The sequence below is a fragment of the Alteromonas sp. W364 genome (genome assembly GCF_031846205.1).
GTDB lineage: Bacteria > Pseudomonadota > Gammaproteobacteria > Enterobacterales > Alteromonadaceae > Glaciecola > Glaciecola blandensis.
Map to the genome: position 1 here is coordinate 1 of NZ_JAVRID010000003.1, position 230,686 is coordinate 230,686.

Annotated in this window: 204 protein-coding genes and 3 pseudogenes (1 of these 207 cut by a window edge); 69 read left to right on the forward strand and 138 right to left on the reverse strand. The window is 43.3% G+C overall.

Annotated elements, in window-relative coordinates; all coding sequences use genetic code 11:
* Positions 1-107: 107 nt before the first annotated feature.
* Together RM556_RS05365 and RM556_RS05370 are read right to left on the reverse strand one after the other, a co-directional pair.
* A complete protein-coding gene (locus tag RM556_RS05365; RefSeq protein ID WP_311361044.1) occupies positions 108-3,416 on the reverse strand; it encodes a two-component regulator propeller domain-containing protein in 3,309 nt (1,102 codons plus the stop codon).
* Between the two features lie 207 nt (positions 3,417-3,623).
* Positions 3,624-5,519, reverse strand: coding sequence for a S8 family peptidase (locus RM556_RS05370; protein ID WP_311374086.1), 1,896 nt, complete (start codon positions 5,517-5,519; stop codon positions 3,624-3,626).
* Between the two features lie 273 nt (positions 5,520-5,792).
* Between RM556_RS05370 and RM556_RS05375 the strand changes: the two genes are divergently transcribed.
* Positions 5,793-6,584, forward strand: a complete 792-nt coding sequence (locus RM556_RS05375) for a hypothetical protein (protein WP_311361042.1) — start codon at positions 5,793-5,795, stop codon at positions 6,582-6,584.
* On the opposite strand, the gene RM556_RS05380 is transcribed toward RM556_RS05375, so the two are convergent.
* The 12 genes from RM556_RS05380 to rpsJ all read right to left on the reverse strand — a co-directional run bounded on the left by RM556_RS05380 (position 6,579) and on the right by rpsJ (position 13,576).
* Positions 6,579-8,519: a S9 family peptidase gene (locus RM556_RS05380; protein WP_311361041.1), complete on the reverse strand. Its 1,941-nt coding sequence runs from the start codon at positions 8,517-8,519 to the stop codon at positions 6,579-6,581. The genes RM556_RS05375 and RM556_RS05380 overlap by 6 nt on opposite strands.
* A gap of 130 nt (positions 8,520-8,649) precedes the next feature.
* Positions 8,650-8,901 carry a 30S ribosomal protein S17 gene (gene rpsQ / locus RM556_RS05385; protein WP_195733449.1) on the reverse strand — a complete coding sequence of 84 codons (252 nt, stop codon included), beginning with the start codon at positions 8,899-8,901 and terminating at the stop codon, positions 8,650-8,652.
* Positions 8,901-9,092 (reverse strand): 50S ribosomal protein L29, encoded by a 192-nt coding sequence (gene rpmC / locus RM556_RS05390; protein ID WP_195733448.1) that lies wholly within the window; start codon positions 9,090-9,092, stop codon positions 8,901-8,903. The genes rpsQ and rpmC overlap by 1 nt, the downstream gene beginning before the upstream one ends.
* Positions 9,092-9,505: a 50S ribosomal protein L16 gene (rplP, locus tag RM556_RS05395; protein WP_195733447.1), complete on the reverse strand. Its 414-nt coding sequence runs from the start codon at positions 9,503-9,505 to the stop codon at positions 9,092-9,094. The genes rpmC and rplP overlap by 1 nt, the downstream gene beginning before the upstream one ends.
* Before the next feature lie 2 nt (positions 9,506-9,507).
* Entirely contained in the window at positions 9,508-10,209 is a 702-nt protein-coding gene (gene rpsC, locus RM556_RS05400) for a 30S ribosomal protein S3 (RefSeq protein ID WP_311361040.1), read from the reverse strand.
* A gap of 9 nt (positions 10,210-10,218) precedes the next feature.
* Complete coding sequence (rplV, locus tag RM556_RS05405) at positions 10,219-10,551, reverse strand: 50S ribosomal protein L22 (protein WP_311361039.1); 333 nt, start codon at positions 10,549-10,551, stop codon at positions 10,219-10,221.
* 10 nt (positions 10,552-10,561) lie between these two features.
* Positions 10,562-10,837, reverse strand: a complete 276-nt coding sequence (rpsS, locus tag RM556_RS05410; protein WP_010179506.1) for a 30S ribosomal protein S19 — start codon at positions 10,835-10,837, stop codon at positions 10,562-10,564.
* Positions 10,838-10,852: 15 nt separating this feature from the next.
* Positions 10,853-11,677: a 50S ribosomal protein L2 gene (rplB, locus tag RM556_RS05415; RefSeq protein ID WP_311361038.1), complete on the reverse strand. Its 825-nt coding sequence runs from the start codon at positions 11,675-11,677 to the stop codon at positions 10,853-10,855.
* 11 nt (positions 11,678-11,688) lie between these two features.
* Positions 11,689-11,988 carry a 50S ribosomal protein L23 gene (rplW, locus tag RM556_RS05420; protein ID WP_195733443.1) on the reverse strand — a complete coding sequence of 100 codons (300 nt, stop codon included), beginning with the start codon at positions 11,986-11,988 and terminating at the stop codon, positions 11,689-11,691.
* On the reverse strand, positions 11,985-12,590 hold the full coding sequence (rplD, locus tag RM556_RS05425) for a 50S ribosomal protein L4 (protein ID WP_311361037.1): 606 nt from the start codon (positions 12,588-12,590) through the stop codon (positions 11,985-11,987). Before rplD ends, rplW begins: the two co-directional genes overlap by 4 nt.
* A 17-nt stretch (positions 12,591-12,607) precedes the next feature.
* Positions 12,608-13,246, reverse strand: coding sequence for a 50S ribosomal protein L3 (rplC, locus tag RM556_RS05430; protein ID WP_311361036.1), 639 nt, complete (start codon positions 13,244-13,246; stop codon positions 12,608-12,610).
* Between the two features lie 18 nt (positions 13,247-13,264).
* The gene (gene rpsJ / locus RM556_RS05435) at positions 13,265-13,576 is read right to left on the reverse strand and encodes a 30S ribosomal protein S10 (RefSeq protein WP_006012796.1); all 312 of its coding nucleotides are present in this window, start codon (positions 13,574-13,576) and stop codon (positions 13,265-13,267) included.
* Between the two features lie 544 nt (positions 13,577-14,120).
* Here rpsJ and RM556_RS05440 point away from each other — a divergent pair.
* The gene (locus tag RM556_RS05440; RefSeq protein ID WP_311361035.1) at positions 14,121-16,352 is read left to right on the forward strand and encodes a GspE/PulE family protein; all 2,232 of its coding nucleotides are present in this window, start codon (positions 14,121-14,123) and stop codon (positions 16,350-16,352) included.
* A gap of 18 nt (positions 16,353-16,370) precedes the next feature.
* Here the strand turns inward: RM556_RS05440 and RM556_RS05445 are convergent, their stop codons facing one another.
* Complete coding sequence (locus RM556_RS05445) at positions 16,371-18,098, reverse strand: helix-turn-helix domain-containing protein (RefSeq protein ID WP_311374087.1); 1,728 nt, start codon at positions 18,096-18,098, stop codon at positions 16,371-16,373.
* A gap of 166 nt (positions 18,099-18,264) precedes the next feature.
* Complete coding sequence (locus tag RM556_RS05450) at positions 18,265-18,918, reverse strand: HAD-IA family hydrolase (protein WP_311361033.1); 654 nt, start codon at positions 18,916-18,918, stop codon at positions 18,265-18,267.
* Between the two features lie 228 nt (positions 18,919-19,146).
* Here RM556_RS05450 and RM556_RS05455 point away from each other — a divergent pair, with 228 nt between their 5' ends.
* Together RM556_RS05455 and RM556_RS05460 are read left to right on the forward strand one after the other, a co-directional pair.
* Positions 19,147-19,437 (forward strand): YebG family protein, encoded by a 291-nt coding sequence (locus tag RM556_RS05455; RefSeq protein ID WP_311361032.1) that lies wholly within the window; start codon positions 19,147-19,149, stop codon positions 19,435-19,437.
* 38 nt (positions 19,438-19,475) lie between these two features.
* Entirely contained in the window at positions 19,476-20,249 is a 774-nt protein-coding gene (locus RM556_RS05460) for an MBL fold metallo-hydrolase (RefSeq protein ID WP_311361031.1), read from the forward strand.
* Between the two features lie 24 nt (positions 20,250-20,273).
* Here the strand turns inward: RM556_RS05460 and tldD are convergent, their stop codons facing one another.
* The 25 genes from tldD to pilM form a co-directional block, all read right to left on the reverse strand.
* Positions 20,274-21,719 (reverse strand): metalloprotease TldD, encoded by a 1,446-nt coding sequence (gene tldD / locus RM556_RS05465; RefSeq protein WP_311374088.1) that lies wholly within the window; start codon positions 21,717-21,719, stop codon positions 20,274-20,276.
* Positions 21,716-22,546 carry a carbon-nitrogen hydrolase family protein gene (locus RM556_RS05470; protein WP_409220063.1) on the reverse strand — a complete coding sequence of 277 codons (831 nt, stop codon included), beginning with the start codon at positions 22,544-22,546 and terminating at the stop codon, positions 21,716-21,718. Before RM556_RS05470 ends, tldD begins: the two co-directional genes overlap by 4 nt.
* Complete coding sequence (locus RM556_RS05475) at positions 22,539-26,402, reverse strand: YhdP family protein (protein WP_311361028.1); 3,864 nt, start codon at positions 26,400-26,402, stop codon at positions 22,539-22,541. Before RM556_RS05475 ends, RM556_RS05470 begins: the two co-directional genes overlap by 8 nt.
* A complete protein-coding gene (gene rng, locus RM556_RS05480) occupies positions 26,399-27,865 on the reverse strand; it encodes a ribonuclease G (protein WP_311361027.1) in 1,467 nt (488 codons plus the stop codon). Before rng ends, RM556_RS05475 begins: the two co-directional genes overlap by 4 nt.
* A gap of 10 nt (positions 27,866-27,875) precedes the next feature.
* On the reverse strand, positions 27,876-28,448 hold the full coding sequence (locus RM556_RS05485) for a Maf family protein (protein WP_311361026.1): 573 nt from the start codon (positions 28,446-28,448) through the stop codon (positions 27,876-27,878).
* Between the two features lies 1 nt (position 28,449).
* Positions 28,450-28,926 carry a rod shape-determining protein MreD gene (gene mreD / locus RM556_RS05490; protein ID WP_311361025.1) on the reverse strand — a complete coding sequence of 159 codons (477 nt, stop codon included), beginning with the start codon at positions 28,924-28,926 and terminating at the stop codon, positions 28,450-28,452.
* Positions 28,923-29,858 (reverse strand): rod shape-determining protein MreC, encoded by a 936-nt coding sequence (mreC, locus tag RM556_RS05495; RefSeq protein ID WP_311374090.1) that lies wholly within the window; start codon positions 29,856-29,858, stop codon positions 28,923-28,925. Before mreC ends, mreD begins: the two co-directional genes overlap by 4 nt.
* A gap of 26 nt (positions 29,859-29,884) precedes the next feature.
* The gene (locus tag RM556_RS05500) at positions 29,885-30,928 is read right to left on the reverse strand and encodes a rod shape-determining protein (RefSeq protein ID WP_311361023.1); all 1,044 of its coding nucleotides are present in this window, start codon (positions 30,926-30,928) and stop codon (positions 29,885-29,887) included.
* Between the two features lie 146 nt (positions 30,929-31,074).
* Complete coding sequence (locus RM556_RS05505; protein WP_311374092.1) at positions 31,075-35,976, reverse strand: DUF6701 domain-containing protein; 4,902 nt, start codon at positions 35,974-35,976, stop codon at positions 31,075-31,077.
* Between the two features lie 3 nt (positions 35,977-35,979).
* Entirely contained in the window at positions 35,980-36,489 is a 510-nt protein-coding gene (locus tag RM556_RS05510; RefSeq protein WP_311361021.1) for a type II secretory pathway component, read from the reverse strand.
* Complete coding sequence (locus RM556_RS05515) at positions 36,479-37,351, reverse strand: type II secretion system protein (protein ID WP_311361020.1); 873 nt, start codon at positions 37,349-37,351, stop codon at positions 36,479-36,481. The genes RM556_RS05510 and RM556_RS05515 overlap by 11 nt, the downstream gene beginning before the upstream one ends.
* The gene (locus RM556_RS05520) at positions 37,351-37,962 is read right to left on the reverse strand and encodes a prepilin-type N-terminal cleavage/methylation domain-containing protein (RefSeq protein ID WP_311374093.1); all 612 of its coding nucleotides are present in this window, start codon (positions 37,960-37,962) and stop codon (positions 37,351-37,353) included. The genes RM556_RS05515 and RM556_RS05520 overlap by 1 nt, the downstream gene beginning before the upstream one ends.
* On the reverse strand, positions 37,952-38,509 hold the full coding sequence (locus RM556_RS05525) for a type II secretion system protein (protein WP_311374094.1): 558 nt from the start codon (positions 38,507-38,509) through the stop codon (positions 37,952-37,954). The genes RM556_RS05520 and RM556_RS05525 overlap by 11 nt, the downstream gene beginning before the upstream one ends.
* Before the next feature lie 23 nt (positions 38,510-38,532).
* Positions 38,533-39,024, reverse strand: coding sequence for a prepilin-type N-terminal cleavage/methylation domain-containing protein (locus tag RM556_RS05530; RefSeq protein WP_311361017.1), 492 nt, complete (start codon positions 39,022-39,024; stop codon positions 38,533-38,535).
* Between the two features lie 69 nt (positions 39,025-39,093).
* Positions 39,094-39,699: a prepilin-type N-terminal cleavage/methylation domain-containing protein gene (locus tag RM556_RS05535; RefSeq protein ID WP_311361016.1), complete on the reverse strand. Its 606-nt coding sequence runs from the start codon at positions 39,697-39,699 to the stop codon at positions 39,094-39,096.
* 32 nt (positions 39,700-39,731) lie between these two features.
* Positions 39,732-40,229: a hypothetical protein gene (locus RM556_RS05540; RefSeq protein WP_311361015.1), complete on the reverse strand. Its 498-nt coding sequence runs from the start codon at positions 40,227-40,229 to the stop codon at positions 39,732-39,734.
* A gap of 15 nt (positions 40,230-40,244) precedes the next feature.
* The gene (locus RM556_RS05545; protein ID WP_311361014.1) at positions 40,245-41,471 is read right to left on the reverse strand and encodes a type II secretion system F family protein; all 1,227 of its coding nucleotides are present in this window, start codon (positions 41,469-41,471) and stop codon (positions 40,245-40,247) included.
* Positions 41,471-43,303 carry an ATPase, T2SS/T4P/T4SS family gene (locus RM556_RS05550; RefSeq protein WP_311361013.1) on the reverse strand — a complete coding sequence of 611 codons (1,833 nt, stop codon included), beginning with the start codon at positions 43,301-43,303 and terminating at the stop codon, positions 41,471-41,473. The genes RM556_RS05545 and RM556_RS05550 overlap by 1 nt, the downstream gene beginning before the upstream one ends.
* Before the next feature lie 3 nt (positions 43,304-43,306).
* A complete protein-coding gene (locus tag RM556_RS05555) occupies positions 43,307-44,485 on the reverse strand; it encodes a tetratricopeptide repeat protein (RefSeq protein ID WP_311361012.1) in 1,179 nt (392 codons plus the stop codon).
* Positions 44,482-45,408, reverse strand: coding sequence for an AAA family ATPase (locus tag RM556_RS05560; protein ID WP_311361011.1), 927 nt, complete (start codon positions 45,406-45,408; stop codon positions 44,482-44,484). Before RM556_RS05560 ends, RM556_RS05555 begins: the two co-directional genes overlap by 4 nt.
* Positions 45,409-45,410: 2 nt before the next feature.
* Positions 45,411-47,090 (reverse strand): pilus (MSHA type) biogenesis protein MshL, encoded by a 1,680-nt coding sequence (gene mshL / locus RM556_RS05565; protein WP_311361352.1) that lies wholly within the window; start codon positions 47,088-47,090, stop codon positions 45,411-45,413.
* Positions 47,083-47,463 carry a hypothetical protein gene (locus RM556_RS05570; RefSeq protein ID WP_311361010.1) on the reverse strand — a complete coding sequence of 127 codons (381 nt, stop codon included), beginning with the start codon at positions 47,461-47,463 and terminating at the stop codon, positions 47,083-47,085. Before RM556_RS05570 ends, mshL begins: the two co-directional genes overlap by 8 nt.
* Complete coding sequence (locus RM556_RS05575) at positions 47,453-48,163, reverse strand: MSHA biogenesis protein MshJ (protein ID WP_311361009.1); 711 nt, start codon at positions 48,161-48,163, stop codon at positions 47,453-47,455. The genes RM556_RS05570 and RM556_RS05575 overlap by 11 nt, the downstream gene beginning before the upstream one ends.
* Positions 48,156-48,758, reverse strand: a complete 603-nt coding sequence (locus RM556_RS05580; protein ID WP_311361008.1) for a PilN domain-containing protein — start codon at positions 48,756-48,758, stop codon at positions 48,156-48,158. Before RM556_RS05580 ends, RM556_RS05575 begins: the two co-directional genes overlap by 8 nt.
* Positions 48,755-49,747, reverse strand: a complete 993-nt coding sequence (pilM, locus tag RM556_RS05585) for a biogenesis protein MshI (RefSeq protein WP_311361007.1) — start codon at positions 49,745-49,747, stop codon at positions 48,755-48,757. The genes RM556_RS05580 and pilM overlap by 4 nt, the downstream gene beginning before the upstream one ends.
* 264 nt (positions 49,748-50,011) lie before the next feature.
* Between pilM and RM556_RS05590 the strand changes: the two genes are divergently transcribed.
* Positions 50,012-51,166, forward strand: a complete 1,155-nt coding sequence (locus RM556_RS05590) for an iron-containing alcohol dehydrogenase (RefSeq protein WP_311361006.1) — start codon at positions 50,012-50,014, stop codon at positions 51,164-51,166.
* 425 nt (positions 51,167-51,591) lie between these two features.
* On the forward strand, positions 51,592-52,107 hold the full coding sequence (locus RM556_RS05595; protein WP_311361005.1) for a prepilin-type N-terminal cleavage/methylation domain-containing protein: 516 nt from the start codon (positions 51,592-51,594) through the stop codon (positions 52,105-52,107).
* Positions 52,108-52,163: 56 nt separating this feature from the next.
* Here the strand turns inward: RM556_RS05595 and RM556_RS05600 are convergent, their stop codons facing one another.
* From RM556_RS05600 to RM556_RS05610, 3 genes are all read right to left on the reverse strand, one after another.
* Positions 52,164-53,087, reverse strand: coding sequence for a universal stress protein (locus tag RM556_RS05600; RefSeq protein WP_311361004.1), 924 nt, complete (start codon positions 53,085-53,087; stop codon positions 52,164-52,166).
* A 149-nt stretch (positions 53,088-53,236) separates the two neighbouring features.
* Positions 53,237-53,827, reverse strand: coding sequence for a single-stranded DNA-binding protein (ssb, locus tag RM556_RS05605; RefSeq protein WP_311374096.1), 591 nt, complete (start codon positions 53,825-53,827; stop codon positions 53,237-53,239).
* 214 nt (positions 53,828-54,041) lie between these two features.
* Positions 54,042-55,397, reverse strand: a complete 1,356-nt coding sequence (locus tag RM556_RS05610; protein ID WP_311361002.1) for an MFS transporter — start codon at positions 55,395-55,397, stop codon at positions 54,042-54,044.
* 208 nt (positions 55,398-55,605) lie between these two features.
* Here RM556_RS05610 and uvrA point away from each other — a divergent pair, with 208 nt between their 5' ends.
* The 3 genes from uvrA to RM556_RS05625 are packed head-to-tail and all read left to right on the forward strand — an operon-like array spanning position 55,606 to position 59,599.
* Entirely contained in the window at positions 55,606-58,446 is a 2,841-nt protein-coding gene (uvrA, locus tag RM556_RS05615; protein ID WP_311361001.1) for an excinuclease ABC subunit UvrA, read from the forward strand.
* Between the two features lies 1 nt (position 58,447).
* The gene (locus RM556_RS05620) at positions 58,448-58,855 is read left to right on the forward strand and encodes a thioesterase family protein (RefSeq protein ID WP_311361000.1); all 408 of its coding nucleotides are present in this window, start codon (positions 58,448-58,450) and stop codon (positions 58,853-58,855) included.
* A 21-nt stretch (positions 58,856-58,876) separates the two neighbouring features.
* On the forward strand, positions 58,877-59,599 hold the full coding sequence (locus tag RM556_RS05625; RefSeq protein ID WP_311360999.1) for a 2OG-Fe(II) oxygenase: 723 nt from the start codon (positions 58,877-58,879) through the stop codon (positions 59,597-59,599).
* Positions 59,600-59,614: 15 nt separating this feature from the next.
* Here RM556_RS05625 and RM556_RS05630 read toward each other — a convergent pair whose 3' ends face one another.
* The 4 genes from RM556_RS05630 to RM556_RS05645 are packed head-to-tail and all read right to left on the reverse strand — an operon-like array spanning position 59,615 to position 62,886.
* A complete protein-coding gene (locus RM556_RS05630; protein ID WP_311360998.1) occupies positions 59,615-59,980 on the reverse strand; it encodes an MmcQ/YjbR family DNA-binding protein in 366 nt (121 codons plus the stop codon).
* Positions 59,981-60,029: 49 nt separating this feature from the next.
* Positions 60,030-61,331 (reverse strand): TRAP transporter large permease, encoded by a 1,302-nt coding sequence (locus RM556_RS05635; protein ID WP_311374097.1) that lies wholly within the window; start codon positions 61,329-61,331, stop codon positions 60,030-60,032.
* Positions 61,331-61,870, reverse strand: a complete 540-nt coding sequence (locus tag RM556_RS05640) for a TRAP transporter small permease (protein ID WP_311360996.1) — start codon at positions 61,868-61,870, stop codon at positions 61,331-61,333. The genes RM556_RS05635 and RM556_RS05640 overlap by 1 nt, the downstream gene beginning before the upstream one ends.
* Positions 61,870-62,886 carry a TRAP transporter substrate-binding protein gene (locus tag RM556_RS05645; protein ID WP_311361351.1) on the reverse strand — a complete coding sequence of 339 codons (1,017 nt, stop codon included), beginning with the start codon at positions 62,884-62,886 and terminating at the stop codon, positions 61,870-61,872. Before RM556_RS05645 ends, RM556_RS05640 begins: the two co-directional genes overlap by 1 nt.
* Positions 62,887-63,136: 250 nt before the next feature.
* On the opposite strand from RM556_RS05645, the gene RM556_RS05650 reads away from it, so the two are divergent.
* On the forward strand, positions 63,137-63,841 hold the full coding sequence (locus RM556_RS05650) for a FadR/GntR family transcriptional regulator (protein WP_311360995.1): 705 nt from the start codon (positions 63,137-63,139) through the stop codon (positions 63,839-63,841).
* A gap of 16 nt (positions 63,842-63,857) precedes the next feature.
* Here the strand turns inward: RM556_RS05650 and RM556_RS05655 are convergent, their stop codons facing one another.
* From RM556_RS05655 to RM556_RS05680, 6 genes are all read right to left on the reverse strand, one after another.
* Positions 63,858-65,360 carry a mannitol dehydrogenase family protein gene (locus tag RM556_RS05655; RefSeq protein ID WP_311374098.1) on the reverse strand — a complete coding sequence of 501 codons (1,503 nt, stop codon included), beginning with the start codon at positions 65,358-65,360 and terminating at the stop codon, positions 63,858-63,860.
* The gene (gene uxaC, locus RM556_RS05660; RefSeq protein WP_311374099.1) at positions 65,357-66,769 is read right to left on the reverse strand and encodes a glucuronate isomerase; all 1,413 of its coding nucleotides are present in this window, start codon (positions 66,767-66,769) and stop codon (positions 65,357-65,359) included. The genes RM556_RS05655 and uxaC overlap by 4 nt, the downstream gene beginning before the upstream one ends.
* Before the next feature lie 94 nt (positions 66,770-66,863).
* A complete protein-coding gene (gene uxuA / locus RM556_RS05665; RefSeq protein ID WP_311360992.1) occupies positions 66,864-68,054 on the reverse strand; it encodes a mannonate dehydratase in 1,191 nt (396 codons plus the stop codon).
* 116 nt (positions 68,055-68,170) lie between these two features.
* A complete protein-coding gene (locus RM556_RS05670; protein ID WP_311360991.1) occupies positions 68,171-71,041 on the reverse strand; it encodes a TonB-dependent receptor in 2,871 nt (956 codons plus the stop codon).
* A 206-nt stretch (positions 71,042-71,247) separates the two neighbouring features.
* The gene (kduI, locus tag RM556_RS05675; RefSeq protein WP_311374100.1) at positions 71,248-72,078 is read right to left on the reverse strand and encodes a 5-dehydro-4-deoxy-D-glucuronate isomerase; all 831 of its coding nucleotides are present in this window, start codon (positions 72,076-72,078) and stop codon (positions 71,248-71,250) included.
* 47 nt (positions 72,079-72,125) lie between these two features.
* Positions 72,126-73,505 (reverse strand): DUF4861 family protein, encoded by a 1,380-nt coding sequence (locus tag RM556_RS05680; protein WP_311360989.1) that lies wholly within the window; start codon positions 73,503-73,505, stop codon positions 72,126-72,128.
* A gap of 247 nt (positions 73,506-73,752) precedes the next feature.
* Between RM556_RS05680 and RM556_RS05685 the strand changes: the two genes are divergently transcribed.
* Genes RM556_RS05685 through RM556_RS05705 form a run of 5 tightly spaced genes read left to right on the forward strand, consistent with a single transcriptional unit; the run spans position 73,753 to position 81,393 of the window.
* Positions 73,753-75,087, forward strand: a complete 1,335-nt coding sequence (locus RM556_RS05685; RefSeq protein ID WP_311360988.1) for a glycoside hydrolase family 88 protein — start codon at positions 73,753-73,755, stop codon at positions 75,085-75,087.
* 14 nt (positions 75,088-75,101) lie between these two features.
* Complete coding sequence (gene kduD, locus RM556_RS05690) at positions 75,102-75,875, forward strand: 2-dehydro-3-deoxy-D-gluconate 5-dehydrogenase KduD (RefSeq protein WP_311374101.1); 774 nt, start codon at positions 75,102-75,104, stop codon at positions 75,873-75,875.
* On the forward strand, positions 75,875-77,203 hold the full coding sequence (locus tag RM556_RS05695) for an alginate lyase family protein (protein WP_311360986.1): 1,329 nt from the start codon (positions 75,875-75,877) through the stop codon (positions 77,201-77,203). The genes kduD and RM556_RS05695 overlap by 1 nt, the downstream gene beginning before the upstream one ends.
* A gap of 16 nt (positions 77,204-77,219) precedes the next feature.
* The gene (locus RM556_RS05700; protein WP_311374102.1) at positions 77,220-79,721 is read left to right on the forward strand and encodes a glycoside hydrolase family 2 TIM barrel-domain containing protein; all 2,502 of its coding nucleotides are present in this window, start codon (positions 77,220-77,222) and stop codon (positions 79,719-79,721) included.
* Positions 79,699-81,393, forward strand: a complete 1,695-nt coding sequence (locus RM556_RS05705; RefSeq protein ID WP_311374103.1) for a hypothetical protein — start codon at positions 79,699-79,701, stop codon at positions 81,391-81,393. The genes RM556_RS05700 and RM556_RS05705 overlap by 23 nt, the downstream gene beginning before the upstream one ends.
* Before the next feature lie 26 nt (positions 81,394-81,419).
* Here the strand turns inward: RM556_RS05705 and RM556_RS05710 are convergent, their stop codons facing one another.
* Positions 81,420-81,935 (reverse strand): Ig-like domain-containing protein, encoded by a 516-nt coding sequence (locus RM556_RS05710; RefSeq protein WP_311374104.1) that lies wholly within the window; start codon positions 81,933-81,935, stop codon positions 81,420-81,422.
* 25 nt (positions 81,936-81,960) lie between these two features.
* On the reverse strand, positions 81,961-83,553 hold the full coding sequence (locus tag RM556_RS05715) for a DUF4331 domain-containing protein (protein ID WP_409220054.1): 1,593 nt from the start codon (positions 83,551-83,553) through the stop codon (positions 81,961-81,963).
* A 294-nt stretch (positions 83,554-83,847) separates the two neighbouring features.
* Between RM556_RS05715 and RM556_RS05720 the strand changes: the two genes are divergently transcribed.
* Positions 83,848-84,387, forward strand: a complete 540-nt coding sequence (locus RM556_RS05720; protein WP_311374105.1) for a sigma-70 family RNA polymerase sigma factor — start codon at positions 83,848-83,850, stop codon at positions 84,385-84,387.
* Positions 84,384-85,097, forward strand: a complete 714-nt coding sequence (locus tag RM556_RS05725) for an anti-sigma factor domain-containing protein (RefSeq protein WP_311374106.1) — start codon at positions 84,384-84,386, stop codon at positions 85,095-85,097. Before RM556_RS05720 ends, RM556_RS05725 begins: the two co-directional genes overlap by 4 nt.
* Positions 85,098-85,184: 87 nt before the next feature.
* Here the strand turns inward: RM556_RS05725 and RM556_RS05730 are convergent, their stop codons facing one another.
* The 5 genes from RM556_RS05730 to RM556_RS05750 form a co-directional block, all read right to left on the reverse strand.
* Positions 85,185-86,006, reverse strand: coding sequence for a DUF4198 domain-containing protein (locus RM556_RS05730; protein WP_311374107.1), 822 nt, complete (start codon positions 86,004-86,006; stop codon positions 85,185-85,187).
* Between the two features lie 238 nt (positions 86,007-86,244).
* Positions 86,245-87,864, reverse strand: a complete 1,620-nt coding sequence (locus tag RM556_RS05735) for a methyl-accepting chemotaxis protein (protein ID WP_311374108.1) — start codon at positions 87,862-87,864, stop codon at positions 86,245-86,247.
* A 54-nt stretch (positions 87,865-87,918) separates the two neighbouring features.
* Complete coding sequence (locus RM556_RS05740) at positions 87,919-88,344, reverse strand: DUF3299 domain-containing protein (protein WP_311361350.1); 426 nt, start codon at positions 88,342-88,344, stop codon at positions 87,919-87,921.
* Positions 88,345-88,543: 199 nt separating this feature from the next.
* Positions 88,544-89,077 (reverse strand): inorganic diphosphatase, encoded by a 534-nt coding sequence (gene ppa, locus RM556_RS05745; RefSeq protein WP_311360977.1) that lies wholly within the window; start codon positions 89,075-89,077, stop codon positions 88,544-88,546.
* Positions 89,078-89,218: 141 nt separating this feature from the next.
* Entirely contained in the window at positions 89,219-90,187 is a 969-nt protein-coding gene (locus RM556_RS05750; protein WP_311360976.1) for a class 1 fructose-bisphosphatase, read from the reverse strand.
* A 221-nt stretch (positions 90,188-90,408) separates the two neighbouring features.
* On the opposite strand from RM556_RS05750, the gene mpl reads away from it, so the two are divergent.
* From mpl to RM556_RS05765, 3 genes are read left to right on the forward strand one after another with little or no spacing between them, the layout of a single operon-like run.
* A complete protein-coding gene (mpl, locus tag RM556_RS05755; RefSeq protein ID WP_311374279.1) occupies positions 90,409-91,812 on the forward strand; it encodes a UDP-N-acetylmuramate:L-alanyl-gamma-D-glutamyl-meso-diaminopimelate ligase in 1,404 nt (467 codons plus the stop codon).
* A 30-nt stretch (positions 91,813-91,842) separates the two neighbouring features.
* On the forward strand, positions 91,843-92,457 hold the full coding sequence (locus tag RM556_RS05760) for a flavin prenyltransferase UbiX (protein ID WP_409220055.1): 615 nt from the start codon (positions 91,843-91,845) through the stop codon (positions 92,455-92,457).
* Positions 92,458-92,495: 38 nt separating this feature from the next.
* The gene (locus RM556_RS05765) at positions 92,496-93,278 is read left to right on the forward strand and encodes a S1/P1 nuclease (protein ID WP_311360974.1); all 783 of its coding nucleotides are present in this window, start codon (positions 92,496-92,498) and stop codon (positions 93,276-93,278) included.
* Positions 93,279-93,566: 288 nt separating this feature from the next.
* On the opposite strand, the gene RM556_RS05770 is transcribed toward RM556_RS05765, so the two are convergent.
* Both RM556_RS05770 and rraA read right to left on the reverse strand, forming a co-directional pair.
* Positions 93,567-93,854: a GIY-YIG nuclease family protein gene (locus tag RM556_RS05770; RefSeq protein WP_311360973.1), complete on the reverse strand. Its 288-nt coding sequence runs from the start codon at positions 93,852-93,854 to the stop codon at positions 93,567-93,569.
* 251 nt (positions 93,855-94,105) lie between these two features.
* Positions 94,106-94,591 carry a ribonuclease E activity regulator RraA gene (gene rraA / locus RM556_RS05775; RefSeq protein ID WP_311360972.1) on the reverse strand — a complete coding sequence of 162 codons (486 nt, stop codon included), beginning with the start codon at positions 94,589-94,591 and terminating at the stop codon, positions 94,106-94,108.
* Positions 94,592-94,767: 176 nt separating this feature from the next.
* On the opposite strand from rraA, the gene RM556_RS05780 reads away from it, so the two are divergent.
* The 8 genes from RM556_RS05780 to RM556_RS05815 all read left to right on the forward strand — a co-directional run bounded on the left by RM556_RS05780 (position 94,768) and on the right by RM556_RS05815 (position 101,115).
* Positions 94,768-95,286: a phosphatase PAP2 family protein gene (locus tag RM556_RS05780; protein ID WP_311360971.1), complete on the forward strand. Its 519-nt coding sequence runs from the start codon at positions 94,768-94,770 to the stop codon at positions 95,284-95,286.
* Between the two features lie 19 nt (positions 95,287-95,305).
* Entirely contained in the window at positions 95,306-96,376 is a 1,071-nt protein-coding gene (locus tag RM556_RS05785) for an MJ1255/VC2487 family glycosyltransferase (RefSeq protein ID WP_311374110.1), read from the forward strand.
* Positions 96,377-96,459: 83 nt separating this feature from the next.
* Complete coding sequence (gene lptM, locus RM556_RS05790; RefSeq protein WP_311374111.1) at positions 96,460-96,624, forward strand: LPS translocon maturation chaperone LptM; 165 nt, start codon at positions 96,460-96,462, stop codon at positions 96,622-96,624.
* A gap of 1 nt (position 96,625) precedes the next feature.
* Positions 96,626-97,876 carry a diaminopimelate decarboxylase gene (gene lysA, locus RM556_RS05795; RefSeq protein ID WP_311374112.1) on the forward strand — a complete coding sequence of 417 codons (1,251 nt, stop codon included), beginning with the start codon at positions 96,626-96,628 and terminating at the stop codon, positions 97,874-97,876.
* A 52-nt stretch (positions 97,877-97,928) separates the two neighbouring features.
* A complete protein-coding gene (dapF, locus tag RM556_RS05800) occupies positions 97,929-98,759 on the forward strand; it encodes a diaminopimelate epimerase (RefSeq protein WP_311374113.1) in 831 nt (276 codons plus the stop codon).
* A complete protein-coding gene (locus tag RM556_RS05805; protein WP_311360966.1) occupies positions 98,756-99,451 on the forward strand; it encodes a DUF484 family protein in 696 nt (231 codons plus the stop codon). Before dapF ends, RM556_RS05805 begins: the two co-directional genes overlap by 4 nt.
* A gap of 15 nt (positions 99,452-99,466) precedes the next feature.
* Entirely contained in the window at positions 99,467-100,402 is a 936-nt protein-coding gene (locus RM556_RS05810) for a tyrosine-type recombinase/integrase (RefSeq protein ID WP_311374114.1), read from the forward strand.
* Entirely contained in the window at positions 100,399-101,115 is a 717-nt protein-coding gene (locus RM556_RS05815) for an HAD-IA family hydrolase (protein WP_311374115.1), read from the forward strand. The genes RM556_RS05810 and RM556_RS05815 overlap by 4 nt, the downstream gene beginning before the upstream one ends.
* Before the next feature lie 35 nt (positions 101,116-101,150).
* On the opposite strand, the gene cysE is transcribed toward RM556_RS05815, so the two are convergent.
* Complete coding sequence (gene cysE, locus RM556_RS05820) at positions 101,151-101,963, reverse strand: serine O-acetyltransferase (protein WP_311374116.1); 813 nt, start codon at positions 101,961-101,963, stop codon at positions 101,151-101,153.
* Between the two features lie 60 nt (positions 101,964-102,023).
* The gene (locus RM556_RS05825; RefSeq protein WP_311360962.1) at positions 102,024-105,923 is read right to left on the reverse strand and encodes a two-component regulator propeller domain-containing protein; all 3,900 of its coding nucleotides are present in this window, start codon (positions 105,921-105,923) and stop codon (positions 102,024-102,026) included.
* A 406-nt stretch (positions 105,924-106,329) separates the two neighbouring features.
* On the opposite strand from RM556_RS05825, the gene uvrD reads away from it, so the two are divergent.
* The 5 genes from uvrD (at position 106,330) to RM556_RS05850 (ending at position 113,596) form a co-directional block, all read left to right on the forward strand.
* Positions 106,330-108,510 (forward strand): DNA helicase II, encoded by a 2,181-nt coding sequence (uvrD, locus tag RM556_RS05830; RefSeq protein WP_311374117.1) that lies wholly within the window; start codon positions 106,330-106,332, stop codon positions 108,508-108,510.
* A 50-nt stretch (positions 108,511-108,560) separates the two neighbouring features.
* Positions 108,561-108,857 carry a DUF2007 domain-containing protein gene (locus RM556_RS05835; protein ID WP_311374118.1) on the forward strand — a complete coding sequence of 99 codons (297 nt, stop codon included), beginning with the start codon at positions 108,561-108,563 and terminating at the stop codon, positions 108,855-108,857.
* Between the two features lie 133 nt (positions 108,858-108,990).
* Positions 108,991-110,085, forward strand: coding sequence for an efflux RND transporter periplasmic adaptor subunit (locus RM556_RS05840; protein ID WP_311360959.1), 1,095 nt, complete (start codon positions 108,991-108,993; stop codon positions 110,083-110,085).
* A gap of 5 nt (positions 110,086-110,090) precedes the next feature.
* Positions 110,091-113,195, forward strand: a complete 3,105-nt coding sequence (locus tag RM556_RS05845) for an efflux RND transporter permease subunit (protein ID WP_311360958.1) — start codon at positions 110,091-110,093, stop codon at positions 113,193-113,195.
* A gap of 164 nt (positions 113,196-113,359) precedes the next feature.
* Positions 113,360-113,596, forward strand: a complete 237-nt coding sequence (locus RM556_RS05850) for a TIGR02647 family protein (protein WP_311360957.1) — start codon at positions 113,360-113,362, stop codon at positions 113,594-113,596.
* A gap of 96 nt (positions 113,597-113,692) precedes the next feature.
* Here RM556_RS05850 and trpS read toward each other — a convergent pair whose 3' ends face one another.
* The 6 genes from trpS to RM556_RS05880 form a co-directional block, all read right to left on the reverse strand.
* Positions 113,693-114,715: a tryptophan--tRNA ligase gene (trpS, locus tag RM556_RS05855; RefSeq protein ID WP_311374119.1), complete on the reverse strand. Its 1,023-nt coding sequence runs from the start codon at positions 114,713-114,715 to the stop codon at positions 113,693-113,695.
* A 372-nt stretch (positions 114,716-115,087) separates the two neighbouring features.
* Complete coding sequence (locus RM556_RS05860; RefSeq protein ID WP_311360955.1) at positions 115,088-115,540, reverse strand: hypothetical protein; 453 nt, start codon at positions 115,538-115,540, stop codon at positions 115,088-115,090.
* Positions 115,541-115,625: 85 nt separating this feature from the next.
* Positions 115,626-117,845, reverse strand: a complete 2,220-nt coding sequence (locus tag RM556_RS05865; protein WP_311374120.1) for an EAL domain-containing protein — start codon at positions 117,843-117,845, stop codon at positions 115,626-115,628.
* Between the two features lie 143 nt (positions 117,846-117,988).
* Positions 117,989-118,918: an EamA family transporter RarD gene (gene rarD / locus RM556_RS05870; protein ID WP_311360953.1), complete on the reverse strand. Its 930-nt coding sequence runs from the start codon at positions 118,916-118,918 to the stop codon at positions 117,989-117,991.
* A gap of 63 nt (positions 118,919-118,981) precedes the next feature.
* Entirely contained in the window at positions 118,982-119,395 is a 414-nt protein-coding gene (locus RM556_RS05875; RefSeq protein ID WP_311360952.1) for a type II toxin-antitoxin system VapC family toxin, read from the reverse strand.
* A 54-nt stretch (positions 119,396-119,449) separates the two neighbouring features.
* Positions 119,450-119,686 (reverse strand): prevent-host-death protein, encoded by a 237-nt coding sequence (locus RM556_RS05880; protein WP_311360951.1) that lies wholly within the window; start codon positions 119,684-119,686, stop codon positions 119,450-119,452.
* A gap of 206 nt (positions 119,687-119,892) precedes the next feature.
* Between RM556_RS05880 and recQ the strand changes: the two genes are divergently transcribed.
* Positions 119,893-121,725 (forward strand): DNA helicase RecQ, encoded by a 1,833-nt coding sequence (recQ, locus tag RM556_RS05885; protein WP_409220064.1) that lies wholly within the window; start codon positions 119,893-119,895, stop codon positions 121,723-121,725.
* On the opposite strand, the gene RM556_RS05890 is transcribed toward recQ, so the two are convergent.
* Together RM556_RS05890 and RM556_RS05895 are read right to left on the reverse strand one after the other, a co-directional pair.
* The gene (locus RM556_RS05890) at positions 121,722-122,390 is read right to left on the reverse strand and encodes a glutathione S-transferase (protein ID WP_311360950.1); all 669 of its coding nucleotides are present in this window, start codon (positions 122,388-122,390) and stop codon (positions 121,722-121,724) included. The genes recQ and RM556_RS05890 overlap by 4 nt on opposite strands.
* A gap of 145 nt (positions 122,391-122,535) precedes the next feature.
* Entirely contained in the window at positions 122,536-122,868 is a 333-nt protein-coding gene (locus RM556_RS05895) for a cytochrome c (RefSeq protein WP_311361347.1), read from the reverse strand.
* 88 nt (positions 122,869-122,956) lie between these two features.
* Here RM556_RS05895 and RM556_RS05900 point away from each other — a divergent pair, with 88 nt between their 5' ends.
* The 5 genes from RM556_RS05900 (at position 122,957) to RM556_RS05920 (ending at position 130,430) form a co-directional block, all read left to right on the forward strand.
* Positions 122,957-124,474: a protein adenylyltransferase SelO family protein gene (locus RM556_RS05900; protein WP_311374121.1), complete on the forward strand. Its 1,518-nt coding sequence runs from the start codon at positions 122,957-122,959 to the stop codon at positions 124,472-124,474.
* Positions 124,475-124,606: 132 nt separating this feature from the next.
* Entirely contained in the window at positions 124,607-127,561 is a 2,955-nt protein-coding gene (locus RM556_RS05905; RefSeq protein ID WP_311374122.1) for an EAL domain-containing protein, read from the forward strand.
* 59 nt (positions 127,562-127,620) lie between these two features.
* The gene (gene ribA, locus RM556_RS05910; protein ID WP_311360947.1) at positions 127,621-128,238 is read left to right on the forward strand and encodes a GTP cyclohydrolase II; all 618 of its coding nucleotides are present in this window, start codon (positions 127,621-127,623) and stop codon (positions 128,236-128,238) included.
* Between the two features lie 85 nt (positions 128,239-128,323).
* Positions 128,324-129,724, forward strand: a complete 1,401-nt coding sequence (locus RM556_RS05915) for a DUF3300 domain-containing protein (RefSeq protein WP_311374123.1) — start codon at positions 128,324-128,326, stop codon at positions 129,722-129,724.
* A 274-nt stretch (positions 129,725-129,998) separates the two neighbouring features.
* Positions 129,999-130,430, forward strand: coding sequence for a response regulator (locus tag RM556_RS05920; RefSeq protein ID WP_311360945.1), 432 nt, complete (start codon positions 129,999-130,001; stop codon positions 130,428-130,430).
* 21 nt (positions 130,431-130,451) lie between these two features.
* Here RM556_RS05920 and RM556_RS05925 read toward each other — a convergent pair whose 3' ends face one another.
* From RM556_RS05925 to RM556_RS05940, 4 genes are all read right to left on the reverse strand, one after another.
* Positions 130,452-131,417: a carbon-nitrogen hydrolase family protein gene (locus RM556_RS05925; RefSeq protein ID WP_311374124.1), complete on the reverse strand. Its 966-nt coding sequence runs from the start codon at positions 131,415-131,417 to the stop codon at positions 130,452-130,454.
* Positions 131,418-131,443: 26 nt separating this feature from the next.
* Positions 131,444-132,310, reverse strand: a complete 867-nt coding sequence (locus tag RM556_RS05930) for a hypothetical protein (protein WP_311360943.1) — start codon at positions 132,308-132,310, stop codon at positions 131,444-131,446.
* A gap of 85 nt (positions 132,311-132,395) precedes the next feature.
* A complete protein-coding gene (locus RM556_RS05935) occupies positions 132,396-132,533 on the reverse strand; it encodes a hypothetical protein (protein ID WP_311360942.1) in 138 nt (45 codons plus the stop codon).
* A gap of 236 nt (positions 132,534-132,769) precedes the next feature.
* The gene (locus RM556_RS05940; protein ID WP_311360941.1) at positions 132,770-133,738 is read right to left on the reverse strand and encodes a sugar kinase; all 969 of its coding nucleotides are present in this window, start codon (positions 133,736-133,738) and stop codon (positions 132,770-132,772) included.
* Between the two features lie 312 nt (positions 133,739-134,050).
* Between RM556_RS05940 and RM556_RS05945 the strand changes: the two genes are divergently transcribed.
* Positions 134,051-134,782 carry a FadR/GntR family transcriptional regulator gene (locus RM556_RS05945; RefSeq protein ID WP_311360940.1) on the forward strand — a complete coding sequence of 244 codons (732 nt, stop codon included), beginning with the start codon at positions 134,051-134,053 and terminating at the stop codon, positions 134,780-134,782.
* An 81-nt stretch (positions 134,783-134,863) separates the two neighbouring features.
* Here RM556_RS05945 and RM556_RS05950 read toward each other — a convergent pair whose 3' ends face one another.
* The 18 genes from RM556_RS05950 to RM556_RS06035 form a co-directional block, all read right to left on the reverse strand.
* Complete coding sequence (locus tag RM556_RS05950; RefSeq protein WP_409220056.1) at positions 134,864-136,084, reverse strand: alginate export family protein; 1,221 nt, start codon at positions 136,082-136,084, stop codon at positions 134,864-134,866.
* A 122-nt stretch (positions 136,085-136,206) separates the two neighbouring features.
* Positions 136,207-137,109, reverse strand: a complete 903-nt coding sequence (locus tag RM556_RS05955) for an ABC transporter ATP-binding protein (RefSeq protein WP_311360939.1) — start codon at positions 137,107-137,109, stop codon at positions 136,207-136,209.
* Positions 137,110-137,152: 43 nt separating this feature from the next.
* Positions 137,153-138,106 carry an ABC transporter permease gene (locus tag RM556_RS05960; protein ID WP_311361345.1) on the reverse strand — a complete coding sequence of 318 codons (954 nt, stop codon included), beginning with the start codon at positions 138,104-138,106 and terminating at the stop codon, positions 137,153-137,155.
* A 72-nt stretch (positions 138,107-138,178) separates the two neighbouring features.
* Positions 138,179-139,591 carry a CmpA/NrtA family ABC transporter substrate-binding protein gene (locus RM556_RS05965; RefSeq protein ID WP_311360938.1) on the reverse strand — a complete coding sequence of 471 codons (1,413 nt, stop codon included), beginning with the start codon at positions 139,589-139,591 and terminating at the stop codon, positions 138,179-138,181.
* A 392-nt stretch (positions 139,592-139,983) separates the two neighbouring features.
* On the reverse strand, positions 139,984-141,060 hold the full coding sequence (locus tag RM556_RS05970; protein WP_311374125.1) for a CmpA/NrtA family ABC transporter substrate-binding protein: 1,077 nt from the start codon (positions 141,058-141,060) through the stop codon (positions 139,984-139,986).
* A gap of 73 nt (positions 141,061-141,133) precedes the next feature.
* Positions 141,134-141,739, reverse strand: coding sequence for an ANTAR domain-containing protein (locus RM556_RS05975; RefSeq protein ID WP_311360936.1), 606 nt, complete (start codon positions 141,737-141,739; stop codon positions 141,134-141,136).
* A gap of 123 nt (positions 141,740-141,862) precedes the next feature.
* Complete coding sequence (locus RM556_RS05980) at positions 141,863-142,882, reverse strand: glycosyl transferase family protein (RefSeq protein WP_311374126.1); 1,020 nt, start codon at positions 142,880-142,882, stop codon at positions 141,863-141,865.
* 24 nt (positions 142,883-142,906) lie between these two features.
* On the reverse strand, positions 142,907-143,815 hold the full coding sequence (gene cobA / locus RM556_RS05985) for a uroporphyrinogen-III C-methyltransferase (protein WP_311360934.1): 909 nt from the start codon (positions 143,813-143,815) through the stop codon (positions 142,907-142,909).
* The gene (locus RM556_RS05990; RefSeq protein ID WP_311374127.1) at positions 143,812-146,748 is read right to left on the reverse strand and encodes a nitrate reductase; all 2,937 of its coding nucleotides are present in this window, start codon (positions 146,746-146,748) and stop codon (positions 143,812-143,814) included. Before RM556_RS05990 ends, cobA begins: the two co-directional genes overlap by 4 nt.
* Positions 146,749-146,771: 23 nt before the next feature.
* Positions 146,772-147,155, reverse strand: a complete 384-nt coding sequence (gene nirD / locus RM556_RS05995) for a nitrite reductase small subunit NirD (RefSeq protein ID WP_311374128.1) — start codon at positions 147,153-147,155, stop codon at positions 146,772-146,774.
* A gap of 11 nt (positions 147,156-147,166) precedes the next feature.
* On the reverse strand, positions 147,167-149,740 hold the full coding sequence (gene nirB, locus RM556_RS06000) for a nitrite reductase large subunit NirB (protein WP_311374129.1): 2,574 nt from the start codon (positions 149,738-149,740) through the stop codon (positions 147,167-147,169).
* Between the two features lie 365 nt (positions 149,741-150,105).
* Positions 150,106-151,254: an N-acetylglucosamine-6-phosphate deacetylase gene (nagA, locus tag RM556_RS06005; RefSeq protein WP_311374130.1), complete on the reverse strand. Its 1,149-nt coding sequence runs from the start codon at positions 151,252-151,254 to the stop codon at positions 150,106-150,108.
* A 180-nt stretch (positions 151,255-151,434) separates the two neighbouring features.
* Positions 151,435-153,252, reverse strand: a complete 1,818-nt coding sequence (locus RM556_RS06010; protein WP_311360929.1) for a ferrous iron transporter B — start codon at positions 153,250-153,252, stop codon at positions 151,435-151,437.
* A 1-nt stretch (position 153,253) separates the two neighbouring features.
* Positions 153,254-153,484: a FeoA family protein gene (locus tag RM556_RS06015; protein ID WP_311360928.1), complete on the reverse strand. Its 231-nt coding sequence runs from the start codon at positions 153,482-153,484 to the stop codon at positions 153,254-153,256.
* 202 nt (positions 153,485-153,686) lie between these two features.
* A complete protein-coding gene (locus RM556_RS06020; RefSeq protein ID WP_311360927.1) occupies positions 153,687-154,133 on the reverse strand; it encodes a DUF2141 domain-containing protein in 447 nt (148 codons plus the stop codon).
* Between the two features lie 108 nt (positions 154,134-154,241).
* A complete protein-coding gene (locus RM556_RS06025) occupies positions 154,242-154,793 on the reverse strand; it encodes a TonB family protein (protein ID WP_311360926.1) in 552 nt (183 codons plus the stop codon).
* 155 nt (positions 154,794-154,948) lie between these two features.
* Complete coding sequence (locus RM556_RS06030; RefSeq protein ID WP_311360925.1) at positions 154,949-155,575, reverse strand: hypothetical protein; 627 nt, start codon at positions 155,573-155,575, stop codon at positions 154,949-154,951.
* A gap of 75 nt (positions 155,576-155,650) precedes the next feature.
* Positions 155,651-156,199 carry a TetR/AcrR family transcriptional regulator gene (locus RM556_RS06035; protein WP_311360924.1) on the reverse strand — a complete coding sequence of 183 codons (549 nt, stop codon included), beginning with the start codon at positions 156,197-156,199 and terminating at the stop codon, positions 155,651-155,653.
* 92 nt (positions 156,200-156,291) lie between these two features.
* Between RM556_RS06035 and RM556_RS06040 the strand changes: the two genes are divergently transcribed.
* Positions 156,292-157,503: an FAD-dependent oxidoreductase gene (locus tag RM556_RS06040; RefSeq protein WP_311360923.1), complete on the forward strand. Its 1,212-nt coding sequence runs from the start codon at positions 156,292-156,294 to the stop codon at positions 157,501-157,503.
* An 18-nt stretch (positions 157,504-157,521) separates the two neighbouring features.
* On the opposite strand, the gene RM556_RS06045 is transcribed toward RM556_RS06040, so the two are convergent.
* Both RM556_RS06045 and trxC read right to left on the reverse strand, forming a co-directional pair.
* A complete protein-coding gene (locus RM556_RS06045; RefSeq protein ID WP_311360922.1) occupies positions 157,522-159,318 on the reverse strand; it encodes a sodium:proton antiporter in 1,797 nt (598 codons plus the stop codon).
* Positions 159,319-159,402: 84 nt separating this feature from the next.
* Positions 159,403-159,837: a thioredoxin TrxC gene (gene trxC, locus RM556_RS06050; RefSeq protein WP_311360921.1), complete on the reverse strand. Its 435-nt coding sequence runs from the start codon at positions 159,835-159,837 to the stop codon at positions 159,403-159,405.
* Positions 159,838-159,999: 162 nt separating this feature from the next.
* On the opposite strand from trxC, the gene RM556_RS06055 reads away from it, so the two are divergent.
* The 3 genes from RM556_RS06055 (at position 160,000) to RM556_RS06065 (ending at position 162,718) form a co-directional block, all read left to right on the forward strand.
* On the forward strand, positions 160,000-160,716 hold the full coding sequence (locus RM556_RS06055) for a hypothetical protein (protein WP_311360920.1): 717 nt from the start codon (positions 160,000-160,002) through the stop codon (positions 160,714-160,716).
* Between the two features lie 143 nt (positions 160,717-160,859).
* Positions 160,860-161,528 carry a glutathione S-transferase gene (locus RM556_RS06060; RefSeq protein ID WP_311374131.1) on the forward strand — a complete coding sequence of 223 codons (669 nt, stop codon included), beginning with the start codon at positions 160,860-160,862 and terminating at the stop codon, positions 161,526-161,528.
* 173 nt (positions 161,529-161,701) lie between these two features.
* The gene (locus RM556_RS06065) at positions 161,702-162,718 is read left to right on the forward strand and encodes a serine hydrolase domain-containing protein (RefSeq protein WP_311374132.1); all 1,017 of its coding nucleotides are present in this window, start codon (positions 161,702-161,704) and stop codon (positions 162,716-162,718) included.
* A gap of 3 nt (positions 162,719-162,721) precedes the next feature.
* On the opposite strand, the gene RM556_RS06070 is transcribed toward RM556_RS06065, so the two are convergent.
* Positions 162,722-163,198 (reverse strand): DUF4174 domain-containing protein, encoded by a 477-nt coding sequence (locus tag RM556_RS06070; protein ID WP_311374133.1) that lies wholly within the window; start codon positions 163,196-163,198, stop codon positions 162,722-162,724.
* Positions 163,199-163,285: 87 nt separating this feature from the next.
* On the opposite strand from RM556_RS06070, the gene RM556_RS06075 reads away from it, so the two are divergent.
* The 3 genes from RM556_RS06075 (at position 163,286) to RM556_RS06085 (ending at position 167,199) form a co-directional block, all read left to right on the forward strand.
* The gene (locus RM556_RS06075) at positions 163,286-165,421 is read left to right on the forward strand and encodes a protein-disulfide reductase DsbD domain-containing protein (protein ID WP_311374134.1); all 2,136 of its coding nucleotides are present in this window, start codon (positions 163,286-163,288) and stop codon (positions 165,419-165,421) included.
* Positions 165,411-166,016 carry a redoxin domain-containing protein gene (locus tag RM556_RS06080; RefSeq protein ID WP_311360915.1) on the forward strand — a complete coding sequence of 202 codons (606 nt, stop codon included), beginning with the start codon at positions 165,411-165,413 and terminating at the stop codon, positions 166,014-166,016. The genes RM556_RS06075 and RM556_RS06080 overlap by 11 nt, the downstream gene beginning before the upstream one ends.
* 265 nt (positions 166,017-166,281) lie before the next feature.
* Entirely contained in the window at positions 166,282-167,199 is a 918-nt protein-coding gene (locus RM556_RS06085) for a DUF2167 domain-containing protein (protein WP_311360914.1), read from the forward strand.
* Here the strand turns inward: RM556_RS06085 and RM556_RS06090 are convergent.
* The 4 genes from RM556_RS06090 to RM556_RS06105 all read right to left on the reverse strand — a co-directional run bounded on the left by RM556_RS06090 (position 167,196) and on the right by RM556_RS06105 (position 171,515).
* On the reverse strand, positions 167,196-168,344 hold the full coding sequence (locus tag RM556_RS06090) for a DNA alkylation repair protein (protein ID WP_311360913.1): 1,149 nt from the start codon (positions 168,342-168,344) through the stop codon (positions 167,196-167,198). The two genes, RM556_RS06085 and RM556_RS06090, sit on opposite strands and share 4 nt — an antisense overlap.
* Positions 168,345-168,372: 28 nt before the next feature.
* A complete protein-coding gene (locus RM556_RS06095) occupies positions 168,373-169,242 on the reverse strand; it encodes a crotonase/enoyl-CoA hydratase family protein (protein ID WP_311360912.1) in 870 nt (289 codons plus the stop codon).
* Between the two features lie 75 nt (positions 169,243-169,317).
* A complete protein-coding gene (locus RM556_RS06100; RefSeq protein WP_311360911.1) occupies positions 169,318-170,316 on the reverse strand; it encodes a nitronate monooxygenase family protein in 999 nt (332 codons plus the stop codon).
* A 44-nt stretch (positions 170,317-170,360) separates the two neighbouring features.
* Complete coding sequence (locus tag RM556_RS06105) at positions 170,361-171,515, reverse strand: acyl-CoA dehydrogenase family protein (protein WP_311360910.1); 1,155 nt, start codon at positions 171,513-171,515, stop codon at positions 170,361-170,363.
* 176 nt (positions 171,516-171,691) lie between these two features.
* On the opposite strand from RM556_RS06105, the gene RM556_RS06110 reads away from it, so the two are divergent.
* Positions 171,692-172,726: an AraC family transcriptional regulator gene (locus tag RM556_RS06110; protein WP_311360909.1), complete on the forward strand. Its 1,035-nt coding sequence runs from the start codon at positions 171,692-171,694 to the stop codon at positions 172,724-172,726.
* Positions 172,727-172,776: 50 nt separating this feature from the next.
* Positions 172,777-173,328 carry a prepilin-type N-terminal cleavage/methylation domain-containing protein gene (locus RM556_RS06115; protein WP_311374135.1) on the forward strand — a complete coding sequence of 184 codons (552 nt, stop codon included), beginning with the start codon at positions 172,777-172,779 and terminating at the stop codon, positions 173,326-173,328.
* On the opposite strand, the gene RM556_RS06120 is transcribed toward RM556_RS06115, so the two are convergent.
* The 6 genes from RM556_RS06120 to RM556_RS06145 form a co-directional block, all read right to left on the reverse strand.
* Positions 173,312-174,139, reverse strand: coding sequence for a LytTR family DNA-binding domain-containing protein (locus tag RM556_RS06120; RefSeq protein WP_311374136.1), 828 nt, complete (start codon positions 174,137-174,139; stop codon positions 173,312-173,314). The two genes, RM556_RS06115 and RM556_RS06120, sit on opposite strands and share 17 nt — an antisense overlap.
* Complete coding sequence (locus RM556_RS06125) at positions 174,136-175,347, reverse strand: histidine kinase (RefSeq protein ID WP_311374137.1); 1,212 nt, start codon at positions 175,345-175,347, stop codon at positions 174,136-174,138. The genes RM556_RS06120 and RM556_RS06125 overlap by 4 nt, the downstream gene beginning before the upstream one ends.
* A gap of 206 nt (positions 175,348-175,553) precedes the next feature.
* Positions 175,554-175,877, reverse strand: a complete 324-nt coding sequence (locus tag RM556_RS06130) for a DUF3718 domain-containing protein (protein ID WP_311374138.1) — start codon at positions 175,875-175,877, stop codon at positions 175,554-175,556.
* A 231-nt stretch (positions 175,878-176,108) separates the two neighbouring features.
* Positions 176,109-176,717, reverse strand: a complete 609-nt coding sequence (locus RM556_RS06135) for a DUF502 domain-containing protein (RefSeq protein WP_311360904.1) — start codon at positions 176,715-176,717, stop codon at positions 176,109-176,111.
* Entirely contained in the window at positions 176,707-177,828 is a 1,122-nt protein-coding gene (locus RM556_RS06140; protein WP_311374139.1) for a glutathione S-transferase family protein, read from the reverse strand. Before RM556_RS06140 ends, RM556_RS06135 begins: the two co-directional genes overlap by 11 nt.
* Positions 177,829-177,837: 9 nt before the next feature.
* Positions 177,838-178,539, reverse strand: a complete 702-nt coding sequence (locus RM556_RS06145; protein ID WP_311374140.1) for a cupin domain-containing protein — start codon at positions 178,537-178,539, stop codon at positions 177,838-177,840.
* Between the two features lie 262 nt (positions 178,540-178,801).
* On the opposite strand from RM556_RS06145, the gene RM556_RS06150 reads away from it, so the two are divergent.
* Together RM556_RS06150 and RM556_RS06155 are read left to right on the forward strand one after the other, a co-directional pair.
* The gene (locus RM556_RS06150) at positions 178,802-179,383 is read left to right on the forward strand and encodes a TetR/AcrR family transcriptional regulator (RefSeq protein ID WP_311374141.1); all 582 of its coding nucleotides are present in this window, start codon (positions 178,802-178,804) and stop codon (positions 179,381-179,383) included.
* A gap of 105 nt (positions 179,384-179,488) precedes the next feature.
* Positions 179,489-180,037 (forward strand): carboxymuconolactone decarboxylase family protein, encoded by a 549-nt coding sequence (locus RM556_RS06155; protein ID WP_311374142.1) that lies wholly within the window; start codon positions 179,489-179,491, stop codon positions 180,035-180,037.
* Positions 180,038-180,142: 105 nt separating this feature from the next.
* Here RM556_RS06155 and RM556_RS06160 read toward each other — a convergent pair.
* A pseudogene (locus RM556_RS06160) lies at positions 180,143-180,376 on the reverse strand (RMD1 family protein); the annotation flags it as partial.
* A 65-nt stretch (positions 180,377-180,441) separates the two neighbouring features.
* Positions 180,442-181,517 (reverse strand): IS3 family transposase gene (locus RM556_RS06165; protein ID WP_311360899.1). Its coding sequence is split into 2 segments (ribosomal slippage): positions 180,442-181,268 and positions 181,268-181,517, totalling 1,077 coding nucleotides; the frame shifts between segments, so codons are not numbered across the junction.
* A 73-nt stretch (positions 181,518-181,590) separates the two neighbouring features.
* Here RM556_RS06165 and RM556_RS06170 point away from each other — a divergent pair.
* A pseudogene (locus RM556_RS06170) lies at positions 181,591-181,803 on the forward strand (hypothetical protein); the annotation flags it as partial.
* Positions 181,804-182,204: 401 nt separating this feature from the next.
* Here the strand turns inward: RM556_RS06170 and RM556_RS06175 are convergent.
* Positions 182,205-182,666, reverse strand: coding sequence for a hypothetical protein (locus RM556_RS06175; RefSeq protein ID WP_311360897.1), 462 nt, complete (start codon positions 182,664-182,666; stop codon positions 182,205-182,207).
* Positions 182,667-182,996: 330 nt separating this feature from the next.
* A pseudogene (locus RM556_RS06180) lies at positions 182,997-183,639 on the reverse strand (transposase); the annotation flags it as partial.
* A gap of 170 nt (positions 183,640-183,809) precedes the next feature.
* Between RM556_RS06180 and RM556_RS06185 the strand changes: the two are divergent.
* Entirely contained in the window at positions 183,810-183,965 is a 156-nt protein-coding gene (locus RM556_RS06185) for a hypothetical protein (protein ID WP_311360896.1), read from the forward strand.
* Between the two features lie 105 nt (positions 183,966-184,070).
* Here the strand turns inward: RM556_RS06185 and RM556_RS06190 are convergent, their stop codons facing one another.
* The 3 genes from RM556_RS06190 to RM556_RS06200 are packed head-to-tail and all read right to left on the reverse strand — an operon-like array spanning position 184,071 to position 187,513.
* Positions 184,071-184,877 (reverse strand): RMD1 family protein, encoded by an 807-nt coding sequence (locus RM556_RS06190; RefSeq protein WP_311374144.1) that lies wholly within the window; start codon positions 184,875-184,877, stop codon positions 184,071-184,073.
* On the reverse strand, positions 184,874-186,052 hold the full coding sequence (locus tag RM556_RS06195; protein WP_311374145.1) for a GNAT family N-acetyltransferase/peptidase C39 family protein: 1,179 nt from the start codon (positions 186,050-186,052) through the stop codon (positions 184,874-184,876). Before RM556_RS06195 ends, RM556_RS06190 begins: the two co-directional genes overlap by 4 nt.
* Entirely contained in the window at positions 186,053-187,513 is a 1,461-nt protein-coding gene (locus RM556_RS06200) for a RimK family protein (protein ID WP_311374146.1), read from the reverse strand.
* Between the two features lie 199 nt (positions 187,514-187,712).
* On the opposite strand from RM556_RS06200, the gene RM556_RS06205 reads away from it, so the two are divergent.
* Complete coding sequence (locus RM556_RS06205) at positions 187,713-187,952, forward strand: hypothetical protein (protein WP_311374147.1); 240 nt, start codon at positions 187,713-187,715, stop codon at positions 187,950-187,952.
* Between the two features lie 47 nt (positions 187,953-187,999).
* Here RM556_RS06205 and RM556_RS06210 read toward each other — a convergent pair whose 3' ends face one another.
* From RM556_RS06210 to RM556_RS06220, 3 genes are all read right to left on the reverse strand, one after another.
* Positions 188,000-188,818, reverse strand: a complete 819-nt coding sequence (locus RM556_RS06210; protein WP_311374148.1) for a Cof-type HAD-IIB family hydrolase — start codon at positions 188,816-188,818, stop codon at positions 188,000-188,002.
* 116 nt (positions 188,819-188,934) lie between these two features.
* A complete protein-coding gene (locus RM556_RS06215) occupies positions 188,935-190,968 on the reverse strand; it encodes a hypothetical protein (protein WP_311374149.1) in 2,034 nt (677 codons plus the stop codon).
* A gap of 127 nt (positions 190,969-191,095) precedes the next feature.
* Positions 191,096-192,196: a polysaccharide lyase family 7 protein gene (locus RM556_RS06220; RefSeq protein WP_311374150.1), complete on the reverse strand. Its 1,101-nt coding sequence runs from the start codon at positions 192,194-192,196 to the stop codon at positions 191,096-191,098.
* 101 nt (positions 192,197-192,297) lie between these two features.
* Here RM556_RS06220 and RM556_RS06225 point away from each other — a divergent pair, with 101 nt between their 5' ends.
* Positions 192,298-193,149, forward strand: coding sequence for a hypothetical protein (locus RM556_RS06225; RefSeq protein ID WP_311374151.1), 852 nt, complete (start codon positions 192,298-192,300; stop codon positions 193,147-193,149).
* A 108-nt stretch (positions 193,150-193,257) separates the two neighbouring features.
* Here RM556_RS06225 and RM556_RS06230 read toward each other — a convergent pair whose 3' ends face one another.
* A complete protein-coding gene (locus tag RM556_RS06230; protein WP_311374152.1) occupies positions 193,258-194,922 on the reverse strand; it encodes an AMP-binding protein in 1,665 nt (554 codons plus the stop codon).
* 273 nt (positions 194,923-195,195) lie between these two features.
* On the opposite strand from RM556_RS06230, the gene RM556_RS06235 reads away from it, so the two are divergent.
* Together RM556_RS06235 and RM556_RS06240 are read left to right on the forward strand one after the other, a co-directional pair.
* A complete protein-coding gene (locus RM556_RS06235) occupies positions 195,196-196,806 on the forward strand; it encodes an ATP-binding protein (protein WP_311374153.1) in 1,611 nt (536 codons plus the stop codon).
* A 16-nt stretch (positions 196,807-196,822) separates the two neighbouring features.
* Positions 196,823-197,443, forward strand: coding sequence for a YigZ family protein (locus RM556_RS06240; RefSeq protein WP_311374154.1), 621 nt, complete (start codon positions 196,823-196,825; stop codon positions 197,441-197,443).
* A gap of 74 nt (positions 197,444-197,517) precedes the next feature.
* Here the strand turns inward: RM556_RS06240 and RM556_RS06245 are convergent, their stop codons facing one another.
* Positions 197,518-198,072: a hypothetical protein gene (locus RM556_RS06245; RefSeq protein ID WP_311360884.1), complete on the reverse strand. Its 555-nt coding sequence runs from the start codon at positions 198,070-198,072 to the stop codon at positions 197,518-197,520.
* Positions 198,073-198,330: 258 nt separating this feature from the next.
* Between RM556_RS06245 and RM556_RS06250 the strand changes: the two genes are divergently transcribed.
* Both RM556_RS06250 and RM556_RS06255 read left to right on the forward strand, forming a co-directional pair.
* Positions 198,331-199,383: a hypothetical protein gene (locus RM556_RS06250; protein WP_311360883.1), complete on the forward strand. Its 1,053-nt coding sequence runs from the start codon at positions 198,331-198,333 to the stop codon at positions 199,381-199,383.
* A 129-nt stretch (positions 199,384-199,512) separates the two neighbouring features.
* A complete protein-coding gene (locus RM556_RS06255; RefSeq protein WP_311374155.1) occupies positions 199,513-200,295 on the forward strand; it encodes a hypothetical protein in 783 nt (260 codons plus the stop codon).
* 24 nt (positions 200,296-200,319) lie between these two features.
* Here RM556_RS06255 and RM556_RS06260 read toward each other — a convergent pair whose 3' ends face one another.
* Positions 200,320-202,011: a serine hydrolase gene (locus RM556_RS06260; protein WP_311374156.1), complete on the reverse strand. Its 1,692-nt coding sequence runs from the start codon at positions 202,009-202,011 to the stop codon at positions 200,320-200,322.
* Between the two features lie 491 nt (positions 202,012-202,502).
* Between RM556_RS06260 and RM556_RS06265 the strand changes: the two genes are divergently transcribed.
* Together RM556_RS06265 and RM556_RS06270 are read left to right on the forward strand one after the other, a co-directional pair.
* Entirely contained in the window at positions 202,503-203,972 is a 1,470-nt protein-coding gene (locus tag RM556_RS06265; RefSeq protein WP_311374157.1) for a diguanylate cyclase, read from the forward strand.
* 231 nt (positions 203,973-204,203) lie between these two features.
* Entirely contained in the window at positions 204,204-204,902 is a 699-nt protein-coding gene (locus RM556_RS06270; RefSeq protein WP_311360879.1) for a hypothetical protein, read from the forward strand.
* Between the two features lie 210 nt (positions 204,903-205,112).
* Here RM556_RS06270 and RM556_RS06275 read toward each other — a convergent pair whose 3' ends face one another.
* The 5 genes from RM556_RS06275 to recG all read right to left on the reverse strand — a co-directional run bounded on the left by RM556_RS06275 (position 205,113) and on the right by recG (position 210,390).
* The gene (locus RM556_RS06275) at positions 205,113-206,336 is read right to left on the reverse strand and encodes an NAD(P)/FAD-dependent oxidoreductase (RefSeq protein WP_311360878.1); all 1,224 of its coding nucleotides are present in this window, start codon (positions 206,334-206,336) and stop codon (positions 205,113-205,115) included.
* A gap of 4 nt (positions 206,337-206,340) precedes the next feature.
* Entirely contained in the window at positions 206,341-206,748 is a 408-nt protein-coding gene (locus RM556_RS06280; protein ID WP_311360877.1) for an isoprenylcysteine carboxylmethyltransferase family protein, read from the reverse strand.
* 66 nt (positions 206,749-206,814) lie between these two features.
* Positions 206,815-207,288: a peroxiredoxin gene (locus tag RM556_RS06285; protein ID WP_311360876.1), complete on the reverse strand. Its 474-nt coding sequence runs from the start codon at positions 207,286-207,288 to the stop codon at positions 206,815-206,817.
* A gap of 131 nt (positions 207,289-207,419) precedes the next feature.
* Positions 207,420-208,322: a class I SAM-dependent methyltransferase gene (locus RM556_RS06290; RefSeq protein ID WP_311374158.1), complete on the reverse strand. Its 903-nt coding sequence runs from the start codon at positions 208,320-208,322 to the stop codon at positions 207,420-207,422.
* Positions 208,315-210,390 carry an ATP-dependent DNA helicase RecG gene (recG, locus tag RM556_RS06295; RefSeq protein WP_311360874.1) on the reverse strand — a complete coding sequence of 692 codons (2,076 nt, stop codon included), beginning with the start codon at positions 210,388-210,390 and terminating at the stop codon, positions 208,315-208,317. Before recG ends, RM556_RS06290 begins: the two co-directional genes overlap by 8 nt.
* 147 nt (positions 210,391-210,537) lie before the next feature.
* On the opposite strand from recG, the gene RM556_RS06300 reads away from it, so the two are divergent.
* Both RM556_RS06300 and RM556_RS06305 read left to right on the forward strand, forming a co-directional pair.
* Entirely contained in the window at positions 210,538-211,761 is a 1,224-nt protein-coding gene (locus tag RM556_RS06300) for a hypothetical protein (protein WP_311360873.1), read from the forward strand.
* Between the two features lie 5 nt (positions 211,762-211,766).
* Positions 211,767-212,966, forward strand: coding sequence for a hypothetical protein (locus tag RM556_RS06305; RefSeq protein ID WP_311374159.1), 1,200 nt, complete (start codon positions 211,767-211,769; stop codon positions 212,964-212,966).
* A gap of 46 nt (positions 212,967-213,012) precedes the next feature.
* Here RM556_RS06305 and RM556_RS06310 read toward each other — a convergent pair whose 3' ends face one another.
* The 6 genes from RM556_RS06310 to gmk all read right to left on the reverse strand — a co-directional run bounded on the left by RM556_RS06310 (position 213,013) and on the right by gmk (position 218,215).
* The gene (locus tag RM556_RS06310; protein ID WP_311360871.1) at positions 213,013-213,654 is read right to left on the reverse strand and encodes a peroxiredoxin-like family protein; all 642 of its coding nucleotides are present in this window, start codon (positions 213,652-213,654) and stop codon (positions 213,013-213,015) included.
* A 129-nt stretch (positions 213,655-213,783) separates the two neighbouring features.
* On the reverse strand, positions 213,784-214,464 hold the full coding sequence (gene trmH, locus RM556_RS06315) for a tRNA (guanosine(18)-2'-O)-methyltransferase TrmH (protein WP_311361344.1): 681 nt from the start codon (positions 214,462-214,464) through the stop codon (positions 213,784-213,786).
* A 45-nt stretch (positions 214,465-214,509) separates the two neighbouring features.
* Positions 214,510-214,896 carry a RidA family protein gene (locus tag RM556_RS06320; protein ID WP_311374160.1) on the reverse strand — a complete coding sequence of 129 codons (387 nt, stop codon included), beginning with the start codon at positions 214,894-214,896 and terminating at the stop codon, positions 214,510-214,512.
* 17 nt (positions 214,897-214,913) lie between these two features.
* Positions 214,914-217,025: a bifunctional GTP diphosphokinase/guanosine-3',5'-bis pyrophosphate 3'-pyrophosphohydrolase gene (gene spoT / locus RM556_RS06325; protein WP_311360869.1), complete on the reverse strand. Its 2,112-nt coding sequence runs from the start codon at positions 217,023-217,025 to the stop codon at positions 214,914-214,916.
* Between the two features lie 162 nt (positions 217,026-217,187).
* Positions 217,188-217,460 carry a DNA-directed RNA polymerase subunit omega gene (gene rpoZ, locus RM556_RS06330; RefSeq protein ID WP_311360868.1) on the reverse strand — a complete coding sequence of 91 codons (273 nt, stop codon included), beginning with the start codon at positions 217,458-217,460 and terminating at the stop codon, positions 217,188-217,190.
* 83 nt (positions 217,461-217,543) lie between these two features.
* The gene (gmk, locus tag RM556_RS06335; RefSeq protein ID WP_311374161.1) at positions 217,544-218,215 is read right to left on the reverse strand and encodes a guanylate kinase; all 672 of its coding nucleotides are present in this window, start codon (positions 218,213-218,215) and stop codon (positions 217,544-217,546) included.
* Positions 218,216-218,306: 91 nt separating this feature from the next.
* Between gmk and cyaY the strand changes: the two genes are divergently transcribed.
* From cyaY to RM556_RS06365, 6 genes are all read left to right on the forward strand, one after another.
* Entirely contained in the window at positions 218,307-218,630 is a 324-nt protein-coding gene (cyaY, locus tag RM556_RS06340) for an iron donor protein CyaY (RefSeq protein ID WP_311361343.1), read from the forward strand.
* 4 nt (positions 218,631-218,634) lie between these two features.
* On the forward strand, positions 218,635-219,312 hold the full coding sequence (locus tag RM556_RS06345) for a dienelactone hydrolase family protein (protein ID WP_311374162.1): 678 nt from the start codon (positions 218,635-218,637) through the stop codon (positions 219,310-219,312).
* Between the two features lie 3 nt (positions 219,313-219,315).
* Entirely contained in the window at positions 219,316-220,251 is a 936-nt protein-coding gene (hemC, locus tag RM556_RS06350; RefSeq protein ID WP_311374163.1) for a hydroxymethylbilane synthase, read from the forward strand.
* A gap of 91 nt (positions 220,252-220,342) precedes the next feature.
* Positions 220,343-221,056, forward strand: a complete 714-nt coding sequence (locus RM556_RS06355; protein WP_311360864.1) for a uroporphyrinogen-III synthase — start codon at positions 220,343-220,345, stop codon at positions 221,054-221,056.
* Entirely contained in the window at positions 221,049-222,374 is a 1,326-nt protein-coding gene (locus tag RM556_RS06360) for a uroporphyrinogen-III C-methyltransferase (RefSeq protein WP_311374164.1), read from the forward strand. Before RM556_RS06355 ends, RM556_RS06360 begins: the two co-directional genes overlap by 8 nt.
* Entirely contained in the window at positions 222,371-223,537 is a 1,167-nt protein-coding gene (locus tag RM556_RS06365) for a heme biosynthesis HemY N-terminal domain-containing protein (protein ID WP_311374165.1), read from the forward strand. The genes RM556_RS06360 and RM556_RS06365 overlap by 4 nt, the downstream gene beginning before the upstream one ends.
* A 10-nt stretch (positions 223,538-223,547) precedes the next feature.
* Here RM556_RS06365 and RM556_RS06370 read toward each other — a convergent pair whose 3' ends face one another.
* The 6 genes from RM556_RS06370 to pbpC all read right to left on the reverse strand — a co-directional run.
* Positions 223,548-224,837 (reverse strand): HD domain-containing phosphohydrolase, encoded by a 1,290-nt coding sequence (locus RM556_RS06370; protein WP_311374166.1) that lies wholly within the window; start codon positions 224,835-224,837, stop codon positions 223,548-223,550.
* A 16-nt stretch (positions 224,838-224,853) separates the two neighbouring features.
* Positions 224,854-226,527, reverse strand: a complete 1,674-nt coding sequence (locus tag RM556_RS06375; RefSeq protein ID WP_311360860.1) for an ATP-binding protein — start codon at positions 226,525-226,527, stop codon at positions 224,854-224,856.
* 14 nt (positions 226,528-226,541) lie between these two features.
* Positions 226,542-227,375: a phosphate/phosphite/phosphonate ABC transporter substrate-binding protein gene (locus RM556_RS06380; protein WP_311374167.1), complete on the reverse strand. Its 834-nt coding sequence runs from the start codon at positions 227,373-227,375 to the stop codon at positions 226,542-226,544.
* Positions 227,372-227,944: a helix-turn-helix domain-containing protein gene (locus RM556_RS06385; RefSeq protein WP_311360858.1), complete on the reverse strand. Its 573-nt coding sequence runs from the start codon at positions 227,942-227,944 to the stop codon at positions 227,372-227,374. Before RM556_RS06385 ends, RM556_RS06380 begins: the two co-directional genes overlap by 4 nt.
* A gap of 319 nt (positions 227,945-228,263) precedes the next feature.
* A complete protein-coding gene (locus RM556_RS06390; RefSeq protein ID WP_311360857.1) occupies positions 228,264-229,055 on the reverse strand; it encodes a peptidylprolyl isomerase in 792 nt (263 codons plus the stop codon).
* Positions 229,056-229,188: 133 nt separating this feature from the next.
* Positions 229,189-230,686, reverse strand: partial view of a penicillin-binding protein 1C gene (gene pbpC / locus RM556_RS06395; RefSeq protein ID WP_311374168.1) — the 3' portion only. 986 nt of this gene lie beyond the right edge of the window; 1,498 of the gene's 2,484 nt are visible here — the last part of the coding sequence; the start codon falls outside the window, past its right edge; it ends in the stop codon at positions 229,189-229,191.

Below are 230,686 nucleotides of genomic sequence, written 5' to 3' on the forward strand. Positions count from 1 at the left end.
GATGACGTGGTTCGGGGGATGGCGATAAAACATGGTTCCCCGCCTTCGCGGGGATGACGTGGTTGCGGCGATGACAATAGATGCTTAGCAAACAACGGCTGATCTCACTACTTACGGTCTGCTAATGCGCTCACGTTGTTTCGGCTTTGATGCATTGCGCGCATAGTGTCCGGGGTTTCTAGGATGATATGGCCTAATTCAACGGCTTTATCAACGTTATGAGTCAACGTATTCATAACACCCACCGGCGGTATTTCAGGACACTGAACCATACCCACCCAAGTGTTTCGGCCGTTATCTTTTGATTTATACAATGCTTTGTCTGCTAGCAAGTGCACTTGCTCCCAACTCAAGGAATCAGGGCTAAAGTGTGCAAAAGGGTACATCGCGTAGCCGATTGAGCTAGACAAGTGCATCCGTTGAGACAAGCCAATATTAAAACCGTACTTCTCTATCGTTTCTCGAATACGTTCAGCTAGGAAGGAAACTTCACCTTGGTCATGTACTTTACCGATCACCATAAATTCATCACCACCCCAACGGATAACAATGTCATCTTCTCGGCAAACGCTTTGTAATAACTCACCAACTTGAACAATAACGCGGTCTCCAGCGTCATGCCCATAGGTATCATTAATAGGTTTAAAACCATCCAAGTCGAACATCAAAAAGAATAATCGAGGGCCTTCATTAGATTCAGCATCGTGATCAGCCAGGTAAGCATTGAACTCCTGAGAGATGTTCTTACATTCGTCTTTGATAACGTTCGCTAAATAACGGCGGTTGTGTAGACCCGTTAATTGATCTGTCACACTTGCGTTCATTAGTTGTTCGTTGGCAGCACTGAGTTCCATGGTGCGTTTCTGTACTTCATTTTCCAACTGCAGGCGATAAATCTCTTCTTGCTTCACTTTATTCAGGTATGAACGATACAACCAAAACGCCATAGCTAGGAAAACGAAGGTGTACATTGAGTATGCCCACCAAGAGAACCAAGGAGCAGGCAAAACTGTCAGCGGAATATCAGCGCCCTCTTCATTCCAAACACCATCGTTGTTTGAGGCTTTCACTTTGAAAATGTAATTACCAGCAGGAAGGTTAGTGTACGTTGCCTTTCTCACATCTCTGGCTTCAATCCAGTCCGCATCAAAGCCTTCTAGCTTATATGCATAACGATTATTGTCGGGGCTGGCAAAGTCTAATCCTGCAAACTCAAAGGCGATCAAGTAATCCTTGTAAGACACTTCAATTTTGTTCTTTGTGTTACGAGCATAATTCATCGAAGACACTTCATTGAGGCGTTGGAATCGGGTAAGAACGACTGGTGGGACATGGTTATTAGGGGCAATATCGTCTGGATAGAAAGCCGTAACGCCATTTGTACCGCCAAAGAAGAATTTTCCATCCGGCATGACATGATAGGCACCAAAGTTAAATTCATTGCCCTGCAAACCGTGCGAACTATCGTAGTTCAAAATAGACTTTGTTTCAGGGTCGAATTTAGTTAAGCCCCGGTTGGTACTTAACCACAGCATCCCATCATGCTCTTCCAAGATACCAAACACTGAACTACTCGGCAGTCCGTGTTCCCGGCTAAAGACTTCAAATTCGTAATTGCCGATTGCTCGATTTTTGGCTGACAAGAGGTTTAATCCTGCACCTCCTGTTCCTACCCAAATATTCCCCTTTTTATCTTCATGAATAGTAAATACGGTATTGCTCCCAAGACTTTTAGGGTTATTACTTTCTTGTTGAATCCTTGTCGAGGTACCTAGCGCAGGATTGAATAGGTTTAGGCCCTTATCAATAGTGCCAACCCATAACATTTCTTGTTTATCTTCAAAAAGGGCAACCACTTTATCGCTACTGATAGTGAAGTCGTTGTTAGGGTCATGCTGATAGCGTCTAACCGTTTCGGTCTCTTTGTCGAATAAGTTGAGACCGCCGCTGAAAGTCCCCACCCACAAATCATTCGCTTTTGACTTGATAATAGATGTCACACTGTTTGAACCAATCGTCTTATCGTCAGAATTAGATGATTTGTAGTGAATATACTCGCCTGTTCTTCGATCTAGGCGGCTCATACCAGAATAACGATAACCGATCCACAATTCATACTTCGACGTTGCCAGTAAGGCAGTGACGTTATTTTCTCGCAAGCTATTCTTATCGTCTTCATTGTAAAAAGACTGCTCGACTAAGTTAGTATCAAGGTCGAGTAAATTGAGACCTCCCTGAGTCGCAATCCATACTTTGTCATTGCCAGCATTGTGAATAGCATTTATTTTAGGGTCACTCAAACTAACGCTGGTGTCAGCTTGAACACGATAGTAGTCGAACTTCGCGGTTGCAGTATTCCACTTGCTCAGGCCTCGATACGTTCCGACCCAAAAGACCCCACCTTTGTCTTGGAAAAGACTAGTGATATTGTTGTCAGAAATTGAGGTAGGATCGTTTAGATTGTATTGCAGTAACTCTATTTTTTTGGTCGCATTGTCGATAAGGAATAGACCGGTTTCAGCACCTATCCATACATTGCCGATCTGATCTTCGTATATTGCTTTAACGTTAATATCATCAAAGCTTTCTTGTCTAACAAAATTTGGTAATTTTCCGTCAATTACTGGCTGTTTTAAATCAAGAACATGAACGCCATTCTTTAAGGTGCCAATCCATAAGCGCTGTTCTTGATCAATCATGAGTTGGTGGGCCCGAGGCGACACTGTAAGCTCGCTCTCTGATTCAACAAAACGATCGGTAAATAACTCTACAGTATCTGTGCTTCTATCATATCGGTATAAGCCTTGATAAGTTACCGCTATCCATAAACCGTTGCTAATATCTTCAGTGATTGAATCGACCATTAAAGAAGGGTTATCAAAAACAGGATCCAATTGGACCGTTTCAAAACGGTCGTTTGCACGGTTATATCGCACAAGCCCGTCTTCTGTGCCCCCCCAAACGGTATCGAAGGAATCAACATAGACGACTTTAATTACTGATAAACTGTTTTCCCCACCGCCATCTTTACTTTGATAGCTCTTGAAACTCTGCGTGGATTTATCGAAAACATTCACACCCTTATCGGTACCAAGCCAGATTAGGCCGTCAGAGGTTTCAGCAATGGAATACACATACGAAGAGCTCATTGTGTTAGGCGAGGTTAAGCTGCTTGAAAACACTTTAAACTGATAGCCATCAAAGCGATTTAAGCCTTCTTGCGTGCCAAACCACATAAAGCCTTCGCTATCTTGGTGAATCGCTCTTACATTCTCTTGCGATAAACCTTCAGTAAGACCAAAAGTTTCAAAACGGATATTATCTTGGCCGGCCTGCAATAGACCATGGAATAGGACGACACTAAACAGCAGTGCTTTTATTCCGATGTTAAAACCAATGGAGAAACGATTTTTCATAATATCCTGTTGCCGCAATTGTCGATGAAAGAAGCTTGCGTTTCCAAGCTGCAAGTACTGGGACTGATAGTAACTGGCCCATAATAAGTCATTTCTGCATAGAAATCAGTTAGCTTAGGTATTATTTTCTATACTAAGTTGCTTTAATGCTGACATAAAAAAGGCCATCGATGATGGCCTTTGATTTTAAAGTCATTTTGGACTTTTTTAGTTGAGTGGCGGTGCGACTGGAGCAGACCTTTCAGTGGTTTCCCACTCTTGGACTGGTTCTTCACCATCTTCATCTTGAATCGCAAGGTCTGATGGAGTCACTACCGAATCAGCAACTTCAGAGAATAGGTCACGGTTATTCCAAGCTTCCGCAAACATACCTGAATCACCCCACTGATGTCCTTCAGCAAAGATACCTGAGTCGCCCCATTGATGTCCTTCAGCGAAGATACCTGAGTCGCCCCACTGATGACCTTCTGCTAAGATACCTAAATCGCCCCATTGATGACCTTCAGAGAAAATACCTGAGTCGCCCCATTGATGACCTTCTGCAAAAATACCAGAGTCGCCCCATTGATGACCTTCAGCCAACATACTAGAGTCTCCCCATTGATGACCTTCAGTAACTAATTTGTCGCCGACTAAGATAGCAAATTCACCACCTGTGGTTTTTGTTACGGGGCCCATAAAGTGCGCAGTACCGGCTAAATCAGCTTGGATATCTAAACCACGGTTTGCACAACCTGTTTTGTTACTCGCAACAGCGGCGTAAGCATTGACCATACCGTGGCCTTGCTCGAACGGTGAAAACTTCATTTTACCAGACTCGTCATGCGCCATCTTTGCGCTTGCCATGATGCGACACTTAACGTCATCTGGTGACAAGTAGGGATTGTATTGAAGCATTAATGCTGCAATACCAGAAACCACTGCTGACGCTTGTGAGGTTCCAGAAACTTCTTGGTAACCCAGGCCTGTCTCACTTTCGAAGAACTGACCGAAGGCATATCGGTTATCTACTTTAGCGGCAATGTGACCACCATAAGCAACAACCTCTGGCTTTACAAAACCTTCAACGGTAGGACCTGTTGAAGAGAACGTAGTTACACGGTCATCAGAATAATCAAATGGTGTGTAGCTATCTGTAATCGCGCCAACCGTAATGATGTATGGGTTATTACCAGGAACGGTAATACTCATATCTTCGTGACCACTGTTACCAGCAGAGGTAACCACTACAATACCGGCTTCCCAAAGCTTCATGATCGCTTGGTTTATTGGGTCGTCCCAATAGTTAGATTGGACATCAGCGCCCAATGATAAATTTAAAACGCGAATTCGATAGGTTTCACGATTGTGATAAATCCAGTTCAAACCGTCTAACACTTTTGAGTAGCTACTTTGACCATTCTTATCGAATGCTTTCACTGATAAAAGGTAAACGTCTGGTGCAATACCGTTAAACTTACCGTTGTCAGCTTTCAGGCTACTAGCGATAATGCCAGACACATGTGAACCGTGACCGTTTTTATCATCGTTCAACCACCAAGTACGACGGCTTTTAATTGCATCGTATTTAGCAGGAACACGCCAGTAACCTTCAGAATCGACCAATAGGTTGAAACCGTGTTGGCCAGCCATGATAGTACCACTGTCTAGTACAGCAACGGTTACACCCAAACCTGTGATACCGAGCTCGTGCAATTGGTCAGCACCAGTCTGTGTTGAAATGTAGTTATCAATGATGAACTTTTTGTTCTGGCCGTTACCCGCACTCATTGTAGCTACCGAGCGATCATCTTGAATTCTTACATCGTCGAGCTGTGCAATCACTTCTGCTTGTGACGGAGTTAGCACTGCGCTAACTGCATTGATGATTGGAAACTCTCTTGAAATACTCCCACCAACACTTGTTACCGCTGTTTTTAATGTCTCTGAACCTTTACCTTGGACGATGTATGATTTAGGCTGTTCTTTAGCCTTCTTTACCGCACCGTTGCCAGCGTCAGTCGATAAAAAATCACCGTATCCATTCGTTGCGACAGCGCCGGCGAAACCGACTACTGCAACAGAGGCGAACATCATCGTCTTTAAAGTGTTGCTGATAGACATGTGTAACTCCAAATAAAAATATACTTTCTCTGTCGCCGATAATGCACAGTGTATGCCAACTTTCAAAAAATCGTATCCCACTGTTTTTATTGGACTATTTATTTGGAAGGTATGTAAATTTTAATTTCGAATAACAATATGACTTAATTTATGAACTAAATTATGGTTTAGTCATTTATAGAGTCATTTTTTAAGTCGCAGCTTAGGCTTGCAAAAAGTTAGATGGTTATCTATGCGGTTGTTGATTACAATGCTCAAATAATAGGAGTGTTTATGAACAAATTGCTTGTCGTATTAATTGTAGTTGTGGCGCTTGTTGCCGCTTACGCGGTATTTAGTATCAACGAAGAGCCTCTTGCTGACACTGGCAGTGAATTTACTGAGATACCAAAACAGCAAGCTAACAAACGTAGTATCGACCAAGAAATTAAAAACTTTAACCAAGAGAAGGAGAATGTCGTTGATGAAGAGCCTACTGTGCTTTCTGTGAGCGACGATCTGTCCGATCTGCCTGCCAAGTTTGTGCTTAGTGGCATTGTGTATAGTCAGAGTGTTGCTGAAAGCTTTACTGCTCTGTTAGTTGACCAAGCTGCCGGTGAGTACTTTGTTGACGAAAACATTAACAACTTAGATGTATATGTTAAACGCATCAATAAAGCGTCAATTATTTTAGAGTTTGAGTCGAGAGACTATGAGCTCTTCTTGGGCGAGACAAACAGCTTAATTGAAGAGCAGACTCAACAACGATTCAACGAGATGACGGCGAAAGAAATAGGTTCAAGACCAAGACAGTTAGAACACATCGTGAAAACACTTCCTAACTTGTTTAATGATGGGGGTAAAGTCATTATTCCTGGTATGAACCCAGACCTCTATTCTAAAGTACGTTTTCAAGAGGGTGACGTACTCTTAGAGGTAAATGGTTTCGAAATAGATGACGATAAACAATTAAGTGACCTTCAAAAGGAAATACGCTCTGCTCAAACACTTACTTTTAAGGTAAACAGAGCGGGTAGATTGATTACGCTTTATCTCGACATACCGCATGAGGCTCTAAAACTATAAGTTTTCCTTTAGAAACGCAGCAACGGTTTCGTACCATTCTGCTCTATTTTCTTCATCATAAAAGCCATGACTTTCGGTACCCTTTACAAACCACTCAAATGGTTTTCCCTGTTCAATTAGCTTATCTCTGAGTAACTCCGCATGAATAAAGGGTGTTCGTCTGTCTTTTTTACCATGGCCGATCAGTATGGGTGCGGCTATTCGGGAAATGTAATTAATAGGCGAAAACGTCTTCAAAATGTCTGGGTCATCACCTAAGTATTCCAACAAGCGAGTTTTTCCGTAGAGCATGTCTGGAATGTCCCCCTCTTCGAACATCAGCGTTAAATCGTAAACCCCAGCATTCGCCACGACACAGTCGAATAATTCAGGTGCCATGGTCGCTGCCATAACCGCAGAATAGCCACCGAAGCTAGCGCCCATAATACACACTCTATCGTTACTGACCCTGTCTTGATTCATTGCCCATTGTGCGCCTTCAATGATATCCAATTGAATCCGGTTGCCCCATTCCTGGTAGCCGGAATAGCGATAGTCTGAACCATATCCACCAGAGCCTCGATAATTGACACGCAACACGGCATAACCTTGAGAGGCAAGATATTGAACATCTCGATCAAACGTCCAGTAATCTCTAACACCATGAGGACCACCATGCACCAGCACTACTAAAGGCGCATCTTTATCTTTAGGCACCGACACAGGTAGCGTTAAAAAGCCATGAATGAGCACGTCATCGCTTGCAGCAAAAGTGACTGGTTTGGATTCAGACATCAGTTCTATGGGAATAGAATCTAAGTTCCTGAACAAAAACTGGAGGGAATTGGTCGCCTTATCGAACAAATAGAAGGTACCAGGCGAAATATCGCTGCTAACATAGAGTATCCATTTGTTGCCATTTTCGCTGCGACTGATCAATTCAACCTTGTTACCGGGGAATGTTTGTAGGAATTGCTTGTAAAGCTTCACCTCATAAGTGTTCTTGCCGAACATGACATAGTCAGGCCTACCATCATCCAGACGCAAAGCGTAGGGTGTGCCACCATCAGCACTGAAAACAATACTAGTAATATCGACTACCTTATCGGTAAACAGGTGCTTCACCTCTTCGGTTTCTAGGTCGAATTTATACAAACCCGTCTTATCTTTACCACCACTATCTGTAACGTACAAACTAGTGTTTTTGCTGTCTAAAGCAATGGGATTAAAACTCTTGCCCAATACTTCATTGCTAAGCTGTTGCCAATCGTTAGTTTCTTGAATGCGCTTGAACACAGCAGCGTAACCGTTCTCACCGGCACCCACGACTAATTTTACCTTACCGTCACTATCAGTAATAAACTCAGCTTGCGGTACTGGAGACTGGGCAATGGTATTTGACATCTGACCGTTATAAACATTGAGTTTGTGTACTGTTGGGAGCTTACTACCATCAGAAGACATGGGTGTTGACATGATAAGAACGTGTTTTTCGTCGTCAGGTAAAACGTCTAAGAGCTCACCCCAACCACGAGTTGATTGTTTCCGATTGAGCCTGCTACCGGTCTTTGTACCTCCGGCTCTGTAACCAAAAATCATGAGACCGTTACTGCCATCATAGTTAACCGAATAGAGTTCGCCGTAGTTAACATGCTGTTCACTGGCAATCTCTCTTTCTAGCACTTGAATAACCAGCCGTTCATTATTTACCCACCAATAATTACCCGGTTCGTAGCGTCCATCGAAAGAAACAGTACCAACAGGTTTGAAGGTACTCAAATCCATAATGACAAGGCGGCCTAAACCGTCTTGAGTAATATTGATAGCAAGTTTACTGCCATCGGGAGAAAGGTCAGCGTTAGTATAGGTATAGTACTTTGAGATATCTGTGGCGGAAATAGTTGCAAAGACTTGGCTTGTGCACAGCAGAGCAAAAATGAAAAAGAGTCTTTTCATGATATTCATCCTTGAATTAATTTAAGCGACCTTACATGGTCATCTTTTTTAATGTAGCAAAATTCTTCCGGAATTAAAAACAAAAAAGGCGCAGACCCCGAGGGGTTGCGCCTTTTTCAAATAGCTTAAATTAAGCTTTAACTACAACGTCAACTAACTTCCAAGTCTTAGACTTTGAAATTGGGCGACATTCAGTAATTGTAACTACGTCACCTTCATTACACACGTTAGCTTCGTCGTGTGCGTGTAGCTTGGTTGAGCGCTTGATAAACTTCCCATAGATTGGGTGCTTAACAGTTCTCTCAACCATAACAGTAATGGTTTTATCCATTTTGTTACTAGTTACACGGCCTTGTACTGTACGAATTTTCTGTTCAGTCATTACGAATCAGCCTTTTGAGTTAAGATAGTTTTAACACGTGCGATGCTGCGACGTACTGTTCTCAATTGGTCAGTTTTTTCAAGCTGGCCTGTAGAGTGTTGCATGCGAAGATTAAATTGCTCACGAAGCAAGTTAATTAGTTCCGCGTTCAACTCTTCTACGCTTTTTTCTTTAAGTTCAGTCGCTTTCATTACATCACCGTCCGAGTTACAAAGGTTGTTTTAAATGGCAATTTAGCCGCAGCCAATGCAAACGCTTCACGAGCTAATGATTCTGGAACACCTTCCATTTCATATAACACGCGTCCTGGTTGAATTTGGCATACCCAGTACTCAACGTTACCTTTACCTTTACCTTGACGAACTTCTAAAGGTTTTTCAGTAATTGGTTTGTCAGGGAAAACTCGAATCCAAATTTTACCTTGACGTTTAACGTGACGAGTCATGGCACGACGAGCTGCTTCGATTTGGCGAGCAGTCATACGACCACGGCCTACCGATTTAAGACCATATGTCCCGAAGCTTACTTTGCTACCAGCAATAGCAAGACCACGGTTACGACCTTTATGCATTTTACGAAATTTCGTACGCTTTGGTTGTAACATGATTAGCCCTCTCGTTTAGCGTTGCGGCCTTTCTTCTTAGGTGCTGGAGCTGGTTGCTCTTGAGTAAGAGGCAAACCGCCCAATACTTCACCTTTGAAGATCCACACTTTAACGCCAATGATACCGTATTGAGTGAGTGCTTCAGACGTCGCATAATCGATGTCTGCACGGAAAGTGTGTAGTGGTACACGACCTTCACGATACCATTCGCCACGTGCAATCTCTGCTCCGCCCAAACGGCCACTAACTTCAACTTTGATACCAAGTGCACCTAAACGCATTGCGTTTTGAACAGCACGCTTCATAGCGCGACGGAACATAACACGGCGTTCAAGCTGGCTTGAAATGCTGTCAGCTACAAGCTGTGCATCAAGTTCAGGTTTACGTACTTCAGCAATATTGATCTGAGCTGGCACACCGGCTAGCTTAGAAACATGATTGCGAAGCTTCTCTACGTCTTCACCTTTCTTACCGATAACAACACCAGGGCGAGCAGTGTGAATAGTCACACGGATACTCTTAGCTGGACGTTCGATAACGATTTTCGAAAGTGACGCGCTCTTTAACTGTTTCGTCAAATATTGACGGACCTGGTGGTCATTAAACAAGTTATCTGCATACTCTGCTGTATTAGCGTACCAAGTAGATGTCCATGGTTTGCTGATACCCAGGCGTATACCGGTAGGATGAACCTTCTGTCCCATAATCTACTCCTAGTTATCCGCCACAACCACAGTGATGTGACTGCTACGCTTAAAGATACGATCAGCACGGCCTTTGGCACGTGTTTTGATTCGCTTCATAGTCGGGCCTTCGTCAACAAAGATTTTAGTTACCGACAATTCGTCGATATCTGCACCTTCGTTGTTTTCAGCGTTAGCAATGGCTGATTCAAGAACTTTCTTGACCAACGCAGCGCTTTTCTTTGGGCTGTACGCTAAAACTTCTAAAGCTTTTTCAACGTGCAATCCGCGGATTTGATCTGCTACCAAGCGTGCCTTCTGAGGTGACGTACGAGCAAAACGGTGTTTAGCTAATGCTTCCATTTTATTCCCCTTATCTCTTGGCTTTCTTATCTGCGACATGGCCGCGATAAGTACGCGTTGGAGCAAATTCGCCCAACTTATGGCCGACCATTTCGTCACTGACGAATACAGGAACGTGCTGGCGACCGTTATGGACCGCAATGGTCAACCCAATCATATCTGGGATGATCATGGAGCGACGAGACCAAGTTTTAATTGGTTTCTTGTCGCTCTTTTCCACTGCAGCTTCTACCTTCTTCAGCAAGTGCAGGTCAATAAAAGGACCTTTCTTGAGAGAACGTGGCATGGTGAATCCTCGCTGTTATTTATTTCGACGACGTACGATAAGTCTATCGGTACGCTTATTACTTCGGGTTTTCTTACCTTTCGTAGGAACACCCCAAGGTGATACTGGATGACGACCACCAGAAGTACGACCTTCACCACCACCGTGCGGGTGATCAACCGGGTTCATGGCAACACCACGAACTGTTGGTCTAACACCACGCCAGCGTGTAGCACCGGCTTTACCTAGTGAACGAAGCATATGCTCAGCATTACCCACTTCACCGATTGTTGCACGGCAGTCAGCTAATACTTTACGCACTTCACCAGAACGAAGACGTAATGTTACATACGCTCCATCTTTAGCAAGCATTTGTGCGTATGCACCAGCAGAACGTGCAATTTGTGCACCTTTGCCAGGCTTCATTTCGATCGCGTGTACTGTTGAACCTACAGGAATGTTGCGCATTGGCATTGCATTTCCTGGTTTAATAGGTGCATCAGACCCAGATTGGATTGCATCGCCAGCTTTAGCGCCTTTAGGTGCTAAAATGTAACGACGCTCACCGTCTGCGTATAATACCAAAGCGATATTAGACGAACGGTTTGGATCATATTCTAAACGCTCAATCTTCGCAGGGATGCCGTCTTTATTACGTTTGAAGTCAATAATACGGTAGTGTTGCTTATGACCACCACCAATATGACGAACTGTAATACGACCGTTGTTGTTGCGACCGCCAGACTTGCTTAATTTATCAAGCAAAGGAGCATGTGGTGCACCTTTATGAAGATCTGGGTTAACAACCTGAACGACGTGACGACGACCGGCAGAAGTTGGCTTAGCTTTCAATAATGGCATTTCTAATCCCCTTACTCAGCCGCACCGACGAAGTCGATGTCTTGACCTTCTTTAAGCACAACATATGCTTTTTTCCAGTCACTGCGTTTGCCGAAAAACTGACCGTGACGCTTAGTTTTACCTTTGCATACTACGGTACGAACAGAATTCACTTCAACTTCAAACAATTTTTCAACTGCAGCTTTGATTTCTGCTTTGTTCGCGTCTTTTAGAACCTTAAAAACAACTGTATTGTTTAGTTCAGCAGCCATTGTAGACTTTTCTGAAACATGAGGTGCTAAAATGACTTTTAATAAACGTTCTTCGTTCATGCTAGTGCCTCCTCAAGTTGTTTAACCGCTTCAGCAGTAATCAACACTTTATCAAATGCGATTAGGCTTACTGGGTCGATTCCTTGAACGTCAACAACGTCAACTTTATAAAGGTTACGTGAGGCTAAGAACAAGTTCTCATCAACATCTGGTGTAACAATTAACACGTCGTTTAATTCGTATTCATTCAATTTCGCTAAAAGTTCTTTAGTCTTTGGTGCTTCAACACCAAATTTTTCAACAACGATTAAGCGTTCTTGACGTACCAATTCAGATAGGATGCTTTTGATCGCTCCACGGTACATCTTTTTGTTAACTTTTTGGTCAAAGTCACGAGGTTTCGCAGCAAATGCACGACCACCACCAACCCAAATTGGGCTTCGGATAGTACCAGCACGAGCACGACCTGTGCCTTTTTGACGCCATGGCTTCTTACCGCCACCACGTACTTCAGAGCGCGTTTTCTGCGCTTTAGTACCCTGACGAGCACCTGCACCGAATGCAACAACCACTTGATGTACAAGTGCTTCGTTGAATTCACGTCCAAAGGTAGTGTCGGATACTTCAAGAGCGCCTTTCGCGTCTTTCAATGATAATTCCATCAGATTACTCCCAGACGTTACGCTTTAACAGCCGGCTTGACGATAACGTCACTGCCAGTTGCGCCAGGTACGGCACCTTTAATTAATAAAAGGTTGTTTTCAGCATCAACACGTACAAGCTCTAAAGATTGAGTGGTGATTCGCTTGTTACCAAGCTGACCAGCCATTTTCTTACCTTTAAATACTTTACCAGGTGATTGGTTTTGACCAATTGAACCTGGAGCACGGTGAGATAGTGAGTTACCGTGAGTCATACGCTGTGAACTAAAGTTCCAACGTTTGATTGCACCTTGGAAACCTTTACCTTTTGATGTACCTGCTACATCGACTTTCTTCGTGTCATTGAAGATTTCAACAGTGATTTCACTGCCCACTTCAATTTCACCGCCTTCATTTTCATTAAGACGGAATTCCCACAAGCCGCGACCTGCTTCCACGCCAGCTTTAGCAAAATGACCTGCTGAAGCCTTATTAACGCGGTTAGCTTTCTTAGTGCCAGCGGTAACTTGTAGTGCACGATAACCGTCAGTTTCCTCAGTACGTAACTGAGTAACACGGTTTGGGGTCGCTTCAATAACAGTCACAGGGATTGAAACACCATCTTCTGTGAAGATGCGAGTCATACCCACTTTACGACCGATAAGACCAATCGACATTGTTATTACCCTCTCTTGTTAGCCCAGGCTGATTTGAACATCAACGCCGGCAGCCAAGTCCAATCTCATCAAAGCATCAACTGTTTTGTCAGTTGGCTCAATGATATCTACTAAACGTTTGTGTGTGCGGATTTCGTATTGATCTCGTGCGTCTTTATTAACGTGCGGAGATGTTAGAACTGTGTAACGCTCTTTGCGTGTAGGTAAAGGGATAGGACCCGATACTTGTGCGCCAGTACGTTTCGCAGTTTCAACGATTTCAGCAGTAGACTGATCGATCAACTTGTGATCAAACGCTTTTAAACGAATACGAATTCTTTGATTTGGCATCGATTAAGCTCCAATCGAAAGAACAAAAAAATTCACCTTTTCACTCCTATTGCTTTCTTAAAAAGCGTGGATGAAAAGATGTGCGTAAACCATTGACCTCCAATTGAGGTCCTGTTCATATGTCAGTTTGCTCAGGAGTTACCGAAGTAGCTATTGAGCGCGCCGTGTAACTAAAGAAGCTAATGCTTATTGACCTAGTTACTCGAACAACTAACGAGTGTCTTTTTCAAAGTATCTGTAAGACAGTGGGCGCGAATTATACAGAGGAGAGAGGAAAAGGCAAGCGCTAAATAGCTTTCTTTGCATATAGCCTTATTTCTGAACTATTCTGTCCTGATAGTCGCATTAAATTCGACGGTAAAAAGCATTAAAATATGAAGCTTGAGTGCAAAAACTCGCCATAAAACAGCTTGAATTACGAAAACATCAGGTTTTTTGATATTCTTGCCGATACCTTTGGTATACCTATGTATTCAAAATTAGTCTGTGTCAATACGCTGTATCATTCTATGATAGCAGCTCAATCAGGATTAAAGATTTAACTATGATAGAAAGTACGGCGCATCAACCAGCGATTGAAAATTTAAGAACGCAGCTAGCCGCGCATCCCACGCTAATGGATGCCTATGGCCAAGTCGAGCCGATTATTCTACAAATTTTCGGCGCTCAGCGTATGAGTTTATTTCAACGCCGCCGTCAACATCAAGATCTTGTCGCCCGGTTTAAGACGGGTAAAGAAACGCGTTCTATAAAGGTACCGATCAGCCCACTATCAATCGCTGGCTACGTTGCGCTAGCTCAACGGCCTCTTGTCATCGATGACCCATACAATGCAGAAGCGCTTGCTGCTGTGCATCCTAGACTACGTTTTGCAGGTCAGTTTGATAAATCAGGGACATTCACGACACAAAATATACTTTGTGTGCCAGTTATTAATGCAGATGTATTAATGGGTGTCATGCAAATCATCAATAAAATCGATGAACCTTTCTCAGATAAAGATGTGCAAGTGGCTGTGCAGGTTGCCGAAATATTAGGCGACAAATTCAGATACGAGTTAGGTGGTACAAAGCATCAGTTCGAATATCTCATTCATCGCGGCTTAACATCTCAGAAGACCATTGATGAGCTATCAGAAAATGAAGCAACCACTAAACAAATTATTCAACGACTTGTTTCTGAACACCGTATTGCGGAAGATGAAATTGGCAACGCGATCTCTGTGCATTATCAAGTCCCGTTTATTAACTATTTGCCAGACAAATATCATTTATACCAAAGTGACAGTCGCTTAAACCTCTCATATTTAAAACGTAATCATGTCGCGGTTGTTTCTGACGCTAACGATAGTCCAATTGTTTTAATGGCAGAACCAAACAATGCAACGCTATTAATGGAAATAGAGAGTGCATTAGGTATCGATAGTTATGAAATAGCCGTCGGTCTGCCAAATCATATCCTACAATATCTCGGTGAGAACGTGGGGGGCTCGGGCCCTGGTGAACTCGATGAGATTCTTGACGAAATCGGCACATCAGGTGAAGAAGACGATGAACTCGGTGACGAGTTATCAGATGACGCACCAGCGGTTGTTAGGCTGGTTAGCCGAGTACTTCATGACGCAAAACGGCTAAACGCTTCCGATATACACATTGACCCAGAGAAAGGCGCGCCGACTCGAGTGCGGATGCGGGTTGATGGTGTTGTAAGAGATATTAATCAAGTGCCAGCGTCCCATCACAATGCGGTGATCGCACGTATCAAAATTATGGCAAGTTTGAACATCGCAGAAAAGCGCGTACCACAGGATGGTAAGTTAACGTTTAGAATGTCCGGACAGCCTGTTGAAGTGCGGGTAGCGACTATCCCGACTGTAGCAGGTGAAGGCGTGGTAATGCGTATTCTTGCCACCGGTGGCGCGATGCCAATAGAAAAAATGAATCTATCGCCGCGCAATATGGGCATGATAGAGGAAATGATAAAACGACCGCATGGTATCTTGCTGGTTGTTGGACCAACAGGTTCGGGTAAAACAACCACACTGCACGCCGTGTTAGGTTACCTAAACACGCCTGACAAGAAAATTTGGACCGCCGAGGATCCGGTGGAGATTACGCAACCTGGATTACAACAAGTGCAGGTAGTACCTAAGATCGGTTTTACGTTCGCGAATGCACTTCGTGCCTTCTTGCGTGCTGACCCTGACATTATACTGATTGGTGAGATGCGTGATAAAGAAACAGCACACGCTGGTATCGAAGCGTCACTGACGGGTCACTTAGTATTGTCAACACTGCATACTAACTCAGCGCCTGAGACCATTACTCGTTTGCTAGACTTAGGCCTTGACCCAGTCAACTTCGCAGACGCCTGTGTGGGTATCCTAGCTCAGCGTTTGATCAGAACAATCTGCAAAGAATGTAAAAAGCCTTATATGGCAAGTGATGACGACAAGGCGTTTATTCGCCGTCAGTATGGTGAAGCGCGAATCGAAGAGCTTGGAATTGACTTTGATAAAGACCTAGAGTTACACAAAGGTGAAGGCTGTGAGAACTGCGGTGGCACTGGCTATAAAGGAAGAACCGGTGTACATGAGTTACTGGGCATGTCGTCAGAGTTACGCTCACTGGTTTATAAAGAGGCGTCGGTTCCAGAAATGAAGGAGCAAGCTGACAAAGACGGTATGAGAACCTTGACCCAAGATGCTATCTTGAAAGTCATCAAAGGCGATACCGATATTGCTCAAGTACAAATCCTCAGTGGCGGTGGGCACTAGTCCACCGGCTGTAAATTGTTAAGCGCAATTGCTCACTAGTTGAGAAGGTGAAATGCTATATTCAGCCTTAAAACAAGTGCTAAAGTATGAGGGTGAATTAAAGCCAACATCAAAAGCCACTTCGTTAATTTGATAACCTTTATTTAGCAAGACTTTGGCCGTTTCTAGTCGATACTTTTTTAAATATTCATTGAAGTTATGAGAATAGACGTCTTTTAATCGGCGGTTCAAGGTGCGCTCCGTGACACTCATATGGGTTGCGGCTATCTCTCGAGTAAAACATTCATTTGAATAATTTTCACTGATCATGGCATTAAAGCGTTCAATAAAGCTTTGCTCCTTTTCATCACTGGCGTCATATGGCGCCGGTGTAGATAATTGCTGGCGGTGATACTCAGTGAGCTTTTCGCCAACCCGATCTTCTAACATTTGTTTCTGCTGCACCAAGCTAGCCAAGATGAGTTGCAATTCTTGCTGCACAATTGGCTTGCTGATGACCTGAGAAGCACCCACCTCTAAGGCTGATAACTTGAAGCTTTGAGAAGAAAGGCTACAAGCCACCAGTATTGGCAAATCGTGGGTTTGCGGGTTATTGCGAATCAAACGAATCAGTTCAATAGCACCGAGGGTGGGCGTTGATTGCTCAATGTAAATCACATCCGGCTTGGTATTATGAATCATCTGTAAACTGTCCAAGGCACGCGTACACGCCAAGCAAATGAAATGCTCTTGAAGACTTTGATGTAGTAAGCGCTGGGATTGTTGGTCTTCATCTACTATCAATATAGTCGGCTTTGCCACCGCGGCACTCGTAATAGAGAGCTGAGATGCATCGTTATTAAGACCTTCCGTTCTCGCTGTTATGGCATCTTTAAAGGAAACTACGTCACACGCGTTGATTGGCAGGGTAATGAAAACCGTGGTCATGTAGTTAATTGCACTGACGAGTTTAATACTGCCATTATTAGATTCTATCATTCGCTGTGCACTGGCTAAGTTCACATCATTCTCTGCATCGTAAGCTCTTTTACTGTAGTGCAGATTTGGACTCGCCTTCGCTGAAAAACCAATCTTTTTGACCTCAAGGTCAGTTAAACCAGCACCAAAACCGGTCAATCGGATATGATAGTGAGTGCCGTCACACTGAGTAGTAAGAGTCAGTTCCGTATTGGCATCAGAGGTTTTTGCAACTGCATGAAGTAAACCCCGAAGCACTTTATCTAGCACGCCAACCGAAAGATCCAAGTACGCTTGCTTACCATTGTTCAACAATAAAGTTTGATTGTAAGACCAACAAATTGATTTTAAAAAATCTGTGTTCGCCTGCAACACAGATGAGGTGCTTACTGTAGTTCGATTAATGGGACGGCTAAGTTCGCGGAGTGAAAAGTGCTGCAGACGTTCTGAAAGTTGTACAATATTGTTCCAGTTTTTGCGACTACTCTGCCTACGATCTTGGTCAACAAAAGGCTGCGTAAGGTATGCACTTTGCTTACCTAATTCTTGCGACAAGCTTACCCTCATTTGCTTGCCAATAGCGTTAATGCTTAATTGTTGCTGCGTGACTAATTCCAATGCAGATTTCTTCTGCTCGATAACATTTGTATATTGATTCTTGGCCCTATACAAAGCAAGCCGATAGCGCTGGGCACGAAACAAGGTGATGACAAGCAATACAAGGAGAAAAGTGTCGAATAAAACACTGCTCAATGGGTGTTGAAAAATATCTATAAACTGCAAAAACACGGTACTTCCTGTGTGTGTAACTTAATCCTTTAGGCTATGGTGCTCACTTTTCCTTACATAAACAACTGGCCTTAAGGCGTGTATATATACAGCGAGAGCGCAAAGAGTAAACAGTTTTGACATTAAACGAAAGTATGAATTTTGCTTGATACCAGGCAAGTGATAGTTATGCTTGTTGAAACAATAAGTTATTCTTAGATATAAAACGCAAGCAATCTTCAAACTTATTTGATTCTGCACAATTTGTATACAGCCAAGCCTGCATGTTCGCATTATGTGCTGCAAAGATGTCATATTTATAGTCACCAATATACGCCAACTCTTCACATGGCAACTGCCATTGCTCAGCAATCTGGAGTAATGCGCTAGGATCTGGTTTAGGAGGGGCATCTTCTCTAGTAACGACGAGTTCGATGTCTATCTTATTTTTATCTATTTTGGTGTTCGTTGCGGCTTTGCAATTGCGCGTTACAATCGCAAGTGGAAGTTGCTTTGCTCGCGCCTGTTGAACGAAATTCTCAGCGCCAGGCATCCATGTGGAACTGAGCGCGTCATCCAATTCGTGTTCCAAAATAATTTGATGCGCTTTTGCTTTTGTTTCCATACACCCGATAGTCTCAACAAATGTTAAAATATCTGCATCATGTGGGCAGGCAATGTCCTTCTTTATTGCAGCAAAATTCAACTGGGTTTGTACTAAAGTGTCATCTAGGTCGAATATGATCCCGCTGACGTTATCGAAAGAAAAAATAAGATGTCCTTGAGTTTTTGCAATAAGTGTATCAACCAAGATAACGTGAGTAGTCTTATTTTGGTTCAATTTTCTAACAATGGAACTAAGTTGGGTGTGCGCTTAGTTGAAAAATGTTGTTTCGTATTGCAATGTTTTATACACAGTTTTGTAGAGCATACCAAAGTTATTAACAAACTGTTTATTTATACAGTGCATTAATGTATTCTGTATTAAAAGCAGTGTCGATTTTTAGAAGATTGTGTTTGTAGTAACTCTCATGGTCACTAAAATATTAAATAAATAATGGAGGCCAATATGGCAGTTATCACTCAGTATGTAGTTCAGCATAAAGGAGTTGAGAAATTGGTGACAACGGACAAAAAAGAAGCCGACAAGTATGACAAAATGTTAGAGGTTGCCGACAACCTTAGCGCTTACTTAGCAGCTAAAGGTGTTGAGCTAACGGAAAGCGTTTCTGAAGAGCTTGGTATTTTATTATCTAAGAACAAAGACTCAGTGATGAAGATCATGAAAGGTGCTGAAGCGGATAGTATATTAGAAGTAGAGTCAGCTGATGTAGTTGAATTAAGCGCCGCCAAGAAATAGTAAGCGATTACTGACACCATTAGAGGTATCTTGCGTCAGTGAAAATTCACCGCATTAAAGGCTTTATCCAAAATATCTATTTGGTCGAATATCCCGATAAGTGCATGCTTCTCGACGGCTGTTCTCGAGCAGATTTTACCACGGTGAAAGCGTTTTTTGCCAACACCCTAAAACGACCGCTAAGTGATCTCCGCATTGTAGTAGTGACTCACATGCATCCCGATCATGCTGGTTGTGCACACCACTTCAGAACTGCAACAGGTTGTAAGATCGTTAGCGCGAACAAAACTACGCAATGGTATCGTGGTTTACAAGGTCGACTCTCTCACCTGATGGATATCGGTTTAGCTTACTGGGTGGCAAACAAAATGAAGCGACCTAAGCGAAACATTTGGTATTCTCCCTATTTACAGCCAGATTATCACCTGAACGACGGAGATAAGATTCCAGAGTTCGACGAGTGGAGCGTTTTTGAGACGCCGGGTCATACCGACAGAGATTTGTCCGTAATGCACATGCCAAGTAAGCGAATTTATGTAGCCGATTTAATCGTTAGAGTAAAAAAAGAGTTGTCGCCTCCCTTTCCGGTCCACATTCCTCACCTTTACAAAGCATCATTGCAAAAACTTGAAAGAATGCAGCCTAATTCGGTTTTGATGGCGCATGCAGAAGAAATTTCATTGGATGCTGAAGACTATGAGTCTTTATTGACTAAAGCGCCAGAGACACCAGAAACCAACCAAATGGCAATTAAACAGATGTTGAAAGGATATGTGTCGAAGAACAAACTAAACCTTAGGAACAAGTCCTAAGGTTAATATGAGTTAAAAGGCAGCTTAAGCTGTTCCACCAACTGTCAGTTCGTCTACTTTCAGTGTAGGCTGGCCAACACCAACCGGAACAGATTGACCATCCTTACCACAAACGCCAATGCCCATATCCAAGGACAAGTCGTTTCCAATCATGGATACTTTTTGCATCACTTCAGGGCCATTGCCAATTAATGTAGCCCCCTTAATTGGCGTTGTTACTTTACCATTTTCAATTAAGTAAGCTTCTGATGTAGAAAATACAAATTTGCCTGAGGTAATATCAACTTGCCCACCACCAAAATTAGGTGCATAAATACCCTTTTCGACAGACTGAATAATTTCTTCAGGCGCAAATTCGCCACCTAGCATGTAGGTATTTGTCATCCTTGGCATAGGTAAATGAGCATAACTCTCTCTACGACCGTTTCCTGTAGGCGCCACGCCCATTAGAGAAGCGTTGTGTTTATCTTGCATATACCCTTTTAAAATGCCGTCTTCAATAAGCACATTCTGTTGAGTCTTTACACCTTCATCGTCAACCGATAATGATCCACGACGATCCGCTAAGGTACCATCGTCAATGACAGTCACGCCTTTTGCGGCAACTTGCTGACCTATTCTTCCACTAAATGTAGATGCACCTTTGCGATTGAAATCCCCTTCGAGCCCATGACCAACCGCTTCGTGCAATAGCACGCCTGGCCAACCGCTACCCAACACAACAGGCATCAGCCCAGCTGGTGCTGGCACTGCAGCTAAGTTGACTTCAGCCATATGGATAGCATCATCTGCCAACTGTTCAAATAGAGGTTTATTATCTGCCAAGCTAGTGTGGAAGTAGTCGTAAGTTCGTCGACCTCCAGCCCCAGCACTTCCGCGTTCGCGCTTACCGTCTTTTTCTAAAAGCACTGAACAGTTCAATCGAATCAATGGGCGAATATCTTGAGAAAAGGTCCCATCACTCGCTGCAATCAAGACTTCTTCATATACACCACTGAGGCTAACGACGACTTGGCTTGCATGTGGAGCTTGCTTTCGAATATAAGTATCCACGGCTTTCAATAGACTTATCTTTTCGTTATCTGGCATTGCCAATAAAGGGTTTTGAGCGGTATAAAGCGGTGTATTGCTTAACCCTTCAAATTGAGGAATTTTCAGTGTGCCACCGCTTGGCGCGATGCCTCGAGACGCTTTACATGCGTCATTTAACGCAGCAAACGAAATTTCATCGGAGTAGGCGAAACCGGTTTTCTCACCGGAAATAGCTCTAACACCAACGCCACGCTCAATGTTATAGCTGCCATCTTTAATGATGCCGTCTTCTAAAACCCAACTTTCATGCTGGGAGGATTGGAAATACAAATCAGCAAAATTAGTTTGATGGGACAAGATACCATCGAGTAGACCAGTTAACTGCGCTCTATCGATACCCGACGCGCCTAATAAATTTTCTTCAACTGAATGACTCAAAATGCTGTCCTATGTGTTTTGTGTGTTTGAATGGGCATTGACTGCCGAATACTAGATAGTAAGTCATGCTGGTATCGAGCACCAACCTTTCCTTGATTTTCAGGTAAATTGGCCAGTAGCTCTCCCCAAGGAGAATAGATACAGCTGTTACCATAGGTCTCTCTGCCATTACTGTGCACGCCAGTCTGATTAGCCGCTATCACATAACATTGATTTTCAATACTGCGAGCAGCGAGTAATGCATGCCAATGAGCCTCTCCTGTTTTCAAGGTAAAAGCGCTTGGAACCACTAAAACGTCGATTTGCCCCATTCGCTGAACAAGCTCCGGAAAACGTAAGTCATAACATACAATTTGCCCAACCCTGCCCCATGGACTTTCAAAAAAGACAACATGCTGGCCTGGCAGTGTGCTCGCCGACTCACGATATTCGTTGGTGTTATCATTTACGCTAACATCAAACATATGGATTTTGTCATAGCGCCTGACGCGATGTCCTTGATTATCATACACAAGGCTAGCGGCGTAAAAGCGATCTTCCCCGTAACCTACTTCACCTTGCTGCGCTTTGACAGGAATGGTGCCGGCTACAATCCATTTGTTATATTGTTTTGCCAGTGCCGCAATACGCGTTTGGATATGTCCATTATCGATCTCTTCGGCTATCGACATCAGCACCTTATCACCGGCGCCAAAGCAGGCAAAGCACTCAGGCAGAACGACCAGTGCGGAGTCATGGTCTAGCTTTACTAACTCAGTTTCTATAGCATCCAAATTAGCATTAATATTGGGACCAGACGTGATCTGAATCGCAATAAGGTCATCCATCATTCACCTCCATCATCAAGGTATCTTCCGGGCTCGGTGGAATGAATTCATCAATTTCTTCAGGCAGGGCATCTCGGCGTGCCGGTAATTCAACCTCGGTACTTTCCCGCCCCGTCTCTATCATAATGGGGTCAGCGATGGTGCCGGTCACGCTGTAATTCACATTTGAAATAACCTTAGCTGATGTCAGCATTTGGTCCAAGGCAAGTGCAGCGAGCGCTGTTGGCGGGTTTACCATAAAGTATACCAATACCGGTAAATTCCCCGTGACGTTAGGTGTAAAACTGACGTTGTAGTTTAGCTCTTTGGATACTAAATCTGTGTAGCCATAAATTTCCATCTCGCCCGCACCACCATCGATTCTTGTATCGCGAGTATCTGCCTTACCCTCAGTTATTTGCACTGTCCCTTGCATTTCATCATAGAAGAAACCTTTGGCAAAGACGTCACGAAAATCGAGGCTGAGCTTCCTGACTAGTGAGTCTAAGCTTAACAAAGTAAAGATACGGGAGCCTTTATCACTCAGTTCGGTGATATAACCATCGCTTAACTGCCAATCGATTTCGCCATCAAGATATTCGAAAGAAAAATCAAAAGGTGACGACTTCCAAGTGGCTGTGAAATTCATCCTGGCTTCACTGTCCTTGATACCTGAATCAAATTGGAAGTCTTTCAAGAATGCGCCAAAATCACTGCTATTCATATCGCCATTAATGAATGTATAGTGGTCACCGTTGCGCTTGTACCATTGTCCACTAGCGCGAATCTTGCCATTGGGGCCTTCTAGGCTGAAGCTCTCAAAACGCAAACCATCGTCATTCGGAAAACTTTCAAAACTAATAGCTCCTAAGTCATTACCAAACACTTCACAATCTGCGCATTTCAAACGGATCCGAGGTAAAGACTGAGGTTCAATTTCAGGGCCTAAATCTTGTTCTTGAGCGAGCCAGTCGTTGAATCGTACAAAATCAGCATTGATTTCAATACCCTCTTCGACCCAGCGCTGATGAAAGGTGATTTGTGCCTTGGCTTGGTCGGATACCAAATCAATAATCCAATCTTTATTGATTGTTTTCACAGTTGCATCCACATCCGATAGACTTTGGCCTGCAACTACCAAGTTATCTGTTTCGATAAAAATACGCTGCGGAGCTTCAAATAAAGCCTTCTTTGCGTCTTCAGATTCATCACCGCTGGGCACTCCAGCTAGCAGTGCCGCGATGCTCTGATACCAAGTAGAGAGTTGTATTTCTGGCAGGTTCGCACTGATGCTAAAACCAACACCTCGCCCAACAAAATCGCTTGCACCTATGGCCAAATGCGCACGGCTAAACTGCATTTCTTTATGCGGTAAAATACCATCAAACGTGACTTCATCGCCTAAAGTCACTTTAATATTTGATGCTTGTTTGTTGCCGCTGATATCAGCCGATAAGCGCTTGGATTCACTCGACTGTTTATCAAAAGGGGCTGGTAACACAGAGTCTATGCTATCTAGCTGAGAAAATACCGTTGCTGTATATTCATATGCGTCTTTCCCCAAAGCCACATCAATACTCGACTGCCAACTACTCTCACCGCTCAGGTAGCTTCCTAGCTCTTCACTAATATAAGGAACTAAGGGGCTGACGTCCCAGTTCTCTCCCAAAACATCAATATCTAATACATACTCATCGTTAGCTTGCTCGCCCTTAAAATCAACAGCGATACTCTGGCCTAAAAGTTCTGCTTTCAGCCTATTAATCCAAATTTTGTCATTGTCAAAAATGAGTCGACCTTTGGTGTTTTCTAAAGCTAATTGCAAACTTGGGATTTGCACAAAATTATCGTTTAGGGTGACGATTCCACTCGCCGAAGTACTTTTTGTATCATCTAGGGGAACGTAAATTGACAGCTGTGCTTCTATTTCGTTACTCACTAACACGTCTTTGCTCAGTGTACGACCAAGCCCATCTTGTAAACTGCTCTGCGCAAAAACCTGTGAAATCCCATAGCCATTGCCAACACCTACCGCTTCAATAATCAAATCGGCGCCTTTGGTCAGAAGTGGGATGTATGCATTGATATCACGCACGTCGATTTCGCCCAACTTGGCTTCTTTGCTCTTCATTGTTAAACCCAAATTTTCAAAATGCAGGTCTAAATCTAAATTTGTAATCGATGGCCAGCTTCTGTCAAATAAAAAATCTGCGTCTCGGATATCTACTTGTGCTTGAAACACACCTTCATTATTTGTGAACGGGTAGTCAGCAAAGCGGCCACTCCACAAGATGCGCGCCTCTTCCACCTGACCTTCAGCATAGAATGCTCGGCTCAAGAAGGACTTAACTTCCTTTCCTAAAAGCGGCTCATTTGGCAAAAAGCGCTGGATTTGTGATACATCTAAGGCTTTTACCGTGCTCACAGAATTCAGCACTTGATTGCTAAAGTTGTACTCAAAACTGCCACCCATTGACGTTTCTGGCAGCTCAATGTCAAAGCCTTTAGCACCCAGATGCCACGCATCATCATCTTGGTAAAATTGCAGAGGAAGTAACAGATTGTCGACCACAAGATCATCGTCAAAGACTTCCCCCACTGCAACATTCACATCCTTACCCTCGAGCGTCACTGCGCCCACATTTTTTTGCCAAGCGAAGGTCATTGCAAGGTCGGACATGCCGGGGACGTTTTTATTTTGTTGCCAAGCTAATTGATTAATTTCAGCCCATGCTGATATGCCATTAGGTCGTTTTTGAATGGCTAATTTATCTAAGCGTGCTGAAAGGTCCATATCGCGCAATTGTCTATTGAGCTCACTACTAAACAGCCCGGTTAAGGGTAGCAAAGGTTTGATTGGGAATGCGCTGGCGCTTTGAATTTGCAACTCACCACTTTTCGACAGAGAGCCTTTCCAATCTGTACTTAATACTTGGTCGTACACTGAAAGTTTGAGTTCTTTTATATTGAACAGCCAGCGACCACCTTTCGGCTGGGCCACAAATATTCCCGAATCGATACCACTGCTCAGGTCTACAGACTCTTGTTTCCAAATAAAGCGGGTTGGTTTTATCTTTCCATATACCTTCGTGATTTTACGACGATTAATATCCGCCCAGAATTCAAAGTTGGCGCGCCCCTCTAAAAGCTCACTTTCCAGTGCGGAAAACTCATTTACCCAGGGTGATAAATCGAGCTCATCGGCTTTCGCGTAAATAGTGCCATCAAAGTTATTCGCATTGCCCACTAAATCAATCACAAATACGGCAGAGTTATTAGCAAGTTCAGATACTTTCATTAAGCCTGAACCTTGGTGACGCTCACCTTTGTTCAGCCATGAAAGGTTTTGAATATTGAAAGACTGTCGGTTATTTTCACCGCTAATACTGACCACGCTATTCACCAACGAAAAGGTTTGTAGCTGCTCTAGGAATAAGCCTTCAAGTGCGTCCATAATAGGAAAGTCAGTGCTACTGTCGTCTTGTATTCTTTGTAAGTCTAGGTCTAATAGCAAGCCATCTAGGCTGAAGTTTTTAGAGGAGATTTGGCCAGTGAGTAATGAATCCCAAAAATCTATTTCAATATAAATATTTTCGATATTCAGGGAAAGGGGGGACTTTTCATTTTGTTCAAGGCTGACCTCGTTCAGCACAATGGCCGGCCCGATACCTTGCCAAGAAGCCGATATAGACTCTATCTGCAGCGCTACACCATATTCAGTTTGCGCAAACTCTTCGAATAAATGCTTTTTGTCATTCAGTAAGGGCAGGGAATAGCGTAACAAGCTCATCAGTAAAGCGAAAACCACTAAACTGATAGCCACTACTGTCCATAACTTTCGGACTAAATAGGTTGCTACGCTGGAAAATTTGTTCACATCATTACCACATCAAATTTGTCTTGATGATACAACAACTCCGTTTGTACTTTGATTTGTTTTGACACGAATACTTCCAATTCGGCCAACATATGAGATTCTTCACCCATAAGCGCTTCAGCTACAATTTGAGAAGCGTAGACGACGAATTTATCAGCATCATACGCCCTATTCACACGCACTATTTCACGCATTATTTCAAAACAGATGGTTTCAACGGTTTTAATACTCCCACGACCTTTACATGCGGGACATTCACCACACAAAATGTGTTCTAGGCTTTCGCGTGTGCGCTTGCGTGTCATTTCAATTAAGCCGAGTGCCGTAAAGCCGTGAATGTTCGACTTCGCACGATCTTTGCTCATTGCCACTTCTAGACTATGTAAGACACGTCTTTTGTGGTCAGGTTCAATCATATCTATAAAGTCAATTAGGACCATGCCACCTAAGTTGCGCAAACGCAGTTGACGTGCAATGGCGACGGTCGCTTCAATGTTCGTATTGAAAATGGTTTCTTCAAGGTTTCGATGACCAACAAATGCACCCGTGTTGATGTCAATTGTCGTCATTGCTTCGGTCTGGTCAATAATTAGATAGCCCCCAGACTTTAGGTCGACACGACGCTCGAGCGCTCGCTGGGATTCATTTTCTACATCGTAGAGATCAAATATTGGACGCTCACCTTTATAGTACTCTAGTTTTTCGCTCAGCTCAGGGACGTAGTCCTTAGTGAACTCTTGTAATTCTGTGTATGACAGTTTTGAATCAATGCGAATACGATCAAGCTCAGTACCAACAAAGTCACGCAATACTCTGCGCGCAAGCGGCAAGTCTTCATACAACACATGAGACATCTTCTTGGTCATACGCGATTGGATCTTAGCCCAAAGCCGTCTAAGGAATGCAGCGTCTTGCTTCAATTCATTTTCTGAGACGCCTTCTGCCGCTGTGCGCACAATAAAGCCACCTTGATCATCGCAATGTCCACCTACTAGCCCTTTTAAACGATCACGTTCTGCTTCATCTTCTATACGTTGTGAAATACCGACATGAGTCACGCTAGGCATAAATACCAGGTATCTTGATGGCAAAGTGATGTCAGTGGTAAGGCGGGCGCCTTTTGTACCTAAGGGGTCTTTCACCACTTGCACGACGATATCCTGACCATCACGGACCAATTCACGAATGTCTTTTTTCTCAATAGGCGTATCGCTAACGTCATCTACTAGTTCGTCATGCATAGCAATGTCGGAAGCATGTAAAAAAGCCGCTTTATCTAAACCAATATCAACAAAGGCGGCTTGCATACCAGGTAATACTCGGCTGACTTTGCCACGATAGATATTGCCAACGAGGCCTTTCTTGGTGTGCCGTTCGATATGAATTTCTTGTAAGATACCGTTTTCTATCAGCGCAACCCGTGATTCAGACGGCGTAACATTGATTAGCAACTCTGCGCTCATATGTGATTTCCTAGTTCAAGTACCCGATTTTGTTCAGCATAACTTTGGTTTCGTAGAGAGGCAGTCCAACAACATTGCTATGACTACCTTTAATGCTTTTGACAAACTGGCCACCAATCCCCTGTATAGCATAGCTTCCCGCTTTGTCTTGTGGCTCTCCACTCTGCCAATAATTGCGCATGTCTTGTTCATTAAGACAGGCAAAAGTGACTTGAGTTTTCACTTGCTCTACAAAAGATTTATTTTGATAACGAAATGCCACTGCTGTGATCACTTGATGGGTTTGAGAAGACAGCATAGACAACATTCTTATACTATCATTTTGATTTTCAGGTTTGCCAAATATTTGATCACCAAATGTCACGATGGTATCTGCACCGATAACTAATTTATCGGGATGATGAGTGGCTACTTTAGTGGCTTTTGCTTCAGCTAAGCGTGCGACTAAGCGCTCTGGACTCTCGTCCGCTAGCGGCGTTTCATCGACATCTGCGCTGATGATGTCAAAGTGAGGAATGAGATGTTGCAGAAGCTCTTTACGTCGCGGCGACGCGGAGGCCAAAATAACCCGACAAAGAGACATCTTAGGTCACTCTTAGTAATCTGCGATACCGTCTAAGCAACCAGAAAAGCCAAGGCCAAATAAATACAGAAGTGACGACAGGCCATAGCAACTCAAATCGAAATTGAATACCTGTAAGCCAATATTGCAGCCAATAAACCAGCATGTGGTACAACGTCGCAAGCACAAAAATCATGACCGCTTGCTGTACTACACTGTAGTTTCGGAATCGTTGATAATTTGCAGCAACTAGGTAAACAGGGATTGCCATCGCAAAGCTATGTACGCCAAGCGCAGTGCCATATAAAATATCAATCACGATACCGCAAATTGCAGCCACGCCAACACCAACCCTATTAGGTAAGGCCATACTCCAATAACACAGAATTAAAAGAAGCCAATCAGGACGGTATAAATCAATAGCCACCGGCATCGGCATAATTTGCAAAATGAAGGCAACAATAATGCTTGCAGGGATTAAAAACTGCTTCCCCTTCATCGCGCATTCTCCTGTTCCAGATCTTGTTGCTCAGAAGTGTCGCTGTCAGTCATACCGGATTTTAATTGTTCAAAACGCTCATCACCTGGCGCAATAGCACCATCTGGCGCCATATCCGCTGGCCATAAGAGTAAAAGATATTTTAAACGGTCTAATTGCGCTAAGGGCGTCGCCTGGACTTGTGCGAATGGGCGGCCTTCGTCTCGAATGATGGACGTAATAATACCGACCGGATAACCCTCAGGGAAGACATCGCCTAAACCAGAAGAGACCAATACGTCACCTACGAGAAGATCAGCACTGTGGGGAACGTGTTGTAGATTTATCGCATCCAGACTGCCATCACCAATCGCAATAAAGCGCACGTTATTGCGTTCAATGCGCACCGGAATTGCGTGAGTAACATCCGAGATTAATAAAATACGACTGTTGGTTGTGCCAACCTCTGACACTTGGCCCACAATACCATTGTCGTCAAGTACAGGTTGGTTCAGAAACACGCCGTCAATTGCCCCCTTGTTAACCACAATTTGATGACTATAAGGGTTTGTATCGACCGCCATTAGCTCGGTGATCATTTTATGCATATTGTCACGCACAGGAGCGTCAAGTAGCTTGCGAAGGTTATTGTTTTCTTGCTCTAAAATCTTGAAGCGCTGCAACTGCTCACTCATCAAAGTGATTTGATAAGTTAAGTCTTCGTTATCGTTTAGGAGCTTTTGTCTTGATTTGAAACGGTCAGCACTCCAACTCATCATAGCGCCAGGTAAATTGGCGATATATTGCAAAGGACTGACCATTGAGTTCAGATAAGTACGTGCAGTGGCGAAGTTTTCAACCTTAGTATCGATAAGCATCGCAGCCAGTGAAAACACTAGAACGATGGCTAATCTAACTGGGAGGCTTGGGCCTCTGGCGAAAACTTCATTCATGATAGAAAATAGACTACTCGTTGAGGCTATTCGTAGCTAAATAGGTCGCCACCATGTAAATCAATCATATCGAAAGCCTTACCGCCACCACGAGCCACACAAGTCAGTGGATCATCAGCGATTACCACAGGAATACCGGTTTCTTCCATTAGTAAGCGATCTAAGTCTTTGAGTAATGCACCACCGCCTGTGAGTACCATTCCTCGCTCAGAAATATCCGATGCAAGTTCAGGTGGGGATTGTTCGAGAGCAACCATCACCGCACTCACAATACCTGATAAAGGTTCTTGCAGGGCTTCTAAAATTTCGTTGCTGTTAAGATTGAAACCACGAGGCACACCTTCGGCTAAATTTCGGCCACGCACTTCAATCTCTTTGACTTCTTCGCCCGGGTAGGCTGCACCAATTTCATGCTTAATACGTTCAGCGGTCGCTTCACCAATGAGTGAACCAAAGTTACGTCGAATATAATTGATGATCGCTTCATCAAATTTATCACCACCAATGCGCACTGAAGATGAGTAAACAACCCCATTCAAGGAAATGATAGCAACTTCCGTTGTACCACCACCGATATCAACAACCATCGAGCCGGTTGCTTCGGATACCGGTAAACCAGAACCAATCGCTGCCGCCATAGGCTCATCAATCAAATATACTTCACGCGCACCGGCACCCAAAGCTGATTCACGGATAGCACGGCGTTCAACCTGAGTAGAACCACAAGGCACACAGACTAAAACTCTTGGGCTTGGACGCAAGAAGTTATTATCATGCACCTGCTTAATGAAGTGTTGTAACATTTTTTCAGTGACGTAAAAGTCGGCAATAACGCCATCTTTCATTGGACGAATAGCCTTAATGTTACCCGGTGTTCGACCCAACATTTGTTTTGCTTCATGACCAACCGCGGCGACGCTTTTTGGGCCGCCAGCTCGCTCTTGGCGTATCGCCACAACAGAGGGTTCGTTTAGAACAATGCCTTGATCTTTTACATAGATCAGCGTATTCGCTGTTCCCAAGTCGATCGAAAGGTCGTTTGAGAACATACCTCTAAGCTTTTTAAACATGGAATGCCTTTAGGTTATTTTTGTTGTTATTTGCGGCTACAAAAGGTGTTTTTATAAACACTCGCGCCCACTTATCACAGGATTATAGGAATAATCCTGTAACTTTACCAACGCCTTGTCATAAGGGCAAGCAATGCATAATAAAATTAGTCGTTGAACACTTCTCGCCAGTGAATTGTGCGGTCATTTCCACGGTAGATCCCAAAGGTTGCAACGGCACTAGGATCGTCGCCAAAATTACCATCAGAATCCCAGTCATAGGTAAACCAATCGAGGGCCTCATAGGTCACACCAATTTCGCCTTGGTTTCCAGCGCCCGTAGCTTCCAATAGAATGGATTGTGCTTTACCACCAATAAAGGTGCCTGAACTTCCTAAAACGTCACTCAGAGCGGGGTCTAAACTGATATTGCTCAACACAATACGAGCAGGATCGAAGCTACTTAAGCTATCACTTGTACTGACAATAAACGTATCACCATCAAAGTATTCAATTTTCATCTGTTGAGGGAAGTCGGATGTTTCCGGTCCAAAGCTATTTTCAATATTCATTCGCCCGAAACGCAATTCAACACCTGTGGGCGAGGCTGCACTTACACTTGTAGCGCTGACACCGTCGCCATCTGTAATAGCGGATACGGCAAAATCAATATCTGATGTGAAGGGTGCGACCAGCGAATTGGCACTTCGCGGGTAGACAAAGTGATCAGTATCGGCAAGTTGATAGTGCAAAACACCTTTTGGTAAGGCCGTGACGGTCGGTAACACGGTTAAATCGTTTTGACTTAGCGTCCCGGCATTCATAGTCGCATTTACTGCCAACGCTGTAGAGTCCACACCAAGCGCAGCTTCGTCTGCAGTGGGCACTGTGACACTGATATTCGCACTAGTCAGATTCATAAAATCATTAACACTACCTTCACTATCTTGGTAATAATTTCGAGTAATTTCACCCTGGCGATTATAGGCAGTGATGGCATAAGTAGGTTTGGAAAGGTACGAAATTGCACCTTTCGTAGCGTCTAACTCATCCATTTGACCAATGTAGGCTGTAAAATCGGTCCCTGAGGCATAATTTGCCACTAAGCTTCCATTATCAACCACAGTTTGAGTGAAGTAAGCTGGTACAAATCGACCGATATCAATGGCGTTTGCTGGCACAATAATACCTTCATTACCATAATTATTATCCTGTATATCGACGTTTATCAGGCCGACCTCAGAATAACGAGCCCCATTGAAAGAGGACACACCTGAAACAAAATTCGTCAGGTTAACATTTTCAAAGCTTGCACCCACGCTGCTAATGACAGAGCCACTGGCAGAATAGTTTAGCCTGCCGTTTTCACTAACAGACAAAGTTGGACCCGTGCGGCTCAAACGCAATTGGAGCTGTCCCGGCGAGTAGTTTTGCGTAATCTGAGGTGTCGATGCACCATTGTAGGCGCTTACTACAAAGTCGAAGTTATCGCCAGCAGGATGCGTTGTCGACGCTGATGCACTTGCACCATTTAAAGCATTACCGCCAGATTCTGCACTAATAACGAAGTTTGCAGGACTCACCCAAAACGCATTGCTGCTTCCGCTGAGATTAACCCCGCCCACACTGTAATTTGCACGCAGACGAATTTGGCCAGCATCTAAATAGGCTGGGTTTGGAATTGTCGCAATGCTATCTGAATCAAAGTTCAAGGTAACACTCGTGGATCCGCTATGTTTAGCGATTGGGCTGCCATCTACATTGAAGCTTAAACCAGATGTCCCACCAGGATTCACGTTTTCTTGGGCCAGTTCAATCGTACGATTGCCACTAAAAATGCCAGTACACACACCATCCGTGTTTTCTACCGCTTGCACTTTCAATGCTTCACCAAACACAATACCAGATGTTTGATTTGGTATGATTGTGCTATTTGAAGTGCCCGATAAAAATCTAAATCCAGCATCTGCAAACACGATATCGCACGAACTTCCAGAACCATCATCACATACAGTAGGATTGCTCGCAGCAATTGATGGGCTGCTTATCGACATCGTGACTGTTTCAACGTCGGTGTTATTAAAACTGATTGTGGTACTACCAACAAAAGTGGGGGTAGCCACTATGGCACCGTCAGCTAGAACGTTTAAAGAAGTCGCTTGGGCACTCAGTGATGAACAACTTGCATCCGCGCAGGCTCTAATCGTCACTGTTTCCGCATCGCAGGTTAATCCTTGTCCGTCATGACTAATTTCATAGTGATGAACCACCGGGATGGCACACGCATGAGTTTCAGCATAGACAGAAGCAATTTCAGTCTGCGTCAACGCGCCGGTATACACTCTCACTTCATCAATTTTACCGGTAAATCGACTGTTGGTTTCACCTGAGTCGGTTTCGCCACCAATGGTTGCAGGGCCATCATCCTCTCCCCATGAACCAGTGTAAGTGCTAATTGAACTACCACCATTTAAGCTTTGAGCCACCCCATTTACGTATATCTGTCTGGTTTTATTCGCAGCATCATGCACGATGGTGACAAAGCTCCATGTATCGGCAGATATTACAGCAGGAGTATCTACAGAAATCGGGCTAACGTTTCGTGAATAGAACCGTAAACGGCCACTGCCGGGGTCCCCTAAACTGAAACCATAACCACGCGTTTGACCATTATCCTGTTCATCATCAATAAAAATGCGAGAGCCTGCGCTCAAATTGCTTGGATTGATCCAAGCTGTCACCGTAAAACTATCCGTTAGATTAGGGAAACTGTTGGGCAGAGCAATATAGTCATTGCTACCGTCGAACTCGCCAAAACCACAAGTACCAGGATTACCCACTATCGCAGGTGTGTCAGTAGCAGTGAAAGCCCCATTGATTGCTTGCGCATCAAAGTTACCCAATTGATCTTCAACTTCAGCTGCCGCCCCGGTCCAAGAACTTTCTTCCAAACGATATTCAGCCAGAGGAACTTTACATTCTCGTTCAGTGCCGTCGTAGTTTCGACCGTTGAGTTGATTGGTATATATGTCATTTACATCTGTGGCTGACAGAATCGAATCAAAGGCGAGCACCTCATCCACTTCACCAATAAAGTTCAATGCGCTATTACTGCCATCAATTCGACCAATACTGGAAAATGAGCTGGTCACGATACCCGATTCGGAATTCGCAGTATCTTCTAACACCCCATTAATAAACATTTGAGTCGCGCCTGAATCAGCATTCCAGGTCATGACAACATGCTGCCAATTACCATCATTTACGGGCGAATCTGAGCGCGTAGATGAGCCATTGCCCTTTTGCATTCTCAGGTGTCCGGAGGCATCAAGATACCCCCAGAAAATATCATCGCCGTTACCCGCAACTTCTAAACCTAGGATACCTGGCGCAACCCAAGCTGTGTTGCTCCCTGTTTGAGTAGTTTTAAACCAATACGCAACACTTGCGGTATCTCTTAAATAGGTGTCAAAGCCAGTTACATCAACATAATCACCGGTACCATCAAACGTCCCTGCGCCGCAAACTTGGCCATCAAATATCGTATCTGCATCGCCCACGGCCACACCGTCAATGGCATTTGGAGCACGGTCGATAACTTCGCCACTAGTGCCATTCCAAGAAAATTCATCGAAACGATATTCAAGTACCGCCTCTTCAACAGTACACGGATGACGTTCGGCCATAATAGTTTGAATTTGAGCGCTAGTGAGCGCGCCGTTGTAGACTCTGACCTCATCGATAGAGCCATGAAAATCGTACTGCGTACTATTAGATACGCCACCTATTCGAAGCTCGGAATTGACATAAGCCCTGCTGGTATTAGCGTTATTGTATTGTGTCAAGCTCTGCTCAATGCCATCAATGAAAATTTTATTGCTATCTACACTTCCGTTGGTGAACTCCACAGCCACGTGTCTCCAAGTGTTTGCAAAGCCACTGGTTGATATTCCTCTTAAGTCATTATTCCAAGTATTAAAACCCATGAGTCCACTGGTCATCCAAATGTCATGGAAGTTCCAACCTATCGGCATAACATTATTTGTTCCATCCCAATTCATCCAGAATGTGACGGTTGTTTTTGCCCCTATAGTTGAAGTATCTACGGGGAGACCTGTCACTTGAATAGAACCGTCGTTTTGAAAAGCATATCCACAGGTACCAGGGTTGCCCGTCAGCGCAGGAGAAGTTTCGGCCAATGTTGACCCGCGTAGCGCCCTACCGTCATTCCCATTTCCACTGCTGTCTGTAACCTCGCCAGCAACATTATTCCAGCTTAGGTCTTCAAATCTAAACTCGGCGATGGGTTCGGGTAGAGGACAGGTGCGTGAAGAGCCATCATCATTCAAGCCTGCATTTTGGTTATTATATAAAGTGTTTATTTCGCTTTGAGTTAAGGCGTTGTCATAAATCACTAACTCGTCGATTAAGCCTTCAACAGCCTGCGATGAAACTAGACTTCCTCCGACGGAGTCTTGCTCTTGACCCAAAAGTAAGCTTTCAACAGTGACTGAGTCTGTTGTGAGTGTGGTACAACCTTGAAAGACACTATCTCGATAGAGACAGTTTTGGTCGTTGGTACGTGTCCATAATAAATGATGCCAATTGTTGTCAGCAAATGAAGTCACGCTTATGGTATTTAAGGTCCCCCCCTTAAGGTACGGTTGGAAACTAGTATGACTAGGAAACCACATCAGCATTTCATTATCTTGACCCGTCGCAGCGCCAGATAGCAAACTTTGGTTACCTGTTTTTGTCGTTTTCACCCATAAAGAAACGGTGAAATCATCTCGATTGTCAAAAGTCGCTGGATCCAAGATAACGTAATCTGAAATACCACTCGCCGACAAATCCACCGCAGTACAAATTTTTCCTTCTGTTGGCTGAGCATTCACCGCCCTTCCATGAAAGTTACCATGACTATCAATCACTTCACCTGCAGTGCCGTTATATACAGATTCATCAAAGCGATACTCTGCCAATTTTGCTGCAAACGCACTGGAGGATAAAAATAGGAAACACACACTCGCAAAAAGTGGGAGTCCGAAGCGTAAATGACGGTACTTCATAATTTAATTCTCTTGCATTGCGTCAACAGAAACAGTTCTGCTGACAACAATATCATCAAAGCCACAAGTACCAGTGCTCGAATATCGATACAGCCGGAAGTCTTCACCATTGAAGTTGATATCACTTGTGGAACATCTTGCAGTAAATTGGCAGGCTTGGAAGCCATTGATTGACGAAAATGATGCAGGGCTCGAGATCACTTGATTACATATCTGCGGTCCACTGGATAATGGAAATGAAGCGAGTGCGAGTTCTTGTATACCTGCTTGTGCGGCATTTTTCGCACGCACACCATATACTTCATACAACAGCGTATTGGACGATGTGCTCAACATATTCACTAAGACGCCAGCTAACAGTGCTAACACAATAATTGCAAACAACGCCATTACGATCATGCTGCCGCGTTGTTTTCGGGAGCCAGCAGTTTGTCGACTCGGCAGAGCACTTGTCTTATCAAGGCCGTCAAAACTATGCGCAATGAAGCGCGTATCATCCGATTTATGGCACATTAGGAATATGTATCTCCTGTGTGAATGTCATACTTTCGCCGTCTCGCACAAAGATAAACTGTGTTTGGGTATACGCATTTCTGCGCAGTGATGCGTCGACAATCCTGAACGGATTGAGATCATTGGCATTTGGTACGTTCGGGTTCGACGAAAGTTGATTCCCCATGTTTTCAGCCATTAACACACCACCATTGGAAAACACTGGCTGTGTTTCGCTTATGGATGACTCATGACGATACAAGGCGTTATTTCTGACACAATAATTTATCGTTGAACTCCCCACATATAAACGTTTAGCGGGACTTGATTGCTCAAAACCATCAACGACAGTTAATTCGATGACGCCATCACTATCATCATCTGTCGCGCAATTTCCATCACCATCGTCTGCACAAGCGCTGATAACTTGTCTTTGTGCGCTACTAGCAGAATAGATATCCACAGAACTTGTTGGGTAAACAAACGCAAGGTCGCTATTTGCCGTTGGCACAAAAATATTGCCATTAATATCATGCATTTCAGTGACTGAAATGGTGACATCGGAAGTCGGTTCAATAGGCAATTCCAAATAGAAAGTACTCCATTTGCTCGGCACGAACTGCAAACAATGTACACCTGAATTTCCGGCTAAACGCACTGAATTTGGTATGGCGCTGGCAATCTCGCGATTAATACGTTCAACGGCAAAACTGCCATCTCTTAGTAAACGCTCGCGTTCACTTGTATCAATAAAAATTTGAGTAGAAGAGCGGATGAACTGTGTGATGCCTACCGAGACAATAGCTAACACCACAAGGACCATTACTAATTCAATCAAAGTGAAACCTTTTGATCGTGATAATGTGCAAGAAGAATATTTCATCAGAAATTCCCCTTAACACCGGCGACGGTGATTGTGTCTCCGCCTGGCGTAGTGATCGTAATGGTGACTAGTTTCTTATTCGCAACGAGCGTACCTGAATCTAAACTACCATCCTGATCCAGGTCGTCATCATTGATGCCATCACTATTTTGGTCATAAAAAACACTTACTTGAGCGCGAAACCCAGCATAAATACTCACACCATTCACTGCGCTTCCTGCTTCAATAGAATTAAGTATATTAAAATCGCTAAGGTCCAAACCATGGTAGTCATCAACATCGTTGTACAAGCTACGTGTTTCGCCAGATTCAGGACCTAAATTACCGCTACGAGTGCATGCAAGCGCCTCGTTGCAGCGTTGTAAGCCGCCCACTTGATTCGAATTCTGATCAAATGATTTAGCTAGAATTTCATTGCTGAGGGATTGCCCTAAAGAAGTCGCTCTGACTTGCCATATTGGATCGATACCCTGCTTAACTTGAGGCTGTAAAAAGGAAATCACTGATACCATCGCAACCGCAAAAATCACGATACCTACGATCAGCTCAATCAGTGTGAAACCTTGGTTAGCAGTTTTTGTGATGCATATTCGATGCTTTCTAACAGGCATTGATGAACCCTTCAGAAGCAATGCATACTCTTGCAGTGGCTTCACCACTGAAACTGACGGTACACCCATTGCTGCAGTTGGAAGACGTGGTTTGCGGTGCGCCAAAAGAGTCAAACTGTATAAAGCCTATCGCAACTGAGCCATCTAAGACAGACATAGATACGTTTGCATCCTGTATTTCAGTTGCGGTGGTTCTGAGGAAACTATCGGTATTAAAATCAATGGTAGTTGTGCATGTTGCTGCTTCATTGCCACTAGCGAAGGATGCTGAAGATGGCCCAAAGGCGGTTTGCGTGCTGGTGTTGATGAAGTTAACTCGGTGACAAAAACTGGGCCGAGAGTCTTGCATTGCCCGTATCTGCATATTGCGAAGGACTGACACTAATCGGTTTTGAAAAGCGTATTCGTCATAGCCCGTGGTGCCAGAAAAGCGTGGTATAGCATAAACAGCCAGTACACCTAAGATAATCATAACGACGATAAGCTCAAGAAGGGTAAATCCTCCTTGAGCTTTTTGGTGTTTAGGAACCAGAGGTTGCCATAACATTATCGTCTACAATCAAGTAGCTATTAACAGCCTGTTGCGACTGTAGTAATACCAGGCGCAGCATTTGCCCCAGCGTTGACGTATCGCACATAACAATTGTTTGTGGCTGTCTCACCTGCAAAAGCGATAATAAATTCACCTGCAGCAAGAGTTGTATCTACGTTAATAACTGCGAAGTCACCTGTACTTAAATCTAAGAACGGAACTACGTTTGCAGCAGACGTAATCACTGCAGCGTTTGGATAACCATTAACGGTAGATACGGCTGCACCGTTCACTGTTACGTTAACCGCTGTCGCACTGCTTTGAACACCCGCGATGGCTGCTTTTGCATAAACCAACTGAGATGAACCTTGAAGCGCAGCTTTAACACCTTCAAGTGTTTGAGCACGAGCATCAGTTTGAAGATCGATAAAACGAGGAGCTGCAGTAACAGCAAGAATACCAAGGATCACGATCACGATGATAAGTTCGATAAGCGTGAAGCCTTTTTGGTTTGTCATTTGGTTTTTCATAATAATTCCCTCAAAGTGGATGTTTCTATTAAATTTACAATGTTAAAAATACGAGTAATACCTAGTCACTTAGTTATTACTAAACACAATCACTTGACCTATCCTTGGGTCATAAACAAAGCCGTTACCTACACCCGTGGTAAGCGGCTCACTAGCGTTGTTCTTTATGGTTTGGGTTAAGTAGTAATGACAAACGTCATTGCCGCCCGAACCAGCGTTCTCATTCACATTTGTGAAGTAACGAAAATCTTCTACAGCTTGTGTGCTCCAAGTCGATGTGATCGTTGGTGCACTTTGCATAATCAAATTAAAGATGCTCTCACAATCCAGACGCGACATTGTGTCGTCTTCTGTGCTCGCATCGTTGTTTAGTTGGCCTGTCGGATAACCTGTATCACTGTCCACGCCAACGGCGATCCCTTCAATAGTCACTGAACTCAAATTCGTACCATTATTATCTTGAGGGCGCGCTTCAATTTCCCACTGCGCTCTCACCAGGCCAACACCAGTAGCAAAACCACCGGCAACACCTTCAACAGTTGCGTCTTCAGCTTCCCTTGGGACATCTAAAAAGCGCGGAATAGCAACAGCACCAAGAAGGCCCAATAACACAACGACGATAACTAACTCGATAAGCGTAAATCCGCGTTGCTGTTTGTTATTACCAGATTGCATGTTGTCTCCTAAGTGTTCGTTGCTAACCATATTCAAAACACGTTTCCTGTGCCCAAATAATAATCAAATTTTTGTTCTGGTCGGCTGTACCGACATATATCGACTCTTTTCTGAGAGTCTTGAGCCTTTGCTTGAGCAATAAACTCAACTTGTACTTCTAACTGTTTTTGAAGGTCAACCTCGACACTCAAACCACCTACGTTAACCGCACTCTTCGCTGCGAACATTGCCAAGAATCCTTGGCAAGCGTCTAAAGACCGATTTAACTTTGGCCAACCCTCTCGATTCATCTCGATTTGGTCGCTTTGTCCTGCATTACTACTTTCGTAGGTAATCGAGCTAGGTCTACCTTCGTACTGCCACTGCCAATGCATCTGGGCTAAACCCTCTTGCACACCCGCTTTTAAATTCTCAAAGCCCGTGCGTTCCCAAGCTTCATTGTTTTCTGTCATTAGGCTGCGATACAGCAAAGCGCCAACTATCATGACAATAAGAAACACCCAAATGAACTGATATAACTTACTGGCCATCGTTACACTGCGCCATTATTTGCCCTGCACAACGCTCATCATGTCCCACATCGGCGTAAATATACCTAGCGCCAAGACCAACACCATTGCCGCTACTATTGCGATCAGTATGGGTTCAATCTTCGATGTCAAACTTTTCAAATCGTATTCCACTTCGCGTTCATAATATTCCGCGACTTCTTGCAATAATTCATCAACGCGACCGGTTTCTTCACCAACGTTGACCATTTGCATTACCAGAGGGGTGAAAAGCCCACTGTTTTGCGCCACTCTCGACAAGCTTTCGCCCTTCTCGATGCTTTGTCTCATCGTAATGACCGCTTTGCTCATATAACTATTACTTACGGCTTCTGCGACTAGATTCAGTGCAGTGGTAAGCGGCACACCCGCTTTTAACATCATTGCAAAGCTGCGTGCGAACCGTCCTAATAAAGAGCGCTCTATAATGGAACCCACTAAAGGCACCTCGAGCTTTAATTTATCCCAATTGTACCGTCCCTGTTTAGTATCAAGATAACGCGATGTTATGAAAACACATACGCTAATTAGGATAATAAGGACCCACCACTGGTGCAGAAAGAAGTTAGACATTCCTATTAAAAACAAGGTCATAGCAGGTAATTCGGCATCGAACTTCTCAAACATACCGGCAAATACTGGGATGACAAAAATGTTCATGACAACTAAGGCAATCACAAGAGCAAACACGACAAATATCGGATATCTTGTTGCTGCTTTGATTTGTTTACGTGTCTCTTGCTCACGTTGGAGGTATTCGGCTAGCTGGGCGAAGGCTTCATCTAGCTGACCGGTGTTTTCGCCGACATGTACGACACTGACAAATAATTGGTTGAAGATTTTAGGGTGTTGAGCCAAAGCAGATGAAAGGTTTCTACCGCGTTCTAATTGCTCAATCACATTGATAAGGGCTTTGCGCATACGCTTAGAGTTCGTATTCGAAAGGCCCGCAACAGCGCGGATCATTGGGATCCCAGCTTTCGTTAATGAAAACATTTGACGAGCAAAAATAACTAAATCGTCAATACTCACTTTCGGTACAAAAAGTCCTAGCTCATCATCACTTTTGCGCTTATCTGACGCATTCAAGCTCTGGGTAATATCAATTGGAATGATATTTCGACTCATTAGGATTTTTGCTGCTGTTGACTCATCGCTCGCGTCAATAGTGCCATCTACTAAACTGCCACCCGATTCTCTACCCTTATATGCGAAAGCTGGCATTAGTCGTCATCCTCTAGGGAGAGGCCAGAGCCACTGAAGCCGGTTTGCAAGCTCCCAGTTACTTTCGACGGTGCTTGCACGCCCTGTGGCGCCATTGCCGCTGGTACATTGCTTTCTATACTCGTATCGACTTCTTTATCTCGTGAATCATCGCCGACCATTTCAACCAGTTTCAATACTTCGTCAATACTGGTAATGCCCTGCATTGCATAAAGCAAGGCCGAATGAGCAAGTGGTTTATAATCTGGGCTCGCATGAGCTGCCACCGAAAAACCACTGGTATCGTTATTTTTCAATGCGTTCATCATGGCTTCAGTCATTTCGAGTAACTCAAATACACCCACTCGACCACGATAACCAGAATGATTACATTTTTGACAACCAGCACCTTTCTTAAAAGTGGCTTGTGAAATATCTTCATTTAAGGTTTTTAGCCAGAATCGCGCCTCATCACTCAACTCTTCATCTACGCAACAGTTTTCACAAATGCGTCGAACTAATCGTTGAGCAATGATCGCTCGCAAAGAACTTGCCACCAAGTAACCAGGTGCGCCCATATCGATGAGACGAATTGCGCTACTAATACTGTCGTTGGTGTGAAGTGTTGATAATACTAAGTGACCGGTTAACGCGCCGCGCAAACCAATCTCTACGGTTTCTTTGTCACGCATCTCACCAACCATGATGATGTCTGGGTCTTGACGGAGCGTTGTTCTGAGCACCTGTGAGAAGCTCAAATCAATTTTATGATTTACCTGAACCTGATTGATTCTAGGCAAACGATATTCGACCGGATCTTCAACCGTAATAATCTTTGATTGTGGACGATTCAACTCTGTGAGTGAGCCATAAAGCGTCGTGGTTTTACCAGATCCAGTTGGACCGGTTACCAGAATCATGCCGTGTGGGCGCTCCAGTAGCTTGCGGAAACGCTTCACAATAGCCGGCGGCATACCCGTTTGGTCCAAGGTTAAAATACCTTGTGATTGATCTAGCAAACGCATAACAACAGACTCACCAGCTTGCACTGGCATTGTCGAGACACGCACGTCAATCGCGCGACCTTTTACTTTAATTTGTGCTCTGCCGTCTTGTGGCAGTCTTTTTTCTGAGATATCCAAGCCAGACATCAGCTTTAAACGAAGTACTAATGCCGCGGCGATATTACGCTCTGGAATAACCGTTTCTTGCAACTGGCCATCCACTCGCTGACGAATTCGCAATTGGCGCTCTTCAGGTTCGATATGGATATCTGAGGCTTTTGCCATAACCGCGTCTTCGAAGATTGAGTGCAATAATTTAGCAACCGCTGTGTCTTGTTCACCGTCCACACCCATTTCAAGTTCAAAATCTTGAGAATCGTCATATTCTTCTGCAAGCTCTTGAGCAAATGAGGCAATTTCTTCAGTTTTACGGTAAAAGTTTTCGTACGCCGCAAACAGCTGAGTTTCACTGACCACCGCCACTTCGATAGGTTTCGGCAAGCGGTTACTAAGGTCATCCACAGCGTTAATATCGCCCGGATCACTCATGCCGACTAAGAGCTTCTCACCCTTATCATCAAGCACCAATGCGCGATAACGTCGAGCTTGTATTTCTGGCAGTAATTTAACCGCTTCAGGATCCACACGGTAATCATCAATATTTATCAAGGGCACATTTAAGTGAGTAGACAGTAGTGATAATAACTGGTCTTCGGTCACCAAATTCATTGCAATCAATGTGGCACCGAGTTTACGACCTGATTGACGCTGTTCGGACAAGGCCTGTTGCAACTGTTCATCGTTAATTAAATTGTTTTGGACTAATAAGTCGCCTAATCTAATTTTCATATTCTATGATCCCGCCAAAACTGCTAGTCGTCCGTCTACAAAACTGAGCACTTGTGCTGACAACTGATTTGAAGATTTTACTTTTCTATAATTTGATACTGCTTGCTCATGCATTTTTTGCTTATCTTGACTGATCGCGAGACCCAATATCCAACGCGCATTGTTAGGTTGGCGTTGAAGTAAGGTTGAATAATCTTCGTGAGAGGTCTGATAATCACTCTGTTTTTCGGCAAGGGCTGCTCGGAAACTTAATAATTCATCGTCAGCAATGACCATCTGTGGATGCTCTTTCAACAAAGCCAAGGCTTGTATATTTTTCTTTTCACGAAATAAAAGTCGTGCTTGCATCAAACGCATACTGCTATCTTCTGGGTTTAACTGTAGCCCCTGGTGTAAAAGCATTGCTGCGCGCACTGGGTCACCATTGGCGAAGAGCAAGCTAGCTAAACGCTTTCTGGCAGATACATTTCTTGGCTCTAGTGAAATGAGTTCATTAAGATCTTTTATGGCGGCAGGCGTATCACCATTTTGTAGAGACAACTGTATTTGTTGTTCCAACATTCTATTGTTAGACGTGCTTTTCATATTTGAACTAACGCTAAACACACCTTCTGCTTGTTTGGTTTCTTTTGCCACCCGAATGACTGGCTCTGGCTCTTGTGTAGACTCAGCTATGATTGCCGCTTGGATAGTTTTGGTTTGTACGATTTCTACTTCAGTGTCTTTGGTAGGACTGACTTTTGCCGGTTTAACGGCCGCAGTTTGAATAACTTTTGGCGTCACTGGCGCAGACTCTGGCACACTCTTTTTCACCGCTTCTGCACTTGCGTCTGTCGGCACAACTTGAGGTGAATTTGATAGACTGGCTACAGTGTTAGCATCCAAATCTTGCATATTCACCGTATCCGCTTTTTCTTCCACTTTTTCTGCATCTAGCGTTGCGTTTGGAGGCAAGATCGTAAGATTGCTCAAAGGCGCTTTCGCTAATATCGTGGCCTCTTTTTCTTCACTAGGCAACAATAACCACACAGCGATTGCTGTCGCAATAACAACCAATGTGCCACCCACAAAAAATCGACGTGACTTTGCACTGTTCGACTCAATGGGCACATAGTCAGCTTCATATATCCGATTACCTTCACGTTGCTCAAGGTCTTTGAGCATTTTATTCACGACGCTCATGGCAACCAACCTGTGTGACTGGCACTAATGCTAGTACATACTGCAGCGAATACCGAGGCGGCAGTAAACAAACTATTAGAAAACCAGGAAAACCAGCCCTTACGATTCATTTTTTTCGCCGCTTCAGTATCTTCAATTGCCGCTTTTACATGCTCAACACTGATTTTTTGTACACCCTCGCCATAAGCTAGCATTAAGGCTTTATGACACAACACATTCACGATACGAGGCGTGCCACCACTGGCTTTATGCATTAATTGGCAACACTCAGGACTAAACAAGCCCTCAATACGATACCCCGCAACTGCCATTCTGTGACGTACATATTGATAAAGCTGATCAGCGTTCATTAATTTCAACTTATATGAAAAGGTAATACGCTGGAGCAACTGGCGAAGCTTAGGCTGACGAAGCTTTTGGTCTAATTCTGGCTGCCCAAACAGTACCACCTGCAATAGCTTTTGTGATTCTGTTTCAAGGTTCGTCATTAAGCGTAACGCTTCGATACTTTCATCAGGCAAGGCTTGTGCTTCGTCGATGATCAACACCGCATTTTTGTGCTGCTTGTGGATCTCAATGAGCCGTTGCTGGATCAGTTGAGTAAACTCTTGTTGGTCGCTGCCTTCGGGTAATTCCACGCTGAGCTCTGCCGCAACAGCTCTGCGTAATTCAGCAGGAGACAAATAAGGGTTAGGAATATAAGCTGTCACGAATCCATCGGGTAATTCGTTAAGTAACTTTCGGCAAATTAAGGTTTTTCCCGTACCAACTTCGCCTGTCACTTTAATAAAACCCTCACCACTACGAAGTGCCGTTGATAACACTTCAATTGCTTCTTTATGGCTGGGTAACCCAAAGTAGTAAGAGGTGTTAGGGGTTAAAGTAAAAGGTAACTCTTTAATACCGAAGTGATACAAATACATAATTACTCCACGTACAGCCAGTCAGCCATTTGCGAACGGCTAGCTTCAATTTGAGTGCGCCAAGTGTTTTCGCCAACAACGGTTGGTTTCAGTAGAATAATGAGTTCTTTCTTCGTTTCCTTTTCACGTTTGTTTTTAAACAAGTTGCCCATGAAAGGAATATCACCCAATAAAGGAATCTTTGACTCTTCATTAGTGACTACCGATTGCATCAATCCGCCAATAACGACAATTTCACCTGAGCTTGCGCGAATAATAGTATCCGACTCACGAATAGTGCTTTGTGCCAAAGGTAAAATGTATTGTTCTTCGTTTAAGGTAATGACTTTTTCTTGCTCTTCCGTTTCGATAACCGAAGGATGGATGTGCAACAGGATACTGCCATTTTCATCAATTTGAGGTGTCACATCCAAGGCAATACCGCTGAAGAAAGGCGTTAAGCCAATGTCAGGACTGACTGACGTTGAGCTATTGCTTATCGTGCTTTGACTCGACACATCTGTGACGAAGTATTCATCATCACCGACTTTAATCACTGCTTTTTGGTTATTAATAGCTGTCACTCGTGGGCTAGACAGCACTTGTACATTGCCTTGCGTATCTAGTAGGTTGACCACACCGCTAAAATCTTTATTCAAAAACGATAAGCTTGTAATACCACCTAAAGAAGCCGTAATTTCATTGCCCAAGTTAGCAACTGAGGTCGAGAAACCCAAATCGGTGCTGCCTGCGTGCGCAAGCACTTGATTCCAGTTGATACCTTGCTGATATTCATCGTTCAGCACGACTTCAAGAATGCGTGCTTCGATAATAACCTGGCGCTGTAAACTCTCTTCTGAAATATTAAGGAAGTTTCTAATCGTCTTAATTTCATCAGGTAAGGCACGAACGGTAACCAAACCGGCTTGAGGGCTCACCATCACTGAGCGACCTTTTTCGTTACCTAACATATCTTTCAAGCTCGTTTCTAGGTTCTCCCAGAAGTTGGTTTCGGTGCGAGTGGTAATCGATGTACCGTTGCTGCCGTTACCGTTATTACCAAATGAGTTACCGCCTAAGTTATTACCCACTTGAGAATTGCCGCTGAAGTTATTGAAACCGCCATTTTGATTATTGTTATTACCGTTTTGATTATTGCCTGCTTGAGCCACACCACCAGAAATAATACTGGTTTGCGTATTGCCATCGCGTTGCATTAGTAGGTAATTAACCGAGAATGTTTCAGTACGCATGCCTGCAGGGAAAACCTTGTATACGTTACCCGTGCGGTCTATGTGAAAACCGTAAAGGTCAGAAACCAGCTCAAAAATAGTATCTAGCTCAACTTGTTTTAAATCGAGTGAAATCAAGCCCGTTACTTCAGGGTGAATAGCAACTGAAAATGGCGTGTCTTTAACGAGCCCAGAGAAAAAGCTCACAGCGTCAATCTGGCGAGCATTAATATCGTACTTTTCAGCAATGAACATATCACTCTGTTTACTTGGTGCGTCACCTGCCAGAAGGAAATCAGAAACCGCTGCTTCAAGTTCTGGCTCCACTTTCTTTTCAGGTACTTGCAGTTGAGCGTCCAACTCCGCCGCCAATGATTTTTCAACGTGACTATTGTCCGTCGTTTGACAGCCTGCCATTGAAATCGCGATAAAACATAGGCTTAGGGCCTTACCGATTCGTAAACTATTCATCATTTGCCTGCTTCTTAAAATCACTGTTTTCATTCACTAAAAACCTGAGCGGCTTTGCCCCTGGTTCATTTTCGTTCTGTAGATACACACCACTGTTAGTAATACCGGTGATGCGCCAGCCAGAAATTGACTCGCCTTTTTTCAACCATTGCTGATTAATCACTGCATAGAACGTTTGGTTCTTTTTCAGTACCGCAGTGACATTAATTGTGCGGTCACTTGTTTTTGTTTCTTCCAAAAATAATTCAATCTTACCCGGTGGTCTGGTTGGATCTGACTTTTGCATTGCCTGACTCGCCGCACTGAGCGCGAGTAAACTAACAGTAGATATCGCCAGCAGTGCAGTTGGGCGTAACCATGCTCTATTTAACATTGAGATATGCCTCACTTGTGCTGAGTGTAAATAACTCTATTTCGATCTGGGCCGTCGGATATTCTTTGACTGAGAAAGCAACTTCTTGCCAGTAGATCTTCCAATCTAGCTGTTCAGCTTCTGCCAAAAATGCTTGTGTATCGAAATATGAGCCTTCGAAAGTCACGCGTAGACCATGCTGAAAAAGCACTGGTGCGGCCATTTTTGCTTGCACCTTTTCACCGTCTTTTTGCGCTGCTTGTGCTTTTGCTTCGGCTAGTGCGTTGTCTTCAGCAAAAATATTGCTAGGTGGTATAGATTTCATCTCAATAAGCGTTAATTTGTTCGCCTTATTAAATAATTGCTCGAGTACCATTGGCATAATACTAGGTGGCACTAATTTGGATAATTCACTCGCAAAGCGCTTTTCTGTCGCAGTGATCTGCTGATTGATTGCTCTTATCTGATCACGAGTTTCTACATCAGGATCTTGTAATAATTCTCGCTGAACCGCATCTAAGCTTTCGGAAATAGAACTCAGTTGTAACTTGGTACTCTGAATTTCTGAGCGAGTTTTCATTGCTTTGGTAATCGCTGGCTCTATCAAGCTGAGTATGAATACAAAACAAATAACGAAAGGCAGTGCATAAAAAACCAAGCGTTGTTCACGAGCAGAAACCGCACTAAACTTTTTCTCTAAGTTGTCTAAAGAACTACTCATGTTCAGCATCCTTCTTCGACTGTGTATTTTCGATAACAAAACTCAACTGACCTTGCTCTCTTGTTACGCTGGCAGTTCGAAAGCTTTTGTCGTGAAAGTATTCCGTCTTACCTACTGCTTGTAGCCAAGCGGGGAGAGCTTCGGGACGGCTAATATTCCCCTCAATACGCACCAAGTCTTCATTGATCTTGAATGAGCTTAACCAGACATCATTTCTGTCCGCAACGCTGAAAGAGTCAAACGCAGTTGAAAATGGCGTTTTCTGCAGGGTATTTAAGCTATCCAGTTTAGTGGCAAGTTGTTGGTTACTCACTAACAGCGTTTTGCGCATTGCTAGTTGGTTTAATAGAATGGGGTCTTTTTCACGCTGAGTTAGGCTGCTAGTTAACTCGTCGAGCGTGGCTTGTCGTTGCTGTATTGTTGCGCGTAGCTCATTTAGGTCATTTGTACGACTTTCCATTGTCTTCCAAACGGTGTAGTAAATGCCCGAAAGTACCAGTAAGACAATAAAACTGAGTAACAACATATTAGCAACAGTCAACCACACAAACTGAGGTTTGAATTCGTCTCTGTATAAATTAATTCTAGTCTTCATGCTGACACCTTCTTGTCTGCGCTTGCAGAAGATGATTTTTGTTCAGCACTTTTAGCCGCTTTTTCTAACTTTAAAGACTGCTTCGTATAGGCAGCACCCAAACACGAGAAACTTGCCATTTTGAAGTTAAAACCAGAGCCACATTGAATTTCAGGCTCAAAGTTAATCACTGGTAGCCCCATATTGTCTTGTATTTGTTCAGCGAGAGTATCAGTGAGTGTAGTATCTAATTTCAGCAATACTTTTTTAACTGGAGGCTGTCTCAACTGACTTTCAAAGTAGTCCATAGACCGTTGAATCTGAACACACAAACTTTCTGTGATACCCATTGATAACTCGTTTGCACTATAACTACCCAAGTTTTCAAAACCTTTCAAACGTCGAGTAAAATATAACTGGTTGTTCTTAACGATGTTCAATACGATTTCTTCGCCATGTTCTTGCACTAGGCTCATAACGGCGTCGCTTGATTGCGGTGTGAGCTCAACAGAGGCAGTCTCTTCGATCGAGATGCCTTTCAATTTTAGTTGAGCGTTGTAAATGCCTTTACTAATACTGTCGATATCTTTGTGAGGGATAGCAACGACACTCAGCTTAGACTGGCCAGCAACCTGTGCAGGCGGATTCATGAAGTCATAAACGTAATCTACATTCGGTGGCAACAAATCTTTCAAAGGCCATGCAAGAGATGCATATATCTCGTTTTCTTCAACCTGTGGTTGGTCTGCTTGCAACAGCTGATACCAATGGGAGGTAAGAGAAACGTAGCAATCAGTGTTGTTCAGTTTATGCCGTTGTACATAGTCGGCAAGCTGAGTACTCCAGTTCGAATGACTAAAACTCGCATCCAGAACCCACTCGATCTTATTGCCTTTTTTCTCTAGCACACATAAAAGCACGCTTTCACCAGAAAACGCGATCCCCACAGAGAAGTACTTCGACTTTCCCTGAAGTTTTGATTTTATAAGTTGTCGCCAACTCAAGCGCATAAGTTATTCGTACCTATAAGTTAATGGTGCTACTCTGTTCGTTTAGAGACCTTGTTATTTGAGTATCGACCCCCACATAAATCTCTTAACTAATTCAATAGCAGTTTGTGAGATTGATTCTATGTGATCAAAAAAGGGCTTTAGGTATGTAAAAACCTACACAGTGCTGTCGGTCTCATACGCATAAATCAGCACACCTATAAGACAAAGGCCTTGCCAACCCAATATTTACAAGGCCTTCAAGCGTTTTCAACAGGAGTAAACATGCATAATTTTACGTTCAGTAACCCTACCAAAATCGTCTTTGGCGACGGACAAATTGCAACGATTGGTCGGGAAATCGACAATCAGCATCACGTTTTATTGATGTATGGTGGCGGATCAATAAAGAAAAATGGGGTATATCAACAAGTTATCGACTCTCTTAAAGAGCATAAAATCACTGAGTTTTCTGGTGTTGAACCTAACCCATCTATTGAAACACTGAGTAAAGCTATCACCCTCGCAAAGCAAGAGAATATTGACTATATACTGGCCGTTGGTGGCGGCAGCGTGATCGATGGTGCAAAGTTAGTTGCAGCGGGAGTTAAGTATGAAGGTGACGCATGGGACATTTTGGCAAAAGGCGCAAAAGTCCGGTCCGCTTTACCACTTTCTTGCATATTGACGCTTCCGGCTACAGGTACTGAAAGCAATGGTAATTCAGTTATTACCAAACGCAGCACCCAAGAGAAACTGCCGTTTTCAAGCCCATTAGTGTATCCAAGAGTGGCTGTGTTAGACCCTAGCGTAACTTTCTCTTTGCCAGAAAGACAAGTCGCAAATGGCGTGGTCGATGCTTTTGTACACACAATGGAGCAATACCTCACATATGACGTCAATGCGCCGGTACAAGACCGATTTGCTGAGGGCTTGCTATCAACCTTGATTGAAGAAGGTCCAAAAGCCTTATCGGATCCAAGCAATTATGACGTTCGCGCTAATATCATGTGGGCGGCAACGATGGCGCTTAATGGTCTGATTGGTGTTGGTGTGCCTCAAGACTGGGCAACGCACGCCATCGGTCATGAAATAACAGCCTTACATGGTCTTGACCACGCACAAACCTTAGCGATTGTTTTGCCATCGTTGATGCAACATAAACGTGATAAAAAAGCGGCTAAATTAGTACAGTATGGTCGTAGAGTTTGGGGGATCGAATCAGCATCCGATGAAGAAGTAATAGACCAAGCAATCACCAAAACCGCGGCTTTCTTCGAGCAAATGGGGGTTCCTACCAAACTCTCAGGTTATGGTATCGCTGCCGATGCCATTGATGGTCTTGTTGCCCAAATGGAGAAGCATAAACTGCATGCCATTGGCGAGCACAAAGACATCAACCCAGAGGTTGCGAGAAAGATATTAGAAGACGCTGCATAGCACAAAAAGGGAGTGAGTCTTTACTTACTCCTTTTTTCCTTTAAAGGCTTCTGGTAAATGATGAGATAAAAAGGTGTTAACTTGCGACTCCAGTATGGTTTTGCTCAGGACGTCTATTATCGGGTAGGCTTTGTCTATTAATAAATCAAATTTGTTCTAAGCTTGCTGTACACGATCTAGCCAACTTATTCCCTTCACATGGCAAAATGCATGTAAAATACTAACTATGATACAAAAAATAAACTTTAGTTTAATACTAACGTCAACCTCAATAATATTGGGAGCCTACCGGTTTAAGGCACTGCAAAGAGCGGTTAAATCAGATAGCTTCAATATGTAGGTATAGAAACCAATAACCCTATGTTTATCGAATCACCGATAATCACCATTAAGCTACAAATAAGAACGTAAAAAAGGTTTACGCAGTGCAAAAAGGCTTCACCCTGATCGAATTAATTGTTGTGATCGTGATTATTGGCATCCTCGCGGTTATCGCCACACCTCGATTTATCGACTTACAAAAGGATGCGACTGTCGCCAAACTTGAGGCAATGGCAGGCGCAATGGAGAGCGGAGTAGGCTTAGTGAATGCAAAAGCTATCTTGGCAAACAAAATCGAAGGCACAGATTCTCTTGATGTAGGCGGAGCAACAATGGCACTAGAAAGTGGCTTTCCATCTGCGCATTGGAACAACTCGGTGCGCTATCTTGTGCAACTAGATAATGAATCATTTTCTACCTTTGTAGAAATTTGTACTAACGATTGGTGTGGAAAAGGTAATCAAACTGCTATTCCAAGCGGAGTGACACTCACTCTGCCAGCCCGCGTGGCAAAAGCCTACCCTAGGGGATACAGCTATAACGATGAATGCGGCGTTTACTTCATCAACCGTACCGATGGCAGTCAACCCGAAATAGGTCTGGAAACAGCTGATTGTTAAAATACCACTTTCAGTGCTGTCTCGAGAATTGACTGCAACGAGTTTAACTGTGTCACTTAATCAACAGTCACCGGCGAAACAAAACCTACTGGCTTCACCGCCAATAGCGAACAAGAAAGGGATTGCAGAATATTCTCTGCAGTATTACCAATAAAGAAACTAGACATGCCGGTGCGAGCAACCGTTCCCATTACAAGTAAGTCGATTGTCTCAAGTTCGGTAAACTCAGGCACCTTCACGAAAGGAAACCCCTCTAGATGATTAATATTAAACGTTTGCTTGCAGCCAGACGCTTTAATCATCCTCTTTAAGTTATCTAAACTTTCCTGTTCTGCTTCGCGCTTTTCATTACTTAACTGAGTGGTACTCATGCTTAGCCAAGTACCATTGGTCAAGGTATTTTCTAAAGTAAAGTCCCAACAAGCAACGAGCTCTGTCGGTTTCTGCGACGCTGAAGTAAGCGCAGTTGATAAGCGAAGAAGCTTTTTCGACAATGATAACTCGACTTGATCCTTAGCATTAGGATCGACGGCTACTGCCACTTTACCTTGGTTAATTTGATGACCGGGTCGACATAACATGACAGGGCATGGACACTTTCGCAAAAGGTCCAGATCTACAGACATAAATCCTATCTCGTTATTTTTCGTCTCAGCTTGTTTAACTAGCAAGTCATAATCATCCTGCAGAACTCTTTTGATCGCTGTTGTAGAAGCATCATGAGCTTGCATACTGCTCACCGAAACACGCGAGGCCAAAGGTAGATCTCTTTGCACCTTTTCCAACATCTGTTGATAAGCCTCTAGCGCGTTATCAATAAGCTGTTGAGAATAAGAAAGCAGTTTTGCTGGAAGTGTAGGTACGATCACTAAAACATCTAAACCAAACTCCGCCTCCTGCGCTAGTGTCATAGCATTGCGCAAAGCATCCTCATCATTTCCTAGGCCTCTGCTCACAAATAGAACGCGATTAAACGTCATATCGATTCCTCCATTGTCATCACCATAGATTAAAAATTAGACGAACTTAGTCAGTGTAGAAAAAAGAAAACAAAAAACCCAGCGCGAAGGCTGGGTTTTAACATTTTTAGAGACTTTTACTAATCTAGATCAAACTAGTTCTCTATCATTTAAAATGGGATATCATCATCAAAGTCGAAATCTGGCTCAGCCATTGGCGGCGCTTTTTGTTGCGGAGACTGCTGAGCTGGTTGCTGATAACCACCCTGTTGCCCGCCTGACTGGCTGCCTTGCCCTTGTTGATAACCGCCTTGACCGCCGCCTTGGTTTTGTTGATAACCGGCTTGTTGTCCACCTTGACTTTGACCGCCCTGTGGACGCTGTTGGTATCCGCCTTGACCGCCACTTTGCCCACCGCCGTTACCACCACCGCCAAGCATTTGCATTTGATCACAAATCACTTCAGTTGTATAACGGTCGTTACCTTGCTGGTCTTGCCATTTTCGTGTTTGCAATTTACCTTCAAGATAAATCTGTGAACCCTTTTTCAAGTACTCACCTGCAACTTCAGCCAAACGACGATACATTGTGACTTTGTGCCACTCCGTTCTTTCCTGCAATTGACCTTGTTGATCTTTCCAGCTCTCACTAGTGGCGATACTTAAATTGGCAACGGCATTTCCATTTGGCATATAACGAACTTCAGGGTCGTTACCCAAATTACCTACCAAAATGACTTTGTTTACACCTCTAGAGGCCATGCTAACTCCTGTTTTCAAATTTTTGTTTACTGTATAGCCGCTTAATTTATGCCAAAGTTGACGATAAATACCCAGAAGCTAGCACAGCATTTTTCCGCTAATAATATACTCTTTACAGGAACAATTTGCACCTGTATTCATGGTAAGTTTTCAGCTTTTTGCTGAGTGCTTTGTTGCCTGAGTCGTATTGGATGAAACCGGCTCAAAAACTTAACTATTGAATCAATGCCTTAGCCTGCTTCAAGTCAAAACCTTTGCTATCGACTTTAAGATAAATTGCCTGTTCGACCAAATCGATAGACACGTCATGCACTTGTTCAATGCTACTCAACTCTTGCTGGATGTTGCTGTAGTCAGTTTCTTTCGTCCATGCTGCACCTGCTGGAATTTTTAAGGTCACTCGCTTGACTCGTTTTGCGCTTTGAATACCTGCAGCTAAAATCATACCGATAAATATGACGAGCAAACAGGCGTAGATAGCAGTGTCGGCTTCCATCCACTGAGTTAATACCCCTGATAATACGCCACCTAAAAACGCACCAAAAAATTGGTGACTCGCATAAATCCCCATTGCACTGCCCTTGCGTCCTGCAGGCGCGATACTGGAAACTAATGCCGGCATATGCGCTTCCATATAGTTGAAGCCTGCAAAAAACAGAATGCCAGCTAGGGTAATCAATTTCCAATCAAGGCCAGGCAATAAGAAAAGGCCGAAACCAAAAGACATCAATAGCAATGAGAAAATGAAAGCGATACCGGTGGGCACTCGTGCACCTAGCTTCATCAGTACTACCAGAAACAGTACAGAGATGAGAAGAATTGGCGTATAGATCTTCCAATGCTCATTCAGACCAAAGTCAGCCTCGCTCAATAAAGTGGGCACCTGCACGAAGAAACAAGTAATCAGCATATGAACAATTAACACGCTAAGATTCAAACGCCAAAGATTGCTATCTATCAACAATGATTTAAGTTGATTACGACGAGGGATGGTATCGCCAGCCGGCGTTTGTTGTGCGGGGGTCACAACACCAAATTGAATTAAAGGTATGCAGCATATCGTCAGCACGGCCGTGATCCAGAAGATACCAGAAAGGCCAAACGTACCTGCGATCACTGGCCCAACAAGCAAAGCAAGGTAGAATGAAAAACCTATCGACACACCGATAATTGCCATCACTTTGGCTCTTTCAGACTCTCGCGTAACATCTGTAGCGAGAGCCATTACCGCCCCAGCGATCGCTCCGGCACCTTGAAGAACCCGGCCTACTGTTAGCATGGTCATCGTATCGGCTGTTGCAGCAATAATACTACCCAGCGCAAAGAAGCTTAGTCCGAGATAAATAACCGGTTTACGACCCCATTTATCTGACAGTATCCCCATCGGAATTTGTAGAATAGCCTGTGTCAGGCCATAACCACCAATGGCTAAACCGACTAATAATGGAGAATAGTCTGGGTATTCGACAGCCGCGATGGCCAATACAGGAATGACCATGAAAAGACCTAGCATACGCAGTACATATACTGATGCTAAGGTAATGGCAGCCCTTACTTCACTAGCGTTCAATCGTTCAGTTTCCGTTCTAAGTTTTCGGTTATTGGGGTTAGTCCGTGAGACAGGGGCGCGATTCTAACACAAGAAATCTGCAGACTCACCAGTGCTTGATCCCATTACAGCCATTTGCGTAACAAACGCATATTTCATTGCAAATTTGTGTCATAATACGCGATTGGTTTTTGGCATACACATCACTAAGGCATCTCTCTAAAGTACTATGGATAAAATTGAAGTTCGCGGGGCTAGAACCCACAACCTAAAAAACATCAATATTGAACTCCCCCGAGATAAGCTAGTTGTTATTACCGGGCTCTCAGGTTCAGGTAAATCATCTTTGGCATTCGATACTTTATATGCAGAAGGCCAACGTCGTTATGTAGAGTCACTGTCGGCTTACGCAAGACAGTTTTTGTCAATGATGGAAAAACCCGATGTAGATCATATCGAGGGTTTATCGCCGGCTATTTCTATTGAACAGAAGTCGACATCGCACAACCCACGTTCCACAGTTGGTACCATCACTGAAATATACGATTACTTACGCTTGCTGTTTGCTCGCGTGGGAACGCCCAAATGCCCGGATCATGATGTTGCTCTGAACGCCCAAACCGTCAGCCAGATGGTAGACCGAGTGTTAGAAATGCCCGAAGGTAGCAAACTCATGCTGTTGGCTCCTGTCGTTCAAGACAGAAAAGGTGAGCACGTAAAGACCTTAGAAGGATTGTCGGCTCAAGGCTTTATTCGAGCGAGAATAGATGGTGAAGTGTGTGATCTATCTGATCCCCCTACCTTAGACTTACACAAAAAGCATACTATTGAAGTGGTTGTTGACCGCTTCAAAGTGCGTGATGACTTACAATTGCGCCTTGCTGAATCTTTTGAAACCGCACTAACTTTGTCTTCCGGTTCAGCTAAAGTCGCTTACATGGATGAACCTGACAGAGAGGAAGTTGTTTTTTCAGCAAATTTTGCCTGTCCTCATTGTGGATACAGCATCACTGAACTAGAACCTCGCATATTTTCGTTTAACAACCCCGCCGGTGCATGCCAAACCTGCGATGGCTTAGGTACTCGACAATTCTTCGACCCACATCGTGTCGTTGGCAATGATGAAATCAGCTTGTCAGGCGGCGCAATCCGCGGCTGGGATAAACGTAGTTATTATTATTTCCAAATGTTGCAGTCTGTCGCTGACCACTATGGCTTCGACTTGAACAAGCCATTCCAAGAGTTAGATAAAAAAGCCAAAGACATTGTGCTCTTCGGAAGTAAAGGCACGTCAGTTAAGTTTAAATATATCAATGAGCGCGGAGACATCATGGAACGCAAGCATCCTTTCGAAGGGATCATTCCCAACATGGAAAGGCGGTACCGTGAAACTGAATCGAACACAGTACGTGAAGAATTGGGCAAGTATATGAGCCATCAGCATTGTTCGACTTGCTCAGGCACACGACTTCGCTTAGAAGCTAGAAACGTGTTTATCGAAGGTACCAACCTACCGCAAGTCGCTGAAATGTCGATTGCGGAATCGCTAGACTTGTTCGATAGTCTAAACCTCAGCGGTCAGCGCGCTGCTATTGCAGAGAAGATCCTAAAAGAGATAAAAGACCGACTGCAATTCCTCGTGAATGTTGGTTTGAACTACCTCTCACTTTCTCGGAGCGCCGATACCCTATCTGGTGGTGAAGCGCAGCGAATCAGACTCGCGAGCCAAATCGGCGCCGGTTTGGTTGGCGTAATGTATGTCCTCGATGAACCCAGTATTGGTTTGCACCAACGTGATAATGAACGTCTATTAAAAACGCTGCGTCATCTGCGTGATTTAGGCAACACCGTTATTGTGGTTGAACATGATGAAGACGCGATCAAAGAAGCGGATCACATTGTTGATATTGGCCCAGGCGCTGGTGTGCATGGTGGTGAAATTATCGCCCAAGGCCAACTGAAAGATATCATGGAAAGTGAACACTCACTTACAGGTAAGTACCTTTCAGGAAGAGAGTTCATTGAAATACCAAAAGTAAGAACAAGCACGAAAGATCGTGAGTGGGTCACCTTGACTGGAGCGACAGGCAACAACCTTCAATCCGTCACATTGAAAATTCCAATGGGCTTGATGACTTGTGTAACGGGTGTGTCTGGTTCAGGAAAATCAACGCTGATCAACGATACTTTTTATCGTATTGCTCAACGCGAGTTAAACCGAGCTACCACAAATGAACCAGCACCTTACAAAAGTATCTCTGGTTTGGAGCACATGGATAAAGTGGTCGATATTGACCAAAGTCCAATAGGCAGAACACCACGGTCAAACCCCGCTACCTACGCTGGGATCTTCACACCGATCCGTGAAATCTTCGCAGGTACGCAAGAGGCACGCTCTCGCGGATACAAACCCGGTCGCTTTAGCTTTAATGTAAAAGGCGGACGCTGTGAGGCATGCCAAGGCGACGGTCTAATCAAAGTTGAGATGCACTTTTTACCCGATGTATATGTGCCTTGTGATGTATGTGCAGGTAAACGCTACAACCGTGAAACCCTAGAAATTCGCTATAAGAATAAGAACATTCATGAAATTCTAGAAATGACCGTTGAAGATGCGCGTGAATTTTTCGATGCCATTCCAGCCATTAATCGCAAACTGCAAACCTTGATGGACGTGGGCTTGTCCTATATTCGCCTGGGTCAGTCTGCAACGACCTTGTCTGGCGGTGAAGCACAACGTGTCAAGCTTGCTAAAGAGCTATCTAAGCGAGATACAGGGCAGACATTGTACATTCTGGATGAACCTACAACAGGTTTGCACTTCCATGATATCAAGCAACTGCTTGAAGTCTTACATCGCCTAAGAGATCACGGCAACACAGTCGTCGTCATTGAGCACAACTTAGACGTTGTTAAGACTGCAGACTGGGTTGTTGATCTTGGTCCTGAAGGTGGCTCAGGCGGCGGTGAAATTGTAGCTGAAGGCACTCCTGAAAAGATTTGTACCGTTGAGCGCTCTCATACAGGACGTTTTCTCAAGCCGATGTTAGCTGTAAAACAGGGAGAGTAAGATGCTAAGTATCAAATTCGACGTTCGTTTTTATGAAACTGATGCTCTTCAGCATGTGAGTAATACGGTACTAGTTGGTTGGTTTGAAACTGCTCGCTTGCCTATATTTCGTTACTTTACGCCTGAGCTTGATTTACAAAATTGGCCACTGATTTTGGCTAACTACAACGTAGATTTTCTTGAACAAATTTATCTTAGCCCAGAAGTCGAAGTGAAAACGTGGGTCAGTCGGATTGGCAACAGTTCATTTGAAGTTTATCAAGAAGTGTGGCAAAACCAGCAGCGAAAAGCAAAAGGTACAACTACGCTAGTGCGCTTTGATTACCAAACAAAGAAAGCAACGCCAATCGCCGATGAAGTGCGGGCGATGCTGAGCGAACATTTGATAGACTTGAGCGAGCACAAGTAGAGAAAGACGAAGGGGCATAAAATGGCGACGGAAGCAGACGCAATTCACTCGGATTTCATCAGCGTAATCGATGATGTGCTGTCTCCTGAACTATGCCAACAAATCATCGACACCATAGAAAGCAGCAAACACCTTGCTCCCGGTCAAACGGGCGGCGGCCTTGATGAAAGTAAAAAAAGGTCACTTGATGTTTCAATATCTCGGCATGAAGAGTTTCAGTCTCTTTATCCACAAGTTGCGACAATAACCGGTAAGCACCTGGTGGATTATTTCAAAAAGTATCACTTTGCACTTATTGGTCCAATCGGGCTCACCATGGCCGACATTCAGACCGGTGAGCCAGTGAAACTCACTACTGACAACTTCGACGAACAAGCCCTGCCGCGCCTACCACAAATAGTGAACTACCTATTTAGGATTGGTGAAATTAATGCGCAAAAATACACTGCCGGTGAAGGTGGTTACCCTTATTGGCATTCGGAAAACTATCCTCAGCAAGGCTCAACCGATGCATTGCATCGCAATCTTTTGTTTATGTTTTATCTCAATGATGTAGAGGAAGGCGGAGAAACTGAGTTTTATTATCAGGATAAAAAGATCCAAGCGAAAACCGGAAGAATGGTAATTGCACCGAGTGGATTCACCCACACACACCGCGGCAACATTCCTATCTCGAACGATAAATACATTCTTACCTCTTGGGTATTGTTCAACCCTGCCGAGCACATTTTTGCGCGAGGATAATTAGCAACGGTCGCATTAAATTTGATTGAAACCCAACTCCCGTTGCTTCTTTTTACTGAAACCAAGTGTCACCAAACGATAAGACTCGTTTAAGTAATAGCGTAGTTCTTCATCATTCTCGGCTGGACTTTGATGTTGCTGTATCCACAACATACCACGAGAAGCCATATAAGGCGCTGGCTTGTACCCCGGTGCTTGGCTAAGAAAGTGATAGTTCATTTCTGAGGTTTTGAAGGTATACGCGGGCCCTCCTTCCTTGTTGGTTGTGCCCAAGGCAAACAATTTCCCCGCCACTTTCCAAACATGCGAGCCACCCCATTGTACGACATAAGTTGTGTGAGCTTTTGCTCTGCAAAACGCATTGAATTCATCGTGGGTCACTGCCGCTCGTCCGTCCTTGTAATCAGTAATTTAACTATAGCGTTTTTCCCTACTCTATCAACCCCATCATACGGGGTAATGTTTCGCTGATTTGTGGGAATAAAGTGACTAATAGCAAGCAGATGAACATTGCAGCGTACAAAGGGAGTAACGGTTTTACTACCGCCCCAATGCTGGTTTTACCAATGCTACAGCCAACGAACAACACGCTACCGACTGGCGGTGTACAAAGGCCAATACTCAGGTTTAGGATCATCATTATCCCAAAGTGCAAAGGCGAGATATCCATTGCTGCCATAACCGGCATTAAAATAGGTGTGAATATCAATACCGCGGGTGTCATGTCCATGAAGGTCCCCACCACCAATAACATGATATTAATTAGTATTAAGATCATGATGGGGTTGTCAGATAAGGTTAAGACTAATTCTGTAAATGTTTGTGGGATGAACTCATAGCTGAGCATCCACGACATGGAAGCGGAAGCGCCAATCAACAACATGACTATTGCTGTGGTTTGAACTGATTTTAACAGGATATTAGGCAGATCTTTGAGTGCGATTTCGCGATACACACCCAAGGACAAAACCAGTGCATAGATGACGGCAATGGCGCCTGCTTCGGTTGGCGTAAAATAGCCTCCGATGATCCCACCTATGACAATGACGATAAGCAATAATGAAGGTATCGCGGCTACTAAGTGATGAACACCTTCAGCGAAAGAGTATTTCAAGCCTGCAGGGAAATTATGCTTTTTTGCGTAGATACCACACACAATCATTAAGGAAAGTGCGACCAATAGACCTGGGATGTAGCCTGCCATAAAGAGTGCTGCAATCGACACGCCACCACTGGCTAAGGAATATATTATGAGTATGTTGCTGGGTGGAATGAGCATACCCGTAGTGGAGGCAGTCACGGTTACAGCAGTATTGAAGTTTTTATCGTAACCTTCTTTGTTCATTGCCGGGATCATGAAACCACCGATCGCCGATGTTGCTGCAACTGCAGAGCCTGAGATTGAGCCAAATAAAGCACAGGCAATCACGTTCACGAGGGCCAAACCACCCGAGAACCTGCCCACTAAGACCATAGCAAAGTTAATCAGTCGACGCGCAATTCCGCCTTGCCCCATTAAGTAGCCGGACAATATAAAGAAAGGGATCGCAAGCAGAGCAAAACTATCTAAACCACTCGCAATACGCTGTGCTACGGTTGTTAGTGCGGCATCAGCAGGCATAGTGGCGAGCATCGTTAAAACCGTTGCCACTGCAATTGCTATCGCTATGGGGGTATTGATTGCTAGTAGTACAACAAAGCTCACTAACAATATCGCAATCGTTAAATCCATTATTGCACCTCCGCTTTGACGGCTTTGCTTTTGCTAGTGTGACTAATCATTTGTTCCGCGTCGCCTGGGTAATGTCCAAAAAGTCGCTCAATGGCAAAAAAAGCGAATAAAACGCCGCTAATCGGTAATGCCATATAAACCACTCCCATATTAACTTGCATCGCCGCTGAGCGTTGCTCTAAGTGAAACGCTAATAACACGAGCTTTGAACCACCATAGATAAGTACCGAAATAGCAAACGCTAAGGTCATCAATTGTACGATTTGCGTAGTGACTTTTGCCTTGCGTGCCGACATTGATTTAACAAAGATATCGACACCTAGATGCATTCGGTGACGATAAGCATGAGAGGCTCCTAATAGGCCAATCCAGATCAATAGGAACCTAGCTAGTTCCTCTGTGAAGGAGCTTGGTTTAGGAAGCAAAAAACGAGTGAGTACTTGCCAACTTACATCTATTAATAATAAGGCCATTAAGATAATCAGTAAGTATTTTAACGCCAAATCGAGCTTGCTCACGAAGGTCAGAAATGTCCCCATTACTCATCTCCCTTTGTATCACTAGCACTGGCATCTTCGGCGACAACTCTGTCTATGAGTAAACCAATCTTAGTATCCTGATATTGCTCACGCAGACTTGCTGTTTTGCTAACAAATTGAGACTTGTCAGCTTTCACAACTTCAACGCCTGCTTTTTTCACTTCGCTTAAAGCTAATTCGGTTGAGGCTTGCCATAACACCTTTTGTTTCTCAACTGAATCTGCGGCGGCCTTGCGCACCCACGCCTGCTCTGTATTGCTAAGTTGGTCCCAAACATTGGTGCTAAACACTAAAACATCTGGGATTGAGGTATGCTCGTCCAGTAAATAATACTTCGCCACTTCGTAGTGCTTGCTCAAATAGAAGCTTGGAGGATTATTCTCAGCACCATCGACCACGCCTTGTTGCAGAGCGGTATAAAGCTCACCCCAAGATACAGGTGTTGCCGAGCCGCCCATTGTATTGACCATATTCACTGCAGACTGGCTGTTCATGACCCTGATCTTCATTCCTTCTAGGTCATCAGGCTGGTAGACCGGTTTTTTTGTCGTATAAAAACTGCGGCTTCCCGCATCGTAATAGCCCAAGCCCATGAAGTAATAAGGTACGCCCGCATTCAATAATTCTTTGCCAATATCGCCTTGCAGTACATTCCAAAAGTGCGCTGGAGAAGAAAATAAATACGGCACGCTGAACATTTTCATCTCAGGTACAAACGCCTCCAACGAACTTGCCGACACCTTGGTCATGGAAAGGCTACCAATTTGCAGCAGTTCAAGGTTTTCGCGCTCAGAACCGAGTTGACCGGAGGGATAGATTAATAAGTCCATGTTGCCGTTAGAGTAGAATTGCAGGCGCTTTTGCATATAAACCATCGCTTCATGCACAGGATGATTCACATCTAAACCATGCGCAATTCGTAACACCTTCACATCACTCTGCTCGGCGCATGCATTCAGAATAAATACGGCAACAATGGCTAACACCATTGCGCTAAGCTTTTTCCTTTTCACCATCTTGCTCATTGAACGATTCCTTAGTCTTACTCTTTACTTCATCAAGCGATTCTACTAGACCATTATTGGTAAGGCCACTTAACCAACATTAACCTATTTTTAACAATATTAATATTAAAAAAAGGCAATTCAGTATATAAAGTTACTTTCTCGTGATAAAAACTTCTCTGCAGTAAATAGTTTCGCTATGATTGATGAAACCGCGCAAGAATAATGAATCGCTGGGCTGAATAGAACAAATTTGGATGTTATGGATAGTTTAAAACTACAGATCGTAAAAAGTGACAGGCTTTACATGAAGGTTGCTGAGCAGCTGAAAAAGCTGATTGACAATGATGTGATCAAACCCGGCGAACGTTTTCCCTCCGAGCGTGAGCTTGCAGAGAAACTAGGTGTTAGCCGGCCGACTATTCGTGAGGCCATGATTGCGCTGGAATTATCAGGTGTGATTGAAATCCGAACTGGCTCTGGTATTTATGTCACCGACAAAAAAGCCAAAATTCCGCCCGAATTAAATGATAAAGGGGTAGGTCCTTTCGAAATTCTCGAAATTAGATATATCCTTGAAGCAGAAGCTTGTGCCCTAGCGGCAGCGCGCATTACCGATGAGCAAATAGCCGAACTTCGTCAAGTCGTGGAAGAAATGGAAGAAGAGCAGAAGTTGCCAAATGCTTCTGAAAAAGCCGACCAAAAGTTCCATTCTATTATTGCGCAAGCATGCCAGAACTCAGCAATATCCTCCGTCGTCGATTGGCTATGGGATCTTCGTAACGAATCCGCACTAAGTACTGCATTTCTGGAGCGTATTCGCGATGAAGGAGTACATCCTTCAATTGATGAGCACAGAAACATATTACGTGCACTAGAACAACGCAACCCAGAGAAAGCTCGCATGGCAATGAAGCAGCACATTGAAAACGCGACATCAAACGCAGCGACCCACTTCAACAAGTAGGACTTAAGCAAAAGTCCTATTCTGCATCTTGTAATATCTGACTTAGATAAGCATGGGTGCCAAGCTCAGTAATCTTATGGATACCGTCAATCAAGCGTTTGGTAAAGTTGGGTGTCGTTTTTAAGCTAGTGGGAAAAATACTTGTTTGCTTAAATAGAGCGTCGACCAAATCGATAGGTTGCTCCCAATGCTCATTGACTAAGGCATGCAATAAGTCTGCAATAGGGTCATTGATAATATAAGTAACACCCTTTTCATCACTCCCTTTCAGATACCGTAACCAACAAACAAGCGTTGCCATTAAGCATGCCGTATGTTGCTCTTTATTTTCGCGGTAAAGCTCTTCCATCGCTTGTAAAATTCGCTGTTGTAATTTTTGTGAACCATCGCTGGCCACCTGCTGCGTTGCATAGGCAATATCACTGTTTTCAAATCGTTGTATGATTTGTTGTTGATACTCTGCCAGGTCAACATTCGGAAATGTCGGAATAGTTGGTCCCGTTTCTTTCTGCATTAAACGCTGAATGACTGTTACCAGCAAGGGATCAATAACTGCCTGATGGATCCACTTATGACCCAACAGCACTCCCATATAGGCTAAGGCTGAATGCGAACCATTGAGAGTGCGAAGCTTCAGTTTCTCGTAGTCCGAGACCTGCTTAACAAATAGTACGCCGGCCGATTCCCAGTCTGGTCGTTCGGTACAAAAATTATCCTCTATCACCCACTGTTTGAATGGCTCAGTCACTATCAAACCTTGATCTTCATAGCCATATTGTTGAGTAAGCGCTTGGCCATCTGCTACGGTAACTTTTGGCACAATACGATCGACCATGCTCGAACAAAAACTCACATTATTCTGGATCCAAGTCACCAGCTTTTTATCCACGCGAGAGGCTAGGCCTAACACTACAGATTTTACAATCGCCCCATTCTCAGGCAAGTTGTCACAGCTAATAATGGTAAGCTTAGACGAGTGTGAATACTCACTTTTCATTCTTTTCAAGCATGCTTTGACCAAAAGCCCGGGCATACTTTTCGGTTCATTGGGGAATACTAAGTCATGCTGAATATCTGCCGACTCCCAATCAATCGATTGGCTTGATTGATCGTAGTGGTAACCCTTCTCTGTGACCGTCATGGTGACAATTTTGATGCTTGGATCAGCTAAGGCTTCACTCAGTTTTTGAGGCTCTTCTCTCGCAGCGATAACTTCTTTTATCGAACCAATCACTCTGGCTGTTGACTTACCTGTACTTTTTTCAATAAGAGTGAAGAAACCATCCTGAGGATTGAGTTGCTCTTTTACCGTAGGACTTCTCAGCGATACCCCAATAATTCGCCAATCACCGCCACTTTGGGCTAAGGCATCATCGGTAAACACCGCTTGGTGGCCACGATGAAAAGCGCCAATACCGATATGAATTATCCCCGCGCCGTGTTGCTCAGCATCATAACGTGGACATTGAACACAGCCAGGCAAAGATTTTACAAGCGTAGCTGATAGACGCTCACTCATAACTTATAGGCCTTTTTCACAAGATTGTAAGTTAAGTCGACTGCAAGCTCATGAGCCTCTTCTAGACGTAAACGATGATCTGCAACCAGTTCCGCAAGGAAGCCGGCATCAATGCGGCGAGCCACATCATGACGCGCTGGAATTGACATGAATGCGCGGGTGTCGTCGTTAAAACCAACAGTATTATAAAAGCCAGCCGTTTCCATCGTTTGCTGTCGGAATCGCTTCATCCCCTCTGGACTATCATGGAACCACCAAGCAGGGCCCAGCTTCAAACTAGGGTAGTGTCCGGCTAAGGGCGCTAATTCTCGACTGTAGGTAGTTTCATCTAGTGTGAATAGAATCACCTGCAAATCAGGATTGTTACCGTGCTTGTCCATTAGGGCTTTTAAGTTCTTAACATACTCTGTCGGCATAGGAAGATCAGCGCCTTTATCGCGACCAAAACCAGCAAATACCTCTTTGTTGTGATTTCGATAACAACCGGGATGAATTTGCATGACTAAGCCATCCTCAACGCTCATGTCAGCCATTTTGCTTAGCATATGACCACGAAATAGCTCACACTCTTCAGCACTCACCTGCCCTAACATCGCTTTGTCATAGAGTTTCGACGCTTGAGCATCGGAGAGGTTGGCTGTGAAGGGAGTTAAGTGACCGTGGTCTGTAGATGTTGCTCCATGGCGCTTGAAATATTCACGGCGATTCTGCAAGGCATTTAGATACCCCTGATAATCTGTTGTGGTTTCACCCGAAATATCAGATAGTTTTCCTATTTGCTCTGCAAAATCAGCTTGTTCCGGATCTAAAACATTATCAGGGCGATAGGCGGTAAGCACTTTGCCAGTCCAATCCGATTCTGCAATCTTTTGATGATGCTGCAACTTATCTAGTGGATTTTCTGTGGTTGCAATCACTTCGATGTTAAAACGGTCAAACAAGGCGCGCGGTCGAAACTGCTCTTGTTGCAGGCTTTGGTCAATCACTTGGTAATAATGTGAAGCAGTGTGGGCGTCTAGGGCAACATCTATTTTAAAGACTTCAGCGAACACATAATCCATCCACATGCGAGAAGGCGTCCCCCTAAACAGATAATAGTTTTCTGCGAAAATTTGCCACACAGCCTCAGGATCAACCAATTGTGCTTCTTTTGAATTCCCCAAACCCAAGGCTTCTAAACGGATACCTTGTGAGTAAAGCATTCTGAAAACATAATGGTCAGGCTGTATTAAGAGCTCGGTTGGGTTTGAGAAGGCATTGTTGTTTGCAAACCAAGCAGGATCAGTATGTCCGTGTGGACTGACAATAGGCAAGCCCTTAATACTGTCATACAACTCGGTCGCAATTTGTCGAATTGTAGGGTCAGGACTAAAAAGTCGATTTGGATTAAGTTGAAGACGGTTCGACACCTTACCTTCCTTTATTTCAATAATGTTGTTGGATTAACCGCGAATAAAATCTATAAAGTGATTATTCACTTCTACTAGAAGCCATATTTAGCAACTATCGATTAACTAGAGTGCCCACAGTGTGTATCACGCCGCGCAACTCGGCCAAGCCTTTTAAACGACCCATATAGCTGTAGCCCGGTTTCACACCTTCTTGATTCAATTCGTCGTCAAGCAGATGACCATGATCGGGTCTCATCGGAATACGCTGGTAAGCTTCACCTTTGCTTGCTAACTTACGACGTTTTTCTTCTGATAGTAGCGCCTCGACTAGCCCTACCATATCATTATCGCCATCGAGATGATCGGACTCATAGAACGAACCATCATCTTCTCGAATAACGTTACGAAGATGAACAAAGTAAATGCTTGGGCCAAATTGCTTCACCATTTCAACTAAATTGTTGTCGCCTCTGGCACCATAAGAGCCTGCGCACATAGTCAAACCATTCGCAGGACTCGGACAAGCTTCAAGTAAAGCATTGGCGTCACTGGCTGTGGATACAACCCGTGGCAAGCCAAACAGAGAAAACGGAGGATCATCTGGGTGAATGCACATAAGCGCACCGACCGATTCTGCAACTGGGATAATCTCTCTTAAGAAAGCAAACAAATGCGCTCTGAAGCCTTCAGTACCTAAATCGATAAACTGCTGAATGGTAGTCCGAATTTCGTCACGCGTGTACGACCCTTCACCGCCAGGTAAGCCAGCAATGATATTGCGTTCCAATTCCGTCCTTTCTGCTTCACTCATTTTATCAAAACGGGCTTTCGCTTTGTTCAAGACCGCCTCAGAGTAACTCTGTTCAGCCCCTTCACGATCCAACATATAAATGTCATATGCAGCGAAATCGGTCATTTCAAAACGTAAAGCATGACTGTTGTTTGGCAAGCGATACATGAGATTGGTGCGAGTCCAATCTACGACCGGCATGAAGTTGTAGCAAATAGTGTATACGCCACACTCTGCAGCATTGATGATAGATTGCTTATAGTTTTCAATGTACTGAAGATAGTTTCCTGTTCGCGTTTTAATATCATTATGAACAGGAATGCTTTCAATCACATCCCAGCTAAGTCCAGCATCTTCAATGACTTTTTTTCTTTGTATGATCGCGTCTTTCGTCCACAGTTCGCCTGTTGCTATTTCATGCAAAGAGCTTACAATTCCAGTCGCACCAGCTTGACGGATCTTTTGTAAGCTAATCGAGTCACTAGGTCCGAACCATCGCCAAGTTTCTATCATTTAATCTACCTCAAAGTTAACCCAGTCGCATAATGCGCGATGTGGTAACTATTTAAAAAACGGTAACTCCCTATTGGGGAAACGGAGTTACCGTCGACACACAACACCCTGTTTACTTATAACTTGTATTTAAAGCCAACGAACAACCTTCTGCCAGAATATTCAATTCTATTGTAAGCTTCGCTAGCAACGCGTTGCTCTACGTAAGGTTCGTTGGTTAAATTCAAGACTTGGAATTTCGCTCTCAAGTTTTTCGTAATTTTGTACTGGAAATCAAAATCTACTCGTTCTGTATCGTCAACAATACGGTTAGTTTGTGCTAAGTTCGGGCCAAAAGGCTTCAGATACTCAGACCGATACTTATAGCTAAGACGAGCGGATAGCAATTTGTTTTCCCAATAGATTTGCCCACTAAAGTTATGTTTTGATAGCCCAGCAACGTTCGCAGGCTCAATTCTCTCTTGAACTTCCGAGCTTATGTTTCCGCCAGCTTCAGCAGTTTCATAGTCTGAGTTAGCGAAATTATAATTCAGTGAAATACCTAAACCCTCAATCGCTTCAAACTGATGTAACGCCGTCAATTCGTAACCATTAATTTCTGACTCGTTATCAACGATACTGACCCGGCCATTTACCTCAACATCATAGCTCACGCCGTCAATGACGACAGGCTCAATACCACTACTCACCTCAAAGTTCGCATTGAATTGTTTATAATACACAGCGGCTGAGAACATGGTGTCTTCATTCAAGAAGTAGTTCAAGCTGATGTCATAGTTATCAGACTCAAGCGCCTCTAAGAAAGGATTTCCTAGGGCTGTCACGTTATTTTCGAGAGCAGCCTCAACACTCGTAAACTCTTCATCGGCCCCAACGCTACCGATGTCACGAGCGGCACCGTAGTACCACATATCAGGACGCGACAAACCATCATAAATGGCGAAACGAAGTTGTGTTTCATCACTTAATCCAAGCGCCAAGTTGAGACTCTTTAAGTTATTCGTGTATGAATTATTCAGCACATTTGTTTCAACGTCTGGGTTTGCCAAGAAACTAATAAAACCATTGGCGTCAGTTTCAACGGTATATGAAGTTCGAATACCCACCGCTGTGATGTCTGTTTCTACTCTGCGTATACCAAAGTTACCATCTACCGTAATATCACCAATCTCTGTCGAGAAGTCGGCCATTAAATAGAGCGAAGAAATATCTTCTGTTAGATTAATATCACCACCTGAAGGTGCTTTAGGATCAACCGAGAGGTCTGCGTCACCAACCAATGTGTCATACGCGCAGTGCGTGTCATACGTGGCCCAAGAACTAAATCCTGGTTTGCCATCGTCGCCATAGTCATCTTGTGGAAAGTCAATTAGACAGTTGTCGATAACAGCGGCTAACTTTGCGGGTCTATCAGCAGATGGTGTGCTCAAACGCGCACGTTCTTCCTGATAGTTTTGATTGCGATGCGAGGATATCGCAAGGCCTGCTCTTACATTGTAGATAAATTCTGTATCCAAAGCGTAGTCTGCATCTAAGCGGTAGCTGCTAATTCTGTCATCGACTTCTAAACGGTAGTTTCTTGCTTCGCTGTCGGCATTAAAATATGCCATGTCTTGAATATCAGTAGTCCAGTCTTCAGCAGAGCCAATTGGATCATTGAAGTCGCTGTATACATTTGTCACCGTAGGGAATTGCGTACCATCAGAATTTTGCCAGTCGTAAAACTTGCGTTGCCCTCTGAAACGAGCGTAAGTTCTAGTTTGATAGCGATTGGTGCCCGTATAAGCGCTATCGAAATTGATATGTAAGACGTCGGTGGCTTGCCAATCTACATTTAGACCAATCCCTTTGTATTCCTCTTCTCGTACTCGGTATTCGCCATAAGAGCTGATGCGTGATTCACCGGTATAGCTTTGCAGGGCGTTTTCATCGTTAACAGACCAGTTTGAGATACGACGACGGCCATCGTCCCATAGCAAATCATGACGATCTTCAAAGTAAAAACGATTCGACCATTGACCATCAATATTAATATCAAGGTCTGAAGTTGGTCGCCATTGAAGCGCAGCGATTGCAGCATCCCGGTCCTCTTCGGACTTCATCTGTCGGTAGAAAAATGAATTGGGAATGAAGTAATAATCGCCATCTTCCGCATTGCCACCGTTTGCTGCCGCTCTCGCGTCACTAAAACTACAGTTGCTACCGCCATCTAGGGCAAAATTTGAATTACAGTTTCTCAAAGTTGAACTGGTGTTATAACTTTCTTCTGGCGTGGATGAATCGACACCAGCATAACCAAGTGCGAATCCGATTTCACCCAGCTCTTCCAGTTCAAAGCTATTGGTGTAAGAAATAGATGAGCGATAGCCCCAGCCACTCTCATCATCAAATTTTGCGTGATAAGGATTATAATTGCCACGCACCTCAACCTGAAAGCGCTCTTTGCCATAATCAACTGGCTTTATCGTTTTCAAATCAATCGTACCTGAAACACCGCCTTCCAATAAGTTAGCCTGTTGTGCTTTGTAAACGACGACACCATTGACCAGTTCTGAAGGGAATTGACTGAAGGCAACGGAACGGTTACCACTACCAGAAGAAATAGCACGCCCATTAACCGTAGAGAAACCCAAAAATGGGCCTAAGCCACGGATTGAAATTTCACTTGCGTTACCTTTAAAACGGTCGCCGGTGACACCGGTAATACGTTCTAACGTTTCTGCAACGGAGAGGTCAGGTAATGCACCCAAGTCTGTGGATGATAATGCATCAACTATGGTGCTAGCATTTTTCTTTTCTGCTATTGCATTGCGGTAAGAGTCGGCGATGCCTTTGACTTCGATGACTTCAACCACGTCGTCATCTTCACCGACGCTTTGTGCTTCTTGCGCATGAGCGAGTTGACCAATAGTCAGGGACGAAGCAATGGCTAAAGCGAGCGCTTTTTTTCCTCTCTGCATCATTTGTTGGGTAAACCGTGCGTGCATGTAATGTTCTCCGTTAATTATTGTGTTTCCACTTTTATGACGGTCTTATGTGTCGACAGCATGTTGTGAGGCTGCCGACGCCGCTTATGGTGAAAAGTGTCCAATAACATAGTCCATCAATGCCGCCTTGATGTCAAGTGGCCTTACCAATTAATTTAACGTTTATTTTACATTTCATTCCACTTTCAAAGCAGCTAGCCTTCGCGCTAGCTAATATCTGCAAGTGTTAAGTGATCCATATCGTCAAACTCTTGGTTCTCGCCGCCCATCGCCCAAATGAAGGTGTAGTTGGTTGAGCCCACGCCGCTATGAATTGACCACGTTGGAGAGGCGATTGCCGTCTCAGGTTTCATCACAACAGCGCGCACATTTGACGGCTCGCCCATGAAGTGAAAAACACGTTCGTGTGAGGGCATATCAAAATACATGTAAACTTCCGTACGTCGAGCATGAGTATGTGGTGGCTTAGTATTCCAGACATTGCCAGATTCAATTTCAGTGATCCCCATTACCAACTGACATGATTCGAGGGTTTTAGGGCATAGGCTTTGATAAATTGTGCGTTTATTTGACTGATCTTGCTCGCCTAGAGCGAGTTTGTTCGCGTTCTCTTGTGCGACTAGTTTCGTTGGATAAGCAGTGTGGGCTGGATAGCTGACTAAATAAAATTTGGCTGGCGTGCTTCCGTCCTTACTCGCAAAGCTGACCTTCTCGCTACCTCGACCAATATACAAACTATCTTTATTCGTCATATTGAAAGTCTCGCCGTCTACTGTTACCACCCCCTCGTCACCGATATTTATGACACCGACTTCTCTACGCTCGCAAAAGTAAGCCGATGCAAGCTCTTTATGGGTCGGCAGGTCAATGGTTTTGCTGACTGGCATAACACCACTAACGACAGCACGATCGACGTCGGTATAAGTTAAGGTAATTTCGTCCACAACAAACAACTCTGGAATAGTAAAACCCTCTTCAAGCTCTGCGTTTGTCATTCGTTTGTAACTATTGCTATCTGGTGTTAATAAAAACTTCATGTTTATCTCCGGTCTTATCTTCTAAATCGGTAATACGATTGCCTGGCTTAGTTCTGCCAAGTTACCTCTATCTGTTTGTTCAGCCTAGTTTGAGTCTGCTTCAAATACTCAGAAAAACGTGCCTCTGAGGCAAATAGACTGTTTTCTGCTTCCCAACCTGCAAGGAAGTAGTAGTGTGCCATAGAACCCTGCATGGCCACGGCAATATTGAGCTCAGAATCAATGAGTGTGCTGTTTTCACAAGGATAGAAAAGTGCCATTCCTAAATTATCATCATTCAAGCTTTGTTTGCCATAGGTCGCGCGATAGCACCATGCTTTTGTGTCTTGCCCTTGGGTAGTTGACGAAATACCCTCGGCCATCAATTTCACATCTGCTTTGCTCTTATCATTGCTCACATGGTTCACGATGCCACTTGCCCAGTGATTTAAGCCATCCGCGTTACCGATAACCTCAGTCAAGCGCTGACCACCTGCAATGCGGTAAGTCACTTGCAAGTCATAAGTTTTGTCACCCACTTGCCAAGCTTTTGCAGATAACATTGCACTTGCATAAATAGCGTCATTTCGAATACTTACGTGGCTACTTTGGAAGTCTGTTACTTTGACTATTTCTCCATCAACATATGCCCCTAAAGCGCCTAATCCAAGTGAGCCCCCTACTTTCAAAACATCCATCCCCCACTCGTCTAGTGCGTGGTAATCATCACCGTCTAAGCCGACCTCTTTTAGCGCTAAGCCCACTTGTTGTTTACCAAAAATATCAACTGCACCTCGATTGTCAAAGTAGTAGCGGTAGCCCACTAGTTCTGACTCCCAGCCAAAGCCTTCATATTTAAAGAGTTTATTACCTATTGTATGGTCACTCGGTAACTGGAACTCGCTTACTTGACTGTAAGTGCCGCCCTCGAATTGCATTTTATTATTCATGGTACCGCCAAAACGAACTGCCAGTTCAGCATAAGCCGTACTGCTGTTTTGTTTTTCGAGGCTGCCAGCTTGCAATTTTATAATGCGTAGTCGTTTATGTTCATGAGGTTTAAAAGAGGCCTGAATAAGCAATTCTTTTTGCTCTGAAAAAGAAGCCGATGTAGCCCACTGGTAAGGAAGTGATTGCACCGGCATTTCGCCATCTTTTTGATCTACTAATATCAATAGATTATCGTCTACAAGCAAGCCTTTAGGTAGGTTTGCCGCAGGTACTCTAATAAGCTCATCCTCTCGCGACAAAGGAGTGGAATTAGATGCGTTCAATTTCCACTCAAGCGCGCTTTCAGCAATGGTCATTGTTTTATGAGGATTCTGAATGGAACTGTTGACCAACAGTGCGTTTGCTGGCATCGCAAACATTCCGAAAAGTCCCATCAATCCGCAAGGCACAATCATTCCGTAACGCTTAGTAAAAGCCAAGTTGCTTGTACTAGCCATCCTCTTTTTAATCGTTAACACGCACTTTTGTTTCAATGTAATTTCTTTTCGCAATAGATTCATTTTACTATTCACTATATAGATGAATACAGACTCAGCATCCCCCCAGTTTAGGCATGGTTGAGCGCATTTGTTGCATTGATGTTAAAAATTGTCATAGACATCGATCTAGGAGCAATATACTATACTTAAATTGGTAATGCCACATTACCACCCATACAAATATTCAGAGTGAGGAACTAACGCAGTGCAGCACAATACCAAAATGACACCAATAAGCATGACACCTTCTTCTATAGTAAAAGCGCTCACTTTATCTAGCTTAGTGATGCTTGGCGCGTGTGGCCCAACAGACGATAAAGAGTCGATAACAAAGCCAGCGGCGACACCGCTACAATCTGCAGAGGCGCAAGCACATGTTTTTGCAAAAGTAGATTATCAAGCCCCCATTGAAACGCAGTACTCTCTCAGTTCAGCATTAACTCCTGCTGACATCACTAATGTCGCCACGGCTGTTGCAGACTGGCAGCTTGCACAATTTGATATTCGCTCAAATAAAATGCGCACTGAAATTCGTCCCAGCGGTATTCCGAATGGCTGGATGTATGCGACTTTGCATGTTGGTCTTTGGCATTGGGCAGAAACTAGCGACTCTGATATGTATCGCCAAACGGTACTTAACCTAAGTCAGTTAAATAATTATCAACTTGGTCCTCGCGTTTACCATGCGGACGATCATGCGGTTGGTGATGTTTACTTGTCACTTTTCAACAAATATTCTGGCGAACACCGCATTTTGGATACTATTCAGCACTTCGACCAAGTCGTCGCTGAACCAAGCACAGTCGACCTTTATTTCGACAACAAAGACAAAGAAACCCATCAATTCGAATTACGTAAATTTGTTGACCCTCGCTGCACTAGCCGCTGGTGCTGGGCTGATGCTGTGTTTATGTCTCCTCCAGTTATGGCGCATTTATCCAAAGTCACAGGCGACAATAAATACGTGAACTTCATGGATAAAGAATTCTGGGAAATGACCAAGTACTTATTCGATGAAGAATACGGCTTATACTTACGAGATAGTCGCTATTTTGACCGCAAAGATGATCAAGGGCGTCGCATCTTTTGGGGTCGTGGTAATGGTTGGGTACTGGCTGGATTAGCCCGCACCATCGATTATTTACCTGCAGATTTCGCTAAGCGTGAAGCCTACATTGACCTGTATAAATCAATGAGCAAAACCTTACTGAAGTATCAACTAGAAGACGGTAGTTGGCCTTCCTCATTGCTAGAGAAAAATGCTGATACTCACTCTGAAACCAGTGCAACGGGTCTGCTTGCATATGCACTCGCGTGGGGTATCAACCATGAACATCTCGATGCCGATGAATTTACGCCTGCTGTTACCAAAGCGTGGGAATCTATCGTGACCAATATCCATCCAAATGGAAAGGTCGGCTATGTCCAGCAAGTTGCCTTTGCACCAGGCAGTGCGACAAAAGAGGATACTCAGCTGTACGGCAGTGGCGCAGTGCTCTTAGCTGCATCTGAAATCTATAAAATGATGACAGCGAAATAGAAAGGAAGCGAAGCATGAATAATTACCTACAGACTATGTTTTCTCTTGAAGGAAAAGTAGCACTAGTGACGGGCGCAAGTCGTGGTTTAGGCAAAGCGATGGCTATTGCTCTTGCTAAAGCGGGCGCAGACTTAGTGCTGACAGCTACCAACGAAGCGAACTTGAAGTCCACGCATGACGAGATCCAAGGCTTAGGCAGAAAAGTGCTATCTATTGGCTGTGACCAGAGTCAAACAGAGCAAATCAACAAGGTGTTTGAAGAAGTAAAGAGTACTTTTGGCAAACTCGATATTCTCGTTAATAACGCGGGGACAATCCGCAGAGCGCCAGCCGATAAGACAACAGATGAAGATTGGCAACACGTAATCGACACCAACCTAAATGGTGTTTTTCATTTTTGCCGCAGCGCTGGTCAAATGATGTTGGCGCAAGGCGGTGGTAAAATTATCAATGTCGCTTCTTTACTCACTTTTTCGGGCGGTATTACCGTACCCGCTTATGCCGCAAGTAAAGGGGCTGTTGGCCAGCTGACAAAAGCACTTGCGAATGAATGGGCGGCAAGCAATATTCAAGTGAATGCGATTGCGCCAGGTTACTTCTCTACAGACAACACTCAACAACTTCGCGATGATAGTGAACGAAATGCGAGCATCACTGCGCGGATCCCATGTGGAAAATGGGGCCAACCAGAAGATTTAGCAGGTAGTGCGGTCTTCTTGGCCAGCCAAGCTTCGAACTATGTTAACGGACATATTATGCTCGTTGACGGCGGATGGATGGCTCGCTAATGGCTAGCTCTACCCTTCGTTCTGCGCTATTGCTGAGTGTTGTTGCGTCAGTTTTTCTAATTAGAGATGTTGTTGCTCAGACCCAAGCAACAGAGGAGCCTGTGATAGCAAGGCTGGTGCTACTCGACGAACAAGACTTACTTGAAGTAAAAGCGGCTTATATCGCGGCGAAAAATAAAAATGGACGTTCGATTCACACCGAAGCAATCAAGCTCATACTAGAGCAAGCCGATAAAGCCATGAAAACTCAATATCTGTCGGTAACAAACAACCCAGAGATACCCGCCAGTAAGGATAATCACGACTACTTTAGTGTGGGTCCGTATTGGTGGCCAGACAAATCAAAGAAAAATGGTCTTCCATGGATAAGAAAAGACGGCCAGACTAACCCAACATTTCGTGGACCAAGCGCAGACAATAAGATGTTTGCGACTTTGATGAATGCCAGTCACCATTTATCCTTGGCTTATTTTTTCACGGGTGATAAACGTTACGCTCAAAAAGCGCAGCGTCTGCTTTCGCATTGGTTCATAAGGGCCGAAACAAAAATGAACCCACATCTTAACTTTGCCCAAAGTATTCCAGGTAGAGTGCATGGCCGCGGTATTGGCATAATTGAGTTTCGTGACTTACTGCGTATTTTGGATGCGGTTACACTGATAAAAGAGGTGAGTGACCAAGACTTTCAAGCGAGTTTTAATGAGTGGACCACCATTTTCTTAGGTTGGTTGCTTGAGAGTGCTAATGGCCAAGATGAAGCGGCAAAAGAGAACAACCATGGTACTTTCTACGATGTACTAGTGATTGGTATCGCTTTGCACCTTGGTTTTGACGACCTTGCTACAAAAATTACCGCACTCAGCAAACAGCGAGTAAAAGGGCAAATAAAGAAAAATGGCAAACAGCCCCATGAGCTCGATCGCACACGACCATTTAATTACACTGCATTCAACTTGGTCGGCTTCACCCGTATTGCGAATATGTCTGATCGCATCGGGGTAAGTTTATGGGAGCAACCTTCAGCTACAGATCAACGAATATTAAAGGCATTGGAATTTGCCGTCGCCAATTTATCCACCACAGACTATTGGCCTGGTAAACAGGAAAAAAGCATCGACTACTACAAACTAGTAGCGCCGGCCTTACTTGCCAGAAAAGCCTACGCGGAAAACCCTACGGTTAGCCAACAGATTGACCAATACCTGCAGATTATAGCGAGTAAATCAGAGCAAGCTAAACAACAGCTCGCAATTTGCGCCGCACTATTTAACTACCCTTATTCATTACCTTCGAACAACGATGTGAAATATCGTAGTTGTACGTATTAAAAATCAGGATTTAGCCATGATAAATGTTCATCCACCCTCACTTTTTCGCTCCTCACTATTAGGCGCTAAATGCTGTGCTCATGCCGTTCGTATGACCTTTGGGCCCGTTTTATTTGCCATTTGCTTAGTACTTGTGAGCCTAGGGGTCCACTCTGCAACGCCAAAAGCCAAGGCTCATGCTGAAGCAATACCTTTCAATGATAGCTGGGAATATTTGCAAGAGAATCACCGAGACATCGCACTTGCGCTACAGAGCCGTGACTGGAGTGCAATTTCTTTGCCTCATACTTGGAATGCAACCGATACGATGGACGCTGAACCGGGCTACCGACGCAACGCAAGCTGGTATAAGAAAACCTTTAAAGCAGAAGCCTTTGATGGCGTCACGCAATTATATTTTGAAGGTGCTAATTTTGAAACACAGGTTTATCTCAACGGAAGGCTAGCTGGTGAGCATGTTGGTGGTTATGTCGGTTTTACTATCGACCTGACGAAATATTTGAAAACCAGCGGCAACAACGAATTGTTGGTGAGAGTATCCAATCGTTACAACCGAAACCTGATCCCTTCTCAGAAATCAGACTTTTTCTTGTTCGGCGGGATCACGCGTGACGTCTGGTTAAAACGTTTACCGCAAAAACATATCGATTACATGGCTATTACAACGCCGTCTGTGTCTGCGGAGTCAGCAAGTACAGAGGTAAAAGTCGATGTCGTCGCCGACGAGGCAGCTAGCTTCACAGTGATGGCGGAGATTATTGCGCCAAGCGGTGAGAGAGTGCAACGCCAAACTATAGAACTGCTTGCAAATAAGGGAATGAACAGCACAAAACTGAACTTCGAAGCCATCAAACAACCCATCCTCTGGTCGATCGATGAGCCAAACCTTTACCAGATGAAACTAAGCTTATTGGATGCTAACAAGAAGGAATTGCACACCAAACTCGATACCTTCGGTTATCGCTGGTTTGAGATGAAACCTCACAAAGGCTTTTTCTTAAACGGTGAACGCGTTCTGATCCGTGGTACCCATCGCCATGAGGAGCATGCAGGCTTAGGAGCGGCATTACCGAACGAGCTGCACCGTAAAGATATGCAGATGATGAAAGACATGGGCGCCAATTTTGTGCGCCTAGGTCACTATCCACAAGATCCTGAAGTGTATAAAGCCGCCAACGAATTAGGTTTGCTCATTTGGGATGAGTTGCCGTGGTGTCGCGGCGGTAAAGGCGGTGCAGAATGGGAAAAGAACACCGAATACCTATGGCAAGCCCAAGTAAAACAGAACATAAATCATCCCAGCATTATATTCTGGTCCTTGGGTAATGAAATATATTGGGAGGAAGATTTTGAGGGTGGTGGCGCAACCGAGCTAATTAATCCCTACCTCGAAAAGCTAAACACAATGACCAAAGAAATGGATCCCTATCGCTTAACCAGTATTCGCAAATACTATCCGGGTTCAGATATTGTTGATGCTTTTTCGCCTTCAATTTGGGCAGGCTGGTACGGTGGATCCTACAGTCAGTATGAAGAGGCATTAAAAGATGCGCATGCAAAATATCCAACCTTTATGCATATGGAATACGGCGGTTCTAGCCACGTTGGACGTCACACTGAAACCCCTATTTCACCTAAAGGTTTGAGAAACGCTCAGGTGTCTGTGTCTGAAGCGGTCAATCAAGCCGTTGTAAGAAGTGTTGCGAAAGACAGTGATTGGAACTCAAACTATATCGTAGACCTGTTTGATTGGCATTTGAACGTGTCTGAGAATCTCCCTGACTTTGCGGGTAACGCACAATGGGCTTTTAAAGACTTTGGTACGCCTTTACGTCCATTAAACCCCATTCCTTATACGAACATGAAAGGCTTAGTAGATCGCAGCGGAAACTTCAAAGATGCCTATTATGTGTTTGCTAGCTACTGGAAAAAAGAGCCCTTCTGTTGGATAGAGTCACACACTTGGACGCATCGCAATGGACCAAAAGAGGGCCGTGATGTGACGGTTTACTGTAATACCGATAGCGCAGAATTATTTCTTAATGGTGAGTCGCTAGGGAAAAAAGAGAAGCAACAAGGTGTTGTACCTGCTGGCGGTTTGGTGTGGAAAGTCCCCTTTAATAATGGTGAAAACACACTTAGCGTAAATGGCTTTAAAGACGGTGAAAAAATTGCAGAAGATGAGCATGTAGTTACCTACCTAATTGGTAAACATGGCAAGTTTAAAACCATTAACTTACAAGCAGAAAACATTGAAGGTAATCGTTGGTTGATAACCGCAGAGGCGGTAGATAAAGAGGGTAATCGTGTATTAGATTACTCAGAGCGCGCCTACTTCTTTAACATAGGAGAGCAAGGTAAGCTAGTGAAAGACCAAGGTACTCCATATGGAAGCAGCACCATTGATATGGCGAGTGGTTTTGCCGCAATTGAATATATCGACAATGGCAAAACGAGTACCATCGAATACCGCGGCCAAAATGTAAAAGGAGTGTATGTTGAAATTACACCTAACTAAGCATTTATTTGCGGGAACGATGGCTCTCTCGCTTGCTGCGATGACGGCAAGTGCCGCTCAAGCCACCGTACAAGCAATTGGCGCTGCACTGCCTGACATTCTTTCAAATGAGAAAGTCATGAAAGATAAGTTCTTACCAGACTACTCTTTTGCCGGTTATGCGAACTCAGAGAAAGCACCCAGCACGCAGGATTTCACTGTTATTAACGTAGCAGATCACGGCATTTTTGCGAATGATGGTTTAGACGACAGCCAAGCCTTATTAACCTTACTCGACAACCTACGTGAATCAGATGAACCGACTGTCCTGCAGTTTTCTAAAGGACGCTATATTATTAGTTCAATCATCTACTTTGACCGAAATAACTTAGTCGTTCGCGGCGAAGGCAGTGGTGCAAGCGGCACTGAATTTTACTTCCCTCGCCCACTCATTTATACCGAAGCACCTGAATTGAAAGAGCTAAAAGAGTATCTGGTCTCATTAAATAAAATACAAAAAGAGAAGAAAAACAACATCTACCTTCCCTTTACCGAGTGGGCTTGGTCAGGCGGTTATTTTTGGACACGTATTAAAGATCTTCGCGTGAAAAAATACCTCGACAAATATGATGTACCCATTCGTACGTTAGCGACACCAAGCAAAGGAACACAAGGGGGATTCATCCTCACGGTCGATACTAGTGACAAACTGAAAGTAGGCGAAATCATCGAATTGCAGTGGTACAACACCAAAGGCGAAAACGCCCCCATTATCAATGAGCTTTACCACGGTTTAGTTGATAATGTCGGCTCTCATCATTGGCGCTTCGCTAACCTAGCACTCGCAAGACAACAATCAGAAATCGTCGCTATAAACGGCAATCAAGTAGAATTGAAAACACCACTTTTGCACAACATTCACGAAGGCATGGAAGTGAATTTGGCACCTTGGGAGCACCTCAGCAATATTGGCTTTGAGCACTTCACTATGACCTTTCCTTTCGCTGAACGCATTGCACATCACGTAGAACAAGGCTTCAACGGCATATACTTAACCCGTTTATATAACGGATGGGTAGACGACGTCAAAATTACCAATGCAGACAGTGGTATTTTAACCGAGGAAGTCGCGAATATCAGTATCACAGATGTGGTTACTGACGGTGAAAAATTCGCTCATTATTCCGTGCAAATGGGGGCGGTGCACAATGTGTTGGTTGAAAACCTTCAGGTTAAAAATAAGGTAGAGCATCCTCTAAGCTTTAACACCTTTGCTACCAAGAGTGTCTATCTAAGAAGCTCTATCGATATCGATCCGGTACTTGATCAACACAGCGGCGTGAACCAACAAAACCTCTTCGACATGATTAGCGTAAACGTCACTTTAGATGAAAATCGACAATATCCGCTATTTGCTGGCGGAGGTGCAAGCTATTGGAAGCCTTCCCATGCAGCTTACAATACATTTTGGAACATTAATGTCCGTTTTCAAAACGGGCATGCAAGTGCACAAAGTGTGCTGTTAAATGGGATGAAAGATGGACCGAAAGCACGAGTGATCAGCGTAAATGGCAATGTACCAGTACATGTAGAATATGGTCCAGATGCCTACATTGAAGGCACTAACTGGGTGTATCCTGAAGCAGAATCGCTGTTTGAATATCAGCTTAAAAAGCGCTTATCGCAAGAATAAAGGAAAGCCTTCCTTGGCTTTCATAACTAATTTGCGTCTATCAAGTCCTGATAGTCCGTTTGACTTGCAATGTCTTGGATAAACTCTCTTCCATTGACCGACAATGGTTCATCGCTCGGTCCTTGGTTGAAAGCATCACGGCTAAACTGACTAAAAGACAGTTGCAAGGCTTCAATAGTAATATTGATTGTGCCACTTACTCGCTCGGCTTTCCCGTCGCTGACCGAGTAGGCAAACGTATCGGAACCCGTGAGCTCATCAAAAGGAGCATAGGTAAACGCACCATCTGCTGTCAAAGTGACACTTCCTAGTTGCGGCTCACTGCTAATTTCAAAAATTAATGTATCACCATTAGCATCGCTAGCTGGCAAGGTATCGATAATATCCGTCTCGGTTTGAGTTGTGAATACGGCATCTGCGGCGATTGGCGGCACATTTGGTTCAAAGTCAACATCATCGTCATTATCGAAACAAGCACTTACGCCTAATATCATGGACGATACGGCCAGTAATTGCATACCATTGCGACTTAGTTTATTCATGTTTTACTCCTTAATTCGTATCCAATTATTCAGAACCTGCAATAGGGCTTGCTAAGTAAGGGAATGTTGCATCCATCATACTGGCATCCAATGGTGCACCATCAGTAAAGGGAACATTCCCAACAACCGCATCCTCTGGGTTACATAAGCCTAAATTCGTGGGTTCACCATTAATCGGAATCGGATGGCAAAGTGCTCCCATTACCACACGCAAAGCAATATCTACAACATCATCACCAGGGCGACGACCATTCGGAAAGCCAGCTAAATCATTGCCTGCAACACCAAAGGGCGACTGCTCAGCTTGTGCGGTAGCAGGTATGGCCGTATTGAGCCTCAACATTTCAGAAGGTGTGACGGTAGAAAGCTGATTAACACCTTCAAATCCTGTTAGAAATGCCGTGACTAAATCCACTCTTGGGAAGTTAGTTGGCGCGATGGTTTCAAAGCTTGCACCCAAGGTTGCATTCACTGGGTCTTTGAACAGAATATTGAGTAATTCTGGTAGTGCTGGGTGAGTCACATAGTCAGCAAATTGCCCATCATCCTTCGGGTGAGCGCTGGAGAATTTGTCCTTGTCGCCAATTCCGATAACAAGCTCATTCACTAGCGGCGAACCCAAGCGAGATACCTGAGTAAGCGCGCCTCCTGTCACCTCAGGCTTATCAAAACTTGCATTCGGGTTTAGGATCCGTGCTTGAGGCAAACTAGCACTTGTCCAACTGCCTATGGTGCCGTTCCCATTGCCGGTCACACAAGACTTTGGTACTTCAATAGCGATACTCGTCACATTCTTATCGACTAAATCATCATTGTTGGCGTTTTGCGTAATGCCTCCCGGAAAACCACCATTGTCGTCTGCACCCGGCGCACTGTCGCCTTCAACGGGTACATAATTGACTAGGTCGAACGTTTCCCCAAGGTTCACTGCAAAAGGGTCTTTTCGTTGACCAACGAATACTCGGCCCATCTCATCACAACCGGGGATCGCAATGTCATATATAAAGCTATTGGCGTAGCTTTGATAACCGGCAAGATTAGAAAAGGTTTTATTACCGATGTAGTCGAGTGGCTTACCAAAAGCTTCCCCACCACTGGTGGCATTTGTAACGGGTGTGCGTGTTCCTGTCCGCGCATTCCCTTCAATCATGGTAATTGTGTAGGACTCAGCAAAATTCGCAGCACTTTGGTCAGCGCTGGATATAGGACCAATATTGATTAAAGGCACACCGACCGAACGTTGGTTACCTTCAGGACCTATCGTTAATTTAACGCCTTGGTTGTCGTTCGCGAGTTTTCTATCAAAATCAAATGCGAAGCTAAGATCTTCCTCAGCATCACCATCAGTATCAATGTGGATGCTGTAAACGGCTTCAGGATCCATTGGAAAATAGTTCGGTCCACCATACGCATCCTGCAATGGAATGTAGTTGGCGATCATGGTGACATAGTCGCCTCGGCCTTCTTCATAACTATTAAACGCATAAAAGTCGGTAGAATCTACCGTAGGAAAACGCGTGATATTCGGTGCTTCTCTGTGGCTTGATGCCTGCACGGCACTGCTAATAGCCATTCCGCACAAAGCAGAAACAATTAGTGATAGCTGTGTTTTTCTCATAGTTAGTCTTCCTTATTGATTGTAATTACTAAGAGCCAAACGCGCGAAGGAATGAAGTGGATGCAAGAAATATAAGCTTTCTCAAATTAAGCATGTGAACAAGCGCTTCGAGGCAGTAAGAAGCTGAAAGAGTTAAGAAATTTAAAAAGTAAGCACTATACTAGGGTAAACATTTAGTCGTATGTCGATTTCCAGGCGGCACATTTTTTAAAAAGGCCGTTTCCTGCATCCAATTTGAACTACTAGCCGTTTGGGTGTTTGAAGTATAAAAACAAGCAGATCATGGAAAACAATATGGAACATGAAGAACTATTACCTTTGCTGTTAAAAGTTGCGCGAAATGATCGTCCGGCTTTTGAAGCAATTTACAATAAGACCCGCGGCCAAGTTTATGCCGTCGCATTAAAGATGTTAGCGAAACCGGAGTTGGCGGAAGAAGCCACACAAGAGGCTTTTGTCAGGATTTGGTACAACGCAAGTCAATATACAGAAGGTAAAGGCACCGTCCTCACATGGATTATCAGTATCGTGCGCTACCGTGCTCTTGATATCCTTAGGTATCGCAAGGTTCGCAAAGAAGAGGGGGTAGCGGATCTGGACAGCATTCCTTCGTCAAATATTGAAGCCTCAGAGTCAGAGAGCGACCATGAGACAGGCAAGCTTAGTCGTTGTATGAATGAACTAGACCACATGCAAAGACAAGCTATTCATTTAGCCTATTTTAATGGTTGTTCGCATGGCGAAGTTGTTGCACATATGGAGAAGCCACTTGGCACAATCAAGAGTTGGATTCGAAGAGGTCTTCAAGCCTTAGAGAGGTGTTTAAGCTTATGAATTATAATGATACCAAACTACTTTCTTCACTCGCCGCAGAATACGTTCTGGGCACTCTACGGGGTGCTGCGCGAAATCGCTTTGAAGCTATTAAAGTCAAGAATGCAAAAGTACAAGCAGCAGTGCATTACTGGGAATCTCAATTAAATGTGATGGCCACTGCCATTGACCCTGTTGAACCTCCAGCAAGTGTTTGGAGAGAGATACAGCAAAACTTAGGTTTTGATTTTAATCCGGAAAAGCTCAGTGGTATTGAAGTTTCACCTGAAATAAGAAAGCAAGCCAGCGCCAATGACAGTTGGAAAGCCTTGAGTGGTTTAGCGGTGGCTGCTAGCTTGTTTCTAGCCGTTGTATTCTATCAATTTTCAAGTGATGTTAAGTCACCTGAAGCTGTCGCTATTTTTGCTAACGCAGAGCAAAAAACCTTGTGGTCAGTTGATGTGCGTAAAGACAGTTTGTTTATTCGTAGTACGCAAAACTTAACAAAACGTCCCACAAACGACTATCAATTGTGGATTGTACCTGCATCAGGTGACGCGCCTATTTCTTTGGGTTTATTACAGCAAGAAGGTACCTTTATTCTGCAAAAGCCTGAGGTTTTCGATCAACTTGAGATTGCAGCCTTAGCCGTCAGCTTAGAACCCAAAGGCGGTAGCCCAACAGGAGCGCCAACTGAAGTCTTATTTGCTGCGGAGTTGGCCTTACTATAAGGTGACTTGAAGGACATGCAAAGTAAGCAAAAAAGCGAGCAATCTATTCAGGTTGCTCGCTTTTTTAATGGATAGACTAGGCTCACTTTACTTGTCGTAGCCAAACGTTAAGCTAGAAAAATAACTCTCAAACTCGGCCGTGCTCTGGTCGGCATTTGGTACAGCCCAAATCACATTCACAATCCAACTGCCTTGCGTGTCGATAGTGAAAGTCGCTTCACCTTTGGCGTTAGTTCTCATTTCCTGTTTCTCAGGCGAGGCCACAGAAAGCTGCGCAATATCGACAAGCGCGTTCTCAAGAGGCTTCCCTCTAAAGAGAACCTTTATCGGTAATGTTGCTTCACCTTTAAGTGTATACGGGTTCTGCATGGGCACGATTTCGAGCATGTGCCCAATGGGCTTAGTGATGTTGTCGGTATATGTATCTCCAACTTGGAGTAAGCTTTTTGCCTTGCGTGAATATATTTCACGACCATCGTCCTGGTTTTGGTTTAAGCGATTTCGCTGCTCAAGCACTAGCGCTAAACCTTCTTTTTTAGCGTAATCATTAAACTTATCCGCGGCCAGACTGCTAAAGCTATGATAGCTCTCAAAGCCCAATATGTGTGTCCCCTCCTCTGACAAGACAACATTCGCAAATCCCTTAATTAAACCATTATTCACATGCACATTTTCAATCTGATCTTTAAATTCGCCGTCACTATAAGTGCGAAGCGCAACAATACGATCCCAGCTCAATGACCAAGGGCTCACATCGTTTGCATGGCCGACTAAAAACTTAACAGGCACTTTTGTTGGAGCAGTATCGGCATGAAAACTCTTGGGGTTTAACCAAAAATCATGGGCATTAACTATGGTTACATTGACACTCAATAGACATATCAGGGCACACTTTGGAATGAATCGCATGGGCTCTCCTTAGAACTCGGTTTTTATCGCTTTGTATGTAAAGCGCGAATGTTTATTCTTAAAACAATACGGCGAAGGATGAGCAAACCTCACCCCACGACAAACCTTACTCCCCACTTTTCACTTTAGATGCAAAATGTGTGTAAAAACGGTAAAACCAACTAGATAAATGCCTTTTTTGTGCGGACAGAAACAAAAAAAGCGACCCATTGGCCGCTTCTTATGACGTTAATGATGACTAGTATTTAAACTGCTGCATAATTCGGTTGAAGTCTTTGGATAGCTGTTCTAGCTCACCACTCACTACGGTAAGTTGCTCAGAGCTTGTTGTAGTGTCTTCAGTTCGATTGTTAATTTCATCCACGTTAGATGAAATCATATCAGCCACTTTTTGCTGTTCGCCAGTAGAGTTAGCAATTTGATCATTCATGCGCGTAATACGGCTAATGGTTTCAGTAATTGCATTCAAACTTGAGCCAGCTTTGTTTGCTTCATCAACACTGATGGTTGCTTGCTCAGTTCCTTTGGCCATCACAGACACCGCAGAACGAGCAGCATCTTGTAATTGCTCAATAGTAGCTTGAATTTCTTCTGTGGATTGTTGTGTTCTCGAGGCCAAGGTTCTCACTTCGTCAGCAACCACCGCGAATCCTCTTCCTTGTTCACCGGCACGAGCAGCTTCAATCGCCGCATTCAGGGCTAGTAAGTTGGTTTGCTCTGCAATACCCTTAATTACGTCCAGAACGACACCCACTTGGTTTGAATCTTGTTCCAATTTTTTGATGACCACAGCGGTCTCTTCAACTCGTGACGCCAAGCTTTGAATGCTCATGACAGTCTGATTAACGACTCGCTGACCATCGTCTGCGGCTGTTGATGCTTCTCCGGCCGCCAATGCAGCTTCATTCGCACTGCTAGCCACCGCACCCACGCTCGTGGTCATTTCATCTACAGCTGCCTTCGCATCGGCCGCTGCGAGTTGTTGAGAGGAAATCGTTTGACGAGCTTGGTTCGACACTTGGTTAAGGTCAGAAGCAAGGTTCGACAATGGCTTACTAGAGTTACCAATGTCTTTCACAACACCTTGAAGCTTTTCAATAAACTGATTAAACCAATAAACCAAATCACCTATTTCGTCGGTGTTTTTTGTTTTAATTCTGATAGTGAGATCGCCATCTTCTTGAGCGATATCTTTCAGTGAATTAACCACATCAACAATACTTTTGCGAAGGTTATTCACAATCGGTAAGGCGGTCGCAAACAATAGAACCATGGTTACCAAGCCCATACCAATACCGAGGTAAATCATAAACTGAGCGGATTCATTCGCACCAATAATGGCAGCGTTAAAAGAGTCCTCGCGTTGTTTACTGAATTCATTCAACTTAGAAACGGCAGAACCAAATAAGTTGTTCATTTCTTGTGAGATAGCTTGCAGCTTCGAGTAATCTGCGGTGCCGTCGATCATAGATTTACTAACGTCGTAAGCCATAGCGAAGTATGCTTCGAAGCTTTTAAGAATGGGTCTAACGTCACCGGACATGCCCTCGCCCAGATTAATAATCAAATTGAGATGATCAACAGTTTTTTCAGCCAAGTCTTGCGCTTTTTCTAAGGCATCTTCATCGCCGGTCGTCACTGCTGCACTCAAGGTTTCTTTGGTGTTCTCCATGCTATTAAGCGCTTCGCGAGAATTCAGTAAAGCGGGCGTTTGAACTGCCTGTGCATCTTCTAGCTGCGCAACATTGTCGTAGGCAGAAATAGTACTGATAACGATGTACAACGCAAAACTCACTGTCCCTATGATTGGGATAAGAAAAAGTTTTTTCGCGATCGAGAGCTTGGCCAGAAAATTCATATTTCACCTAATTATGTAATGGTTGTGCACAACTACCGTGCAAAATATTCTTATCTATCCATCGAAAGCGCTAACTAGCTCACCTTTTAAGGTGTAACCAACTGTTGCTATATCCCCTTTCCAGCCGTCTGTGGACAACACGCCCGTTACCCAAACAGCATCATATAAGTTATCTATCGGCACACCTTCAGAAAATTTTACATAAACTATCTGATTTGATGGCGGTGGCGGTACATGAATGCATGCACCAAAGTAAGGAACAAGTAAAAATTCAGTGATATTATCGGCGTCTCCCTCAAGAGGAACAACGAATCCAGGGATTTTTACATACTGCTCATTTAATTCTTGTTTCAGCGGAGCATCGGGCTCCAACTGCGTCATGTCACCATTGTGATCAATGGCACTCGGTGGCACAACGTAACCTTCTGGTATCATGTCTTCCCAATATAATTCCAAAGGCTCAAGCTTCGTTTCTTGCATGGCGTTTGCAAATTGAGTGCCCACCAAGACGCTCAAAACTACCGCGACCCATAAGCTTACCGTATTCATTTTAATTAGTTTCAAGTACTTCACCCCTTTAAAGTATCAACTTTAGTCTATGCGTATAAAGTTTCAGACGCAATCAACAAGCACAAAAAAGCCCGCATAAAGCGAGCTTCTTTTCTTACAAAATCAGCGACTATGCTGTTTTGTTATATCTTTCAACACTAGATACGATTTCTGCTTTAGCAGCCTCAACGTCAGCCCAACCGTTGATCTTAACCCATTTATTTGGCTCTAAATCTTTATAGTGTGCGAAGAAATGCTCAATCTGACTCTTTAATAGCGCAGGAACATCATCGATGTCGTTAACGTCGTTATAAATTGTCGATAGTTTGGCAACAGGAACTGCGATCACTTTCGCATCTTCACCCGACTCATCTGTCATGTTTAAAACGCCAACTGGACGGCACTTAATTACTGAACCGGCAATAAGTGGATGTGGTGCCATGACCAATACATCAACCGGGTCACCATCGTCAGATAAGGTTTTGTTCACGTAACCATAGTTAGCTGGATACTGCATACAAGTTGCCATGAAACGGTCAACAAAAAGCGCACCAGTGTCTTTATCAACTTCGTATTTCACTGGTGAAGAGTAAGCTGGGATTTCGATAATTACGTTCACTTCTTCTGGGGCGTTTTTGCCCACAGGGATGTCATTTAAGCTCATGCTGTATTCCTATTAAAAAACTATGTAAAAACTAATTAAAATAACTGCCGCGATTATATGTAAAAGCGCGTGCAGTATCTAGTATTAGGGGCTAAGAGTTTGGTCTCATGCTTTTATCGAATGAGTGACCAAGGCCCAATTTTATTTATAGTAGCTCTTACACATCTCGACTTCATTTTTAGAGCCTAATAATACAGGCACTCGCTGATGTATTTCTTCAGGCATCACTTCCATAATTCTACCATGCCCTGTATCGCCTAAACCCCCAGCCTGCTCCATTAAGAAAGCCATCGGGTTTGCTTCGTATAATAAGCGAAGTTTGCCAGGCACTTTTGGGTTTCTCTTATCAAATGGATAAGCAAAAATACCTCCACGACACAGCACACGGTGAATATCACCGACCATTGCTGCAACCCAGCGCATATTGAAGTCTTTCTCGCGAGGACCTTCGGTACCCGCAATCAAGTCTGTTACATAGTTTTGGATCGGCTCTTCCCAATGACGTTGATTAGATGTATTAATTGCAAATTCTGCCGTGTCTTCAGGTACTTTTATGTTCCCTTCAGTTAATAGGAAGCCACCGTGCGTCTTATCTAAAGTGTATAAATGTGTGCCACGACCAGTGGTCATTGCGAGCATAGTTGATGGGCCATACAACACGTAACCCGCAGCGACCATTTGAGTGCCGGGCTGCAAAAACGCTGATGGATCATCAGGTTTCATCCATTGCGGAGCGTGTGTGATAGAGAAAATGGTACCAATTAAGCTATTTATTTCAGTATTTGATGAACCGTCTAAAGGATCGAAACTCACTAAGTAGTTCCCTTCAGGGTTGCATGGCACGACCGTATCTTCTTCTTCAGAAGAGATCGCTTTCACATAGCCAGACTCTCTAAGGGTATCCTTTAATATCTGGTTTGAAATAACATCTAGCTTCTTCTGAGTTTCACCCTGTACGTTTTCCGACAAAGTTGAACCCAAGACTCCTGCCAAAGCACCTTGGCTGACACGGAATGAAATTTCCTTGCAACCAGCAAGCAGTGTGCGAATAAGTAAGATAAGTTCTAGCGGTGCGCCGTCCTGTTGAAGCTGGGAGTTTAAGCGTTTCATTGTACCGAGGGTTCCTTTGGTAGGTGATCAGAATCAGTTTGTATCAATGGACGAGTATTGTAACCTTGCAACCTCAAAATTGCGACCCAGTTCTTGCATACGTATGCAGTAATTTAGTCTTATACTGAAAATATGCAGCATTTTATGAATATTCTCAAAAAGTACATTCGTCCTTTGCTATGTTTTGGTAAAGTATGCAAAAACAAAAAGAAAGTGATGACATGCACGTACATATTCTCGGTATTTGTGGCAGTTTTATGGGCGGAATCGCAGCGATAGCTAAGTCGCTAGGCCATACCGTTACAGGGTCTGACACCAACGTTTACCCGCCAATGAGCACTCAACTGGAAAACTTAGGTATCGCGCTCACCCAAGGCTTTGACACTGACCAATTTGAACCCGCTCCTGATATGGTAGTCATCGGAAACGCGATGAGCCGCGGCAACCCTGCAGTTGAGTATGTTCTTGATAGAAACCTCCCCTACACTAGCGGGCCACAATGGCTATTAGATAACTTACTAAAAGATCGCTGGGTGATTGCAGCCTCAGGTACCCACGGTAAAACCACAACATCAAGTATGATCGCCTGGATATTAGAGGACGCTGGTTTAAACCCTGGCTTTCTGATTGGCGGTGTACCTGAGAATTTTGGTGTGTCAGCGAGGGTCGGCGTATCACCGTTTTTCGTGATTGAAGCCGATGAATATGATAGCGCCTTCTTCGATAAAAGGTCGAAGTTTGTGCATTATCGTCCACGCACTTTAGTGATGAACAATCTCGAATTTGACCACGCTGATATCTTCGAAAATTTAGCTGCGATACAAAAGCAATTTCATCATGTTGTGCGCTGTGTCCCTGCTAGCGGTACGATTATTTCGCCGACAGAGGATGAAAAACTCAACGAAGTATTAGACATGGGCTGTTGGAGCGAAACCCAAACACTTGGCAATAACATTGCACCAGAACAGTCAAACGGTATGTGTAGCAAGAATGATTGGCAAACACAGTTGATTGCGGCCGATGGAAGTGAATTTGATATCTATCATAAAGGAAAACTAGTTGGTACTGTCAGTTGGGATTTGATTGGCGAACACAACGTTAGCAATGCTGTCATGGCAATTGCTGCTGCTCATCATGCGGGTGTTCAGCTTGCAGATGCAATTCAAGCCTTGAGTCGCTTTGAGAATGTAAAACGTAGAATGGAAGTAAAAGGTGAAGTTGCTGGGATTACGGTATACGATGATTTCGCACATCATCCCACAGCCATCAAAACAACCTTGGATGGTTTGCGTAAAAAACATCCGGAAACTAAAATAATTGCGATTCTAGAGCCTCGCTCTAACACCATGAAAATGGGGGTTCATAAAGATACACTCGCTAGTTCGTGGCAAAAAGCTGACGAAATACACTTATTTGAGCCAAATAATTTAGGCTGGTCGCTTAAAGACATGGTCGCAAATAGCCAAGTGCCCGTACATGTTTACCATGAAACGAAAGATATTGTAGCGCAAGTTGTCGATACTGCCGCCACAGGAGACCAAATTTTGGTGATGAGCAACGGTGGTTTTAATGGCATTCATCAAACTCTCCTCGACGCTCTTGCGTATAAGCATCAAAACAGGTAAATAATGGCACTAAACCCAAAAGGAAAACGAGTGAACAAAGCTATCACATTAGCGATTACTGGTGCGTCAGGGTCTCCCTATGCATTGCGTTTATTAGAGCAGTTAGTTAAAGCTGACTACACTGTTTTTCTGCTGATTTCTTCTGCTGCAAAGGTCGTGTTTGCGACCGAAGAAGATTTAAAAATACCCAGCAAACCAGAGGATGCGGGTCGTTTTTTCGCTGAGCGTTTTTCAGCCAAAGAAGGTCAGATCATTGTCTGCGGAAGAGAAGAGTGGTTTTCTCCGGTCGCCTCGGGATCTGCAGCGCCAAAACAGATGATAGTATGCCCCTGTTCTACAGGAAGCATCTCATCGATTGCAATGGGCGCATGTGACAACTTGATCGAACGCGCGGCAGACGTGGTGATAAAAGAACGTGGACAGTTAATTCTGGTGCCTAGAGAAATGCCGTTTTCAACGATTCATCTAGAAAACATGCTAAAACTGTCACAAATGGGCGTTACCATCATGCCAGCATCGCCCGGGTTTTATCATCAACCGAAAACTATAGATGACCTGATTGATTTTGTAGTCGCTCGGATACTCGACCACATTGGTGTAGACCAGCAACTCGTTGAGCGCTGGGGCTACGGCCAGAATAAATAAATACATATTGAACGACAGACTTATACAAAGAGAGAAATATGAAAAAACTATTAATCGCAAGTGCATTGTTAGCCGCTAGCTCAATCCAACAAGCGCACGCTTGGGGTCAAACAGGGCATAGAATCACTGGTGCTATCGCAGAACAGTACTTAAGTGAAGAAGCAAAAGCTGCCATTGCTGCATTGTTGCCGAACGAAAGCTTGGCTGAGGCATCCACTTATGCCGACGAAATGCGTTCTAACCCAGAAGAGTTCTGGCAAAAGGAGGCGGGCCCTTATCATTATGTCACCGTGCCAAAAGGCGAAACATACAAAGAACATAAACACGCCCCAGAACAAGGCGATGCCTACACTGCGTTGAAGAAGTTTTCAAAAATAGTAAAAGACGATACAGCCCCACTTTCTGAACGCCAACGAGCGCTTCGATTTATTGTGCATATTATTGGTGATTTGCACCAACCATTGCACGCCGGTGATGGCACAGATAAAGGGGGTAATGATTTCAAACTTGAGTTCTTTTGGGAAAAATCAAACCTTCATCGCGTGTGGGATTCAGGTCTACTTGACCGCAGACAGTTGTCTTATACTGAGTGGACGGAATGGTTAAGTGAAAAAATCACACCAGAGCAAGCAGCGAAATGGAATACAACCGACCCACTTATTTATATCACAGAAAGTGCAACTATCAGAGACACAATCTACCCTGAAGGCGACCGTTTAGGTTGGGATTACCTTTATCAACATCTACCAACCGCCAAAGTTCGTTTGCAGGAAGGTGGTGTGAGAATCGCTGCTCATTTAAACGAGTTATTTGCGAAATAAATTGCGCACGTCATCCCCCTGAGCACGTCATCCACCCTAAGTACGTCATCCCCCCTAAGCACGTCATCCCCGCGAAGGCGGGGACCTACGGTTTATCGTCACCCCCCATCACGTCATCCCTTTACCCACGTCATCCCCGCGAAGGCGGGGACCTACGGTTTATCGTCATCCCCCCAATCACGTCATCCACACTAAGTACGCCATCCCCGCGAAGGCGGGGACCCATGGTTTATCGTCATCCCCGCGAAGGCGGGGATCTAACTCATACTTATAAAAGCAAAAGAATACTCAAAACAAGTCGCCATACAAATCTCTCCAACTTGGATTAAGTTCGGAGATAAGCCGATTCTTCCAAGCTCGATTCCATTTTTTAAGCCTTTTCTCTCTAATTATTGCGCTTTCCATATCATCAAGGGCTTCAAAGTAAACAAGTTTATGCAAATGATATGTTGCGCTAAAGCCTTCGATTAGTTTGTTTTTGTGCTGATAAATACGTGCTTTTAAATCACTACTTACACCGATATACAGTGTTGTGTTTTTATTGTTTGTGATGATGTATATAGAGGGTTGCTTCACTATTGATTTCCTTGTCAATTGAAGGAGCAACAATACAAAGCTTTAACGAAATGAAAAGATCAGCTTTTCGTAAACTAGTCTTGAGGTCAAATAGAAGTTTAGGTTCCCGCCTTCGCGGGAATGACGATAAACGTGGGTTCCCGCCTTCACGGGAATGACGATAAACGTGGGTTCCCGCTTTCGCGGGAATGACGTGCTTAGGGGGAATGACGATAAACGTGGGTTCCCGCCTCCGCGGGAATGACGTGATGTTAGTCTATGTCTAAGGGTTCTGGGGATAGTATAATCCCAGTGCCGTCTGCGTATAGGTGGTCTTCTGGGAGAAAGGTAACTCCCGCAAAATTAACTGCGACGTCGAGGTCTCCGACTTCTCGGCTTTCGGCATTAACCGGGATAGCTGCGATGGCATGGATACCAATTTCACAATCTTCAAGAATATCAATTTCGCGCACGCTGCCATAACAAACAATACCTTCCCAACCGTTTTCTGCAGCCATTTGGGCATTGTATGCATCAACTAAAGCACGTCGTGTGCTGCCGCCGCCATCAATGAGTAACACTTTGCCTTCACCATCGGTTGCAAGCACCTTGTCGACGAGGCCTTTATCTTCAAAGCATTTAATGGTTGTCACTTCGCCGCCATAAGAATAGCGACCGCCAAAGCTGGTGAGTATTGGGTCGAGAACATCAACGCTGTCAGCAAACAAATCGCACAACTCAGAGGTATTGTATTCCATGATAATCCTTAAACCATTGTTTATAGGTTATTTGATAGACGACACACGCATAGTAGCACTTCTCACAAGAGATGAAACACAAATATAAATTGTCACAGAGCTTTCTTATTTCTGTCACTGATTGTTCACATAGTAACCGTATCTTTAGCCCTGAAAATACTAGCTTAGGGTATGTTATGACACTAAAGCGAATTACAGAATTAGATACTGCTTTATTCTTTTGGTTCAACCGGTTTTCTGAGTCTAGCAACTGCAAAATGATTAAAGCCGTATCAAAGACAGGGGACGGTTATCTTTATTTGGTGATTGCGTTTGTGATGTTTCTCATAGACAACGAACACGCCACCCTCTTCTTATACACAGCTTTAATGGCCTACGCCTTAGAGGTTCCAATCTACCTTATCTTGAAACAAATGTTTAAACGAGAACGGCCGAGTGCATGCCTATGCAATTTCACTGCTCACATCACACCCTCAGATAAATTTAGCTTACCTTCGGGGCATACCGCAGCAGCCTTTTTAATGGCCACGATTATTGCGAGCTTTTTCCCAAGTTTAGCCCTTATCGCATTTATATGGGCAACTCTAGTTGGTTTATCACGTATTTTATTGGGAGTGCACTTTCCCTTGGATGTTATTCTCGGCGCCATTCTAGGCAGTACTTTAGCCACTCTTAGCCTATTTTCTTTGGCTTAAACAGGAAGCGCAAATCAGAATGAAAATTTTATATGGTATTCAAGGTACGGGTAATGGGCACATAGCTCGGGCGAGACTGATGGCAGAGGCATTCAATAAGCGCAGCGAGGTTCATGTCGACTACTTGTTTACAGGTCGGGACAAAGATGCGTATTTTGATATGCAAGTTTTCAATGAATACAGCACTCGCACCGGCTTGTCATTTGTCACTGAAAACGGCGCTCTGCACCGCTTCAAAACACTGAAACAAGCAAAGCTGTTTGAGTTCATGCGAGACGTCAACAAATTAGATCTTAGCGGCTACGATCTTGTACTCAATGACTTCGAGCCCGTTTCAGCATGGGCTGCCAAAAAACAAAAAGTGCCATCACTTTCAATTAGTCATCAGGCAGCGTTTAACTATTCCGTGCCTACTGAAGCAGAAGGTGTCGTCGACAAAATTATTACCAAACATTTTGCACCTACTGACTTTGCACTTGGCGTACATTGGTATCACTTTAACCAAGCGATTATTCCGCCATTTGTGCCAGCTGAATTAGCGTGCTCAGCAGATATAGAAGCGCAACCGTTTGTGTTGGTCTACCTTCCCTTCGAAACCACAATGAGTATTCAGCAAGCGCTTGCTCCACTGAGTGAAACGACTTTTTACTGTTATCATCCAGAAGTTAAAACTCCTTATATAGACAAAAACGTGCATTGGTTCCCGCCCTCTAAAGATGGCTTTCACCATGCCCTAATGTCATGCTCTAGGGTAATTGCTAACGGAGGTTTTGAGTTGGCAACAGAATGTTTGAGTTTAGGTAAAGCGTTATTGATGAAACCCTTGAACGGTCAATTTGAACAATTTTCGAATGCTTTCACCTTACGTCAACTCGGTCTATCTGACACCTTATTTGCTTTGGACACTGACAACATTGAAGAATGGTTGACCGAAAATCGTGCGTCTAAGATAAAATTTCCAAGTAATATTAATCGCTTCATTGACTGGATCCTCGCTGGTAATTGGAGTGATACTCAAGGCATATGTCAGGAACTCTGGCAAGAAGTTGAATTCCCTAGTGAAGTTACCAAGAAATTTAGCCACATTTGACGCGTAATTTATTGGTTCAAGGCTTGCATTTTACGCCATTGCAATGCATTGTTAGGGCATTATAAGCTAGCTATTTTGTCTTAATGAATCGATCTTCTAAAATCGCCCTATTGATGGGTTTTATGCTGTTTTTATCTGCCTGTGGGCAACGTGGTCCTTTATACCTACCCAAAGATGCACCAGCGAACAAACCGGAACCCGAAAACCGTGCGGACGCCCCTGAATCAACCTTGATGCAGGAGCAGTAACATGGACTTTTTCACTTATTCCCAAGAACAGCTTTTTGCTGAAGACGTGCCGGTTGCCGATATCGCAAAAGAATACGGTACACCCGCTTACATATACTCCAGAGCGACGATAGAAAGGCACTGGCATGCATTTGACAATGCCGTTGCTGCGCATGACCATCTTATCTGCTACGCAGTAAAAGCAAACTCCAATTTGGGTGTGCTATCAGTACTTGCTAATTTAGGCTCTGGTTTTGATATTGTTAGCCAGGGCGAGTTGAGCCGAGTCATCGAAGCGGGCGGTGATCCTACCAAAGTGGTTTTCTCTGGCGTTGGCAAAACCTCAGCTGAGATTCGCTTTGCATTAGAACATAATATTATGTGCTTTAATGTGGAGTCTGACGCAGAGCTTGACCGAATTAACCACGTTGCTGGTGAACTGGGTGTTAAAGCGCCTATTTCAATTCGTATCAACCCAGATGTCGATGCTAAAACGCACCCCTACATATCAACAGGCTTAAAAGCGAACAAGTTTGGTATTGCTAGAGACGATGCATTACGAGTTTATAAACGCGCTGCAGCGATGCCGAACTTAGATGTTAAAGGCATGGATTGTCATATTGGCTCTCAGCTCACAGACATTACTCCGTTTGTTGATGCGCTTGAACGTTTGTTGGTTTTAATAGATGAGTTAGCAGAGCACGGCATTACTATTTCTCACCTCGATGTTGGTGGTGGTTTAGGCGTTCCATATAATGATGAAACACCCCCACACCCTAAAGAATATGCCGCTGCAATGGCTAAGAAGATGCAAGGCCGAGAGCACTTAAAACTGATTTTGGAGCCAGGTCGAGCGATTGCTGCAAATGCTGGCATACTGGTGACCGCAGTAGAGTTTTTGAAGCAAGGCGAAGAGAAAAACTTTGCCATAGTTGATGCGGCGATGAACGACCTCCTTCGTCCTGCACTATACAGCGCTTGGCAAGCAATTATTCCTGTCCGTCCTCGTACTGGTGAGGTAGGTAAATTATATGACATTGTCGGCCCAGTGTGTGAAACCGGAGACTTTCTGGGCAAAGATCGCGAACTCGCTATTCAAGCCGGCGACTATTTAGCGGTGAGAAGTGCCGGTGCTTATGGCTTTGTGATGGCGAGCAACTATAACAGCCGCTGTCGTCCAGTAGAAATTATGGTCGACGGTAAGGAAGTGCATGTGGTCAGAGAACGAGAAAAATTAAAAGATCTCTGGAAAGGTGAGCATAAAGTTACGTAAACTACTCTTAGGCTGCCATGAATAAAACAACAATAATAACGATAAGAAGCGAATGCTGTTAAATTTCTCGAAAATGCACGGTTTGGGCAACGACTTTGTCGTCGTCGACAATGTGACACAAAATGTGTTCTTCTCTAAAGAGAAGATCCAACAGCTTGCCGACCGCAACTTTGGAATTGGTTTTGATCAACTCCTTATCGTTGAGCCTCCTTACGACCCAGATCAAGATTTTCACTACCGTATTTTTAACGCTGATGGTTCTGAAGTATCTCAATGTGGCAACGGTGCTCGCTGCTTTGCCAAATTTGTGAAACAAAAAGGGCTGATTAATCGCAATAAAATCGTAGTCAGTACGAAAGCAGGCCGCATGGTCTTGTACCTAGAGAAAGATGGGTTGGTCACTGTCAATATGGGTAGACCTATATTTGAACCAGTACGCATACCGTTTAAAGCCAATAAACAAGAAAACACTTATATTCTGCGTGATAACGACAGCACCTACTTTTGTGGTGCGGTGTCTTTGGGCAATCCTCATTGCGTGCTGGAGGTTGATGACGTCGCCACACATGATGTTGAAGGAATTGGCGCATTGATTGGAGCAAATGAGCGTTTCCCTGAAGGCGTAAATGTCGGTTTTATGCAAATTATTTCGCGCAATGAAATTAAGCTCAGAGTCTTCGAGCGCGGAGCTGGCGAGACTTTGGCGTGTGGCAGTGGCGCATGTGCAGCGGTCGCAATTGGAATTATGCAGGACAAACTCGATAAAGAAGTGAATGTCGAGCTCCCAGGTGGTAAACTCATTATAAAATGGCATGGGGATGACAGTCTTTTAAAAATGACGGGCCCCGCAGAACACATTTACGATGGACAAATAACGCTATGAATAAATCAAGTGTTAAGGGAAATACAGCGCAAGCGCTAGCGCAGGATTACACACCTTCTTTGGTGACAGAAGAAGAAGTGCGTGAATACATTCTGAATAACAAAGACTTCTTTGTTAAAAATCCCGATGTTGCTGAAAAAGTACAAATTCCTCATAAACAAAAAGGTTCTGTGTCCTTAGTCGAGTTACAAAGCGACCAGCTACGCAAGAAAGTTCGTCAACTCAGTTTCAAACTAAGCCAATTAATCTCCGTTGCCAAGCAAAACGAAGCCATTTACCGAGTATATGCTGACCTTAACCTGCGCTTACTTCGATGCACTGAGTTTGCTGAAATGCAATATACCATTGAAGAAACCTTGCAAGATGAACTAGACATGTCGGCAGCTAGCATCAAGCCTTTTAAAGGCATGTTTGCTTTACCTGAAATTCAACAGCGTTTGTTTATGGAAAAGCGCTTCAAAGACTCCGATTTCTTCTTTGGTCGTTTAAGTCAGCATGAAAAACAACTGTTATTCGGCGATGGCATTGCAGAATCAGTTGCCTTAGTGCTTTTAGGTGACCAGCGCGACTTGGGTATTTTAGCGATTGGCAGTGCAGATCCGATTCACTTTACACCGGATATGGACACCTTATTGATCAGGCAACTGCAAGAGTTCTTAAATGTTGCGATGCCAGACTTGCTGCATTACTAAGCCCTTTTGGATTGAATGACAAGCTCACGCGTTCAAACCACTATTACCAAGCTTGAAGACCTGCCTGAAGAACTCTCTTCATGGATTGTGAAATTTATCCATTTTATACGTGTCGAAAGACAACTGTCCGAACACACTTGTCGTAACTACCAAAGACAAATCCTAAGCGCCTTGGCGCACCTCAACCTGACTTCGTGGCAGCAACTATCTGCGGACCATATTAAGATGATGTTGATGCAATGCAGTCGTGCAAAGCTCTCCACTCGAACAATTAACCTCAGGCTCACTGTATTACGCAATTTTTGCGAATACATGGTTTCACAAAGCTATCTTCCGAATAACCCTGTAGCCTCTATTCAATCACTTAAACAATCAAAGCCTTTACCGAAACAACTGAATGTTGATGAAATGGGAAGCTTGTTAAATTTTGACAGTAATAGCTTTCTCGGGATAAGAGACAAAGCTATGTTCGAGCTATTGTATGGTTGTGGTATTCGTCTTTCCGAGCTAACGGGCCTGCGCCTGTCAGACATATTAGCTAGTAATGAAATTAGAGTCATTGGTAAGGGAAACAAAGAAAGGCGACTTCCCTTGGGCAAAAAAGCCAACAAAGCATTACAAGATTGGTTGGTAGAAAGAGACAAACTGCGTGCAAGTGACGATGAAAGTGCTTTATTTCTCTCGAACCGTAAAACGAGGATTAGTAATCGCCAAGTACAAACTCGTCTTGATCATTGGGCGAAGCAACAAACGCTCTATCAACAAATTAGTCCGCATACATTACGCCACTCATTTGCAACTCATGTGCTCGAATCGAGCAACGACTTAAGAGGCGTACAAGAATTGTTAGGACACGCTAACTTATCCACCACTCAAGTCTACACTCATCTCAATTTTCAGCACCTATCTCAAACATATGACCAGGCACACCCTAGGGCCAAGAAAAAGTGATTATTTACAAACCAACACCCAAAATTACCGCTATGACCTTCGATTTGGATGATACCTTGTATCATAATTGGCCTTATCTTGTTGAGGCTGAACGAGGTCTATTAAATTATATTTCAGAACGTTATCCAGACTCATCTCATCTGCATAAAGACGATTGGCAACAATTTAAGCGTCAAGCGCTGCGAGACGACCCAACACTCTTTTCGGATATGGGTGAATTAAGGCGCAGAGTCCTAAGCGAAGGTTTACAGCGTGGTGGTTATGCTGGCAGTACATTGAAGAAAGCCGTTGACGATTGTTTCGATTGGTTCTATTACCAAAGAAGCAATTTTAAGGTCAGTGATGCTGTTGCGACTGTGCTGGCTGCGCTTGCTAAAAAACTGCCGTTAGTTGCCATTACTAACGGTAATGTTAATACTAAACAAATCGGTATTGATGAGTATTTCCAAACGGTGCTAAAGGCGAGTCAAAACAGTCCAATGAAGCCTCATGCACACATGTTTGATAAAGCAGCAGCGTTATTGGCAGTGCCTAGAAAGAAGATACTCCACGTGGGAGATAATTTAGAGAAAGACGTCTGGGGCGCAAGCTTAGCTGGCTTTTCAACGGCTTGGCACGCATGTGACCGCAAGATGGACATTAGGTCTGAGCCAGTGAGAGTATTACCAAATTTGGAAATACACGAACTCGAAGAGCTTACTTACCTGATTTGATTGTGTGCAGAATAGAATGTTTGAAAGTATAGCGCCTAACTCTCGGCGCTATCTTCCAATACGTTCTGTTTCATTGAATCACAAGGCATTGTGCAATCAGGTTTTCCAACAACTTTCGCAGGCACACCGACTACCGTCACGCAGCAAGGCACATCAGACAACACCACACTGCCCGCGCCAACTTTTGAGCCTTCACCAATTTCAATATTTCCCAAAATTTTCGCGCCAGAACCGATCATCACCCCTTGTCGTATTTTCGGGTGGCGATCACCTTGTTCGTTACCGGTGCCGCCTAAGGTGACATTTTGTAAGATAGAAACGTTGTCTTCAACAACCGCTGTTTCACCAATAACAATACCAGTGGCGTGATCAAGCATGACGCCTTTACCTATCACTGCGGCTGGGTGAATATCGACGCCAGAGGCAATAGAATTACGGCTTTGAATAAACAAAGATAGGTCAGTTCGGTCTTTGTGCCACAAATAGTTTGCTAGTCGATGAATTTGTAGAGCATGGAAACCTTTGAAATGGATGAGTACAGTTAAGAATGAAGACACTGCTGGATCGCGGCTCAATACAGCTTGTATATCAATAATTGCCGATTCAACCATTGCTGGGTTTAGCAAATAAGCTTCTTCAAAAATCTCGCGCACAGCAATCGCTGGCATAACATCATCAGAGACCTTGTTGGACAAAATGAAGCTCAAGGAAGATTCAAAATTGTGATGGTTGATGACGCAAGCGTGGATGTATGAAGAAAGCATTGGCTCTTTTGCAGCAACGTCAATTGCTTCGCTCTTCAAAATTTTCCAGAAGTTCTCACTTGAGTGAAAGGTACTAGGTATCATGTCATCATTCCGTCTTGTTTAATGATATGTGTGATATCAAAGCATAGTGCTTATATGCACTTACGCAATATTCTTCTTAATTTCGTTAATGAGGGCTAAGTAGTCATCTTGTATTAAATGCATGTTTTCTCCACCCGCTTTTATGTTCTTTTCTAATTGGGTTGCCATTGTGCTCAAGTTATCAAAGCCAAACAACTGTGCTGCCCCCGAAAGCCTGTGGGCTCGGTTTTTAATCGCCTCTATATTCTCATCTTTCGCGCTTGCTTCAAACTCCACAAGTTCATTCTGAAGGCCAGTTGTAAACTGCGCGACTAAATCAGACATGTCTACATTGCCTAACACTGACGAAGCTCGGTTCATCGAGTCATCATCTTTGCTACCAAAGAAGGTTGCAATAGTGGATATGAGCAAATGTCGGTCAATAGGCTTTTGGATATAACCGTCAAACCCAAGTTCAAAGTATGCTTCCACTTCGTTTTGCATCGCATTTGCCGTTAAGGCTATGATGGGCTTTTCGCAGCCAAGCTTTCGCAGCTCATTGTATGCTTGTATACCGTCCATTCTTGGCATTTGAATATCCATCAGTACCACTTCGGGTTGATGCTCTTTATACAGCTCGGTGGCTTCATAGCCGTCCTTCGCTGCATAAACTGTTAAGCCTAATTTACTGAGTAAGCGTGAAATTAGCCGGCGGTTGTCTTCATGGTCCTCAGCTAAGAGTATTTTACCGTTAAACAAAGGTTTTGCTGAGAGGGTATCGAAATTCAGCGTCCCCTGAGGTAATTCTTTATTTCCGCTAGTCATCGGAACAGGCATACTAAAAGTAAACACGCTCCCCTTATCCAATTCACTGCTAACGGTAATATGACCGCCCATTAAGTGAGCTAGCTGGTTCGATAGATGAAGTCCAAGTCCAGAGCCACCGAAGCGGCGGCGAATGCTGCTATCACCTTGAGTAAAGCTGCCGAATATTTGTTGAACTTGCTCATCGCTTATGCCGATGCCGGTATCAGATATATGAAACGTTAGCTGATTCTTTTCTAGTACAACCTTCAACTCAACGCTACCTTGTAACGTGAACTTTAAAGCGTTTGAAAGTAAATTGATCAATATTTGCTTCAAGCGTAAGCCATCGATGTGCACCACAAATGGTTGTGGTAAATTCTCATGCAAAGAGAAAGATAAGCCTTTTGTTTTCGCCTGCATCGAAAACATGGTGTTGATGTTGCTCAATAATATGTGCAGGTCCTGAGGTGAATACTCAAGCTCAAATTTATTCTCTTCAATTTTGGTTAAATCGAGAATATCGTTCAACAGTGCTAACAAATACAGGCTACTATCATGAATGATTTCAACCTCTTTGTAGATATCTTTAGGCTCAACATCTCTGCAAATAATCGCTTCAGCTTGACCAATAACGGTTGTCAGAGGCGTGCGTATCTCATGGCTCATATTTGCTAGAAATTGCGTCTTAATTCTGTTTGCTGCAGCTAGCTTGCTAGACTCATTGGCGATATCTGCCGTTTTCTCCGCAACCTGCCTTTCTAGTTCAATCACCGCTTGTTTTTGGCGCTGGATATATATCAATATTCCTAAAATGAGAACGCCGGCGTAAACGCCAAACATCCACCCTCGCTCCCAAATAGGCGTTGCAACAGTAACATCGACAGCGAGTTCATTGTTATACCAAAGGTTTTGTTTGATCCGAGACTTAACACGGAAAACGTATTCTCCACCATTCAAATTGGTATACGTGGCAGACGTGTTACTACCATTTTCAATCCAGGATTCATCAAAGCCCTCGAGCATGTAGCTATATTGAATTTGGCGAGCATTGAGTAAATCAAGTGTGGCAAATTCAAACTTAATATTAGACTGATCGTAGTCAAGTTTTGCACCTAACTCGCTAACCTCATTGATATTAAAATCTTCGGAACTGCCCAAAACTTCAAAATTAGTTAATTTGGTACCTTCATCGGACTTATTGTCCTTAATGACCAAGGGGTCGAAGAAAAAAACACCATCACGGCTGGATAAAAAGATTTTCTTGTCAGTAATAGTTGATGTGGGATTATAGAAATAACGAGACCCCGGCAAACCATCGCGTTTGTCAAAATGACGCATTTCTTTGGTTCTAGGATCTAAGCGGCTGACCCCTACTGCAGTCACTAACCAAAGGTATCCGTTTTCGTCTTCGTCTATAAATCTAACGCCCTGGTTGTCACGCTCATTGAAAAAGTCGCTCACCAATTCTCTTTCGCCCGAAGTCAGATTTACTTTAAATAAGCCTATCTTATTTCCAAGCCACATATTATCTTGCTGATCTAGGTAAAGTGAGTAAATGAGGTTTGCTAATCCTTCATTTTCAGAGGAGTCGTCTCTAGCATCACCTATTTTCGTAAAGGAATATGGTTGGATATCAACCAAAAAAAGTGTATCACCGAAAGACAGCCACATTCTGTTCTTGGGACCTAAATAAACCCGAGAGGAGACGGTTTCAACAATTTGACCTGCGGATATATCATCCAAGGTAAAAAACTCAAACTCATTGTTAGTATAGTAAACAACAAATAAGCCAGACTTAGTGACGACCCAAAGGTTACCAGAATCGTCAGTTTCTATATCGCGAATATCATAAAATGAATCCTGCAAATACGGTGGCGGAAGAACTTCGCTTTTATGTCCATTAGTGTCCACTCGGAATAGCGTTTGCGAACCCGTATACCAGATGTCACCTTGTTTCGATTGAGCTATGAATCGAATGGCCGAAATTGATTCGCTAGATTGTTTATTAAGTACAGAAGTAAGTGACTCGGTGCGCGGATCCCATCTTTTTAACTCTCCCGCTGAAGTTCCAATCAATACACTATCATCGTTTGCACGCTTCAATATAAATGCAGAGTTAAGAGAAGGTTCCTCTATTGCACTAAAAATGCTTTCCCGCGTTATTTTATATAAGCCAACGCCTTCGCAACTTAACCAAATTGTACCTTGGCGATCCTCAAACAATGTTTGACCACAGCGGTCGTCAAAATCCAATGGTACTTTCTTGAGCGTCTTTGCATGTTCTGTAAAACTATAGACCCCATTGTCAGTCGTCACCCAATATTCATTGAAACTAGTTTTAATCATAGAGTAAATTGCACCCAAGCCTTTACTGTTTTCAGTAGGAATTGGAGTAAAAGTTTCAGTTCTGAGATCGAAGCGTACAATACCATTTTGTGTGCCTATGAAGAGTACTTGGTTTTTCCCCTTCACCAGCCTTCTGATTTTGTTCAATTCTGAAAGCATAGAGTCACTTTCTGGATAGTAGTGCGTAAATAGTTTAGTTTGAGTGTCGAGTTTGTTTAGGCCAAAATCTGTGGCTATCCAAAGAATGTTTTCTTCAGTTTGTTCAATATCCCATATACGTGGGTCAGAAGTGCCGTTAGTTTCACCATCCAATTGAGGAAAGCGTGTGAAATCTTGTGTACCTTCGTGAAATTGATGTAAACCCGCGGTGTATGTGCCAGCCCACAATTGATTGTTACTGTCTTGGTGGAGAGATTGTACAAAATTGCTGCCAATAGCTCGCTCATCTTCCGGTGAAAAAGTGAATTTCGAAAAGGTTTCAGCATCCTTATCAAATAAAATGAGTCCCCCCCCCCAACTACCGATCCACAAGCGCCCTTGTTCATCTAAGTAGAGGTTTCCGGCATTATTATGTGGTAAGGATGAATCGTCGTCTGAGTCGTGGAGGTAAGTAGCTACATTCTTTCCATCATATCGAAGAACGCCATTGTATCCGGTTCCTAACCAAAGGAAGCCGTCTTCGTCTTGTACCATAGAGAAAATAATTGAAGAAGAAATGCCATCATTTTCATTCAGTAATTCGTATTCATACTCTACCGCTGCAGCGGCGCGACCAGCTAACGCCACAAGGTAGAGCAAACAGAAGAAAGTGAGAATGCGATTAAACAACTAAAATCCCTTGGGCAGACCAGTAAAATATCTCAATCTACTTTGGCTAATTAAAACGACACTTTGCAGAAGTAATGCTACGAAAAACCGATATTCACAGGTACTACCACACAGCCCTCAGTATAACTGAATAAGCGAAACATGAAAGACGAAAAGCCTGAAGCACGCGGCAAAACCCTTTCCGAATCACACTCGAATAAAGTTCGACTCAGGAAGCTAAAACTACAAGCTTTTTAATTAGAAAACAATTGATTAGCCTAAGTTTTTGCGGAATAAATTAGATTCACCGTGAAAGTAGCGCTGTAAGCAGACTCAGTAGGTTTACAGTTCGCATGAATGAAGTGCTGTATAAACACACAGGTTTATTGCTATACTGCGCCCATCCACAAAAAATATGAAGTGAATAATGGACGTAACGCGACTCCTTGAAGACCTAAACGATAAACAACGTGAAGCGGTGGCAGCACCAGCAACTGATACTCTAGTGCTAGCGGGTGCTGGTAGTGGTAAAACTCGAGTACTTGTTCACCGTATCGCATGGTTGATGGAAGTAGAGTCTGTTGCGCCTTATAGCATTTTGGCTGTGACGTTTACTAACAAAGCAGCAAGAGAAATGCGAGGGCGAGTCGAACGGCTAATTGGACAAGCGCTTAACACAATGTGGATTGGTACGTTTCATGGTTTGGCACATCGACTCTTGCGCTCTCATCATGAAGAAGCAGGCCTACCTGAAAATTTTCAAATACTAGATTCAGACGATCAATATCGGCTAATTAAGCGTCTGTTAAAATCAATGAATTTAGATGAAAAGCATTGGCCGCCAAAACAGATACAGTGGTACATTAACGGCAATAAAGACGAAGGTTTACGTGCTAAAAACATAGAAACGCATGGCGACCATACTCAGCAAAAAATGAAAGAAATTTATATTGCCTATGAACAAACATGCCAACGTTCAGGCTTAATTGACTTTGCTGAATTGTTATTGCGCGCTCATGAGCTATGGGCAAATAATCCGCAAGTCTTGCAGCACTACCAAAAACGCTTTCGCGCTGTCTTGGTGGACGAATTTCAAGATACCAACAACATTCAATATGCTTGGTTGAAACTGTTGACCAGCAATACCGACAATAACAATATGATGATAGTGGGTGATGACGACCAATCAATCTATGGTTGGCGTGGTGCCAACGTTCAGAATATTTCTCACTTTTTAAGAGACTTTCCTCGCGCAAACACAGTAAAGCTAGAGCAAAATTATCGCTCAACATCTAATATATTGAATGCAGCCAATGCCGTTATTGGTCATAACCCTGGACGTCTCGGCAAAGAGCTTTGGACTGAGGGTGGCGAAGGCGAAAAAATCAGTTTGTATGCAGGGTTCAACGATCTCGATGAGGCTCGGTTTATTGTTTCCCAAATCAAAAGCCAACATGAGCAAGATTCTGCTTTGGCCGACTGTGCAATCCTGTATCGAAATAATGCGCAATCTCGAGTGTTGGAAGAAGCGCTACTTCACGAAGGCTTAGCCTATCGTATTTATGGCGGTTTACGCTTTTTCGAACGCCAGGAGATTAAAGATGCTTTGGCTTATCTACGACTAATAAATCAGCCAATTGATGACGCCGCCTTTGAACGTGTGGTCAATACACCCACTCGTGGTTTAGGCGACAAAACATTGTCAAACATACGTGTATTTGCCCGTGAAAATGACATTTCAATGTGGCAAGCAAGTAGCAAGATGCTTGCACAGAATATGCTTTCAGGCCGCGCTGCTAATTCATTAAAAGGATTTGTAGAGATGATCCTACAAATGACACAAGATGTGAAGGACCTTGCACTCGAGAAAAAAGCAGATCATGCCATGAAGCACTCCGGTTTGTTCGCCATGTATCAAGCGGAAAAAGGTGAAAAAGCCAAAGCTCGTGTAGAAAACTTAGAAGAACTTGTTACCGCTTGTAAGCAATTTGAGGCGCCAGAAGACGCTGAAGAAATGAGCCCATTATCCGCATTTTTAGCTCACGCCTCTCTTGAAGCGGGTGACGCTCAGGCTGATGCCAACCAAGATGCTGTGCAGATGATGACCATTCACACTGCTAAGGGACTAGAATTTCCGTTTGTTGTTTTGGCGGGTGTCGAAGAAGGTATGTTCCCTAGCCAAATGAGTAATGATGAGCCAGGAAAACTAGAAGAAGAACGACGTCTTTGCTACGTTGGAATGACCAGAGCAATGCAACGACTCGTTATCACCTACGCCGAAACGCGCCGTTTGTATGGTCAAGATAAATATCATACAGCCTCTCGTTTTATTCGAGAAATTCCAAGTGACTACATTGAAGAAGTACGTCTACGTACGCAAATTAAACAACCAATCCATAATCGCTTCAGTTCAGCCACTTCCCACGCTGCTTTTGAAGAAAGTGGATTTAAGTTAGGCGAACGCGTAGAGCACAAAAAGTTCGGTGAAGGCACTGTACTGAACTATGAAGGTTCTGGCGAACATGCCCGAGTTCATGTGAACTTTGACTCGGTGGGCACAAAAATACTCATGCTTGCTTATGCTAAACTCGTGAAAATCGCTTTCTAAACTTTGAGCGTACCTAATCTTATCAATACCTAAGCGGAGGTCGAAACAGTATGAAGCTAGTTTATACCAACGAAAACAACATACTAGTAAACCATGCAAAGAATATCCTGGAGAACGAGGGTGTTGAAGTATCGCTCAAGAATGAACATGGCTCTACTGGAATGCACCCTCAGTTCATGTTCTTGGAGGTATGGGTAACCAATGATGCGGATGAAAAAAAAGCTAAGCGCATACTTGAAGAGATTGAAAACCCACCAGAAACTGAAGAGTGGGTATGTGCGAATTGCCAAGAGAAAAACGACGCTTCATTTGAACTCTGCTGGCACTGCCAAGCACCGGCAAATTAATAAAGCATAGCTGCACTGAACTAAAGCGGAAACTTAAAGGTAAAAGACTTGTGATAAGTGAGTTGTAGACTATCATTGACCAATCTCACTTTTCTATCTACTTAAAATTTAAGTCTTTCTTTAGGAGCTCTACATGCGCTGGCGTGCTTGGTTACTCACCTTCGTTTTTGTTTTTAGTGTTATTGGCCTATTAGGTTTCGTCAAGTTCAACCAAGTCATGGCTGCTATCGCTTTCGGAAACTCCTTTCCCGAACCAAGTGAGACTGTCAAAGTCCAAACGCTCAGTGAGTCTAACTGGCAACCGACCTTAAACATAGCGGGTAGTGTCCTGCCGACCCGCAGTCTCGAAATTCGAAACGAATTGGAAGGCATTGTGACCTACATCGGTTTTGCATCAGGTGGTAAAGTAAAGGCTGGGCAGGTTTTGTTAAAAATGCAGGTTGATGATGAACTGGCGCAGCTAGATGCCATCGATGCAGAAATAAAAATTGCAGAGCTTGACGTCAACCGATTTGAAAAGCTATTGGAGCAACGAGCATCTAGTCGGGACCAATACGATCGTGCCAAGGCGCAGTTGGCTGTCGCTAATGCTAGGAAGCGTTCGCTTGAAGCCATTATTGCCAAGAAAACCATTGTTGCCCCTTTTGACGGCCAAGCTGGCTTACATCAGCTAGAAGTTGGTGCATTTTTGTCTGGTAATACCTTGGTCACTAAACTCATCAGTGATACCAAGACTGTTTGGGTCGACTTTAATATTCCACAAGCTTATTCAAATGTAGAAGTAGGCTCGGTTTTAAGAGTGAGCTCCAGCATTCTCAATCTGCCACCCACTGCAGCTAAACTCATTGCTGTTGATCAAGAAATCTCAACCCGCTCTCGGAATATGCGAGCAAGAGCAGAGCTAACTACCAGCGATTTTGCACTAAAGCCTGGCGCAATAGTGACTGTTTCTTTGCCGGTCGGCAACACCGAAACTGTTGCTCGCTTACCTACTAAAGCCATTCGTTATGATGCTTTCGGCACCTATGTGTTTAAACTCAATAAAGATGAGAACGATGATTACCGTGCCAGTCGCCAAGTGGTCAAAGTGATCACAACTGAGGGCGAAACAAGCGTGCTTAAATTGAGCGAAAGTCCTGGCTTAGAACTAGGAGATACAATAGCGACACAAGGTAGCTTTAAACTGCGAAATGACATACTCGTTTACGTTGATGACGGAAGAGAGTAAGTCGAATGAATGACCAAAAGCCCGACTTGGGCAAGCCAACTATCATGGATGTGTTTTGTAAACGTCCAGTATTATCTATCGTTCTTTCTTTGGCGCTTGTGCTTGTAGGTATAAGAGCAGCAATCGACTTACCCATTTTGCAATTCCCTAAAATTGAGAGTGCCTCGTTACAGATCACGACGCCATATGTGGGCGCGTCTGCAGAGGTCGTACAAGGTTTTATTACCGAACCGATAGAACGAGCTGCGGCTTCGGTACCAGGCGTCGATTATGTCGATTCTCGCACCACACCAGGAGTGAGCACGGTAACGGTCTGGCTGCGACTTGGTGTCGATAGTACCCGAGCGCTTGCAGAGCTCTCATCTCGACTCGATCAAATTCGATTTGAACTGCCCGAGGGAGCAGAAGACCCAGCGGTGCAGGTTGTGCGAGCTGATAGACCATTTGCAGTATTTTATCTCACGGTTAACTACGATGAGATTGAGGCCGGTATGTCACGTATCGAAGTGACTGATTACCTGTCGCGACGCGTAGTGCCCAGCTTATCGACTATTCCAGGAGTACAGCGCGTTGGCTTAGAAGGTGGCCGTTCTCCAGCGATGCGAGTATGGCTTAATGCAGAGAAAATGGCAGCCTTAGACGTGGCAGCGGATGACGTTTCCGCAGCTTTGCGAGCGAACAACCTCATTGCCACAGTCGGACGCACAGAAAACAGTTCACAACGTGTTGGCTTGCTCACTGACACCTCTCTAAGTAGTGTTGAAGAATTTGAAAACCTTGTCATTCGCCAAGTAGATGGCGCGCAAATTCGTATCAGAGACATCGCTGACGTGCGACTGGGTGAAGAAGAAGGCCAAGTTAGCTCACGTTTAGATAAAGACACCGTGCTGTATATTTCAGTATGGCCTTTGCCAGGTGCAAATGAGATTGAAATTGGCGACCGTTTGTATGAAATGCTCGACAAGATCAATCCAACACTTCCACAAGGTTTAAGCATTACTGATGGCTACGACGGCACTCTGTATATGCGCAGCGCCTTGCGAGAAATATTCATTACGTTGATTGAGACCGTTCTATTGGTCGGATTGGTCGTTGTCGCTATGATGGGCTCTTTCCGCACGGCGCTTGTACCGCTCGTTACGATCCCGATTTCTATTCTCGGTGCTATCGCGATGATGACACTAATGGGCTTCACACTTAATCTACTTACCGTATTAGCGATCGTACTTTCCGTTGGATTAGTGGTCGATGATGCGATTGTAGTGGTGGAAAATGTCGCTCGCTACATGCGTGAAGGTATGAGCAGAATGGAAGCGGCCTTGGCGAGCTCTCGCCAACTCTTAGCGCCGATCATCAGTATGACCATTACCTTAGCCGCCGTTTATGCGCCTATTGGATTACTCTCTGGTTTAACTGGCGCATTATTCAAAGAGTTTGCTTTTACGCTGGCTATTGCCGTGTTGATATCAGGTTTAGTCGCTATCACCCTTTCTCCTATCATGAGTGCGTATGCCTCGCCAGAAGGAGGCAAGGAAGGTAAACTAACGCGTAAAGTAAATGGTATTTTTGAAGCACTCCAAAACCGCTACGAAAAAATACTCTTGGCAACACTAAACTACAAAGCGCAAGTGTTAACCATCGCCGTCATCCTATCTCTACTTTCAATCCCTTTTTACCTGCTTTCTTTGAAAGAGCTAGCGCCAACCGAAGATCAATCCAGTATTAATGTTATTGTTGAATCAGCCCCAGAAGCGTCGCTTGAGTACAGCATGACACAAATGGACCAAGTCGTAGATACGATGAAGGAGCTTGAGGGTGCTAAATTCATGTGGCAAATTGTGAATCCAGTGGGTGCCTTCAGCGGTGTTGATTTCATTGACCCAAGTGAACGTGAGCAAAGTGTGCAGGAAATGTTCTGGAAGGCCTTTGGCTCGCTTTCTTCAGTGTCTGGTTTAAAAGCCTTCCCTGTGCTCGATTCCGCGTTGCCCACATCAGGGAATTTTTCTGTCGAGCTCGTTGTGTTGAGTACTGATTCATATACCGACATGAAAGTATTCGCCAACCAAATGGTCCAGGCAGCTAATGAAAGCGGCAAATTCTTGTTTGCTGAAACCGACTTGAAAATCGATTTACCTCAGGCACGCTTCAATATTGATCGAAAACGCGTCGCCGATTTGGGTATGGATCTCAGTACGGTCAGTCGACAACTTTCAGTATTGTTATCAGGTAACTTTGTTAACCGTTACAACCAAGATGGTCGAGCTTATCGGGTTATTCCTATGATTGACGATGCCGGTAGAGCAAATCCCGACGCTATTCTAGATTTACAAATTCGTACACCTGCAGGCGACCTTGTTCCAGTGCGCTCTATTGCAACACTAGTCACCGAAACTGCGCCGCGTGTGCTTAGCAAATTTCAACAGAAAAATGCTTTTCGAATCTATGGTGAAGTGATCCCCGGCACTACGAAAGAGCAAGGTTTAAGTGCGTTAGAAGACGCTGCCGCCGCATTATTGCCTGAGGACTACACCATTGATTATGCGGGTGAATCACGACAGATTCGCCTTGAAGGAAATACCTTAGAGGGCGTTCTTTTAGTTGCTTTGGTATTTGTATTCTTAGTTTTGGCGGTGCAATTTAATAGCTTCCGCGACCCACTAGTTGTTCTTCTTGGCAGTGTACCTTTGGCCTTAGCTGGTGCAATGATGTTTGCTTTTCTCGACTTTACTACTATCAACATCTACTCCCAAGTCGGTTTTATTACTCTAGTAGGCTTGATTGCCAAAAACGGTATTTTGATTGTCGAATTTGCAAACACCATGCAAAAGCGAGGCTATGAAAAAATAGATGCAATCCAGATAGCCGCAAAAACGCGACTTCGCCCAGTCTTGATGACGACTGGTGCTACGGTGTTAGGCCATTTCCCGCTGGTTCTTGTGACGGGTGCTGGCGCTGAAGCCAGAAATAGCATTGGTATTATATTAGTCGCCGGTATGCTGGTCGGAACCGCATTTACTTTACTGGTATTGCCAAGCGTATATATGGTGTTAGCGTCGAAGCATTCACCCGATGAGCTCGAGGATCCAGAACTAAGCAACTCGCATTCATAGGGAAAGAATACAACAGCTGAGGCGAACCTTTGTCAGTAAGATTTTGCGATATAGGCAGAAGCGCTAGCAAAAGCAGTTGACTAGCGCTGTAAATTAGCGAAATATGAACAAGCAAGACACATCGACTCTACACACGACTGCAACAACAAAGAAGAGAGGGACGAATGCCATTTACTACAGAATTAACCGAAGAGTTAAACCTCATCCTTAAATTCCCAAACAAAAGTTTAATGCAAGGTTTGAAAATCCATAAGGATGCTGATCCAGCTATGATTAATGCAGCTCAACGTTTATTTGATAAAGGGATTGTTACTCAGCCTGATGGTGGTTATCTGACTGACCTCGGTCATGATTTGGCTGAACACGCACAGGTAGTGCAATCTGCGCTAAATTCTAACTAATACGGAAACATTAATTATACTTATCACGTTTACAGAAACAGCTTCACAAGGTTGAGGTAATGAACCTTTGGAAGCTGGCTGATGAAAACAAGTTACTCAGAAAATATTCAATCCAAAAATATCTTTAACATTAAAAAGCACTTCCGCTGTTTTTTCTCTCGAGATTTGACTTCCCTTGACTAAAATATCTACCAGTTGAGCCTTATCATTTAAAAACTCGCCTCTTCTTTCTCTTATAGGTCGAAGCATGTCTTGCAAACACTCCTCCAGTATTTTTTTCGTTGTACCGTCACCGAGACCTCCACGACGATAGTGATCTTTTAATTGGTTTATATAGGCCTCATCAGAATGAAAGGCATCGAGATAGGTAAAAACGATATTTCCTTCGACTTTACCGGGATCGTCAACCATTAGATGATTAGGGTCGGTATACATGGACTTTACAGCTACGGAGATTTCTTTTTCAGTGGCCCCAAGGTTAATTGCATTGCCCATCGACTTAGACATCTTATTTTTTCCATCTGTACTAGGAAGCCGCGACGCATTGCTTAGTAAAGGTCTGCATTCACTCAGGACCGTACGTCCTGCTAGTGAATTAACCTTTCTCACTATCTCATTAGTTTGTTCAAGCATGGGTAACTGGTCATCTCCGACTGGCACTAAAGATGCCTTGAACCCTGTTATATCGGCAGCTTGCGATATGGGGTATGTTAGAAAACCAGCTGGGATAGACCGTTCAAACCCTTTGTTTTGGATTTCACTTTTAACAGTCGGATTTCGCTCTAACCGACTGATGGTGACAAGGTTATTGTAGTACATCGTCAACTCAGCAAGGGCGGGAAGTTGTGATTGAAGGCAAATAGTTGTTTTGGAAGGGTCGATACCAACAGCGAGATAATCAGCAACGATATTTAAAATGTTGGATGATACTTTTTTCGGATTGTGGGCATTGTCAGTAAGACCTTGCATATCAGCGACGAGAATCGTTTGCTCGTGAGTTGACTGTAAAGTTACACGTTGCTTTAAAGAGCCGACATAATGACCGAGATGTAAGGGACCTGTTGCTCTGTCTCCGGTCAGAATAATTTCTGGTTTTTCAGCATTTTGTTTTGTGTTCATATGTATATCTCCTAATTTAAATAGATCGCTACTGGAGATATAAAAGAAATTACAGTCTTAGCTACCTTCCAGCAGCTTAAGAATGTAAGAATTCAGCGCCGCTCTAAAAAGAGCGCCACCAGAAGTAGAATGATGTGGACGTTGGAATGTATGTCATGCAGGTAGGTTAACGATAATTCTTTCGAAAATCAACTCCCAACAGTGGATTACCAATAGAAGAACGTACGTAAAAACAGTGATGTTAGACAAAGCAATAAATATGCTCCACATAATAAAACTCAAGAGCTGCACTGGTCCTAGAATGTGTTTCGCCATATTCAAAAATATATCAGCGAGGCCGATTTCTGAGACAAGTGTTAGAAAGTAATTGTTCTACTTTTTATAAGGAAAAGTTTTAACAAGCTTAACATTGCTCGCTTTTGCATCTGGTAGTGACTGTATAACATCGCTTGCGTTACCGAAAGGTTTATCGGTGTTCTCATCTTTGAATAGATACCCTTCTTTTTGTTTTTCAATGAGTGTGCTTTTAGCGAAATTATTGCAAAAAAGCGCAACAACAAAACCGGGTGTTGAGGCCTTCTCACTGGCTGAGCATTCTAATGTAAGTAATGAGTTCTCATCTTGCACAGTATAGATGATATTTTCTGATGTGAAGGTATCGCCAACTTTCGCAACTGGCTCAGAAGAAGTGCTAGTGAAAACAGCCACTTTAGTTTCTTTTACCGTTGCGCTTTTGTTTGAAGAATTTTGGCGAGTAGTGCTAGAGCAAGCTGACAAACCAGTTATGATAAATGCTGTTATTAATAATAGTGTCGAGCTTTTCATGTTAATTCATGCTTAAATTAAAACTCATGTTTATGAATAATAGAGGTTATTACATTCGTTAATGTTGGATGAACCACTCTACCGTTTATTTTGTATGGGCACAATGCCACTCTATGTAGTCTTCCATAGGCAATGGCTTAGAAAAATAATATCCCTGCATGACATTCAAATCGCGCGCTTTCAGCAATGCTATTTGCTCTTGATTTTCTACTCCCTCTGCAACGATATTCATATTCAAATTCTTCGCTAAACTAATGATAGTTTCTACAATGCTCAAACCGCCCTCATCAGTTATCCGATCAATGAAAGATTTATCAATTTTCAATTCTTCTACAGGGTATAAATGCAAATTTGACAGACTGGAATATCCAGTACCAAAATCGTCAATAGAAAACTTAAAACCTAAACGGGCAATAGCTGACATTTGATTAATTGTCTGTTCAATATCAAGTGCCAGCATACTTTCCGTTATCTCTAGTATGATTTTGCTAGCAGAAACCTTGTGTTTTTTCAGAATGTCGCACAACATTTGCTCGAAGTTAAGTGACCTAAACTGCGAATGACTGATATTTATAGATAACCTGAAGCCCTCGGTTAAAGCTTGCTTTTTCTCCAGAAGATTGATGAGTTTGCACATATCTTCAAGCACAATGTCCTGAAGTTTTTGGATCAAGCCAAACTGTTCTGCGACTGAAATAAATTCATTCGGTGGCACCAAACCTCTTTCCGGATGGTTCCATCTAATTAATGCTTCAGCACCACATAACTTGCCATCAGCATCAACTTGCGCCTGGAAAAATGCACAAAATTGATTGTTTTCAATCGCACTGACAATCTCTGATTCAAAGGTTAATTGACGCTCTAACAATGTTTGATTTTCTGCATCATAAAAACTGAATAAATCGCCACCCTTTCGCTTTGCACTGTACATCGCAGTGTCAGCAAATTTCATAATACTTTGAGCGTCTGAATGATCGTCTATAAAACAAATACCAATACTACTTGATATTTTTAGTGAGAAGTCACCGATAATAAATTTGTCAAAAAAAGCAGCTTGTACTTTTTTCGCTACAACTGCCACTTCGCTTTGAGACTGTTCAATGGTATGCCCAACATTTTCGACTAAGATAACAAACTCATCACCGCCAATTCTCGCCAAGACATCAGTTTTTCTGAGAGATTTCTTGAGCCTTTTAGCCACCTTGGTTAGGAGCTCATCACCAGCCAAATGACCTAAAGAATCGTTTACACGCTTAAAGTTATCCAGGTCTAAAAATAAAATAGCTCCAAACTCATGCGATGCCTTTTTAGTTTTTACCGCTAACTCTAACCGTTCGTTAAACATTCTTCTGTTAGGCAGGTTGGTCAAATGATCAAAATAAGCCAGCTCTGTGATGCGGTCTTGGTTTTTCTTTTCATCAGTAACATCTCTAGCCATCCATAAGACGTGGGATGGAATTTCATTCTCTCCCGGGTGGTATTTAACTGGAGTCACTCTCGCCTCAAAAATAGCAATTCTATTTTCCTCTTCCAAAGGGTATTCGTATTCTTGAATACTATTTGTTTGCAAAGCTCTCGAAATAACATTCATAATTCTCTGAGCAGCATCAGGAGGAAAGACATCTCTTACATTCTTATGAACCAGAGCGGTTGCTGAAATATAAAGTAGATTATTTGGGGATCCATAAACGTCCTCATAAACCCCTTCTTTACTGATAATTAGAGCGAGATCAGGCATCACTTTGATAAAGGCTCTAAACTTTTCGTTATCTCGCTCTAAGGTTTGTATTTTAGAATCAACAATATTTGCTTGTTCGTAAGCATGAAAAGCTTTTGCAAGAATCGGCTCTACTGAGGCAATTAGTTTTAACTGTCGGTTATCTAATCTAACTTCAGGAGGGACAAACAAAACCAATTCGCCGATAAGTGCGCCAGCATCGTTTGCAATCCTCAATCGGTAAACATACTTTTCAGAGGATTTATGTGTAGGGTTTGAAGGAGCAATTAAACCTTCCGAGATAAGTTTACTTACTGTTGAGTTTGTTTTAAATTTGAGGGAATCGCTATTCTCAGCATGCAGTTCAAATTGATTTTTAGATGTTTGACTGAGAGCATGAAAAGCATTAAATTCATGCAAATAGACTGCACATTCAGCTTCATTTTCACCAACTTCAGATTTGATTTTTTTAACGACCAATTCAAAAAAGGATGACAGCTGTTTCGTCATGATCGCGTCTAGAAGCAAAGTTTGGCATTCACCAAAAAATAACTGTACTTTTGCTTCTGTTTTCACATCTTTAATCATCTTATCCTTGCTTTCATTGCATGCCGCAGAGTTTAGCACTGTAAAAATATATAGGTAAAGTGTGTACGAAGCGTCACCAAAATAGATTCAATAAATCGCTTACATTGAATCGACTCAACGCCCGCTATTAGTCGCAGAAAAACTTAAGCCTCCGGCCTGAGTGCAGCTAGCTTTTTTTCCTTCTTCTCTCTACGGTAATGCTTAACTGAATCGTAAGTAAATACGGCTAATGCTGTCCACACGAATCCAAAGGTTACCAAACGGCCAGTGCTAAGTGGTTCGTTGTAAATCACAACTGCCAAGATAAACATCAATGAAGGGCCGATGTACTGAAAGAAGCCCAGTGTAGAGTAGCGTATTCGGCGAGCCGCTGCGGTGAAGCACAATAATGGAGCGGTTGAAACAATACCGGCACACAACAAGAGAATATTGAGTTGGCTCGAATTTTGAGTAAAGTCTCCCGACTGAGTGACGAAAAATGCCCAGTATATAAGGGCTGCAGGTAAAATAAAGATGGTTTCAATAAACAAGCCAGGCAAGGAATCCACAGCCACCTGCTTGCGCATTAGTCCATAAATACTGAAGCTACAGGCCAAGGTTAAGGCTATCCATGGCAAATAGCCAAAATTGAATATCATGATCGCCACTCCACTGATCGCTATGCCTACTGCAATTTTTTGAGTTAAACGTAAACGTTCACCAAGAAACAGACGCCCAAGAAACACGTTAATTAAGGGATTGATGTAATATCCTAAACTCGCTTCTAACATGAAATTATTGTTCACTGCCCAGATGAATAAAAACCAATTGCACGCCAACAGTAAGCTGGCGGCCATCAGCGTCAATAACACTCGACGATTACTAACGGCAGCAATGACTTTTTTAATATGGCGTAAACCAACGATCAACAATACTAAGACCACTGCAGACCATATCACTCGATGCATGAGAATTTCCATCGGTGGTACCATGTGCAATGCTTTAAAATAGATAGGCGCAATGCCCCACATTGTGTAGGCACAAAGGGCAAATATTACGCCGGACTTGGCTGATGTAGTAGCGGGCTGATTCAAGACTAACTCTTCATGTTGAATTCAATCCAAGCTAGCAGCAATCGATACTTGCTATGCGCAGGGCTATACTTCCCAGGGATTGATAGTTTGGATTTTAATGTGTTTAAAATCTGCCGGTGACTTTGTGACCAAAGTCATGTTGTTCACCAAACATGTTGCCGCAATCATAGCATCTCGCTCTGATTTTGGGTTAGGTACATGCAAGGCGGCGCAATACTCAGCCATTTCGGCATCAAAAGCAACAATACGACCTTTAAAACCGTTTAAAACTTTCGTTTGAAGCCACTGATTTAACGCTTCACCCTGTGAGGCATCTGTTTTTCTTTTTTCTAGTATTGCCAACTTCAATTCTAGTATTGAAAGCGACGAAATATAAAGGTTAAACACTTGCTGGCTAGTAGCCCACTTTACTAACTTAGCATCTTCATCACTTGGGTTGCGAAGCGCTGATACTACGTTTGTATCGAGTAAAAACATGCAAAAACTCCCTTGGTCTTACATTGAGGTTAACAGTTAATTCAGACGAGCGATTCAATTCGAAGTTTTAAACTTAGGCACGTCCAATTGAATATCTTGAGTATTGGGCGCACTGACTAAATCTAAGATAGTGCTGGTTTTACCCGTTATCTCTAGGTAGTCATCAATATTCATCATCATAAAGGCCACAACACCGCGCTCGGTTATTTTAACTGGACCATTTTTTGCGGCACGTTTGACAGAACTGGGGTCTTGGTTGAATTGTCTACTGGTAAAGGTATCGCTACTCATAGTGTTTTATTCACTCCGATCGTTTAATATTTGAACGTTGTAACTACATTACTACAGTAAAATGATAGGTGCAAAATCTTGTTTACGCTAATTTTAAGAAAATGGGCTCGAGTACAGCATGAATTTTGTGTTGAAAACACGTAAGATCCACCCAATTCCTTTTATTGAGATGTCCCTTGCCCCTAGCTTTTGAAACCAGCACAGAAATCAGCACGCATGATGAAGTTGTCGTCGAATCAGCTGACACTAAAATCTTGTGCGGAAAGATACTCAAAGATACCTTCGGTTATCCGGAATTCCGTCCGGGGCAACTCGAAGTCATAGAAGCGGTGATCTCAGGGCAAGATGCACTTATTCTGCTACCCACTGGCGGTGGAAAATCATTATGTTATCAAGTGCCGGCATTGGCAATGGATGGGTTGACCCTTGTCGTCTCCCCCCTTATTTCGCTGATGCAGGATCAAGTGCAACAATTAAGCACTCAAGGCGTTAAAGCCGCTTATCTGAATTCTTCACAAGACCCCGAAGAAGCACAAAAAGTGAATGATGCATTGCATGAGGGTGAGCTAGATTTATTGTATGTAGCGCCAGAGCGTTTATTACAATCTTACTTTCTTAACTCCCTAGCTAAGGTTAAGGTGAGCCTTATTGCCATAGATGAAGCACACTGTGTTTCACACTGGGGGCATGATTTCCGTCAAGACTATCGAAATCTTGGGCGACTCAAAAGTGTTTTTATCGACACTCCATTTATTGCACTGACAGCAACGGCTGACCACGCGACACAAGTTGATATTCAGCACCAACTCGGCTTGGTTGACCCCTTGGTATATAAAGGTGGCTTCGACCGCCCGAACATTCGCTATAACTTACTAGCCAAATATAAGGGCTTCGACCAAGTCGTCACCTTCGTCAAGCAGCAAGATGGGGCCGCAGGCATCGTGTACTGCAACAGTAGAGCAAAGGTCGACGATCTCACAGTCCGATTGCAAAGCGCAGGTATTAAGTGTGACGCCTATCATGCGGGTTTGGATACTGGCACGCGAGAGTTTGTACAAACACAGTTCTTAAAAGATGATTTGCAAGTAGTCGTCGCGACCGTTGCATTCGGCATGGGTATCAATAAATCAAATGTCCGCTTTGTTGTGCATCATGATGTTCCTCGCAGTGTTGAATCTTACTATCAAGAAACTGGCCGTGCAGGTCGTGATGGTATGCCTGCAGAAGCATTATTACTATTTGATGAACGTGACGCTGCAAGAATCAAGCAGTGGATATCCACGGGTACATCTGCTGATCGCTTTGATATTGAAATGCAGAAGTTTGAAGCGATGGAATCATTTGCAGAAGCGCAAACTTGTCGCAGGCAAGTACTATTAAATTACTTCTCTGATTACCGTGAAGAGCAGTGTGGAAACTGTGACATCTGTTTAGATCCGCCCAAAATGTTCGACGGAACAACTCAAGCCCAGCAGCTTCTTTCTTGTGTATTGCGCTTGAAGCAAGACACTTCTGTGCAATATTTAATTGATGTTTTTCGTGGCAAAAGCATTCGACGTATTTTAGATAATCAACACAACGAACTCAGTACCTATGGTTTGGGTAAAGAGCAATCAGATACGTATTGGCATAACCTCATCCAACAACTAATTCATCAAGGTTTGTTGCGCATAGACATGACTATGTCGGGTATTTTGCGTTTAAATGAATCAGCACGAGCTGTATTAAAGGGCGACCGCACCATACAACTAGCTGTTCCAAAGCTCAGTATCGACACAAGCAAACGAAATAAGGCAGAGCCGGTAAACATCGATCGTCAATTGTTTGCCAAGTTGAAGCATTTACGGAAGCAAATTGCTGAGGAAGATAATGTGCCTGCTTTTGTGATATTCAGTGACGCCACATTAGCCGACATGACCGACAAAACGCCGGTCAATGAAACTGAATTTATTGGTGTGAATGGTGTGGGCCAACGTAAACTAGAACGCTATGGTAAAGCGTTCATCAGTTTAATAGAAAATTACTTGGCAACGCGTTAACTAGCCGCCTCTGCGTCACGCATTTTTTGCATTGCTATTTTGTGACTTTCTATTTGACGCAAACGCAAGACGTATGCCGTCATGTTTTTAAAAGGCTTTAATTTTCCTGCATCGAATAGTGCTTCAAGACCAAAACTCATTTGTATATCCGCAATGCTGGGGGCATCACCTACAAACCAAGTCTTATCGCTAAGGTGCTTCTCAACAAATAGCAGATTGCCCTCGATGTTCTTTCCAAAATAGGCATCCATCACACCGTCTATAATTTTGTCGGCAATAAATTTCACAAAAAATGGTTTTGCTTTTGCTCTGGCCTTCTCTAGCACCATACTGGTGACTAGGGGAGCCATGAATGTCCCTTCAGAGAAGTGAGACCAAAACTGTACTTGGTTGTGCTCGTCTGATTCAGGCGATGGCAACATTGCTGACTCAGGGAATTGGTGAGCAATGTAATCACAAATAGCACCCGATTCCGCAATGACTTTATCACCATGAGTTAGCACAGGCGCTCGGCCTAAGGGATGGATCTGTTTCAATTCGGGTGGCGCTAAATTGGTAGCAGCGTCGCGTTTGTATACCTTAATTTCATAGTCAGCATTAAGGGCTTCCAACATCCAAACAATGCGTTGAGATCGTGAATTATTCAAATGATGTAATGTAAACATATAACGTCCTTGAGTGATTGGCTGGGCGCAATAAACATGCGTTAACTGAGCCTACACTAAAATTATTTAAAAGAGGTTGCTGTAATCATAGATACTCACCTCTCTAGCTTTTAGATTTAAATTAATTTTGCAACGACGGTATTCCCTATGGACGAGGGTCAAGTTGCGCATAATAAGCTGATAAATCAGCAATATCTTGATCACTGAGCTTTTGGGCATGTGACGTCATCGCCATATTGACACGTTCACCGTCTCGAAAGGCTTTTAATTGCAAAACCAAATATTGCTCTTTCTGTCCTGCTAGATTTGGATAAATTGGTACATTTGAAATCCCATTGTCGCCATGACACATGCCACATACACCGGATATTTTCTCTCCTCGCTCGATATCACCAACCAAAGGTTGTTCAGCACAAGCGCTCAAACTAGTACACAGTAACAGGCACAAGACTGAAAATGGTCTCGACAGAAACTGCATGGCACTTGGTTTTTTTATTTGCATCATTATTGAGTCCTTTTCACAAAATTAGCGTATATTTAAGCCATAGTAATTCAAACGAGATAGCATGCAACTCTTTCATAAATACGCTGAAGAACTAGCAGACATTTGTACCCCCGTGGTCCCCTTCCCTATCCTTAGAGCGCGCGTCGCGCTGGTGAACAACAAACTCGCAGAAGCGCTAGATATTCCCGTTGATGAGCTCAGCACAGCAAAGCTACTACCTTCTCTTTTTGGCGATGATGGTGAATTACAGGCCCATAGCGTTGCTCAAAAATATGGAGGCCACCAATTTGGTCAATGGAACCCTCAATTAGGTGATGGTCGAGGCTTATTATTGGGTGAAGTCAAAGCCCAGTCTGGGCAATTTTTCGATTTACACCTTAAAGGTGCAGGCCCAACCCCATATAGTCGCCATGCCGACGGTAGAGCCGTTTTACGCTCCACTATTAGAGAGTATTTGGCGGGCGAAGCACTTCATGCTCTAGGTATCCCAAGCTCACGCTCTTTATGTTTAATTAGGAGTGATGAGCCAGTCATTCGTGAAACGCGAGAACGCGGTGCGATGATGATAAGAGTATGCGAGAGTCACTTACGTTTTGGTCATTTCGAATACTACTTTCATACCGACCAGCACGAGCAACTACAAAATTTATTCAGCTTTGCATTTGAACATCATTTTGCAGACACCATTGCCGCTCATCCAGAGCAATCACCTCATGCAGCAATGTTGCAGGAAATCGTGAGTTCAACGGCAGCGATGATTGCAAAGTGGCAAGCATATGGCTTTAATCATGGGGTGATGAATACAGATAACATGTCCATTCATGGCATCACCTTCGATTTTGGCCCCTACGCTTTTTTAGATGATTTTATCCCGAACTATGTGTGCAATCGTTCCGATCACAGCGGTCGATATGCTTTTGACCAACAACCGAGTATTGGACTTTGGAATTTGAACGCTTTGGCTCATGCATTCAGTCCCTACTTAGATATTAAAGAAATTAAAGCCATTTTGATGACTTATGAGGATACTTTGGTCAATGATTACCAAGCGCTCATTCGCCAGCGCCTGGGTCTAAGCATGCAAGCAGAAACACCAGATAAAATGTATCAAAGTGATGAACAAAAACTCAGTCATGAAATTGATGTATTAATCGGTGAGTGGATGCAGATATTACAAACTGAAAAAGCCGACATGCATGTCGCTTTTAGAACTTTGAGTAAACACTTACTTTCTATAAGAGATAATAATTACAATGCACTATCAGATAATTTCATTCAGGCTGATCGCGTTAGAAGTTGGTGTGTTAACTATCAAGAAATACAACAAGCCCTGTTGGATTTAAATCAAAAAAGTTGGGAAAAAATACAAGAAGATATGCTGGGCGTGAACCCCAAATATGTCTTAAGAAATCATTTAGCACAGGAAGCAATTGCCGCCGCTGAAGACGATGACTTTTCTCTTTGCGAGGCTTTTTTGACAGTGTTAACGAGCCCTTTTGAAGAACACCCCGATTATGAGCGTTTTTCGAAACCGCCCGCTACGCAAGATAAAGGGATAGCGCTTTCTTGCAGTAGTTAAGGTAGCTTAATCAAGTCCAAAAAAGCTTTCGTTATAAAATTCAGGGATTTGTATCGATAATTAAACAACAAAAACTTCACAGTGTGGTTAAAAATTGGCTACACTGAGGACTCTAGGAACTAATGGGACAAGATGGACTTGAAAGTTTGGTTTTCACACTTTGTGTCGCTTAACAACTTCCGTGTATTTGTATGTTTGGCCTTCATTCAATTTGTTGCGCTGTGCGTAGGCTCACAAAATGTGGTCGCGCAAGATGCTGTCGCAAGTGATCTGCTAACCGATACCAAGCCCATTAGTATCGTTGAAGCCAGCGATATATCTCGCTCACTCAACCTTCAAGTTATTGCCGACCTTCATTACACTAGCCAAGGCTTACTCCTGTCTGATGTCGCACAGTTAACCAAATGGCATAGAGATTATTCTGTTTATCCGATACCCGATGACAAGGTGTTGTGGTTACGCTTTCAGATTCAAAACAGCAGTAACCTCAACGAGTCCCTAATGTTGATTGCGGGAAACACCTTCATTGATAGGGTCGATGGTTTTCTTCTCGACGAACAAGGCCGAATTATTCAATCCATTCAGCGCAATCATATGAACCGAAGCGCCAATGCGAGTGGACTGCATGGTTTTAAGATGGCGATAACAGTGCGCCCTGACCAACTATTAAGTGTTTATTTACGAGTTGATGATGATGGTCCAGCTATGCTCCCAGTAGAGTTATGGCAAGAAAAGAGTTTTCAGCAACAAAGCAGTATTAGACTTATTTTATTAGGTGCCCTCAGCGGCGGTTTATCCTTGCTAGCGACTTATTTTTTAATTACGTATATGTTGCGTAATGCCCCGGCGAGATTCTGGTTTTCCATTTTTGCGGTTGCTTCAATGACAACCTTGTTAAGCGCTGAAGGGATGCTACCTAGCCTGTTTAATTTACCTGCATTCGCAGCGGAAATTACGGCCTTCAGCTTAACGATTAGTTTATTTGCCGCTATTAAGATAGGCCGAGATATTTTTGCGCCAGTGTCGCCACTATGGCTTAGGGCGCATTACATTTTGTTAATTGTGCCTGTTGTAACACTGTTTCTTTACAACGATTTTTGGCAACTGATTTCGATACTTGGTGTTATCGCGACCTTCTTGTGCAGCAAGCTTTTCGCTACCTTAATCTATCGTTCAAAAATTGATTTGCGCAGCACTGTTATTTATTTCTGTGGTTGGCTGGCACTCGCTGCGGTTGCAGCTCTGGAAGTATTATCCTTCACGCAGGGAGCAAGCCACGTAAGCTATTCCGCCGCACTCCCTTTTGCCTTTACCTGCTTTGGCATTATGTTAATCGGAGTCGCGATCATAAGCCGTGAACACTCATACACTCACCGTATCGAGGCCAATCAATTATCGACAATAGACGACTTGGGTAAGTACAAGAATCTATTCGAAAACACCGCAGAAGGGCTTTATTCAGCAACTGACAAGGGTGTCTTATTACAAGTGAATCCGGCCTTGGCCTTCTTGTTTGGCTTCTCAAGCCCAGAGGAATGCTTAAAATCGTTTACTAATATTCATGACTTTTTCGCCGACCCTATCGAAGCTGACATGTTACTTGGCGAGCTATCGTCTCATCAAACCGTGTTAGGCAAAGAATTCAGAGGGAAGCGTTTGAATGGCGGTGAATTCTGGTTTTCTATTTCTAGTCAATTATCAAAAACCACATCTGAAGCGAAACACTTTGGTAGTTTATTCGATATCACTGAACGCCGAATCAACCAAGTCAACATGCAGTATTTGAATACACATGACCAATTGACTGGCTTACATAATCGTCGACACTTCTTGCAGTTACTGGAAGAGCGAATCACTCAAACCAATGTAGATGACAACAACTGTGCTTTATTTTATATCGATGTCGACCAATTTAAACTTATTAACGATACCTGTGGCCACACCGCAGGTGATGTATTCATTAAAGAGCTCGCACATGTGCTATTTGAAATTGTTCAGCCAAATGATATTTTCGCACGCTTAAGTGCTGACGAGTTTGGATTGCTGATTCACTATGACGATGAAAAAGACATTGAATTAACTACCCAACGAATACTTACTCAGGTAAGAAGTTTCAGCTTCAAGTGGGATCGCCACCTATTCACGCAAAGCGTCAGTATTGGTATTGCAAAACACGAATCGAATGTTGTCAGTGCTGAGGAGTTGTTGAGCTTCGCCGACACCGCTTGCATCGTCGCAAAAGAAAATGGTAGAGATAAAGTACACGTTTTCTCCAAGGATATGGGAACGAATAATAGTTATGAACGCGAGTTGTATTGGGTGGGCGAAGTCAACCGTGCACTGAATGAAGACAGCTTTGAGCTTTATTACCAGCACTACCGCCCGCTCAATAAAGCTGATGACGCAGATTACTATGAAATTCTGGTGCGCTTAAAAATGCAAGATGGTGAGCTTATGTTACCTGAATTCTTTATGCCTGCCGCTGAGCGCTACAACCTAAGTAATAAAATCGATAAATGGGTCGTTGAAAACTACTTCAGTTGGTTAAGTTCGCAATCGGAGGTCATTGATTCCCTAGGTAAATGTAATATTAATATTACCGGTCCATCACTTTCTGATGAAGACTTTCAATTTTTCCTTTTGAACGCCTTTGAAAAGTACCATATTCCTTACGAAAAGATTTGTTTTGAAATTACCGAGACGATGGCAATTATCAAAATGAACGATGCTATTGCGTTCATCAAACAGTTCAAAAAGCTTGGCTGTACCTTTGCTTTAGACGATTTCGGTAGCGGCTTTTCGAGTTACGGATATTTAAAAAACTTGCCTGTCGACTTTGTAAAAATAGACGGTAACTTTGTGCGCGATATACTCACAGACCCTATCGACCTTGCCATGGTCACCTCAATCAAAGATGTGGCAGAAGCGATGTCGATAAAAACGGTTGCTGAATTTGTGGAGTCGGAAGACATCATGGTGCAACTAGGAAAAATGGGCGTTGACTATGCACAAGGATATTGTGTCGCTAAACCTGACCCATTAAGTGCATTTGTATCGTATAATGAGCGCGTTTTACGATCGGAGTGATTGTAAAACTAAGTTTTATCCCCACATATCGAACACCTTGAGGTCAATAAGCCAGTTTTATGAGTAATCCATACCGTTCCTTTGAATTTGTTAGTGAAGCCGCATTACCAACTCGTTTTGGTCTTTTTACTATTCATGGCTTTATTGATAAATCAAACAACCAAGAACATGTCGCGCTATCTTACGGCAAATGGGAAGAAAGTGATGTTGTACCTATTCGCATTCATTCTGAATGTTTAACGGGTGATGCTTTATTTAGTACAAAGTGCGATTGCGGATTTCAGTTGGAAAAAGCCTTACAAAATATTGTCGAAAATGGTTCTGGTGTTTTACTTTACCTTCGCCAAGAAGGGCGTGGCATTGGGCTACTTAACAAAATCAAAGCGTACAGTTTACAAGATCAAGGCTACGACACCGTTGAGGCCAATGAGCATTTGGGCTTCGATGCTGACTTAAGAGACTACAGTATTTGCAAAACTATGCTGGATACTCTGAAAGTCAAACACGTTGAAATCATGACTAACAACCCTAAAAAGCTCAATGCATTGCGCGAAATGGGAATCGATGTTGTTCGACGCACTCCCATAGATCATGGGGTGACTGACGCAAATAGAAACTATCTCAAGACGAAAACTGAAAAGTTAGGCCACACCTTCAATAAAGATAAGCTCGGTTAAATAAATCGACCGCTTAGTTTCTGTTCAGTTTCAGTTAAGTTTACTTGTTATATAAATAGGGGTATCCAAGCAGGAGGATACTTTTATGAAAACCAATCAATCAACAATGAAGCGCAAAGCAAAGCTTTCCGCAACAACCATTAAAACAATTGGTTACACTGCCTTGTTGACCCTATCACTTACGATAGGCATGCATTACGCACAAGCCAAGCCTCTACAATCAGACAAAGTCTATGGCTACAAACAAAGTCAAAACGAATATGATCGTATTGACGCTGCGCTAGCTCCTATCGCGTTATATCCCGATAGTTTGCTTACCCATATTTTTATTGCTTCAACATATCCCCTTGAAGTCATTGAAGCTGCGCGCTTCATTCAGCAACACCCTAAGTTTGATATTGATGATTATCAGGAAAATGGACTGAACAAGGACCTTATTGAAGCGATTCAAGAGGACGCTTTAGATTACGGTTGGGATGCCTCGGTTATCGCGCTGACTGCTTTTCCAGACATTTTAAATAACATGAGTGATGACTTGGGTTGGTTAAGTGATTTGGGTGAAGCATTTGAAAATGACCAAGAACTGGTGCTTCAAAGAGTGCAGGCCTTAAGAGAATTAGCATACGACCAAGGTAATTTGCAGAATGACGATCAGGTAGAAGTCGTTGTTGAGCGAGCACAAAATCAACGTGTCATTGTAATAGAGCCACGTCGCCAAGAAGTGGTTTACGTACCTTACTATGATACCGCGGTAATCTACGGACCTAGTTGGCATGTCAGCACGTCGTATCGTTGGACACGCCCGTACTATGCTCGCCACTATCGTCACCGCCATGTCTATTTTTCACCAGCAGCATATATAGGTCATCGTTTATTATTTGGTGGCATACACTGGAGTAACCGCCACGTGTCAATCAATCGCGATTGGTCATATAGAGGCGCTAGACACTACCGTTACGTTGACACTCGATACAAGCGTGTAAAGCATAAAAGTTATCAACGTTGGAGTCCGGTAAAAAGAGCCACGCGACATGTTGAACGCAAAAAATACGCGGGCACGAAAAAAGTGCACAGAGTTCACGATAAGAACAAATGGATAAACAGCAAGCACCGTGAATTCAAACAGGTTCGTGCCAACAAGCGAGAGCTAGGTACCAAGCGCTCAGCTGGCGAGGAAAGACAAAAGCTGTATAGAAAAAGAGAAACGAACCATCAATACCAAGCAAAACCGAAGCGTGTTGATAAGCAGCAAAAAGCGAATAATCGAAATTTTAAACAGGAAAAGCAGGTCCATGTTGATAGAAAAACAAAAAGTGCCATTCAACGCACGAAGGTTCAAAAGAAAACAGTTGTGAAAAGATCGGAGATTAAGCGTTCAACACAAAAGCAAATGCAAAGAAGCCGTGACGTCTCCAAACCAAAGCGCAGTCAGAATAGATCGCAAACGAATAAGCGTTCTAACGACAGAGTACAAAAGATTAGATAAGGGTGTAAAACAAGGAAAGCCAACCACAATCAAATCAGTTTTTGCGACAACTCACGGATATGCTGAAAAGCAATGGGAGAAGTTTGTCGCAAGCGTCTACACACTTGCCAGACTATGGGTACTAGTTTGACGATGCAATGTGTAGACGCATTTTCATTTCCCGCTGGTAAAAAATTTTTCTTCGTTTATGATGTAAAAAGACTAAGAAATTGGTCGAATTTGCCGTTACACTTTATATCATCTTGTGCCTTTCTCCCCCATCAAAAGAGACCCTGTGAAGAATCCAATCGACCTATTAAAAAAAATAAACATCATTGTTATTGACGACATGGATTCAATGCTCGGCTTAATCATAAGCTGCTTACGCGAGCTTGGCGCAGAAAAAATCCAAACGGCAAGCAACGGAGAGCTAGCTTGGAAGATGCTCAATAAAAACAGATATGACCTCATTATATGCGATTGGGATATGCCCAAAATGACGGGATACCAATTGTTGAAACTCGTTCGAGAGTCTCAATTGCATCAACATATCCCATTCTTATTGCTGACCGCTGCGACAGAAAAAAAGTTGGTCCTTGATGCTGTTCAAGCTGGTGTAAGCGACTACTTAGCTAAACCATTTCAACCAAAAGAATTGGACTATCGGATTATCAAACTTTTGAGAAAGGTCGACTTGAACCCAGCAGCTTTGTCTAATAGAGAGTAATCAATAGCACCCAGGGCATTTCTAGTCTTTAAATACTGCGGTCGTTTGTCGCTCACGGTTTACTTGTAACCGAGTCACATCAGGTCTTGAATAGTGACCCACTGGATCAAAATTATGTCGCTCTTGAAGCACTTTCTGATGGTCTATTTCTGCAACAAAAACGCCTTCAGTCCCAATTTGGGGCTCTATTACCCATGAACCATCGGGCGCTGATATACAAGATGCGCCACTTGCTAGCGTATCTGGTGCACTTGCGATAATTTCGTCATAGTACGGCGTGTTTTTAGGAAAGTCTGATGCACGCATCAAACCGGATACAGACATCACATAGCTTCTACCTTCTTTGGCGATAAAGCGAGTAATGTCGTGTGTATTATGTTCACCACCTGGCCAAATTGCCACATGCAGGTCTTCTCCTTGCGCATACAGGGAAGCTCTAGGTAATGGCATCCAGTTTTCCCAACAGTTTAAAGCGCCGAGAGTAAAGTTGTTCAGAGGGAATGTGCGCAGGCCATGCCCATCTCCTGGAGACCACGTTAGGCGCTCTTCATAAGTTGGCATCAATTTCCGATGCACATTTTCTACCTTCCCTGTTTTGCTGATATAGACGAGTGAGGCATATAAACTATGACCACCGCGATCGCTTGGTCGTTCGGCTATACCAACAATCACGGCAATTTGGAGTTGCTGTGCTAATTCACAAAGTGGCTCTAAATGTCCGCTTTCTATGTTCACCGCCTGCGATACATAATGAGCATGAATTTCTTTTTGTTTCTGAGAATTAAATTGTGCACCGTTTGTCAGTTCTAGCCAAAAAGGATAACCTGGCAACAAACACTCACCGAATGTCACCAGTTCAGCGCCCTGCTCGGCCGCATCTCTTGTCGCAGCCATAATTTTTTGCAAGGTAGCATCTCTATCTAACCACACCGGTGCTATCTGGGCTAAGGCAACTTTCATTTTACTGTGAGAGGTAATGTCAGGCATAAAACTTCCTTTTCAGTTTGTCAGAGTTAAGCAAATTTATTGGCAAAGATTTCGGAAAACAACTCAGCCGACTTACTATCCATATTGAAGTACAAGCTTGGCTCTATTAGTTCTACCTCGATAATGCATAGCTGCCCGTCTACGTTCACCATATCAATACGAGCATACAATGCATCACATGGAAGAGCTTGCAGAGTCTGTTGAGCAAGGGTAAACATTTTCTCGCTGGGTTTTATACTGCTTAACTCCCCACCATGCTCTTCTTGAACTCTAAAGTCTCCCGCCGCTGGTTGTTTGCAAATGGCATGGCTATAGTGTGAGTCAAAATAAAAGAGTGAATACTCACCATCATCAACAATACTACTTAAAAAGGGCTGGATCATTGCATCACGATGTTCGAACTCTTTAGCCAAAGCGTCGAACCTGCCGTCAATATCTTCTCTTTTTAAACGGTAAGTGAAATCTGCGTTGGCACTCACATACGGTTTTATCACTAATTCATCTGCCGCGAATCGTTCGAATGCCAGCGCAAAATCGCTTGGTTCCAAGGCTTTTTCAACCCAATAAGTCGGTACAATTGGCACACCTTTGTCTTCAAGCTCTTTTAAATATTGCTTAGAAATATTCCACTCAATGAGTGACAGGGGATTGTGTAATTGCGCTGAAGAGGCATCGATACGACGAAGACAATCAAGGAAAGCATCACAGTGGGCTTGGTAATCCCAAGTGCTTCTGACCACAACGACATCATATTGGTCCCAATCATGATTGCTTGTGTGCCATGATATTTCTGTAACTTCCCAACCGAGTTTATTCAGAGGTTCCACTAACATGCGATCGTAAACGAAGAAGTCTTCAAGGTGGTCAGTAGAAAGGATCGCAAGCTTGCGCATAAATTAGCTCCAAGTTAATACATCGATATTGCATGAACTAGCATTAGAAACACATTATCTAGCTTTGGCACGATGTACGTTAAAGCTATTGAACGCTGGTGAATTGCTCTACTTGAGGCAGGCTTTCTTCACCTTCCGAATTGGTGTTAGTGCTGAATACAATCGCTAGCATGATGATCAAAGCGCCAATCGCGCTCAAGATAATATCGCGTTTAAAATGCATGAGTCTCTCCCTGTACATATGCTTTACCACTGCAAGCTTATGACTAAGCCTGACACTCGTGGTCTGGCGAAAATTGATTGATTCGCCATTACTCGCAAGGTTCTAATTTCCCTTAGCTTGGTTGCTGATAGGAAATTACTCCTGAACCTCGAGTCAGAATACACCCAATTAACTGAGAACGCTACGTTTTAGTTGATTTTGACGGCGAAAACGCCATGTGGCTGGTCTCGCAATATTTAGCTGAAGCGATAAGCTTGCCAAAAATCATCGAACAATGCTTTTGGCATTATCGCGCCAGGCGTTTCAATCACTTTGCTCGCCGCTGCGCTGGCCGCATTGGCTGACGCTGTGGGACTATGACCGCTAACACGACTACCCAAGTAAACACCGTTAAAAGCATCGCCTGCAGATGTTGTATCAACGACATTATTGTTAGCAACAACTGGCACACTTTCTCGCCCTTGAGACGAAATGATATGCACTGTGCGCTCACCTTGTTTCATCACCAGTTCTTTCGGAGAATATTGCTGACATAGTGCAATACATTCCTCAACATCCGTGATGCCATAAAGCTTGTCAAAATCATCCACGCCAGGCAATAGAATGTCAGACAAAGAAAATGCCTTTTCGATATTCTCTTTCGCTACTTCAGGACTCTTCCAAAGCTGAGGACGGTAGTTTGGATCAAAGGCAATCGTCACACCGGCTTGTTTCATTTGAGAGAGTTTTTCCCAAAACAAGGTTCTTTCGTCATCATGCAAAATGGCAATACTAATACCAGAGAAGAAAAACAGTCCAACTTTGTCTAAGGCATTAGTTTGATTGGCAGACATTGAGCTCATCAGCCTTTTTGCCGCACTGTCGTTTCGCCAATAGATAAACGAACGCTCACCCTGTTCATCAGTTACTACCATATAAGCACCTAAATGGTGGGTAGCAATCTGAGGCAAGAAATGCGCACCAATACCCTCAGATAATAAGCGCTCTAGTAACTCATTACTTAAGATATCTTGACCGATACAAGACATGAACTCGACACTGAGTTCTGGAAAAGCTCTTTTCAGATAAATACTGGAATTATATAAGTCGCCAGCATAGGACTTCGCCAGTTGAGACGCCCCTTTGTTAACGAGTTCCAGCATACATTCGCCAGCGAAAACTAGAGGGCCGCGAAGTTGTTTAAATATATCTGATTCTGAGTGCATTTCTTCATCTTTATAGCGCTTTATTTGGCTCACGATCTAATCAACATACCGTTTTTTTGTCAACCACTTTTAATTATTTGTTATTACCAATTCAAAAATTATTGTAATACCAAACAATGGGTGTATGCTTTAGTTGTGCTAATTATGTAAAATTAGTATAAAGCATGTTAATCCTGTGCGGATTTCGGTCGTCCTATCCTAACTTTTTGGTTATTTAAACCAGGATTTAAGTTAATATAACGCAAATAATAAGAAATTAGCACTAGTGCGATTAAGCAACAAAGAAATTGTGTTTGGGTAAAAGGTAGAAAAATGAAAAATCGCCGTATGTTTTGGCAGATTGTCGAAAAAATAGAAGTACTCATCGACTCAGGAAAGTATCCCCCTGGTAGTCGATTACCACCAGAAAGAGAACTCGCTGAAACTTTCAACGTTAGTCGACCGACCATCCGTGAAGCAATTATTGCTTTAGAAGTTCGTCAACGTGTTGAAGTTAAAACGAGCTCTGGTGTATATGTGTTAGAAAACCCAAATACAGCCAGCTCCAATGTGAAGGTGAGTGCATTTGAACTTACCCAAGCCCGCGCGCTTGTCGAAGGTGAAGCGGCTGCTTTAGCTGCGGTCTCGATCACCGAAGAAGAATTAGCCAGACTTGATGAAACATTAACAGCGATGGAAAAAGGTATCGAGCCAGAGAAAGCTGACCGCGAATTTCATCTGATCATATCAAGAGCGACGCGCAATAGCGCAGTGTTACTTGCTGTTGAACAATTTTGGCAACTGCGCGATTCCGAGCCTGAAATCATAAATGCTTACAAGAGCGTTTGCGACGGTAGCGATAGCGATCGTATGGAAGAGCACAGAAATATTTATTTGGCATTACAGAAACGTGATTCAGCAGAAGCAAGAGCAGCTATGCACCTGCACTTTAACCGCTTAATCAACACTTTGTTTGCCATCAGCGAGGCTAAGGCTTTAGAAGAAGTCAGAAAGCAATCGAATCAAACACGTGATTTATATTCACTCAATCACTTAGTTGGTTAAGCGATATTCTCATTTAACGTTTAGAACTAAGGCCCAAACAAACATGTTTGGGCCTTTTTGTATTCATCTCTCAGCGGCAAGTTAAAACTTAGTTGATAACCATAACCAAATTTTGTCCGCATCGACTCGGCCACTCTTACCTGAGTATGTGGCGTATTTAATTGCTGCAGTATAGTGCCCACCGAATGGTTTGACATATTGCAGATTAATTTCTGAACCCAGGTCGTCAACTGTGTCACTCGACTCATCCGCACTAAAATCGTGATATGCAGCTAGCCAACTACCGCCCGCAACTTTTCCTGAAACGCTGATGCTAGTATCAACTAAGCCCTGTGCAGGCGTGCCTAAGAATTGGTCACTCCAACCATTAAACTTATGCAGGGTTGCCAAAGGTGTTGAGAAGCCATAGACGCCATCATCTGACCCTAAAACCTCATATCCCAACTTCGCGTTAATACCGCTATAACTTACGCCAAACTCGGCGAATAAATAGTCCGCATCAAACTTTGCTACGGCAGACTCACTGCTCTGCGTTGCATATTCAAGCATGTAAGAAAAGCTAGCATCGGATTTAGACTTTGCTTTCGTTGCTCCTTTGAAGCTCAAACCATACGTATCTAAGGCATTATCTGTGTCGTTGTCTACTTCTAGCAAATAACTATAGCCGGTAAATGTACCAAACGATGTACGGTATCCTAAGTTCAACAAATGGTCTTTGGCATCTAAATCAGCGAACTCACCGAAAATGCGGTTACGTTGAGTAATGTAGCTGTATTTCGCAGTAAACTTATCAGTAGGCTGATAAATTGCAGTGGCAGCATCAAACGTCTGTCGATCTTGGCGCCAGCCAACATGTCCTACAAAACGGTGATTGTCCAAAGCAATGACTTGTCGGCCAATTTTGAACGTCGCTTTATCAGTTTTGTACTGAACAAATGCAACATCAACTTCCGTAAATTCGGGATCGGCAATCACGCTGTACTCGCCAAGATTATAAGCAGCAGGCCCGACGGTATAGTCCCCTTGCCCAAGCACAATCCGATTGTCCTCCATTTCAATGGAGGCTGACCAACCATTCAAATCAGCAGTGGTATAAGCCAAGCGTGTTCTAAATGTCAAAGCGCTGGCGTCCTGAACCGCATTGTCTTGCGACACATCTTCGTATCTGAGTCGAAAATCAGCCTTGGCTTTACCTTCGCTTAGTGCCTCGTAAAAGGTATCTGCTGCTTGCGTTTCTGCACTCAGTCCAACAGACATTGCTAAAGCGACACACATTGATAAAGAAGAGTAATGAAATTTCATGTTATTTCCTTTTTTATAGGCAGCACAAACGAGCCGCTCAAATATAATGAATTGCGTTCAATAGCTGAAAAATGTATTCAGCCAATTTAGTGATTAAAAGTTAGAACGTAAGGGAAGCGCTGCTATGCGGCACTACTTTTTTTCTTACTCATTTTCCCTTTACTCAAATCAGATTTTGCCGCGCCAACCGTTTCAATCTTCTTTTGTTTTTCATACAAGAAGGTTAATACTGCGTGACGGTATTGGTTGTATTTGAGGTTATCGGCCATTTCCAATCTATTGCGAGGACGTTCGAGATCTACCTCTAAAATTTCGCCAATGGTCGCGGCTGGGCCGTTGGTCATCATCACAATTCGGTCAGAAAGAAGCACGGCCTCGTCGACGTCGTGCGTGATCATAATCACGGTGTTACCAAGACTCGCGTGAATTTCCATAACGGAATCTTGTAAGTGAGCTCGGGTGAGGGCATCCAAGGCACCGAAGGGTTCATCCATTAACAAGACTTTCGGTTCCATAGACAAAGCACGGGCGATACCCACACGCTGCTTCATACCGCCTGATATTTCAGAAGGCAATTTATCCGCTGCGTGAGTCATGTGGACCAAATCTAAGTTATGTTGCACCCACTCTTTAATCTCAGCTTTATTGCGGCCTTGCCGAGTTTGCTTCACTGCGAGCTCCACGTTTTTGTAGACTGAAAGCCAAGGCAACAAAGAATGGTTTTGAAAAACCACGGCGCGCTCGGGGCCAGGTGCATTCACTTCCTGATTGTCTAAGATAACACCACCTGAGCTTGCTTGATGTAAGCCAGCAACGATATTCAATACCGTGGATTTACCACAACCTGAATGCCCGATAAGACTCACAAACTCGCCTTTGGCAATTTTCAGATTAACATCCTGTAAAGCGGTAAAAGGTCCTTTAGGTGTCGGAAAATCAATACCAACTTGTGAAAGCTCTAGGTGGCGTTGAAGACGACTCTCTTCTAAAGCTTCCTGTGAACTGGCTTTTGGATTGTTTTTCATCATTGCTCCTCGCACTCGCGTGTGCTTTATTATTTCTTTCGATTTAGCGTAATGTTGCACTCTTGTCCCAACTTACCTTGCGCTGCAGCATTAGCATGAGTCTATCAAGCGCAAAACCGATAATGCCTATCGTCAATACGGCGACCATAATTCGCGCTAAGGACTCCGAACTGCCATTTTGGAATTCATCCCACACAAACTTACCGAGCCCAGGGTTTTGCGCCAACATTTCTGCGGCAATTAACACCATCCAGCCAATTCCCAAACTCAATCGCAAGCCCGTAAAAATAGCTGGAATAGAAGACGGTAGAACAATTTTTAGTACGTGATTAAAGGCGTTTAATCGCAATACTTTACTGACGTTAATGAGGTCTTTATCGATACTTGATACACCCACCGCGGTATTGATCAAGGTTGGCCATAGACAACATAGAGCGACCGTAAATGCAGATGTCACAAACGACTTTGAAAACATCGGATCGTCGCTAACGTAAACTGCGCTGACTACCATGGTCACTAGAGGCAACCATGCCAAAGGTGATACCGGTTTAAATAACTGAATGAGTGGATTGATGGCAACATAGGTTCCTTTGCTCAAACCACACAGGATACCGAGTGGGACAGCAATCAATGATGCCATTAAAAAGCCAATACTCACTGTGTACAAACTCGTCCAAATTTGGTCAAAGAAAGTTGGCGCACCTGTAAAAGGTCGAACTTTTGCTGCATAACTTGGGTCATCGGCAACACGTTTGGCGTTGCGCTCTTCCTGCCTGGCATAAAAGGCCTCAGCTTTTTCTTGCTGCGCATTATGCTCATCAATCAGCACACTACTTTGCTCCCAAACCGCCATTGGACCGGGGAATTCACCCAAAGATGTATCAATATTTTTGGCAACGGCAGCCCACAACGCAACAAATAGTAAGATGCCAATAATCGGTAGCAACAAGGCATTTAAAGTGGCAAAGAATTTGTCTTTCACCATATTGGTTTTCATCTTTTGAAATAAAACCGGTGCAGTATTTGTTTTCAACATAATCTAGGCTCCTTTATCAACCTTGCTTTTGTTTTACAGCTTGTCCTGACCTTTCAAACCAATTTTGAAGGATTCTAAGTAAGCATTCGGCTGACTACCATCAAAGGTCACATTGTCGATAAACTCGGTCTGAGGCGGCTTAAAGCCTGTTTCCGAAGTAAAGTCAGGGAAGTCTTTCGGATCCGCTTTGCCCTCTTTTATTAACTCTAAAGCGGCAATGGAGTATATTTCAGGCTTGTAAACCTCCTTCGCCGTTTCCATATACCAGTCATCTGATTTCGCGTCCGATATTTGTCCCCAGCGACGCATTTGAGTCAGATACCAAATAGCATCGCTATAATAGGGATATGTCGCGTTGTGACGGAAAAAGACATTGAAGTCTGGCACAGAGCGAACATCACCTTTTTCATATTCAAAAGTACCCGTCATGCTATTCGCGATTACTTCTTCATCAGCACCAACGTAAGTGCTTTTCGCCAATATTTTTACCGCCTCAGGACGGTTTGCGTTGTCATTCGCATCAAGCCACATGGCCGCTCTGATCATGGCTTTTACCACGCGAATATGTGTATTCGGATTTTCTTCAGCCCATTTAGCGCTTACACCAAACACTTTCTCAGGGTTATTCTTCCAAATTTCGTAGTCAGTAATTACCGGCACACCAATACCCTTAAATACCGCTTGTTGGTTCCATGGTTCTCCAACGCAATACCCGTGGATCGTTCCGGCTTCCATCGTGGCAGGCATTTGCGGTGGCGGTGTTACTGATAACAGGGCTTGCGCATCAATTTGACCACTCGTATCACCTTTATGCGGTGCGTAGTAGCCTGGATGAATGCCACCGGCCGCGAGCCAGTAGCGAAGTTCATAATTGTGAGTAGAAACAGGAAAAACCATGCCCATTTTGAAAGGCTTTCCTTCGCTTGCAAACTTGTCGACCACCGGCTTCAAATAGTCTGCTTTGATAGGATGCACTGGTTTGCCATTCTCATGCGGGATATTAGCTTTCATTTGTGACCAAATGTCGTTCGACATGGTAATGCCGTTACCATTTAAATCCATACTAAACGCAGTCACAATGTGTGCTTTTGTACCGTATCCAATCGTGGCGCCTAATGGTTGTCCGGCAAGCATATGTGCGCCATCTAACTGACCATCAATTACACGGTCCAGAAGCACTTTCCAGTTGGCTTGTGCTTCCAAGGTTACATACAAGCCCTCGTCTTCGAAGTAACCTTTTTCATAAGCCACCGCCAAGGGCGCCATGTCTGTAAGCTTGATAAAGCCAAATTTCAGCTCTTCTTTTTCGGCGTAACCTACTTTGTCAGCCGCACTTACACTTGCACTTACTGTTAGCAGCGAACTGGCGACTAGTACTATTGATGCAAAGGTTTTTACTGTGTGACGAATGTTTGAATGTAAACACCTTACTTTTTGATTCACCATAACTGGTATTCCTTACAATTTTTGATAATCAATTCACAGGCAAAAATCCAAAAAAAAACCCACAACCATTGCGCACTACTGTGCATGGATTGTGGGCTACTTTGCCTGAATAAATCACACCTTCAGCGGCGATGATCACTCTATGTCGTTAGTTTCTTATTATTAGTAGATAACGGCCCGCTGACCGAATGCATATCCAAAAAGCAGTTAAGGGATAGACATTTGATGAGCAATACGCGCGCTTCTTAATTACTGTATAGCATCATTGATGCCAATATTTTATTTTATACATATCAACAACTTAACATTTTTAAAACAAACCCAAGCACGCTAGTTTTGAATCATGTTTGTGCAAGACGCACTAAAGCTGTGCTTCAACGATGAACATCAGCTTAGTTTTTCAGCGATGTAAATGAACCTTGAAACAACATGACGGTCTCTTCAAAATAACGCTTATCAAAGACATCTGACATTGCAATCTCGTCTTCTGGTATTTGTTTTGCCTCTCGCATTTTTCTTATCAACCACTCTTGATTTTGCAAGCTTGGCTTATTCACTGAACTTGGCTCACTCCCGAAGAAGCGGTTGTATTGCGGCACTTGCTCAGGGGCAGAATCGTATTTAGTAATGCAGCTTCCTAGTAAGGAGGGTGCAATAACATCTAGTGGCTCGTTCAAATAGCTACTTTGTGCCAACCAACGGGCGGCCTCAAAACGGTTCGCTTGGGATTGCAACCATGAGCAGGCCCCTAATAAACCAGCCGAAAGTTTGATCACTGTTTGTGTTTCTTGCTCGAAGAATTGCTTGGTGACCGCCAGCACTTTTTCAGTTTGGTCTTGCCAAATATGATATGAAGTTAGCACCGTAACGCCATCATTATCTCTGACCGACTTTGCATTCCACGGTCCACCCACACAAAAACCATCGATTAAACCTGACGATAAGCAGTCAGTCATTGCAGAAGGCGGAATAGTGATTACGTCTACCTTTCCACTCAAGTCAGCTTGATTGAGCCAATCATTGAGTTGGTAGTGATGACAGCTGTAGGGAAATACTGTTGCAAATTTCAGTTTGGGTAAACCTTGCCTGGCGCGTTTTGCGACCACGTTTGCTATGCACTTTGCAGGCAATGGAAATGGTAACTCTAAGAGACCATTGCTATCGAGTACTTCATCAAATAAGGCATTGGAGATAGTGATCGCATTACCATTTTGGCTCAGGATTAGGGGAACTTTCATTTGTACTTTTGCACCGCCTAAGCCTAAGGAGCTCGCTATCGGCATTGGTGCTAATAATTGTGCAGCGTCTAAAGCACCCATTTGAAGTTTATCGCGAAGCGTTGCCCACGAGTTTTGTGGGTACAATGAAACACGCAAACCAAGCTTTTCAAAATAGCCTAGCTTTTCTGCTACCACCAGGGGCGCGCTGTCGGTTAAGGGTACAAAACCCACTTTGACTTCAGTTGACATACTTGGCTTTTATAACCTCTCTGTACCTAATTTGTCGCTTTTTAAGCATTGTATATTGACTCAATTAGCCAACTCATTTAATTGTATTGAGGACGCTAATTAAGGTAAGCGCAACGTCTTCCATTTTTTGTCCCGTATCCATTGCCATTTTGCGAAGCGCATGAAAAGCGTCATCTTCGTTCATATTTCGGGATTTCATCAACAAACGTTTCGCCTTGTCTATTTGCTCTTTAGCCATCAGTTGGTGTTTAGTGGAAGCAAGCTCTTGTTTCACACTTTGATAGTCTTCAAAGCGTGCTAATGCCGCATCAAGGATTGCCCTAACTCTTGTAGGGTCTGCATTACCACAAACGTAAGCACTCACACCTGAATGCACAGTTCGGGTAATTGTCTCCGAGTCTTCTTGCTCGGAAAACATCACAATAGGCTTAGGATTAAAACTAGACAGAGTATGCAAACTATCTAAGATATCGCGGTCAGGTGATTCGATGTCAATCACCACCATATCAGGTTTAAGTTCATCAACTTGTTTAAGCAAGGACGCGCCAGAGCTGGCAATGTGTTTGATCCGGTAGCGCGAGTGTGCGAGCGCATCCACTAATGCTGAAGCGCGAGATTCATTATCATCTATCAACAATATACTAAGTGTATCGTTGTGGTTGCTTGAGGCTGTACTCATTGAGCAGAAAGCTTACTTATTTATAACGACTTTATGGGGCTTGATGCAAATAACTGGCCAGTCACTACATTATTGATAAGCGATAGAGCTGAATAGATAGTGCAAGTAAATCGAGGATCTCGCTTAAACCTCACAGCCCAGAAAAAGCTTGGTATTTCTAGTATCCCACATATGCTTTGCCTGTTTGCTTGCTTGACTATATTCACTGTTATCTAGCAACATCAGTAGCGCGCTTAAGCTAGCTAGCACGGTATTTTCACCATAACTGTGCAAGGTCTCCCCTTTCCAACCCATTTTAAGCTCTGCGGGTTCTAGCGCTTTGGGTTTAATTTCCCATTGTTGTTTTGCCACAAACGCAACATTTTGTCTCTCGCCATCGCGGCAGAACAGAAGTTGCGTATCCTTGCTAGGATCAAGTTCTGGTTCCCCTCCCTCGCCACGAAAGCAAAGCGTGTTTTTGTCCATCAATCGTTGTGCAACGTCCATGTGCTTCTCATCTACATGGCGGTGATGTACGCCTTGCAATGAAAACTTCGCAGCAAAAGGATTCAGCAGTCTTGCAAGTGTATTTGCGCAAGAACGTAAACCAAATTGCTCACGTAGTTGGATAAGTGAATACAGTTGAGGATGCAAAATCGACAAGTTCGCATACACAAAGCCCTTCGACTGCAAGCGACTTGGTATATCTTCTAAGGTCATGGCCATCACTTTGTTTGTTTCTTTACCCAGTATGGCTTTTATCACAGCCTCAATATACAAGCGTTTTGATTCAGGCTCTTGAGTACCATGCATACCCACCGTGACACCATTTTCAACTAAACAAGCCACCGCTAAGAGAAACCATGGCAATTGCCGGCGTTTGCCCGCATAGGCGCCAATATCAAGATCGACATTGATTGAGGACAGTGCACTGGGCAATGTGTATCGACAAGCCTCAGTAAAGCCTGCGATTTCATCTGCAGTTTCTTCACGCACTCGAAGTAGCATCAAAAATGCACCTTTCTGCTCCGCACTAACCTTGTCATTGAGAAGCAAACCCATTGCTGTGGACGCTTCAGCTTGAGTCAAGCATCGACCACTTCGTTGACCGCGCCCCACGGCCTGAATAAATTCAACGAATTGCTTTTGTTCTGCTGTCATCATTTTTAGTATGCAAGAAAGCTGTTTTTACACATTAGTTGTGTGAGAAAGGGAGGTTGATAGTAATTCCTTGGTGATCACTTGTCGATAATTAACTACTTTTCCAACAATTATCATAGCAGGCCCGTCAAACTTAGCTTCGTTCACTTGCTCCGAAATCGACCTGAGATCTGAACAGACTAAAGCTTGCTCTTTAGTACAGGCTTTATCCACTACGGCTACTGGCATCGTGACAGACATACCATAGGTTTCAAGGCGCTGCATAATAAGTGACAGCTTCTTCAAGCCCATATAAAACACCAAAGTCTGATTATCGCTACTGACAACAATTTCCTGCCAATCCGGTTCTGATTCAGGCTGACGTAAACTGGCGGTAATGAGGCGAACAGATTGCGCACACTCGCGATGAGTCAAAGGTATACCGGTATAGGCCGATGCACCTGAAGCAGAAGTAATACCTGGGATAATATAAAACGGAATGTTGTGCTTGCTTAATATATCAGTCTCTTCCACAGTACGAGCAAAAATAGCGGGATCGCCACCTTTTAGTCTCACCACACGTTTACCTAATAAAGCATGTTCAACGAGGCGATCACAAATCTGTTCTTGAGGCATGCTATGTTGTCCTGCACGCTTTCCGACAAACTCTTTGGCTGTGCGCGCCGGTATCATTCTTAATACCGCCTCGTCTACAAGCCAATCGAATAAAACAATATCTGCGTTTTGTAGTGCATTATAAGCTTTAATCGTCAGCAACTCTGCATCTCCGGGTCCAGCGCCTACAATAGCCACGCTGCCTACCGGTGATGATTCCGTAATTACGGTTTTGTGACTATTACCAATAAAGGGAAACAGACTTCGCAACTTGCTTGACTCGTTAGTGCTTTTTTTAAGAAGGTTCAGGGCCTTTAAAGGAGCTGTCTTTATCATGTTCATTTCAAGGCCTCGATTTGCTTTATAGGGATCGTTAATTGTCTGTTACTAGTGGAGTGTGCAGTAGACCGTTGCGTCGCAACTTCTATTTCACTGTTATGTTTTGCTTCTGGTTCGATGCGCTCATTTGCGATCAAGGTAGCTAGTTCCGAGCGACATGACCCGCAGTTGGTGCCACATTTAAGTTTTTCACCCAGCTTTTCGACGCTGTCGCACCCCTGTTCAATGGCCGAGCTAATCGATTTTTCGCGCACATTGAAACAACTACATACTAAACGCCCTTGCGTAAATTCATCGCTCGGTACTTTGCGTAGTAAATTTCTAGCATGCTCGTCGCTCAGTGTCATTTGGCCGAGTAGACTATCTACCCAGTTGGCTTGCTCAGCGATACTCAATTGTTTGGAAACCTGATTAGAATCGCGCTTTGTGTCTAACTGGGATTGTTGAAAGAATGCAACCAATGACAGAGACCCGTCCACCAGCTTAAGTGCATTGAGCTCAGTTCCTGTTTGAAGCGAATGCACTTGTGATTGCTCCGCAAAGTTCCCTAGAAACATTTCAAACCAAGCATGGACATTCTCGACAGTCTTTACTGTCGATTTTTCGCTAAGCTCATCTACTAAAGCAAGCTCGTACTGATAGCCATGCGTCAACTTAGTCTTTGTCCAATAGTTGCATACTTGCTCCAGCATCAATTCCGGTAGTGCTTGTCGAGTATAAATTTGTGCGCTTGCGCTACCTGTTACTTTGGTAATATTTATTGCAGCATGCTTGAGCTCTGGTTGACCCGAAATGGCATCGCGCGCATTACTGAATAAACTGGCAATGTGAACGTGAGAGCTCCACGCTTTTGACCAATGTATTGGCGCAAAGCACTCACCTTGTCGCTGATTACGGGTGAACTTTGCGGGTAAAATCACTGGCTCATCGGGATTATTCACCGAGTGCAGCGCCAATAAATCATGCTCTTTTATACCCAACGCTTTTGCATCAAAAGGGTGAAGATTGAGTTCGGCATGACCAGTGTGTTGATGTAAGCGAGCCGAATTCCCAGTTCTTGTCATCGTGTGCCAATGGTCACGGCTCCTTCCTGTATTCAGGACAAATGGAAATTCACTACACGTAAGTTGCTCAGGAAGTTTAGGTATGATTGGAACAAAATTCGCTTTCTGGTTGTGTGTGAAGAAAATATTGTCGGTAAATAGCCGAGCGGTACCGCTCGGCTGGGCTGCACTAACCTGTAGTTCTGGCGCAGTCTGTGTATCTTGTTTATTGCTCGAACGCACAGGCCATTGGATGGGCGATAATTGTTCATACTGACTTGGTGTCATACCCACTAAACCCGCCAAATTAAAATCACGGGAACCTTTGTTCTCGAAAGCACTCAATGCAGCATGTTCATCAAATATTTCAGCGGGTGAAGAATATGAAAATGCCTTTTCAAATCCCATTTTCACCCCGACTTCAGAGATTATTTGCCAATCATGACGAGCTTTTCCTGTCGGCGGAAACAAAGCGCGTTGACGTGATATCCTACGTTCAGAGTTCGTCACAGTGCCGTCTTTTTCTGCCCAACCTGTTGCTGGCAACACCACATTTGCGAAGACCAGAGTATCATTCTTAGCGACACAATCAGATACCACTACAAATTCGCATTGCGCTAAAGCTCGCTCGACTTTTTGTCGATTTGGCATACTCACAACCGGGTTAGTTGCCATTATCCAAATAAATTTGATTTGCCCGCTTTCAAGTGCGTCAAACATATCCACTGCTTTTAAGCCAAGAGACGATGTGACTTTGCTTGAGTGCCAGAAACGGCTAACGAGATCATGGTGCTGAGGATTCTCAATGTCCATATGAGCAGCCAACATATTAGCTAATCCACCCACTTCCCTGCCGCCCATAGCGTTGGGTTGCCCGGTAATTGAAAATGGGCCGCAGCCTGGCTTCCCTATCTGTCCGGAAGCCAAATGGCAATTGATAATCGCATTGGCATTATCGACGCCAGAAACTGATTGGTTTACGCCCATCGAATAGAAAGTAACACTGCGCTTGCTTGTCGCAAAAGCTGCATAAAAAGCCTCAACACTTTCTCGCGCAACATCGCAAAGCTCACTCACTGCATCTACAGTATAGGATTCAGCACAACGGATAGTATCGGCAAAATTATTGGTATGCCGTTTTACAAATGCTTGGTCTAAGGCCTCAGTTTCACGAAGGTAATTCAGTAAGCCATTAAATAGTATTGTGTCGGTGCCTGGTTTTATATGCAGTGCAATATCTGCTAAAGAGGCGGTCGCTGTTTTGCGTGGGTCGACCACAATCACTTTCATGTTTGGCTTGCGCTTTTTTGCTTGTTCCATTCGCTGAAATAAAACCGGATGTGTCCAAGCTGCATTTGAGCCAACAAGCACCAGTACATCAGCAATTTCCAAGTCCTCGTAATTACAAGGTACTGCATCTGCACCAAACGCGCGTTTATATCCTGCAACCGCAGATGACATGCAAAGGCGTGAGTTGGTATCAATGTTGCCGCTACCAATAAAGCCTTTCATGAGCTTGTTGGCCACATAATAGTCTTCTGTTAGTAGCTGACCGGACACATAAAAAGCAACCGAGTTAGGTCCGTGCTCAGCAATAGTGTCCTGCATTTTTTGAGCAATTAGATCACTTGCCTCATCCCATTCAACTTCACGTCCATTAACGCTGGGGACAAGTAAACGTCCTTCAGGTGAGGTGGTTTCTAATAGGTGTGTCCCTTTTACGCACAAACGTCCAAAGTTGGCAGGGTGTTCTCGACTGCCGCTTAGGTTGGTAGCTTCCAGACTTTTGTTTGCAAACTTATTAGTCTCTAGGAGGTCTACGTCTATGCCACAACCCACGCCACAATAAGGGCATGTACTTTGTTTTGAGCAGGCTACAAAAGACGTATTCATAGTCTATAGGTTCCTAGTGCGCGTTACGCGACACTGATCCAAACTTTATCGTCAGCAATCACACACTCGTACACATCAAGGTGCACAGACTCATCTTCGAAACACTGACCTGTCAGTAAAGAATAATGTTGCTTGTAAAGAGGTGAACAAATCATGGGTTGCTGGTGCATCGAACCGAGCAAACCACGATACATCACATTCGCTTTTCCAATCGGGTCCCAATTACTAAGCGCATACACGGAGAGTGTCGCCTCTTTTTTTTCTGAGCTTGGTGTTTGAATCGCAAAGATAGCCACTTGGCGCTCATCAATAAGGGCACACACACCAGAGTTTATGATGAGATCACTCACAGCACATACGTCGACTAGGGCGACGGCAGGTTTTTCTATAACGCTTACAGTTGTCATAAATCTTTTCCTTACGCCAGTTCAACTACGTTGATGGATTTCTTCTCTGCTTCAGTAGCCGGTCTAATTTGCCCACGCTCCTGCACAAAAGTAATATTGTCATCTTGGTTTTTACTATTCACAAATTGACGGAACCGTTTGCGGGATTCAGGATCTTCAATGGCCGTTTTCCATTCGCATTGATACGTATCGACCACCGTTTCCATTTGTGCCTCTAGCTCCGCGGCAATACCCAAAGAGTCATTGATAATAACGTCTTGAAGATACGCTAGACCGCCTTCCATATTGTCCATCCAGACAGAGGTTCGCTGTAAACGGTCGGCTGTTTTCACGTAGAAGGATAAAATACGGTCGATATATTTAACTAAGGTTTCACTGTCTAAGTCGGTCGCAAACAAATCTGCGTGTCGCGGCTTCATGCCGCCGTTTCCGCATACATATAAGTTCCAACCATTATCAGTCGCAATGACACCAATATCTTTGCTCTGAGCTTCAGCGCATTCTCTTGTGCAGCCTGAGACAGCAAACTTAATTTTATGGGGAGCTCGTAAACCTTTGTAACGGTTTTCTAGGTCAATGGCTTGTCCTACTGAATCTTGAACCCCGTATCTACACCATGTACTTCCAACACATGACTTAACTGTGCGAAGCGCTTTAGCGTACGCGTGGCCTGTTTCAAAACCACCATCGACCAAGCGCTGCCAAATATCGGGAAGGTCTTCGACGCGAGCACCGAAGAGATCAACTCGCTGACCACCGGTAATTTTGGTATACAGCGCATAGTCTCTGGCAACTTCGCCTAGCAATATCAGTTTTTCTGGCGTTATTTCGCCACCAGGAACACGTGGAACAACAGAATAAGTGCCGTCTTTTTGCATGTTCCCCAAATAGGTATCGTTGGTGTCCTGTAATCCGATATGTGACTTATCGAGAACAAATTCGTTGTAAACCGAAGCAAAAATTGATGCAGCGGCTGGTTTACACACTTCACATCCCAAACCATTGCCATGTTTTCCAATCAGTTGCTCAAAGGTACGAATACCTTCTACTTTCACAATATGGAAGAGCTCTTGACGAGAATGGGCAAAATGCTCACAAATATCTTTCTTCACTTCTACGCCGCGCTTTTCCAACTCGCTATCTACCACGTTTTTAAGCAATGCTGCACAACCACCACATCCAGAACTGGCTTTCGTACAGCTTTTGACACTACCTAAGTCACAGTTTCCTTCGTCAATAGCAGCAATGACATCACCTTTAGAGACATTGTGGCAAGAACACACTGTGGCTGTCATTGGCAATGCATCGGCCCCTAAGCCCGGCGCACTGTCTCCCGTTGAAGGAAGAATTAAGGACTCAGGAAACTCTGGCAAGCTAATCCCATTCAAGGCATATTGTAATAAAGTATCGTAATCTGAAGTGTCACCCACTAGCACAGCGCCAAGTAAGGTAGTTTGTTCGGCATCCACAACAATCTTTTTGTAAACACCTAAAGCCTGATTTTCATAAGTATAAGAGAGAGCGCCTTCGGTATTTGAATGCGCATCGCCAATGGAACCCACTTCAACGCCCATTAGCTTTAGTTTCGTGCTCATGTCAGCCCCCTCAAAAGCGAGCGTGTCTGGGGAGTCGCCATGTAAAATATGAGATACCGCTGCGCGAGCCATGGTATAGCCAGGCGCAACCAAGCCGAAAATACGTTGCTGCCAAAGCGCACATTCACCCACTGCGTAGATACTTGGATCGGAGGTTAAGCAGAAGTTGTTTATTTCGATGCCGCCTCTTTCTCCCACAGACAAATCGAACTCTCTGGCGAGGGCGTCACTAGGACGAATACCCGCAGAAAATAAAATCATGTCTGTTTCTAAATGCGAGCCATCTGCGAAGTTCATGCGATATCGGCAATCTTCCCCGGGCACTATTTCTGTGGTGGCTTTTTGTGTGTGAACTTTCACGCCCAATTCATTGATTTTGTCGCGAAGCACGCGACCACCCGGCGCATCTAATTGCACAGCCATCAGTTGTGGGGCAAATTCCACAACGTGGGTTTCTAATCCAGTTTCCTTAATGGCATTAGCAGCCTCTAAGCCAAGCAAACCACCACCAACAACGACACCTACCTTACTGACATTCGCTGAAGCTTGAATGGCTTCTAAATCTTCAATGGTGCGATACACCAAGCAATGCTCTTGTTGATTTCCCGGTATCGGTGGGACAAAAGGATAAGACCCTGTTGCTAGCACCAGTTTTTGATAAGCGTATTTTTGTCCATCCCGGGTAGTCACTACTTTGGCTTCTTTGTTAATTTCTTGAACCCAAGCATCGATATGGAATGAGATTTTTAGGTCCTGATAATATTCAGCACTTGTCATGGCCAGATCATCTGCTGTCTTACCACTAAAAAACTCAGATAAGTGCACTCTGTCGTAAGCTAATCTGGGTTCACCTGACAACACTCGAATGCTACATTCAGGGTGTTGTGCGCGAAGTTGATCGACAAAATGATGTCCAACCATACCATTACCGATAACGAGTACGTCATCTTTGGGGATTGTCTGAATACTAGTGTCGTTTAGCTCTGCCATTTTCTGTTTCCTCTAGAACGAAAAAACCCACAGAGATTTACAGTCTACTGTGGGCTTCGTTGCCAATGCGACTCACCTGCATTGGTGGGTCATAAATTGTATGTTTCTTTTTTTACAGCGCTCAGTACTTACGCTAAAAGCAAGTACTCACGCTAAAAGATGCTTAGGCGCATGTTTTTTTGCGCTCACTACTTACAGAAAGCTATACAAAAGCAGTGCCAAAAAATATTTACCATGCTTTACAGATAGTTAGCTAAATAGATAATCACAAGCAATGAGAAAACGCACCATCACGGAACAAAAGTGCATCAAAAGTAAGCGTGCCTGACGATAGTCATCATAGAGTCGTATTTTAGAATGCTTTATTAAGCTTGTAATTCACCAGCCACTTGCTTGCCTTCAATCCAACTTGCTACACAAGACAGGTTATTATCGAGCAAAACGAAATCTGCGTTTTTGCCCACTGCAATTTCGCCTCTGTCATCAAAGCCAAGAAAGCGCGCTGGTGTATGACTGGCCATATTTAAAATTGATGGTAAGTCCTGACTAACGTGTGCAAACATATTGCGTACTGCGGAGGCCATATCCAAGCATGAGCCAGCAATGCTGCCGTCTTCCAGTGTCAGTTTGTCACCATGACGAGTGATTGTAGAATCGAGCCACGGTAAGATATCTATGTCAGAGCCAACTTGCGCCATAGCATCAGTGACTAACATTAAACGCTCAGCACCGATGGTATGCAGTGCCAGTTTGCAATTGTAGGGGTGGACGTGGTGCATATCGACAATCAAACCAGACACCACTCGCTCATCCAGCAGTGCAGCTGCAATTAAGCCAGGCTCTCTTGCTGTTAAACCAGACATCGCATTATAAAGGTGGGTAAAGCCTGTCGCACCTGCTTCAATAGCCGAAATAGCTTGTTCAAGACTTGCCGCAGAATGCCCGAGTGACACAATCACACCTTCGGATACTAGCTCTCTAATTTGGTCACAGGTGACATTCTCTGCAGCCACGGTCAAGATAACTTTCCCTATATCTTTGCGGGTGACTATCGTCATTTCGGTATCTGATAAGGGGCGTACTTGTTGACCTGAATGGATGCCTCGCTTTGCGACACTCAGATGAGGCCCTTCAAAATGAATCCCAGCAATCCCTTTGATACCCTGCCGAATTGCTTGCGCTATAGAATCTGCTGCTTGCTGCATAGTCTGGGTGCTATCGGTGATCAAGGTTGGTAGCATGCTTGTTGTACCAAACTGAGAATGCCCGTTCATCATGGTTTCGAGCGCCTGCACACTTTGCTCATGATTAAACAATACGCCGCCGCCACCGTTTACTTGAGTGTCAATGAACCCTGGACTCACCAGCCCAGCAAGTTCAATATCATATGCGTTGCTATCTGGCGGCGCATTTAAGTGCTTTATCGCTGAAATGACGCCATCGTCAACGGACAGAAGCATATGCGTTTGCAACTTCCCGTCGTACAACAATTTATGTGCATAATAACTGATCATATTATTCTTACTGCCCCTTTAAGATAATAGCCATACTCAGTTCCATTGGCGATCACGACATCGTTGAGCCCAGCTTACGAGTAAAATGAACAAAAAATACCTGCAATAAAATAAATAAGTTTGATTCGCGTCATTCCGTTAACGTAGCTGTGTATTCGAATACTGGACGATCTTTGAACACTATGCAATCAATGTATAAACAGTCCAAGATACCGCATAGGCAAGCAGACCATAAGCAACAAACACACCCCAAGCATAACGGTTTTTGCCCGTTTCGGCTTTGAGCGTCGCGACCGTTGCGACGCATTGCAGAGCAATCACATAAAATGCCATTAGTGCGATCCCTGAGGCAAGGGTAAGACCATCAGCTTGCAAGTTTGCCGCTAAGCCAGCTATGTTTTCATCCGCATTTTCAATGCTGAACATCGTTCCAAGTACACCTACGAACACCTCTCTAGCCAAAAAAGAGACCAAAATCGCTACCGCATAGCGCCAATCAATACCAAGAGGCTCGAAGATAGGCTCAACAAATTGACCGATTGTCGCTAGGTAGGAGTTTTGTAAATCGCCATTATTTGGAAAGTAACCGAGAACCCAAATCACCAGAGAGACAACAAAAATAATTGGCGCAGCACGTTTGATGAACTGTACACCACTGTTCAGCACCCTATAAAACAGAGGCTGCCAGTGCGGCAAACGGTAGGAAGGCAATTCTAGAATAAATGGCATATCGGTGTGTTGCTCAGACGTCGCAGTCATTTTATTTAAGACAGCGCTAACAACGAGCGCTGTCAAAATACCGAAAAAGTACAACACGAAAAACATTGCACCCTGCAAGTTAACCCAACCACCTAAATATTGAACATCCGGCACAAGAACCGCAATCAATAGTGCATAGACGGGTAATCGTGCTGAACATGACATTAGTGGTACGGTCATCATTGTTACAAAACGTTTGCGTGGAGATTCAATGGTTCGAGCAGCCAAAATAGCAGGAATAGCGCACGCATGCCCTGATAAATAGGGAATAAAGCTGCGGCCTGATAAGCCAAACAAACTCAAGGGCTTGTGGCATATCAAGGCTGCTCGAGCTAAATACCCACTATCTTCCAACAAACCAATTATCAGCGTGAGTACCATAATTTGTGGCACAAATACTAAAAATGCACCTAAGCCACCGAAAATGGCATCGACGACAAAATCATTGGCGACCCCCTCTCCGATAAAGCGAGTAAATAATCCTGCAAGCGCGCCGATTCCGGCCTCGGTTGCATCCATCAGAGGCGCGGCCCAGGTGAAAATACTCTGGAACAAAAAGAACATGATGACTAGAAAGGTGATTCCGCCAAAAACAGAGTTAAGCAACAAGCTGTCAATCTTGTTTTGTCTTTTTAAAACAATATCACTTTGTATCGCAAACTCTGACGCTAAGGTTTTACTGGCTTGCATCGCATTCAGCTGCTTGATTTCAGTCTCTTTCACCAAATAGTCTTGCGGTGTTGATGCAATTTTTGTTAGACCATGTTGTAACTCAGAAATACCTATCAGCGTTCTAGCTGAAATCGCAAACACTGGACTGCCAAGCTTCTCACTGAGCTTTTCTGTATCGATGAAGTGGTTAAAGCGTATGAGTTCGTCAATCATATTCAATGTGAAAACGACTGCTTTGTTATTCGCCTTGGCAATTGCCTGTACCTGCAAGGCAAACACCAAGGAGCGCTCCATACGCGTAGCATCAAGGTTACACAAAATCACTGATGTTTCTGGCGCTGCCATTGCTAACTGGAGTTGATCAATGGCAATAGATTCGTCTTTTGATAAAGACTTTAAAGAGTATGTCCCAGGGAAATCAACCACCTCAAAGTCGTCGAAGCGACCTGTTTTAAGCTCAACAGTCACACCTGGAAAATTAGCTACTTTTTGCTTGAGGCCTGTGAGTTGATTGAAAAGTAGACTTTTGCCGGAATTCGGTTTGCCGACGAGAATGATTTTTTGCATCTTATAACGCGCTTACTTGCACATGACTTGCAATACTTTGCTCCAATGAGTAAACACAATCGCCTAATTGTACGACCGTAGGCCCGTTAAATGCTGTACGCTTGATACACGTCACAAGCTCGCCTTCGGCAAAGCCCATTTCGTGCAATCGCATGGCAACATCTTCTTGCAAGCTTGCACTGAGCAATTTAATCGCGGCAGATTTTTTAGCGGGGATGTCCCAAACGGTCATTCAAGTCTCACTTCAGTTACTGTTTTTAAACGAACCACCCTCTAATGGGAATAGTTCTTATTTACATTTAAGTTTATAGCAAAACAAAAAAATGTCCAGACAGAAGCTTGATACAGCTCAATAAAAGTATTCAACAGTATTAATTGAAACGAAAAAAGGTAGCGAGTATGCACTCGCTACCTGTTATTTAAAAAGTGATTTATTAAAGGTTGACTGGCTTACGCACGATCACGTCGATACTGGCAAACTCTCTGACCTCAAATGAAGCAGCGTCGAATGGTGGTAGACCATACATGCCAACATTGTTACTGAAGCCATAGCCATCTTGCGGTAAACCCATCGCATTGATATCCATTTGACCATTACTGTTTAAGTCATGGATAAGCATTAATGCGTAAGTGCCATCAGCAAGACCGTCAAAGTTAAGAGTGACGGTATCAGCATCGGCCTCCACAGTAGCGTATTTCAAAGGTTGTGTTTTGTTGGTGTAAGCTTCTTCTGAGTCATAGATTGCCACCATAAGCTGACCAACTGGACGCTCAATGTCGATAAAGTTAACTTCTAGCTCACTAGCTTGAACTGTTGTTGCGCCAAAAATAAGAGTTGAAGCTAAAAGAGTTGTTTGTAAAAGAGTATTTAAAGTTTTCATTTGTCGTTTCCTGTTGTTAGTTGACAGGATTAGAATATCGCGACGACAAATTTGGTGAATGTGCCAGAGGTACTTTTCTTTTTTTATGACTTTTGGGCTATTGGCGATCTACTGAAATTTCTGCTCGAAGGTCATCGCTCGATTAACCCTGCTTTTTTGTTGTTGAGTATTACCAATGTCTGCAGGATTAATTGAACGGTGCACTGCCGCGATGACGTCATCGCCGTCACAGTAGGACTGTTGTTTGACTAAGCAAGCTTCAGTGCTCACATCTTTGCAGAATTCGAATCGAGTTTGCTTTGGCGTATCCGTCTCAACAAACGCTCCATCAACCTTTGAAAAATCCCATTTTTCGATTGCTCTTTTGGCCGCCTGAGCGAAGCCTTTATCAGTTGCTTTGACAACGCGAACATCTTTAACTTCATTTGATGGTGTTACAATATACTTCACGGTTGCACATCCAGATGTACTATTGCTCGATGCTCTGCTTGGATAGCGAAGTGTGTCTCGCTCTACTGAAGCCCAAGCATCAGGCTTATTCTGTGTAGGAATTGAATTTTCATGATATGAAGAATCCGCAGATTCATAGGCAGCTAAAGACTGTGTTGCTATTAAGGTTGATGCACATCCTAGTGCAAAAATGACGGCTAAATTTTTCACTTTAAATTCCTTGTGAATTGATTAAATAATAAACGATCCTTCGTTAGACAATAGTGCAACAACCCTTGGCTGTCAATGTTGGTTGTCAAAAAGTAAAAGGGCTCAGAAGCTTAAGTTATCTAGCTTTTGAGCCTGGATTGCGACTTAGTAAGGCTTTAAAATTTCGTGTCGAAGGTAATGCCGAATACATTTGATAGACCATCTCCACCAAGGTACTGACGCGCGCTCAAACCAACAGAAAAGCTTTCCATGTGATATCCGAGCTTTCCACCGATGAAGAAACCACCATCAATATCGATATCTTCAGTACTGCAATCTGAGCAATTCGCAATCGAGCGTTCAGAGCCGAACACTCCCGTTAAACCGCCTTGCAGAATAGCTGATGCACGGTCGTTCTCGCCAAATTTCCACTCATATCCAGAAGCCAGTGTAAAACCGATGGCCGATGCATCCGATGATTCAACAGAAACGTCGCCATCATTTAGTAAGCCGTCGCCAACGACGAGTTGGCTAAACTCTTCGTTATCATCATAGAGAATAAAATCTAAGCTAGCCGAAGTGATAAAAGAAGATGAGCGATAATTAACTCCTAAACCGATTAATAACGCTTTGTCTTCGATACCCTCTTGAAGCGCTGTATCAGAGTCGAAACTTACTGATGAAAACTCAGCACCATAGCTCCAACCGTTTGGAGAGTATAAGTGGGTAGTATTTTCATTTTGAGCAAAAGACGGGGCACTAAACATGGCAAATATAGCTGCCGCTAAAACTGCTTTACGCATGGTAAAACTTCCTTGTGGTAAATTGTTGAATGGTTTTTGAGATGAATTCTCTACACAGATTCAATAGATTCAGGTTTATATAAATTCAGGCCCAATGAACTCAGTAACTGCGCCAAAAGCGTCATTGCTTTTTAGGACGTTACTTACCATCATTGAACCTTCTAGTAATGATAGAATAAACAGCGCTTTATTTCGAGCAATTGTTTCCGTAGAACTCACACTCAACTTAACAGCTTCTTGAAGCCACTCGAGATTCTTTTCAAAGAAGATTTTTGTATTCAGCTTTACTTTTTCAGGCAGTGCATCTGACTCAGCGCCAAATAGACCACAAAGACACATTAGTTGGTCTTTTTCCAAGGCATGCCTGAAAACCCGAATGTATTCCGCTATCGGTTTTTTACCTTGTTTCAATAAATCGCTTGGTGAACCAAGTGCAATAAAGAAATTCTCCGTATAACGCTTCGCTAGTTCAGCACCAAGGTCTTCTTTAGTCGGAAAGTGGTAGTGAACGCTTGCACTTTTAATACCAACCTCTGCCGCCAATTCTCGAAAGCTAAAATTACTGTAGCCACCGATCCTTGCCTTCGTTTCTGCTGCGTTTAATAGTGCTTCTCTTTTGTTCATCAGTGCTTACCTTTCATTTAGTACATACTTGCTATGGCTCACAGGCAAGTTTACACTAGTTTACCTATCAGTAGATATAGAATTAAAAAGCCATGCATACGCAAGCGTCGAAGAAAACAATAGGAAACAAAAATAAACAAGCAAACGTTGCCATTATTGGTGCGGGCCTAGCCGGTTTGTATAGTGCTTATTTGTTGGCGCAACGGAATATATCTGTTGATGTGTATGAAGCTAAGACAAGTCTGGGCGGCAGAATAATGGGCGTAGAAACACAGGCGTCTGACTACCTGCTTGATATGGGCCCTTCGTGGATTTTTCCTCATCAATCTCAGATACAAACACTTGTCGCAGAATTAGGCTTGACACTGAAAAACCAATTCGCCGAGGGTGATGCATTGTTTCAGCAACATCCCAGCGTGCCAGTTCGACAAATTAGCGGCGTTGCGCCACCTGATATGTATCAAATCGTGGGTGGTACTTATTCTCTGATTGACGCATTAATAAAAGCGATTCAAAAACAACAAGTGGGCGATTGCCAAATAAACTTAGCGAATAACAGCAAAGTAGTAAACTGCAAAGCTACCGATAATGAAAAGGTAGGAGGGGCAGGTTGGGAACTGACGATTGAAAAGACATCTAGCGGCCAAAAGACTAAAGCGATATCTGAGTACAAGCAGGTAATTTTTGCTGCGCCACCGCGAATTATTGCGCCAATAGTCAGCAGTTTTTTGGATAAAACCAAAGCCGACGGCCACAGTACTTTCGATGGTTTAGAGCAGACCCTTCGCAAAACACCGACATGGATGGCAGCTCAGGCGAAGTTCGCTTGTGAGTTTGTTAGCGCTTCTTGGCGAAAACGAAAGCTATCCGGCCAAGCTTTCAGCCAAGCTGGTCCATTGGTTGAAATTCATGATGCCGGACATGATGCAAGCTCAGATGAGGCTCCATCAGTGCACGCCCTGTTTGGCTTTGTTGGCCTACCTGCAAAGCAAAGGCTAGGCTTGAGTGAGCAGCAAATTGTTGATGCTTGCCAAGCTCAAATGATAAAGATTTTCGATATCGATAAAAGTGAGTGTATACAATTTCATTACCAAGACTGGGCTAAAGATGAATGGGTAGCCACTGCAGCAGATCAAGCTGAAGCATCTCAACACCCGAATATTGATTTGAGTAAATGGCAAGATCAACTCGATGCCATAAATCTATACTTTGCGTGCAGTGAGTTTTCGCCTATCGACGCGGGTTATATGGAGGGTGCGATTGTTGCGAGCCAGCGTGCTATCGCAGCACTCGTGACTCGCTAAGATAAGTCGCCTTAGGCGCTATGATGTTGGCTTTTCTGCCAATATAAGACTAATGATCTTCCATCCCGGCTTAGGTTTGATTTCACTTGATGTCGTATAAATCTGAAGTCGTCCTTCTGTATCGATAGCGCATAGCGGTAAGCAGCGCTCTTTGTACTGTTCCTTGTATGCCTCAAAACTGAAGCTTTCAGTGATACCGGTTGTTTTAATTTGAGCACCTTTCGCTGTGTAGCCAGCTAAACGTCCGTAAGTGAGGTCGTCCGCAAAAAGACCCAGTTTTTTATTATACGACTCTGAAACTTGATGACTCGGTCGCTGTTGCGATTCATTATTACTTAAACCAAGCACCGAGCCTTTGCCCATCTCATGCTCGAAGTGATACGTCACCAATGGGTTTAACTGACGATAAGGTGACATGACTAACACTTTACCAAAGCCGTTAAGATCTAACATTCGAGATGCGTGTTCCGACATAGGGTTGCCAAAATAGGTGGGTACGCCATCCATTCTGGCTAATTTAATGGTTTCCCAGTTGGTATCTGCCAGACAAACGGTAATATTATGAGTCATTAATTCTTGCGCAAACATACGACTGAACTGAGCCCCACCAAAAATCAGATAACCATTAGGTGCCGGTGCTCGAATTCCTAAGTACTGTGCTAATTTAGCGCTGCTTAGACTTTGCGCAACTACCGTGGTGATGATAATTAAAAAGACCATAGGCACAAGCATTTCAGCTTGCGCAAATTCCAGTGATTCTAATTTTAAGGAGAACAGTGCAGACACGGCAGCGGCAACAATCCCTCTCGGTGCAATCCAACTCAGAAGAGCCAGTTCACGCCAGTTTAACCCCGTGCCGAATGAGGATAAGAATACGCCTAAAGGGCGAGCTATAAACATAACGGCCAGCAGAACGAAAATAGCGCCCCACCCTACATTCATGATGGCATTTAGCTCAATTCTAGACGCCAGCAGAATAAACAAACCTGAAATTAATAAGACACTCAATGTCTCTTTAAACTCCAGAATATCGTCGACATCTACGTCTTTCATATTCGCCATCCACATACCCATAATCGTCACGGTCAATAAACCTGATTCATGAGCCATGACATTTGAAATAGCAAAGGCACCTAGCATGATAGTGAGCACTGCAGTATTAGTAAGATAGTGAGGTATCCAATGGTTGCGAAGGGCTAAACCAAGGAAATACCCTGCCGCAATCCCAATACCAAAACCAATAGATACGGTTAAACCAAAGGCATAAATGGTGTGGGAAACAGCATCTTGCGCTGACACAATATATTCAAAAACCAGCACCGCAAGAAGTGCGCCTATTGGGTCGATGACGATCCCTTCCCACCTAAGAATATTTGAAATCTTAGCGCTAGGACGAACAGTGCGTAACATCGGCACAATCACGGTCGGCCCAGTAACAGTTACAATGGCGCCGAGCAAAAAGGACATTTCCCACGACATGCCAAGGGCGAAGTGAGCGACCGGCGATACCACCACAAAAGTCACCAGAGTGCCCACCGTGCACAAGTTTCGGACCATAGAACCATGACCGCTGAGGTCGCTAGTTTTGAGCGTTAACGCACCTTCAAAAAGAATAATAGCTACCGACAAGGAAACGATGGGAAACAGTAGGTCTCCAAACAAGCTATCTGCATTAATAACGCCAGTAACAGGACCCGCAACAATACCCACAATTAATAAAGGTAAAATGGCAGGAACACGAATTTTAAAGGCAAAATATTGGCAAGCAATAGAGAGCAAACCAACAATAACGAGCGGGATGAGCGGGTCGTCCAAAACACCTAACCTTTTAGAAAATTTGAGATTAATGCGCTAGTTATAACTCAATATCAACAAGTAGTCTTGTATTTGTTAGCTAAGTTACTCGCCCAACTTAGAAATGCTTTGCATAATCCATTGCTTCAACTGCATCTCACCAAGGCCACCAGAAATACGGTCTATCTCGCGCCCCTTATGAAAGAATATCAGAGTAGGAATAGATCGGATGACTGCATCAGCAGAAACCGAGGGTGCGTTTTCAGTATTCACTTTTGCGAACAAAATACTGTCAGATTCCGAAGCAACTTTTTCAAATGTTGGCGCCATCGCTTTACAGGGGCCGCACCAGCTTGCCCAAAAATCAACAATAACAGGTAAATCATTCTTTTCGATATAACGATAGAAAGTATTATCGTTAAGATCAATCGGACTATTTGAATAGATAGGTTCCTGACATTTACCGCACTTCGCAGCGCTAATATCTTTATCATCTGGACTTCGATTAATTGCGCCGCAATGGCTGCAAACTAAATGCATACGCCTCTCCTTAAACATCTTTATGTAAATCAGGTTTAACTAACAAGACCGGGTTAATAGCCAAAAAACATTCAAATACATACCTTAGTTAGTTTTAAATGCTTGCTTGGCTGATTTAATTTTGCTTATGATATCGCAAATTGTCGGAGTAACTTAGTACAAATGAATCTCAAAACCACACTTCTATTAGGCGCACTTTCTGCTGCTCCGGTCTTAGCACAAGAGTCTGAGGTCGACTTTATGGTCGAGTTAATGAAAAGCAATGGTACGCTAGTAGATTCGGCGAGTTGTCTTGGGATTAGCGCAGATAAGTTCGAAACGGCGATTAGGATCGTTATGCCAGAATGCTTAAAGAAACATGGATTCGACAATGAAGAGACCATGGAGTTTTGCATGATGGAGGGACTAAGCCAGAAAACCGGTGTAAATAAGAGAAAACTCGACCACTGTGCTGATGAGTCAGACAGACAAGTCGAAATGGCAAGCCAAGATGAAATGGAAACGGCTATGGATGCAATGCGTCGCTCAAGCGAAAGTACGCTAGACCTTATTACGCTTCCTATTTATCCTCAGAGTAAAGTCATGATGCACATGACCACTGGGATTATCATGCCGACTTTGGAAGGAAAAGTACAAGCGTTGCCCGCAGCCACCTTTGAAAGTGACGATGAGCCAGACAAAGTGCTCGCATTCTACCAAACGAAATTACCTGACTATAAAGTGAAGAAGTTAGTTCAAGGCGAAATTTTGCTGATGCCAACTTTCCCTGAAAGCTTCAACTTAATGGAAGACTATCACTTTTATATGACTACCGAACACGTGATGATCCGTAAGCACTCAGGCAAGACCATGATCGAAATTGCCTACAAACCAAAGTAGTGGCTGGAAGTTTCAGTATAAAGCCATACTCTTAGCGTAAATAATAGACGTCTATCACTCAATGAATGTTGCAAAGTTGTTACTTTGTAGCACAATTCTAAAACACGAGTGAACTTGAAATAACTACTGCTTAGGAGCGCATCATGCTGAAACTCTATGGATTCGACGTTAGCAATTATCACAATATGCTGAAATTGGCGATGGCCTTAAAAGGCATCGATTATGAACAAGTCACCACATATCCAAACCAAAGCCCCGAATATCTGAGTATATGCCCAACCGGTAAAGTGCCGGCACTGCAAACTAGTCAGGGCGTATTGATTGAAACGAATGTCATCATGGAGTTCTTGGATGAGCTTAGCGACACACAGCCTCTCTATCCAACAGATAGCTATGAAAAAGCCAGAGTGAAAGAACTCGTCAAAATGGTTGAACTTTACATCGAGTTACCTGCTAGACGTTGCCACACAGAGGCTTTCTGGGGTGTACCAGTGCATGAAAATACAAAAAAAGAAGTTAAACGCGCTTTGTACAATGGCATGCAATCGCTTGCTAGAGCTGCATCCTTCAAGCCCTATTTAGCTGGCGATACCTTGAGTGCTGCTGACATCTTCTTCCTTTACTCAGTTGATTTAGCATCGTCGGTGGCCAAGAAACTATTCGACATTGATTTACTGGCGGAAGCACCTGGTGCAAAGGAACTTATGGTAAAACTAAATGCCCTTCCAGAAGTACAAAAGATAGCAGAAGAACGGAAAGCAGCCACGCCTGCATTTCATGCATATCTGGAAAAAGCGTTCGCACAGAAATAGCGAGCGCCATTCCTGCTGTTATCGTCATTCCTGCTGTTATCGTCATTCCTGCTGTTATCGTCATTCCTGCGAAGGCAGGAATCCCAATCAGCAACATGCAATTACACATTTTTGATTGTTCTTTTTAGCAATACTGGCATCATGTTATCAAACGAAAGAAAAGACCAATCTTCATGAAAAAATGGCAAAAGATAGCGCTAAAGGTCGTATTGGCGCTTTCTATCACTACAACTAGCATCTATATTTTCGCTCCTTGGGAATATGGTCTTTACTATGTCAAACCAGTACCCGAGACCATTGAAGAGGAAATACAATTAGCCACCGAGCATGGCTTGGATGGCATGATTGTGTATGTTGATGAAGGAAATAAAGAGCCTCGCACATATGCTAGCGGTTGGCACAACAGAGACCAAAAAATTCCGGCGTATGGCAACGCACTTTTTAAGATTGCGAGTATCGCTAAGCTATACGACGCAAGCGCGGTAGCTAAACTCGCAGCAGCCAATGTACTCGATTTAGAAAAGACTCTTGGAAGTTATCTGCCTGAGCTAAGTTCACGTATCGAGAACGCTGACCAAATTACCTTACGAATGATGGTGCAGCATCGCAGCGGCATTCCAAACTTCACTGATCAAGAAGGTTTTAATTGGGGATCGAATTCACTTGATGCTCTCGATTTAGTGCTAGACAAGCCAGCAGACTTTTTGCCCGGTGAAGACTATGCGTATTCCAACACTAATTACCTGCTACTAGAGAACATAATGAGCTCTGCATTGGGTTATGAGTATACCGACTATATTAGAAATGAAATTCTTCTACCCTTAGGGCTGCAAGATACCTATTTCTCTATCCACGACGTTCCGAAAAAAGAGCTAATGAGTGGCTATTACGTCGGCTCTGACGAGGATTTTAAACACTTGGACCAAGGATACGTTGCTAGTGCACAAAACGTCGGAGTATTTCTGAGAGCACTCAACGATGGGAGCTTGTTTACAGAAAAGGAAAACCAAATATATCGTGACTTGTACGAATATAATCATACGGGTTGGGTGCTGGGCTACTCCAGCATCGCGCGGTATCATAAAGACAGTGATACCGTCTTAATTCAGTTTACTAACACCACTGGCGACGATAGAATTTTACTGACCCAGATTGTGTACTCACGTCTTCTGAGCATACTACACAATTGACGTTTAACGCTCCCTTCGTCGCATGGGCATGCCATCGATATCGCGAAAGACTTCATTCAGTAAAAGCCCATCATAGCTGGCTTTACCACCACCGTCTAAACCAATCAAAATGGTATGATAATCTGCTAGCCGTACTTTAACATCTTGCACTATTGAGTCTTCCAACGCCCCAACAAACTGCCCGCCTGTCCACATGCGCACCTTGTTTGACTGCAAAATGAAGACGACAAGCTTGCGGTCTACTAAGGCTAGTTGTTTGGAGGCTAATTCGGTAAGTAGTTCGTCGGTCTGAGCATGGCTGTCACTGTTGACTATAAGAAGGCGATACTGCCATCTTAATTCATTCAATGATGAGAGTTCAGAGGTTCCGGTCTGACTTCGAGACTTCAACGCCTTGGTTTCAGGGCTAAACACTAAAACACTCAGCAAAACTGCTAAACAGGTAGCGCCACTGAAAATAGTAAATATTTTGTTTATCATGAAAAAAGGCCAAGTTGGTCTACTAGAATGTAATACATATTGCTGATTTTTACGTATATTGCAGCGTCTGGATTCAAAAGGAATGACATGAGTCTTAAAAAGTACTTAGGAATACACAGAATATTTCTGTTTTGTTGTTTTACATTTTTCACTTTTTGCAGCCAAGCGCAAGATGCTTCTGTCGAGAATACAGACGAGCAGCCATTGGCAGAATCAAGAGCAACAGGACCTCACATTCGCGTCGCTTTGTTAAGTGAAGACCAAGCGCTCGTGCCAAATACTCAGCAGTACTTGGCGATCGAAGTTCAACCGGACCCTGAGTGGCATACCTATTGGCTAAATCCTGGCGATAGCGGTGAGCCGCCTAAAGTGACTTGGTCTGAAAATACAGAAACACTCAGCTTTGGCGACATTCAATGGCCAACACCAAGCGCAATTCCTGTCGCGCATTTGGTCAATTATGGCTATAGCGGCCAACATTTACTGATCGTACCAATCAACAGCACAGACTCCTTGCGAGCGCACGACAGCGTCAAGATCAGCGCGGATCTCTCTTGGCTGGTTTGTAAAGAGGATTGCATTCCGGGTTGGGCAACATTGCACCTGCAATTGCCCGTTGACACTCAAACCAACAAGACACCTGACGCTCCACTTTTTGAAAAAACAAGGACCACACTCCCCTCCGAAATTGAACTAAGTAGTCACTATGAAATAAACGAAGACACTATTGCTATCAAGTTTTCACTCGCAGATATAAATAGCTTGAATACGCTAAACGACGCCCCTTGGGAAGTCTTTCCAGAGCGAAACGACCTTATTGATCATGCGGCACAACAGCAACAAATCGTGACCAACAATGCTGTCAGCGTGCTATTGAAGCGCTCCGCATACTTTGATCCATCAAGTATGACAGAGGAATCAAACACATTACGATTCTTAGTCAAGCAAGGTGAGAAAGCGTATTATCTGAACAGCGAGCCAAACACTCAGCTTAGTGAAGCTGCCACGCTAAGTGGTATTGCCTTATTGGGTATCTTAGGTTTCGCTTTTCTTGGTGGACTCATCCTAAATGTGATGCCCTGTGTGTTACCCATTTTGTCTATCAAAGCCCTAGTTATGCAACAAGAGCACACCGGCCTACTTCAAAAAAGTGCTTATTTCCTGGGTGTAGTCGTCAGTTTTAATGCCTTTGCTATTCTGATTATTTTACTCCAACAAGGCGGCGAGCAATTGGGTTGGGGCTTTCACATGCAATCACCCTTAGTAATATGGTTACTGGCCTTCTTGTTTACGTTTATTGCACTAGTACTGCTTGATCTTTTCACTATCGGTACCCGAATGGCTGGATTTGGTAATGGCCTGGTGGCAGGAAACAATGCTCAAAGTCATTTTTTCACTGGCGTGCTCGCCGTTATCGTCGCTTCCCCTTGCACTGCTCCTTTCATGGCAGCCGCGCTGGGCGTTGCACTGGTCAGTGAGCCTTATGTGACTGTGTTAATTTTCAATGCACTTGCTATCGGTTTCGCTTTGCCACTCACCTTGTTATTCGCGTCAGAAAGGTTACGCAACTACTTTCCAAAACCAGGCAATTGGATGGTCACGTTTAAGCATTTCTTGGCCTTCCCAATGTTTTTTACTGTTGCATGGTTAGCATGGGTCTTTGCCAGCCAACAAGGTACAGAAGCTCAGTTTATCTTGCTTCTATCACTCATTCTCTTTGCCCTATTTGCTTGGTTGATGACAAAAACTCGCCTGCCGTGGTTATATTGCGCATTAATGATATTGCTTGTTGCACTTCCACTGACACCGGCAAGCACCGTATTAACGGCCACAACAGCTAAAGTGACCGATGTACTGCCGCAAAACTCAATCGATTTCAACGCTGACACGCTAGAGCAACTTAAAGCTGAACAAAAAGTCGTACTAGTGAATATGACAGCCGATTGGTGTATTACCTGCAAAGTGAATGAACAAGTTGCACTGAACACCCAAGCGGTTAGCTCAGCATTGACAGAAGATAATGTCACTTACATGGTAGGTGATTGGACAAACAAGAATGATGAGATCCTAAACTATCTTAAACGCTATGAAAGAGCTGGCGTTCCATTGTATGTGGTCTATGCAGGAACAAATTCGTATACAGTTTTACCCCAAATGTTAAGCCCTGGTATCGTTGTAAATGCCCTTAAACAAGCCCAAGAGGAACTTTCAAATGTCTATTAAACGTATAATATCAATCGGATTAGCGCTGGTATTAAGTGCCAATGTCAATGCAGCGAAAATTGAAGATGCTGCGCCTACTTTTACGCTGCAAAATAGCCAAGGTGAGGCAGTTAGCCTATCAAACTACAAAGGTAAATATGTCATCCTAGAATGGACTAACCATCAATGTCCCTATGTTGTTAAACACTACGGCAGTGATAATATGCAATCACTACAGAAGAAATATACTGACGAAGATGTAGTTTGGTTATCCATTATCTCTTCAGCACCTGGCAAACAAGGCTATGTAAGCGCAGATGAGGCTAATCAGTTAAGCGCTGATAGAAATGCTGCCCCCACACATGTTCTTTTCGATCCAGAAGGTGATGTGGGTAAAATGTATGCCGCTAAAACGACACCGCATATGTATATCATCGATCCAGAAGGCGAGTTACGATATGCCGGCGCTATCGATAGTATTAAGTCGGCAAACCCCGCGGACATTCCCAAAGCAGTCAACTATGTCAATGCAAGTATGGACGCTCTAAACTCAGGAAAATCACCTGAAAAAATACTCACACCTCCATATGGTTGTTCAATTAAATACAAAAGCTAAATTAATACAAATACTAAAGCAAAGCATGCGGCTGCTCGATTGATGCAGCCGCACTTGCTATTGAAGACGCTGAAACCAAGAAAAACTCATCACAGCTGGGTATTGTCGAGATATTTCAAGCTGAACGATACAAAATTCATTCGATTGTTATTCACGCTATAAATCTCTGTACCCAAGTGCTACAGTAACCTTATTCGAAGTAGGGTTTTAATGTTAGTTAAGCACTGCATCGTTATTTAGGAAAATACAATACAAAGGAATGAACATGAGATACTTATCACTTACCTCACTGCTTGCGTGCGCCATGCTTTTTACAGTAGGCGTTAATGCACAAACAATTGATGATGCCCAAAGCCAGGCAGCAAGCGTCGACGAAGCGCAAGCCTTAATTGATTTTTGGCAGGCTATGGACCAAGCGCAAGGCACTATTAGAATAGACGCCGCGAATGTTGTGTTAGATGTGCCAGACAACTATATTTTTCTTAATGCCAAAGACGCAGAATCTGTTCTAGTGGATGCATGGGGAAACATGCCAGGTAGCAATGTACTAGGAATGTTGATGCCCGCTGGCGTGACGCCTTTTGATAGTAATGCTTGGGCCGTGACTATCGAATATCAAGAAGATGGCTACGTTTCAGATGAAGAAGCGGAAGAAATCGATTATTCAGAATTGCTTAGCGAGATGCAATCAGACACCTTAGAAGCGAGTAAAAACCGAGTTGAACAGGGTTATGAAACCATTGAATTAATAGGCTGGGCAAGTCAGCCATATTACGATAAGCAAGCTCACAAACTGCACTGGGCAAAAGAACTTAAGTTTGGCGGTTATGAGCAAAACACGCTCAACTACGATATTCGAGTGCTGGGACGCCGCGGAGTCCTCGTTTTAAGCTTTATCGCTGGCATGGAGCAAAAAGCAGAAATTGATGCCGTTTTACCAGAAGTGTTAGAAATTGCTAACTTTGAAACGGGTAATCAGTATGCTGATTTTAATTCCGATACAGACAACTATGCCGCGTATGGTTTGGGTGCATTGATAACAGGCAAAGTATTAGCTAAAACCGGCTTCCTAGCCATGCTGGTCATATTCTTGAAAAAGTTTGGTGTCTTCATCGTCATTGGCATCGGTGCTTTGCTCAAAGGTCTTTTCTCACGTAAAAGCAAACAGGAAAACAAGGACTAATTGGCAGCAGTAAGCTCAAAACTGATTTTACCTGCTGATACACCGTTTACCATCACTTCAATAAAGTGTTCACCCGGGTAATAAACTCGGGTGGTCACCGCTTTAAAACTGTGTGCTTTCGTGAAACTTAATGCTTCACCGTTTCTTTGGTTTAGGTTCTTCCATTTAAACACTTTAGGCATGGTCTTGCCGTTTGCTTTTCGATGATGAACAACATAATCAATCATGAGCTTTCTAGTGGTTTTCGCAGCTTTGATGCCTAACCTTGCAGCATTTAAGCTAAAAGTAAAAGTCACTTCCTCGCCCATTCTTACTTTACTCGTATCAATACTTATTGATGTATCTCGTGTATCAACGGGAGCAAAACCAAAGGCATTCATCACCTTTGTATGTCCTTGTTTTAATAAGGTACGACACGCATGTTTCACTAGTCTTGTTCGATTTGGATCGGCGTCAACCAACCACTTTTCAGCAATCTCCGCGACATAGTCTGGATGATCTTTTGCTATGTCATTGAGATTGTTGGCAACTGAACGCCTCACATACTCTTCTGGATCATCTTTCAGCAGTTCCAATATCCTCACAACAGGGCGTGGGTCTTTGATAAAGGACGGTAATTGCATTGCCCATGGCAAACGCGGGCGGCTACCTTCAGAGACGAGTCGGCGTACATGATAATTTTCATCACTCGTCCATTCTGTTAACTGCCTTAAACATGCTTCTTCATCATGAAGGAGAAAGTATCGAATACCAAATTCCGATGAAAAGCGTTTTGTTGCCTCTTTCAGTAAACGCATTGAATCGTCAAAGTGCTCAAGGCCATTTAACCCGACAAAACGATTAATTGGTAGAATCGACCAACCCGAGATACCAGCCCCAATAATACTATCTGTATTCTGGTTGAGAGAAACTGGCGACAAACTAGCTAGAATAATTTTAATCGCAAGCTTGTAGTCCAGTGGAAGATGGCTGCCCATGGCTTCACAAATCTGATCAGACCGCTGAAGTAACTCGAGAGAGTCAATACCTTTGGTAGCGGCAGCAATAAAACTATCCAATTGAAAATACTCATCGTGGGCAGCAAGGCACTCGCCCATGTGGCGAACTGAATCTAGATTAAATTTATTCTTGAACGCCTCAGGCATTTATTGTCCACTAAAAATTAGAGAATCCTTATTTAACATCCCACCAAGGATAAAAGCTAGGCATATCTGTAGACGATTTTGAAGTAAAACGAGGCTCTCGTTTCTCCAAAAAGGACTTCACACCTTCTTTTCCATCAGTTTGGCTTGCATAGAAAATGGCGAGTGAGTCAATATTATGAGCGTCTCTAGGGTGCGGCATTGCTGACAGTCGTTGCATCATCTGCCTTGCTAAAGTAATACTGACCTGTGATTTATTGGCAATTTTTTGGGCCAACTCGTATGCCGCGTCTAATAATTCATCTGATGCATGCACTGAGCGAACGAACCCAGTCGCTTTAGCAGTTTCCGCATCAAATATTTCACCTGTATAAACCCACTCAAGTGCCTGACTTATGCCAACGATACGAGGTAGAAACCAGCTTGAACATGCTTCAGGCGTGATACCAATTTTTTCAAACACAAAACCAATTTTTGCCTTTTCTGATGCCAAGCGTATATCCATTGCTGCAAGCATCGTTGCTCCCACACCCACTGCCGCGCCATTGATGGCCGCAATGACAGGTTTTTTACACTCAAATATGGCTAGATTGACCGTACCACCGGTATCAGAAACACCATCGAGTCTATCGCTTTGCTGCATATCGTCTAGCGAAGGTTGCTGGCTTTCATCCAGACCAAAAACATTCCCTTCTCGAGTAAGATCCATTCCGGCACAAAAAGCCCGTCCGTTTCCGGTTACCACAATGGCACTCACTTCATCGTCATCACTTGCTCGATTAAACGCATGAATCAGTTCATTCGCCATTTCAACCGTAAATGCATTCATTTGCTCTGGACGGTTTAGGCTAAGGGTTAATATTAAGTCTTTTACTGTGTATTCGATCGTATTGTATTGCATGGTTTGCCTCAATTATGGCTGAAATATTTACTATATTTGACCGCAATAGTCTGCCCCCCACACATCAAAGGTAGACTACTTTGCGAAAGTGTTCTTATATGAACGATTGTATTTCTCTGTGGCTTCATGATATTCACCAATCAATTGACTCACCAATTCCAACGTACTTTTAATTTCGTCGATTGAACCTACTCCCTGCCCTGCCGACCAAATATCGCGCCACGCCTTTTTGTCGTCTTTGTTAGGTTTAGCATTCATATCAAGTTCGGCACCAAAATCTAGTTCTGCTTTTGGACTGAGATCATTTGGATCAATACCGGCATCTACAATACTTTGCCGAATAAAACTCGCATTCACGCCTGATATTTTCGGTGTATATACGATGTCACTTGCATTGCTATCTAAAATCATATCTTGATATTCACGATCAATGTTCGCCTCACTTGTCGCTAAAAAACGCGTGCCCATATATGCCATATCAGCACCCATCATTTGCGCCGAAGCGATATCTTTACCATGCGATAAACTGCCAGCTAAAAGGATTGTTTTATCAAAAAATTGTCGTAACTCTGTGACCAAGGCAAAAGGATTTGTTGAACCTGCATGCCCACCGGCACCGTTACATACAGCAATAATGCCATCTACGCCGGCCGCTGCAGCTTTTTGTCCGTGCCGTGCGTTCACTACGTCATGGAAAACTAGACCACCATACGCATGTACCTCCTTTACTAGATCAGCGACAGCACCTAAAGAGGTAATAATTAAGGGCACTTTGTACTTTACGCATAGTGCTAAATCAGCTTGCCAGCGAGGATTGCTCTTATGCACAATAAGGTTAACACCAAAAGGCGCTGCTTTTTTGCCGCTTTGTTGTTCCCATTTTGCCAATTTAGCGTTTATCTCAATTAACCAACTTTCAAAGCCTTCACTGGTTCGTTGGTTTAATGCTGGGAAGGTTCCTACTATGCCTGCTTTGCAACATTCAACTACAAGGTTAATACCACTTGCAATGAACATAGGTGAAGCAATCAAAGGAATGCTCAAGCGATCTGTAAACTCAACAGGTATAGACATTGTTTCTCCAGAAAAGGTAGTGATCAATTAGCAGAGGGGCGACTTTATCGCCCAAGTATTCCGCGGGCGATGACTTCTTTCATAATTTCGGAGCTCCCGGCATAAATAGTTTGCACTCGCGCATCGCGATAAAAACGAGAAATTGGATACTCGTCGGTATAACCATAACCCCCAAATAACTGCAGACACTCATTCACAGTATTAACTTGCATTTCAGTCGCAGCTAATTTGAGCATAGCAGCATCAATCACGGTCATCTCATCACGTTTGTATTTATCCATGTGCTTTTCTAACAAAGCGCGACTTAATTCTAAGTCAGTTTGGCATTGAGCTAACTTAAAACGGGTATTTTGAAATTGAGATACCGTTTGACCAAAAGCTTTACGCTCTTTGACGTACTCGCAAGTAATATCCAAGGCCCCTTGTGCATGTCCAATCGCTTGCACCGCACACCCTAAACGTTCTCGAGGAAGCTCTCGCATTAAGTACACAAAGCCTTGGCCCTCTTCGCCAAGCAGCGAGTCGGCAGGAATTCGCATATTCTCAAAAAACAATTCGCCAGTGTCACTACTATGTTGACCAATTTTTTCAATAGGCTTGCCCGTTGAAAAGCCCGGCAAACTGGTATCCACAAGAAATAACGAAATACCTTTAGCACCAAGGCTAGGGTCAGTCTTAGCGCAAACAATGATCATATCTGCGCTATTGCCATTAGTAATAAATGTTTTCGAGCCATTTAGAATATAGTCGTCACCATCTTTAACTGCATTCGTGCGCATGCCGGCCACATCGCTTCCTGCGCCGGGTTCAGTCATTGCTAGCGCAGTCAGAACTTCACCGCTCGCCATTCCTGGTAACCATCTATCGCACTGTTGCTGGGTGCCAATGTTTAAAATATATGGAGCGACTATATTTGCATGAATGTTATATCCCGTTGCTAGGGAATGAAAATTCATTCTGCACATTTCTTCCTGAATCATCTGGCATACTTCGAAACTTGCACCTGCAGCACCGTATTTTTCATCAAAATCGACTAACAACATGCCCGCATTGCCCATGGTATTCCACATTTCTCGAGGCATGTGATGGTTCTTTTCCCACTCTTCATAGTGAGGAGTCACTTCCTGCTCTAAAAAGCGTAAAACCATATCACGGAACATTTCAATTTCTTCATTCTGGACATCGACATGCGAAGACATAGTAAACCTCAGTTGCTAAATATTAGTGGGGTAACACATCATTCAATTATTGACATAACAACCACCACAGGCAATGATGGATTCAGCCAAACTTTTTACATAAACGGACACAAAAGTGTCAGGTAAAGTATAAAAAAAGCTGAATTAAGTGATTTAGTTGTTATAAGCGGACAAACTTGAAGACAGAACATAATCCATCTTATCACCATACGATTGCTAGCTACTTTGCTCGTACACACGTTAAAAATGCTCATAACCTAGGGGCTGATACTCGTTTCGTGCTAGCTGGTGCAGGACTGTCCTATGCTGTTATTGAACAAGAAAAGCGGCGAATAACACCAGACCAATTAGCCAGCATAGTCAAACGCTGTTGGCTAGCAACGGGTGACGAGTTTTTAGGATTGACTGAACAAACGATGAAACTGGGTATGTTTGCTTTATTAGCCGAGCGCTTAATTCAATGCAAAACCCTTGGGGACGTTTTGATCTATGCAGCAAAGTTCTACAGACTCTGCGGAGATCAACTCTTACTCACTATAGAAAAGCAAGGGGGCAGGGTATTTTGCTACCTTGAGCCAAACTTTACCCAAAAAAGAAAAGATACAACACCTCAAAGCCTACTAACTGAGTTGTTACTATTAATTTTTCATCGTTTTAGTAGTTGGCTTGTCGCTGAATTTATAGCCTTGAACAAAGTGGCCGTGACGCACACAAAACCTGAGCACTTCCAAGAATACCGATTAATGTTTCCGTGTCGGTGCGAATTTATGAGTGAAAAGAATGCATTGGTATTCGACAGCGAGTATTTGCAGCTTCCGGTTATACGCAATAAGGAAGCCTTAGATAAATACCTTAAAGAGAGTCCTCTACAATGGTTCAAAAAACAGTCTTACTACGACACATACAGCGCCAAAGTTATTCGCATATTAGAAAGCGCGAAATCAGATAGGGAGACTCAGTTGGATAGCGTAGCGTCTACGCTAAATATGACCGAGAGAACCTTACGTCGTAAACTCGTCGCTGAAGGGAGTAAGTTTCAACAACTCAAAGATAATATGCGAAGAGACAGAGCTATCAATCTGTTTAAGCAAGGAAGTTTAACCATTGCACAGATAGGTTTGGCAGTTGGTTTCACTGAACTTGCTACATTTTCTCGTGCATTTAAGCAGTGGACAGGTGTGTCGCCAAGCACTTACCGAAACTATCGTTAAAAACACATAAAACAGTAATATTGCAAAAACGAAAGGGCCTTGGAGGGCAAATGCAGCACATTCGACGCACATCAAACACGACTAAAAACCCTTTTCAACAGGGATTTACACTGATAGAGCTTATTATAGTAATCGTTATACTAGGAATCTTGACTGTGGTTGCTGTGCCGCGTTTTCTGGATTTAAGCGAAGATGGAAAAATAGCGAGTTTAGAGGGCATGAAATCAGCCATGCTATCAGCGTCGAACTTGGTTTATTCAAAAGCTGTTTTACAAGGTTTAGAAAAGATTCCATTCAATGCAACACCAGCACCTTATGTGGATTTAGATGGTGACGGGGTCGGTGACATTAATACACATTATGGAATACCAAGTCGATCTCGCGGTGATGGCATTGTGAAAGCCTTGGATTCATCAGTATCCGAAGAGTGGACATGGTCAACTTTCTACAACGGTGCATTTGTAATTACAACAGCAGATATTGGCGGAAGAAAAGGCCAATATATAAACAACACTTCGGTGACGCCCACAAATTGTTATGTCCGTTATGACCAAACAAGCACTGGCATCCCTGACATCACACTGATTACGAGTGGTTGCTAAGCTCATCAAAAAGAAGCTTAAACTTTCTACTGACTTTTACGCTATCACCTGAGCTTAACAGTGCCATATACTCACCATTAGAGTTTGGTGTCAGTTTACTTAACTTAGCTGTATTGATAATGGCGGAGCGATTCACTTGCTTAAATAACATTGAATCTAGCTCATCTTGAAACTGCTTTAGTGTTTTTCGAATGATATGTGTACCTTCTTGAGTATGCACACACATGTAATCGCCCGCAGCTTCTATCCAAAAAATACTATCTAGTTTGACTCGTAACCATTCTGTACCGCTTTTCAATGATATTGTTTTTTGCATTTCAGTGACACGACCGGGCACTGCAGTTTCCAGGTTTTGCATGAATGCATTTAGAGAATTACCCGTCTTCGACACAACCAACTCATCTAATTCACGGTGTTTCTGTGCTAATTCACCTTCCTGCTGCAATTTAATTAGGCGTCCGACGCATGCTTCTAGCCGCTCATCAGCAAAAGGCTTTAACAAATAATCAAACGCTTCAAAATCAAATGCATTTAGCGCAAATTCTCTATATGCAGTAACGAACACTATCTTGCATGTACCCTCAACATTAGCTTGCAACCATCGAGCGAGGTCAATACCTGACATTCCTGGCATTTCGATATCTAGAAAAATGACATCTGGCATAAGCTGAGCGATCGTGAGCTTAGCTTCATTCGCTGAAGCACATGAGGCAATAATGTCGATATGCTCGTTGGTTTGCAGACGCATGATCAAGCCCTCTCTGGCGAGTGGCTCGTCATCAACTATCATCGCTTTGATTTTCTGGTTCATGCTCGCTCCATCGGTATAGCAATTTTTACTTTAAAGCCTGACCCTGTGTTTTCTTCGCACTCTCCCTCATTGCTTTGGTCTTGAGTACAATCAACGTCGAACATATGATTATGAGGGTAAAGTACTGCTAAACGGTCTCGGATATTCTGAATACCAACGCCATTATGTGCCGCAGCGCCTTCATTTACTTTGGACTGCGTTTTACAATCAGCCACGCCAGGTCCATTGTCCGATACCGAAAGGTGTAACATACCCTTCGCACAGTATGCTTGAATGCCAATCACACCACCCGATTCCATTTTGGAAATCGCATATTTAATCGAATTCTCGATGAGTGGCTGAAGCAATAAGCTTGGCACCATTAACATTTCAGCTTCTGGTTCTACTTGAATGTTGATAGATAAACGGTCATCAAAACGCGTTTTTTCTATTTCCAGGTACATCATTAATGCTTTAATTTCATCGTAAAGTGCAATTTTCTTTTCAGGGTCGTTGTCTAGCGAGAATCGCAGAAAGGTCGATAGGCGAACAAGCATCCCGTTTGCTCTCTCCTTTTGTCCCTGCAACACTAAGGTGGATATTGCATTAAGCGTATTGAATAAAAAGTGTGGATTAATTTGATAGCGTAGCATCTTAATTTGGGCATGATGCGATAAACGAAGTGCTTCAAGGTGTAGCTTTTTTTCGTCTAATAAGCGGTAGTGATAGTTAATGCCAAAATACATGCTACTCCATACCAAGATCATGAAGAATGCATAGCTAAGTGAGCTCAAAATGCCCCAGGGATTAATATCTCCGCCTTCTAAAATTTTGTCTAACTTGCTCATACCATCCAAAGCATAATACAGAGACATGGTGTAGTTCTTAGCAGGTGTCCAGATTAAAGCAACAAGTAGACTCAGCACAACGATAAGAATAATAAGTTTAACCGAATTGAGATGCCAACAACGTCGGTAAATGTAGCGCAGAGGTAAAGTCAGTAAAAAGGCAATCGCAGCGCTTCCGATTAGAGGAAGAATGATGCCAAAACTCGCATCTGTTTCATAAGTAAATAGGATATTGTCGAAAGAAAAAATAATGACATATGCTATCCAACCTGCAATGTGCAACAACCAAAAAGACGGTTTGTGATTATCCGAAAACAAGCTGTCATTGCTCAACTGAAGCTGAGAATCATTGGGTAAAGCTTGTTCAATTTGACTACTCATTGCAATTTATAATCCTAATATAGTAATGCGTGGTTCACGTGTTTTATCTAAGCCCAGCTTTTTCATAGTGTAGTATTTAGGTGGCAATTGTCGACTGTTTGAAAGACGAACGACGGATTTATGCGACAAAAATAAAAACGAGGGCCGAAATGACCCTCGATGTGCTAGGGAGTACACTTGTGTTTACTCAAGTGTTATTTGATGCACTAACTTTTACGAGCTAATTGCTCTTTACTCGGCTTTTTATTCGAAGCCAGAAATTCTGCTGTTACTGTAGCGTTCACCGATAGAGCAAAACTTTCCCCATCCATTCCGTTACAAACTAAGCCTTTCACAATTTGGCGTTTGTCTACGCCAGAGTTTTTAATTGCACGGTGAAGTTTAAATCGATTGTTTGATTGGATGGCCTCACATACTTTTACTAGTTTTTTTTCTAAGCTCGGTGAGAGCTGATTAGCCTGTGCAATGGACGATACACTAACAAGTGCACCTAAGAACAAAGAAAGAGATAAGCGTTTGATATTCAACATAGGATTCACCTTTCGTAAGCTGATATGGAAACAGCCCTGTGCCGTTTCAATAGTCTTATTAAATGCGAAAGAGGAATAGTCGTCGTTAAATTTGCGACAAAATACGGTTTAATTCGATAAGTCACCTGAGTGACTGAATCACGCGATGAAATTCCAGTTGTAAAGCTTAGAACCTAAGGTCTACTGATATTGTGATAGTGTGAAGGTAAGCTGATTTACTTAGTAAGTTGTTTACTCACTTTGTTTAGTCGCTTTCGTTTTTGGCTCTCCTTTTTTATCAAGAGAGCTACCACCGGTTACCGCAATGCGCATGGCTGTTTCAACGTCAATATCCAGATTGGCCACTTTGCTTTGGTCCATATACATCGTATAGCCACCAATTTGGTAGCTGAGTGGCAAATACACGGCTATTTTGTTTTGACCGGGAAACACAATGTTGGCAACACTCTCGTTAGTAACAAAGCCAATGGCATGACTCCCATCTGCCATCTCTACAGAAACCGCTCGTTTGGTGCTGGTTTCTTTTTTGATTTGAAAGAGATGAACTGCATCTTGAATTGCGCCAAATAGCGTTTTGATCACAGGTACTCGCTCAAGTAAATCATTACTGCGCTCAATAATCAGCTTAACTACATAGGCGTTGACCAATATGCCAATGAAAGCCAACACAATCAGCACAACAATCACACCTAGACCCGGAAAATAGTATTGTGAAGGGATATAAGGCGAAAACAAACCTTCGGCAGCAAGGGCAATCCAAACTAAAAGGTAAATGGTGAGCACAAAAGGCAGGATGGTGAGAAGACCTTTTGCAACTAATTTAGCAAGTTCATTTAACATTTCTTTGCGATCCCTTTTCCGAGACTAATTTATTATTTTCTTTAGCTACTCTGTGTTTAATGGTCGTTTGCATTGCCTCAAGTCCACCTATTTGGAGTAAGAGGCTATCGACTTGAGCACGCTCCTCTGCGTTAAAACCATTGTATAGGTCTAAGACACGCTGGAGTTTCCATTGGCTAAAGGACTGGATTGCTCGGCTTTCACTGACATTGCCTAGTGAAAACACATGATCACCAATTTTGCGAGGGAGCTCATGTTGCTCTGGATTGTTCAATATCCATTTTTGCGTTTCTTTGGCTGAGTTAAGCTGCACCGGCCAAAACTCCTTGAACTGTCGCGTTAATATCGCAAGTAATGTGTCTGGCACTTCATCATCAGCGAGCCACTCACCTAAAGGGAGATTTTCCTGATTCATGCGTTCGACCCACTTAACCAGGTTTGGTGCTATTTTTTGCATGATTCTACCCGATGCTGGGTCGCGGTATAAATGCGCGTATAACGGCCCCATCAATCCAAAATCACCGACACATGGACGAGCACCGAGTAAGTAGTCATGTATCGCAAAATGCGCATCTAACGAGGGTAATACGTCCTGCTCATACCACTTCTCTATTGCAGGAATGCTTTTTGGTGTTATCCCTAACATAGGTACAAAGCCTTTAAACATCGAGCCTATTTTTTTACCCGCAATTCTTCGAATAAAAGCAGGCATGCGTGGAAACGCGATTTTTCCGAACTCTTCGTAGATAAACGGGAAGTTATCGTGATTCCAGCGGTAATGCATAGCAGGCAAAAGTAACCACTCATCACCCCACATTTCCAATATGGCTGATACCAATTTTTGTTTAGGAGTGTCTGGAATAATTGAGCGCTCAGGAAAGCGCGCCTCAAGCAAGTCCATCATCACGGCAGTATCTTGCACAAAGTCATGCTCTGGCGTCTCTAAGACAGGAATAAAACGCACACCCGTTTTGGGTTCGATGATATTTTGATATACCTTGCGAGACGAAAATACTTCTTCGAATGGAATGTTTTTAAATGTTAGATACGACCTCGCTTTACCTGTATAGAGCGAAAGTGGTGCTCCGTAAAGCTTATATCCTGAGGTCATATTTTTTCCTTATTTTTTTGTTGCTAGCTTAACACGTTTAATCTGCTCCTCAACATCACTTAAGTTGCCTGTTTTCATCCAAAATTTCACGCCATACTCACCGGTTTGTGCATTTAGGATTGTGCCGACGGGAAGTCGAAGCCAGCTATTCTTCACCAGCGTATCATTTTGTTCGACCATGTCCCCTTCTAACACAAGAATTTCAATTCCCCCGGGCTTGTCGATGTATATTTCGGTATTGGCGGCAGCACTTATCAAACTAACTTCTTCGTGGTCGTCTGAATATAGCATAGTTTGCATAAGGTCACTATTTACATGGATTGGTTGGGCACTCAGATCATTCATTTGCAAACGAACATGAGTTCGGTCATCCATTTGAAACTGCCACAACTTCACAAAAATAATACAGCCATCATCAGAGCCGGGTTTATGACTGGATTGAGGAGGGTTGCGAATGTATGAGCCTGCTGGAAAGTCACCGTGCTCGTCTTGGAATACGCCCTCAAGTACCACAAATTCCTCTCCGCCAGTATGCACATGTGGAGAGAACTCACTATTAGGGGCATATCGGACAATGCTGGTAGCTCGAGCAACTTCGTCACCCACTCGGTCCAAAGCACGACGATCCACTCCCGGCATTGGCGAGGCTACCCATTCCAGTGTTTCACTATGCACTACCTCGCGCTTACTGAAGTCTGCTCTGATTTCCATACTTTTTTACCTACCAAGTTAGTGTCTATACTACATACTGAAGAAGTTTAGTTTATTCCCATCAAGGTCATAAACATAGCTACATGTGGGTATTCAAAATGAGAATGAAGAAACCTATCACGTGATAGGTAGGCTATAGGTCAGTAGTGACAATGTCAACAAAGAGTCAGTGTCTAAAACGAAATAAGTGATATGAAAACGCTAGTTTGTTATGACTGGTTTAAACTGTTAATATTCTTCAAAAATAACGTGAGAGTGTATTATGCCTTGGGAAAAATCTTTTGATGAAAACGAAATTGTAGATCGTGCCATGCGCGTGTTCTGGTCTAAAGGCTATGCGTCTTCATCTATCAATGATTTGACGAGTGCCACCGGCATTAATCGAGGCAGTTTATATAATGCTTTCGGCGGGAAGCTAAAGCTCTTCACTCGTGGTTTACTAAAATACGATCTTGAACATAGAAGATCGTTCCTGTCAGAGTTAGAAGCCATGAACGACCCACTCACTTCTTTTGAGCGTTGCTTTGAAGCAGTGATTGCACAAACACTCACTGATAAAGAGAAGAAGGGCTGCTTCCTAGTGAATACCGCGTCAGAACTTCCTTTCCATGAGGAAGAGGTGCGAACAATTGTAAACCGAGGTCTTTTGGAGTTTGAACAGTTTTTTCAACGTGGGATTGAAGTCGCTCAGGCCAGAAAGCAAGTCCCGTTAAGTGTTCATCCTGCAAATGCCGCAAAAGCCTTAATGGCAATGATCGTCGCCATTAGGGTTCTGGGGCGAGGTGTATTCAGCGAGACTGCCTTACACGCTATCGCCACCGAAGCGAAACGCTTACTCAAGTAATTATTATATCATATTTCTTTTGATGTCTTGACCGATTGGTTTAAACACACTACGGTTTAAACCAATCGGTACAAACAAATTTTAACTGACTAACGGAGAACAAATATGAGCAACTTTACTTTTCATGATGAAAAATCGGCGCCGGCAGATAGCGCACCTTTATTAAAAACAGCAAAATCTGCCTATGGTTTTGTGCCTAACCTACTGGCTGGCATGTCAACGTCACCGCAATTGACTGAAGGTTACATGACGCTATCATCTATTTTTAATAAGACTGATTTGTCAGAAACGGAAAGACAAATCATCCTAATGACTAACAATCGGCTGAATGGTTGCACCTATTGTATGGCCGCACACACAACTATTTCTCAAGGGGCTAATGTCGATGCTGATGTTATCGAAGCCTTAAGAACGGGTTCACCGATTGCTGACCCTAAGCTTGAAGCATTAAGAATATTTTCTGCTCAGGTAAATGAAAAAAGAGGTTGGGTAGGTGAAGAAGAAGTCGCTGCCCTATTAGCAGCAGGTTACACCCAAGAAACCGTCTTGAATGTGGTATTAGGCACAAGCCTTAAAGTCATGTCCAACTACACGAATCACATTACCGAAACACCGGTGGATGAAGCGTTCAAACCAAATACTTGGACAGCCTAGTTTTAAAAAACAACTGAGGAGAGGCTTGCTTTATGCAAACCTCTCTTTTTACTACTGAGTGATTGTTGCTATTTTTATTGCCTTTTAAAGAATGTAAACATTCACTTACTTTGGAAGAATATGAAAATACTCCCCAAAGAAAATCACAATTTCAATGGCAATCAGAATGATAATAATCCATTCGAGAAATGACGAATGTTTATGATTTTGTTCTGCAGCCAACATATCAAACAAGTCTTGAATGGTTTCTAGCTTCAGATTCAAGATTTCAATTCGCTGACTCAGCTCCAAGTATTTACCTAAACTTAAATAGTAATGCTCGAGCGCGGGAAAATCCCAGAAAAACTCTGGCGGGGTGACCTATCCCCGAGATTAGTACCAATCCACGGATGAGATTTTTCATACTATGCTGCTTGTTTTGCAAACTCAACAGGCGACATAAAATTCAAAGAACTATGTGGTCGAACATTATTGTAATGCTCTCGCCATAGTTCAATTTCGTAACGTGCCTCGTCTAAAGTTCTGAACCAATGTTGATTCAGACATTCATTCCTAAACTTACCATTTAGGCTCTCAACAAAGGCATTTTGAGTCGGTTTTCCTGGTTGGATAAAACTTAGCTTTACGCCACTTTCTTTACTCCAGAAGAACATTGCCTTGCTGGTATATTCGGTGCCATTGTCACAAACAACCGAATCAGGCTTACCCCGTTGTTCCATAATCTGGTTTAGGAATCTTGCTACCATCGCACCATTAATTGAAACCGAAACAAGCTGACCGACCATTTCTCGAGTAAAGTCATCAACGATATTGAGCACTATAAATCGTCGACCACTACTTAACTGATCAGCAACAAAGTCCATCGACCAACGCTGATTTGCTCGGTTCGGCAGCTCCATTGGCAGGCGCGGTCGCTGTAGCTTCTTGCGTTTCTTTGTTCGAACTTGCAGCCCTTCTTCCGTATAAAGTCGATAAGTGCGCTTTTTGTTTTGCACTAAGCCCTCGCTCTTTAGCAGACCATGCAGCATCAAGTAGCCGTAACGAGAATATTGTGTCGCGAGGGCCTTGAGCCGCGCTCGCACAACGCCATCAGCCTTTTGTTTCATAATATATCTAAATGCCGTTCTGCTTATTCCAGCAAGCCTACAGGCGCTGCGCTCACTCAGTTTGAACTGCTCAATTAAATGAGCAGAAATACGCTTCTTTCCCGCAGGCTTTACCACTTTTTTGAAACTACATCCTTCATAGCTTCAACCTCAAGCATCTTCTCAGCCAGCAAGCGTTTAAGCTTATTGTTCTCAGATTCCAGCTCTTTCAACCGCTTGGCTTCGTTCACTTCTAAGCCAGCGTATTTGCTCCGCCAATTGTAAAAAGTACCTGTAGATACGCCCATATCACGGCATATATCGTCGACTTTGGCTCCTGCTTCGTGCTGTTTAATCGCTCGAATGATTTGTTCTTCGGTGTAACGTTTTTTCATTTTGAGATCTCCACAATCTAAGAATAATTGGAAATCTCATCAATTTCATGGTTTTAATTTAGGGGGATAGGTCAAAGGCAGAACTGGAGTACATGAATTATTGTCTATGACGCCGGCGCTGCGCTCGATGATCTACAATAATGCGCCAAGTGAAGAATTGACGAATCAGGCAATGAAAGATGGTATGCGCACATTAGTACAGGATGCCATTGTTAAAGTTATTGATGGCCAAGCAGATATCGCTCAAATTCAGATTCTCAGTGGGTCGGGCATAAGCGATGAATAAAAGCTCCCCTCGTAACAACTGTCTTTAGCTTGTGATTGTTTCTTGTGAAAAGGCGTGTGTGGCGATATTTGTGGAAATAGCGTCCGTTACTGTCTGATATTAATAGTCCTTGGAACTGAATCCTCGAGAGTGTTAAACAATTACAAAAAAGCGAGCAGTAATAGCTTGAGTTGCTCTTTTTCCGCATCAGATGAGGTGGACGCATACCCAGCCACTTTAAGGATAAGGAAAACGTTTCACTCCCATCATCCGCTCTAAAAGTTAGTTATAAACAATAAGTCGAGAATGTAATGAACAAAGCTTTGTTAGCCGGTAAAGCCGGCTTTGAAAAGAATTATACTCAGACAAACAGAACATCAAGGCCATGTATTATCGTTTTGTATTTAAAAATAAATAATAAATTACTGGGTATTCATTTTAGTAATTTCTGATTCAGTAATTTTACCAGAATTAATAAGCCATGCCTTACATTCGTCTTTACTGATGCACTCAAAAGTGGGCATAAATATTTGCCCCCATGCTCCAAATAACTCAGAAAATTCAGATTCAGACTTAACCAGATCTATATAGCTTTTAAAGGTATCTATATGCGAAAACCCATGTTCGGTAAATGCATTTTCAAAGAAACTATACTTTGCTTGTCGTCTACAATTTCTATCAATACAAGAATCTCTTTGTATATTAAATTCACTGAGTTTTTTATTATCTTTAATAGATTGCATTATTAGAAGTAGATTTTCCTGATTAATTTTAGCTGCTGGTAGGTTAGCATTTGAATTACTTGTTACAGAATTTTCATTTTCACATGCAGATAAAAAGAGTAAAAACGAACCTAAAAGTAATGACTTTACTATATTTTTCATAAACATAATTATCCCTAAAAAACTAAACGCTACCATTCGATGATTATACGTACAAGTTTTTTATACAGTTAGCAATACCTTAAAATACTCAAGCTGGAGAATAAGTAACTGAGCATAAGAAAAATAAAAGCTATTTGCTACCCCCTGTGACAGCTGACTTTTTGACTAGATTGGTTTGTTGAAATATCGAATTGCGGAAGTGTTTTATGGCGTGTTAGTTTAGCATTTCATGCGTAGACAGGCCTTTGGTACAGAAAATGGAGAATTAAACCGCGAATAGCCCCGCCATATACTCGCGTTATTCTTTACTCTTGCAGCAGTAAATAGAGCCTACGCCCCAAAAGTGAAGTCACGTTGAATAGTAAAATCGTTTCCGTATTGTTCATCAGGTGGCGCTCGCAAATGTGGCAACAGTTTTGTTTGTTTAGAAGTTGGGTACTTTTTATCTAAATGCTTCAATATTTTTTGAATAACGAGAACGTCTATAATGCAAGCGATGATACTTACATTGTGCTTTTGGCATTTCTCACATTCAGTAATGTCTATGTTGAAGACCCGTTTTAGCCTTTGTGCCCAGGTCATCCCTCTGGCATAGTATGGCTTATCAGATTGGCTATCTTCTTTATTTATAAGTTTAGGGCTATTTTTACCTCGCTGTGATGCAGTGACTTGCGCACGAAGGTTGCTGTCAGGGGCGAATTAGGCCGAACTGCGCCGGTCACCGGAATCGAGTGAGGTTAAGTCTTGGTGGTGGAATCAGAGCGGCTAGCTTGCCAATAAAATCCAGAGCTTCAAAGAACACGTGGGTTGTACCGTCTCGATAAGGCGTTTTCAATTCATAGCGTACTTTTCCATGGTCGGTTATGCTCAAACGTTGCTCGCTAATCGCTGGGCGGCTAATGTAGCGGCACAGTCTTTCTAATTTTTCTGGCTCATCGGTATTAGCGAAGACCCCTGCGTGTAAGGAAAAACCTGAGGTATTGGCTAACTGACCATATTCGGCCAAGACCGCAATAATGTGATACATTTTTGGCGCTCTAAAGCGAAGTTATAATATTGATCTGAAGAAGCTTGATGATTGCTGACAAAAGCGATTGTTGAATTTTCCAAAATTACATTATTAACAGCAACCTACTGGCTGGCATGTCAACTTCACCGCAATTGACTGAATGTTACACTCAAGAAACCGTCTTGAATGTGGTATTGGGTACAAGCCTTAAAGTCATGTCCAACTACACGAATCACATTACCGAAACACCGGTGGATGAAGCGTTCAAACCAAATACTTGGACAGCCTAGTTTTAAAAAACAAGAGAGGAGAGGCTTGCTTTATGCAAACCTCTCTTTTTACTACTGAGTGATTGTTACTATTTTTATTGCCTTTTAAAGAATGTAAACATTCACTTACTTTGGAAGAATATGAAAATACTCCCCAAAGAAAATCACAATTTCAATGGCAATCAGGATGATAATAATCCACTCGAGAAATGACGAATGTTTATGATTTTGTTCTGCAGCTAACATATCAAACAAGTCTTGAATGGTTTCTAGTTTCAAATTCAAGATTTCAATTCGCTGACTCAACTCCAAGTATTTACCTAGACTTAAATAGTAATGCTCAAGCGCGGGAAAATCCCAGAAAAACTCTGGCGTATCAAGTAAATTATAATGCAACACAATGTCTGTTTTCGTCTGAAATAATTGCCCCCTCAGTTTCGCTAACTGTTTACGATTCAGCGCGATTTTGCCGCTTTTCGCCAACATATCAATCAAGTATTGATTGCTCACTATCGTCTTTTCTGCAATTTCTTCATAATGCTGTAACTTTGCCGATTGCGCGAAAGCATGGCTTAAGGCTAACAAGGTATTCGTCTGAAAATTAGGTAAATACAGAGTATCGTTTGACGCTAGGGCTTGCTCTGCTTGTTCATCAACCTTGGTAAATTCGTAAGTATCGACTTGATCATCGTGTAACTTCGATGCCAAACCTTTTAACTCGTTTATGTATTGAGCTGCTTTATCTGGGTTCACGCCCCACGCAACAACTACACCATAGTCAAAAATGAACATTTGTCCTTTTGGCATCTCTATATGCAAGGCATCACGATACTGCTCTGCGATGTACCTCGTCGCAAACTGCTTTTGTGCACTTTTTAAATTGATATGGTCTGCAAAGTCGATGACCTCAACACTCTTATTAAAGAAACTCATTCGTCGCCTCCTCTATTGCGCCGCTTTGTGTTTTTTTTGATCACAAGGCAGGTTCTTAACTTACTCTTCCCAAACACTGAAAACTTGGTGAAATCTTCTTTCAGGATGGGGACATGTTGATAATCTATCTCACTTGATTGGAACAACTGCTCTTCGGTCTTGCTTAATAGTTGAGCCTGAATAACACCTTCAACGCTGGCGTCAGGATCATGAAAGTACAGAAACGTATCATCGATATGCGTGATCGCGACCCAATGCGGTGCTTTTTTTCCATCGAATTGATAAGTACTAATTAAGCAAATAACAGCATGACCTTGAGCCAATTCACTCTCTATTGTATTAAGTGACGCATCGTGAAAGTGAACGCTTACATTATACTCAGTAGCTCGTTCAAAAAACTGTTTTTCAACTAACTGCATTATCGATTTTTTGTGCTCACTGCGAACACCTTCAACAAATAGATCGCCTGGTTGACTAACATATACTTCGGCATCGAAACCTAAGGATTTCGCTGCTAAGGCCAAGCCCACAGGATGACAACCACCGTGGCCAGAGGTCATAAAAACGGTTGTTGCTTGCCGCCAAATATCAATTTCTTGGGTGGCGGACATTTTGAAATCTGCATTCAGACTCTGCATGGCCATCATCAAAGCAGACGGCCCACAAGTGAACTCTGTCGACTGCTGATACCATGGATATGCAGGAAGTTTCTGTACCGCCAGGCTCTGTTTGATTGGCTTTTGGAAGCGCAACGCATTGGTACCATCAGCATAATATTTTTGATAAACACCAAACTGCTTGTAACCCAAATATTGGTACATTTTAATGGCGGCCGCATTGGTTTCAGCTACTTCTAAGCGCATAAACAGACGCTGCTGGCCCACCGCTAAGCGCTCTAACTCAAGTAATAAGGCTTGCGCAATACCCTGCCCTCGATTTTCGCTTTCTAAGGCGAGAGAATACAAACGCGCCGAACGGGTACCATCGCGCATAATCACCAAGCCATAAGCACAAATTTGCTCATCTTTGCTTGCGACCAAACAAATGCCATTGTCAGCTTGTATCCAGTGCTTGAATCGACGTTTTGAAAGGCGATCTGTTTGAAAGCACTGGTTTTCAATGCGTACCAAAGCAGTCAGATCATCAAGCTCCGCCAAACGATAAGTGGCCTTCACTTAGCGCCCCCTCGCTTCCAAGCGATTTGCAAATTCTTGCATGATAATCATGTACAGTTCTTTGCCTAAGTACTTATCTTCCACTTTCGATTCGATACTCGGATTGTCATTAACCTCAATGACATATACTTTGCCGTTTGCCTGCTTAATATCGACACCATATAAGCCTTTACCTATAATACCGCTGGCTTTAATCGCTGCATCCAGCACCGATTTTGGCACCTCAAAAGTGGGTAATGTTTCAAAACCACCTGAAGTATTCTTGCTTGATGCATGATTGTAGATTTGCCAGTGTCCTCTTGCCATAAAGTAGCGACACGCATATATAGGCTTACCGTTGAGTACACCGATGCGCCAATCAAATTCAGTGAAAACATATTCTTGCACTAATACCAAAGCAGATTGATGAAGTAATTCAGCAAGTCTTGCTTTCAACTCAGTCTCATCTTTAACTTTGAATACACCTAAAGAAAAAGAGCTTTCAGGCAGTTTAAGTACCATTGGAAAGCCGAACTCTTGTGCTAGAGACGTGCAAGTTTTATCGCTAGGGTCGTATGCAAAGCCACTTTTTGGCACCGGCACTTTGTGATAGCTAAATGCGTCCTGTAAAAACACCTTGTTACAGCATTTGAGAATACTGTTGGCATCATCAATGACCACTAGACCTTCACGCTCAGCTTTTCTCGCTAAATGATAGGTAGGGTGATTAATCGCTGTGGTTTCGCGAATGAACAGCGCATCGAAATGGGTAATATTGGCTGCTTGCCTACTATCGATTAGTTGCGCATTAATACCCACTTTCTTCGCGGCTTGCACAAAGTGTTTTAATGCTTTTTTATCACTTGGTGGCGTGGCTTCGTTTTCATTACACAAAATCGCCATATCCCAACGTGCGGACTTTTTAGAAAATCGTTTCACCCAGTTTTTTTGTAGGTAGTCTTGCAGGGCCTTAACCACAAATGTCTGACCCTGAGAAATAATTTCGTCCCAGTTGCCTAAGCGTACTTTTAGGCTTGTTGCGTTCACTTGTTTGCTCACACTGATCTGAAGATATGGTGCTGGAAAACGATCAAATACGTACTTAGCAACTGCTTGCATTGCTTCATCACTTGCCGTGCCAAACACTAAATCGCACACGGCACTATCTTTAACGCTGTCACTCAGCGCTTTTGGTAATGTTAAGCTAGCAACTTCTAAAGACTGTTCAGTGCTTTCTATTATCAAATCATTGATCGTGTTCACGCTAGGCAGCACTTTGTGATGGCGCGCTTCAGCTAACAAAGAGCAGTAATACCCTTTGCTTAAATACTTGTTTGTATTGCATAAGTTAATTACGCGCGTCTTCCGCTCGCTGAGTTTTGGATAGTCAGCAAGGTAACTCTCAAAGTCCAGCACGGTAGCGTCTAGTTCAAGCGCAGGGAAATCATTAAGGCTGTCGACAACAATCAAAGTTGTAATCATTTATTTGGTCCAGTGTCACAAAATAAAGCATGGTTAATTCGCGCGAAATATAGGCTTTATCTGTTGATTAGCAAGGCCCGACTGACTATTTTTCGAACGAAATAAATTGTTCTTCAAGAACAGATTATTTCGTTAGCGTATTGGAAAATTCAGCCTACACTTCGGCGTAAATAGCCAACCACTTTTTTGAGGTGTTTTAATGAAAATGATTACTCTAGTAACAAGCGCTGTATTTGCAGGTTTATTGTCATTCGCCGTAAATGCTGACGATCGTCCTGAAGCAGATGCGGAATTGATCCAAGAGTTTGTTGAGTACTGTACCGAGATCGCAGAAGATGATGGTACGGGTGATTTGTCGCTACCAGAATTTTTACTTATTTGCGTGAATCAAGAACTTGAATCAGAAGGTTACAAACCGGTCAAAAAGCTTCCTGAATAAGCTTTTTGAACAACAGAATTAACATTGGCCATTAGGCTGGGAGCGTTTTACAAGCTAAAACGTTCCCTTAAAAAATGCGCAATTCCATCGTCATGATTATGTCCAATAACTGCGTTCGCCTTTGATTTCACCTGAGGTTTTGCATTGTCAGGGGCATAACACTCGTCGGCGAGTTCAAACATACTTAAGTCGTTTTCACCGTCGCCAAAGCAGATCACGTTACTTGCCCCTAAATCTACCTTCAAGTTGTTTACTGCAGATCCTTTATTAGCGAGACGGTGATGCACGTCCATCCAGCTGTTATTTCGCCCCTCGTGAGCTGGACCAGAGTATGCAATTAAATGCGGATGCTCATTGATTTCATTCCAAATAGACGCCACTTTTTTATTGTCACCTATCATGCTGATGTTAGTCACATCGCTGTTTTTAGGCAGTGCCTCTAGTGGCAATAGCTTAGCGTCGGTTCGCGAAAAATACTTTTCAATAAGCTCTTTCTCGATGGGATGTCGAACTTGGCTGTGATAAATGAAGTGTTGGTGATTCTCAATAGTATTTACAAAGGGTGTTATACCATGCGTCAGAGCGGCATTAACAACGTCTTCAATCTCGCTGTGTTCTAGTAAATTATCAAAACTTAAGGCTTGTTTTGCTGGATCCCAAATAGTGACACCGTTATTGTAAATATGCGGCAGTTCAAAAAAGTGTCCTTCCACAATCTTTTTTGCCGACAACAAAGAACGCCCTGTTGCTACGGTATAAGCAATGTCTTTATCTCGAAGTAGACCTAGGGTTTCTCTGGTGAATGGAGAGATCTCAGACGATGCATTGAGCAAGGTCCCGTCAAGGTCGAAAAATATAAGGTCCATTACGATACAGTTACCCTAGTTGTGTTAAGTCGCGATTAAGAAGATATACGAACCATAGCTAAGCTTGGCTCAGTATCAGGGTAACAAGAGGTGGCTGGCTGGCCACCTCTGTGTAACTATAGTCCAGCTTCTTCTATTAAGGTTGGCTTAGCCTCTAGTCTCTTTAGCATCTCTGGTTCTACTGCGTTGAGCTCAGTAATGGTTGATATACCAGTAAATCTAAAACGACTGTATTGCCAATCAATCAAGAGTTTATCATCAATGGAGTTTATTCGACTGATAACACTAGTTTGTCTCAAGTAGCAATCTTGCTCAGGAAATGAATCAAAAGTAGCGCTCGCACACGCATCATCGTTGCCTCTAAAAATAGGTAAATATACTTTCTCTGTAACATCACCAACGTCATTTAAACGCCAGTATCGTTTAAAGATTGATATCTCAGACTGTCCTGTATTAGATGCTTCTTGAATTTGATTATCGTCATTTTGGTCAATCCAACTATAAGTATATGCTGTACCATCTTCCCTGTATTCATACCAAGTGACTTGGGTTTTGAACCATGAGACATTGCGACTTTCATACCAACCAACAATGCTGTTGTTGGCAAAATTTTGATCATTTTTTTGCACAATAAATCCGCTTTTTTGAACAAGCGTTTTGGCATCGGGGTCTACTTCAGCGTCGGGCTCTGATTCATCGTTTGAAATAGCGATCTGAGTGGCAGAAATTGAGCTCAAAGCAAGCTCATTGCTAATTGGCCTTGCGATATTAAACGAGAAAGTCTCACCATCTTCAAGTAGAAATATGAGCTGTTTTTGATCGCTTGAAAAAGTCCCCTGATACTCTTTGTATATCAATTCATTGTCTACTGTGAAATCTATTGCACGTCGCAATACAAAACCATTCCCTTCGCTCACAATCAGTCTTGTAAGATACGAATAGTTTATAACTGCTATAGGTGATTCTGGTGTTATATGGCTAATTACCACATCTGGACTCAGCACGACATATTCACCCTCGGTTAACCATTCTGGATCCGCGACAACTCTCTCATCAACGACTTCATATGCTTGAACAGTGCGACTTGTATAATTCAATGAAGGTTCGTCTTCGCAGATCACTTCTCTGGTTAAAAGCAAGCTCAACAAGGTACTGTCGGCGGCGTCATCAATGACACCAATATTTGCTGTACGTATGTAGCCTTCACAAATATTACCACTTAGAAAAACTCTAAATGCTGCTCCATCAAGCTGCAAATTTAGTAATTGGTCTTGTAAATCCCAAGTGGCAGGGTATTCCGTGCCGGAAAATGTTAAAGAACCGGAACCGTCTTCCAGCAATTCGATTTTTCCATCTCCATTACTATCACCCAGACCGATGAAATAAAAATTAGTGGGTAAGTTTAACGATTCTGCAGAGCCTACAAGCTCTGAATTTGTAACGAGAGATTGGGTGACCTCATTGAACTCGCTGGTTTCACCTTGCGCGGCAGGTGGATTGCGCTCAGCAAGTACCCGTGCCATATCCAGAGCCGTTTCTTTATCAGAAAGTAACTCCCACGTGGTTTCAATTCCATCTGGTAAATCAAACATTTGCCCATCGACAAGGTCGGTAAAATAAACCAGTGTGGTCGCAAAGGGTAAGACTAAATCTCTATCATATTCCTGGCGAGCGAGCGCCAAAGAGTCTAGATCTGTAATCTCACCTTCATGGCGTAAAACAGCGGAAAGAGCCGTTTTTATCTGAGAGACTCTCAAGGAAGGTACATCGCTATCATTGAGCTGATTACCGATGGTAAGAAGACTCTGAATCGAGTCTACATAGGTTTTATAATGTATGTGGCTCAAACTACCTGTGCCAAATGCATCAATGACCAATAGACTAGTTTGCTCACTTTCATTAATTTCAATCTCTAGACTGTAATTCCCGAGCTCGTCTGAACTTGTTTCAAAACTCCTTCCAGCTACCGTGGCGGTAATCAGCGCATTTGGTAGATCGGGGGAACTTATTGTTCCAGATATCTGCAAAGAGACCGTTGATGGCGGTGGTGGTGGTGGCGGAGGGTCACCTACTGGAGAAGAATCACCAGAGCCACCACCACAAGCACTCATTAATACGATTGCAGTTACTATCAATATCAGTTTTTTCAATTTAAATTCCTTTTTATGTAAATTCGCTAGATATACTTATCTAGCACTTTGATTCCGTTCTCTACGTAAATACAGCTTGTTTTCCAATCAAGAGACAAACTAACTCAATAACAGAAATTAGTCCAAGTTACGACGAAGGCGTTCCATTACTTAGCACCAACTTCGAAAACCTTACTTTCGAATAATCGCCATTCGCTTTGTCTGTTTCCCAAACACCGGTTCCACCGCATGCAGTTCCCCAAAATGGATTGCTAGTGCCGCCATTGCATTGGCTGTAAGCACCCGCTTTAAAGTAGTGCCAATCGCCAGCGTAGCCATGCTTAAAGTCTTTGTCGTCAATGTTGCCGTAAGCATCAACATTATCTGCCAAGTTAATCGAGTATTCTACCGGTTCACGATTAGGCGAGGTAAACGTAAGGGACATGGTATTCTTATAAACATTCACTACATAACTAAATTCTTCGCCGAGCTTTATACCCTTACTGCCTGGGTCTGAAGGGTTTTCCCACGTATTGCCCCAAACTGGATAGGCAATATCTGTTCTATCCGGGTGCGCCTTTGGCAAATTACGCTCATAGGTCCAAAATACTGAGCCTGTGTCGTGGTCTGGAAATTTTTTGTAGAAAATCTTGAGTGGTTCATTCCCGTATCCAAAGCCTTTTGAGCGGTCTGGATCGTTGCCTGCATGTATCTGACCAATCACCACTGAATAGCTTGGATACTTTTCGGGTCGGTCGCTATTCACGGCTACATGATCCACACTCAAAGTAGCTTCCATTCTTCCGCCAATAGCGGCAAATGCATTCGCGTTTTCATGCGCAGCCAAAGCAAAGTTATTTTTCGGTGCCTTCGTCTTTATCTTCGTGTTGAAGCCCCGCGACATATGCCGTAGTTCACTCCGTGCATTCTTAGAGTTAGCTGTTGTGACGCCTATATTTGGGCTAGTAAAGACCAATTCCTTATTGTCGTTAAGATAAAAGAATTCCGGATGGCTATAATTCTGGAGGTCTTTCACTTTCACCATGTCAGGCTTACCGTCTGCATTTGCATCTATAGGCAGTGTGATATTCCATTGACTTAGATCGAATTGCTCTCCTGGCACATCTATTTCAGGACTATTTGAAACATTCTCGCGTGCAGTTTGGTTTGTGCTACACGCGGCTGTGCCAAACAACACAAGAGAAGACAAAGCCGCGAATGCAGCTACCGAAGATGCCGTCATTTTCATATTGACCTATTATTGATTGCTAAAGTAACTTGGTATTTATATTATTTTGTTTAAATAATCACAGTCCAGATTCTAGTTTATCTATGAAAAATCACGACTTTATGAAAAAAAGTTACCAACTACTTGTTGCCAGTTTATTGTGTGTCAGCGCAAAAGGCATGGCTGAAGTAGATACCTCTTGGCTGTTAATTGACGATTTCGAAAGCGCTAGTAACACTCTGTCCTCGGACTGGCACATTAGAGACGTCCAGAACGAGACCAACCCCTTTGTTAAGAGTCCGCAAATAGCGTTAATAAAACAAGAACAAACTTCCCAAAACCAGTATTACTTAAAAAAACCTGCAGCAAACGGTGTGGTCGGTAATAGAAAAGCCCTATCTTACATACAGTTACCTAATACACTCAACGTCGGTGACACTGCTACTTTTTACACCCGTATCATGGTTGAGTCATTTCCAAATAATCATTCCTTTGGCTTGAGTAATCAACGCCCCGCGGATATCGATAAACTCGCATATAATGCTTTCGAACCGATGTTAAGAGTCACAGATAAGACAGAGTCAGATGGCACTCGGAATTCTGGTGCGCTGATGGTGATCAAAGAAGCGCTAAATGGAAAAGCGAAATATCAAGATATTCAAAATCCACTCAATGGTAAAGCTGCAGAACCTCTGCAAGAAGGTAAATGGTACGAAGTTTGGTATGTGGTAGACAATCGCTTAAAAGAAAATGGCGGACAAACATATTCAGTTTATATCCGCGGAGGTGAGTTTAGTCAGCAGCAAAAGGTCTACGACAATGCTGAGTTTCGTATGAAACGTGAAGCCGAATTGGTGTATTTTGTCACTATCGCAAATACAGGGCCGCTCAAACAACCTTATGGTAATGGCGGTTTAGCTTACGACGATATTTATATGACTACTGGGATAGAATTAAGCGCTCCTGTGGATTGAGCGCGGTTATCAGAAGACGGGTAGTTGGAAATAAAAAAGCCCCGATAAATCGAGGCTTTGTGAAACAGTGCGGCAGCTAGTTATTTATGTTGTTAAGTGAGAATTAACCTAGTCAAAACGGATCTTACCTTCTCCTTCGCAACTCTGCGCTTGGCTCAAAAATACTTTCTCAATAACATGTCTTTTCACTTTCAAAGTAGGTGTTAACTCGCCAGACTCTGCAGTCCAATCAGTACTCGCAACAATAATATACGAGACAGCTTCATGCTTTTCTAAGCTTTGATTCACGTGGGCTAAGGTAGTTTCAAGAGATTCAGTGAGCAGCCCTCGGTCTTGGCTTTTACCAGACTGACTTAAGTTCACTATCAATACCGGTTGCTTCAAAGTGGTCCCCATTAAGCACATTTGCTCAATGTATTCGTTTTCTGCAAATAACTTCTCTATAGGTACAGGCGCAACATATTTGCCTTTTTCGGTTTTAAAGATATCTTTTTTGCGCCCAGTGATTTTCACATACCCTTCAGAATCGAGCTCGCCTAGATCGCCTGTTTGCACAAAGCCATCGACGAGTGCTTCTTCTGTTTTAGCATCGTCTTTATAATAGCCAAGCATGTTGGAATCGGTCTTCATAACAATTTCACCGTCATCGGCAATTCGCAAGTCTACACCTTCGGTAGGCAGTGAAATCGTCCCAAATTTAGCGGGTTTGTCCATGCGAGGGGTTGTACCAGCGGCGAATGTTTCGGTCATACCCCACGCTTCACCAATATTGATACCCAGCTTTTGATACCATTCCAGTATCTTTTCTGAAATTGGCGCAGAACCACTGAGGAAAATACGAGCATCACTAAAGCCTAAGCCTGCTTTGATTTTCTTTTTAATTAAAGAACTAACAAGTGGAATTTTCAGTAACAAGTCGAGTTTCTTTTGTGGCATTTTTTGTAGTACGCCCTTTTGAAAAAGCGTCCATAAGCGCGGTACAGAGCCAAAAACCGTTGGAGAACAACGCACCAAGTCGCGATTAAATGTATCGAGCGATTCTACAAAATAGATTTGCGCGCCATAACTTAAAAAGGTCGATTCGACATACGCGCGTTCCGTACAATGCGCCAAGGGTAAATAGGATAAGGAACGATCTTCAGGAGTAGTCCCAACGCGCATTCCAAGGTGAAGTCCGGTATTTACAAAACTACGGTAAGAGTGAAGCGCACCTTTTGGCATACCTGTACTGCCTGAAGTGTATAATATTGTCATCACGTCATCGGGCGTGACCACTGGTTCTGCAAATTCGCTTTCACAGGCAATACAATCCGACCAAGAAACCTCTGTTTGCATGGTTGGATAACCCATATCAATACGCTTCACGTTGGTATTTATACCTGCTTCTTGAGGGCCAAAATCATCGAGCTTACCAATAAAAATTGCTTTACATTCCGCGTGCTCTAACACATATGCGATGGTTTCAGCATTTGCAGTAGGATAAATGGGAATACTTACAAATCCACCCATCATGATGGCGAAATCGGCAATAAACCATTCAGCTACGTTTTTAGAAAGCAGCGCAATTTTATCACCTGGTTCGTAACCTAAAGACACTAACTTTGAGGCAACTGCGGTGGCTTGTTCGAGAATTTGCTGCCACGTATATGTGTGAAGTTTACCATCGATGGGTTGAAATAAGACTTGGCGTTCGGGGTAGTTTTTAGCCCAGTATTTTAATTTATCGATGGGTAAATCTATTTTCGCAGCATCCATATCAATTTCTCGCAACATATAATTAACATTGATATTGCTAGGTGAATGGTAAAAAATCAAATAAGTTCGAGTGATTGAAATAAATAGTCTTTGCTTACTAACTTCTCTTTGTTGTTAGATGTATTGTATTAATTAAGTTCTAGCAAAGACGTGTCGTCGTTCACGGTGAGTAACCGGGTGTTTTTCATTATTTAGTCGTATTGCCAGCTATACATAAAGAAAGTATCCTAGGAAATTGGGCTTTTGGCGGTGGGTTGTTTTAGATGCAACACAATAGTGTAGGTACAAGCAATGAAAGTAGCTGATATACCAAGCAACGAAAAATATCGCCTTGAAGCGTTGTATCGTTACGAAGTTTTAGATACTGACATGGAAAAGGTATTTGATGAGCTAACTGAATTAGCTTCAGAGATCTGTGATACTCCCATCGCGCTGATTAGCCTTATTGACGCAGACCGCCAATGGTTCAAATCAAAAGTAGGTTTAAGTGCCGATGAAACTCACCGAGATATTGCATTTTGTGCTCATGCAATCCATCAAGAAGAGGTATTTGAGGTAAGCGATACTTTTCTTGATGAACGGTTTAAAGATAACCCTTTAGTAACAGAATCACCCAACATTCGCTCATATGCTGGCGCGCCACTGATCACTCCTGAGGGATTCGCGATAGGAACATTGTGTGCGATAAACGACAAACCTAAAAAGTTAAATGCCCATCAAATTAAGGCGCTTGAAACGCTAGGTAAACAAGTCATTACTCAATTGCAACTAAGACTAAAGATCAAAGAAGTTGAAAGTGCAAACGAACGAAAAACAGATTTTTTGTCTAATTTAAGTCATGAATTGCGAACGCCTTTGAACGCAATAGTTAGCTTTAGCAAATTGATGATTGATGACAAAACGTTTGACTTACCCGACAAGCAAAAACAGTATCTAAAGCACCTTGACTACAGTGGTAGACGGCTATTGAGCTTAGTTAACTCAGTATTAGATTTAAATAAAATTGAATCGGGGAATTTCACCCTAGAATACACCAGCATACATGCAAAGACCTTTTTCGAATCTATTCACTCGATTACGAAGGCACTTGCAGCGAAGAAATCCCTTGTTGTGAACTTTAGCTGCGAAACAAATGAAAATGAATACTTTCAAGCTGACGAAACTAGGCTTAGCCAAATTATTTTGAACCTGGTCTCTAACGCAATCAAATTTTCACCCAATGAGCAAACTATCGACATAAAGATTAAGCTCTCTAGCGCTAACCTTATTGTTGCGGTGCGTGACGAAGGTATTGGTATTGCGAAGAAAGACTTACACCTTATTTTTGAGAAGTTTCAGCAAGTAAGGCCAAATGAAAACCAAGAAGGCTCTGGCCTAGGCTTAATGATCACCAAAAGCCTTGTTGAGCATATGCACGGAAGCATTAAGCTATCGAGTAAGCTCGGTCAAGGCAGCTTATTCAAAGTAAAACTCCCCGTATGCACTGAAAATACATTCCAGCAAACTGACATTCCATCACAAACTCAGCATACGTTTAACCCCAACGCAAAAATCTTAGTCGTTGAAGACAATTTGATTAATCAGGAAGTTGCAAAAGCGATGTTTCATACAATCGGCATCTCTATTAGCGTATGTGGCAGTGGCGAAGATGCTATCAAAAAGCTGAAAAGTGATTATTTTGATTTGATTTTTATGGATTTACATTTGCCAGGTATAGACGGCTTTGAAACTAGCAAGAAGATCACATCAATGGATCCAAATCAGAAAGTTGTTGCCTTAACTGCCGACGTATTCTCTAAAGCTGACTCGAAGCTAGCACGAAATGGTATTCAAGCCTATATTTCAAAACCCGCTTCTGAGTCTGACCTTATCAGTGTTTTGAATAAATACTGCCCTAACTAAAAAGAACTGGCATGCTATGCTCTTCAAGCCCTACTTAACACCTACTCATGAACATGATATTGAGCATGAAGTAAAACGCAGTAAATTTCTCACTTTCGCTAGACCAACTGCCACAACAGCAACCGCAAACGATTTTGTAAAGGCACTCAGAGCGGCCCACCCTCAAGCTAACCATGTTTGCTGGGCCTACATTGTTGGTTCACCTGATTCGACCTTGCGCTCAATGAGCGATGATGGAGAGCCCAGTGGAACTGCGGGTATGCCGATGCTAAAGATACTGGAGCACAGCGGCTTAGGAGATATCACTGTAGCGGTAGTTCGCTATTTTGGGGGTACAAAGTTAGGCACAGGGGGTTTGCAGCGAGCATATTCAGATGCCGTTGCGCAGGTATTAAAAGAGCTTCAAACAGAAGAGAAGGTGGACCGAGTAGCAGTGCAAGCTAGCTTTGACTATGCACTAGAAGGTGCAATAAAGAGCGCCTTAGGAAGCTTTAATTGCGCCAAAACTGACTTTAATTATGCTGAAAGCGTTTCACTGACCAGTTTAGTACCCCGTAATGAACTAGATGCCTTTTGCGAGGAACTCACCAATATTTGCTCAGGTAAACTAACGCTGCTTGTTTCCAAAGATAATTAAACACAGCAGCATAAGGTTCGAAATGTTCGAGTTCAGTATCACGGACTACAGTTTGAACTGAACTCGAAGTTCTCCTATTTCTTTTTGCGAAGGAATAATAAAAATAAGCCACTTCCCATTAAAAGAGCTAGTGAGTGTGGTGCAGATACTTCGCTGTATGTAAAAGTCGCAGATACACTTGTGTTTACCGTTCCCAATGACGTTACAACATAATTCAATTCACTGGTTTCAACTAAGGTCAATAATCCCGTTGGAAGGTCGAAAGAAACTGGACCACCAGCATTGAGCGTAAACATATCTTGAGTTGGTGTGATGTCATATAAACCAGTCAATGTGAAGAGTTCACTTATAGAGTTTGCAGTAATAGTGGTAGTTAATGTGAACGGGTTTGAGCATGTTCCATTCGGGCATGTCGCATTATTAGAGAATTGCGTTGTTGAAAACGCTATTAGTAGGTCGACCAAAATAGTGTCTCCATCATTAATTGAGAACGAACCACTATTGGCGTTTATGCCGACTTCAGATGTATTAACTGATTGACTCACTCCAGTGTTTGAGTAGTCAACGATAAGAGTGGCATTTGCAATATTTGAAAATACAAACAAAGTTGCAATTAATAATGTTTTCATGAGATTCCTTAAATATATGATTTTAGTTTTAGTAAACGTTGATATTAGGGGGGATGCATTAAATAGGCCACGCTATAACCTTATGATTTCATGAAACATATTTTTTACAAAAAAATAACATGTAAGAAATATTGACATATACCAAGCAATCTATTCCTTAATAGCATTCCTTTGCCTATACTGATATTAAACCAAACCAATACGCTCGTAGTACAAAGTATTACTAACTGTGCGTTACCTTAAATAAGGATGTTAAAGGTGTTTAATTTCAAAACGAAAGGTTTACTCAACTGCGTCGCCACTATGATGCTGTGCATGTTGTTATCTTCCAAGTCAGCGCTTGCCGAAAAGGACTCAAACATCTGGGTTATTTTTGACGCTTCTTCTTCAATGGGAGTTTCTCAAACAGTCATTGCTGACATGCTGAAGGAATTAGAGCAGCAACTACAGGACAATAGCAGCTTAACTGATGCAGCAAAGTTAATATCATTTCGCGACGTTATTATTGATGAAAAAAAGGGAAGCTTAAGCCAGATAAGAACAAACCTAGCTGAAACCAAATTGATTTCATCAACGGAAGATGTCTTGTCTGCCCTTCAATTGATCGCCAGCACACCTGAACTTAACGAAGCTATAGTACTCATTTTTTCCGATGGCAAAAATGACCTCTTAGAAAATGCTGATACCGCTAAACTCATGCAGAATTTGAAAAATAGACGCTCCGAGTTTCATGCTTTTATTCCCTTCCCTGCTTGGTGTAATAGAAGCCTTGCATTGGCCGTTGATCGCGACCATATGGTCCTAAACCCAGATTCGAGTATGCAAAAGTGTGACACCTTACGTTTTCTGAAGGGTAAGCGTTACGGCGAAAAGCCTGAAGAGCGCAAACTCGCAACATTAGCATTTGAAACGGGAGGTATGGTGTGGCCAATCTTAAACTTCACGATGACAGGAATAGAAAGTGAGATAATGCCTAAAGATTTTGTGGAAACCACGGCGACGAAACTGGCAGATATCATCGAAGGAAAAGGAGCCAAGTCGCTCTTTGCAACAGTCAAATATGACGATGAGGCTTACTTAGGACAAACTGTATTTTTTGAGGTGACGTCCAGCTACAGCATTGAGGGTATCGGTGATGTGACTAACTGGCAATGGGATTATGATGGTGACGGCGAGGTAGATGATGTAGGTACTTTCGTGCAAACATCGTTTAGCGAGGCGGGTGACAATTATATTTCTCTGATCATTTCAAATAGTGACATTCCAGCTGTTTCTCGTACGCTCAGACTTCATGTTCAGGTGAGCGAATAAGTAATCAGTCATGGTTCAATTCAACTTTAGTTTGCCAGTAACGTCCCAGCACCCTCGCTGAACTTCTACTGGCGTTCTCTGTCCTAAGCTAGACATCAACCGACTCTTTCACCCTATTGGTGCTGTTTAGTGCTCTATACCTTACGCTTTGTCTTATTATCGATACTGCTCCATGGATTGGTTATTTATGCCTTGTTCCAAGGATTCACGCCATACGAAAATGACAAACAAGAACTAAAATCGATAAAAAGCTATTTGATCATTGAGGCTCCAAAACTCGAAGCAGAGGCATCGGCCAAAACAGAGCCAATTCAATTGCAGGAAGCCCCTAGTCAAAAAGAAAAGCTCTCTGTAGAGAAGCCACCTGAGCCCACTCCTCCTGCCGAAGAGATCATAAAAAGCGAACTTACAACTCCCAAAGAGGAAGTAACATCACAGCCAGAAGTAAGTAAAGTCACAGGAAGTAAAGAGGAAGTCAATACAATCGATATTTCACCAACACTCGATATAGACAATATGGACTCTCAATCGAGTAGCTTAAAAGGTGTTTCTAGCTACATACAAAACTTGCATCAAGTAGAAGTGGAAAGACTATCAGAAGGTGCCCTAAGACAATATAAGGAACCTAAGGCGATTGGTGACCCAGCATCAGAACCCAATATAAACAAAGAGCTAAGGCAGTCGAGTACTTCTTATGCACCAAAAGAAGCTAACATTATTGTGCTATCTGAATTTGGGCCAAATGAGAAAACGATACTGATGGATGGGAAATGCTTAAAAGTCACTACCACAGAACTGGATGATCCATTTTGGAAGGGCCCAAAACTCTGGACCTCAAGTAACGGATGTGGGAAGTACGACAAATTCAATGGCCAACTGCAAAAGTCGCTCGATAAATACTTAAAGAAATAGACGCCATGATTTCCCTATTGATGTTTAGTTCGATGTCTTCTTTTGCGCCGGTATTTCTTGCCCACCTTGATACAAGATCATAGATGTATATGCTCCATTTTCATTTGCAATGAACTCAAGCTCTGCATCTACTACCTTCAAGAAAAATCGACTTTTTGTCATAGGGTAGATTTGGAATTTTTGTTGTCCGGTTGCTTGCGACATTAATTTATCGTCTTCAAGCGTGATAGTGATATCAAAGCCAGGTTGTAACTCAAATACTCCAACAAATTGCATCAGCGTTGCGCTATCTAGCGTAATTTCAGTCTTTACCGGAACAGGCTTGTCAGTTTTTATACCAACAGATTCGCTAGCTCGACTTTTGAATAAGACTTCTGTTTTGCCATCTTCTTGCGTAAATCGTAAATTTGAAAAGCTACCTTCAAAATAAAACATGCCATCTGCTGTTGGATGCAATAAGAATTTCGTTCCTCCTTCCCGTTGTGAGTATAGCGAGCCATCGTGCATGGTAATAAACCTAGTAGCACCATCGTCAAAATCATAGACGCCTACTAAACTCGCTAACTCATCAGTATCTACAGATACGTCATCAGAGAACTCAGGATAGGGCTTATCAATAGCAATAGCCGCCATCTTCGTCGAAACAAACCCCGGGCCATTAAAATCAGTGTTTGATAGTACCGCTACAAATACATTTTCTTCAGGCAAGTAAATACTATTCGTGACATAACCAAAAATGCCACCGCCATGCTCCTTCGTTGAACTACCATTTATTTCACTTAGAAACCATCCATAACCATACCCAACCTTTTCACCGTTATTAAGTTCATAATTAGTGAAGGCTTTCTCAGTCGACGCTTGATTAATTAACTGGTTGCTTCTAATTGCCTGATTCCACTTGAATAAATCATGTACTGTAGACATTAAAGAACCTGCAGCATAAGGCTGCGACATGCTTAGATATTCCGCATTAATAATTTTATCGGTTTGCTGATATCCACTTGCTCGGTTTGGAATAATAGTCTGAGCGCTGCCATAGTAAGAAGAAGTCATGCCCACAGGCTCAAATATTTCTTTATGAATATAATCTTGATACGTTAGGCCAGAAGCTTTTTCGATGACATAACCCAAAATAAAATAAGCGGAATTGTTATATAAAAATTGCTCGCCAGGCTCAAAATCCATTGGCTCATCTTTAAAAATGTTTATGAGTTCTAGCGGTGAAAGATCTTGTCGCCACAATTTAGTCCAGCTTTCCATTGAAGTGTAACTCTTGATACCTGAGGTATGAGTAAGCAAATGGTGGAGTGTAATCGTATGACCCTTGGTCGGGTAATGAGGTAAAAACTTGGTAATCTCATCATCTAAACTCAGTTTTCCCTCTTCAACTAACATCAAAATTGCAACGGCAGTAAATTGTTTAGTAATGGAACCTATTTCGAATACCATCTCAGGCTTGATAGGCACATTCAATTCGATGTTCGCTAGCCCAAACCCTTTTTCATAAACTACTTCGCCGTCGATCGCCACAAGTGCCGCAGCGCCTGGTTGGTCAGACTGATATTGTTCACTTAATAATGCATCAAACTTTATTGAAAGAGACGTCGATGCACTAACATCACCTCCAGCTTCACTTTCATTTGTTAGTCCAGTTGCATTACATGAAATAAGTAAGCTAACGATACTTATACACAGCAATAACTTTAAGATATTCATAGTATTCCCTGCGTGAGTTCCCTTAGGAGTGCTTTCCTTGTTTAGTCAAAAATACATCAATTTGGACGTTTTGCAACCAATAATGCTTGGCCTTTTTGTGAGATGTATTGAAATATCAGAGGGCATGTCAAACAAAGTAAGGCCGTAAAAAGCGCCATGGCCGATGGGTTGATTCATTGTCCAATCGAACATTACTTGCCGAAACGAAGACTGATCTGATGACACGTTGGCGCAATAACGGTTTGCGTGCTATTCATACTATGCGTTCGCAGCAAACACGTAAAAAAGTGTAGAAATTATGACCATAAGAATAGTAAGCTAATGAAATGAAATAGATGTGGCGTCATTTCGAAATGAATCTATCGAGTTGTCACCTTAGGCTTGCGCTCCTCACAATAAGTGTTAGCTGCATGGAATCATCTATATGCATCCGGTCAAAAATCAGAACGGAAAAGCAGAAAATCAGGTAGATATTGATATTGGAAGCGTATTTGATTAACACAAGTTATAAAGAACTGTTGGCGCCATTGCCAGTTAGTTTGCTTTGTAAAAACATGGAAAATGGCGAAGTCTATGCTAACCCAGCTTGTTTGAGTATGTTTGGGGCCGAGCGGCAAGCTGATACTTTCGGCAATAGTTTGGTTTTTTACGATGTACAATCTCGTCAACCATTAACGGCTGAACAGCATCCCTTTTCGCTTTGCAATGGGCAAGATACACTTCATTTAGAAGTCAGAGTGAAAAGCAATTTCAAGAACCTGAATTGTCGTATTGAAGGCAAGAAAGTGACTTTTGACGGACAACCGTGGGTTGTACTTCATGTACATAGCCTTCAAGACAATGATATTACTGGTACACAGACGACTTACTCGTCAATGGCCAATCACTTAGCCTTTAGTCGCTTACTGTCAGGCATTTCTTCTCAACTGATTAATGTAAAGACAGAACATCTGGACGAGTTAATTGAGAAAAGCCTTGGTGCGTTTGGTGAATTTTGTGGTGTTGATAGATGCTATTTGTTTCAGTTTTCTGATGACAAGACAAGCATGAACAATACCCATGAATGGGTTGCGCCCGGTGTTCTCCCATATAAAGATGATTTACAGAATGTTAGCTCGAACGACTTACCTTATTTTGATAATACCATCAAAACCAAGAATGTATTTAAGATCGATAACGTCGATGATTTGCCTGATGAAGCCGCGCTAGAAAAAGAAGAGTTTAAGCGAGAGCGAATTAAGTCGGTGTTATGTGTTGCTGTACATATCAACGATAAACTATTTGGCTTTATTGGTTGCGATATTATTGGTAGCCCTTATTCATGGCGAGAGCATGATGTTCGTTATTTAAAGTTAATAGGTGAAATGCTTAGTAATACGCTGGAAAGTGTGACGAATAGAGTATCTTTACAACAGGTGACCACTGCGCTAGAAAAAGCCAACGAACAATTAGCCCATCAGGCGAACTTTGATGGCCTCACAGGTATCGCCAACCGTCGACAGTTCGATAAAAGCTTGGAAAAAGCGCTCAAACGTGGCACCAGAGATGGGAAATATATCAGCCTATTAATGGTAGACGTTGATCATTTTAAACATTTTAATGATAGTTTTGGTCACAGTGCGGGAGATGTAGCTTTACAGAAAGTTGCCAAGGCTCTTGATAGCTGTTGCAAACGAACTGACGATTTAGCAGCCAGATATGGCGGCGAAGAATTTTGCATAATACTGCCAAATACCAATCAAGAACAATCATTAAGTGTGGCCCAAGAGGTAATGCGAGCGATGGCGGCCTTGAATATTAGTTTTGAGCCATCTCTTGGTGAAGGCATTTTGTCGGTTAGTATTGGTAAAGCGACACTAAAATGTGATGCCTCAATCACCAATGCCCAACTAATAGATTTGGCTGATAAAGCACTTTATCGAGCGAAAAAGGATGGCCGCAACTGTATAGCTAGCGCCTAAGGAATCATATTCTCAGGTATATAGGTCTGTCTAGTCGCACATAGCGGACAGCCGCCTTTTTGGATTTCACGATATTACGCTTATTTTCAATCAGCGGTAAAATACTGCAACAGCAGAGATTAAAAAAATTTAACATACATCAACTGAGCTTTCCAGAAAGAACTAACCTATAATTATGTCAAGAGAAGAGCAAAACTCTTTTGTGCTCATGTAAACAATAAAGACATTAAAATGAAAAACAACTCAGCTTTGCTATTGGTTTTAGCTATATTTACTATCTTATTTAACAATGGGATGGCGCAAGCAAGCGATATCGGCTTCACCCACATCGAGGGAGGAATTATCGGTGGCTTTGTCAACGACATAGAGACGTCCGAAGTGATCATGGGTAGTGATCCTTTAGACTTAGAGAGTGATGCCGATGGTGGTGGATTTGTTAGTGGTGCATGGCAGTTTAGTAATCAAATGCATCTATTTGGTGAGTATGCTTCTCTCGGCCAAGAACTGGAAATCCGCACCGACATCAATACTGCTGCAGGTGAGTATGATGTGGTGCGCTGGCGTCTTGGAGTTGGTTATCAATACAATGTCTCGGAAACGTTGGCTTATTATGCTCGTCTGAGCCTTGACCAGCTAGAGTTAAAGGATGCGAACGTTGAAGGTTTCAATCTTGATATCGACGCTGAAGATAGCGGCGTCGGGTCTGAGATTGGTGTGATCTGGGCAGCAGCTCCAACATTTCATCTTCAGGGTCATGCTCGCTATACCGCAGTTGGGGACGTAGCCACTAGTGGTTCTGACCCCTTTGAAACAGATGTTCTTATAGGTGTTAACGGACGTTGGAGTTTCCTTCCCAATATGGCACTGATAACAGGCTACGAATTTGGGAAAATCACAACGTTTAACATAGGCATGCGTATTGCTTTTTAATTGCCAAGCAAGACCGTCCTGAAAAATTTGGTGCCGCTATCAATTCAGGTGTTATTGTAGGTTAGGTATCGAGTAGTGATAGCTTAATTATCAATTTGCGAATGACTGCACTTGGACGGCATTGACGTCTAAATAAGGTTTACTAAAGGCAAATCACTTACTGTGCAAGCTTAGAGGGAAGTGTGCAAACTATATCATCATTGCACACTATCAAACCACCTGCCCTGCAACCCAGCCGCTAGACCATGCCCATTGAAAGTTGTAACCACCTAACCAACCGGTAACATCAAGTACTTCACCGATGAAGAATAAGCCTTCTTGATTCTTCACTTCCATCGTTTTTGAAGAGACATAATCCGTATTGACGCCGCCTAGAGTTACTTCGGCAGTGCGGTAGCCTTCGGTACCATTAGGTTTTATTTGCCACTGACTAAAGGCCTCGGCCGCAGATTGAAGCTCTTTGGGGTTATACTGTTTTAGTGGCTTATTGGCGACGTTAAAGTATGGTAGTGCCGCCTGAACGAAACGTTTGGAATAATGTTTTGCTAGCGCGGTTGATAGATGTGCATCTGGTGTTTGGCTTTGCTGCTCGATTAAATCTTGATGTAAATCTCCATTCGGAAACAAATCAAACTCTACTGCTTGACCTGGCTCCCAATAGCTCGAAATTTGAAGCACAGCAGGGCCGCTCAAGCCACGATGAGTGAACAAAATATTCTCATTAAAATTCATATCGTTGCATTGCGCATTGGCATCTACAGAAATGCCACTTAATTCGCCAATAACTTGCTTGTCTTGTTCATGCAGAGTGAAAGGCACCAGCGCCGCTTTGGTTGGAATGATAGGAATATTAAACTGCTCTGCTACTCGGTAACCAAATGGCGTTGCGCCAAGCTTTGGCATACTTAAACCACCAGTGGCGATCACCAAAGATTCACATGCAAATTCACCTTGGCTAGTATTAACTAAATAACGCATCGACTGGCCTATAGGCTTCCCTGAGCTATCACTCTCTACGCCTCTTAAGCTCTTCACATCGAGGATTTCAGTGCGATTCTTAATGCTTACATTGGCTTTTTTGCACTCAGCCAAAAGCATATCTACGATGTCTTTTGCAGTATCATCACAAAAAAGCTGGCCCAGTGTTTTTTCATGATATTTAATGCCGTATTCGTTCACCAATGAAATAAAGTCCCATTGGGTATATTGGCTCAAAGCTGACTTGCAAAAATGAGGGTTCTCGCAAATAAAGTTCTCGTGCGAAGCATACATGTTGGTGAAGTTACAGCGTCCACCGCCGCTCATTAATATTTTACCGCCCAAGCGCTTGGCATGGTCGAATACAATTGCCGAGCGTCCGCGCTTACCCGCTTCAGTTGCACAAAAAAGCCCGGCAGCGCCCGCTCCAATTACAATAACATCAGTTTTGATCACAGGTTTAAATCCACCGTCTCACTTTTTGCATATACTCGGCGTAAGGTTCGCCAAAAATTTTCAACAACGCGCGCTCTTCGGGCGCAATTTGAAAACGCGTAATAAACAAAATGTAGGCGATTAACCAAGCCAAGTTTAGAACAGAGTCAAATCGCATACCTACAGAAATGATACCTAGTGCCATCGCGACATACATTGGATTTCTCGTAAACTGGAAAATACCGTCAGTAACCAAGTTGGAAGCTTTATCGATATTCACCGGATCGACAGTAGTGCTGGCTTTTTTAAAGGTAAGTAGACCCATTACGCCAATAACAATCGCCATAGCGAACAGCATCCGAGAGACCATCATTGTGCTGTCGCCAAGTACTAAAGAGTAAGGCAATATATCAGGCGTGTAATAGCACGCCACACAAGCAACCAGAAAGACGATTGCGGGTGGAATTTTAAGTTCTAAATTGATGGGATAACCTTTATCTTACAGTTGTTTCAGAATAGTTTCGGCGTCACTGACTTCAAATTGACCTGGCTCTTCTACATTCAACACACTCACTACACCATCGTCTACAATCATGCTGTAGCGAATAGAACGAACACCACCAAAGGCATCTGTGTCCATGTCTAAACCAATCGATTGAGTAAACGCACCATTTCCATCGGCTAGCATCGTTAATTCACTGGCGTTGTGAGATTTTCCCCATGCATCCATTACAAAGGCATCATTCACTGAAATGCAAATGATTTCATCTACACCCTTCGCTTTAATTTTATCAGCTAGTGTAACAAAACCGGGTAAATGGGCAGCTGAACACGTAGGTGTAAACGCACCTGGAACGGCAAACACGACCACTTTTTTGTCACTGAATAGGGTGCCAGTATTAGGGTTTTTCATTTCGCCATTTTGTAACACACTAAATACTGCTTCTGGTAAAGTACCGCCGACTTCAATCATGGGATCTCCGTTTTTTATTGTGAAAACAACTCCCGCCAAACTGGCTTGAGTCTTATAATAGTTTGAACTGCTTAATTTACAGGTTTCACTAACGCACATGCTACGTGCTGAAGGTGCAAAAGTGTAACCTATCAGTGCTGAATATACACATCAAATCTATGTTTCTTAGAGGTAATCTCAGTATCCGGCTTACGGCCACTTTGCAAGGCTATAGGCTCTGCATAACTGGGTCTTTTGACGACAACGCGACTACCGGCATGCTTGAGCGCCAGTTCTAGAAGTTCAGTGCTATCCATATCGGCGCCTAACAATTGCTGAAAAGCGCGCATTTCCTTTTTCACCAGTGCCGATTTCTTTTTATGTGGGAACATTGGATCAAGGTAAATCACATCTGCTAGGGCTTTCTCGGCGCCTGATGTATGCTTTGCAATGTAATCGTAAGCATCCGATTTGACTAGACTCAAGCGTTCCGCAAGCTCTGGAATATCTTGTGCTCGTTTAAGGGCATCTTCCAGTAAAGCGGCGATCACTGGGCTCCGTTCAAGCATCGTCACTTCAGCACCAACCGAAGCCATCACAAAGCTATCGTTTCCCATACCTGCAGTACAATCGATTACCGACAATGATGTTTTACCTTTAATTCCTATCGCTTTGGCTATTGCTTCATTGCGCCCGCCGCCATGAAGCTTGCGGTAGTTTAGTGCGGCAGATGCAAAATCAACACGAATATCTCCCCAGCTAGGTTCGTTACTCAAGCGCAAGGACAAACCCTCAGCGGTATAGACTAACTGCCATAGGGCATCTGCTGAAAGAAATGGCGTCGTCGTTGTTCTTTTATCTCGCTTCGCGCCCTTTTTAGGAGATGTGGCTCTTGTTACAGCAGCTTGAGTCACTATTGGAAAACCGGTTTCAGTCGATAAGGCTTTTGCGTCCTCACTTGGCTCGATTCGGTCTTTGTCTTCAACAAGAATAACTATTCCTATACCTTTATTTTTATCATTTTGAGGCGCCTCTGAAGTACTTTCCTTACGCATTTCCATACTCTTCTTTGTACGCTAACCAACGGTTGATCAAGGCTTGGGAATTACTTGGATATTCTCGCCACACGTAATCTGCCATATTTTTCACATCTGGTATCAGCGCCGCGTCACGTATTAGATCAGCTATTTTAAGGTCGGCAATACCCGTTTGTTTTGTCCCTAAAAGCTCACCGGGCCCGCGAATTTCTAAATCTTTTTCGGCAATATAGAAGCCATCGTGAGATTCTCGCAATACGCCTAGTCGTTTACTGGCTGTTTTTGACAAAGGGCTGGAATACATCAAAACACAATGACTTTCGACAGAGCCTCGACCCACTCTACCTCGCAATTGATGCAGTTGGGCCAAACCCAAACGCTCTGGGTTTTCAATAATCATTAAACTTGCGTTGGGCACGTCAACACCCACTTCGATGACAGTAGTTGCGACCAAGAGGTCGAGTTCGCCTTGTTTAAACTCATCCATAATCGCTTGTTTTTCGGCTGACTTCAGCCGCCCGTGCACTAAACCAACTTTAAGTTCAGGTAGGGCTGTTCGGAGCGCTATTGCCGCATCTTCTGCAGCCTGACATTGCAGCACTTCTGATTCATCTATTAAGGTACAGACCCAGTACGTTTGGCGTTTATTATCAATAGCAGCTTGTCTTACCCGTTCAATCACATCACCGCGACGAGTGTCGGGCAATACCACGGTGGTCACCGGTGTTCTACCCGGTGGCAGTTCATCAATGATAGATGTATCAAGATCAGCATATGCCGTCATGGCTAAAGTTCTTGGAATGGGCGTTGCGGTCATGATCAACTGGTGGGGATACTTACCCAACACTTCACCTTTCTTGCGCAAAGCGAGGCGCTGATGAACGCCAAAACGATGTTGCTCATCCACAATCACTAGCGCCAAGTTTTTATAATCTACTTGTTCCTGGAAAATAGCATGAGTACCTACGAGAATATCAATATCACCTGTTGCTAGTTTCTCTAAAGTTTCAGTTCGGGCTTTGCCTTTTAGCTTACCGGCCAACCATCCTACTCTAATACCCAATGGTGTGAGCCAATCACTAAAGTTATTCGCGTGCTGTTCAGCGAGCAGCTCGGTAGGTGCCATTAAGGCCACTTGATAGCCTGCGCTAATAGTCGATAAGGCACTCAATGCTGCAACCAAGGTTTTTCCAGAGCCAACATCACCTTGAACTAAGCGCATCATGGGTTGTGACTCTTGTAAGTTTTGTTCTATTTCTTCAACCACACGCGACTGCGCTCCGGTAGGTTGAAACGGTAGTGTCGATAAGAATTTTTGCTTAAGGGCTTCGTCAATTGGAATAGCTATGCCCGGATCGGCTTTAGACTGCGAGCGAACTTTCAACATACTGAGATGATGGGCGAGTAGCTCTTCTATTACTAAGCGCTTTTGTGCTGGATGTCGCCCCTCATCAAGATCTTCAATAATAACGTCGGCTGGCGGACGATGAACCAGATGCAATGCCTCGGTCAATGACACTTGATTCTCATACAAACCTTTAGGTAATAATTCGACTAGCGCACCCTTATCTAACTGTTTGAGTGCTTGTTCAGTCAGGCTACGTAGAGTGAGTTGTTTAACGCCTTCAGTAGTCGGATATACTGGTGTTAGTGAGTCCTCGAGTGCCGCATCCTCATTTTCATCAATGAGCTTGTATTCAGGGTGCATCATTTCGAGTTGACTCTTGCCAGTACGAACCTCTCCGAACGCTCTGATGGTTGTGCCGATGGCGAGTGACTTGGTTTGTGCAGCGGAAAAATGAAAGAAGCGAAGCGTAATTGAAGCGGTTCCGTCACTTACTTTCACTAGCAGCATTCGTCGACGTCCGTACTGAATGTCAGCAGACATGATTTCGCCTTGAATAGAGACGTGTAGATAAGCATGCAAATCAGCAATAGGATAAATGCGAGTGCGATCTTCATAGCGTGCTGGAAGGTGAAAAATGACATCCTGTAAGGTAACAAGATTCAACTTTTTCAGCTTTTCTGCAACCTTTGCTCCAACCCCTTTTAAGGTCGTAACCGGCGTGTCAGCCAGTGACTTCATATGCGACGTTTCTTTTAGTCCGTGTTTGTACCCTAAACTTTACCAGACCGTCGCCAATATGCTAGCTGTTCAATGATTCAGGTTGAGAAAACTTAGCTCAACGCGTAATATCAAAATCCACTGCAGGCATTATTGGAGTTGCATTAGATGGAATTAACACTATCAAAAGGTAGTCGATACAAGAGACTACTTACCCCTTTACTATTAATCATTACCGCCCTATTTTTGAGCACTCACGTTACGGCTGAGGAAACTGTCCATTCAACAAAGCCAAGTCAAGTCAGTCCAGAACAGATTGAAGTGGCGAAAGCATTCGCTGCGGCGCTTAATAGTCAAGATGTGGATACCATTGCCAACTTCTTTGACATGTCCGCTTTCGGCGATTTAGTTCTGGCACAAATGGAAACCGAACGGAATATAAAAAACGCTCTGGCACAGCAATACAAAACCCCAGCATTCGCCAGAACCTTTGCTCAATCGTCATTCATCTTACCTCCTAATTCACCAGCCAACTTTGATTATAAGGGCCTCGTTAAAACAGATTTATTCGGTGTTCGCCCTCTCATTCGACTGGATTATTTGAGTGGTGGCCATGAGTTTATGCTTATATTCTTCGATGCGGACAATAAAATCATCGACTTGTTTTATGCAACGAAAGGCAATTTAACAAGTAAATCGGTCGCAAGTACAACACAGATGATATTGCCTGCCCAGAACCGTTTTGTGGCCCGCCTATTGAAAGAAGATGACGATGCCGAAAAGGCAATTGAAAGCTTTCAAAAGATGTTAGCTTTGCGTCAACAAGGTCGCTTTCAAGAAGTATTAGACATATTAAGCACCCTCCCAGAAACAATGCGCTCGAGCCGCTCACTCATCGATTTTGAAGTGCTGATTGCACAAAATGTAGGGGAAGCTGAATACATTGATGCACTGTCTAAGTTGAATAAATACTATGGCGACGACCCAAGTACCTCATTTATGTTGGTAGATTACCACGTGACGGTAGAACAAAATGAAGCTGCCATGCGAAGTGTCGAGCAAGCAATGGCGTTTTGGGGTGAGGATGCTGCCTTGTATAACCTAAAGGCAAATATGTACTTCCTATTGGACGACCTAAACGCGGCAATTGGCGCAGCCAAAAAAGCAGTTCAACTAGAGCCTGAGTTTGAAGATTCATATTGGACACTCGTCGCGTTACAAGATCTAACTCAAGATTTCAGCGGTTTAACAGAAACATTTGCTGAAGTTAAAAAACGATTTAATCCAGAATTAACACCTCAAATGGTAGCCGAAAGTGGTGCCGTTGCGAATTACCCTAGCTCAGAAGAATTTAAGGAAGCTGCCGCAAGAAACAGCTTTGCAAAGGAATAAGGATAATGATGTATTTCAAGAATGCGAGCTTGCGCTTGCGCAGTATCGGTCTCGCGCTTTTCTTTGCTGTCATGTCATTTAGCCAGAATGCATATGCCGAAAGTGAACTCGCCAGTATATTAGAAGAAACGCCAGTAGAACTCGGGGAAAGAATAGCAAGTGAATTCGCAAACGCATTAAACAGCGGCGATATTGAGCGCGCCAAGCAATACTTAGATGTGAATAGCCTTGCTAAATTGGTGACTGAGGAACTTGACCTTACGCCAGCGATGAAAACAGGTTTCATGAAAGGTTTCTTACAAAGCGCGACTCCAGAATCACTCGTCAACAGCTTTCTAAACATATCTCCTAATGAAGTCACCTATTACAATTTTAAACGCACAATCGAAACCGAAGAGTTTGGTGCTAGGCCACTCATTCGAATCGACTTTGAAGAAGGCGGACACGAATTTGTTTTGTTATTTATTAATGAAAACCAACTTATTGAAGACTTCTACTTTGGCTCTAAAGCAAATTTAACCAGTCGAATTTCAGCAAATGCGGCACGCATGTTTGTGGGCAGTAAGCGCAGTTTCCTAGCCAGAATGATGAGCGGAGATTCTGTAGACAATCAGGTATTGGAAAACTTCCAAAAGATGATTGCTCACCATCGTGAAGGGGATCCAGAAAAAGCATACGAAAGCCTAAACAAGTTACCTGAAGAGCTGTTAAAGAGTCGTTTCGTGATAGACATGGGGATTGTGTTTGCACAGCAACTCAACGACACAGAATACATGAAACAGTTGTCCAATTTGAACAAGTATCATGGTGATAACGAATCAACTGCGTTCATGCTCATCGATTACCATTTTATGAACAATGATCTGGACTCTGCTCTTCGTGGAGCAGACATGGCAATGGCATTTTGGGGAGCTAACGATGCTGCTCTATTAAACCTAAAATCAACCATCTATTCTTTGCAGAACAAATTGGACAAAGCGATTGAAATGTCGAAATTGGCGATTAAAAGCGAACCTGAATTTGACGGTGGCTATTGGAACTTAGCTACTTTTTATAATCTTCAGGGTGACTTCGCATCGCTAACCGATATATTGCAACGCATTAACCTAGTTTTTGATGCCGGGATCACAAGCGAAACCATTGCTACAGTAGATGAATATCAGCTTTATACTGAGTCTGAAGAATTCAAAAATGCCTGGGAATAGACAGAAAGCAAAGAAGCGCTAAGCTGAGCTTAGCGCTTCTTGCACATTATGCTTTTGGCTTGACTAGTTTTGCAGCCGCCAATACCAACTCAGCAGATGGGCGAACGCTGTAATCTGGGTTTACATAGGTAAATTGTACTTTACCTGCCTCATCTAAAATGAAAATTGCTGGCGCTGGCAATACGGCTTTATCAGTCGTATCTGCAGTAAGGTCAACGTTCATTCGATCTTTATACAACTTACGAGTGTCATTCGGCACGTAAAAGCCAACACCAAAGCCACGAATAGCAGACAAGCTTTCATCAGAGAGCAGTGTCACTGCAAACTCAGTTTCTAGCTTCTGTTCTTGTAAGCGAGCCGGTGATTCGGGCGAAATTGCTAATACTTGATAGCCAGCATCAACTAAATCTTTCTCAATGGTCTTTAATTCTGCAAGCTGACGGCTGCAGTAAGGACACCATCCACCACGGTAAAAAATAACCACAGTTGGCTTTTGCATATATAGGGCTTTAAAGCTGACTGGTGACCCATCTGCGGTGTTAACAGTCACGTTGGGTGCTGTTGAACCGATGAGTAGAGGAGTAACATCTTCTGCTTTTTCTGCGATGACAGTTCGATCTAATGCCATAGCTGAAGTTGAGACTAAAGCTGACACTGCCAGTGCAGCAGCTAAAAACCATTTTTTCATTTTAATTCCTTGGGGTACATCATTAAAAATACAGTACATTGATGCCAAACTAGCATGTCAATCTAGCGGCGTGAAGTTATTCACACCACTAGACCCGATGGAAAGAAATAAAATTTCGTCAGTACGAATTTATTTTGAAAACTGCAGGGCAGACCACCAATCAGCATCCGCTTGGATCATGCCTTGGTCGTCAATATGAGGAAAAGGTAAATTACGACGAACACACTCTTTAAACAAGATCGGAAAACCGCCCTCAAATAGTATGTCCTGGCACTCTTGTTCACTTAATCTTGCAGCTTGGTACATACCTGCGAGTTCGCGCTGACGCTGAGCTTCATACATTACAACGGCTGCAGCAACACTCACATTCAATGACTGCACCATGCCTACCATCGGCACAATAATAGATTGATCAGCTAAGGCTATCGCCTCATCGGTTGCGCCGGTCTTTTCCTGGCCCAATAGCACGGCCGTCGGCTTGGTATAGTCGATTTCTCGAAAATCACAGGCACTATCATCCAAATGTGTTACCAAAACTTGCATGTTTTGCGCTTTCAGTTCACCGACAGCTTCAGCAATCGTATTGTGAGGTTTGGTTTTTACCCAAATCTGACTGCCCATGGCGGTGCCTTTGCGCAAGTTTTCAGATTGGTCCCAGACCGCGTGGATTTGGTGAACACCAACCGCATCACAGGTGCGGATTACCGCTGAGACGTTATGCGGTTTCGTCACTTCTTCCAAACACACGGTCAGGTCTGGCTGGCGGGTTTTGAGCAAAGCTCGGATACGCTGATAGCGCTCGGGCGACATGCTTTGATTCATAGCGATAACACTCTATCTGCAATTACGAAAAGGCTATTCTGGCAGCACCATCACACCGTCAATTTCAATTTGAGCGTCTTTTGGTAATTGCGATACACCAATAGCTGCGCGCGCTGGGTACGGCTGACTAAAGTATTTTGCCATAATTTCATTTACAGTAGCGAAATGCCCTAAGTCGGTCAGGAAAATGTTCACTTTTACCAAGTGTGACATGTCACCGCCCGCTGCTGCACAAACCGCTTTTAAGTTCTCAAAAACTTGTACAGCTTGCTCTGAAAAATCATCCGACACCATAGTCATCGTGCTAGGGACGAGGGGTATTTGTCCTGATAAGTAAACGGTAGATCCCGCTTTCACGGCTTGACTGTATGTGCCGATCGCCGCAGGCGCATCATCGGTCTGAATAATAGACTTTGACATGTGTAATCCTTAAAATTTTATTGTTGTTTGTACTGACTATGGCGCGATACTTTCTGAAGCTCAGGCATTGCCCTGATCTTGCGCATAATATTGGCAAGATGTACGCGGTTTTTAGTGGTCAGCTCGATATCGATTAGATAAACGCTATTTTCACGTTCTTCAGTTTGTAGATTGATAATGCTTGAGTCACTGCTTGCAATGGTGCTTGTTAGTGCAGCCAATGTACCCTGGTGATTGAAGAGCTCAAGACGCAATGACGCTTTGAAGTCGCCTTGTGGATCTTCGTCCCACTCCATTGGCAACACACGTTGCGGCTCTTCTTTGCTCAACTTACGAATGTTAGTACAACCCGTTTGGTGGATCACGATGCCGCGCCCAGGAGACAGTATGGCTACCACTTCGTCATCGGGTATAGGATGACAGCAACGCGAGAAGTGAACTAATAGGCCTTCCGTACCGCGAATCGCCACGTTTGATTTTTTCTCAGGGATTTCAGTTGTCTCTCCCACTAAGCGTCTTGCTACAATTGCCGACAACTCATTACCCATACCAATATTTGCAAGCAGGTCATCGAAGCTTTCATATTTGGTTTCCTCTACCACGCGCTCAATTTCGCTCGGGTCTATTTCGTCGAGTTTAATTGTTCCTAATGCATGACGTAATAAACGGTTACCCATGCTGATAGCGTCTTCGGACTGTTGGCGCTTCAAGAAGTGGCGTATGTTACTGCGTGCTCTTGCACTCACCACAAAGTTCAACCAGTTAGCATTCGGCTTCGCTCTAGGGGAAGTTATGATTTCGATAGTTTGTCCGTTTTCCAAAGGCTTACTAAGCGAGTAGTTGCGACGTTCTACGCGGGCCCCAACACAGGTGTTTCCTACATCTGAATGGACTGCATATGCGAAGTCAACGGCAGTTGCTCCCATTGGCAATTCAACAATAGTCCCTTTCGGTGTGAACACGTAAATTTCATCAGGGAACAGATCAGATTTGACACTTTCGATAAACTCGACTGAGGTGCTTGAGCGCTGTTGTAGTTCAACTAGGGATTGCATCCACTGATTAGCTCGCAACTGTGCGGTGGTATCTTTATCGTTCGCCTCTTTATACAGCCAATGAGCCGCAACCCCTTTATCTGCCATGTGGTCCATTTCTTCCGTGCGAATTTGCACTTCAACGGGAATACCATGAGGGCCGACAAGCGAAGTATGAAGTGACTGATAGCCATTAGAGCGTGGAATCGCAATATAGTCTTTGAAGCGGTTCTCAATAGGTTTATACAAGCCATGCATAGCGCCCAAAATGCGATAGCAATTATCGATGCTTTTTACCACGATACGAAAAGCATAAATATCCATGACTTCGGTAAACGATAGTTCTTTGTTTTTCATCTTACGATAGATAGAGTAAAGGTGCTTTTCACGCCCCAGAACGGTTCCTTCGATTTTATAAGACTCTAAACGTTGAACTAACTCACTTTGCGTTTTCTCGATGATGGCTTTGCGGTTACCTCGTGCCTGATTAACGGCAGATCGTAAGGCTTTGTGACGCATAGGATACATAGCTTGAAAACCCAGGTCTTCAAGCTCGTTTTTAATATCGTGGATACCCAATCTGTGCGCAAGTGGAGAGTATATCTCGAGTGTTTCTAAGGCGATACGGCGACGTTTATCTGGGCGCAGAGCACCTAAAGTACGCATATTATGTGTGCGGTCTGCGAGCTTAATTAGAATCACGCGGATATCTTGCACCATTGCCATTAGCATCTTACGAAAGTTTTCAGCTTGAGCTTCTTGCTTACTGCTAAATTGCAGCTTATCGAGTTTACTCACGCCCTCAACTAACTCGGCAACCGTCTCGCCAAACGCCAAGCTTAAATCTTCTTTATCGTAGTGGGTATCTTCAATCACGTCATGCAGCAAGGCTGCCATGAGTGTTTCATAATCGAGGTGCATGTCTGCAAGAATGCCAGCGACCGCGACTGGGTGTGTGATGTAAGGGTCGCCACTGCTACGAGTTTGGCCATCGTGTGCATCGCGCGCAAGTACGTAAGCCGCTTGAATATACTCGACTTGATCAGTGGGTAAGTATTTACTTACTTTTGTTTTTAAACCTTCAAAAAGATACACAGATATTTATTATGAAAATGATGACTGTCATATATGTAGAATACGGTTATTTTTGCGCTTTGCAAACGCAAAAACGCCGATTTTCATCGACGTTTCAAAATAATCAATTTGTTCGTCTTTCAAGCGCCTAGATAGCGATAAAAAAGACTTGAGCAAAGTGGCCTAGTTTTCAGATAGGATACTTGCTACCGAAGCAAACTCTGCAGCTTCTTTTTCACGTTCATCGTGAAGGTCAGACTGCTCTACTGTGTCTGCAGTCACAAGACCTAATTCAATCTCACGAAGAGCGACAACAGTTGGCTTATCATTACCCATTTCTACAAGTGGGTCTTTGCCTTCTGTAGCAATTTGTCTAGCGCGTCGCGCTGCAACTAATACTAAATCGAATCTGTTGCCAATCTGATCTACAGCGTCTTCAACTGTTACACGTGCCATTTAATGCTCCGAAAAATCAATAGGGTTTTCAAAAAGGTCGCGAAGTATACTGCATAATCTCGCTAAAGCCTAGTAAAAATAGCTCATATACCCGCTAATAATTGCTCAAAAAGTGCCTGATGTCTATTTTCTTGGTTTTCTAAATCACAGCGGTTTGCTAAAACGATTGCTTCAAACTCTTTTAGTGCTTGTTCTAGATCGTCATTTACCACCACGTAATCAAATTCATTGTAGTGAGAAATTTCAGATCTAGCTTGCGCCATACGCCCTGCAATAACTTCATCCGAATCTTGCCCACGACCGGATAACCTGGCCTGCAGAGCCTCAACGGACGGCGGTACAATATAAATGCCAATCACATCAGGATTAAGTGCCTTCACCTGCCTTGCACCCTGCCAATCTATATCAAGGAAAATATCGACCCCTTGATGTAATTTGTCACTGATCGCAGCTTTAGAAGTACCGTAATAATTACCGAAGACCTCGGCATACTCATAAAACGCATCTTGCTCAATCATGGCCTCGAAATCGGCATGATCAACAAAATGATATTCAACACCGTTCGTTTCGCCAGGGCGCGGTTTGCGAGTAGTGTGAGAGACCGAAAGCTGCATTGGATTGCTGCTGTGCGACTTTGCCAAAATAGCTTTGATCAAGGTCGATTTACCGGCGCCCGAGGGAGCAGCAACGATAAACAGGTTACCAAGTGGCTTAGTTAGTTCACTCGGTGAAGAATTTGTTTTAATATCAGGCATATAGTGGAAATTTAGCTAATTGATAGTGTTGCAATAATTTACAATGGTAGCATATGCACAATACAAAGTGCGCAAAATGGAAAACTTAAGAATGAAAGACGCTGATTATCATGAGCTTATCGATAACTTATTTATCGCGATAGAAGAAGCATTAGAAGTGTGTGAAGTAGACATCGATTATGAAGGTGCTGGTGGCATCCTCACTCTGACAATGCCTAACCACACCAAAATAATACTCAACAAACAACCTCCCCTGCAACAACTGTGGGTGGCGACTAAGTTTAATGGCCATCATTTCAATTTTACAGATGGTCAGTGGATTGATGAGCGTACCGATGCAGAGTTCTTTAGCTTCTTCGATGAAGCGCTTAGTAAGCAAGCGGGCCAAGATATTAAATTGAATTTACAGGACTAGATGAATGAGCGACGCATTACTTCCTTCCGTTGTTATCCCTGCGAAATCTGAGCACAAGGCAACGATAATATGGCTTCACGGTCTTGGTGATTCAGGTAATGGTTTCGCGCCAATTGCACCTGAATTGAAGCTACCTGACGAGCTTGGTGTGAAGTTTGTTTTCCCCCATGCGCCTATCCGGCCAGTGACCATTAATAACGGCATGGAGATGCGTGCTTGGTACGATATTAAATCGATGGATATGGACTCTAGAGCCGATTTAGAAGGCGTTCTAGATTCGTCTCAGCGTGTCGAAAAATTAATTGAGGCGGAGATAGGCAGCGGTATTGATGCGAGTAAAATCATGCTAATTGGCTTTTCTCAAGGTGGTGTCATTTCTTTGCATTTAGGCACCCGAATCAAACATCGTTTGGCTGGTATCGTCGCGCTCAGCACCTACATGTGCGCCCCGAATACACTGCAAACTGAAAAATCGGTAGAAAACCAAGACACACCGGTATTCTTTGCGCATGGTCAACAAGATGAAGTTGTCCCTCTATTTCTGGGTAATAGCGCTTATCAAACCATGAAACAGAACGACTACAATGTCATTTGGAAAGAGTACGTTATGCAGCACAATGTGTGTATGCCAGAAATAGTCGACATTTCTAAGTTCATTCAAGAACACTTGGGAGCAAAGTAAGACATGAGCAACTCAAGGACTAGGACGATTCGAATCGCAACCCGAAAAAGTGATTTGGCGATGTGGCAAGCGAAGTATGTTCAAGCCAAACTCTTAGAACATCATCCTCATGTGAATGTTGAGCTACTGCCAATGTCGACCCAAGGCGATCGCATTTTAGACACACCCCTCGCGAAAATTGGGGGTAAAGGCCTATTCATTAAAGAACTTGAAATTGCGATGCAAAATGGCGAAGCCGATATTGCTGTCCACTCTATGAAGGATGTACCCGTTGCGTTCCCAGAGGGCTTTGGTTTGCATGCAATCTGTGAGCGCGAAAACCCCTTTGATGCCTTCGTATCAAATCATTATGACAACATTGAAGCTCTCCCCCTAGGCGCTGTCGTTGGTACATCAAGCTTACGCCGTCAATGCCAAATACGCGCTTTTCGCTCCGATTTAGTGATAAAAGACCTTCGCGGCAACGTGAATACCCGCTTAGCCAAATTGGATGAGGGCCAGTACGATGCCATTATCCTCGCCTCCGCTGGCCTTATTCGCTTGGGAATGCGTGAGCGTATCAAGCAAGAGATTGACACCGGCGTGAGTTTACCTGCTGTTGGTCAAGGTGCAGTTGGTATCGAATGTAGAAATGACGACGCTGAACTCATTAGCTTACTGCAAGCACTAAACGACTCACAAACTGCCGCCAGAGTGCTAGCAGAAAGAGCCATGAATGCTAGATTGGAAGGCGGATGCCAAGTGCCGATCGGAAGTTACGCGGTACTAAGTAATGATACACTCACATTGCGCGGCCTAGTGGGAACGCCTGATGGTACAACCATCTTGAAAGCCTCAGCAGAGGGTCAGCTTGCAGATGCAGAAAACATCGGGACTGAAGTAGCAAATAAATTACTTGAACAAGGTGCAAGAGAGATTTTAGACGCTCTTGGTGACTAGTCTTTTGCACTGCATCAGCCGTTGATTGTACAAACTGACAGCGCAAACGAAATCGATGAATTCACGACAATAGGAATGTAGAGCAAAGAGTATGTTTTTACTACTTCGACCGACAACCAAAATAGACACCTCAGTAGCGCGATTTGCTGAGGCGGGTCTAGATGCCGTTGGTTGTGCTCTCATTGATATCGTCCCCTTATCGAGTGACATCAAATTTAGTGATTACCAGGCTGACCTGATCATTGTGACCAGCACCGCCGCTGCAGATATCTTTGTTGAACGTGTACAGCAAGACCTTGCCAAAGACATACCCATTATCGCTGTAGGGCCCAGCACCGCAAAGAAACTTGCCTGTAAGTTCAGTCGTGTTAGTGAAGCCGTGCCAGCAAACTCAGAAGGGGTCGTCGCGGCCATTCAAGCTCGCAAAATCAAGCCTTCCCAAGTGCTACTATTAAAGGGTGAAGGCGGCCGGCAACTTATCCAGCAGAGCCTAGCAAAAGTGGGAATAACACTGGTCCATCAAGACCTGTACAAACGGGTATGCTTGCAGGAAGCGCAATTTACACAAGAGTTTGTGCAAAGTGATATTCATTGTATTATTGCAACAAGTGCAGCTTTTGTAGATGCGGCTTATAATTACTTTGAACCAGAATGGCTTAATACTATCCAATGGATAGTAGTCAGTGACCGCGTTAAACTTCATCTTGCGGCATTGGGTGCGAAACACATAATCAATAGCGAGGGTGCAAGTGATCAATGTTTGATTGCAGCAACCCGCAAAGTCAAAGGATCACAAAATGACTGACCAGAAGTCAACAAACGACACATCGAAAGCCAATGAGAACGAGGCCAATGTTGACGATCAGAGCACGCTTGATGAACAGAGAATTGAAGACGCTGTGGTGATTGAAGAGTCGGCTGAAACCCTCAGTAAGCGTGCTCCTGTGACGAATTCAAATACGACAAACGCACGTAGTACAAATACTAGTAGTGCTGAAGAGAAAACGGTAAAAACAGGTGGTTTGTGGTTCCTAGCATTGCTGAACTTTCTCATCATTGTAGGTCTTTGTGCCGCCGCTGCTTGGGTTTGGTACAACTGGCAACAGGGCGCCAGCAACGAGAACGACGAGTTGACGGTACTACAAACTGAGGTGAGTAACGCGAACGATGAAATAGCCTCTTTGAAACGCGAGCTAAACCAAGCCAATGAAACATTACAAAGCAGTATCAAAGAGTCCATGGCCGCACAGAGCGCTAATTTTGATTCTGCGCTAAATGAATTGTTTGCCTTGTCGGCGCAAAACACTGACGACACTGATTTATTAAAACGCAAAGTAAGCGAATTATCTGGGCGACGACCTGCCGACTGGCTGCTCGCTGAGGCCGATTACCTTGTGCGCATGGCCGGAAGGAAGTTATGGCTAGAGAAAGATGTTAGCACTGCCATGTTAATGCTGCAGGCCGCAGATTCTCGACTGGCGGACCTCGCAGATCCATCGCTTTTTCCAGTAAGAAAACTCATTGCCAATGACATTCAGGCGCTTCACCAAGTAAGTCCAGTATCGACTAACTCCGTTGCGTTAGCTTTGAATGGCATGATTTCTCAAGTTGATCAGTTGCCCCTAAACGCCATGAAAATTCAAGAGTTCGAGCCAAATCCAGCGGCAACAGAGCTAAGTGACGATATTGCTGACTGGCAGGAAAATTTATCTAAGACTTGGACAGCGATTGTTGATGATTTTATACAGGTAGATGTCAGTGACGAGCCCATTCTACCCTATTTATCCACCAAACAAAGATGGCTGATTACCGAACAACTAAAACTAGCCTTAGCACAAGCTCAAAGTGCTGCACTGAGCGAACGAAATACCCTTTATCAAGCTTCATTGCAGCAAGCGATGGCTGTTGTCGTTGAGCATTATCAGCTAGAAGAAAACAACGTGAAGCAATTCATTGAAGTGATGCAACAACTTCAAGGTACCGAAGTCGCTAAAACTTATCCTCGCGAATTAAGCTCTGCGTCTGCATTAAAAGATATCATCGACGAGCGCGTTAAAGGCGCATTTGGCAACCAACCGACTCTTGACCAGGACCCCGACAAAATTTCTGAGGGTGCCTTATGAAGAAACTGATATTTTACATCATCTCAATCGCCCTGTTATTTGCGGCGATTCTTTTTGGCCATCATGCGATTGGTGAAAAAGGGCGTATCTTCATCGCAATGGGTGACTTACGCATTCAGATGACTGTAGTGAGCGCCGGCATTGTCCTGCTCGCCAGCAGTATTGGCGTGATCATTGTCGGCTGGCTACTTGTAAAGTTAGCGCGCATGTTGACGGGTTCACGCAACTGGTTTGGTAGCTTATCCCGACGCAAACAACAAAAAGCCTTTCATGAGGCAATCAACGCTTGTGCGATTGGTGATTATGAATCCGCTCAAAAGGCCATAAGCAAGACCTTTCCTGGTGAATTTGGTGGTTCAAACTATATTTTAGCTGCGGATATCGATCGCAAAGTAAATAACGGTAACAATCTGGAGAATTTACTCAGTATCGCTGAAACCTTTGAAGCTTCGGCAGTATCGGCCAAAGCGCAACAAGCGGCGCATTTTGTACAACAGCACCAATTTGACAAGGCCAAAGAAGTACTTGAGGGGATCGATGCCAAAGCACAGAACCAAGCGGTTATCGCGCGTCTATGGTTATCAGTACTAGCCGCCCTTGGCCAATGGGATGAAGTAAAAGAACGCTTAAAATTACATAAAAAGGTCTTAGGTGACGATTATGTTGTTTGGGCTCAGCAAGCAACGCAAGGCGAGTTTGCAGAGATTGCGAGTAAACACGGTGCGAACGCACTGCGTCAAAAATGGGAAGAATTGCCGAGAGCAGCGAAAAAAGACATCGCTAATCAGATTGTATTTATACAGTTGCTCATAGATCAGGGCTTGTCTAAAGATGCAGAGCCTATTTTGGTCGACTTAGCTAAGAAGTCTCAGCATAGTGCATTCCACAATTTATTTAAGCAGTTGAAGCACCCTTCTCCTTTTGCTGCCATGCGCTTGATCGAAAGCTGGATTAAAGCCGATCCTGAAAACGCCAAACTGTATTCAGTGCTGGCGCACTTGGCCTACAATAGTGGTGACAGTGAATTGGCTGAAAAAGCGGTAAGGAAAGCCTTGGAGCTCGCTAGCGATCCAGATGATGGTCGTCTACTTGCCCGCTTACTCGAACAGCAAAATGCATTCGAGAAAGCGAATAATGTTTACAAAGGCTTACTCACCTCGTAGATAGAACCGACTAATCTTCTTCTATCAGGATTGACAAGGTCATATTAAAGCGCTCTTCTAGCGCTTTAATTTTCTCAATGCTTCCCGCATCAAATATATGGCCCTGCGGTAAAATTAAGATATCGTTCTCATTGTACAAAGCTTCATGCAACACCATGCCTGGCTCGAGTTGAGATGTCTTCAAGCCAATATCATATTTATCTTCAGAACCGGCCTGTTGCTCTAATTTCAGCAAGTTCACGATACTGCCATCGTATTGAAGACCGCAATAATTATTTACTTTGTCAATCGCATCCAAAGCGTCGTATTCGGTACCATTTATGCGTCCTTTACGGTAGCGCATATAATCTCTTGCCACCGCCAACACTTTTGAGCCAAGCGGTATCTGGTCTGCGGCAACACTATTAGGAAAACCTCGTCCATTGGTAAACTCAAACTGGTTAATAATAATATCGGTCACCTCTGGCAACTGCGCTGGCGCTAAAATTAACTGAGCACGATAAGCCTGGCTATAGTAGCTTTCTTGCTGTGCTGGCGTAAGCTTTGAGAAAGGCGTTTGGATAATTTTGGTATCGAGTCCAACCATGCCTATTTCAGCAATCAAAGCAGCATAAGTAATATCGGCTACTTGTTTATCGCTAAGATCCATTCTATCTGCAATCGATTTGGCCACACTGCTGACCGATTTTGCATAAGCACCGCTAAACAAGGGGTTACTGCTAAGCATGTTGTAAATCACTTTCTTCACAGAAGTTGTCGCTTGCTCTGAACGCGAAAGTGCCACTTTCAATTGCTTGGTTCGCTGTTCTACCTTTTGCTCTAATACGCCATTTAGAAAGGCCAGCTCTTTGTTTTGCTTAGCTGTTAGTAGCTGAAGACGTTTGTTTTCTGCTGCTAATTTATGTTGGTTGATGCCGCGCTCTACTGCCTCGATCAATACTTCATTGTCCCACGGCTTTTGCAAGAAACGTTGAATTTGGCCGTTATTGATCACTTCTAAAGTCGACTCTAAATCAGCAAAACCAGACAGTACGATTTTATATGTATCGGGAAAGTTTAACGCAACTTGGCTTAGAAAAGCGGCACCATTCATGCCCGGCATTTTCATATCAGAAACAACCACATGAACGGTATTTTCCTGCATAAAATCCAGTGCTTTTTGCGCGCTATCCGCAAGCACCAATTTGAACGGTTTACTGTGAAAAATACGTTTCATAGTGCGTAGGATGCTGGTTTCGTCATCTACAAAAAGCACAGTGAATTTCGGAGCTGCTTTTACTTCTGATTTTTCTTCACTCATGAAAAGGGTATCCACTCTAACTTATCGAAGACTCAATTTGACTTGAGTCGCTATTCATACTGCTCGTTATTGGAAGCGTGATTGTAAACCTTGTACCAACGCTTATTTCGCTCTCAACGGCGATTGAACCTCCATGCTCTTGTATAATATCAAATGAAATTGACAGGCCCAGTCCCGTGCCTTCTCCTTCCTCCTTAGTGGTAAAGAAAGGGTTGAAAATATCTTTCATCGTTTCCGCCGACATGCCAGTCCCGGTATCGACTATCATAATTTTAATATTGTCGCCGTCCTGAAAAGAGTGAACAGTCACTGTACCGTCTTTTTGTATGGCTTGACCCGCGTTGACGATCAAATTGGTTAAGACTTGATTGATTTTACCCACATTCATCAAGCTATCCGGCACATCTTTCAGATCCAAAACTAGCTCTGCATTCTGGGTTACCTTGCTTTTTACCATTTTTGCAGTGGTAGAAATACACTGGTTAATGTCGAACAACTGCATAGTGTCGCTGTCTGCTCGACTAAATGATTTCATATTCTTCACGATATCAATTACACGACTCAAGCCATCGTCAGTATCCACGAGGAGTTCTTTAACGTCATCATTGATAAAAGAAATATCTTGTTCGTCTAAATATGCTTTAAACTCATCGAGCATATTCTGATAGTTGTCATCATCGGTAGGCGTTTTTACCAAGGTTTCAAGTTTGAGACTTATCTCAATGTAAGTGTCGATATATCCTTTCAATACGCCCATATTGCTATTAATAAAACCGATTGGGTTGTTGATTTCATGAGCAACACCAGCAGCTAGTTGACCTACAGAGGCCATTTTTTCTGCCTGCAATAGCTGCTGTTGCGTAGTTTTTAGGTTCTGATTGATGTGAGTAAGTTCTTCATTTTGCGCCTCAACCTGCTGAGTACGCTTCTTGACTTTCATTTCCAGAGTACGGTTCAGCCCTTGCAAGGCATTCTGAAATGATTGAGTTCGTTGATACTCTACTTCTAGGTTATCAACCAAGGAATTAAAGGCCTTTGCCACTTCAGCTAATTCATCGTCACTATCTTCCGGCACTCTGGCAACATCAAATTGACCAGAATCCAACGCCGCATTTATTTTTTTAGCGCCTCTGCGCAACACATTCAGTTGTTTAGTGAGGTAACGACCAAGAAATATTGAAAACAGTCCGACCAAGAGCATCTCAACAAAGGCAATACTTGCAGTCCACGTTTTTACCTTAGTCATGGTTTTTTGCATTTCCGATATGCTGATACCTAATTCGACTCTTCCATAAGTCTGGTCTCCAGCAAAGATGAGTGACATTTTGTCATATACGCCATCATTCACATCATCGACTAAAACGTCTTCAACGAAGGGGCGGTTCAATAAACCCAGATTCCCGGCAGCGGCGAGTAAACGGCCGTCAACATCAAATACCTTGGCGTAGACTATGTCAGGGTTAGTGAGTACTTCGTCAGTAATAGCGTCGAGGGAGGCCAAATCAAATGAAAGTACAGCACTTTTCGTTGTTGCGGCGAAAAGTTTAGAAGCCGTACTGGCACGCTTAACTAAGTTTTCGTTGGCAATGTTACCCATGAAGTGCGTGGCAGTTATCACCAACATCAACAATAATACCCCTTCAATCAGGGCAGTGCCGATGGTTGTTTTTGCGGTAATAGATAGACGCATTTAGGCCTCAATAGTTATTTAGACGCGTCTTGCGCCAAGAAGCCCGATATCCCTAATTCCTTCGTACTATTCCAATCTTGGTGTGTTGCCATTTCAAATGGTTTAAAATTTAATTCTTTGATGAGAGCCAGAAATGACTCATCTTGATTCAGCACCAATAGCGCCGCTAACAGCTTCTCTCTGGTCTCTTGATCAATATCTGGGTGAGTGGCGATAGCATGCGGCGTATAACCTTGGCTTGTCCACACGATTCTTAGTAAGTCACGTACTTCCTGTGGTGTATTATTGAAGGTACGCATAACACCTCCACCGGCAGGAGAGAAACCTCGTGCTACCGCTAGGTACACCGAATCGTGAGAGTATACAAACCGAGATTTGGTGTCGATTTGGTTCTGAGCTAGCACTGCGCGAGGAATGATCGTTGCCGCAAAAGCGGCTGGCGCAGGAAAGGCAATCTGCTTGTCATTCAGTTGTGAAATATCTTCAATTGGCGAATCTTTTCTAACAACAATAATACCTTTCAGTAATTTGTCTTTCTCTTTGGCAAGTGCTTGGTAGCCTGCGCTTTCACTGTAACTCACGTAGTGATAGGGATTCATGTAGGCGATATCGTACTCGCCAGCGGCTAGCCGTTGCTCAAAGGTGGGAATATTTTTGGCCGTAGAGAACTTAAGCTGAATGCCGGATTCTTCAGACCAACGAGCTAAAACCGGCCCCCATTTGGCGGCCAGTTTCGATGCGGATTGTTGTGGAACAATTCCGAATGTTAATTGAGTTTGCTTGTCGTTAGCGAGTAACGACGTGATACAGCAGCAATACAATATTAGGCATAAAAGCCTTCGTGTCATGCAAACGCCTCTTGTTCGGTCTCGACGATTGAGTCTAAGACCATAGCTAAGGCATAGTTATCTATTGGCTTAGCAATCTTAAAAACTTTCGCGTCGTTTTGAGTAGCTATTCTGTTATCGGTAAATTCATCGAAAACAATAATATGTGGTTTATACTCTAGCTTCTCTTCAATCACTTCAGTCAAAGCAGTTATATCCACTCGTGAGGTTTGAGAATCTATCATTATCAAAGAAGGTTTATGTTGCGCAATCTCTACGCCAGATTCTATACCATATTGATATACTTGAGTAACGAAACCTGCATTTCTTGCAATACGCTGCGCGTTTTTCACTAATTGCTTCTCAACAGAAACAATGAAACATGACTTTTCTTGTTCCACTATCAATTCTGATGGAACTGGGATCTGGTTTTGGACCAGAAAATCGAGCAAATCACTGTGCTTCACACGGTTGTTACCGCGGCCTGGCAATTTGAACGCCTTTAATTTTTTAGCTTCTATCCAACGGATAACTGTGCGTGGATTTACATCACAAATTTTAGCAACTTCACCACTTGAGAATGACTTCATATTCTATCGACTACATCATACTAACGTGGAGCGAACATTAGCAAAAGGCCATTTGAAATGCGACTTTCAGGCCAATTTACGACCATACTAAGCTATTAAAATATATACCTAGTTTAGATTCATTCCTGAGAAGACAAGCGCGTACTTAAACCTTTGAGTATGCCCCGCAGGGCACAAGAAATAAGACAAAAGCAAGTCAAGTAATATGATGCCAAATAGCTAAGACTTAAGTTTAGAGAAAATCTGGATTTTGGCTTTTACGCAATAAAAAAGCCGCACTACGGCGGCCTTTTACCAAATCAAAATATCAATTTTCAATTTATCGAGCAATCATACGTTTACGAATAGCGAATAAACTCATTACGGACACTAGCAACCAGCCAACGGAACCGCCTGAATCTGAATCACCATCATCACCGCCAGCGTCCACAGTAGTATTGCGGACTGGGTTTAAGTTAGGATTTGTGACAACCGTTGAGTCTATAACCACAATATCTGAAATCACAATCAGGTTGTCACCTGTAGGCTCAGCGCCACTTGAGGCTTGCTCAGCAGTAAAGTCTTTTAGTGGTAAAGTATCGAATGGGCTACCATAGTTGAAACGATTTAGCGCAAGAATTTCGTCGACTACATCCATGCCATCCCCAAGTACTTGACCAAAAACAGTGAAGCCACCATTTTGATTATCAAGGTTTCCAGCGTTATTTACCGCATTTACAAACCATTGATTAGTGGCACTGTTTGGATTCCCGCCTACTTTCGCCATCGCAATGGTGCCACGTACATTTGATAACACAGGTTCGTTAACTACTGGTGAACCAGCAGCAATACTATTTGGTGGAAAGGTATTATTATAGGCAAACCCGCCACCTTGAAGCACAAAGCCGGGTACAGAGCGATGGAAAACGGCGTTAGCATATGAACCGGAATTCACATAACTTAGGAAATTTTCAACGGTTTCTGGCGTTTCTTGATCAAACAAATTGATTTGAAAGTTACCCACATTCGTTCGTACTTCTACAACAGTAGCGTTAGCAACAGTAGATAACGAAAGGGCAGCACCTAACAGAGCACCGGCAATGAATTTTGATTTTTTTAAAGAGGAAAACATAGTTATATTCTTTTTGTTATTTTAGGTAAAAGCGATTTGCGACGACAAACCTTATTGAAGCCCAAGAATAATGCATTCCTTAGCCTAAAACCACCCTTCAATAGCAGTAAATCTTAACGTTTCTATCACAAACTCATTTGCCCGCTAACACAGTCAGCTGTTTACTGGCCGAATTCCCAAGATCATCTATTACTAGCACCTCATAGTTTCCGGGGCGAGCATTCCATGTAATGATGTTAGAGCGATCTTTACTCATTAGTTCCTGCACTCCAATAAGCTCCTTATTCGCAAACCAGTAGAGCCTGCTGGCCGCGCCATCAGCATTGGCTTGTAGTGGGATTTCGGCAGCGTCCGATAATGTAGAGTTTACGATGTAGCTAAGGTCTTCTTGGGGCGAGTATATGTCTATCGATGCGTTAACTTGTTTGTGGAAGTTCATATCACAGCCTGGCATGTATGAAGGGGGGGGTTCTAGCACAATGCCCGCATTTGCATATAATTCTAAGAACGATTTGGGCCAGAACGCGACAAACTCCTCTGTGCCTTTAGTGTAATCACGATCGCATCGTAATAAACCTGTCACCTTATCAACTAAAACCTTTCTGTAAATATTTGAGCTCGATATTGGTGAGACCCCAGGAATAAAAGCTGACAGCGCAGGTTCAGGGCATCCAACTTCATACAAATCACCTGTTGGCTTGCATATCTTCACGTGTTTTAGATTTAAGTGGGCTGGCAGGCGTATGGGTAGATGCGCTTTCATTTCACTTTGCTTGCTGATTGGTTGAATTGCGCGTAAGGCATCGACAATGCCAAATAGCAAAGGACCTGCGGCTGTTCGCCCAATAAAGGCATTGTTACCCTCACCATTAAAGTTACCAATCCATACCGCAACCACATAGTCGCCAGCAATACCAATGGCCCAAGCGTCTCTGAATGCCCAAGAGGTCCCCGTCTTCCATGCAATAGCATCAAGCTCACTTCGCGCGTTTGCCATTGTGTAGCTTGGTATTTGATTGTCCGGCCTAGTGTTCTGACTTAGCATCTGACGAATTAAGTGAGCCGATTCAGCGGAAAACAAGCGCTTTTCACTTTTTGGACCACTCACCCAGTTAACGCTTACTCCGCCCAAATCAATTGATTTATAGATACCTTCGTTAGAAATAGCAGCATACAATGAGACAAGTTCCAGCATACTCAATTCGACGCCGCCCAAGGCGAGTGCAAGCCCATAGAAATCCTCGGAACGAAGTTGACTAACATTGGCAGCTTGCAGCATTTGATACAAAGTGAATACATTACTGTTCGCAGTTGATTGACTCGCTTTACTCTCTTGTTGTTGATTTAAGCGAGACTGCAATTCTACTGCTGGTACATTTCTACTGCGTATTAATGCTTCTGCTGCAGATATTGGTCCGACAAAACCTTTGCCAAAATTTTCTGGTGTGAATGCGCTGTAGCGTTTGGGTAAATCTTTCAGCAAAGTGAGCGGATGTATTAGCCCTGCATCAATTGCAAGCGCATAAATAAAGGGTTTAAGAGTGGAACCCGGACTACGTTTGGCTAAGGTACCGTTTACTTGCCCCTGAATGTTTACATCAGAAAAGTCAGCCGAGCCGATCATCGCTTCA

Coding starts and splice junctions, on each gene's coding strand:
- RM556_RS05365 (WP_311361044.1), bottom strand. CDS start 3,416: ATGAAAAATCGTTTCTCCATTGGTTTTAACATCGGAATAAAAGCACTG.
- RM556_RS05370 (WP_311374086.1), bottom strand. CDS start 5,519: ATGTCTATCAGCAACACTTTAAAGACGATGATGTTCGCCTCTGTTGCA.
- RM556_RS05375 (WP_311361042.1), top strand. CDS start 5,793: ATGAACAAATTGCTTGTCGTATTAATTGTAGTTGTGGCGCTTGTTGCC.
- RM556_RS05380 (WP_311361041.1), bottom strand. CDS start 8,519: ATGAAAAGACTCTTTTTCATTTTTGCTCTGCTGTGCACAAGCCAAGTC.
- rpsQ (WP_195733449.1), bottom strand. CDS start 8,901: ATGACTGAACAGAAAATTCGTACAGTACAAGGCCGTGTAACTAGTAAC.
- rpmC (WP_195733448.1), bottom strand. CDS start 9,092: ATGAAAGCGACTGAACTTAAAGAAAAAAGCGTAGAAGAGTTGAACGCG.
- rplP (WP_195733447.1), bottom strand. CDS start 9,505: ATGTTACAACCAAAGCGTACGAAATTTCGTAAAATGCATAAAGGTCGT.
- rpsC (WP_311361040.1), bottom strand. CDS start 10,209: ATGGGACAGAAGGTTCATCCTACCGGTATACGCCTGGGTATCAGCAAA.
- rplV (WP_311361039.1), bottom strand. CDS start 10,551: ATGGAAGCATTAGCTAAACACCGTTTTGCTCGTACGTCACCTCAGAAG.
- rpsS (WP_010179506.1), bottom strand. CDS start 10,837: ATGCCACGTTCTCTCAAGAAAGGTCCTTTTATTGACCTGCACTTGCTG.
- rplB (WP_311361038.1), bottom strand. CDS start 11,677: ATGCCATTATTGAAAGCTAAGCCAACTTCTGCCGGTCGTCGTCACGTC.
- rplW (WP_195733443.1), bottom strand. CDS start 11,988: ATGAACGAAGAACGTTTATTAAAAGTCATTTTAGCACCTCATGTTTCA.
- rplD (WP_311361037.1), bottom strand. CDS start 12,590: ATGGAATTATCATTGAAAGACGCGAAAGGCGCTCTTGAAGTATCCGAC.
- rplC (WP_311361036.1), bottom strand. CDS start 13,246: ATGTCGATTGGTCTTATCGGTCGTAAAGTGGGTATGACTCGCATCTTC.
- rpsJ (WP_006012796.1), bottom strand. CDS start 13,576: ATGCCAAATCAAAGAATTCGTATTCGTTTAAAAGCGTTTGATCACAAG.
- RM556_RS05440 (WP_311361035.1), top strand. CDS start 14,121: ATGATAGAAAGTACGGCGCATCAACCAGCGATTGAAAATTTAAGAACG.
- RM556_RS05455 (WP_311361032.1), top strand. CDS start 19,147: ATGGCAGTTATCACTCAGTATGTAGTTCAGCATAAAGGAGTTGAGAAA.
- RM556_RS05470 (WP_409220063.1), bottom strand. CDS start 22,546: ATGGATGACCTTATTGCGATTCAGATCACGTCTGGTCCCAATATTAAT.
- rng (WP_311361027.1), bottom strand. CDS start 27,865: ATGAGCGCAGAGTTGCTAATCAATGTTACGCCGTCTGAATCACGGGTT.
- RM556_RS05485 (WP_311361026.1), bottom strand. CDS start 28,448: ATGTCTCTTTGTCGGGTTATTTTGGCCTCCGCGTCGCCGCGACGTAAA.
- mreD (WP_311361025.1), bottom strand. CDS start 28,926: ATGAAGGGGAAGCAGTTTTTAATCCCTGCAAGCATTATTGTTGCCTTC.
- mreC (WP_311374090.1), bottom strand. CDS start 29,858: ATGAATGAAGTTTTCGCCAGAGGCCCAAGCCTCCCAGTTAGATTAGCC.
- RM556_RS05500 (WP_311361023.1), bottom strand. CDS start 30,928: ATGTTTAAAAAGCTTAGAGGTATGTTCTCAAACGACCTTTCGATCGAC.
- RM556_RS05505 (WP_311374092.1), bottom strand. CDS start 35,976: ATGAAGTACCGTCATTTACGCTTCGGACTCCCACTTTTTGCGAGTGTG.
- RM556_RS05510 (WP_311361021.1), bottom strand. CDS start 36,489: ATGTGCCATAAATCGGATGATACGCGCTTCATTGCGCATAGTTTTGAC.
- RM556_RS05515 (WP_311361020.1), bottom strand. CDS start 37,351: ATGAAATATTCTTCTTGCACATTATCACGATCAAAAGGTTTCACTTTG.
- RM556_RS05520 (WP_311374093.1), bottom strand. CDS start 37,962: ATGCCTGTTAGAAAGCATCGAATATGCATCACAAAAACTGCTAACCAA.
- RM556_RS05525 (WP_311374094.1), bottom strand. CDS start 38,509: ATGTTATGGCAACCTCTGGTTCCTAAACACCAAAAAGCTCAAGGAGGA.
- RM556_RS05530 (WP_311361017.1), bottom strand. CDS start 39,024: ATGAAAAACCAAATGACAAACCAAAAAGGCTTCACGCTTATCGAACTT.
- RM556_RS05535 (WP_311361016.1), bottom strand. CDS start 39,699: ATGCAATCTGGTAATAACAAACAGCAACGCGGATTTACGCTTATCGAG.
- RM556_RS05540 (WP_311361015.1), bottom strand. CDS start 40,229: ATGGCCAGTAAGTTATATCAGTTCATTTGGGTGTTTCTTATTGTCATG.
- RM556_RS05545 (WP_311361014.1), bottom strand. CDS start 41,471: ATGCCAGCTTTCGCATATAAGGGTAGAGAATCGGGTGGCAGTTTAGTA.
- RM556_RS05550 (WP_311361013.1), bottom strand. CDS start 43,303: ATGAAAATTAGATTAGGCGACTTATTAGTCCAAAACAATTTAATTAAC.
- RM556_RS05555 (WP_311361012.1), bottom strand. CDS start 44,485: ATGAGCGTCGTGAATAAAATGCTCAAAGACCTTGAGCAACGTGAAGGT.
- RM556_RS05560 (WP_311361011.1), bottom strand. CDS start 45,408: ATGTATTTGTATCACTTCGGTATTAAAGAGTTACCTTTTACTTTAACC.
- mshL (WP_311361352.1), bottom strand. CDS start 47,090: ATGAATAGTTTACGAATCGGTAAGGCCCTAAGCCTATGTTTTATCGCG.
- RM556_RS05570 (WP_311361010.1), bottom strand. CDS start 47,463: ATGTTAAATAGAGCATGGTTACGCCCAACTGCACTGCTGGCGATATCT.
- RM556_RS05575 (WP_311361009.1), bottom strand. CDS start 48,163: ATGAGTAGTTCTTTAGACAACTTAGAGAAAAAGTTTAGTGCGGTTTCT.
- RM556_RS05580 (WP_311361008.1), bottom strand. CDS start 48,758: ATGAAGACTAGAATTAATTTATACAGAGACGAATTCAAACCTCAGTTT.
- pilM (WP_311361007.1), bottom strand. CDS start 49,747: ATGCGCTTGAGTTGGCGACAACTTATAAAATCAAAACTTCAGGGAAAG.
- RM556_RS05590 (WP_311361006.1), top strand. CDS start 50,012: ATGCATAATTTTACGTTCAGTAACCCTACCAAAATCGTCTTTGGCGAC.
- RM556_RS05600 (WP_311361004.1), bottom strand. CDS start 53,087: ATGACGTTTAATCGCGTTCTATTTGTGAGCAGAGGCCTAGGAAATGAT.
- ssb (WP_311374096.1), bottom strand. CDS start 53,827: ATGGCCTCTAGAGGTGTAAACAAAGTCATTTTGGTAGGTAATTTGGGT.
- uvrA (WP_311361001.1), top strand. CDS start 55,606: ATGGATAAAATTGAAGTTCGCGGGGCTAGAACCCACAACCTAAAAAAC.
- RM556_RS05620 (WP_311361000.1), top strand. CDS start 58,448: ATGCTAAGTATCAAATTCGACGTTCGTTTTTATGAAACTGATGCTCTT.
- RM556_RS05625 (WP_311360999.1), top strand. CDS start 58,877: ATGGCGACGGAAGCAGACGCAATTCACTCGGATTTCATCAGCGTAATC.
- RM556_RS05635 (WP_311374097.1), bottom strand. CDS start 61,331: ATGGATTTAACGATTGCGATATTGTTAGTGAGCTTTGTTGTACTACTA.
- RM556_RS05640 (WP_311360996.1), bottom strand. CDS start 61,870: ATGGGGACATTTCTGACCTTCGTGAGCAAGCTCGATTTGGCGTTAAAA.
- RM556_RS05645 (WP_311361351.1), bottom strand. CDS start 62,886: ATGGTGAAAAGGAAAAAGCTTAGCGCAATGGTGTTAGCCATTGTTGCC.
- RM556_RS05650 (WP_311360995.1), top strand. CDS start 63,137: ATGGATAGTTTAAAACTACAGATCGTAAAAAGTGACAGGCTTTACATG.
- RM556_RS05655 (WP_311374098.1), bottom strand. CDS start 65,360: ATGAGTGAGCGTCTATCAGCTACGCTTGTAAAATCTTTGCCTGGCTGT.
- uxuA (WP_311360992.1), bottom strand. CDS start 68,054: ATGATAGAAACTTGGCGATGGTTCGGACCTAGTGACTCGATTAGCTTA.
- RM556_RS05670 (WP_311360991.1), bottom strand. CDS start 71,041: ATGCACGCACGGTTTACCCAACAAATGATGCAGAGAGGAAAAAAAGCG.
- kduI (WP_311374100.1), bottom strand. CDS start 72,078: ATGAAGTTTTTATTAACACCAGATAGCAATAGTTACAAACGAATGACA.
- RM556_RS05680 (WP_311360989.1), bottom strand. CDS start 73,505: ATGGCTAGTACAAGCAACTTGGCTTTTACTAAGCGTTACGGAATGATT.
- kduD (WP_311374101.1), top strand. CDS start 75,102: ATGAATAATTACCTACAGACTATGTTTTCTCTTGAAGGAAAAGTAGCA.
- RM556_RS05695 (WP_311360986.1), top strand. CDS start 75,875: ATGGCTAGCTCTACCCTTCGTTCTGCGCTATTGCTGAGTGTTGTTGCG.
- RM556_RS05700 (WP_311374102.1), top strand. CDS start 77,220: ATGATAAATGTTCATCCACCCTCACTTTTTCGCTCCTCACTATTAGGC.
- RM556_RS05705 (WP_311374103.1), top strand. CDS start 79,699: ATGTTGAAATTACACCTAACTAAGCATTTATTTGCGGGAACGATGGCT.
- RM556_RS05710 (WP_311374104.1), bottom strand. CDS start 81,935: ATGAATAAACTAAGTCGCAATGGTATGCAATTACTGGCCGTATCGTCC.
- RM556_RS05715 (WP_409220054.1), bottom strand. CDS start 83,553: ATGAGAAAAACACAGCTATCACTAATTGTTTCTGCTTTGTGCGGAATG.
- RM556_RS05720 (WP_311374105.1), top strand. CDS start 83,848: ATGGAACATGAAGAACTATTACCTTTGCTGTTAAAAGTTGCGCGAAAT.
- RM556_RS05725 (WP_311374106.1), top strand. CDS start 84,384: ATGAATTATAATGATACCAAACTACTTTCTTCACTCGCCGCAGAATAC.
- RM556_RS05730 (WP_311374107.1), bottom strand. CDS start 86,006: ATGCGATTCATTCCAAAGTGTGCCCTGATATGTCTATTGAGTGTCAAT.
- RM556_RS05735 (WP_311374108.1), bottom strand. CDS start 87,864: ATGAATTTTCTGGCCAAGCTCTCGATCGCGAAAAAACTTTTTCTTATC.
- RM556_RS05740 (WP_311361350.1), bottom strand. CDS start 88,344: ATGCAAGAAACGAAGCTTGAGCCTTTGGAATTATATTGGGAAGACATG.
- ppa (WP_311360977.1), bottom strand. CDS start 89,077: ATGAGCTTAAATGACATCCCTGTGGGCAAAAACGCCCCAGAAGAAGTG.
- RM556_RS05750 (WP_311360976.1), bottom strand. CDS start 90,187: ATGAAACGCTTAAACTCCCAGCTTCAACAGGACGGCGCACCGCTAGAA.
- mpl (WP_311374279.1), top strand. CDS start 90,409: ATGCACGTACATATTCTCGGTATTTGTGGCAGTTTTATGGGCGGAATC.
- RM556_RS05765 (WP_311360974.1), top strand. CDS start 92,496: ATGAAAAAACTATTAATCGCAAGTGCATTGTTAGCCGCTAGCTCAATC.
- rraA (WP_311360972.1), bottom strand. CDS start 94,591: ATGGAATACAATACCTCTGAGTTGTGCGATTTGTTTGCTGACAGCGTT.
- RM556_RS05780 (WP_311360971.1), top strand. CDS start 94,768: ATGACACTAAAGCGAATTACAGAATTAGATACTGCTTTATTCTTTTGG.
- RM556_RS05785 (WP_311374110.1), top strand. CDS start 95,306: ATGAAAATTTTATATGGTATTCAAGGTACGGGTAATGGGCACATAGCT.
- lptM (WP_311374111.1), top strand. CDS start 96,460: ATGAATCGATCTTCTAAAATCGCCCTATTGATGGGTTTTATGCTGTTT.
- lysA (WP_311374112.1), top strand. CDS start 96,626: ATGGACTTTTTCACTTATTCCCAAGAACAGCTTTTTGCTGAAGACGTG.
- dapF (WP_311374113.1), top strand. CDS start 97,929: ATGCTGTTAAATTTCTCGAAAATGCACGGTTTGGGCAACGACTTTGTC.
- RM556_RS05805 (WP_311360966.1), top strand. CDS start 98,756: ATGAATAAATCAAGTGTTAAGGGAAATACAGCGCAAGCGCTAGCGCAG.
- RM556_RS05810 (WP_311374114.1), top strand. CDS start 99,467: ATGACAAGCTCACGCGTTCAAACCACTATTACCAAGCTTGAAGACCTG.
- cysE (WP_311374116.1), bottom strand. CDS start 101,963: ATGATACCTAGTACCTTTCACTCAAGTGAGAACTTCTGGAAAATTTTG.
- uvrD (WP_311374117.1), top strand. CDS start 106,330: ATGGACGTAACGCGACTCCTTGAAGACCTAAACGATAAACAACGTGAA.
- RM556_RS05835 (WP_311374118.1), top strand. CDS start 108,561: ATGAAGCTAGTTTATACCAACGAAAACAACATACTAGTAAACCATGCA.
- RM556_RS05840 (WP_311360959.1), top strand. CDS start 108,991: ATGCGCTGGCGTGCTTGGTTACTCACCTTCGTTTTTGTTTTTAGTGTT.
- RM556_RS05845 (WP_311360958.1), top strand. CDS start 110,091: ATGAATGACCAAAAGCCCGACTTGGGCAAGCCAACTATCATGGATGTG.
- RM556_RS05850 (WP_311360957.1), top strand. CDS start 113,360: ATGCCATTTACTACAGAATTAACCGAAGAGTTAAACCTCATCCTTAAA.
- trpS (WP_311374119.1), bottom strand. CDS start 114,715: ATGAACACAAAACAAAATGCTGAAAAACCAGAAATTATTCTGACCGGA.
- RM556_RS05860 (WP_311360955.1), bottom strand. CDS start 115,540: ATGAAAAGCTCGACACTATTATTAATAACAGCATTTATCATAACTGGT.
- RM556_RS05865 (WP_311374120.1), bottom strand. CDS start 117,845: ATGATTAAAGATGTGAAAACAGAAGCAAAAGTACAGTTATTTTTTGGT.
- RM556_RS05875 (WP_311360952.1), bottom strand. CDS start 119,395: ATGTTTTTACTCGATACAAACGTAGTATCAGCGCTTCGCAACCCAAGT.
- RM556_RS05880 (WP_311360951.1), bottom strand. CDS start 119,686: ATGAGTAGCGATACCTTTACCAGTAGACAATTCAACCAAGACCCCAGT.
- RM556_RS05890 (WP_311360950.1), bottom strand. CDS start 122,390: ATGTTTACATTACATCATTTGAATAATTCACGATCTCAACGCATTGTT.
- RM556_RS05895 (WP_311361347.1), bottom strand. CDS start 122,868: ATGCAGTTTCTGTCGAGACCATTTTCAGTCTTGTGCCTGTTACTGTGT.
- RM556_RS05900 (WP_311374121.1), top strand. CDS start 122,957: ATGCAACTCTTTCATAAATACGCTGAAGAACTAGCAGACATTTGTACC.
- RM556_RS05905 (WP_311374122.1), top strand. CDS start 124,607: ATGGACTTGAAAGTTTGGTTTTCACACTTTGTGTCGCTTAACAACTTC.
- ribA (WP_311360947.1), top strand. CDS start 127,621: ATGAGTAATCCATACCGTTCCTTTGAATTTGTTAGTGAAGCCGCATTA.
- RM556_RS05915 (WP_311374123.1), top strand. CDS start 128,324: ATGAAAACCAATCAATCAACAATGAAGCGCAAAGCAAAGCTTTCCGCA.
- RM556_RS05925 (WP_311374124.1), bottom strand. CDS start 131,417: ATGCCTGACATTACCTCTCACAGTAAAATGAAAGTTGCCTTAGCCCAG.
- RM556_RS05930 (WP_311360943.1), bottom strand. CDS start 132,310: ATGCGCAAGCTTGCGATCCTTTCTACTGACCACCTTGAAGACTTCTTC.
- RM556_RS05935 (WP_311360942.1), bottom strand. CDS start 132,533: ATGCATTTTAAACGCGATATTATCTTGAGCGCGATTGGCGCTTTGATC.
- RM556_RS05940 (WP_311360941.1), bottom strand. CDS start 133,738: ATGCACTCAGAATCAGATATATTTAAACAACTTCGCGGCCCTCTAGTT.
- RM556_RS05945 (WP_311360940.1), top strand. CDS start 134,051: ATGAAAAATCGCCGTATGTTTTGGCAGATTGTCGAAAAAATAGAAGTA.
- RM556_RS05950 (WP_409220056.1), bottom strand. CDS start 136,084: ATGAAATTTCATTACTCTTCTTTATCAATGTGTGTCGCTTTAGCAATG.
- RM556_RS05955 (WP_311360939.1), bottom strand. CDS start 137,109: ATGAAAAACAATCCAAAAGCCAGTTCACAGGAAGCTTTAGAAGAGAGT.
- RM556_RS05960 (WP_311361345.1), bottom strand. CDS start 138,106: ATGAAAACCAATATGGTGAAAGACAAATTCTTTGCCACTTTAAATGCC.
- RM556_RS05965 (WP_311360938.1), bottom strand. CDS start 139,591: ATGGTGAATCAAAAAGTAAGGTGTTTACATTCAAACATTCGTCACACA.
- RM556_RS05970 (WP_311374125.1), bottom strand. CDS start 141,060: ATGTCAACTGAAGTCAAAGTGGGTTTTGTACCCTTAACCGACAGCGCG.
- RM556_RS05975 (WP_311360936.1), bottom strand. CDS start 141,739: ATGAGTACAGCCTCAAGCAACCACAACGATACACTTAGTATATTGTTG.
- RM556_RS05980 (WP_311374126.1), bottom strand. CDS start 142,882: ATGATGACAGCAGAACAAAAGCAATTCGTTGAATTTATTCAGGCCGTG.
- cobA (WP_311360934.1), bottom strand. CDS start 143,815: ATGAACATGATAAAGACAGCTCCTTTAAAGGCCCTGAACCTTCTTAAA.
- RM556_RS05990 (WP_311374127.1), bottom strand. CDS start 146,748: ATGAATACGTCTTTTGTAGCCTGCTCAAAACAAAGTACATGCCCTTAT.
- nirD (WP_311374128.1), bottom strand. CDS start 147,155: ATGACAACTGTAAGCGTTATAGAAAAACCTGCCGTCGCCCTAGTCGAC.
- nirB (WP_311374129.1), bottom strand. CDS start 149,740: ATGGCAGAGCTAAACGACACTAGTATTCAGACAATCCCCAAAGATGAC.
- nagA (WP_311374130.1), bottom strand. CDS start 151,254: ATGATCAGTTATTATGCACATAAATTGTTGTACGACGGGAAGTTGCAA.
- RM556_RS06010 (WP_311360929.1), bottom strand. CDS start 153,252: ATGCAAAAAATCATTCTCGTCGGCAAACCGAATTCCGGCAAAAGTCTA.
- RM556_RS06015 (WP_311360928.1), bottom strand. CDS start 153,484: ATGACCGTTTGGGACATCCCCGCTAAAAAATCTGCCGCGATTAAATTG.
- RM556_RS06020 (WP_311360927.1), bottom strand. CDS start 154,133: ATGAAAACTTTAAATACTCTTTTACAAACAACTCTTTTAGCTTCAACT.
- RM556_RS06030 (WP_311360925.1), bottom strand. CDS start 155,575: ATGCGTAAAGCAGTTTTAGCGGCAGCTATATTTGCCATGTTTAGTGCC.
- RM556_RS06035 (WP_311360924.1), bottom strand. CDS start 156,199: ATGAACAAAAGAGAAGCACTATTAAACGCAGCAGAAACGAAGGCAAGG.
- RM556_RS06040 (WP_311360923.1), top strand. CDS start 156,292: ATGCATACGCAAGCGTCGAAGAAAACAATAGGAAACAAAAATAAACAA.
- trxC (WP_311360921.1), bottom strand. CDS start 159,837: ATGCATTTAGTTTGCAGCCATTGCGGCGCAATTAATCGAAGTCCAGAT.
- RM556_RS06055 (WP_311360920.1), top strand. CDS start 160,000: ATGAATCTCAAAACCACACTTCTATTAGGCGCACTTTCTGCTGCTCCG.
- RM556_RS06060 (WP_311374131.1), top strand. CDS start 160,860: ATGCTGAAACTCTATGGATTCGACGTTAGCAATTATCACAATATGCTG.
- RM556_RS06065 (WP_311374132.1), top strand. CDS start 161,702: ATGAAAAAATGGCAAAAGATAGCGCTAAAGGTCGTATTGGCGCTTTCT.
- RM556_RS06070 (WP_311374133.1), bottom strand. CDS start 163,198: ATGATAAACAAAATATTTACTATTTTCAGTGGCGCTACCTGTTTAGCA.
- RM556_RS06075 (WP_311374134.1), top strand. CDS start 163,286: ATGAGTCTTAAAAAGTACTTAGGAATACACAGAATATTTCTGTTTTGT.
- RM556_RS06080 (WP_311360915.1), top strand. CDS start 165,411: ATGTCTATTAAACGTATAATATCAATCGGATTAGCGCTGGTATTAAGT.
- RM556_RS06085 (WP_311360914.1), top strand. CDS start 166,282: ATGAGATACTTATCACTTACCTCACTGCTTGCGTGCGCCATGCTTTTT.
- RM556_RS06090 (WP_311360913.1), bottom strand. CDS start 168,344: ATGCCTGAGGCGTTCAAGAATAAATTTAATCTAGATTCAGTTCGCCAC.
- RM556_RS06095 (WP_311360912.1), bottom strand. CDS start 169,242: ATGCAATACAATACGATCGAATACACAGTAAAAGACTTAATATTAACC.
- RM556_RS06100 (WP_311360911.1), bottom strand. CDS start 170,316: ATGTCTATACCTGTTGAGTTTACAGATCGCTTGAGCATTCCTTTGATT.
- RM556_RS06105 (WP_311360910.1), bottom strand. CDS start 171,515: ATGTCTTCGCATGTCGATGTCCAGAATGAAGAAATTGAAATGTTCCGT.
- RM556_RS06115 (WP_311374135.1), top strand. CDS start 172,777: ATGCAGCACATTCGACGCACATCAAACACGACTAAAAACCCTTTTCAA.
- RM556_RS06120 (WP_311374136.1), bottom strand. CDS start 174,139: ATGAACCAGAAAATCAAAGCGATGATAGTTGATGACGAGCCACTCGCC.
- RM556_RS06125 (WP_311374137.1), bottom strand. CDS start 175,347: ATGAGTAGTCAAATTGAACAAGCTTTACCCAATGATTCTCAGCTTCAG.
- RM556_RS06130 (WP_311374138.1), bottom strand. CDS start 175,877: ATGTTGAATATCAAACGCTTATCTCTTTCTTTGTTCTTAGGTGCACTT.
- RM556_RS06135 (WP_311360904.1), bottom strand. CDS start 176,717: ATGTTAAATGAACTTGCTAAATTAGTTGCAAAAGGTCTTCTCACCATC.
- RM556_RS06140 (WP_311374139.1), bottom strand. CDS start 177,828: ATGACCTCAGGATATAAGCTTTACGGAGCACCACTTTCGCTCTATACA.
- RM556_RS06145 (WP_311374140.1), bottom strand. CDS start 178,539: ATGGAAATCAGAGCAGACTTCAGTAAGCGCGAGGTAGTGCATAGTGAA.
- RM556_RS06150 (WP_311374141.1), top strand. CDS start 178,802: ATGCCTTGGGAAAAATCTTTTGATGAAAACGAAATTGTAGATCGTGCC.
- RM556_RS06155 (WP_311374142.1), top strand. CDS start 179,489: ATGAGCAACTTTACTTTTCATGATGAAAAATCGGCGCCGGCAGATAGC.
- RM556_RS06175 (WP_311360897.1), bottom strand. CDS start 182,666: ATGAAAAATATAGTAAAGTCATTACTTTTAGGTTCGTTTTTACTCTTT.
- RM556_RS06185 (WP_311360896.1), top strand. CDS start 183,810: ATGTCAACTTCACCGCAATTGACTGAATGTTACACTCAAGAAACCGTC.
- RM556_RS06190 (WP_311374144.1), bottom strand. CDS start 184,877: ATGAGTTTCTTTAATAAGAGTGTTGAGGTCATCGACTTTGCAGACCAT.
- RM556_RS06200 (WP_311374146.1), bottom strand. CDS start 187,513: ATGATTACAACTTTGATTGTTGTCGACAGCCTTAATGATTTCCCTGCG.
- RM556_RS06205 (WP_311374147.1), top strand. CDS start 187,713: ATGAAAATGATTACTCTAGTAACAAGCGCTGTATTTGCAGGTTTATTG.
- RM556_RS06210 (WP_311374148.1), bottom strand. CDS start 188,818: ATGGACCTTATATTTTTCGACCTTGACGGGACCTTGCTCAATGCATCG.
- RM556_RS06220 (WP_311374150.1), bottom strand. CDS start 192,196: ATGAAAATGACGGCATCTTCGGTAGCTGCATTCGCGGCTTTGTCTTCT.
- RM556_RS06225 (WP_311374151.1), top strand. CDS start 192,298: ATGAAAAAAAGTTACCAACTACTTGTTGCCAGTTTATTGTGTGTCAGC.
- RM556_RS06230 (WP_311374152.1), bottom strand. CDS start 194,922: ATGTTGCGAGAAATTGATATGGATGCTGCGAAAATAGATTTACCCATC.
- RM556_RS06235 (WP_311374153.1), top strand. CDS start 195,196: ATGAAAGTAGCTGATATACCAAGCAACGAAAAATATCGCCTTGAAGCG.
- RM556_RS06240 (WP_311374154.1), top strand. CDS start 196,823: ATGCTCTTCAAGCCCTACTTAACACCTACTCATGAACATGATATTGAG.
- RM556_RS06245 (WP_311360884.1), bottom strand. CDS start 198,072: ATGAAAACATTATTAATTGCAACTTTGTTTGTATTTTCAAATATTGCA.
- RM556_RS06260 (WP_311374156.1), bottom strand. CDS start 202,011: ATGAATATCTTAAAGTTATTGCTGTGTATAAGTATCGTTAGCTTACTT.
- RM556_RS06270 (WP_311360879.1), top strand. CDS start 204,204: ATGAAAAACAACTCAGCTTTGCTATTGGTTTTAGCTATATTTACTATC.
- RM556_RS06285 (WP_311360876.1), bottom strand. CDS start 207,288: ATGATTGAAGTCGGCGGTACTTTACCAGAAGCAGTATTTAGTGTGTTA.
- RM556_RS06290 (WP_311374158.1), bottom strand. CDS start 208,322: ATGCGTAAGGAAAGTACTTCAGAGGCGCCTCAAAATGATAAAAATAAA.
- recG (WP_311360874.1), bottom strand. CDS start 210,390: ATGAAGTCACTGGCTGACACGCCGGTTACGACCTTAAAAGGGGTTGGA.
- RM556_RS06300 (WP_311360873.1), top strand. CDS start 210,538: ATGGAATTAACACTATCAAAAGGTAGTCGATACAAGAGACTACTTACC.
- RM556_RS06305 (WP_311374159.1), top strand. CDS start 211,767: ATGATGTATTTCAAGAATGCGAGCTTGCGCTTGCGCAGTATCGGTCTC.
- RM556_RS06310 (WP_311360871.1), bottom strand. CDS start 213,654: ATGAAAAAATGGTTTTTAGCTGCTGCACTGGCAGTGTCAGCTTTAGTC.
- trmH (WP_311361344.1), bottom strand. CDS start 214,464: ATGTCGCCCGAGCGCTATCAGCGTATCCGAGCTTTGCTCAAAACCCGC.
- RM556_RS06320 (WP_311374160.1), bottom strand. CDS start 214,896: ATGTCAAAGTCTATTATTCAGACCGATGATGCGCCTGCGGCGATCGGC.
- rpoZ (WP_311360868.1), bottom strand. CDS start 217,460: ATGGCACGTGTAACAGTTGAAGACGCTGTAGATCAGATTGGCAACAGA.
- gmk (WP_311374161.1), bottom strand. CDS start 218,215: ATGCCTGATATTAAAACAAATTCTTCACCGAGTGAACTAACTAAGCCA.
- cyaY (WP_311361343.1), top strand. CDS start 218,307: ATGAAAGACGCTGATTATCATGAGCTTATCGATAACTTATTTATCGCG.
- RM556_RS06345 (WP_311374162.1), top strand. CDS start 218,635: ATGAGCGACGCATTACTTCCTTCCGTTGTTATCCCTGCGAAATCTGAG.
- hemC (WP_311374163.1), top strand. CDS start 219,316: ATGAGCAACTCAAGGACTAGGACGATTCGAATCGCAACCCGAAAAAGT.
- RM556_RS06355 (WP_311360864.1), top strand. CDS start 220,343: ATGTTTTTACTACTTCGACCGACAACCAAAATAGACACCTCAGTAGCG.
- RM556_RS06360 (WP_311374164.1), top strand. CDS start 221,049: ATGACTGACCAGAAGTCAACAAACGACACATCGAAAGCCAATGAGAAC.
- RM556_RS06365 (WP_311374165.1), top strand. CDS start 222,371: ATGAAGAAACTGATATTTTACATCATCTCAATCGCCCTGTTATTTGCG.
- RM556_RS06370 (WP_311374166.1), bottom strand. CDS start 224,837: ATGAGTGAAGAAAAATCAGAAGTAAAAGCAGCTCCGAAATTCACTGTG.
- RM556_RS06375 (WP_311360860.1), bottom strand. CDS start 226,527: ATGCGTCTATCTATTACCGCAAAAACAACCATCGGCACTGCCCTGATT.
- RM556_RS06380 (WP_311374167.1), bottom strand. CDS start 227,375: ATGACACGAAGGCTTTTATGCCTAATATTGTATTGCTGCTGTATCACG.
- RM556_RS06385 (WP_311360858.1), bottom strand. CDS start 227,944: ATGAAGTCATTCTCAAGTGGTGAAGTTGCTAAAATTTGTGATGTAAAT.
- RM556_RS06390 (WP_311360857.1), bottom strand. CDS start 229,055: ATGTTTTCCTCTTTAAAAAAATCAAAATTCATTGCCGGTGCTCTGTTA.